The organism is Gordonia sp. GONU (assembly GCF_024733855.1).
Taxonomy (GTDB): domain Bacteria; phylum Actinomycetota; class Actinomycetes; order Mycobacteriales; family Mycobacteriaceae; genus Gordonia; species Gordonia amicalis.
Genome location: NZ_JANRHB010000001.1, coordinates 229,934 through 436,397, shown reverse-complemented (window position 1 = coordinate 436,397; position 206,464 = coordinate 229,934). Strand labels below are relative to the sequence as shown.

Below are 206,464 nucleotides of genomic sequence, written 5' to 3'. Positions count from 1 at the left end.
TGAACTGGGTGATGCTGCGGTGCCCGGTTTTGTGGGGCAGGTCGCGGTCGGCGATCTCGACGATCTGCCGGTCGCCGGCGAAAGTGAGTCGGGCGATGGCGCGTTCGGTGTCGGCGGCGACATCGACCAGTTCGGCATCCGAGCACTGCGTCAGGTCGACGGTCTGTAGTTCGGCGGTGATCCGATGGAGTTCACTCACCAGTTCCTTTGCGCGCGAGGGCGGGCCGTCGGCGACACCGGACTCGGAGATATCGGTCAAGACGGTCACCCCCGGAACTCGTTGATGCGAATGTGTGTTCGACTGTACGCGCAATCACGCTGCCGTGCAACGACTATCGCCGCCATTCCAGCCATCCCGCATTGTCGGTGGTGCGTGATATGGGCATCCCCATCCGGGTCGGAGGTGTCCGACCAGTGGCTCGAGAAAAATGACCCTTACGGTATACCGGTAGGGGGTATATAGTCGACGGCATGAGTGCAACGATGACCCATTCCGGGCGTGAAGCGAAGATGCACGAAGGTCACCAGCATGCTGGTGGCGAACACGGCGGTCACGCCGACCATGTCGGGCAGTTCCGCCGACTGTTCTGGATCATGCTGGTCCTCGCGGTACCGACGGTGGCGTTCAACGAGATGTTCGCCCATCTGATCGGCTACTCGTTACCGCATCACGGGTGGGTCATGTGGATCTCACCGGTGCTGGGCACGGTCATCTATCTCTGGGGCGGTCGCCCGTTCCTCATGGGCGCGGTAGGAGAGATACGTTCCCGCGCCCCGGGGATGATGCTGCTGATCGGGCTGGCCATCACCGTCGCGTTCGTGGCGTCGTGGGGTGCGAGTCTGGACCTGCTGTCCGCCGAGCTGAACTTCTGGTGGGAGTTGGCGCTCCTCGTCGTGATCATGCTGCTGGGGCATTGGGTCGAGATGCGTGCGCTGGCACAGACGACATCGGCTCTCGACTCGCTGGCCGCGTTGCTGCCCGACAAGGCAGAGAAGGTCGACGGCGCCGGAACGGTCGCCGTCGCCGTCGACGAGCTGGTGGTGGGCGATGTGGTGCTGGTCCGGCCGGGCGCTTCCATCCCGGCCGACGGTGAGATCCTCGACGGTGCCGCCGACATCGACGAGTCGATGATCACCGGTGAGTCGCGCCCGGTGCGACGATCGGTCGGGGAGCACGTGGTCGCCGGGACGGTAGCCACCGATTCGGCGGTTCGGGTGCAGGTCACCGCAATTGGTGACGACACGGCGCTGGCCGGGATCGAACGGCTCGTCGCTCTGGCCCAGGCCTCATCGTCGCGTGCCCAACGACTTGCCGATCGCGCCGCCGGGTGGCTTTTCTGGTTCGCCGTCGCGGCGGCGGCTGCCACCGCCGTGGTCTGGACCGCGGTCGGAATGCCGGACTCGGCGGTCGTACGTGTGATCACGGTGCTCGTCATCGCCTGTCCACACGCGCTGGGTCTTGCCATCCCCTTGGTGGTGTCGATCGCGACAGAGCGTGCCGCGCGTGGGGGAGTGCTGATCTCCGACCGGCTCGCCCTCGAGAGCATGCGGTCGGTCGACGCCGTTCTGTTCGACAAGACCGGGACCTTGACCCGCGGAACCCCGACGGTCCGCGACGTCGAACCCGCCGACGGCCGCACGGCCGACGAAGTCCTGGCGCTGGCCGCGTCGGCGGAGGCCGACAGTGAGCATCCGCTCGCTGTCGCGATCGTCAAGGCCGCACGAGATCGGGGATTGATCGTCTCGCCGGCACAGGATTTCGCTTCGTCACCGGCCGTGGGTGTCTCGGCACGAGTGGACGGAGTCGTCGTGGCGGTCGGCGGGCCGAGATTGCTCGACAGTTACGCGGCTGTGGAACTCCCGGTCGCCGGGACCTGGCGGAACGACGGGGCGATCATCCTGCACGTCGTCGCCGACGGTGAGGTTGTCGGCGCCCTCGCGCTGACCGACGAGGTGCGTCCGGAATCGCGGGACGCCGTCGACGGCCTGCGTCGGCGTGGGATCGAGGCGGTGATGGTCACCGGGGACGCCCGTGCCGTGGCCGACGACGTGGCTCGCCATCTGGGGATCGAGCGCGTCTACGCGGGTGTCCGGCCCGAGGACAAGGCCGAGAAGGTGGCCGAATTGCAGCGCGAGGGCAAGCGGGTCGCGATGGTCGGGGACGGGGTGAACGACGCTCCGGCACTTGCGCAGGCTGACGTGGGTATTGCCATCGGCGCGGGTACCGACGTCGCCATCGCCTCCGCGGGTGTGATCCTGGCGTCCTCGGACCCTCGGTCGGTGCTGTCGGTGATCGAACTGTCGCGGGCGAGCTACCGGAAGATGGTGCAGAACCTGTGGTGGGCAGCCGGGTACAACCTGATCTCGGTTCCGCTCGCCGCGGGCGTCCTCGCGCCGGTCGGATTCGTGCTGCCCATGGGCGTCGGCGCGATCCTGATGTCGGTGTCGACGGTCGTCGTCGCGCTCAACGCTCAATTGCTCCGCCGACTCGATCTGTCCCCAGGTGGGCAACCGTCCCGGTGAACTGCGACTGATGAACTGACCGAGCGCTTCCTCTGAGGGCCCGGACCCGCTGTCCACCGGCGGGATCCGGGCCCTTCGTCGTCGGCCGGGATGGCTCCGACCGCAGGTTCGCCATCCGAAATGACGAGATTACTCAAGTGATGTCACTCACATGGGGTCATTTGTCCAAGGTGTGCACCCGTTTAGTCGGTGATGAGACCCGTTGTGTGGCAGTGGGTTTCGATTTCATATATGACAGCGGGCGTTTCGGATGCCGAAACCGCAATTGTCGATTCCTGGAATCGTGCCGCAAGACGCGCAAATTGATATTTGCTGGCCGGTGACACGACGAGAAATAGGAGGTTGAAAATGTCTCGTCTTCGGGCACCCGCCCCGTTCCTACTCATCGATGCGAAGATTTGTGACATCTACTCATGAATTGCAGCTTCCCTACCCACGCCACACCTCACGCATGTGGCACATCAGCAAATGTGTCGCGGCGTCGTCGAGGCGGCACCATCAAACAATTGTCGTCGGCCTTGATCGGGGTGACCATGACCGCGAGCGTCGTGGTGACCGGATTCGGCGGCGTCGGCGCTGCGCTCGCGTCGCCGACCGTTCCCACTTTCAATCTGTTCATTCCCGGGACATGGGAAACGGATGCTGCTGCTGATCCGACCCGCGCCACCGGCGCGCTGGCAGCGGTCGCCGACTCGATCTCGCGCCGCCACGGCGACTCGGCCACCATCTACTTCCTGCCGTACATGGCGCGCGCCTTCGACAACGGGCGGACATACGGTGACAGCAAGGCCACGGCGATCGCGAATGCATCGCGGGTGCTCGCCGACCGTGCGGAGGCCGACCCGGATCTGAAGTTCACGATCAGCGGCTACAGCCAGGGTGCCGACGCCGCCGGCGACCTGGCCGAGGCCATCGGCAATGGCGAAGGACCGATCCCTGCCGACCGGGTTCTTGCAGTCGGTCTCCTGGCCGACCCGGGTAACGGAACCGCCGGTCAGAAGACGGTCGGCCCGACGGCTCGCGGCACGGGGATCGCCGACCCGCGCCCGAGAGGGATGGGGGACCTGTCCGGCAGGGTGACGAGTATCTGTGCTCCGGCCGACCTGTACTGCTCGATAGACAAGCGACGTCATCCCGTCCTGGGGAAGATCGGCACGGTTCTCAGTGAGGGGGCGGAGGAGGTCGCGGACGCGGTCGAGACCGCCATCGACGTCATCGGCACGGTCACGAAGATCGACTACGCCGCGCTCGGGGCCGAGATCGGCCGATTGCCGCAGCTCATCGGGATGGGAGACCTCCGTCAGGCCCACCGGGTGGCGGGCCGTCTGAACACTCGGATGCGTCCGTTCGTCAAGCTCGCGGACATGGTGGACTACGCGCGAACGGCACGAGTCCTCGACCTCATCCCGGACCGGACCGGTCTCGCGAAGGTCGGCGCCTCGATCTGCCGGGTGCTCGATCGCGTCGACATCGTGCGTGCCGCGGACCTCGTCGGCGACGTTCAGGAGCTCACCTGGACTGCGGCAGGGGCGGTGGGGGCACGGGTCGGTGCCGCGTCGCTGCCCGCATCCGAGGTCTCGGTCGAGGAGGTCCTGGGCCTGGGGAAGGAGTTGGTGTCGCTGGTCTCGGACTCGTCGGTCGAGGTATCCGGCAACGGGGTGGGCGAAGAGGAATCGGGCACCGGGGTGTTGTCTGAGCTGATCTCGCCCCACTTCAGGGAACTCGGCAAGGAGCTGGCCGAGATCGTCACGAAGCAGGCCATCACCGACCCGGCGTCGTTGATCCGTGACGTCGTCACGGCGAAGGACTTCTACTCGGGCAACGTGCACACGAACTACGCGAAGTTCGTCGTGGACGAGGTCGGTCGCAGCGCGATCGGTTGGCTCGGGGTATGGCTCGCCGAGGCCATCGACAAGGCCGGTTCGAGGTCGGAAGCCGGTTCCCGGTAGGGGTCAGCACGAGTCGGTGGCGTCTGCACGGGCCCTACGGCCCGATTCTTCGAGGGCCTTTGTCGCGAGTTCACACTGATCGTCCACCTGGATGACAACGGCCATTGTCGTTTTCCATCGGTCGTTGTCATTATTGCAATGATTGTTGTCGCAAATTTCGGGCCACTAACGAACTGGGTCGAATGTCCATTGGGTGATTAGTTCAAACGATCTACAAAAAGGGCGACAGATGTATTCGCAATAGTGGAACGAATGACCTAGATGCGGTGATCGACTTCACGTGGCTATTGTCGAGAAACCGGCAATAACAATCGCCAGAAGATCTAAATTACTCCTCGGTAGCAATAGGCTGCCCCCCCGCAGAACGATGGACGGAAGATGACTGACAACCAGACCCCCACCAGTGCCCCTCTGACCGACGAGCGCAACCGAAAGAGTCGCAAGCGCAAGGCCATCCTCGCCTCGGGCGCGGTCCTCGGCGTCGGCGCCGTGGTCACCCTCGCCGCGTGGAACGACACCGTGTTCAGCAACGGGACCTTCGGTATCGGCGACACCGCCTGGAACGTGCAGGGCAGCGTCAACGGGACGGACTTCCTGGAGTACGAGACCAGCCCCGGTGGCACCGTCGCGTTCACTGTCGACCCCGCGGTCGACGCGTCGAACCTGATGCCCGGACAGACCGCGAAGGGCAAGTTCTGGCTGAAGGAGACCAAGGGCAATCTGGATGCCACGATAACGATCCAGCCGACTGTGGTCGATCCCGCTGCCAACTCCCTCGCCGCTGCCCTCCGGGTGACCATCACCGCCGACGGTGTGCCCGTGGTCTCGAATCAGGCGCTCAGCGCCTCGGGAACTGCGACACCCTTCGTCATCGTCGCAGGTGACACCGCTGAGCTCGAGTTCCAGGTGACCCTGCCGGCGAATGCCAACCCGAACGCGATCACCAACACGACCACTCAGGCGATCTGGGAGATGAAGGCACAGAGCGCGGAAGCATGATGAGCTGCCTCGATCCGGTGGCGTGGCGTTCCTTCCCACCCCGACTCGTCGTCGGATCGAGGCTTTCGTCCGTCCCGTAGTTGTGTTGCCCGCCAACGAATCCTGGCCCCGAGACCTCAGAGAGGCGGCCCGATGACGACCACCGCGAAGCCCGGCACCGACGAGTCCGAGACGTACACGTCGGGGATTCGGGATTCGTGGACCGTGACCGCACCGAGGCGGATCGGGACACCCGACTCGAACTCGGCCTGGCCATCGACTCCTCGGATGTTCATCCCCGCGTCGGACGCGGTCACCCAGCCGCTTCTCCTCGTCACACCCCCGCCGACAGCGGTCCCGGGGGAGCCTGCCGAAACACCGGTCGCCGCAACCGTTCCCCGGTCCGGCGCGCACTCGGCGATCGCCAAGCTCCTGGGTGCTGAACATCCTCGCCGTCTTCGGCGTGCTGTGCATCGCGCTGACCATCCTCGCCTTCGTCGGCAATTACACGATCATCCTGTTCAAGACCGGCTCGATGGATCCGACGATCCCGCAGGGGTCGGTCGCTGTCGTCCACGAGATTCCGGCCACGGAGGTGAAGGTCGGCGACATCATCACCGTCGATCGTGAACCCGGCCTGAAGCCGATCACCCACCGCGTCATCGCGGTAGAGCAACTGGGCGGCGGCGAGGCGCTCATCTCGATGCAGGGCGACGCCAATCCCAATCCTGATCCGGAGCCGTACCGCGAGAGCACGGTGCGCAAAGTCGTCTGGCACATACCGGGTCTCGCGAAGCAGGTCGTCTGGTTGTCGAATCCCTACGTTCTGGGCGGCATCACCCTGGGCGCCGCGCTCCTCGTGCTGTGGGCGTTCTGGCCGAGAGCCGAGACCGCTCGACGCAGACACTGACCGGCACCTCACCGGCACACCACAACCACGGAAACACAACGGCGTATGAGCATGCATCTCACCAAGCGCAGCAAGATCCTTGTCGCCATCGTCGGCGTCGTCGCGATCCTCGGCGTCATCGCGCAGGCCACCGGCGTGCTGGCCGCGTGGAACGACAAGGTCTGGGGCAACTCGAGTTTCACGCGGGCTGCCAATCTCGAGGGGTATGCACGGTCGACGACCGCACACGCATACACCAACCGTGCGATCACCAGTGGCGAGTTCACGGCGACGAACGCGACCCACACCCACGTGAATCCCGGCTCCACCCTGATTCCCAGCGCGACCGGTTGGACCCATGCCTCGAGTACCGGAATCCTGCTGTTGGGAACGGTGGCGGCGGACGGCCGGTCGTCGGCGACGTACACGATGAACGGCAGTGTCGTGACGGCCACCGCTGCGTCGAACGCCAAGAACATCGAGCTCTTCCCGACCGGCTTCGCCTCTGTGCTGAACACCGACAACAGCCAGTATTCGGCCTCGGTGAGCTGCTCGTCCAGCAACTGGGGCGGGACCGTCTCCACCAATGCAGTGGTCCCGGCCGGAGGCAACTTCCGGGTCGGGCTCACCAACTTCTACGCTGTTCCGGCCGCGAACCAGACCACCACCATCGATTCGCTCGCCGTTGGGTTTCGGGTGCAGGGAACCCTCAAGAGCGTGGTGACCACTACCGCGAAACATGCACTGTCCACCCTGATCCTCGACGTGGACATCAAGACCGCGATCACACTGACCACCGTGTGGACGGTCACTGTGCAGTTCGTCCGCGCCGAGTGCGGCATCGGTGAACCGCTTCCGAGCGCCGGCGTCCAGAGTGCGGCGGCACGGATGGCCCGCCTCGCGCCGAGTTCGTCGAGCACAGCGCCCTCGGAGTCGGCGGTGAGTTCCAGTGCGGAGACTTCGGAACCGAGTCCCGACAGTGAATCTGCGTCCTCGGGGTCGGAGAGTTCCTCGGCAGCCGACTCGGAGTCCAAGGGGTCTTCGTCGACGACCTCCGCCAGCGAGAGTGCAGGCGCCCCGGTTCTGAAGGAGGGGCCGACGACACCGACCGACGTCGACGTAGGGAGTCGTTTCCCGGTGATCGCCACCGACGGCACCGATCTCGGTACGGCGACCTTCCAGAAGATAGAGTCCACCGCACCGTCGGACGGGGCCCGGGCGACGATCGCGGTCAAGATGACGGTCACGACATCCGACGCCGAGGGCGACGGACGGTTGTCGTCGATCGCCTGGGACGACTTCGCCCCGCTGGTCGGGGGAGTGCAACAGGCGGCCGGACAAGCCGCTGCCGAGGGGCCGCCGCTACCGGCGCAACTCGAGCCCGGCGAGACCTACACCGGATGGGTGGCGTTCACGGTGCCGAGCGCTGCGGGTAGCGCCATCTGGAAGGTCTCGGGCACATCGGGATTCACGTTCGTCCTGCCGGAGCCCACGGTCCCGGTGACGTCGACGACCTCGCAGCCCGCACCCGTTGCCGAGGCACCGGAGACGGGCGCACCGGAAACGAGTGAGCCGACCGCCGACGCCCCGGAGGCCGACGCGTCCGAGCCCGAGGACTCCGACCCGGTACCCACCCCGGAGAAGACCAGCTCAGGGTCGGGTTTCGAGGACTCAGCGGACTCGTCGGACGCCGAGTAGCCGACTCGATCCCGTTCGCTTTGACTCGCGAACCGGGCCAATACACAACAGGATTCGCTATCGCAGTGAGTTGTCTCCAGGATGGTCTGTCTGCACCAACCCGGCGAGAGCGCTTGCCAGATAGTCGTCTTCGGCCTCGTTGCCGGGCAGCTCGAGTGCGTGTCGGTAGGCGTCGGCCGCACCGTCATGGTCGTCCAGCTCTTCGAGCGTGAGCGCGCGTGCGACGTGGAACGGGCGATACCGGTCGAGAGCGGGGTTCGACGCCAGGCGGTCGAGCATCGCCAGTCCGCGCGTCGGACCGAACGCCCGGCCGACGGCGACGGCTCGTCCCACCCGCACAACCGGTCCCGGGTCGTGGGTTTCCAGCATGCGATACAGAACCGCGATCTGCGCCCAGTCGGTGGCGTCTGCGGTGGCCGCCTCGGCGTGGACCGCAGCGATTGCCGCCTGGACCGTGTACGCACCCGCGTCCCGTTGTGCGGCAACCGATTCTGCGAGCATCGTCCCTTCCACGATGAGCCGTGCATCCCATCGGGTCCGGTCCTGGTCGGACAACGGAATCGGACGACCCGAAGGCTCCACCCGTGCCGGCCGCCGCGACTCGGTGAGCAACAGCAGCGCGAGCAGCCCGGTCGTCTCGGCGCGGGGGAGTAGGCCATGCAGAGTCCGCGCGAGCGAGATGGCCTCGGCGGTGATGTCGTCGCGGATGTGCTCGCTGCCCGTGGACCGTGCGTAGCCTTCCGAATACGTCAGGTACACAACTCGTAAGACGCCACCGAGTCGTTCAGGTAAGTCTTCGGGACGCGGCGGATGGAAGGGGACACCGAGTGTTCTGATCCGCTTCTTCGCGCGCACCAGTCGTTGCTGTGCGGTGGAAACCGGGATCAGGAGTGCGTGCGCGACCTCGGGTGTGGTGAGACCGGCGACGAATCGCAGCATGAGAGCGATCCGATCGTCGACCCGCAGCACCGGGTGGGTGCAGGCGAAGAACATGCCGAGGCGTTCGTCGGGCAGTGGCATCGGCACGGTGTCGGCCGGGTCGCCGAAGTCGGCCGGAATGGGTGCGCGATCCGAATCGGTCTGCAGCTGCGCGAGTTTCCCGGCGAGCACGTTCTCCCGCCGCAAGGCATCGAGCACCCGACGTTTGGCAGTCGTCGTCAGCCACGCTCCGGCGACTCGGGGACGCCGGTCCGCGGCCAGGTCACCAACGCCTGTGCCAGAGCATCCTGCAAGGCGTCCTCGGCACGATCGAGGTCGCCGAATCTCTTGGTGAGAGTGGCGATGACGCGCGTGCGGACGTCGCGGTCGACAGCGGCCACCGCTCGACGGGTCACGAACTCCGCGCCCGTCGAGCGGTCCGATGGTCCGGTCATGCTCAGTACGGTGCGAGCGGCCGGATCTCCACGTGCCCTCCCGGCGCCGAACCAGGGCTTCGACGGGCCCAGTCGATCGCCTCATCGATGTCGGCGACGTCGATGACGTACACGCCGCCGACGAACTCGCGCACCTCGGCGAACGGGCCGGACGATGCCACGACACGTTCGCCGCTCCCGTCCGTGTGCACGACTGCGCGTTCGTCCTCGAGGGCGAACGAGCTGACCACGACGCCGGCCTTGGTGATCTCCTCGTCGAAGGCGAAGAACTCCTCGGGCGTGGCGCCGCCGTCCTCGCCGCACGCCGGGTCGTCGACATGGCCCATGAGCAGCAGTGCGTACTTCATCGTTCCTCCAGTCATCTGCCGCCGGACCGGAGTGGCCCGACACCATGGTGACGTACGGGCAGACGCGATATCGACAGCTGCCGGATAACAGTCGACCGGCCGCTCGCGACGGCCGCGCCCGGCCCACCACGACCGAGGAGTCGTCGTCGACGGCGACGACCTGGCCGCTCACCCTGAAATCCGCCTCTGAAAACTGGCCTCCGTATGTGTCCTGACCAGCGGTATAGACGACGCGATGTCATCGGCTGGTCTGTGGAGGGTGGTTTACAGGGGCGGATTGCAGCCCGAGGCAGCGGCGGTGGATGGAGCGGTCGACGCGCCGGTGTCGCGGGTTCCGACGCACGAGTCCGGGAAACGAGAAGTGGGAGGTCCGAAAACGGACCTCCCACTCGTCGGGGTGGATGACGGGACTCGAACCCGCGACAGCCAGGATCACAACCTGGTGCTCTACCAACTGAACTACATCCACCATCGGCGCCGGAAACCTGGGCTCTCGCCCGGGCCTCAGAGCCAAGAACACTCTAGCGGGTCGATGCCTCAGAACTCCAATCGGTTTTCTGACCTGGGCTTTCAGGCAGGTCCGAGATCCTTGACGATGTTCGCCAACGCGTCGACGTCGGGGCCGGGCGTCGGCACGAACGCCGCCGCGCGGTAGTAACGGAGCTCGCGGATCGACTCGCGGATGTCGGCGAGTGCGCGGTGGGCGAGGCCCTTCTCGGGCTGGCCGAAGTACACGCGCGGGTACCAGCGGCGGCACAGTTCCTTGATGGAACTGACGTCGACCATCCGATAGTGCAGGTAGGCGTCGAGTTCGGGCATGTCGCGGGCGATGAAACCGCGGTCGGTGGCGATCGAGTTGCCGGCCAGCGGGACGGCTCCGGGCGTCGTCACGTGTTTGCGGATGTAGTCGAGGACCATCTTCTCGGCCTCGGCGAGCGTGACGGTGGACTTGCGTACCTCGTCGGTGAGGCCGGAGTCCGCATGCATCTTGGTCACGACGTCGGGCATCGACGCGAGAGCCTCGTCGTCGGCGTGGATGACGACGTCGACGCCGTCACCCAGGATGTTGAGGTCACCGTCGGTGACCAGGGCCGCGATCTCGATCAGCTTGTCCGATTCGAGTCGGAGGCCGGTCATCTCGCAATCTATCCACACCAGTTTGTCCTGCACCCGACAACCTTAGCCAACCGTCACGACAAGCCCGCGTGAGACGCGGAACAGCGAACCGACCCGGGCTATCGTGTCCCTCGTGACCGAAGCCCTCAGCCCTGCTCAGACGATCGCCGCCGGCTACGCCTTCACCTCGACCTCGCTCGAACTGGGGACGGTGTCGGTGGACGGACAGGTCGACGCCACCGCCTCGGTGCGCATCCCGCTCGCGATGATGAACCGGCACGGCCTGGTCGCCGGGGCCACGGGTACCGGCAAGACGAAAACGCTGCAGTTGCTGGCCGAACAGCTCTCCACCAACGGGGTGCCCGTGGTGATGGCCGACATCAAGGGCGACCTGTCAGGACTGAGTCGCGAGGGCGTCGGCAGCGACAAGATCGTCGAACGCGCACAGCAGACCGGCGATGCCTGGCGGCCGGCCTCCTATCCGGTGGAGTTCGTCTCGCTCGGGTCCACCGGCATCGGTGTGCCCATCCGGGCGACGATCACGTCGTTCGGTCCGATCCTGCTCTCGAAGGTGTTGGGACTCAACGACACCCAGGAGTCCACTCTCGGGCTCATCTTCCATTGGGCGGACAAGAAGGGCCTGCCGCTGCTCGACCTGAAGGATCTGCGGTCGGTCATCGCCTTCCTCACCGGCGACGAGGGCAAGGCGGAGTTGAAGAACATCGGCGGGGTCTCCCGCCAGACCGCGGGCGTGATCCTGCGTGCGCTCACCAATCTCGAGGCCGGCGGGGGTGACACCTTCTTCGGTGAGCCCGAGGTGGAACCCGCCGATCTGATCCGGCTCGCGGCCGACGGCCGCGGCATCATCACGCTGTTCGAACTCGGTGCGCAGGCCACCCGTCCGGCCCTGTTCTCGACGTTTCTCATGTGGATTCTGGCCGACCTCTTCGAGTTCCTGCCGGAGGTCGGCGACCTCGACAAGCCGAAGCTGGTCTTCATCTTCGACGAGTCGCATCTGCTGTTCGACGACGCGTCGAAGGCGTTCGTCGATCAGGTCGTGCAGACGGTGAAGCTGATCCGCTCGAAGGGCGTGGGCGTGTTCTTCTGCTCTCAGCTGCCCACCGACATCCCCAACGAGGTGCTCTCGCAGCTCGGCGCCCGCATCCAGCATGCGTTGCGCGCCTTCACCCCTGACGATCAGAAGGCGCTGAAGAAGACGGTCAAGACCTATCCGGTCTCGGAGATCTACCAGCTCGAGCAGGTCCTCACGTCGCTGGGTACGGGCGAGGCCGTGGTGACGGTGCTGTCGGAGAAGGGTGCGCCGACACCGGTCGCGTGGACGGTGGTGCGCCCGCCGCGTTCGTCGATGGATGCCATCGGGGCGGAGGCGATCACGGCTGCGGCCACGACGAGTCCGTTGTACGCCAAGTACGGGCAGTCGATAGATCGCGAGTCGGCCTACGAGGTGCTCGCCGCGAACACCCTGTCACCCGGGGAGTCCGCCGACGCACCGGCCCCCGTGCCGGTACCGTCACCCGCCCCTGCACCGAAGCAGGCTCCGGCACCGACGCAGGCACCGAAGCCGGCACCCGAGGAGCCGGACATCATCACCGAGGTGCTGACCAGCAAGCCGGTCCAGAGCTTCCTGCGTTCGGCGGCCAGTGCCGCGGGACGCGAGTTCAGTCGCGCGATCTTCGGTACGGGTCGACGCCGCCGGCGGTGAGGAGTCTCGCTACTCGGCGCTGAACTTCCGGTAGAAACCGCCGACGATGGGTGCGACGACGGCGCGCGGGGTGTACCCACCGGCGACCGACATCGCCTTGGACAGCGTTCCCGGCACGATACGCATCTTGTTGTGCGCCAACGCGTCCAGGCTCATCTCCGCGACCTTGGCCGACGAGTGCCAGAGGAAATCGGGGACGACCTTGTCCACGATCGACGCCTCGTCGGGCGACGGGGTGTGCGTACGGACGGGTCCGGGCGCGAGAAGCGTGACGTGGACGCCCTGCGAGGAGACCTCGCCGCGCAGCGACTCGCTGAAGGTGTTCACGAAGGCCTTCGTCGCCGCATAGGTGGCGTTGTTGGGGATCGGCATGTTGCCGGCTGCCGAGCCCACCATGAGGATGCCGCCGGAACCGCGCTTGACCATCTGGGGGAGCACCGCGAGGGTCAGGTCGTGCACGGCGTTGACGTTCAGCAGGACCTGGGCCCGTTCGTATTCGGCGTCGAGGTCGGCGACGGGGCCGAAGGTGGCGATGCCAGCGTTGTTGCACAGGATCGAGATCTCGCGGCCGGCGAATTCCGCGGCGAGGACCGCGACATTGGTGGGGTCGGACAGATCGACGGCGCGGACCTCGACGGCCACCTGATGCGCTGTGCGCAGTTCGCCGGCGAGTTCTTCGAGGAGGTCGCCGCGACGGGCGACGAGGATGACCGAATGGCCGCGGGCGGCCAGTGCCCGGGCGAGCTCGCGGCCGATGCCCGACGAGGCTCCGGTGACGACGGCGCGGGCGTTTGCTGAAGGCGGCGGTACCGGCATGGGGCAATCGTAGCCGTCGCTGTGCTCCGGCCCGGAAAGCCGGAGCACAGCGACGTCGATGTCGTGTGAGGTCAGTCGATACCGGCGGCGACCTCGGTGCCCTGCCGGATCGCGCGCTTGGCGTCGAGCTCGCCCGCGTAGTCGGCGCCGCCGATCACATGGGTCGTGACCCCGGCGAGGGTCAGGGGATCGATGAGCTCGCGCACCGATTCCTGGCCGGCGCAGATCACCACGTTGTCGACCTCGAGGACCCGGGTCTCCTTCACGTTGCCCTCGTCGTCGCGGAAGCTGAGGTGTAGTCCCTGGTCGTCGATCTTGTCGTAGGTTGCGCCGCTGATCTGCTCGACGCCCTTCATCTTCATCGTGGCACGGTGCACCCAGCCGGTCGTCTTGCCGAGCGTCTTGCCCTGCTTACCGGACTTGCGCTGCACCATGTAGACCTGACGCACGGCGGGCAGGGGACGGGGCTTGGTGACGAAACCGGGCTTCTCCGGATCGTCGGTGACGCCCCATTCCTGTTCCCATTCCTTCAGATTCAGCGTCGGCGACTCGTCGGTGGTGAGGAATTCGCTGACGTCGAAGCCGATACCGCCGGCACCGATGACGGCGACGCGCTTGCCGATCTCGCGGTGGCCGAGCACGGCGTCGGCGTAGGACATCGCCATGGGGTGGTCGACGCCGGGGAAGTTCGGGATACGCGGCACGACGCCGGTGGCGACGATGACGTCGTCGAACTTCTCGGCGATGATCGTGTCCGCGTCGACCCGGGTGTTGAGTCGGACGTCGACGCCGAGGACCTCGAGTTTGCGGGTGAAGTAGCGGATCGTCTCGTTGAACTCCTCCTTGCCCGGGATGCGGGCGGCGATGGAGAACTGGCCGCCGATGGACTTGCCGCCCTCGAAGAGAGTCACCTTGTGGCCGCGTTCGGCGCTCGCCACGGCAGCCGACAGGCCGGCCGGTCCGGCGCCGACGACGGCCACCCGCTTGGCCTTGCGGGTCGGGCTGAGGATCAGCGTGGTCTCACGCCCGGCGCGCGGATTGACCAGGCACGACACCTTCTTGCCGACGAAGGCGTGGTCGAGGCAGGCCTGGTTGCAGCCGATGCAGGTGTTGATCTCGTCGGCGCGTCCCTCGCGGGCCTTGTTCGCCAGATGCGGGTCGGCGAGGAACGGGCGGGCCATCTGGATGGCGTCGACGCGGCCGTTGCCGAGGATCTCCTCGGCGAACTCTGCGGTGTTGATGCGGTTGGCGGCGATCAGCGGGATCGACACCTCGTCGCGGAGACGCTCGGTGAACTTCACGAATGCGCCACGCGGGACCGAGGTCACGATGGTGGGAACCTGTGCCTCGTGCCAGCCGATGTCGGTGTTGATCGCGTCGACACCGAACTCCTCGGCCTTGCGTGCCATGAGGGCGATCTCGTCCCAGGTCTGTCCCTTGCGGATCAGGTCGGCGACGGACTGGCGCAGGATGATCGGGAAGTCGCGGGGAACCTGACGCCGGATCTCCTTGATGACCTCGACCAGGAAGCGCTGCCGGTTCTCGGTGTTGCCGCCCCACTTGTCGGTGCGGTCATTGGTGTGGGGGCAGAGGAACTGGTTGATCAGGTAGCCCTCGCCGCCCATGATCTCGATCGCGTCGTATCCGGCCTTGCGCGCCAGCTTCGCCGACTGGCCGAAGGACTTGATCACATGCCGAATGATCGGCTCGGTCATGCGCAGGTGCTTGAACGGGTGGATCGGCGAGGGCTCCTTGCCCGGCGCGACCTTGAACGGGGTGTACCCGTAGCGTCCGGCGTGGATGAGCTGCATGGCGATCTTGCCGCCCTCGTCGTGCACCGCCTTGGTGACGCGCTGATGACGCTTCCAGTCGACGACGTTGGTCATCTTGCCGCCGGCGAAGGCGAGTAGACCGGTGCGGCTGGTCCCGAAACCGCCGGTGATGATCAGTCCCGCACCACCTTTGGCGCGCTCGGCGAAGTAGGCGGCCAGCTTGTCGGTGTCCCAGAGCCGATCCTCGAGACCGGTGTGCATCGACCCCATCACGAGACGGTTCTCGATGGTCATGCCGCCGATCTGGAGCGGGGTGAACAGATGCGGATAATGCGGATTGGGTTGTGCCGTGTGGGCTGACATGGCGCGACCTTTCATCTCGGTGTCGTCGTATCGCTTCGGGTGGGGGTTGCTGTCGTGCAGTTGCCGTCGGGTGACGTGATTCACCTGCCGGCGAGTTCGCGTTCGAGTGCGGGGATGACCTCGTCACACCACTCGATGTAGCTCTCCTCCTGGCGGATGCCGCCGCGCAAGACGAGGTACCGGTGCAGCTTGCGGCCCGTCAGGGCATCGGGCTCGGGGTAGTAGTCCGCCTGGAAACCCTTGTACAGCTTCAGCAGTGCGAGGTGTTCGTCGCGGTGTGCCTTGAACTCGCCGATGATGGCGGCGAGGTCGCCGAACTCCGCGGCGCGAAGCTTCACGCCGATGTCGCTGCGCAACGGTTGCCGGGGAGTGGGACTCATCGCCCACTGCGCCAACGCATCCCGGCCGGCGTCGGAGATGGTGTAGACCTTCTTGTCCGGACGGCCGTCCTGGCTGATCGACTCGACGCTGACCAGTCCGTCGTCGAGGAGCTTCTTGAGCGTCCGGTAGATCTGCTGGTGGGTGGCCGACCAGAAGTAGCCGATGGACCGGTCGAATTGCTGACCGATCTCGTAACCCGTGCCGGGCCGCTCCGCCAGCGACACGAGGATCGCATGTTCGAGCGCCATGTGGGCACGCTAACACTGCAACAGTGCACTATGCAACAAGGTGTATATGAGTCTTGTTGCATATGCGCGGGGAGTCGTGGCCGGGGTGAGGAGAGCGGGCGAGCCGTGAGTACCGCAAACTATTGCGCATGACCGAACCGGGGACGAGATCCCAGAACTTGCTGTCGTGGACGCTCACGACGAACACCGTGGTGGCACCGGAGGAACGCCTGACGTGGCCGCGGACCGTGAGCATCGGACTGCAGCACGTGGTCGCGATGTTCGGCGCGACCTTCCTGGTGCCGGTGCTGACCGGGTTCCCGCCGTCGACGACCCTGTTCTTCTCGGGTGTCGGCACCATCCTCTTCCTGCTGATCACCCGTAACCGGCTGCCCAGCTACCTCGGCTCGAGCTTCGCGATCATCGCCCCGGTCACGGCCGCGGTCGCCTCCGACGGTGCGTCGTCGGCTCTCGGTGGCCTCGTCGCCGTCGGCGCTCTGCTCGTCATCATCGGCCTGATCAGCCACTTCGCCGGTGTGAAGTGGATCGAGACGCTGATGCCGCCGGTGGTGACCGGCGCGATCGTGGCATTGATCGGACTCAATCTCGCTCCGGCCGCGAAGAACAATTTCGTCGCCGACCCCGTCCTCGCGACCATCGTGCTCGTCCTGCTCGTGGCGTCGGCGGTGATGTTCCGCGGGTTGCTCGGTCGTCTCGCGATCTTCCTCAGCGTCGCCGTCGGCTATCTGCTGGCACTCCTGCTCGACTGGATCGACTCCGACAACGACTACATCGACACCTCCGGGATCGCCGACGCCGCGTGGATCGGCCTGCCCGACTTCCAGACCCCGACCTTCGATCTCGGTGTGCTGCCGCTGTTCCTGCCCGTGGTCCTGGTGCTCGTGGTGGAGAACATCGGTCACGTGAAGTCGGTGGCGATGATGACCGGCAAGAACTACGACGACACGATGGGCCGTGCGCTCGCCGCCGACGGCCTGGCGACGATGCTCGCGGGCAGCGGTGGCGGGTCGGCGACGACCACCTACGCCGAGAACATCGGCGTGATGTCGGCGACCAAGGTGTATTCGACGGCGGCCTACTGGGTGGCCGGTGCGGCCGCGATCCTGCTCGGCCTCTCGCCGAAGATCGGCGCCGTGATCGCCGCCATCCCGCCGGGCGTCCTGGGCGGCGTCACCACCGCGCTCTACGGTCTGGTCGGCATCATCGGCGTCCAGATCTGGGTGAGCAACAAGGTCGACTTCTCCAAGCCGATCAACCAGTTCACCGCCGCGATCCCGCTCATCATCGGCATCGCCGACTACACCTGGCAGATCGGCGATCTCGTGTTCGCGGGGATCTCTCTGGGTTCGGTGGCCGCGCTGGTGATCTACCACTCCATGCGGATCATCGGTGGCTGGCGGGGGACGGTGGTCCCCGACAAGAGCTGATCGACCGATGAAGTCTGGTAGTCGCCGGTCACCACGGGAGTCGCAGTGGTATGTCGGGGATGGGGCCCGGCAGGTCCACGTCGCCGTCGGCGCGGTCGTTGAGCAGATACAGCCACCACAGTGGGGCGAACGCGGCACCGGGTGGAGGTGGCGGGAGCTCGGGCACATCGGGTTTACGCGGGACATAGAGTTCGGGCGGTTGACCGGTGATGACCTTCACCATGTTCCGGAAGGCTGTCGAGTCCGGGTCGTTCCAGTAGCCGCCATGGGTCTTGACCCCGCTGTCATACCGGCGGCCGTCGATCTCGACGGAGCCGGTGTCCAACCGCCGCACGCCGGGTGCGAAATCGGGGTCGGAGCCGTGTGGATTGCCGGGTAGGGATTGCGCATAGTGGATCGGATCGCCCGGGAAGGTCAGTGAATAACGTTCGACGCCGCCCGGGTGGGGCAGATCGTGCACTCCGGTGCCGGCCGACGACGCATAGATGACGCGATCCGGTGTCAGTCCGAGTTGTTCCGCCGTGCCGACCACCGATCCGCCGTACGAATGGCCTATGTAGGTGGTGCTCGCCCCGGGCGCGTGGTGGGCGATCTCGGCGTCGAGTTCGGATCCGAACAGCGCGAGCCGATGCGCCATGGCGGCGGCGAAGGCCGGACTCGTGGCGGCGCGAAGATCTCTCGGCAGATCACCGTCGAGGTAGAGGAACACCGGGCCGTTGGTCTGGGCGGTGAGTTCGGCTGCGGCACGACGGTTGTCGCCGCCGGCGGTGTCGACGGTGGTGCCCGTTCCCGGGACATACGTGGCGACGTTCCTGATACCGGGCCGAAGAGATCCGATCATCTCGACGGTGCGACCCTGCGGTGTGTTCACGAAGGTCACGAACTGCCGCTCGACCAGGCCGTCGTCACCGGCGTGAGGCACCGGAGCGGTCGGATCGCTTGTCTGCGTCAACATGTCTCGCAGCGTTCGCGCTCGACGGCCCTCGCCCCGGCCGGCCTGGATCTCGCCGACGAGGGCGTTGCGGATGTTGATCTCGTTGGCCTGGATGCGGAGGTCGAAGGGAACGCCCGGAAGGTTGCCCATCACATGTGGATTCGCCTGCACCAGGCGGCGTACGTCATCGGGTGCCATCCGTTCGAGAACGGTGCGGATCTGGGACGGCGTCAGGCTCTCGAGGGTGCGCACCGCGGCGTCGGCGTCCATCGTCCGGTTGCCGGGCAGAGTGACCTCGGGTTGGCCGTCGACCATCGATGCGAGATCGGCGGCGAACCCGACGAGTCGGGCGCCGTAGCGTTCGTCGAGGGTGTCGATCGTGGTGAGTCCCGAGTCGATGCTGTCGGTGAGCTCGGCGGCGGTCGGGTCGCGAACGGGATCGGGATGGGTGACGGTCCCGTCGTCGGCGACGAGGAACCCGTCATCGGTCGCGGCGTCGACGAGTCGCAGGACGTGATCGCGGGCGTGGGTGAGATCGGTCCCGGCGTCGGAGGCCTCGTCGGCGATCATCTGCAGGACGTTGCGGACCTCGCCGGCGTGATCGTGCTCCTGCCAGATCCGTCGATGTGCGGCGTCGTGGGTTCGGCCACGCCAAGCCGCGGCGGAATCGAACCTCGCGACGGCGCGGTCGAGTCCGGTGTCGAGGGACTCGGCGGTGACTGCGGCCGCCGTTCCCGCGTCGCAGAAGGACTGCGGGTTCCACGTGCGCAACGCCGAGATCGTCGGGCGCATCAGCGATTCCGCAGGGAGTCGAGCTTCGACGCGGCTCGGGTGTCGGTGGTGATCGTCGTCGAGACGAAGGCGTCGAGGATCTCGCTCATCGCGATCAGACGGTTTCCGATCGACTCGGCGGCGCGTCGCGCGGGTTCGGCGGTGTCGCGAAGTGCATGCGCGACCCGACTCGACGAGCCCCGGGCGTCGCCGATGGCCGCGGTGTCGATCGCGTGGACGGCGATGCCGTTGGCGCGCCACGAGGCGACGACTCCCTCGATCTCGGCCGGCGACACTCCGAAAGTGTCGTCGGGCGTCCGGTTTCCGCGGTCGGACGATGGAATCCGGAGTGGGAGAGTGGGAATGGTGAGCGGGAGCGTCATGATCCTCCGTGGCGTGATCCTCGAGGACTGCGACCACCCGGAGAGGTGGTGCGATTCTTGGACGCGCGGCGCGCCTCGCCGGTTCCGAAAAGGGTTTCGCCGCGAAAGTGTCCGCGGGCTACGTTGGGGACACTCAGCCACACCGGACAGGGAGACACCGATGCCGCAGCAGGCCTGGCGTGCGAGAGCCGAGCGGGCTGACGACGTCACGCGCGTCCACGAGATCAACGCCGATGCCTTCGGGACGCCGGCGGAGGCCGAGCTGGTCGACGCGCTCCGGACCGACCCGGCATGGATCGACGGACTGTCCATGGTCTCCGTCGACGACGACGATCGACCGGTCGGCTACGCACTGCTGACGCGCTGCCACATCGGTGATGCCCCGGCGCTCTGCCTCGCGCCCTGCGCGGTGGTCGCCGCACTGCAGCGGACGGGCGCCGGTTCGGCCGCGATCGCCGCCGCCCTCGACGCGGCCCGCGAGATGGGGGAGAGCACCGTCGTCGTGCTCGGCCACGCCGACTACTACCCGCGGTTCGGCTTCCGACGAGCCGTCGACCACGGCGTCCGGCTGAGCATCGAGGTGCCCGAGGAGGCCCTGATGGTGCTCAGCCTCGACGGGACCGACATCCCCGCCGGGACGGTTCGCTACGCGGCACCGTTCGGCATCTGAACGGAGTCACAGTGCCCCCGGCAGGACTCGAACCTGCGACCTAGGGATTAGAAGGCCCTTGCTCTATCCACCTGAGCTACGGAGGCTGACCGGCGCACGTGGCGTCGGGCACATGGAGTTTACGACATGTCGCCACCCCCGCTGCAGGTGTGCCGCACACCACGGCGTCACCAGGTCGGACGGTGTGCGGTCCGCGCCCGGACCTACAGTTGAGTAATGACCCGCACGTCGACGTCCGCCTCGCCGGATCAGAATCGCGACGCGATGAACGAACCACGCGGCGTCGTCTCCGCGGTCCTCTGGGCGTCGGGATGGCTCGCCGCGATCGTGGCCGTCGCCGTCACCGCCGTGTCCGCGTCCACCGCGCTCAAGTTGACCGGCGTCCCCGACCCGGGGCCGCTCACGACCTACGGTCTCCCGACGCTCACGGCGATCGGTGAGTTCGCGGCTGCGATCGCCCTCGGGTGTGCGGTGTTCGCCGCGTTCTTCGTGCCCCCGCAGTCCGACCACGTGCTCGACGTCGGCGGCTATCGTGCCATCCGGATCGCAGCCTCATCGGCACTGGTGTGGTCGGTGTGCGCGCTGCTGCTGATGCCGCTCTCGGCGTCGGAGGTCAGCGGGTCGCCGCTGTCGGAGGCGATCAAACCGGCCAACCTGATCAATGCATACGGCCAGGTCGCCGAGGTGCGCACCTGGTTCTGGACGGCGGTGTTCGCGCTGGTCGGCGCGGTCATCGCGCGGATGGTCCTCAAGTGGGGGCCGACGGTCGCGGTCATCGTGTTCATGATCCTCAGCCTGATGCCGTCCGCGCTGGCCGGGCACTCGTCGTCGGGCGGCAACCATGACATCGCCACCAACAGCCTCATCCTGCACCTGATCGGCGCGACCGTCTGGCTGGGCGGGCTCGCCGCCGTCGTGGTCTACGCACTCGCGTCCGGCCGGTGGCGAGGGCTGGCCGTTCGACGCTTCTCGCGCGTCGCGTTCTGGTGCATCATCGTCGTCGGGGTCAGCGGCGTGATCAACGCACTGGTGCGAGTGCCCCTCGATCAGCTGTTCTCCGACACCTACGGCCGGCTCGTCATCGCCAAGGTGGCGGCACTCGTCGTCCTCGGCGCTCTCGGTGCGTGGCACCGCCGCGTGACCATCGCGCAGCTCGAATCGGACGAACGGCCCTCGCTGTTCGTGCGGTTCGGACTCGTGGAGCTGGCCGTCTTCGCGGCCACCTTCGGTCTTGCGGTCGGCCTGAGCCGGACCCCGCCGCCGGCCCTGGACACCGCGAACGTCTCCGCGGTCGAGAACACCATCGGCTACGACATCGACAGTCCGCCGACCTTCGCCCGGTTCTTCACCGACTGGCGTTTCGACCTCATCTTCGGTCTCGCCGCCATCGTCCTGGCAGTCGTGTACATCCGCGGCGTCGTGCGGTTGAAGCGCCGCGGCGACGACTGGCCGATCGGCCGCACCGTCGCGTGGCTCCTCGGATGTCTGCTGCTTCTCCTGGCGACCTCGTCGGGTCTCGGTCGATACGGCCCGGCGATGTTCAGCATTCACATGATCGCCCACATGCTGATGTCGATGATGATCCCCGTGCTGCTGGTCCTGGGCGGTCCGGTGACCCTGGCACTCCGCGCGCTGCCACCCGCCGGCCGCGGCAACCCACCCGGGCCGCGCGAGTGGATTCAGGCGGGCGTCCACTCGGCGCCGTCGCGCATCCTCACGCACCCGCTGATCGCGGCCGTCATGTTCGTCGGCAGCTTCTACATCCTCTACCTCGGCGGCCTGTACGAGTCGGTGGTCCAGTACCACGCGGCACACCTGCTGATGAACCTGCACTTCCTGCTCAGCGGCTACCTGTTCTACTGGCTCGTCATCGGCATCGACCCCGCGCCGCGTCAGGTGAGACCCGTGGCCAAGCTGGGGATCGTGCTGGGCTCCTTGCCTTTCCACGCCTTCTTCGGTGTGGCCCTGATGATGACCACCGCCGTCATCGCCGAGAGCTACTACCGCGGCCTGAACCTGCCGTGGACCTACAACCTCTTCGACGACCAGCGCGTCGGTGGCGGAATCGCTTGGGCCGCAGGCGAGATCCCGCTCGTCGTCATCATGCTGGCCCTCCTGGTGCAGTGGCAGCGCAGCGACACCCGGCAGGCCAAACGCTACGACCGCAACGCGGTCCGCGATCACGACGCCGAACTCGAGAGCTACAACGACATGCTCAAGGAGCTCAACAAGCGCGGCTGACCTGCAACAGGACTCAGCTCGACCCCGTCGAGACCGCGCAGACGGACGCCCCGGCCTGGACCAGGGCGGCGACATGGAGCGGGTCGAAACCGAGATCGGCGGCCGTGTGCGTGGTCGATGCGACCAGCTCCGGCGGGCATCGAAGGGTCGTCACGATGCCGCGTGAGGTCGCGAGTTGGTCGACGATCGCGACGTTCAACTCGTTGATCGCGGTCCGGACCGCGCCGAGATCCGGTGTCGCAGCGGGTGCTGTCTGTCCGGGCAGCCGCCACTGGGCGAACAGCCCTCGCTGCACGGTCTTGCTCGCCTCGATCTGGTCACGGAACACCGTGCGTACGTAGGCGGGATCGAGGTCACGGTCCAGAGCCAGCTGCGACACCGTCTCGAGGACGACCTGCTCGCGGGCCGGGTCGTCGATGGCCGCGCCGGATGCCCACTTCGTCGCGGCCACCGTGTCGGCCAGCGCGAGGCGCCCGGCGATGGCGTCGGTCAGGCCCGTCAACGCATGCTGTGCGCTCGGTGCCGCTGTAGAGAAGGGCGGCGCCACCAGCATCATGGCCGCCGCGATCAGACCGACCAGGAACACTCGCATCCGCATTCCGCGATTCTATGGTCGGACGCGCCACATGTACCCGCCGATCTGTGGGTAACCCGCAGAGTTCTCCACAACGACATCGGGTCGCCGTCTCCGCAGCACGCCGGGGGAGATGCTGATGCAGCCACACTTCCCGTGGCCGACACCAGTAGGAGACGACCATGTTTGAGACGTACACCACCGTCATCGGAACCGTTGTGTCCGAGCCCCGCCGACGCCAGACCACCACCGGCGAGGACGTGATCTCGTTCCGCGTGGCCTGCACCTCGCGCCGCATCGACAAGCGCACCGGTGAGTGGATGGACGGGCCCACGCTGTATCTGACGGTGAGCTGCTGGCGACGACTACTCGCCGGCGTCGGCCTCGCCATCGCGAAGGGCCGCCCGGTCATGGCGCATGGTCAGATCAAGACCAACGAGTATCCCGCTGCGGACGGTTCACGCCGCTCCGACCTCGAGATGACCGCCGTCGCGGTAGGCCTCGACCTGAGCCGGTGCATCGTCACCTACCGGGGGACGCCGTCGTCGGAACGCGGCGTCGCCGTCGGCGTGCCGCTGACAGACGAGAAATCGGTCACCAGCGAGACGACCCCGTCTGCGGCGTAAGGAATCGTGCCGACGCCCGACGGCGAAACGAGGTCGCACGCGAGCTCGATCCGGCCACGCGACTCCGGCCGAGGTCGTCAGGCCTGATCGACGTCGCGCGCGACTTCACTCCGGGCGATTCGGCTCGGCCGTCGCCCATCGGCGGGGACTGCGGAGGCGGTGACTAGACTGGGTTGCTGTTGTGCCACGAGGGCCCACCTCCAGTGTGCTGACGACTCCCGACGCGGGAGGTTTGCGGGAGGGGCCGCGGCAGATGAGCCAATATTCGCTGGTAGAGAGGCTAAGACATGGCAGAGTTCATATACACGATGAAGAAGGTGCGCAAGGCGCACGGCGACAAGGTCATCCTCGACGACGTCACCATGTCCTTCTACCCGGGCGCCAAGATCGGCGTCGTCGGTCCCAACGGCGCGGGTAAGTCGTCGATCCTGAAGATCATGGCCGGCCTCGACCAGCCGTCCAACGGTGAGGCTTTCCTCGACCCCGACGCCACCGTCGGCATCCTGCTCCAGGAGCCCCCTCTCAACGAGGAGAAGACGGTCAAGGAGAACGTCGAAGAGGGTATGGGCGACATCAAGGTCAAGCTCGACCGCTTCAACGAGATCGCCGAACTGCTCGCCACCGACTACTCCGACGAGCTGATGGAGGAGATGGGCAAGCTCCAGGAAGATCTGGACAACAACGACGCCTGGGACCTCGACTCGCAGCTCGAGCAGGCCATGGACGCGCTGCGCTGCCCGCCCGCGGACTCGCCGGTCACGCATCTCTCCGGTGGTGAGCGTCGCCGTGTCGCGTTGTGCAAGCTGCTGCTGCAGAAGCCCGACCTGCTGCTCCTCGACGAGCCCACCAACCACCTCGACGCCGAGTCGGTGCTGTGGCTCGAGCAGTTCCTCGCGAGCTACCCGGGCGCCGTCCTGGCCGTGACCCACGACCGGTACTTCCTCGATCACGTCGCGCAGTGGATCTGTGAGGTCGACCGCGGCAAGCTGCACCCCTACGAGGGCAACTACTCCACCTACCTGGAGAAGAAGGCCGAGCGTCTCGAGGTCCAGGGCAAGAAGGACCAGAAGCTGCAGCGCCGCCTGAAGGAAGAGCTCGCCTGGGTCCGTTCCGGTTCCAAGGCCCGTCAGACCAAGAACAAGGCTCGCCTGTCCCGTTACGAGGAGATGGTGGCCGAGGCCGAGAAGACGCGGAAGCTCGACTTCGAGGAGATCCAGATCCCGACGCCGCCGCGCCTCGGCGACGTGGTGGTCGAGGTCTCCCACCTCGACAAGGGCTTCGAGGGACGCGTCCTCATCAAGGACCTGTCCTTCACCCTGCCGCGTAACGGCATCGTCGGCGTGATCGGCCCCAACGGTGTCGGTAAGACGACGCTGTTCAAGACCATCGTCGGTCTCGAGGCGCCCGATTCGGGCACCGTGAAGGTCGGCGAGACGGTCAAGCTGAGCTACGTCGACCAGACGCGCGCCAACATCGACCCCAAGAAGAACGTCTGGGAGGTCGTCTCGGACGGACTCGACTACATCGAGGTCGGCCAGAACGAGATGCCGTCGCGCGCCTACGTCAGTGCCTTCGGCTTCAAGGGGCCGGATCAGCAGAAGAAGGCCGAGGTCCTCTCCGGTGGCGAGCGCAACCGCCTGAACCTCGCGCTCACCCTGAAAGAGGGCGGCAACCTGATCCTCCTCGACGAGCCGACCAACGACCTCGACGTCGAAACCCTGGGATCGCTGGAGAACGCGCTCGAGAACTTCCCCGGCTGTGCCGTGGTCATCAGCCACGACCGCTGGTTCCTCGACCGCACCTGTACCCACATCCTGGCGTGGGAGGGCAACGTCGAGGAAGGACAGTGGTTCTGGTTCGAGGGCAACTTCGAGGCGTATGAGGCCAACAAGATCGAGCGCCTCGGCGCCGACGCGGCCCGCCCGCATCGGGTGACGCACCGCAAACTCACCCGCGATTAATCCCATCCCCGTCCGGTACGGGTGACTAGCATCGGCGATGTGACGTCACTCGTGCCGGACGCGGTGAACCACTACTTCAAGTCCCGGGCCGACGGCTCGGCGACGGACAGCGCCGCCGAGCAGGTGGTGCGTCACCTTGACGTCGCGACCCAGCGCGACCCCGGTCAGGCGCTCGTCGACGTCGTCGTCGACAAGAGCGGCGCGGTCGAGATCGTCGTCGTCAACGACGACATGCCACTCCTGGTCGAGGCGGTGCTCGCGACCGTCGAGGCGCATGACCTCGCCATCGGCAAGATGGATCATCCGATCATGCCGGTCCGGCGCGACACTGACGGCCGGCTCGCGGCGATCGACGACGTACCCGGCGCCGGTTGGGAGTCGTGGATCTTCGTCGGCGGCCTCGCCGGGCATCCCGGTGTCGATCCGCAGGCGCTCCGCTCCGATCTCCTCGAGGTCGTGTCCCGGGTGGGCGACGTCGATCACGACGCCACCCGGATGAGATCGCGGATGACGTCGTGCGCGGCAGATCTGTCGGTCGCCCCGCTGGGCGGGTCGACCGGCATCTCCGACTCGGATCGCTTCGAATACTCGAAGCTCCTCGAGTGGTTCTCCGGGAACCACTTCCACCCGCTCGGTTACACGCGGGTGGGAAGCGACGGTCTCGGCGACGCCGATGAACGACTCGGCGTGTGGCGTACCGACTCGATCACTCGCGACTTCCCGTCGGTCACCGCGCGACCGTTGCTGCCGCAAGCGAGTCGTGTCTTCGTCGCCACCGGTATCCAGCGGTCGAATTTTCCTGTGCTGCTCCAGGTCCCGGCGTTCGATCGGCAGGGAAACCACGACGGCGAACACCGTTTCCTCGGCACGCTCACCTCGTCCGGCCTGCACCAGACCGTGCTCGACGTCCCGGTGCTGCGCACCAAGGTGCACGACGTCCTCGCAGGTGCCGGGGTCGACGAGGATTCCTTCGCCGGCCAGTCCATGATCGAGTTGCTGCAGAACTATCCGCTGGTGGAGATGTTCGCCTCCACCACCGAGGAGCTCACCAGGCGCGTCACCGAGATGCTCGACGCGGTCGCGACCCGGTCGTTGCGGCTGTTCGTGCGCACGAGCGTCGACGGTAAGACCGCGGTGGCCCTCGTCTACCTGCCGCGAGACCGGTACAACACGCAGAGCCGACTGGCCCTCGAACGGGCCCTGATGGACGAATTGCACGGCAGCGCACTGGAATACACCGCTCGAGTGAGTGAGATGCCACTCGCGCTCCTGCAGGTGCTGGTGTGTATCGAGCCGGCCACCGCGTCCGAGCTCGGTTCGGTCGACACCGGATCGCCGGCACACGCCCGTATGCAGGCGGCGCTCGCGACGGCGATCCGCGGATGGGACGAACGTGTCCGTGAACTGGCCGCGGACCTCGGCGATCGCTCGGAAACCCTCGGCGGCGGCCCCGAACTCCTTCTGCGACAACTGCCCTCGCTCTCCGACGATTACAAGGAACTCCGTGAACCGCACGATGCCCTCGAGGACCTGATACGAGTCGTCGCACTCGAGCCGGGAGCACTGGCGGTGACACTCGACGCCACCGAGGAGCGTGGGCCGAACGGCCATTCCCGCTGGCGGTTCACCCTCTATCTGTGTGGGGAGTCGGCGACCCTCACCGACGTCCTACCGGTGCTGCACAGTCTCGGCCTCGACGTTCTCGAAGAGCATCCGTACGAGATCCGCCGGGCCGACGGCACCGTCTGCTGGGCGTACGAGTTCATCGTGGAACTGGCTGCCGGGATGTCGGTGGACCTCGATCACGCCGACGACCTCGAGGAGCGTTTCACCGAGGCGTTCCGACAGATCTGGCTCGCCGCCGCGGAAGTCGACGACTACAACGAACTGATCATCCGGTGCGGACTGGACTGGCGTTCGGCGGCGATGCTGCGCGCCTACGGCCAGTACCTGAGGCAGTGCGGATTCTCTTACAGCACAGCCCATGTCGCGAACGTGCTGGGCCGCAACCGGCGGATCACGCGCGGGCTGGTCGAGTTGTTCGTGGCCTCCTTCGATCCGTCCGCCGCCGATCACGAACACCGGGAACGGGTGAGTGAACAACTCCGTGCGGACATCGGCACGGTGCTGAGTCTCGACGCCGACCGCATCGTGTCGGCCTTCGCCGCCGTCATGAGTGCGACATCACGGACGAACTACTTCGTCACGGTCGGTGATCGGGATGGCGGTGATCGGGATTCCGGCGACAGCCGACCAGACGAGTACTGCCCGGTCATCTCGTTCAAGCTGCGTCCGCGCGAGATCCCGCAGACCCCCGAACCCCGTCCGCTGCACGAGATCTTCGTGTACTCGCCCCGCGTCGAAGGCGTCCACCTGCGGTTCGGTGCAGTGGCCCGCGGCGGCCTGCGCTGGTCGGACCGTCGAGAGGACTTCCGCACCGAGATCCTCGGGCTGGTCAAGGCGCAGGCTGTGAAGAACGCCGTCATCGTCCCGCTCGGCGCGAAAGGCGGTTTCGTCGTCAAGCGGCTGCCGGCACCGACCGGGGACGCCGCGGTGGACCGGGATGCGCAGCGCGAGGAAGGGATCGCCTGCTATCGCCAGTTCATCGCGGGTCTGCTCGACATCACCGACAACATCGATCGCTCGACCGGGGAGGTCATCCCGGCGCGGGGTGTGGTCCGCCTTGACGAGGACGACACCTACCTGGTCGTCGCGGCCGACAAGGGCACCGCGGCGTTCTCCGACATCGCCAACGAGGTGTCGCGGTCCTACGGCTTCTGGCTCGGTGACGCGTTCGCCTCGGGCGGGTCGGCCGGCTACGACCACAAGGCCATGGGCATCACCGCGCGTGGTGCCTGGGAGTCGGTGAAGCGGCATTTCCGCGAGATGGGCGTCGACACCCAGTCGCAGGACTTCACCGTCGTCGGCATCGGCGACATGAGCGGGGACGTGTTCGGCAACGGGATGTTGCTCAGCGAGCACATCCGCCTCGTCGCCGCCTTCGACCACCGGCACATCTTCGTCGACCCGGACCCGGTCGCGGACCGGTCCTTCACCGAACGCCGCAGATTGTTCGACCTGCCGCGGTCGTCGTGGGCCGACTACGACACCGGCCTGATCAGTGCGGGCGGCGGGGTGTGGTCCCGTGACCGCAAGTCGATACCCGTCAGTGCGGAGATGGCGGTCGCGCTCGGCATCGAGGAGGGCATCGACGAGCTCTCACCGCCCGAACTGATCCGCGCGATCCTGCTCGCGCCGGTCGACCTGCTGTGGAACGGCGGGATCGGCACCTACGTCAAGGCGTCGACGGAATCCCATGGGAGCGTCGGTGACAAGTCGAACGACGCGATCCGCGTCGACGGTGATCAGGTGCGGGCCAAGGTGATCGGGGAGGGCGGCAACCTCGGGGTCACCGAGCGCGGCCGGATCGAGTTCGATCTCGCGGGCGGCCGGATCAACACCGACGCGCTCGACAACTCGGCAGGCGTCGACTGCTCGGACCACGAGGTCAACATCAAGATCCTGCTCGACTCGGCGGTGTCGAGCGGTGTGCTCGATCCCGACGACCGGGACCCGCTGCTCGAGTCGATGACCGACGACGTCGCCGATCTCGTTCTCGCCGACAACATCTCACAGAACTCGGAGTTGGGGTTCTGCCGCACCTTCGAGCTGACCCGGGTGGAGGTTCACGCGCGGATGCTCGACCAGCTCTCGCGTGAACGCGGCGTCGACCTGCGGCTCGAAGCCCTCCCGCAAGCGCGCGAGCTCCGTAAACGGTTCGACGGGGAGTTGCATCGCGGACTCACCTCACCCGAGTTCGCGACCTTGATGGCGCACGTCAAACTCGAGGCGAAATCGGATCTGCTGGACAGCGACCTCCCCGACAACGATGTCTTCGCCGCACGCGTGGCCCGCTATTTTCCGGAGGCGTTGCGCGAGAAGTTCGGCGAGCAGATCAACGCGCATCGATTGCGCCGTCAGATCGTCACGACCACCCTCGTCAACGACGTCATCGATCACGCCGGGATGACCCACCTGTTCCGGCTCGGCGAGGGCACCGGATGCACCACAGAGGAAGGGATCCGGGCGTACGTCGTCTCCAACGAGATCTTCGGTATGCGCGAGGTGTTCGAGAGCGTCAGGCACGCGCCGGCGCCGGCGGCGGTCGTCGACGAGATGATGCTGTACGTCCGTCGACTCCTGTTCCGGTCGTCGCGGTGGCTGCTCGCGTTCCGCCCGCAGCCGCTCGCCATGGCCGCCGAGATCAAGCGCTATTCCGGCCGGATCACGCAGCTGTCCGCGCTGATCGACGGCTGGCTGGGGGAGAGCTCGTTGCGCGAGATCTCCGACCGGGTGGACACATACGTCGACAAGGGCGTCCCCGCCGACCTCGCGCAGGCCGTCGCGGTCAGCCTTCACCGGTTCTGCCTGCTCGACATCATCGACGCGGCCGAGATCTCCGACCGCGGCCTCGAGGAGGTCGGTGAGCTCTACTTCGCCGTGATGGAACACTTCGGCCTCGAGGAACTGCTCACCGCGGTGTCCCGACTCGACTACGGCGACCGTTGGCATGCGCTCGCCCGGCTGGCGCTGCGCGACGACATGCACGGCGCGCTGCGGGCCCTCACGCTCAAGATCCTGGAGGTCAGCGAACCCGACGAACCGAGCGCCGACAAGATCGCGGAATGGGAGTCCTCCCAGTCGAACCGGCTGAGCCGTGTCCGCAGCATCCTGGAGGAGATCGAGGAGACCGGGACGCTCGACCTCGCGACGCTGTCGGTCGCCGCGCGGCAGCTCCGCAGTGTGATCAGGTGAGCGGCTTCGCAGTGTGATCAGGTGAGCGGCTTCGCCGCGGTGATTCGCTGATCCGTTTCGCCCCCGCCGACCCGATCCCCGGGCCTAGCCTGGGCACATGACGCGCACGGCACCGCGAATCTGTCCGCTCTGCGAGGCGACCTGCGGGTTGACCCTCGTGGTCGACTCCCACCACCATCCCGGTGACGGCGGCGAGGAGTTCGTCACCGGTGCCCGCGGAGACGCCGACGACGTGTTCAGCCACGGCTACATCTGTCCGAAGGGGGCGAGCTTCCCGCAGCTCGACAACGACCCCGACCGCCTCCGGAACCCGCTCGTCAAACGCGATGGACGATTCGTCGAAGTCGGCTGGGACGAGGCGCTCGAGCTCGCGGTCGAGCGCCTCGGGCGGGTCATCGCCGATCACGGGGGATCGTCGGTCGGCTTCTACCTCGGCAATCCGTCGGTCCACACCATCGCGGGCACGCTGTACGCGCCCCTGCTGGTCCGGGCGCTGCGCACCCGCAACGTGTTCAGCGCCGGCACGCTCGACCAGATGCCCAAACAGGCCGCCTCGGGCTACCTCTACGGTCACGCCGGGACCTTCGCCGTCCCCGACCTCGACCGCACCAACCATCTGGTGATCATCGGCGCGAATCCCGTTGTCTCCAACGGCAGTATGACCACCGCCGCGAACTTCCCGGGCAAACTGAACGCCCTGCGGCACCGCGGGGGTCGTCTCACGGTGATCGACCCGGCGCGGACCCGCACGGCCCGGCTCGCCGACACCCATCTGGCACCTCGACCGGGTACCGACGCCGCGCTCCTGGCCGGTGTCGTCACGTGCCTGTTCGACGAGGGACTCGTCGCCGACGACCTCGGCGGCATCGGGCCCCATGTGCAGGGTGTCGACGAACTGCACAGGGAGATCGGTGATCTCACACCCGAGCGGGTCGCGCCGTACTGCGATGTGCCGGCGGAGGACATCCGCGGGCTCGCCCGTGCGATCGCGGCGTCGTCGTCCGCCGCGGTCTACGGGCGCCTGGGTACCACGGCGGTCGAATTCGGCACTCTCGGAAGCTGGCTCATCGACGTCGTGAACATCCTCACCGGCAACCTCGATCGACCGGGCGGTGTTCTGTTCCCGATGGCGCCGACCGCGCCGGCACCCCGTCCGGCACACCCGGGTCGGGGCTTCCGGACGGGACGCTGGCGCAGCCGGGTGTCGGGACATCCCGAGGTGGCGGGGGAGTTGCCCGCGGTCGCGATGGCCGAGGAGTTCGAGACACCCGGCGAGGGACGGTTACGGGCACTGGTGACCCTGGCGGGCAATCCCGTGCTGTCCGCGCCCGACGGGGGTCGGCTGGCGACCGCACTCGACACCGCCGACGTCGTCGTGTGCGTCGACCCGTATCTGAACGAGACCACCCGGCACGCCGACATCATCCTGCCGCCCCCGCGCCCCTCGCAGACGCCGCACTTCGATGCGATCCTCAACAACCTGGCCGTGCGGGCCACCGCCCGCTACTCGCTGCCGGTGCTGCCGCTTCCCGACGGGCGGCCCGACGAGATCGAGATCGTCTGTCGTCTGATCCTGGGCCTGTCCGGAGTCGGCGTCGACGCCGATCCGGGTCTGGTCGACGAGCAGGTCATCGCCGCCACACTGGCCAAGGAGGTGACCGATCCGCATTCGCCGGTCGCCGGTCGCGACGTCGAGTCGCTGGTGGCGATGCTGCCCGACGCCCCGGGCCACCAGCGCCGCCTGGACATGATGCTGCGCATCGGCGCCTACGGTGACGGGTTCGGCGCCCGGGAGGGCCTCACGTTCGCCGACGTCCTGGCGGCTCCGCACGGCGTCGACCTCGGACCCATGCGGCCGCGTCTGCTCACCGTGCTCCGCACCGCCTCGGGGAAGGTCGAGTTGGCGCCGGACCCGCTGATCGCAGATCTCGCCCGGCTGCGCGCCGCCGTCGACGCAGAGAATCCGGCGGACGACGACCCTGCGTCGCTCCTCCTCGTCGGACGCCGGCACCTGCGGTCCAACAACAGCTGGATGCACAACCTGCCCGCGCTCACCGGCGGCACCAATCGGTGCACGCTGCAGATCCACCCGGACGATGCGTCACGGCTGGGCATCGACGGGCTCGCGACGGTCCGCGGAGCAGGCGGATCGCTGACCGTCCCGGTCGAGATCACCGCCGACATCAAACCCGGCGTGGCGTCGATGCCGCACGGCTGGGGGCATGACGATGCCGGGTCCCGTCTCCATGTGGCAGCCGTGGAGCCCGGCGTCAACGTGAACAACCTCAACGACGGCACACGACTCGATCCGCTGTCGGGAACCGCCGTCCTCAACGGCCTGCGGGTCGAGATCGGTCCGGCCTGAGCCGGCGACGTTCCGACCGCCCATCGGCGAGCGCGGCGGGACGGCGTGCGTAGGGTTGAATCCGCGGCGCCCGGCGGCGTCGTACCGGAGATCTCGGATCGAACAGGGGATGGCGCACGTGCTCAACGAGGACTCGGGAACCGCGACGGCCGACGGCTACGTGGTGAAGGTCCCGGTGCGATGGTCGGACATGGACGTCTACCAGCACATCAACCATGCCCGGATGGTCACGCTGCTCGAGGAGGCGCGCATCCCGTGGCTGTTCCTCGACGGCCGCCCGACCGCGCCGCTGCGTGACGGCTGCCTCGTGGCCGACCTGAACGTGAGGTATCAGGCACAGTTGCGGCACTCCGAGGGGCCGATCGAGGTCACGATGTACGTCCAGCGCCTGCGCGCCGTCGACTTCACCGTCGGTTACGAGGTCCGTCCCGCCGGTGCCGACCCCGCATCGAAACCGGCAGTCGTCGCCAGTACCCAACTCGTCGCGTTCGACGTCGGCGCGCAGCGCGTCGCCCGGCTCACACCGGAGCAGAAGGACTACCTGAACCGGTTCCGGCGCGCCGACGACACGTCAGCGACGCCGCGCTGATGGAACGGTTCATCCAGATCGCGGAATCGGATCGGTCCAACGCATCGGCGTTCCTCGCGCATGCCCGAAGGCTCGACGACGCCGCCGTGGTGCGGGTCGTGGCGCGCTCCGACGGCCTGGTCGGCCTCTGGACCCACACGGGGTTCGAGGTACTCGCGACCCGCGCGGTCTCGGGACGCGTGGCGCCGACCGACATCGTCTGCGACGCCGCGTCGTTGCACTCGGCGCTCGCCGCCGCACCCGCGGGCGCGCAGATCGATCCCGGGTTCTCCCTCGACAGTGCCTGGCGCGGTGCACTTCCCGCATCCGCCGGCTACCGGCACGTCGACGACGTGCCCGCGCGCAGCATCGTCGGTCTGGCACGTGACGGTGCCCGCGTGGCGCGCGACGAGGGCAGCGCTCATGGACCCGCCACGGGATTGCTCGACCAGGACGTGCTCGAGGTCTCGACCGAGGACGGCGCGTTACATGCGGCGGTCACCATGCGGTCGCTCTTCGCCCTGACCGGGATGGGGTTCATCCGTGACCGCGATGGGCGCGCGGTCACCGAGACCTCGCCCGTCGAGGACATCGATGCTGCCGAGCCGGTCCGGATCCGATTGTCGGCGGCGTGGATCCGGATAGACGCCCGGTACGGTTCGGTGTACCAGCGTCGTCATCGCGACCTGTCGGTCACGGTTCTCTGACCGGTCCTCAGACCAGCCAGGCGGCGGCGTCGGGTGCCAGCATGCCGTCCACCAGCGGCGAACTGATCAGCAGCAGTTCACCCGGCGGCAGCGGCACCGGCACCTCGCCCGCGTTCAAGGCGCAGATCAGGAATCCCTCGGACCGCCGGAATGCCAGGCAGCCCTCCGGGGCCTCGTACCATTCGATCGATTCGCCGGCGAATTCCGCTCGGTCATAACGCAATTCGATGGCTGCCCGGTACAGCGACAGCATCGAGCCGACGTCCTCGAGCTGCGCCTCGGCGGTCAGCGACTGCCACGACTCCGGCATCGGCAGCCAGGTGTCGGCCGACGAGCTGAAGCCGAACGGTGGCTCGGTGCCCTGCCACGGCAACGGGACACGGCATCCGTCGCGGCCGCGTTCGGTGTGACCCGACCGCTCCCACACCGGATCCTGGAGGACCTCCTCGGGTAGGTCGTCGACGTTGGGGAGGCCGAGTTCGGAGCCGTTGTAGAGGAAGATCGTTCCGGGCAGGGCCATCTCGACGACGAGCATCGCCCGCGCACGACGCGTCCCGCGTGCGAGGTCGGGTTCACCGGTCTCCGGGTCGACGGGGGCGTAGCGCGTCACCTCTCGTTCGACGTCGTGGTTGGACAGCGTCCACGTCGGGGTGCCGGACACCGAGAGGACGGCGTCGAGCGAGTTCTCGATGGCCTCGCGGATGGCGCCGGACTCGAAGGGCGCCTTGGCGAGACGGAAGTTGAAACCAAGATGCAGTTCGTCGGGACGGAGGTACTCCGCGAATCGTTCGTTGTCGTTGACCCAGATCTCGCCGACGTTCGCCGCGCCCGGGTACTCGTCGAGCACCTTGCGGATCTTGCGGTGGATGTCGTGTACCGCATAGTTGTTGAACCGCGGATCGTCGTCGTCGTTGGTGAGCAGAGCGGTGGTGGTGAGATCCATGTCGGGCAGATCCGCGGGCTTTGCCATCCCGTGCGCCACGTCGATCCGGAAGCCGTCGACGCCGCGGTCCAGCCAGAACCGCAGCGTCTTCTCGAGATCCTCGAAGACCTCGGGATTCTCCCAGTTCAGGTCGGGCTGTTCGGCGGCGAAGATGTGGAGGTACCACTGTCCGGGGCTGCCGTCGGCCTCGGTGATCCGGGTCCATGCCGGCCCGCCGAAGATGCTGTGCCAGTTGTTCGGTGGCTCGTCGCCGTTCTCTCCGCGACCGTCCCGGAAGATGTAGCGGGCGCGCTCCGGACTGCCCGGACCGGCGGCCAGTGCTGCGCGGAACCACTCGTGCTGATCGCTGGTGTGGTTCGGGACGAGGTCCATGGTGACGCGGATGTCGCGCTCGTGGGCCTCGGCGATGAGCGAGTCGAACGTCGCGAGATCGCCGAAGAGCGGGTCGATGTCGCGCGGATCGGCGACGTCGTACCCGTGGTCGGCCATCGGCGAGGTCATGATGGGACTCAGCCAGATCGCGTCGATGCCCAGCAGCTCGAGATATCCGAGTTTGCCGATGACACCGGCCAGATCGCCCACGCCGTCGCCGTTCGCGTCGCAGAACGACCGCGGGTAGATCTGGTAGAAGACCGCGGACTTCCACCAGGTGGTGTCGGTCGGGTCCAGCTGCGGCACGATCGCCGGCGCCAAGTCCTCTTGTGGGTCCGCGGATTCCGCGGCCTCGGTCTCGAACGGTCCGGCTGCCGCGTCGGTTTCGGCGTCGGGATCGAGTTCGGCGTCGGCCTCGGCCTCGATGGCCTCCTCGTCGAGGGCCTCGGGATCGGTCGTCGCGGGATCGATCACCTCGACACCGGCCACGGCATCCGGTGTGTCTCCGGCGATCTCGGGGGTGTCGTCCGACGAGTCACTCACGTTGCCCTCGGTATCCGAGGTCTCCGGTACGACGGTGTGTGCACCGTCGGGCTGACCCCCGTCAGATGGCTCGGCGGGGACAACATCTGGTGTCTCATCGCTCACCGTGGTCATTCTGCCTTACCTGAGTTTTCGGCGAGAAATCCAGGTCAATCGGCGCGTCGTCGGCGTGTCGAGAGTTCGGGTGGCGAACGGCAGAAGGTTTCTGCGAGACCTCAGATCGGCGAGTTCATCATCGACTGGGCGGCCATCTCCATGTAGTCGACGAGCGCCTGCCGATGCGGCGGGTCGAGGGTCTCGTCGTCGATGGCGGCGATCGCGGTGTGCATGCACCGCAGCCAGGCGTCGCGCTCGATCGGGCCGACGCGATAGGGGGTGTGGCGCATGCGCAGCCTCGGATGGCCGCGTTCGTCGGAGTAGGTCCGGGGGCCGCCCCAGTACTGCTCGAGGAACATCCGGAGCCGTCGCTCGGCGGGTCCGAGGTCCTCTTCGGGGTACAGCGGGCGCAACACCTCGTCCTTCGCCACCTCGGTGTAGAAGACCTCGGTGAGCCGTCGGAATGTCTCCGCGCCGCCGATCTCCTCGTAGAAGCTGCGCGGGGACGGGTCGGGGGAGTTGCCGGATTCGCCAGTCACAGCCGCCATTGTCCCCACGACCGCGGAGTGCCTCAACGTGACGCGCTGCCGGACTGGTCCCCGGCAGGCCGTCTTGCGTCGGATTTTCCCTGCACGACGTCGGCGTCCGTGGTGAACTGTGCAGGTCAACCTGTTCACGCGGGCCTGGCGGGAGGTCGAATGACGCACAGGTCACATTCCACGACGACCGAGGTGACGAGGCTCCACGGCGGACCGGCCTCGCAGGCGGCCGGGTCACGAACGTGGACACGCCGCCGGGTGCTGCTGCTCAACGCCACGTACGAGCCGCTCAGCGCGGTTACCGTCCGCCGCGCCGTCGTCCTGATCCTGCGTGGGCGTGCCGACATGGTCCACGCCGACGAGTCCGGGGGAGCGTTCCACTCGCCCGCGACGGCGGTGCCGGTGCCGACGGTGATCCGGCTGCGGACCTATGTGCGGGTCCCGTACCGCGCGACGGTGCCGTTGACCCGCTCCGCGCTGATGCACCGTGACCGGTTCCGCTGCGGATACTGCGGCAGACCCGCGACCACCATCGATCACGTCGTCCCACGTAGCCGGGGCGGCGCGCACAACTGGGAGAACTGCGTCGCCTGCTGTGCGTCGTGCAATCACCGCAAGGCGGACCGGTTGCTCGGCGAACTGGGCTGGGCGTTGCGGACGCGGCCGATCGCCCCGAGAGGCCGGCACTGGGGCCTCATCGCCGCGGTCAAGGACATCCATCCGGCGTGGATGCAGTACATCGACGCGGGTGCCGCATGATGAGGGGGGAAGCCACTCGAAACGCCGGCCGGAATGTCACCGGGAAGCGTCTACGACGCGCTGTAGGGGCCCCTGCACCGGTCGGTCCGATGTGGGCTAGATTGATCAACGATGACCTGTGCCGACAACCGGCCGGGTCCGGCGCGACCATCGAAAGGGTGACATGGACAGCCTGATCGTCCCCATCGGAGTGCCAGTCACGATCGTGACGGTGCTCTTCGTCGTGCTCTGCGTTGTCGCGATGGTGTTCTCCGGCGGGGTCAAGTACCCGAAGGTCAAGGAGTACACCCTCGACAAGCAATGGGAGCATGCACCGCTTCTCTTCAGTGCCACCGACATCGAACCGATGGCACTTCCGCGGCACGCGGAACCCGGCGACGTTGATGGGAGCTCGGCAAGTGGCAAGTGGTGAGGTTTCGCACGCGAACGTGAGTGCAGAGGTCGCGGCCCGTTCGGCCGCGGAACTGCCGCTGGGCACCGTGATCACCAATAGCGGACGTATCTCGGCGGCCCGCTACCCGGGTGATGCGCCGACGACGCCGCCCTTCAGCAAGAGGGATCTGATCGCTCTCGACGACACCCTGAAGGCCGCGAGCGAGAAGGCCCTCGTGCGTTTCTCGATCTATGTCGGTGACCTCGACGGTGACCTCGACGCGAGTGCCCGCGCCATCCTGGCGAAGGCGCCCGAGCCCGCGCACGGCACGCTCATCGCGGTGTCGCCGAACACGCGCGACGTCGTCATCGTCTCCGGTCGCGAGGTGTCGAGCCGCGTCAACGACCGGGTCGCCGCACTCGGCGTGACCGCTGCGGTCACCGGCTTCCGTCAGGGCAACCTGATCGACGGCCTGATCGCGTCGCTGCGTGTGATGGCGACCGCCGCCGCAGCCGGCTGATCCCACCGGTACAAGAACCACAGACGAGGCCGCCCCACCTTTCGGTGGGGCGGCCTCGTCTGTGTTGTGCGGGTGGCTGATCAGCGATACATGCGGACCAGCGGGCAGGTGAACGGGTCGCGATCACCGAGTCCGACCTGGTTGAGGTAACGGATGACGATCCCGTAGGACGCGATCAGTGAGGTCTCGGTGTACTGCACGCCATGACGCTCGCAGTGGGCACGGACGAGCGGCTGCACCTTGACCAGGTTGGGTCGCGGCATGCTGGGGAACAGATGGTGTTCGATCTGGTAGTTCAGGCCACCCATCATGAAGTCGGTGACCCGTCCTCCGCGGATGTTGCGCGACATCAGGACCTGGCGACGCAGGAAGTCGACGCGCATGTCCTTGGGCACCAGCGGCATGCCCTTGTGGTTCGGGGCGAACGAACCGCCGAGCAGGAGTCCGAACACCGCGAGCTGCACCGCGATGAAGGCGATGGCCTGCGCCGGCGACATCACGATGAACGGAACCGCGACACCCAGGGCGAGCCGGAGCACGATCAGCGAGATCTCGACGGCACGGTGTGGAACGGCGTTGCGTGCGGCGAGACCTTGAAGACTCGCAACGTGGAGTGCGGCCCCTTCAAGCGTCAGCAGCGGGACGAAGAACCATCCCTGACGGCGGGTGAACCAGCCGTACAGGCCCGACCGCTCCTCGGCGACCTCCGGCACGAAAGCGATGGGGCCGTCGGCGATGTCGGGGTCGATGCCCACCTGATTCGGGGCCTTGTGGTGACGGTTGTGCTTGTTCCGCCACCAGTGGAACGACAAGCCGGCTCCGGCGGCGGCGAGGATCCGCGCGCTCCACTCGTTGGCGCCGGCCGAAGAGAACATCTGACGGTGGGCGCCGTCGTGGCCGAGGAAACCGAACTGGGTACTCACCACGGCGAGGACGGCGGCCGGCACGAGCTGCCACCAGGTGTCGCCGAGCACGATCACCGCTGCCCACACGCCGATGAACGCGAGGACGGTCAACGCCATCCGGGTGACGTAGAAGCCGCGGCGACGGTCGAGTAGGCCCGATGCGCGGACTTCCGCCGCCAGTTCTGTGTAGGAACTGACGAATTTCGTGTCGCGGGCATGCGACACAGATGAAAGGGACAAGAGTGCGTACCTCTGGCCTTCTGATTGTTGCCAGGTACGCCGGAGAGATCAGCTTTCGGAGCTGAGGCGCGTCACGAGAGACATGAACCGTAATTGCGATGCATCAAGGGGCGACGCCCATCATGCCAGAGTTCCGGCCCGCGCCATCGGTGCGCGGGCCGGCCGCAGCTCAGGACCGCGTCGCAGACCCCTCGAGCACCTTCTCGTGCGCTCCCGTCCCGGCGTGGTCGAGTTCATCGTCGACCATGTTGGTCTCGTCGAACGGGGCGCGTCCCGAGAGCACCTCGTCGACCCGGTGCTTGTCCATGGTGTGTGTCCACGAACCGACGAGCAGGGTGGCCACTGCATTGCCCGAGAAGTTGGTGACCGCACGCGCCTCGGACATGAACCGGTCGATCCCGACGATCACCCCGACGCCGTCGAGCATCTCCGGCCGATGGGCCTGGAGTCCGCCCGCTAGGGTGGCCAGGCCGGCGCCGCTGACGCCCGCAGCCCCCTTGGACGCGATGATCATGAACGCGAGCAGACCGATCTGTTCGCCGACCGAGAGCGGATCGCCCATCGCATCGGCGATGAAGATCGAGGCCATCGTCAGGTAGATCGCGGTGCCGTCCAGGTTGAACGAGTACCCGGTGGGCACCACGACACCGACGGTCGTCTTCTCGACACCCAGGTGCTCCATCTTCGCGATCAGTCGTGGCAGTGCCGACTCCGACGACGACGTCGCGAAGATCAGCAGGTATTCGCGGGCCAGGTAGCGGACGAGACGGAAGATCGACACGCCCGCGATCGTCCGGAGCATCACCCCCAGAACACCGAAGACGAACACCAGACAGGTCAGATAGAACGCGAGCATCAGGGTCACCAGCTGCTGCACGGCAGCCCATCCGGTCTGTCCGACGACGTTCGCGATGGCGCCGAACGCGCCGATCGGCGCCACCCACAGCACCATCGTCAGGACCTTGAAGACCAGCTTCTGGAAGTACGAGACCGCGGTCAGGATCGGTTCTCCGGTACGACCCATCGCCTGGATCGCGAATCCGACCAGCAGTGCGACGAACAGTGCCTGCAGGACGCTGCCGTCGGTCAAGGCGGACAGCATGGACTCGGGGATGATGCCCTGGATGAAGTCGACGGTTCCGCCCGACTCGTGGGCTTCTTTGGCCAGTTCCTCGCCCTTGCCCGACATCGACGAGATGTTCAGACCCTCCCCGGGCTGGATGAGATTGCCGACGACCAGTCCGATCGCGAGCGCCACCGTCGACATCACGAGGAAGTAGACGAAGGCGAGGCCGCCGACCTTGCCCACCGTCGCCGCTTTACGCACCGATCCGATGCCCAGCACGATGGTGCAGAAGATCACCGGCGCGATCATCATCTTGATGAGGCTGACGAACATGGTCCCGAGCACGCCGAGTTCTTTGCCGACCGACGGGGCGACGAGTCCGACGACGACACCGGCCACCACCGCGATGATGACCGCGATGTAGAGCCAGTGCGTGCGATCGCGCTTGGCCGGCGGGGCGGCGTTCGTGGCGTCACCCGCCACCTTGCCGTCATCCGCCGGACCGTCACCGGCCTTCTGATCTGTGTTCATCGGCAGTTCTCTCCTCGTGGGCAGGGGACATCGGTGGTTAGGATTGTAAACCGGTGTGGTGGCGCCGGTCACGATTCTGTTCATTACGTTCAGGGGATCCGGCGAGAGATATCCCCCAAGGGGGTCTGTCGAAACACGGTGAGGAATCGAGGGCCGGGAATGCGGTGGTATCCGCGAACGCTGGCCGGTCAGGTCGCGGCTCTCGCGCTGGTCGTCGTGGCGGTGGTGGTCGTCGCGGGCAGCCTCCTGGCTGCGGTCGACGCGCGTGTCGACGGGGACCGGGCCGCACGTGCCGAGGTCACCGCCGTGGCCGTCAGCCTGGCGGAGTCACCGTCGACGGTCTCCGCGCTCACCTCGCCGGACCCGAGCGCGATCCTGCAGCCGGTCACCGACCGGATCCGGAAGGCGACCGGCATCGCGTTCATCACGGTGCTCGGTCCGGATCGCACCCGCTACACCCACACCGATCCGGCTCTGATCGGCGCGGCCTACATCGGCAGCATCGACGCGGCCCTCCGCGGTGAGACGATGACCGAGACGTACACCGGGACCCTGGGCCCGTCCGTCCGCACCATCGCGCCGGTGCGGACGACCGACGGTCGTGTCGTCGGCATGGTGGCGGCGGGCATCACCCAGCGTTCGCTCACGTCGACATGGCGCGGGGAGCTGCCGCCGATCGCGGTCACCGCGTTCGCGGCACTGGTGACAGCCGTCGTCGGCGTCTGGTGGATCCGGCGGCGCCTCCTGCGACAAACCGGTGGGCTGGCACCGGAGGAACTCCGGCTCATGTACGACCACCACGACGCGGTGTTGCGCGCGGTCCGCGAGGGATTGATCGTCGTCGAGGACGGCCGACCGGCTCTGGTCAACGACGAGGCGCGACGCCTCCTCCGAATCGGGACCGACACGCCCGCAGGCGATCTGCCCGCGTTCCTGACCGGTGCGGATGCTTCGGCCGCCGACGAGCTCTATGCGGAGGGCGGGCGGGTGCTGCTGGTGAGCCGGTCGCCGGTGTCCGGGCGACGCCGCTCGTCGGTCGTCACGATCCGCGACCGGACCGAGTTGGCCGAGATCACCGGCGAACTGGACTCGATGACACGATTCGCCGAGGCGCTCCGGTCCCAGGCGCACGAAGCAGCCCGACGCCACCCAGATCCTGTCGCCGGGAGAGATGGTCACCGTGGTGGGCAATCTCGTCGACAACGCCCTCGACGCGTGCGATCCGGCCGACCCGTGGGTCGAGGTCGGTGTCACCGGGGACCAGGAAGCGCTCGAGATCGTCGTCGCCGACAGTGGTTCCGGCATGGATGACGATCTCTTCCGCCGGGCGACAGCCCGCGGGTACTCCACCAAGTCCGGTGGCGACGAGGCGGGCCGCGGACTGGGTCTGGCACTCGTCGCCCAGGTGGTCGCGCGACACCATGGGACGTTGACCGCGGAGAACACCTACGGTTCGGTGGTCACGGTGCGAATACTGGCGGTGCCGTCACGGGCGGGGGCGACGCAGTGATCCGGGTGCTGATCGTCGAGGACGAACCGCTCATCGCCGCGGCGCACCGTGACTATCTCGGCCGCATCGGCTGTTTCGACGTCGTCGGAGCGGTGACCACCGCTCAGGAGGCGTTGCGCACCGCGCGAACCCATGTCGTCGACCTGGTGCTTCTCGACCTCGGTCTGCCCGACGCCCGGGGCACCGACCTCGCCTCCGCGCTGTCCGGGGTGCGTCCGGCTCCCGACATCATCGCGATCACCGCACAACGCGACCTGCAGACCGTGCGCGACGCGATGTCCCGCGGGGTCTTGCTCTACCTGCTGAAACCCTTCACCTTCGCGGCCTTCCGCGAGAAGATCGAGCAGTATCTGCGGTACCGGGAAGCGCTCGCCGGTGATACCGATGCGGTCAGCCAGCGCGATGTCGACCGGGCGCTGGCGCAGCTGCGCGCCGTGGACCTCCGGGGGTCGGCGAAAGGGTCCGCGCCGCAGACCGAGGACGCGGTCCGCCGCGCGGTGCGTGACAGTGTCGACGGGCTCACCGCTTCGGAGGTGGCCCGCGCGCTCGGCTCGTCGCGGGTCACCGCGTGGCGATACCTGGAGCGGCTCTCCGACGACGGTGTGCTCGATCGTGACAGCCAGTACGGATCGGCCGGACGGCCGCAGGTGCGGTACCGGTGGCGCCGACGCTGACCAGCGCCACCGAGACCACAGCCACCGATACCGCGAATCCTCAGCCCTGCGCGTCGAACTCGCGTGCCCGCAGCGAACGCGCGACGCCGTCACGGCCTTCGGAGATCAGCCGCTTGAGGGCGGGCGGATGATCACCGGCCAGGAACTCCTCGGCGAGATCGAGGGCCCGCTGGGTCATCGCCCAGCTCGGGTACAGGCCGATGACGACGGTCTGGGCGACCTCGCTCGAGCGTCGGGCCCACACCTGCGGGACCGCCTCGAAGTACTTCTCGACATACGGCTCGAGCAGCTCGCCCTGGCCCGGACGTGCGAAGCCCTCGATCATGGTGCGGGTGTAGATGTTCGACAGCGAATCGTCGTCGATCGCCTGCGACCAGGCGTCGCCCTTGGCCTCGGCGAGTGGTCGCGACGCGCGTGCCGCGGCGGCCTGACGGGTGCCGGTGGCGGTGTTGTCGCGCTGAGCCTCGGCGTCGATGATCGGCGTCGAATCGGCTTCCGGATCGATCGCACCGGCGGTCGCCAACGCGCGCACCAGTTTCCAGCGGAGGTCGGTGTCCACGGCCAGCCCGTCGAGACCGTGTTCGGCCGGGTCCGCTCCCTCGAGGAGGGCACCCGCCACGTCGGTCTGGTCGTCGTTGAGCCTGCCGGCCAGCCAGGTGTTGACGAAGGCGAGCTGATGGTCGGACCCGGCATCGGCTCCCCGGGCCAGTTCGAGCAGGCGGGCGCTGAACGCGGGCCGGCCGGTCGTGGCCGCCCAGTCGGGATCGGCGTAGGACTCGATGGCGGTGGTCGCCTGCATCAGAACACGCTGCACCACGCCGATCTCGGTCTCGGAAGCGATACCGCGCTGCACGAGTTCGACGAAGTCGCGGGCACGCATCTCGGCCTGTCGGGTCATCTCCCAGGCCGCCGACCACACGAGAGTGCGCGGCATCGAGTCGGTGATGTCGCCGATTCGGGCGGTCGCGGTGGCCAGCGACTCGGAATCGAGCCGGATCGAGGCGTAGGTGAGGTCACCGTCGTTGAGCAGCACCAGATCTCCGCGGTTCACGCCGATCAGGCCGGGCACGTCGGTGCGCTCGCCGTCGACGTCGAGTTCGACGCTGTGGGTCTGTTCGATCGCACCCGAACCGTTGTCGGCGTAGACGCCGACGCGCAACCGGTGCACGCGGGTCTCGCCCGCGCCCGGGGCGGCGCCGTCCTGGACGATGGTGAACCGGGTGAACGCCCCGGACCCGTCGACCTCGAAGTCGGGACGCATGACGTTGATGCCCGTGGTGCGCAGCCACTGGTCGCCCCAGTCCGACAGGTCGCGACCGGACGAGCGCTCCAGTGCGCCCAGCAGATCCGAGAAGGTTGCGTTGCCGAACTTGTGGGCGGCGAAGTAGTCGCGCAGGCCGGCGAGGAAGTCCTCCACGCCGACGTAGGCGACGAGTTGCTTGAGCACCGAGGCGCCCTTGGCGTAGGTGATGCCGTCGAAGTTGACCTCGACGGCGGCGATGTCGGGGATGTCGGCGGCGACCGGGTGGGTCGAGGGCAGCTGATCCTGCCGGTAGGCCCACGACTTCTCGACGTTCGCGAACGTCGTCCAGGCGTTGGTGTACTCGGTGGCCTCCGACTGGCAGAGCACCGAGGCGAAGGTGGCGAAGGATTCGTTGAGCCACAGGTCATCCCACCACTGCATGGTGACCAGGTCGCCGAACCACATGTGCGCCATCTCGTGCAGCACGGTCTCGGCGCGACGTTCGTAGAGGTACTTGGTGACGCGCGACCGGAAGACGTAGTCCTCCAGGAAGGTCACCGCGCCGGCATTCTCCATCGCGCCCGCGTTGAACTCGGGCACGAAGAGCTGGTCGTACTTCCCGAAGGCGTAGGGGATGCCGAAGTTCTTGTGGTAGAAGGCGAATCCCTGCTTGGTCTCGGTGAACAACCGGTCGGCGTCCATATGCTCGGCGAGCGAGGCGCGGCAGTAGATGCCGAGCGGGATGTCGCCGTGGTCGTCGGAGTAGACGTCGGTCCACTCGGCGTACGGTCCGGCGATGAGCGCGACGAGGTAGGTGCTCATGGGTGCGGTCTCGCGGAAGCGATGGATTCCGGGTTCGGCGGCGACGGTCTCCACGTGTGCGGCGTTGGAGATGACCTTCCAGTCCTCCGGGGCCGTGACCGTGAGCGTGTAGGTCGCCTTCAGGTCGGGCTGGTCGAAACAGGCGAACATGCGCTTGGCGTCGGCGGTTTCGAACTGGGAGTACAGGTACACCGAGTCGTCGGACTGGTCGACGAAGCGGTGCAGTCCCTCACCGGTGTTGGAGTAGGCGCAGTCGGCGACCACGGTGAGGGTGTTCTCCGCGGCCAGGCCGGGCAGCACGATGCCGGCGGATTCGTCGAAGCCGGAGACGTCGAGCTCGACGCCGTTGAGGGTCGCCGAGTGCAGCGTCGGTGCGACGAGGTCGATGAAGGTCTCGGCGCCCTCGGTCGCGGTGAACGTGACCGTGGAGGTGGAACGGAACGTCTCGGTGCCGGGCGCACCCTTCCCGTCGGTGAGGTCGAGTTCGATCCGGTAATTCGACACGTCGACGATCGCGGCGCGTTCGCGGGCCTGGTCTCTGGTGAGGTTCGGAGCAGTCACACCGGCCAGCTTATCGAGACCGACGGTGCTCAGCCGTTCGACAGCAGACCGACAGGCTGCAGAATCGTCTTCGACAGCGTGGCGAGGTCGTCGGTGATCCCGGGACGTGCGCGCAGATCCGGGGCCTGGACGATGTCGTCGGCCACTCCGATGAACGCCCGGGTGAGGGCTGCGGCGTCGGCCTCGGACAGTTCCGGCGTCCGGGCACGGATCGCGGCGACCCATTCGGCGATGTACGCGCGCTGGGCCGAACGCAACGCATCCTGGTCCGCCTCGGGGAGGTAGACGATGTCGCGGGTCCAGACGGGGATGGTCCGCCCGTGGACACCGAGTGCCTGCTCGACATGAATCGAGATCAGCACGTCGAGGGCGTCCCCGGGATCGACGCCCGTGAGGGCGTGGGTCGTCAGATAGAGCATGCCCTCGACTCCCCGGACCAGGACTGCCCGCAGGATCTCGGTCTTGCCCGGAACCTGCTGGTAGAAGGTGGCGACGGAGATGTCGGCCGCCCGCGCGATGTCGTCGATCCGGACGTCGTGGAAACCACGCTCGGCGAACAGATCCGTCGCCGCGTCGAGGATGCGTTCATGTCGGCCGGCCGGACGCCGCGTGACCGGAATCGCCGGAGTGGCGTCCGGTTTCGTCTCGGGCAGTGAGCAGTTGATGATCGAATGCGCGACGGCGCGCTGGATCTGCATCACATGTACAGGTGCCATCGTCCCGCGGATGACGGAGGTGTTGGAGTACAGGCTCAGGACGGCGAAACCGAGTAGCCGTCCGTCGTCGAATGACAGATCCGGCCGCGCGGCGGCGACCTTGTCGGCGATGTAGTCGCTGAACCTCGTGAAGTAGCTCCGCATCTGCTCGAGCTGGGTGGGGCGGAGGTGGCGTTGCTCCCGGCGCCAGAGGATGGACACGTCCTGGTTGGCGGTCAGATCGCCGAGGCGATCGAGAAACCGCCACAGTTGGGCCTCGGGTGTGCCGGCATACTCGTCGGCCTCGCGCACGAGTTCATCCATCAGGTCGACCTGGGTGAGCAGCGCTTGCACGAGGATGTCGTGTTTGCCGGGGAAGTGGCGGTACACCGCGGGTCCGGTCAGACCAACGGCGGCACCGATCTGTTCGATGCTGACATTGCGGTACCCGGCGTCCTGGAAGAGGGCCGTCGCAGCCCGGATGATCTGTTCCGCCCGCGGACCCCGGGGACTGGAACGCCCGCCCGCCGGCCCGGGACCGGAGTCCGGATCGAGCGGCGGCGACGACATGGACGTTTCCTCTCCGAGAACGGTGGCAAAATCGTCCCCCGAGAAACCGTAACCGGATTCGTCGCGAATTTTCGCCGCACACATCACAAACGGGGAACAGCCGGGCCCCTATGGCTGTTGAGCCGGGTTGGCGGTGCCGCCGGTACGGTCGAGCTCGACCACAACTTCTGAGAGGACGCCGAGGATGTCAGAGCAGACGATGTCAGAGCAGGGCCAGTCCACCACCGATCGTGTCGACTTCTGGTTCGACCCGCTCTGTCCGTGGTGCTGGATCACCTCACGGTGGATTCTCGAGGCCGAGAAGGTCCGGCCGATCGACGTGAACTTCCACATCATGAGCCTTGCGGTTCTCAACGAGGGCAAGGACATCCCCGAGGAGTATCGCGAGGCACTCAAGGGTGCGTGGCGCCCGGTCCGCGTCATCGCGGCCGCCGCGGCACACAAGGGCGACGAGATCCTCGCCCCGCTCTACACCGCGATGGGCACGCGCATCCACAACGCGGGGAACAAGGACTTCGACCAGGTCATCGCCGGCGCGCTGGCCGAGCTCGGACTCGACGCCTCGCTGGCGCAGGCCGCCGACTCCGAGGAGTTCGACGACGCCATCCGCAAGAGCCACCACGAGGGCATGGACAAGGTCGGCGACGACGTCGGCACACCCACGATCCACGTCAACGGCGTCGCCTTCTTCGGTCCGGTGCTCTCTCGCATCCCGCGTGGAGAGGACGCCGGCAAGGTGTGGGACGGTGCGCTCGCACTCGCCTCGTACCCGCACTTCTACGAACTCAAGCGCAGCCGCACCGAGGATCCCGAGTTCGACTGACCCTCGACGGCGCCCGGCCGGCGCAGAACTGGAACCAGGGTGGCGGGAGGGAATGAGTACCCGGTCCCGCCGAAGTCCTCCCTCGGCGCTTCAGAACCGGGGCGGGAGCTCGAGACCGTTCGGGAGCGAACCGGGCGGCACCGAGGCCGGGTGCGGTGGCGGCGGCACGGTCACGACGTTCCCGCTGCCGACGCCGCGGACGATCCGGCGCGGCCGGAGCAGCATCGCTCCGGCCCGGGTGCGGTCACGGAGAGCCGCGGCGCGCCAGGTGAGGACCGGATGGGTCGAGATCGCGTTGACCAGATGCACGAAGAATCCGCGTTCGTGGGTGGCGCGGTCGGCGAACTGGTCGAAATCGACCGCGGACAGCATGTACTTTCCGGCGGCCAGGACACCGATCGCCCCCGGTGCGCCCACCGGCTTCGCGTAGTAGCCGTAGTTGTCGGCGCTGTACTCCTGTGCTCGCGAGAGGGCGCCGCCGAGTAGCGGGATGCTCGTCCCGAGGACCGTCGCCAACTGACGCCAGTACGACGTGTGACCGGCTGCGATGTGTCCGACCTCGTGGCCGATGATGAACTCCAGCGCCTCCGGGCTGCGGGCGGCACCGCCGACCTCGAACAGGTCGGAGTAGACCACGACGAATCGCCGGAACCCGTGGCCGGAGGCGAAGGCATTGATCTGCCCGTTGCCGAGTACGACGTAGGCGTCCGGCACGTACTCCAGACCGAAGCGGGCGGCGGCCTCGACCACCATCCGATGGCCCTCCGGGAACTGGGTGGGCGTCATCTGCACACCGTTCACCCGCGGCGTCGCATAGGTGAGACCGCGGATCACGAACAACACCAACGGAAAGGCCAACGCGCCCAACAGGATCTGGTTCACCATGCCGAGTGCGACGAGGATGATGATCGCCGCGTAGAGCACCGTCGTGGTCAGGATGACGAGGATCAGGACGGGGACTTCCCAGGGATGCAGTTGCGGGCGCACGGCGAAGCGGGCCGCTCGCAGCCAGTGTCGTGACGGATCGGGAGCTGTTTCCGGGAGGGGATCGACGACCCCGGGCACGTTCGGGATCGGGTTCATCGACGCTCGGGGGATGGGCGCAGGCGTGTCCACGCCCTCAATCTATAGTGGCGCCATGCGTGTCTATCTCGGTGCCGACCATGCCGGATTCGAACTCAAGAACCAGATCGCCGACCATCTGAAGGCGAACGGCCACGAGGTGGTGGACTGCGGCGCCCACGTCTACGACGCCCTCGACGACTACCCGGCCTTCTGCATCGACGCCGCGGCTCGGACCGTGGCCGATCCCGGCAGCCTGGGCATCGTGCTCGGCGGTAGCGGCAACGGCGAGCAGATCGCGGCCAACAAGGTGCCCGGCGCCCGCTGCGCACTGGCCTGGAGCGTGGAGACCGCGCAGCTCGCCCGCCAGCACAACAACGCCCAGCTGATCGGCATCGGCGGGCGCATGCACTCGACCGAGGAAGCCCTCGTTATCGTCGACGCCTTCCTGGCCACTTCGTGGTCGGAGGAGCCGCGTCACCAGCGCCGCATCGACATCCTCGCCGAGTACGAGCGCACCGGCGTGGCTCCCGAGGTCCCGCAGCCGCCGGCCTGACCGGTGCCCGAGGGCCACACCCTGCACCGGCTCGCCCGCCGGCAGCAGCGACTCTTCGGGGGTCGCCGGGTCCGGGTGAGCAGCCCTCAGGGGCGATTCGCCGACGGCGCCGCCGCCGTGGACGGGATGACCTTCCACGCTGCGGAGGCGTGGGGCAAACACCTGCTGCACCGCTATCGCGACGGTCGGACCGAGCGGATGGTGCACATCCACCTCGGCCTCTACGGTGCCTTCACCGAGCTGACCGCACCGTTGCCCGAACCGGTCGGACAGGTTCGGCTGCGCATCGAGAGCGAGGAGACCGGTACCGATCTGCGCGGTCCGACGGCGTGTGAGCTCTACCACCCCACCGACCTCGACGCTCTGATCGCGAGGCTGGGTCCGGATCCTCTCCGCCGTGACGCCGACCCGGAACGGGCGTGGGCGGCCATCTCCCGGTCGTCGCGCCCGATCGGTGCGCTGCTGATGGACCAGAAAGTCATCGCGGGCATCGGGAACGTGTATCGCGCCGAAGTTCTCTACCGTGCCGGGATCGATCCCATGCGTCCCGGAAATCGGCTTCTCCGAAGCGAATTCGACGAGATGTGGCACGACCTCGTGGCGTTGATGAAGGTTGGCGTGCGTCGGGGACGTATCCATGTGGTCCGTCCTGAGGACGACCACGGAGCGCCGGCGTATGCGGCGAACCGTCCCCGGACCTATGTCTATCGCCGGGCAGGGGAGCCGTGTCGCATCTGCGGTACACCGGTCGTGCTCGCCGAACTCGATGCGCGCAAGCTCTATTGGTGCCCCGTCTGTCAGACGTGACGCGAGGCCGAATAGAAAGGCTAGGCAAACCTCAGTAATATCTCGGGAAGATCGGGGCAGGGCGCCCCATGCCGAGACTGGGGGAAAGTGTGTCGATAGCCGAGGACTCCCGTGTCCACGCGGGTCTGATCTCACGCGGTGAGATCTCGCCACTGAAGGACGTGCCGTTTCACGGCGCATCCCACGCACCGGTCACCCGACGCGTGCTCGCCGGGGGCGATCTGTTCCCCGAAGCAGAGAAGCGGGTCGTCGCCCACGAGATGCGGGCCGTGTCGGCCGGGAACCGCGATTACTGCGAACCGCACGTGCACGACTGTCCCGAGATCAACATCCTCCTGTCCCTCGATCATCTGGTGTACGAGATCACCTTGGGCGACGAGTCGTATGTGGTGGAGGCGCCGGCGAGTATCTACATCCCGGCCGGACTGGTCCACAGCGCGAACGTGATCGAGGGGAGCGGATTCTTCATCGCGATCATCGAGACGGCCGACTACGTCGCCAAGCCGCCACCCGGCGGCATGCTCTGATCCTCCCCGTCGTGGGACGCGCTCGCGGATCTCAGCGAACCCACAGCGTCGTCTGACGTCCGCTCACATGTGCGGCCGCCACGATGGATGGGGTGTACAGCGACGACCAGGCCCGCGATCACGTCGTCGATGACGGCGCGCCGGCGGGTATCACGGTGTTCGTGGTGGGTGGAACCGGTGAGTCGTACCCCGGCGATGTCCGTACCGAGGTCGTCGGTCTTCTCTCGGCGGTGACCGACGAACTCGACGAACGATTCGACTCCCGCTGGGTCGCCTACCCGGCGAGCTACGGTCCGGCACCCCACCCCGGCGGCATGAGCTTCGCCGACAGCGTGGCGATCGGCGCCCGACGACTGTCCGGGCTGCTCGAGCGGACGGCGGGACCGGTTGCCCTGCTGGGCTATTCGCAGGGAGCCGTGGTGATCCGGGCTGCGCTCGCCGGGTTGTGGACGCGGGGTGATCCCGTCGTCACGCGTCTTCTCGGCGTCGGACTCGTCGCGGACCCGCACCAGCCGCCCGGTGCGGTACCCGGCTGCGACGGATGGGGTGTCGCGGGTCCCGGTGCGGAATTGCCGCCAGGACTCCCGGTGATGTGGGTGGGCGCTCCCGACGACGTGATCTGCAACGCGCGTGCCGACTCACTCGTCCGTGACTTCGCCGACCTGACGCGGACGATGACCTTCGCCGCACTGGGCCGGTGGGGATGCAATGCGTGGGAGGTACTGCGCCGCAATGCTTTCCAGAACGCGCGCCGCACCGCGGTGCGCCCGTCGCAGTGGCGGCGCGACGTTCACCGACTGGCCTCGGCGTGGTGGGAGATCCGCTGCTATCTGCCGTCGATGATGCGGATTCTCGGGATCGTGCTGACGAACTCGCCGGGCGGACGCCACACCTCGTACCAGTACGAGCCGTACCGTCGCGGGTCCGTCACCGATCCCGCCTCGACCGGATGCCAGGTGATCGCGGGTTGGCTCCAGGTGCAGGCGACCTTCGCCGGTGAGGTCCCCGCTCCTTCCCCGGGTCCCGTCCGGGCCGCATGAGGAACCCATACGACGACGAGGGCCGGTCACCGTGTCGGTGACCGGCCCTCGTCGGAGTCGGATGCGGGGGAGAGGTCAGTCGCCCTGGTACTGGCCGCCGACGGTGTTGCGCACCACGATCGGGGTCCCGCGCGGAACGTTGTCGTAAACCCACTTGCCGTACTCGGTCGTGACGTTGATGCAGCCGTGGCTCACATTGCTGTTGCCCTGCTGTGCGACCGACCACGGTGCGGCATGGATGAAGATGCCGTCCCAGGACATGCGGGTCGCGTACTCGACGTAGGTGCGGTAGCCCTCGGCGGAGTCGACCGGCACGCCGTACGTGGACGAGTCCATGTACATGTCGCGGTACTTTTCCTTGGTGTGGTAGACGCCGTTCGGGGTGGGGTGCTTGTCCGAACCCATCGAGATCGGCATCTTCTTCACGACCTCGCCGTTCTTCCACCAGGTGATGGTGTGGGTCTTGTCGTCGGCGAGTGCGATGTAGCCGGTCGGGGTCTTCACGTTCGGGATCGCCGGGTCGGCCGGCTTCTCCGGAGTGGTGGCGCTCGACGGCGGTTCCGGAGCTTTCGGGGCGCTCGGTGCCGGCGGAGTGGGCAGACCGGGGATCACCGGGATCTCCACCGGGGGCAGACCCGGGATCACGGTGACCGGTGCAGCGTTCGCGACGCCGGGGAGGGCGAGAGCCATGGCGAGGACGCCGACGGCGATCCCGGTGAGGCGTCGAGTCGAGCGTCGACGAGACCGCGTGATCGGCTCAGTATTGGTCTGCACTAGTCGTACCTTCGGTTCGATGAATGTCTCGCGCATAACATCTGAAAGCGCGAATCCATCGTTACACAACCGTTGTCGGGCGGCCAAAGAATGCCGCCCCCGCACGGGTGCCGCGATCGCAAACAGCGGGTGCGGGCTGGCAAAAACCCGTGGTGAGCGCATCGACCGTGCTGCATGTGACGGTCGTCACAAATCGGCGGCGCTTGGACCGATCATCTCGACGACGTACATCATCGTCCCTGTCGCGATGGTGTCAACCCGGTCGCTTGTCCCAGAGCGGCGTCGGAGGGTCAGGCGGGTTGCGGGTGCTCGGTGCGGAGGTGGCGCACCGGCTGGGTGCATGCCTCGTCGCGACAGACGAGCATGACGTCGACGCGGCTGACGCCGATCTCGGATTCGGTGGTGTCCCTGCGTAGATACAGCGGCGCCCCGCAGGTCGGACACTTTCGCTGGGTTTTGGTGTGTGAAGAGGGCATGGCCCCACCTTACGCGGGATGTGTCGTGGGTCACAGCCTGGTTTCAGGTTCGCGAAGCTTGCCCGATCTCGCGGCCCGGGGGAGCAACGTATAGGACGGCACTCGGGAAGGACGGGGCGCGTGAACGGGGGAGGGCACGCAGGTCGGGAGACATTTCCGCGCGGAGGGGGGTGCTGAGCTTCGATGAGAGATCAGACCCATGAACCGAGCTTTGATGGGGTCGACCGTCGCTCTTGCTGCCTTCGCCGGCGTCCTCGTCCTGGGCGCCGGATCTGCAGTAGCGGAAGACAAGCCCTGCCAGATGTACATCGAGAACGGTCAGTACGCGCCGTGTCCTCCGCCGGTCATCTCGACGGGCCCCGGTGACGACTCACCGGATTCGACCCCCGGGGTGGAACGATCCCGTCCGCAGGACTACGAGTACCCGTGGCACTACTACCGTCCGTACCCGTATTGGTACGAATGGGAGTTTCACGACTACCGGTACTGAACGCACCCGACGGATCGGCGAATGCACGCGGACTCAGGCGGTCGGCGTGCACTCTCGTCGAGGTTCGCCGTCGGAGCCGGCGTGGCCTCGTTGTGGAGCGGGTGACGGGAATCGAACCCGCGTAGCTAGTTTGGAAGACTAGGGCTCTACCATTGAGCTACACCCGCGTGCTCGCGATCACCGGTGACCCGGTACGCCGCGTGCGATGAGTGACTGTACCTGGCGGCGCGCCGGATCTGGAAATCGGGGTGGGCGTCGGTGCGGTGGGCACCCGTTGGTCGTGGCGCTGGAGGCGCCCCGTACTATCTTCTGTTGGCCCTGATGCGCGGTCGGCCATGAGGCCTACACCGCGACCACGGACCGCGGGATGTGGCGCAGCTTGGTAGCGCATCCGCTTTGGGAGCGGAGGGTCGCAGGTTCAAATCCTGTCATCCCGACTTGTCGATGTGACCGCGTAGGTCGCGGCGGCACAACCGCCGAACCGAACTTTCATCACCACCGCAGATATAAGGAGCACCAGGCGTGAAGAGCACTGTCGAGCAACTCACCCCGACCCGAGTGAAGCTCAACGTCGAGGTCCCGTTCGAGGAGCTGTCCGCAGACTTCGACCGGGCGTACCGGTCGTTGGCCCAGCAGATCCGGATTCCCGGCTTCCGTCCGGGCAAGGCGCCCGCCAAGCTGATCGAGGCCCGCGTCGGTCGCGACTCGATCCTGGCGCAGGTCGTCAACGACGCCATCCCCGCCAAGTACTCGGAGGCCGTCGCCGAGACCGAGACCAAGGCCATCGGCCAGCCGGAGATCGATCTGTCGGAGCTGAAGTACGGCGAGTCCGTCACCTTCAGCGCCGAGGTCGACGTCCGCCCGGAGATCACCCTGCCCGACTACTCGACCCTCTCGGTCGAGGTCGACGCCATCGAGATCGACGACGCTGCCGTCGACGAGCAGCTCGAGGGCCTGCGCGCCCGCTTCGGCACCCTCAAGGGTGTCGAGCGCGGCATCGAGAACGGTGACTTCGTCTCGATCGATCTCGAGGCCACCGTCGACGGCGAGGCTGTCGAGGAGGCGACCACCGAGGGGCTCTCTCACGAGGTCGGCTCCGGCCAGCTCATCGACGGACTCGACGACGCCCTCATCGGTCTGAAGGCCGGCGAGAGCAAGGAATTCACCACCAAGCTCGTCGCCGGCGACCACGCCGGTGAGGAGGCCCTGGTGAAGGTCACCGTGCAGTCGGTCAAGGAGCGCGAGCTCCCCGAGGTCGACGACGAGTTCGCCCAGATGGCCAGCGAGTTCGACACCGTCGAGGAGCTGCGTGCGAGCCTGGCGGAGCGCGTCGAGCAGTCGGCGAAGCTCGAGCAGGCCAACAAGATCCGCGACGCCGTGCTCGAGAAGCTGATCGAGACCGTCGAGGTCCCGTTGCCGGAGAAAGTCGTCGAGGAAGAGATCGAGGGCCAGCAGCACCAGATCGTCCACGCTCTCGGCCACGACGACGAGCAGGTCGCGAAGTTCCTCGAGGCGCAGGGCAAGACCCGCGAGGAGTGGGACGCCGAGGCCCGCGAGGAGGCCGAGAAGTCGGTCAAGCAGCAGCTGCTCCTCGACGCGATCGCCGACCAGCAGGAGACCGAGGTCAGCCAGGACGAGCTGACCCAGCAGATCATCTTCACCGCGCAGCGCTACGGCATGCAGCCGCAGGAGTTCATCCAGCAGCTGACGCAGGCCAACCAGGTGGGCGCGGTCTACGCCGACGTCCGTCGCGGCAAGTCGCTGGCGGGCATCGTCGGCGAGTTCACCGTCACCGACACCAAGGGCGCGACCGTCGACACCTCCGAGTTCTTCGGGGGCAAGGACGAGGACGGCGATTCGGACGAAGCCGCCGACACCGACAACTGAGTCGGCCGGAGCCTCAACTCCCACCACCGATCGCCGGTCCCCGTTCGCGGGGGCCGGCGATCGTCGTCGAATCCGTCGAACTGCATTCGCCATTCACTGTGATGGCCCGTTCTGCTCTCAGCGAATAGACGTGTCCTCGGGAGTGCCGGGGGGTGTGGATTGGTTAGTGTCGGTGAGGACGTCATCAGACAGATCGGAACGTGTGCGACGCCCGAGACGGCGCGCACAGGTCATGACAACAAGGCAAAGGTAGGAACCCGTGAGTGAGCCGACCATCCACACACCCTCGATGAGTTCGGGTGTGGCTGGGTTGAACCTGACCGATTCGGTGTTCGAGCGTCTGCTGCGCGAACGCATCATCTTCCTGGGCACCCAGGTGGACGACGACATCGCCAACCGGCTGTGCGCGCAGATCCTGCTGCTCGCCGCCGAGGACCCGACCAGGGACATCCACCTCTACATCAACTCGCCCGGTGGCTCGGTCACCGCGGGCATGGCCATCTTCGACACCATGCAGCTCGCCGAGTGCGACGTCGCCACCTACGCGATGGGCATGGCGGCATCGATGGGGCAGTTCCTCCTCGCGGCCGGCGCCAAGGGCAAGCGCCACGCCCTGCCCCACGCGCGGATCATGATGCACCAGCCGTCCGCCGGTATCGGTGGTACCGCCGCCGACATCGCCATCCAGGCCGAGCAGTTCGCGCTCACCAAGAAGGAGATGAACCGGCTCAACGCCGAGTTCAGTGGTCAACCGCTCGAGAAGATCGAGGCCGACGCGGATCGCGACAAGTGGTTCACCGCCGAGGAGGCCAAAGAGTACGGCTTCGTCGACAAGGTGATCTCGCGTCCGGGGCAGTGACCCGGCCCCGAGCACCCCGCCACCTCCGAGCCACACCTACTCATTGGAGCAACAGATGACCAACTCCCTTTCCCTGGACGGCATGCCCGCCGAGGTCGCCGCCGGAATCCCCGCGTCGGCGTTGGCGCTCAAGAACATCGAGGCGCGCTACATCCTGCCGCAGTTCATCGAGCACACCCCGAACGGTCAGCGCCAGTACGACCCCTACGCCAAGCTGTTCGAGGAGCGCATCGTCTTCGTCGGCACCCCGATCGACCAGGTCGTGTCCAACGACGTGATGGCCCAGCTGCTCGTCCTCGAGTCGCAGGACCCCGATCGCGACATCACGATGTACATCAACTCGCCCGGCGGCAGCGTGCCCGACATGCTCGCCATCTACGACACGATGCAGTACGTCCACTGCGACATCGTGACCGTGTGCCTGGGTGAGGCCGCCTCGGCGGCGGCGATCCTGCTCGCGGGTGGCACCCCGGGCAAGCGCGCCGCGCTGCCCAACGCGACCGTCCTGATCCACCAGCCGCGCACCGGCGGCGCCTACCAGGGCCAGGTCTCCGACCTCGAGATCCAGGCCGCCGAGATCGAGCGCATCCGCGACCGGCTCGACGAGATCCTGGCCGGCCACACCGGCCAGGACAAGGCGAAGATCCGCAAGGACACCGACCGCGACAACATCCTGACCGCCGCGGCGGCCAAGGAATACGGAATCATCGACGAGGTCTTCGAGTACCGCAAGAAGTCGATGAAGAAGTCCTGACGGCAACGCAAACAGCACAGGAGTCGCGGGGATTTTCTGTCGCGACATTTGGCCTTATCGGTCGAAGTTCGAGCGGTGCGCGGGTACCGTCGGGTTACTGGGCATTCGGATGTCGTTCAGATGACCCGTGCCCGGCTGCGTGCGACGCGACGGACCATGACGACAGTCCGGCAACGAGGAAGTAGGTACTACGCGAGATGGCACGAATCGGAGACGGCGGCGACCTGCTGAAGTGCTCTTTCTGCGGGAAGAGTCAGAAGCAGGTGAAGAAGCTCATCGCCGGTCCCGGCGTGTACATCTGCGATGAGTGCATCGACCTCTGCAACGAGATCATCGAGGAGGAGCTCGCCGAGAACGGCGACGTGAAACTCGACGAGCTCCCGAAGCCCGCGGAGATCCGCGACTTCCTCGAGAAGTACGTCATCGGTCAGGACACCGCCAAGCGCACGCTCGCGGTGGCCGTCTACAACCACTACAAGCGCATCCAGGCGGGGGAGAAGAAGGACTCCCGCACGGGCGAGACCGTCGAGCTGATGAAGTCGAACATCCTGATGCTCGGCCCGACCGGATGTGGCAAGACGTACCTCGCGCAGACACTGGCCAAGATGCTGAACGTGCCGTTCGCCATCGCCGACGCGACCGCTCTCACCGAGGCCGGTTATGTCGGTGAGGATGTCGAGAACATCCTGCTGAAGCTGATCCAGGCCGCCGACTACGACGTCAAGCGCGCCGAGACCGGCATCATCTACATCGACGAGGTCGACAAGATCGCCCGCAAGAGCGAGAACCCGTCGATCACCCGCGATGTGTCCGGCGAGGGCGTTCAGCAGGCTCTGCTGAAGATCCTCGAGGGCACTCAGGCGTCGGTGCCGCCCCAGGGTGGGCGCAAGCATCCGCATCAGGAGTTCATCCAGATCGACACGACCAACGTGTTGTTCATCGTCGCGGGTGCGTTCGCGGGTCTCGAGAAGATCGTGTCCGAGCGAATCGGCAAGCGGGGCTTGGGCTTCGGCAACGACGTGGCGAGCAAGGACGACGTCGACACGACCGATCAGTTCGCCGACGTCATGCCCGAGGACCTGATCAAGTTCGGCCTGATCCCGGAGTTCATCGGCCGTCTGCCGGTCGTCGCGTCGGTGACCAACCTCGACAAGGCCTCACTGGTGAGCATCCTGTCGGAGCCGAAGAACGCACTGGTGAAGCAGTACACCCGGCTGTTCGAGATGGACAACGTCGAACTCGAGTTCACCCAGGACGCTCTCGAGGCGGTCGCCGACCAGGCGATCCATCGGGGCACCGGTGCTCGTGGTCTGCGCGCCATCATGGAAGAGGTGCTGCTTCCGGTGATGTACGACATCCCGAGCCGGGACGACGTCGAGAAGGTCGTCGTCACCGGTGAGACGGTGCGCGACAACGTATTGCCGACGATCGTGCCGCGCAAGGCGTCGAGCGACGAGCGTCGCGACAAGACCGCCTGACGCACAGGCTTCGTCGTGGGGCATGATGACCATCTCGCCTCGCCGCGGTGACGGATCACGCACACTGGGAGCTGTGACTCAAGACACGGGATCAGACGGTTCGAAACTCGCGGCGATCGTGCTGGCCGGCGGGCGCTCACGGCGCATGGGCAGCGACAAGGCGGCATTGGACTGGGAAGGCGAGCCGATGCTCGCCCGCGTCGTGCGGGTCGTCGCGCAGCGGTGCGACCCGGTGCTGGTGGTGGCCGGCGAGACGTCCGCGGCCTTCCGCGGCATCGATGACATCCGCGACCGCGCCGCCCCCGGCATCGACCGGTCCAAGGTGCACTGGGTGACCGACGAACAGGAGGGGACCGGCCCTCTGGGTGGCCTGGTCGCGGGCCTGGCCAAGGCCGCGGCCGCAGGCGCCGACCTCGCCTTCGTCTGCGCCACCGACATGCCGCTCATCGCCCCCGAGCTCATCGACGAACTACGTCGGGGGCTGACCGGCTCGACCCAGGCGGTGATCGCCCGCGACGCACAGCGCGACCATCCGATGGCCGGGATCTACCGCACCGACGCGGGCCCGGTGATCGCCGATCTCGTGGCCGGCGGCGAACGCCGGATGCTCGGTGCGATCGACGCCCTCAACGCCCACCGGGTGGGCGTCTCCGACGCCGACTGGCTCGTGAACGTGAACGCGCCCGAGGACGTGCACCGGCTGCGTGTGTCGACGAGTTGACCTGCGCGGCCGGGTCGCCGACACCTCCTGCCGGGCGGGCGGCACGGCGCTCGACGCGCCATACGTCGCCGGCAAGTGGGCCGTTCGTGGTCTCACCCGAAACGGCAGCGCTCGAGTGTTCCCCACGTCGTCCGACGCGTCGTTCATCACGGGATCGGAGTACGTCATCGACGGCGGACTTCTCCTCGGGCCGGCCCTTCCGGCCGAGACCGCATGAACCGACGCGCCGCTGCCGCGTACTCACGTGAGGTCCGGGGCGAGGTCACACCCGGCGGAAACATAGAATGGCGGCCGTGACATCACTCGACCCCACATCCGCGCCGCCCGAGAACGAGTTGCCGAAATCCTGGGACCCCGCCCAGCACGAGGCGACGCTCTACCAGGGCTGGGTCGATGCCGGCTACTTCACCGCCGACGCCGAGAGTGACAAGCCCCCGTTCTCCATCGTGATCCCGCCGCCCAACGTCAACGGGTCGCTGCACATGGGCCACGCGTACGAGCACGTCCTCATGGACGCGTTGTCGCGCCGTCGCCGGATGCAGGGCTACGAGGTGCTGTGGCTGCCCGGCATGGACCACGCGGCGATCGCGATGCAGACGATGGTCGAGCGCAAGCTGGCCACCGAGGGCAAGACCCGCGACGACCTGGGCCGCGAGGCCTTCATCGAGCGCGTCTGGGCCGAGAAGGCCGAGATCGGCGGCAACATCGGCGAGCAGATGCGTCGCCTCGGTGACGGCGTCGACTGGTCCCGCGAGCGCTTCACGATGGACGAGGGTCTGTCACGCGCGGTGCACACCGTCTTCAAGAAGATGTTCGACGACGGGCTGATCTACCAGGCCGAGCGTCTGGTCAACTGGTCTCCGGTCCTCAAGACCGCGGTCAGTGACATCGAGGTCAGCTACGCCGACGTCGAGGGTGAACTCGTCAGCTTCCGGTACGGCTCCCTCGACGACTCCGAACCCCACATCGTGGTGGCCACGACGCGTCTGGAGACGATGCTCGGCGACACCGCGATCGCCGTGCACCCCGACGACGAGCGCTACGCGCATCTGATCGGCACCGAACTGCCGCACCCGTTCCTCGATCGGAAGATCCCGGTCGTCGCCGACGACTACGTCGACCCCGAATTCGGCAGCGGCGCAGTGAAGATCACCCCGGCGCACGACCCCAACGACTTCGCGCTCGGCCAGCGGCACAACTTGCCGATGCCGACGATCATGGACGAATCGGCCCGAATCGCCGACACGGGAACTCAATTCGACGGCATGGACCGTTTCGAGGCGCGGGTCAAGGTCCGCGAAGCCCTCGCCGAGCAGGGGCGCATCGTCAAGGAGGTGCGTCCGTACCTGCACAGCGTCGGACACTCCGAGCGCACCGGTGAGCCGATCGAACCCCGCCTGTCGATGCAGTGGTGGGTCGACGTCTCGTCGCTGGCGCAGGCCGCCGGCGACGCCGTCCGGGACGGGTCCACGGTGATCCACCCGAAGTCGATGGAGCCGCGCTGGTTCGGCTGGGTCGACGACATGCACGACTGGTGCATCTCGCGTCAGCTGTGGTGGGGACATCGCATCCCGATCTGGTACGGCCCGGACGGCGAGGTCGTGTGCGTCGGACCCGATGAGGAGGCGCCGGAGGGATACGTCCAGGAAACTGACGTCCTCGACACCTGGTTCTCCTCGGGCCTGTGGCCGTTCTCCACCATGGGCTGGCCGGAGAAGACCGACGATCTCGAGAAGTTCTATCCCACCTCGGTTCTCGTCACCGGATACGACATCCTGTTCTTCTGGGTGGCGCGGATGATGATGTTCGGGACCTACGTCGGCAAGGATCTGGGTCCGGGTAACGAGATCCCGTTCCACAATTTGTTCCTGCACGGCCTGGTCCGCGACGAGCACGGCCGCAAGATGTCGAAGTCGAAGGGCAACGGCATCGATCCGCTCGACTGGGTCGAGCGCTTCGGGGCCGACGCGCTGCGCTTCACCCTGGCTCGCGGTGCCAACCCGGGCGCGGACATCTCGGTGGGCGAGGATCACGCCCAGTCGTCGCGCAACTTCGCGACCAAGCTGTACAACGCGACCAAGTTCGCGCTGATGAACGGCGCCAAGGTCGCCGAGCTGCCCGATGCGTCGGCCCTGACCGACGCCGACCGGTGGATTCTCGGCCGTCTCGACGAGGTGCTCGCCGAGGTCGACGCCGGCTTCGAGTCCTACGAGTTCTCCAAGGCCTGCGAGTCGCTCTATCACTTCGCCTGGGACGAGGTGTGCGACTGGTACCTCGAGCTGGCCAAGGTCCAGTTCGCCGAGAATGACGAGAAGCGTTCGGAGACAACATCTGTCGTGCTCGGTGCGGTTCTCGAACCGCTGCTTCGCGCGCTGTCGCCGGTGATGCCCTTCGTCACCGAGGTGCTGTGGAAGACGCTCACCGGGGGCGAATCGCTCGTCATCGCCGAGTGGCCGACCCCGTCGGGACGCGACTGGTCGACCGATTCGGCGGCTCGCATCGCCGATCTGCAGCGCCTCATCACCGAGGTGCGCCGCTTCCGCAGCGACCAGGGACTGCGTCCGGGGCAGCGGGTCGCCGCCCAGTTCGACGGACTGGGGGAGTCCGGCCTCGAGCCGTTGCTGCCCTACGTGCAGTCGCTGGCGCGTCTCGATGCCGCCGGACCCGGCTTCGGGGCCACCGCGACCATCGAGGTCCGCCTGTCCGTCGCAACCGTCACCGTCGCCATCGACACCTCCGGAACCGTGGACGTCGAAGCCGAACGGAAGCGTCTCACCAAGGACCTGGCGGTCGCCGAGAAGGAACTGGCGACCACCTCGGCCAAACTCGGCAACGAGCAGTTCCTGTCCAAGGCTCCCGACCAGGTGGTGAGCAAGATCCGGAACCGCCAGCGGATCGCCACCGAAGAGGTCGAGCGGCTGAACGCGAAGCTGGCGAGTCTGGCCGGCGGCGCGTGAGCGACGAGACCGGCTTCCCGGAAGAGGATCCCGCCGTCGTCGGCGAGGATCCGCTGGGATTGTCGGAGCTACTCGACGCGGAGGAACGAGCGGCGGACGCCGAGACCGACCGGCCGCCGCTGACCGTCCACGACAGTGCAGACGATCTCGCCGAACTCGCCGAGGTCGAGGCCGAACTCGACACCCGCTGGCCCGAGACCAGGATCGAACCGTCGCTGACGCGCATCGCGGCCCTGATGGACCTGCTCGGGTCGCCCCAGCACAGCTACCCCGCGATCCACGTCGCGGGCACCAACGGCAAGACGTCGGTGACGCGGATGATCGATGCGCTGATGACCGCCCTGCACCGCCGGACCGGCCGGATCACGAGCCCGCACCTGCAGCGGGTCACCGAGCGGATCTCGGTCGACGGCAAACCGATCCGCGCGCGGACCTACATCGACACCTACCGCGAGCTCGAGCCGTACATCACGATGGTCGACGACAGCTCGACCGCCGCGGGCGGCCCGCGGATGAGCAAGTTCGAGGTGCTGACCGCGATGGCCTACGCGGTCTTCGCCGAGGCCCCGGTCGACGTCGCGGTGGTCGAGACCGGCATGGGTGGACGCTGGGACGCCACCAACGTCATCGACGGAATCGTCTCGGTCATCACGCCGATCGCGATGGACCACGCCGACTACCTCGGCGACACGCTCACCGCCATCGCGGGGGAGAAGGCAGGGATCATCAAACCCGGCGAGCCCGGCGCACTCGGCGCCGTCGACCCGGTCACGATCATCGCCGAGCAGAGCCCCGAGGTGATGGACGTACTGCTGCGCGCTGCCGTCGAGGCGGGCACGGTCGTCGCCCGTCAGGGTTCGGAGTTCGCGGTTCTCGACTCGGCCACCGCCGTCGGCGGCCAGATGCTGAGAATCCAGGGACTCGGCGGCGTCTACGACGAGGTCTTCCTGCCGCTGCACGGCGCCCACCAGGCCGCCAACGCGTCTCTGGCCCTCGCCGCGGTGGAGGCATTCTTCGGTGCCGGCCCCGATCGCCAGCTCGACATCGACGCGATCCGGAGCGGGTTCGCCGCCGTCGGCAACCCCGGACGGCTCGAGCGGCTGCGCAGCGCACCGACGGTCTTCGCCGACGCCGCGCACAATCCGCACGGCGCGACCGCATTGGCTCAGGCGCTGGCCGAGGAGTTCGACTTCCGCCGCCTCATCGGCGTCATCGGAGTGCTCGGCGACAAGGACGCCCGAGGACTACTCGAGGCTCTCGAGCCCGTGTTCGACGCCGTCGTCATCACCAACAACGGTTCGCCGCGTGCCCTCGACGCCGAGACGCTCGCAGAGTACGCACACGCGGTGTTCGGCGAGGAACGGGTCGTCGTCAAGCCGTTCCTGCCCGACGCCGTCGAAGAAGCCATCGCCCTCGCGGAGGACTCCGAAGGTCAGCGTGTCTCGGGTGCGGGAGTGGTCATCACCGGGTCGGTCGTGACCGCCGGCGCCGCCCGCACCCTGTTCGGTAAGGAACCCTCATGACCCGGTACACGCCGCCCACAAACGACCCGTGGAAGGGCCTGCGCGGGGTGATGGCCGGGACGATGATCCTCGAGGTCATCGTGATCATCCTGGCGTTCCCGATCGTCTGGCGACTCGGCGGCGGCCTGACCTGGCTGTCCGGCGGATACCTGACCCTCCTCGTGCTCGCGATGATCGCGGCCGCAGGGATGCAGGGCCGCCCGTACGCGCTCAAGCTCGACCTCGGCCTGCAGATGGCGGTGATCGTCGGTGGCATCTTCCACTGGTCCATCGCCGTCGTCGGTGTGGTCTTCGGATCGGTCTGGCTCTACATCGTCTACATCAAGCGAGATGTGGAGAAACGCGTCGAACTGGGCATGCTCCCCGGTCAGGAACCGATCGACTGACGCACGTCCCACCTGGGGAGTCAACGCTGTCCCGACAGCGGTTTGGTGGTCGCAAGACCTGTGTCCGGACCGTTATCGGCGAACGGGAGCGGACCGCGAGGGTTGCTGCAACAATGGCGCAAGCCGTGGGGAGCCGGCGAGTTCCCGCCTGGCTTCATCCCACCGCAACCCGCCATCGTGACGACATCCAACGTGAGGACGTACGTGCAGTTCCTGTTTTCCCGGACCCCCTCCGGTTCTGATCGCCCCCGCACCTCCGCCCGAATCGGCCGCTCGGCCGGAATGGCCCTCGCCGGTGCGGCGGCATTCGCTCTGGCCGCGCCCGCCGTCGCCTCGGCGGCACCCGCACCTGAGCAGACGCCGCCGGCCCTGGAAGCGTTCGCGGTACCCGAGGCAGGCGCTCCGGTTCCCGTCTCGCAGGGAGAGTTCAGCTACCTCGCGACCCACTCCGTCACCAAGCGCGCGGCGGGTATGAAGGCGCCCGAGGCCATCGCGACGTTGCCGGTGCCCGCCCAGTACCGTCCGGCGAATCTTGCTCTCGCGCAACAATTCGACCTCGCTCTCGCCGGTGCGTTGGCCTCGCCCGGTGGGTGTCTCCAGGTCGTCGTCGACCCACAGTCGCGGTCGGGCAGCCTGTTCAACTACGGCTTCTTCCCGGTCGCCGGTGAGTACTGCGCCTGACCGTCGGAATCCGGTCGCCGGTCGTTAAGGTGTGAGGCGTGACTGAACGCACTCTCGTACTCATCAAGCCGGACGGCGTCCAACGCTTGCTCGTCGGCGACATCATCAGCCGCATCGAGCGCAAGGGGCTCACTCTTGTGGCTCTCGAGCTCAAGACCGCAAGCGACGAGGTCGCCCGCGGCCACTACGCGGAACACGAGGGCAAGCCCTTCTACCCCTCGTTGCTGGAGTTCATCACCTCCGGCCCGCTGGTCGCGGCCGTCCTCGAGGGCCCGCGCGCCGTCGCCGCCTTCCGGCAGATCGCCGGCGGCACCGATCCCGTCGATAAGGCGGTGCCCGGCACCATCCGCGCGGACTACGCCTTGAACACCCAGTACAACCTGGTCCACGGCTCGGACTCGCCGGAATCGGCCGAGCGTGAGATCGCTCTCTGGTTCCCCGAACTCGCAGGCTGACCGAGGTTCCCTCGGTTCGACGCGCGGCTCAAACGCGCATACTTTGCGGTCATCCGACCACCGTGTGGGATACTTGCAGGGTTATCGCCGGCACACTTTGTCGACGATGGCCGGATGACGCGCCCTGGTTCGGCGCGTCGCGGTGCGGTAGATCCGCATCGCGACGCCCACAACCACAGCTGATCCCGCCGAGGTTCGTACTGCTGCCAGCAGCCGAACACTCAGGCTCTGCCCTGTGCCCGGTGGCGTGGAAGGCGCCCGGGATGCGGTCATCGACACAGCAAGAGCGTTCTCTGCTGAACCGACTCTCGGATCAGCGTGATGACGCGGAGACCACACAACACCGGTCATACGTGACCGGGACACAGAGCAGACCCTCGCGTGGCCGCGTCAGCCCGACGCGCCCGGGGGTTCGAGGAGACTGAGTGACCGACAACGGGTCACCGGCTGACGCGAACGCAGCGTCAGAACCGGTGGAAGAATTTCCCAGCAAACTTCGTGTGCACGCACTGGCCCGCTTCCTGGGCCTGACGAGTCGGCAGGTGCTGGCGCACCTGGCCAATCTCGGGGTGCAGACGCGCAGCCCACAATCCAGCGTCGACCGTGAGTTGGCGCAGGCCGTGGCCGAACGGGTGCGGGCCAACGTGGAAGCGGACGAGGCGGTGACGCCGGTCCCGGCCGAAGAGGCCACCCCCGCGGCGCCGCAGGTCGAAGCGCCGGCCCCCGAGGCGCCGAAGGTCGAAGAGACCACCCCCGAGGCACCGACGGTCGAAGAGCCGGTCGCCGAGGCGCCGAAGGTGGAAGAGCCGGCCGTCGAGGTTCCGAAGGTCGAGGAGCCGCCGAGTCTGTTCTCGGCCGCGGCCACCCGCTACGACGAGCCGGTCGCGGCGCAGGCCGCCGAGGACGACACGTCCTTCGGCACCCAGCCGCTGTTCCTCCAGCCACAGGCGCCCGCCGAGAAGCCGAAGACCGCGCGCGCGGCGAAGCAGGCCGAGAAGCCGGCGCAGCCCGAGAAGCCGGCGCAGGCGGAGAAGCCAGCGCAGGCGGAGAAGCCGGCGCAGCCCGAGAAGTCAGAGCAGCCCGACAAGCCGGCGAAAGCCGAGAAGAAAGCGCCGTCGACCGGCGCACCTTCTGCCGACACCTCCGCTGACGACCAGGCTCCCGAAGAGGACGCCGACGAGACCGACACCGACAGCACCGACGCCGACGACTCGGGTTCGGGTCGTAGCCGTCGTCGCCGTCGCGGACGTCGTGGTCGTGGTCGCGGCCGCGGCGACCAGGGCGAGTCCGGCGATTCGTCGGATGACACCGAGTCGGACGAGACCGGTGACCGCGCCGAGGACTCGGCAACCGACTCCGAGTCGACGGCCGACGAATCCGGCGACGAGAACAAGACGGATGAGTCGCAGTCCGAGGAGTCGGCCGCCGGTGATGGCGAGCCGACCGGACGCCGACGTCGTCGCAGCCGGCGGTCAGCCGGAGAGAACTCGGAGGAGGCCGATCAGAAGGAGGCCGCTTCCGCGGATGTGTCGGAGGGCGACTCCTCGACGGCCACCGATTCCGGTGACGACACCGAGTCGGACGACGGTGAAGGCGACGACTCGGATGAGGCGTCCTCGACCCGCCGTCGGCGTCGCCGCCGCCGGCGCAAGGGCGGGGGAGAACCCGACGAGGGTTCGCCGGACGATCCGCCGAACACGGTGGTCCACGAACGTGAACCCCGGAGCAAGCGTGCGCGCGACGAGGTGCAGGGCATCTCCGGTTCGACCCGACTCGAGGCCAAGCGTCAGCGCCGTCGCGACGGACGCGACGCGGGCCGTCGACGCCCGCCGATCCTGACCGAGTCGGAGTTCCTCGCCCGTCGCGAGGCCGTCGACCGCGTGATGGTGGTGCGCGAGCGCAGCGCCAACAGCAGCATCTCCGACGGCGACGGCCACGAGCTCGCCGCGGTGGAGGACTACACCCAGGTCGCGGTGCTCGAGGACGGCGTCCTCGTCGAACACTTCGTCACCACGGCGACGTCGTCGTCGATGGTGGGCAACATCTACCTCGGCCGCGTGCAGAACGTGCTGCCCGGCATGGAGGCGGCTTTCGTCGACATCGGCCGCGGCCGCAACGGTGTGCTGTACGCCGGCGAGGTCAACTGGGATGCCGCCGGACTCGACGGCGGCTCGCGGAAGATCGAGCAGGCGCTCAAGCCCGGCGACAACGTGCTGGTGCAGGTCAGCAAGGACCCGGTGGGACACAAGGGTGCCCGCCTGACCACGCAGATCTCCCTGGCCGGCCGGTACCTCGTCTACGTGCCGGGCGGGTCGTCGACCGGTATCAGCCGCAAGCTGCCCGACGTCGAGCGCAAGCGTCTCAAGCAGATCCTGGCCAAGCTCGTGCCCGACGAGGCCGGAGTGATCATCCGCACCGCCTCAGAAGGCGTCAGTGCCGAGGAACTCGGTGCCGACATAGCTCGTCTCGAATCGCAGTGGAAGTCGATCGAGGAATCGGTCGCGCAGGCCAAGAAGGGTGGCTCGTCGGCCCCGCGTGCGCTGTACGAGGAGCCCGATCTGCTGGTTCGCGTGGTGCGTGACCTGTTCAACGAAGACTTCAAGAAGCTCGTCGTCGAGGGCGACAAGGCGTGGAACCTCGTCGAGGGTTACGTCAGTTCCGTCGCACCCGACCTCATGGAGCGGGTCGAGCAGTTCAGCAAGCCGCACGCCGATGCACCCGATTCGTTCGTGGTCCATCGCATCGACGAGCAACTCGCAAAGGCGCTCGACCGCAAGGTGTGGCTGCCGTCGGGCGGCACGCTGATCATCGAGCACACCGAGGCCATGACGGTCGTCGACGTCAACACCGGCAAGTTCACCGGTTCGGGGGGCAACCTCGAGGAGACGGTCACCCGCAACAACCTCGAGGCGGCCGAGGAGATCGTGCGGCAGATGCGCCTGCGCGACATCGGCGGCATGATCATCGTCGACTTCATCGACATGGTCCTCGAGTCCAACCGTGACCTGGTGCTGCGTCGCCTCACCGAGGCCCTGGCTCGGGACCGTACCCGCCACCAGGTGTCGGAGGTGACCTCGCTCGGCCTGGTGCAGATGACCCGCAAGCGTCTCGGCACCGGTCTGCTCGAGGCGTTCTCGACCCCGTGCTCGACGTGTGGCGGTCGCGGCCTGATCGTGCACACCAACCCGGTCGAGGTGCGCGGCGACGACTCGGCGCGTTCGGACAGCGCCGGCTCCAAGCGTTCGCGCCGCGGCAAGAAGAAGTCGTCGGAGGCACCCGCCGAGACCAAGGCGGCGCCGCAGCCGGCACACAAGCCCGCTGCCGAACACCCGTTGTTCCGGGCCATGGCCGCACACAACCACGACGACGAGCACCCCGAGGGCGAGTACCACGAGGGTGATCACCCCGAGGGCGCGCCCGAGAAGCCGGAGACCCCCGAGCCGGTGGCCGAGACCGTGTCGGAACCGGAAGCCGCGGAACTGGAAGCGGCGGAACCGGAAGCGGTGGAACCGGAAGCGGCGGAAGCGGAACCGGTGAAGGCCGAGGAACCGGTCCTGTCGACCGATGGGCAGGCTCCCGCGGTGGCCAAGCGCCGCCGCCGGGTGGTCCGGCGCCCAGCGCAGACCACCACCGCACCGGAGAACGTGGTGATGACGGCCGTCGACGCGGCACCGGAGGCGCCCAAGACGACCTTCGGTCCGGTCTCCACCGGGGAGTCCGTGGTCGCGGTACGCCGGCGCCCGCGGAAGCGTACGGCGGGCCGGCCCGCCGGACCGCCGCCGACCGACAGCTGATCGCCGAGGGACGGGCCGGCGGGGCTGGTTTGACCCGGCCACCGCCGTTCCCGTAACCTTGGAAAGTCGCCTCCCGCGGAGGGTCTGCGCTGTTCTGCGTGCCACGTGCACCGGCAGCGGCGCGAATCCCGTGGCAGGCCCTCTGGTGTGATCTGCAGCCACTCCCGGTCAGCTGACTGGGTCGACTGCGGCCCGCGCCGGGATGCACTACACGAACGCCTTCGAGAGCGCCTCGGCGCTGGCGAGGGCCCGACCAGACGAGTAAGAGGAAGAACTTCGATGGCAACGTACGCGATCGTCAAGACCGGCGGTAAGCAGTACAAGGTCGCTGAGGGCGACATTGTCAAGGTCGAGAAGATCGACGAGAAGGTCGGCTCCACGGTGAGCCTGCCGGTCGCGTTGGTCGTCGACGGCTCGACCCTGACCACCGACGCCGACAAGCTGGCCAAGATCTCGGTCACCGGCGAGGTCGTGGAGCACGTCAAGGGCCCCAAGATCCGCATCCACAAGTTCAAGAACAAGACCGGCTACCACAAGCGCCAGGGTCACCGTCAGAAGCTGACGCTCCTGAAGGTCACCGGGATCAAGTAGTTCGACCAGCTTCGCGAAGACCTCAGGAGGACTGACACATGGCACATAAGAAGGGCGCATCGAGCTCGCGCAACGGTCGCGATTCCAATGCCCAGCGACTCGGCGTGAAGCGCTTCGGCGGCCAGCAGGTGAGCGCGGGAGAGATCCTGGTTCGTCAGCGCGGCACCAAGTTCCACCCCGGCGTGAACGTCGGTCGCGGTGGCGACGACACCCTGTTCGCGCTCGCCGCAGGCGCGGTGGAGTTCGGCAGCAAGCGTGGCCGCAAGACGGTCAACATCGTCCCGGAAACCGCTCAGGTCTGACCCGAGCTATCCGGCACGACAAGCCTTTTCGCAGGGCGGGCAGGGTCATCACGTACCCGGCCCGCCCTGTTCTTTTTTGGATGGAAGAAGGATTCGATGTCACGGTTCGTCGACCGCGTGACCATTCACGTCGCGGCGGGCAACGGTGGCCACGGCTGCGCCTCGGTCCACCGGGAGAAGTTCAAACCTCTCGGCGGCCCGGACGGCGGTAATGGCGGGAACGGCGGGTCGGTGCGCCTCGTCGTCGACCCGCAGGTGCACACTCTGCTCGACTTCCACTTCCGTCCGCATGCCAAGGCGAGCAACGGCAAACCCGGTGCCGGCGACAACCGTGACGGCGCCAACGGCGAGGATCTCGTCCTCAAGGTGCCCGACGGTACCGTCGTGCTCGACGAGAACGGCACCATTCTCGCCGACCTGGTCGGCGCCGGAACGACTTTCGAGGCGGCACAAGGCGGTCGAGGAGGCCTCGGCAACGCCTCGCTCGCGTCGAAGGCCCGCAAGGCCCCCGGCTTCGCCCTCCTCGGTGAGGATGGCCAGGAACGTTCCCTCGTTCTCGAGCTGAAGTCCGTGGCCGACGTCGGCCTCGTCGGCTTCCCTTCGGCGGGCAAGTCGTCGCTGGTGTCGGTGCTGTCGGCGGCCAAGCCGAAGATCGCCGACTATCCGTTCACCACCCTCGTGCCGAATCTCGGTGTGGTCCAGACCGCCGGTGAGGTGTTCACCATCGCCGACGTGCCCGGCCTGATTCCAGGTGCGTCGACCGGCCGTGGTCTCGGACTCGAGTTCCTGCGCCACCTCGAGCGGTGCGCCGTCCTCGCGCATGTCGTGGACTGCGCGACCCTCGAACCCGGTCGCGACCCGGTGTCCGACATCGATGCCCTCGAGGCCGAACTCGCCGCCTACCGCCCGGCGCTCGACGCCGATCACGGTCTGGGCGACCTGGCCGAGCGTCCGCGTGTGGTGATCCTCAACAAGATCGACGTCCCCGATGCCGCCGAACTCGCCGACCTCGTCGAACCCGAACTCGCCGAACGCGGTTGGCCGGTCTTCCGGATCTCGGCCGTGGCCCACGAGGGTCTGCGCGAACTGACCTTCGCACTGGCGAAGATGGTCCGCGAGTACCGGGAAGCCCAGCCCGCCAAGGTGCCCCGCCGCGCGATCATCCGTCCGAAGGCGGTCGACGACACCGGGTTCACCATCATCCGCGATCCGGAGATCGAGGGCGGTTTCATCGTCCGCGGTTCGCGTCCGGAACGCTGGATCGCGCAGACGCAGTTCGACAACGACGAGGCCGTCGGCTACCTGGCGGACCGCCTCAACCGGCTCGGCGTCGAAGACGAACTGGTGAAGCTGGGTGCGGAGCCCGGTGCGCCGGTCACCATCGGTGCGGTCACCTTCGACTGGGAGCCGAGCACGCCCATGGGTGACGACGTCCCGGTCACCGGACGCGGCACCGACATCCGACTCGACCGCAACGATCGGGTGGGCGCCGCCGAACGTAAGCAGGCGCGCCGGCTGCGCCGCGGGCTGCCCGTCGAGGACGGAGAGCAGGACCAGTCGTGACCGCGGAAGCCCGCATCGAGGTTCGGGGCGTTCGGGCACAGATCGCGCACGCGCGCAGCGTCGTGGTGAAGATCGGCTCGTCGGCTCTGACCGACCTGACCGAGGGACTCGATCGGGATCGGCTCGATGCCCTGGCCGACGCGCTCGAAGCGCGGATGCGTGCCGGCTCCGATGTCATCGTGGTGTCGTCGGGCGCGATCGGCGCGGGTATAGCCCCGCTGGGTCTCAAGAAGCGTCCGACGGACCTCGCAACCAAGCAGGCTGCGGCAAGCGTCGGACAGCTGGCGCTGGCGCACGCCTGGGGGACCTCGTTCGCCCGCTACGGCCGCACCGTGGGGCAGGTCCTGCTGACCGCAGACGACATCTCCAACCGGTCGCATCACGCCAACGCCCAACGCACGCTTGATCGTCTGCGGTCGTTGGGTGCGGTGGCCGTGGTCAACGAGAACGACACGGTGGCGACCAACGAGATCAGGTTCGGCGACAACGACCGGCTCGCCGCCCTCGTCGCCCACCTCAGCGGCGCCGACGCGCTCGTGCTGCTCTCCGATGTCGACGGACTCTACGACGGCGACCCGCGCAAGGTGGGCGTCGACGGCCGACGTGCCCGTCTGATCCCCGAGGTGAACGGGCCGGAGGATCTCGACGGCGTCATCGCCGGGTCGGGGGGAGCGCTCGGTACCGGCGGGATGGCCTCGAAACTGGCCGCGGCCCGCCTGTCCGCGGATGCCGGTGTCCCGGTCCTGCTGGCCGCCGCCTCGTCGGCGGCGCAAGCTCTCGCCGACGCATCGGTGGGTACGGTGTTCGCCGCCCGCGAGGAGCGGTTGTCCGCCCGCCGCTTCTGGGTGCGTCATGCCGCGGACGCGCGGGGTCGGATCGTCCTCGACGACGGTGCGGTGGCAGCCGTATCCCATCGGCGTCGTTCGCTTCTCGCCGCCGGGGTGGTCGGCGTCGAGGGCCGGTTCTTCGATGGCGACGTCGTCGAACTGGTGGACCAGCGCGGAGCGGTGAAGGCGCGCGGCGTCGCCTCGTATGACTCCGACGACGTCACCTCGATGGTCGGCCGCCAGACCGACGAACTCCCGGCCGAACTGCAGCGGCCCGTCGTGCATGCCGACGACCTGGTCGTCGTGTCGCGCTGAACTTCTAGCCCGCAGCCAGGGCCGGCAGCACGACCCCGGCCCGATGGTCGATCTTGAGCACGGCCAGCTCGTCGGCGCGGGTGTGTCCGCGGTTCACGATGATCAGCGGCTTACCGGCGCGATGGGCCCGGCGCGCGAACCGCAGGCCGGACATGACCGTCAGTGACGACCCGACCACCAGCAGCGCGTCGGACTCGTCGACCGCGGAGAATGCCTGGGCGACAAGTGGTTTCGGAACCGTCTCGCCGAAGTAGACGATGTCGGGTTTGAGGATGCCGCCGCAGTGCGGGCAGTCGATCATCACGAAGTCGGAGGTGTCGGAGAGCGTCGCATCCGCATCGGGTGCCACCTCGATGGCGCCGCGTCCCGCGACCCGGTCGGCGAAGCCGGTGTTGACCTTCTCGAGCTCCTCTGCGAGCCGGTGCCGGGAGATCCGCCAGTCGCAGGTCAGGCAGCGTACGCGCCCATAGCAGCCGTGGAGTTCCAGCACGCCCTTCGTCCCGGCCTTCGTGTGCAGCATGTCGACGTTCTGAGTGATCACCGTCGAGACCACGCCGCGGCGTTGCATGTCGGTGAGCGCCAGATGCGCCGCGTTGGGTAGTGCGGCGTCCATGTGACGCCAGCCGAGGTGATTGCGCGCCCAGTAGTGCCGGCGGAACTCGGGGGAGGACAGGAACATCTCCAGGGTCATCGGCGTGCGCGGCGGTGAACCCGGGCTGCGGTAGTCGGGTATCCCCGAGTCGGTGGAGATGCCGGCGCCGGTCAGGACCGCGACGCGACGCCCGGCCAGGATGTCGGACGCGAGCTCGATGCGCTCGGCGACATCATCGTCGAGGGGCGTGTGTTCGGCCGGGGCCTGGCCGAGTTGAAGACGAGTGCGCACCCTGCCCAGGATAGGCAGGGTGCGCACTCGGAATGCTCTTCTGAGATGGCGTCCGTCAGGACACGACGGTCTCCTCGGCATGCTTGCCGGCCGGCTGCGGCACGGCGACCAGCGGGTACACGCCGTTCTCGTCGTGCACCTCGGTGCCGACGACCGGCGGATTGAACACGCACAGCATCCGCATCTGCGTGTCGGCGGTGACCGTGTGCCGTTCGTGACCGTTCAGCAGGTACATCGTGCCGGGGGCCAGCGGATAGGTCTCGCCGGTCTCCCGGTCGAGCAGGGTGCCGGTGCCCTCGACGAGCCAGACGGCCTCGATGTGATTGGCGTAGTGGAATTCGTTCACGCTGCCGGCGGCGATGGTGGTCTCGTGGAACGAGAACCCCACGCCGTCGCCGCCGAGGACGATGCGCTTGGAGACCCAGTTGCCCTTGGGGTCCGCCACATCGCGATCGGTACCGGTGATTTCCTGGGTGGTTCGGACGATCATCCGATCACCTCCTTGACTGCGTCGGAAAGGATGGACAGGCCGCGGTCGAGGTCCTCGCGGGAGATGGTCAGCGGCGGGAGCAGCTTGACGACCTCGTCGGACGGACCCGACGTCTCGGCGAGCAACCCGGCGCCGAAGGCCTGCGCACAGACCTTCCCGGCTGCCGTGTGATCGTCGAACGCCAGGCCGCGGACCATGCCGCGACCGCGGGTCGAGATGCCTTCGTAACGGTTGCAGAGGTCGGAGAAGACCTCGTGGATGCGCTCACCCTTCGCGTGGATCTCCCGGGTCAGGGTGTCGTCGGACCAGTAGGTCTCGATGGCCCTGGCGGCGGTGACGAAGGCGGGGTTGTTGCCGCGGAAGGTGCCGTTGTGTTCGCCGGGGGTCCAGACGTCGAGCTCGGGCTTGAACAGGGTCAGCGCGAAGGGCAGACCGTAGCCGCTGATCGACTTGGACAGCGTAACGATGTCGGGCTTGATGCCGGCCTCCTCGAACGAGAAGAACTCGCCGGTCCGGCCGCAGCCCATCTGGACGTCGTCGACGATGAGCAGGATGTCGCGGCGCTCGCACAGGTCCGACAGCGCGCGCAGCCACTCGGCGCGTGCGACGTTGACGCCGCCCTCGCCCTGCACGGTCTCGACGATCACCGCGGCGGGGCGGTTCAGGCCGCTGCCCGAGTCGTCGAGGACGCGCTCGAACCAGGCGAAGTCCTCCATGACGCCGCCGAAGTAGTTGTCGAACGGCATCGGGGTCGCGTGGACCAGGGGGATACCGGCACCCGCGCGCTTCATCGAGTTGCCGGTGACCGACAGCGAACCCAGGGTCATGCCGTGGAAGGCGTTGGTGAAGCTGATGATCGACTCACGGCCGGTCACCTTGCGGGCCAGCTTGAGGGCCGACTCGACGGCGTTGGTGCCCGTCGGACCGGGGAACTGGATCTTGTAGTCGAGTCCGCGCGGCTGAAGGATGTGCTGGTGGAACTTCTCGATGAAGTTCCCCTTGGCGACGGTGGCCATGTCGAGACCGTGGGTGATGCCGTCGGACTCGATGTACTCGATCAGAGCCTTCTTCAGCTCGGGGTTGTTGTGGCCGTAGTTCAGCGAACCGGCGCCCGCGAAGAAGTCCAGGTACTCCCGACCGTTCTGGTCGGTGATGTAGGAACCCTTGGCGGTGGTGAAGACCGCAGGCCAGTTGCGGCAGTAGCTGCGCACCTCGGATTCGTGGGTCGTGAAGACGGAATCGTCGAAGGACTTTTCCAGAACGGGGGTGGCGTCGAGAAGTTGCATATCGGTGCTTCCTTCTATGGGTGACAACGTGAGTTCGGTGCCCATCGGCGATATGAACTCGAAAAGCGGCGTCGCGCAGCGACGCTGTGGTGGATCAGTGCCAACGATGTTGCGGCACTGCGCATCCGGAAACCGTCGGTCAGGGGCTATGCCGCGGTCCGGGGGTGCTGAGGGATCACGCGCGAGCTCAGGGCTCGGGGATCTCCGGTTCCAGCATGTAGAGGTCCTCGGGCTCGTGCGAGTCCGGGAAAGCGTTGGCGGCGAACAGATCACGGCGTTCGAAACGCAGGCCGCGAGCCTTCGCCACCGACTCGAACAGTCGCTGCGACGGAATGTTGTCGGGACTGATCGTGGTGTGCATCGCCACCATGCCGAGGCGGTTCACGCGATCGAAGAGGTGGTGCAGCATGGACCCGGCGATGCCGTGTCCGCGCATCGAGTCGTCGACGGCGACCTGCCACACCATGAGGGTGGATGGATCGTTCTGGCGACGATATCCGGTGACGAAACCGACCGGACGGCCGTCGACTTCGGCGATGATCGAGGTCTGGGCGAAGTCGTGACACCACAGCACATAGGAATACGACGAGTTGACGTCGAGAACCTTTGAGTCCGAGGCGATTTCCCAGAGACGGGTACCGTCGGCGACAGTCGGCATCCGATAGTCGACGGTAAGGACAGTTGTTGGGGCCGTTCTTGTTTGTGAAGGGCGCATAACGCCATCGACGTTAACAACGCGTGTCGGGGAAGTCACCCACCTGCGGAAATTGCCTCGTCGAACCCCTACCTTCTACCTGATCAGACATGCAATGTGAAGTGAGTCACAAGAGTGTCACCCACGGATGTCATCGGGGCTTCACGGGAGGGCAGAATGGCCCCATGACGAGGATCATCGCGGGCGAGCTACGGGGGAGACGGCTCCGCGTTCCGGGCGAGGGAACTCGTCCCACTTCCGATCGTGTGCGGGAGTCGGTCTTCAACATCCTCGACGCCCGATTCGATCTCGACGGGCTCTGGGTTCTCGATCTGTACGCCGGTTCCGGCGCCCTCGGCATCGAGGCGGTCTCGCGAGGAGCGGCCGGCGCGACCTTCGTCGACTCGGCACGGAAGGCGGCCGCGGTCATCGGGGCCAATGTGCAGGTCTGTGGCATCGCCTCGTCGACCACGGTACTGACGAGACCGGTGTCCGCCTATCTGTCCTCGCCGCCCGAACGGAAGTACGACCTCGTGTTCTCCGACCCGCCGTACGCGGTCGACGCGTCGGCGCTCTCCGAGGACCTGACCAGACTGGCCGCGACACGGCTCGCCGAGGATGCCCTGGTGGTCGTGGAGCGCTCCGCCCGCTCGACCGGCCGGATCTGGCCCGCCGGCTTCGAGGTGCTGGTGGACAAGAACTACGGCGACACCCGGGTCGAGGTGGGGGAGTTCACCGGTGCCTGAGACGCTGCCGCGCAGCTCCTGACGACACTGACGCGCAGGACCTGACGGTAAGTTCAGGCCATGACGACGGCAGTGTGTCCCGGTTCCTTCGATCCCTTCACCCTTGGCCACCGATACGTGGTCGAACGCGCCGCGGCGTGTTTCGACGAGGTGGTCATCACCGTGGTGGTCAATCCCAACAAGCGCGGGATGTTCAGCGTCGAGGAGCGCATCGCGCTCATCGAGGAGGATTGTGCCGATCTGCCCGGCGTGCGGGTCGATCGCTGGGAAGGGCTTCTCGTCGACTATCTGAAGCAGGAGTCGATCCACACGATCGTCAAGGGCCTCCGGTCGGCGGTCGACTTCGACTACGAGGTTCCGATGGCCCAGATGAACCGCGCGCTCGCAGATGTGGAGACGGTCTTCCTTCTCACCGATCCCCGGTTCGCGCATGTCTCGAGTTCGCTCGTCAAAGAGGTGGCCAAGCTCGGTGGCGACGTCGCGCCGTTCTTGTCGTCGCACATCCACAAGCGCCTCACGGCAAAGCTGACCGGCGAGCGGTCCGTCTGACGAATCACCTGGGGAAATCTGCGACACACCCCACGCGCTTCACTAATCACAGGCGCAACATTCGGCACAATAGTCACAGATTCACCAACTGTTGCAAACAGGCAAGCGCCGGATTGGGGTGGCTGTGTACCGGGTATTTGAGGCTCTCGACGAGCTCGTGGCGATTGTCGAGGAGGCGCGGAGTGTGCCGATGACCGCGGGTTGCGTCGTGCCGCGTGGTGACGTGCTCGAACTCCTCGACGACATCAAGGACTCGATCCCGGGCGAGCTCGACGACGCTCAGGATGTCCTCGACCAGCGCGACACGCTCATCGGTGATGCGCGTGAGCACGCCGAGACCACGGTCGCCAAGGCCGACTCCGAATCCGAGGCCGTCCTCGCTCACGCCCGGGCCGAGGCCGACCGCATCCTGTCCGAGGCCAAGGCTCAGGCCGATCGCATGGTCGACGAGGCGAGCTCGCACTCGCACTCGCTCGTCGAGGATGCCACCGAAGAGGCACGCCGGCTCCAGACGAGTGCTGCCCGCGAATTCGAGGCCGTCACCGGACGCGCACGGGCCGAGGCGCAGCGCACCATCGACGCGGCGAACAACACCTACGACAAGTCGGTGGCCGACGGCATCGCCGAACAGCAACGCCTCGTCTCCGAGACCGAGGTCGTCGGCGCCGCCAAGTCGGAGGCCGAGCGCATCATCGACGCCGCGCACGCCGAGGCGGACCGTCTGCGTGGCGACTGCGACGTCTACGTCGACGAGAAGCTGGCCCAGTTCGAGGAGATCCTCACCGGCACACTGCGTTCGGTGAACCGCGGACGGCACCAGCTGCGCACCGGCGCCGGCATGCACGACTACGTCGAATACCCACGCAGCGTGGACGATGCGGCACGCGACTCGCGCGGCGACCACTCGCGGTCGCGCGAGACGTCGACCCGGAACTCCTACGACCGTGACCAGGGATCCCCGCTGGCGGTCTGACCGGTCGGGCGACCGACCCGGCACACACGGTGGCGTCAGTCGATGATTCGCGATCGCGAGCGTATGGTGCAGTTTGTGTCTGATCATGCTGTGACATCAGAACCGTCGCACGGTCCCGATTCCGCGCCACGGCGCGATCCCTTCGTCCTCGACGTCCGGTCGCTGGGTCGTCGCCCGGGCACCATGTCAGAGGTGCACCGGACGGTGGCGACCCCGGACAAGCTCGGAGTCGAGATGATCGGCATCCCGGCCGGCTCGGACGTCGATCTCGACCTCCGGCTCGAGTCGGTGAGCGAGGGAATCCTGGTGACCGGCACCGCGTGCGGCGAGACCGCGGGGCAGTGTTCGCGCTGCCTCGAGCCGATCGACGGCACGGTGACGGTGTTCCTCACCGAACTGTTCGCGTACCCGGACAGTGTGACCGAGCAGACTACCGAGGAAGACGATGTGCACCGCATCGTCGACGACCGCATCGATCTCGAACAGGCGATCATCGACGCGGTGGCGTTGGAACTCCCGATGTCGCCGCTGTGTTCACCGGACTGCCCCGGGCTCTGCCAGGTGTGCGGTATCCGGTTGGCGGTCGCCGAACCCGGCCACGCGCACGAGCTGATCGACCCTCGGTGGGCCGGTCTCGCGAACAAGTTCTCCGAGCTCACCGGCGACGACAAGCCGGACGGCGACACGTCGGACGGGGACACGTCGGACGGGGACAAACCGGGCGATCAGGAACGTCGTGACTGAGACCACTCGCGAGGACGGTCGTCGTGCCGCGCTACTCGCCGCTCTCGACACCGACATCCCCGAACACCTTCTGACACTGGCGCTCACGCACCGCTCCTACGCCTACGAGCACGGCGGGCTGCCGACCAACGAGCGCCTCGAGTTCCTCGGGGACTCCGTTCTCGGTGTGGTGATCACCGAACGCCTGTACCTCCGATTCCCGGACCGCCCGGAGGGTGAGCTCGCCAAGATCCGTGCCAGCGTGGTGAACATGCACGCGCTCGCCGACGTGGCGCGGGGGCTCGGCGACGAGGGCGGCCTGGGCAAGTACCTGTATCTCGGCCGCGGCGAGGAGATGACCGGCGGCCGCGACAAGGACTCGATCCTCGCGGACGGCCTCGAATCGCTGTTCGGCGCAGTGTTTCTCAGTCACGGGCTGGAGACCTCGCAGCGGATCATCCTGCGGCTCTTCGACGAACGCATCGAGAAGGCCGGGCAACTCGGCGCGGGGCTGGACTGGAAGACCTCGCTGCAGGAGCTGAGCTCGGAACGCGGTTACGGCCCGCCGCAGTACCAGATCTCGTCCACCGGACCGGACCACAACAAGGAGTTCACCGCGATCGCGATGGTCGCGGGGGAGAACCTGGGCGAGGGCGTCGGACGCACCAAGAAAGAGGCCGAGCAGCAGGCGGCGGCCCTCGCGTGGACGGCACTCACCGAACGCGCTGCCGCGTCCGACACCGCTGCGTCCTGAGATTCGGCGTACATGCCTGAACTACCCGAGGTCGAGACCGTGCGAATGGGTCTCGAGAAGCACCTGACCGGGCGGACGGTGACGTCGGTCGAGGTACTGCACCCGCGTGCCGCCCGTCGTCATGTCGGCGGTGAACCCGATCTGATCGGACGTCTGGCCGGCAAACACGTCACCGGGGTGCGGCGCCGCGGCAAGTACATGTGGATCGACCTCGCCGACGACGCCGATCGTGTCGCCCTGGTCGTACACCTAGGCATGAGCGGACAGATGCTCATCGCCCGCAATGGGGCACCCGACCACACCCACCTCCGCATCCGCGCCACCCTCGACGACGACAACGAACTGCGCTTCGTCGACCAGCGCACGTTCGGCGGATGGCATCTCGACGATTATGTGGACGACATCCCGGTGTCGGTCGCGCACATCGCGCCCGATCCGTTCGATCCCGCCTTCGACGCGGCAGCAGTGGTGACCCGGATGCGGGCCAAGCACTCCGAGATCAAGCGCGTCCTGCTCGATCAGACCGTCATCTCCGGGGTCGGCAACATCTACGCCGACGAGGCGCTGTGGCGTGCGCGACTGCACGGCGCACGTATCGCGGAGACGATCTCGCGCAAGAAGCTCCTCGAACTGATCGATGCGGCGACCGCGGTGATGACCGAGGCGGTAGAGGTCGGGGGTACGTCCTTCGACGCGCTGTACGTCAACGTCAACGGCCAGTCGGGCTACTTCGAATGCTCGCTCAACGCCTACGGACGCGAGGGGCTGCCGTGCCGCCGGTGCGGGACGCTGATGCGCCGGGAATCGTTCATGAACCGCAGCTCTTACTTCTGCCCGAAGTGCCAGACCGTGCCTCGGCGCCGTGCACGTTGAGTCACTGACACTTCCTGCGCAGCTCTGACGCGTCCGGTGAAACGTGATGAGCGTTCCGCGGAACGCGCGACGCGACGTGACCAGCTGTTTTGTCGGTGGGCGCCGCTAAGTTGTTCGCATATCCGTTCGAACAGCTGGGGGGCTTGGGGTGTCTGTTTCGGTATTGCACGGTGAGAATGTGTCGTCGATGTTCGATGGCGCGGATCCGGCGTCTCTGTCCGATGAGGCGTTGGAAAGCAGAGTGCTGGGTTATGCCGCGCAGATCACCGCGCTCACGGCCGAGTTCTTGTCTCTGGTTGCGGAGTTGGATGAGCGGCAGTCGTGGAGGGGGCCGGGTATTCATTCGCTCGCACACTGGTTGTCGTGGAAGGCGGGTGTCTCTCAACGCACAGCGCAGGAGCAGGTCCGGGTGGCGAAGGCTCTGACGGAGTTACCGCTGATTCGGCAGGCGTTCGGTGCGGGGCGGTTGTCGTATTCGAAGGTGCGGGCGCTGACGCGGGTGGCGACCCCGTTGCGTGAGAAGGAGCTGGTGAACCTGGCGTCGTCGTGCACGGCGTCGCAGCTGGAGCGGGCGGTACGTGCGATGGGACAGATCGATCGGGATCGTGGCATCGAGCCGGAGAATCGCACCCCGGCGGAGTCGACGGGCCGGTGCAAGTGGAATGCGGATGGCTCCTTGTCTGTGTCGCTGAGGTTGTCTCCGCTTGATGGTGCCCGGTTCCTGGCCGGTGTGGTCCGTGCCGAGTACGAGCGCACCCGGACCTTCGACGATGCGGATCTGCCCGCGGTGTCGAGCGTTCCGCGGAACGCTGCGGGTGAGTTGGAAACCGTGGATGGTGAACGGGACTCCGAGGTCAGGCCGGCGAATCGCCGGGACCTGTGGCGGAATGTGCCGTCGAATCTGGCGCCGGCGGTGGTGGCGATGGCCGACATGGTGCACGACGGGATCGCGATGCCTGATCTCGCGCCGGGAGCCGAGATCCTGATCCATACCGACGAGGGTGGAGAACAGGCCCACCTCGATGACGGGCCGGCGCTGTCGGAGGCCGAACTGGAGGAGGCGCACTGTGGTGCTGCGGTTCGGAAGGTGTTGTCCAGCAGGGTGTCCGGAGCTCCAGGGAAGTTGGCGTTGCTGGGGCTGGGGCGTAAGTCGCGAACGCCGAACAGGGCACTGGTCAGGGCGTTGTTCGTGAGGGACCGGTGCTGTCAGATGCCCGGCTGTGAACGCACACGGCATCTGCACGCCCATCATGTGGTGTTCTGGTCAGCCGGTGGGGAGACCGGGTTGGACAACCTGATTCTGTTGTGTGGAAGCTGTCACCGTGCGCTGCATCGGGGTGAGTTCAGCATCACCGCTCATGGGTCGCAACGTTTTTCGTTCCACGGGCCGGGTGGTTCGGTGATCGACGTGAGCCCCGCGACACGCGCGCCGGGGCAGTGGTCGCCGGACGAGCGGGTGGCGGCGGATGCGACGGTGCCTGTGGGTGGCGGCAAGCTCGACCTCGGGTATGCGACCGAGGTGATCTACGCGGTGTGGGAATGGAAAGAACGCAACGCGAGCCGAGAGGCGGCAGCTGCCTGACGACGTCGGGCGCGACTGGTTGGGGAATCTTTACTGATCCCCGGCTCTTACTATGGTCTGCGGTGCCAGCGCCGCCCCGCCGCCTGAGAGGACTCATCCCAGCATGACGATCGAACAGAACACCGCCGCCCCGGCCCAGGCTGCGGAGCCCGCGCGCACCGACCTCTGGGTCGAGCGCACCGGGACCCGCCGGTACACCGGGCGCAGCTCGCGCGGTGCCGAGGTGCTGATCGGCTCGCAGGACGTCGACGGCGTCTTCACGCCGGGCGAATTGCTCAAGATCGCCCTCGCGGCCTGCACCGGCCTGTCCTCGGACCGGCCGCTGTCGCGCCGCCTCGGCGACGACTACGACGCCACCATCCGGGTCAGCGGCGACGCCGACCGCGAGAACGAGGTGTACCCGCGGATCGAGGAGATCCTCGAGGTCGACCTCTCCGAACTCGACCCCGATGCCGCACAGCGGCTGCTCGTCGTCGTCGAGCGCGCCATCGACGCGGTGTGCACGGTCGGCCGCACCATCAAGGCCGGCGCCGAGGTCGACCTGAAGATCGTGACGGACTGAGTCATGAGTGCCGACCCCGTCCGGTTATCCGCGTTCGTCCACGGACACGTCCAGGGCGTGGGGTTCCGGTGGTGGACGCGGTCACGGGCGCTGGAGCTCGGTCTGGTCGGTTACGCGTCCAATCAGCCCGACGGACGCGTGCACGTCGTGGCCGAGGGGTCCCGCGACAAAGTCCTGGAGCTGCTCGACGCGCTCCGGTCGGGAGAGACCCCGGGGCGGGTCGATCTCGTCGTCGACAGCCTCGACCCCGCGCGCGGAGACCTGACCGGCTTCCTCGAACGGTGAGCGTTGCCCGAAACCCATCGCGATGGTGAGTACTCTGTACCGTCGTGCACCTCAAAAGCCTGACCCTGAAGGGCTTCAAGTCGTTCGCCTCGGCGACGACCCTGCGCTTCGAGCCGGGTATCACGTGCGTCGTCGGCCCCAACGGCTCCGGTAAGTCCAATGTCGTCGACGCCCTGACCTGGGTCATGGGCGAGCAGGGCGCCAAGGCGCTGCGCGGCGGCAAGATGCAGGACGTGATCTTCGCCGGCACCTCCGGACGTCCGCCGCTGGGACGTGCGGAGGTGACCCTCACCATCGACAACGCCGACGGCGCGCTCCCGATCGAGTACTCCGAGGTCTCGATCACCCGCCGCATGTTCCGCGACGGCGCGGGCGAATACGAGATCAACGGCAGTACCTGTCGCCTCATGGACGTTCAGGAGCTGCTCTCCGATTCCGGTATCGGCCGCGAGATGCACGTCATCGTCGGTCAGGGTCGTCTGTCGGCGATCCTCGAGTCGCGTCCCGAGGACCGTCGCGCGTTCATCGAGGAGGCGGCCGGCGTCCTCAAACACCGCAAGCGCAAGGAAAAGGCGGTCCGCAAGCTCGACGCGATGCAGGCCAACCTGGCGCGCCTGACCGACCTCACGGCCGAACTGCGACGCCAGCTCAAGCCGCTCGGCCGGCAGGCGGAGGTCGCCCGCCGCGCGCAGACCGTCCAGGCCGACCTCCGCGACGCCCGACTGCGCCTCGCCGCCGACGACCTGGTCATCCGGCGCGCCGAGATGGCCGAACACGCCGCCGTCGAGGACGAGGTGCGGCGCCGCCAGGACGAGGTGGCCGCGGAACTCGATCGCGCCAATGCCGAGGTGACCGAACACGAGCAGCATCTCGCCGAGGTCACCCCGGCGGCCGCGGCGGCCAGCCGCGCCTGGTTCCGGTTGTCGGCCCTGGCCGAGCGCGTCGACGCGACCCGGCGGGTCGCCGCCGAGCGCAGCCGCTATCTGAGCGAAGCCGCCACCGAGGCGACCGGACCCGACCCGGAGGAACTCGAGGAGCAGGCCCTGGAGGCCGCCGAACTCGAGGCCGAACTGACCGAGGGCGTCGAGATCGCCGCCGAACAACTCGAGACGGCCCGCGAGGTGCTCCGCGAGCGCGAGTCGATCGCCGAGGCCGCGGAGGCCGCCCATCTCGCCGCCGTCCAGGCGATCGCCGACCGTCGGGAAGGACTGGCCCGTCTCGAGGGACAGGTCGACAACCTGCGAACGCGTTCCGAGGGGGTCGACGCCGAGGCCGACCGTCTGACGGCCGCCATCGCCCACGCCACCGAACGTGCCGAAAGCGCTGCCATGCAACAGGATTCGGCAGCGGGGGAGCTTGCACAGCTGGAGGCGTCCGAGCAGGCCCTCGACGAGCACCACGAGCGGTGCGTCACCGCGCTGAACCTGTCCAACGAACGTGTCGCGACCCTGCAGGCGCAGCACCGCGAGGCCGAACAGTCCATCGCCTCACTGTCGGCGCGGGTCGAGGCCCTCGCCATGGGCCTGGAACGCAACGACGGCGGCGCCTGGCTGCTCGACAACGCGCCCGACGGCCTGCTCGGACCGATGTCGGAGCTGGTCACCGTCGAACCCGGCTTCGAGACCGCGATCGCCGGTGCGCTCGGCCCGGCGGTCGACGGCATCGTGACGGTCGACGGCATGGCGGCCATCCGCGCGCTCGAGGCCCTCAAGTCCGGCGACGGGGGACGGGCCGCCCTGATCTGCGGCGGCCTCACCGACTCCGTACCGCAACGAGACGCTGCCTTGCCCGAAGGCGCTCGCTGGGCATCCTCCGCGGTGACCTGTGGTCCGGAGATCCGCACCGCGATCGACACCGTCCTCGCCGACACCGTCATCGTCGACGACCCCGCCCGGGGCCTGGAACTGGCCCGCAGCCTCGGCGTGCGCGTGGTGACCCACGCCGGTGACCGCATCGGTCCCGCCTCGATCGAGGGTGGATCGTCGCGGCGTCCGTCGACGCTCGAGGTGCAGTCCGCCATCGACGCCGCGACCGAGGACCTGGCCGCGACCCGACGGCGCGTCGAAGAGCTGGAGGCCGCACTCGACGGGGCACTCACCGAACAGCGGGAACGTCGGGAAGCGGCCGAGGAGGCACTCGCCGCGCTCCACGAATCGGATTCCAGTGTCGGCGCCGCGTATGAGCAGATGGCCCGACTGGGCCACGAGATCCGCACCGCCCGGGCGGAGGCCGATCGCTTCACCCGTCAGCGCAACCTGCTGGAGAAAGGTCGCGCCGAGACCCTGGAGTCCCTCCGCGAACTGGAGGAACGGCTGCGGCTGGCCCGCGACGAGTCGGACTCGGGTCCGGAGATGGCCGCCGACGACTCCGAGCGGTCGACCGCCGCGGCGGCCGTCGGGATCGCCCGCGGTACCGAGATGGAGGCGCGTCTGGCACTGCGCACCGCCGAGGAACGCCTCTCGTCGGTGCGTGGCAAGGCCGATTCGCTGCGTCGCGCCGCCCAGCGTGAGCGGGAGGCCCGCGAGCGGGCACGTCGTCAGGACGAGATCCGGCGACAGGCCGCGGGGGTGGCGGTGGCCGTCGAGCGGGCCGGCGCCCAGGTCGCCGAGCGTCTCGCGGCGGCGGTCGCGTCGGCGCAGGCGGGCCGCGACGAGCTCGAGGAGCTCCGGGTCGCGCGCTCGGCGACCCTCGACGAGCTGCGCCTGAAGTCCGGGGAGCTGACCACCACGCTGAACTCGTTGCGCGACACCGTGCATCGTGACGAGGTGGCCCGTGCCCAGGTGGCGCTGAGGATCGAGCAGCTCGAGGAGCAGATTCTCGAGACGTTCGCGATGTCGCCAGACGACCTGATCGCCGAATACGGTCCGGACGTCCCGATGCCGCCCTCGGCCCTGGAGATGCAGGAGTACGAGGAGGCCAAGGGCCGGGGCGAACAGGTGGTGGCCCCGGCACCCATGCCGTACGACCGCGCCACCCAGGAAGCCCGGGCGAAGAAGGCGCAGAAAGACCTCAACACGCTCGGCAAGGTCAACCCGCTCGCACTCGAGGAGTTCGCGGCGCTGGAGGAGCGCTACAACTTCCTGTCCTCACAACTCGAGGACGTCAAGGCCGCACGCAAGGACCTGCTCGACGTCGTCGAGGACGTGGACGCCCGCATCCTGCAGGTGTTCACCGAGGCCTACGCCGACGTCGAGCGCGAGTTCGGCCAGGTCTTCCAGACGCTGTTCCCCGGCGGTGAGGGTCGACTCGTGCTGACCGAACCCAACGACATGCTGACCACCGGCATCGAGGTGGAGGCCCGGCCGCCGGGTAAGAAGGTGAAGAGGCTGTCGCTGCTGTCGGGCGGGGAGAAGTCCCTGACCGCGGTCGCGATGCTGGTCGCGATCTTCCGCGCCCGCCCGTCGCCGTTCTACGTCATGGACGAGGTCGAGGCGGCGCTCGACGACACCAACCTGCGCCGTCTCATCAAGCTGTTCGAGCAGTTGCGGGAGAAGTCGCAGCTCATCGTCATCACCCATCAGAAGCCCACGATGGAGATCGCCGACGCCCTCTACGGCGTCAGCATGCGCGGGGACGGCATCACGACCGTCATCTCGCAGCGCATGCGCGGCGTGAACATGCCCGTGGCTCAACAGGAGGACACCAGCCAGTGAACACCGGAATCATCATCGGGATCGTCGTCGCGGTGCTCGTCATCGCCGCGCTGATCGCGCTCGGACTGGTGCTGGCGCGTCGTCGTCGCATCTCGCTGTCCGATACGACGACGCAGCCGGAGATCGTCGACGGCAGCAAGCCCCAGGTCGACCGTTCCGGGGGCTATCAGGCGGGGTCGGGCTTCAGTTTCAGCCGAGGTGACACGGCCCTGGCCGAACCGCCGGAGCGCAAGCCGGCACCGGAGCGCAAGCCGGAGCCGCCGGTCCGGCCGGAACCGCCGGTCCAGCCGGTCGAGGAGCGCACCGAGGTCGACGGTCAGCCCACGGTCGGCGACGACGCCGCGGTGCCGCGCGACTCCCACCGCCGCGGGATCACCGAGGTGTCCCTGCCCGACGTCATCGAGCCGGTAGAAGCCGAACCCGAGACAGCCGAACCCGAGACAGCCGAACCCGAGACAGCAGAGCCCGAGACAGCAGAGCCCGAGACAGCAGAGCCCGAGGCAACCGCACCCGAGGCAGCGGCGCCGGAGACCGCAGCACCCGAGGTCGCCGAGCCGGACGTCATCGCGCCCGAGGTGACCGCGCCCGAGGTGGCTGCGCCCGAGGTGGCTGCACCCGACGACGCGTCCGGCGCGGTCACGGCACCGCCGCGCGAGGAGATCGCACCGACCGCCGGCCGTCTGGGTCGGCTGCGTGGCCGGCTGTCCCGGTCGCAGGGCGCGATCGGCAAGAGTGTGCTCGGTCTGCTCGGCGCCGGTGACCTGGACGAGGACAGCTGGGAGGAGATCGAGGACACCCTGGTGCTGGCCGACCTCGGTACGGCGACCACCACGACCGTCGTCGAGACCCTGCGGTCCGAGCTGGCCGCGAACCCGGTCAAGTCGGCGGCAGAGGCCCGCGCGCTGCTGAAGCGGGTACTCGTCGAGCAGCTCGACCCGACGCTGGACCGTTCGATCCGCGCGCTGCCGCATGCGGGTCGTCCGGCCGTCGTACTGGTCGTGGGCGTCAACGGCACCGGCAAGACCACTACGACGGGCAAGCTGGCCCGCGTTCTCGTCGCCGACGGACGTCGCGTGCTCTTGGGTGCAGCCGACACCTTCCGCGCGGCCGCCGCCGACCAGCTGCAGACCTGGGGCGAGCGCGTCGGTGCGGAGATCGTCCGCGGCAAGGAACAGGCCGATCCGGCCGCGGTGGCGTTCGACGCGGTCGACCGCGGCATCGCGTCGGGCGTCGACGTCGTCATGATCGACACCGCCGGTCGCCTGCACACCAAGACCGGCCTGATGGACGAGCTGGGCAAGGTCAAGCGCGTCGTGGAGAAGAAGGCACCGGTCGACGAGGTGCTGCTCGTGCTCGACGCGACGGTCGGCCAAAACGGGCTGATGCAGGCGCGGGTGTTCGCCGAGGTCGTCGACATCACCGGTGTGGTGCTGACCAAGCTCGACGGCACCGCCAAGGGCGGCATCGTCTTCCACGTGCAGAAGGAACTGGGCGTGCCGGTGAAACTGGTGGGTCTGGGCGAGGGCGCCGATGATCTGGCGCCGTTCGAGCCGGAGGCCTTCGTCGACGCGCTGCTGTGATCGCCGCACTCCGAAACCTGGTGTTTTACACCCGCGAAATATAAATCGCTCATCGGGTTACGTACCCGAAACGTGAAGGCACCACTGCGGAAACCGAGTGCCGACAATCTCTTTGCAGGCGCCGAGCCGTCGGTGCATCTGAGGAGGTTTTCGTAGTGGATTTGGCTCTGTTGCCAAACGAATCGTTTGGCCCCATCGACACGGGCAACACGGCATTCATGCTCGTGTCGGCCGCGCTCGTCCTGCTGATGACCCCGGGCCTTGCCTTCTTCTACGGGGGGTTGGCACGCGGCAAGTCCGTCCTGAACATGATGATGATGTCGTTCGGCTCCCTGGCGACGATCAGCGTCGTCTACGTGCTGTGGGGCTTCTCGATGTCCTTCAGCGACGGCATCACCGGCGAGAACGACATTCTCGGCATCTTCGCGAACCCGTTCGCGCTGTTCGGTTCCGACCAGCTCATGAGCACGATCGGTGAGGGCGATTCCGAGCAGTACGTCACCGGCGGGCTCTCGATCCCGGCGATCGTCTTCATGGGCTTCCAGCTGACCTTCGCGGTCATCACCGTTGCCCTCATCAGCGGTGCCCTAGCCGAACGCGTGAAGTTCTCGACCTGGATGGTCTTCACCGTTCTGTGGTCGACGATCGTGTACTTCCCGCTGTCCCACATGGTCTGGGGCGGCCTGGTCGGCGGCGGCGGTCTGCTCGGTGCGGGTGAGGACGGTCTGGCGGCCAAGATGTTCGGCACCGACGACGAGGGTGCGGCTGTTGTTGCGCCCATCGACTTCGCCGGCGGCACCGTGGTCCACATCAACGCCGGTATCGCTGCTCTGGTCCTGGTTCTCATCATCGGCAAGCGCGTCGGCTTCGGTCGCACCGCCTACCGTCCGCACAACATCCCGTTCGTCATGCTCGGTGCGGCACTCCTCTGGTTCGGCTGGTTCGGGTTCAACGTCGGCTCCGAGCTGGGTGCCGACCTCCTCGCCGGCCAGGTGTGGGTCAACACCACGGCCGCGACTGCAGCCGCGATCATCGGCTGGCTCATCGTCGAACTCATCCGCGACAAGCACGCCACCAGCGTCGGCGCCGCCTCGGGCATCGTGGCCGGCCTGGTCGCGATCACCCCGGCCTGTGGTGCGCTGACCCCGGTCGGCTCGCTGATCCTGGGTCTCATCGCCGGTGCCCTGGCCGCGGTGGCCATCGGCCTGAAGAACAAGTTCGGCTACGACGATTCGCTCGACGTCGTCGGCGTCCACCTCGTCGCCGGCCTGTGGGGCACTCTCGCCATCGGTCTCCTCGGCAAGGACGTCGGGCTCCTCTGGGGTGGCGATTACAAGCAGCTCGTGGTCCAGGCGGTCATCGCCTTCTTCGCCCTGGCGTTTACCGCCGTGCTCACCGCGATCATCGCCTTCGCCCTCAAGCCGCTCGGCTGGCGCGTCAGCGATGAGGACGAGAAGAGCGGCATCGACGAGGCAGAACACGCTGAGACTGCCTACGAGCTGGCATGACGATCGAGTCCAATCGCTACTACGCTGACACCCGTGGAGAGGGATAACTAATGAAGCTGATCACTGCAATCGTCAAACCGTTCACGCTCGAGGACGTCAAGGCCGGTCTGGAGCAGGCGGGCATCCTGGGTATGACCGTCAGCGAGGTCCAGGGTTACGGACGCCAGAAGGGCCACACCGAGGTCTACCGCGGGGCCGAGTACTCGGTCGACTTCGTGCCGAAGGTCCGCGTCGAGGTCGTCGTGGACGATGCGGCCGTGGACAAGGTCGTCGACGTCATCGTCGAGGCCGCCCGTACCGGCAAGATCGGTGACGGCAAGGTGTGGGTCTCGCCGGTCGAATCGGTCGTGCGTGTCCGCACCGGCGAGCGCGGCGGCGACGCTCTGTAAGTGAGCTCGTGCCCTTTCTGAACCCCAAGCGCGGCCCCGCGTCCGACGACCAGTCGGGCGCGGGGCCGCACCGTTCAACCCCCGAGACCGAGGAGGCTCCCGTAGCCGCGACCGATCTGGCCAAGACCCGCCGGCAGCTCACCGAGTCGAGCCGGAACGGGAAACTCGACGCACCGGCGTTGCGCCAGGTGCTCGTCGACCTGCACGAGTTCTGGCTGACCAGCAAGGGCGCCGAACTCGGCATCAAACCCCACAGCGGATTCGCGATCGTCGCGGTCGGCGGACTGGGACGCGGCGAACTGCTGCCGTACTCCGACCTCGATCTGATCCTGCTGCACGACGACATGCCCCTCGAGCGGGTGTCCGACGTCGCCGACGGACTCTGGTATCCGTTGTGGGACGCGAACATCCCGCTCGATCACAGTGTCCGGACCGTTCCGCAGGCGCTGCAGGTCGCCGCTGAGGACGTCACCGCAGCCCTCGGATTGCTCGAGGCCCGCCACATCGCGGGTGACGAGGATCTGTCGAATCTGCTGATCGGTGGTGTGCGCCAGCAGTGGCGCAACGACATCCGTCATCGGTTCCCCGATGTGGTCGCCCACGCTCAGGATCGCTGGCGCCGTGCCGGCGACATCGCGCATCGCGCCGAACCCGACCTGAAGAACGGTCGGGGAGGGTTGCGCGATGTACAGCTCCTCGGTGCTCTGGCGATCGCCCAGCTCACCCACGGGATGGCCGGTCTGCGGCCGGATTCGCCGGGCGCCGGACCGCAGGTCGCCTACGCGCGGCTCCTCGATATCCGGACCGAACTGCACCGCATCGCGGGCCGTCCGCGCGAACAGGTGCGCGCGCAGGACGCCGACGAGATCGGGGCCGCCCTGCGAATCGGGGACCGGTTCGATCTGGCGCGTGTCATCAGTGACTCGGCCCGCACGATCAGCTATTCCATCGACGTCGGTTTGCGGACCGCGGGCAACGCACTCCCGAGGCGCGGCCTGGCCAAGTTGCGCCGGTCCCCGCTGCGCCGCCCGCTCGACGAGGGCGTGGTCGAGCACAGCGGTGAGATCGTCTTGGCGCGCAACGCTATTCCCAGCAAGGACCCGGGACTCATCCTCCGGGTCGCGGCCGCGTCGGCGAGGACGGGTCTGCCGATCAGCGCGTCGACCCTGAGCCGGCTGGCCGACTACGCACCCGAACTGCGGGAACCGTGGCCGGCGGAGGCGTTGAGCGACCTGTTGGTCCTGCTCAGCTCGGGTCATCACATGGTGGATCCGATCGAGGCGCTCGACCGCACCGGACTCTGGGGCCGGCTGCTGCCGGAATGGGGTGCGGTGCGCGACCTTCCGCCGCGCGACGCGATCCACACCTGGACCGTCGACCGTCACCTCGTGGAGACCGCGGCGTATGCGAGTTCGATGACGACGCGGGTGTCGCGGCCCGATCTTCTCGTTCTCGGGGCGCTCATCCACGATCTCGGCAAGGGACGCGGGGCCGACCACAGCATCGTCGGCGCCGAACTCGCCGTCCAGATCGGCAACCGGTTCGGCCTGTGGCCGCAGGACGTGACGACCCTGTCCGACATGGTGCGGCACCACCTGTTGCTGCCGCAGGTCGCGACGCGTCGCGATCTCGACGACCCGGCGACCGCCGACTTCGTCGCCACCGCACTGGGTCACAATCGCGTCCTGCTGGAACTCCTTGCGGCACTGGCCGAAGCGGATTCGCTGGCGACCGGCCCGGGCGTGTGGGGCGAATGGAAGGCCTCACTGATCGGTGAACTCGTCCGGCGCTCGATGAGCCACATCGACGGCATCCCGCCGTCGGTACCCGAACCGCTGACACTCGAGCAGCTGGCGATCGCCGCCGAGGGGGACTACGCGGTTCGGCTCGTGCGCGCCGACGGTCCGCACACCTACGACGTCACGATGGTCGCGCCGGATCAGCCCGGATTGCTGTCGAAGATGGCCGGAGTGCTCGCGCTCGGCGGGCTGCGTTCACACAAGGCCTGCGCGCAGAGCCACGACGGCAAGGCCGTCAACTCCTTCATCGTCGTGCCGATGTTCGGCAGTCCGCCGGACGCAGGTCTGCTGCGCCAGCAGCTCATCGCCTCGGTCAACGGCAAACTCGATGTGCTCGCGCGTCTCGATGCGCGGGAACGGGAGTCGCCGATACCCACCATCGGCTCGGTCAGCACCCCGCCGGGGGCGATGGTGACTCTCGGGGCGAGCGCCGGCAGCACCGACCCCGACGTCGACGGTGCCGGTCACCCCAAGAACGCGGTACCCGCCCTGTTCGCGGTTGCGCCGCCGCGGGTGACCTGGCTCGACACCCCCGAACCCGACGCCACCGACGGGACGGTGCTGCTCGAGGTCCGGTCGGACGACCGGATCGGGCTGCTGAGCCGGGTGAGCGCGGTCCTGGAGAAGCACGGCGCCGACATCCGCTGGGCGAAGGTCTCCACCCTCGGCGCGACCGTCGTCGACATCTTCAGCCTGCGGTTGGCCGAGGACACCGAGGAGATGCGTGCGACGCTCACCGACGCGATCATCGCGGTGTGCCCGCCGCCGCAGCCCAAGCGGGACGAGGACGGTGACGGGCCGCAGCCCTCCGGCGGCACCGGCCGGTCGGGGGTGCCGATCTCCTAGATGTGAGGTCCCAGCCCCCGAGGTTCCCCGACCCACATGGAAGGATGGGACCCATGTTCGATTCCCTCTCCGACCGGTTGACCGGTGCCCTGAAGGACCTGCGTGGCAAGGGGCGGCTCTCCGACGCCGACATCGACCGCACCTGCCGCGAGATCCGGCTCGCCCTGCTCGAGGCCGACGTCTCGCTGCCGGTGGTTCGCGCCTTCATCGCGCGGATCAAGGAACGGGCGAAGGGCGCCGAGGTCTCCGCGGCGCTGAACCCGGCCCAGACGGTCGTCAAGATCGTCAACGAGGAGCTCATCGGCATCCTCGGCGGCGAGACCCGTCGGGTGCGCTTCGCCAAGAACCCGCCCACGGTCATCATGCTGGCGGGTCTGCAGGGCGCCGGTAAGACGACCCTCGCCGGCAAGCTGGGCAACTGGCTCAAGCAGCAGGGCCACACGCCGCTGTTGGTGGCCTGTGACCTCCAGCGTCCGGGCGCCGTCTCGCAGCTGCAGATCGTCGGCGAGCGGGCCGGCGTCCAGGTCTTCGCGCCCCACCCGGGCACCAGCGTCGGCGGTGAGGGAACACTCGGCGTCACCTCCGGTGACCCGGTCTCCGTCGCGCGCGCCGGTGTGGAGGAGGCGAAGAACAAGCACTACGACGTCGTCGTCATCGACACCGCGGGCCGCCTCGGTATCGACGCCGAGCTGATGAAGCAGGCTTCCGACATCCGTGACGCGACCGCGCCCGACGAGGTGCTGTTCGTCGTCGACGCGATGATCGGTCAGGACGCGGTCACGACCGCCGAGGCCTTCGCCGACGGCGTCGGCTTCACCGGTGTGGTGCTCACCAAGCTCGACGGCGACGCCCGCGGCGGTGCCGCCCTGTCGGTGCGCGAGGTCACCGGTCAGCCGATCATGTTCGCGTCCTCCGGTGAGAAGCTCGAGGACTTCGACGTCTTCCACCCCGACCGCATGGCCAGCCGGATCCTCGGCATGGGCGACGTGCTCAGCCTCATCGAGCAGGCCGAACAGCACTGGGACGCCCAGCAGGCCGAGGCCGCCGCGGCCAAGATCACCCAAGGTGACCTGACCCTCGAGGACTTCCTCGACCAGATGCTGATGATCCGCAAGATGGGGCCCATCGGCAACATCCTCGGCATGCTCCCCGGCGCCGGCCAGATGAAGGACGTGCTGAGCCAGGTCGACGACAAGCAACTCGACCGGGTCCAGGCGATCATCCGCGGCATGACCCCCGCCGAGCGGGAGAACCCGAAGATCATCAACGCCTCCCGCCGGCTGCGTATCGCCAACGGTTCCGGCGTCACCGTCAGCGAGGTCAACCAGCTGGTCGACCGATTCTTCGAGGCCCGCAAGATGATGGCCCAGATGTCCGGTCGCATGGGCATGGGCGGGATGAACCGGAAGTCCAACCGCAAGGGCAAGAAGGGCAAGAAGGGCAAGGGGCGCGGTCCCACTCCGCCGAAGGTGCGCGGTGGTTTCCCGGGGATGCCGGGCGGCATGCCCGCCGGGTTCCCGGACCTGTCCAACATGCCCGCCGGACTCGACCAGCTGCCGCCGGGACTCGAGGGCATCGACGTCTCGCAGTTCCAGCAGCCCAAGAAGAAGAAATAGCGATGAGTAGCCCGGCAATGGATGGCCCAGCACCGGATGGCACCGCCCGCCACTATCGGGGCACCGATCCGCTCACCGGCGAACCGATCGAGTTCTGGGTCTCCGGTGAGACCATCAGCCACACACCCGTCGCAGATGCCGAGACCGCTGTCGACGACGGCTGGATTCTGCCGGGACTCGTCGACGCCCACAACCACGTCGGCATCGCGCCGGGGCTCGGCGTCGACATCGAGCAAGCCCGTGGTTACGCGTACGCCGACGCCCGGGCCGGGACGCTCCTGATCCGTGAGGTCGGGTCACCGCTGGACACCCATCCGCTCGACGACGACCCCGCCTGTCCGCGGTTCATCCGCTCGGGTAAACACATCGCCCGCCCGAAACGCTATCTGCGTGACTACGGCGTCGACCTCGACGATCCCGACGAGCTGGCGGCCGAGGTGGCGCGACAGGCGGAGGCCGGTGACGGCTGGGTGAAGATCGTGGGGGACTGGATCGATCGCGAGGTCGGCGACCTCGCGCCGCTGTGGACGCGGGACCAGATCGACGCCGCGGTCGCCGTCGCGCACGAACACGGGGCCCGGATCACCGCACACGTCTTCGGGACCGACGCCCTCGTCGACCTCATCGGAGCCGGTGTCGACTGCATCGAACACGGCACCGGACTCACCGCCGACTTGATCGATCAGCTCGTCGAACGCTCGATCGCATTGGTACCCACCATGATCCAGGTGGAGAACTTCCCCGGGATCGCCGACGGCGCCGAGCGCTTCCCGACCTACGCGGCGCATATGCGGCAGTTGCACGCCGACGCCCCGAAGGTCTTCGAATCCGCGCGCGAGGCAGGCGTGGCGATCTTCGCGGGCACCGATGCCGGCGGCTTCGTCGAGCACGGCCGCATCGTCGACGAGATCGAGGCGCTGTCGAAGGTGGGACTGGGGAACGCCGGCGCCATCGCGGCCGCGTCCGTGCAACCCCGCCGCTGGCTCGGCGCAGACCTTCTCGGTGACGGCGACCGCGCCGATTTCGTGGTCTACGGCGAGAACCCGTGCGAAGACCTGGGCGTCCTGCGCCATCCGGTAGCAGTGGTGTCGTCGGGTCGCCACCTCGTGTGAGCAACGCCACAAGGTGGACTCTGGTTGCAGTTACCTACTGACACGTAAGGTAGCAACCGCGTTGCAGAGGTTCGTGTGGGGACGAACCGATCAGCTCAATGCAGACCCTGCCGAAACCGGGGGTGAGGACGGGGTTTCGGCAGGAGTCGCGCAAGCCTGGGGAACCGATTCTTCGGTAGGCGAGTGGCGTTGGCGACGTACGGCATGTGGTTGTTCTCGCGGGGTGGACAACCACATGCCGGATCTCCGTCCGGGGCTACATGCCGGATTTCTTTTCACAGCCGCTGTTCTGGCAGAATGGCTCGACGGTTCGTCGGATACGGTCACGGCCGCCCGACGGTCACACCGAAACAGACGCAAAACCGGGTCCACCATTCCGGGTGGGTCGCAGAATTGCGCAGTGACCACACGAAAGTAGAAGTAGACATGGCTGTCAAGATCAAGCTCACGCGACTCGGCAAGATCCGCAACCCGCAGTACCGCATCGTCGTCGCCGACGCTCGGACCCGCCGCAACGGCCGGGTGATCGAGACCATCGGCAAGTACCACCCGAAGGAAGAGCCCTCGCTGATCGAGGTCGATTCCGAGCGCGCACAGTACTGGCTGGGCGTCGGCGCGCAGCCGACCGAGCCCGTGGCCGCGATCCTCAAGGTGACCGGTGACTGGCAGAAGTTCAAGGGCCTGCCGGGCACCGAGGGCACCCTGAAGACCGCCGAGGCCAAGCCCTCGAAGCTCGACCTGTTCAACGCCGCTCTCGCAGCTGCCGACAACGAGCCGGTCGCCGCGGCCACCACCCCGAAGAAGAAGGCCGCCAAGAAGGACGAGGCCCCGGCAGAGGCTGCCGCCGAGGCTCCCGCCGCCGAGGGTGACGCGTGAGCGCAGTCGTCGCCGACGCGGTCGAGCATCTCGTCCGCGGAATCGTCTCGAACCCGGACGACGTCCGGGTCGACCTCGTCACCGGTCGTCGCGGCCGGCTCGTCGAGGTCCACGTGAACCCCGAGGATCTCGGTAAGGTCATCGGCCGCAACGGTCGTACCGCCACCGCCCTGCGCACCCTCGTCTCCGGTATCGGCGGACGCGGCATGCGCGTCGACATCGTCGACACCGACCGCTGACGGTCACGTCGTAGGACGAAACGCATCGTGGATCTCGTCGTCGGGCGCGTGGTGAAATCGCACGGCATTCGTGGCGAACTCGTCGTCGATGTCCGTACCGACAACCCCGACCTGCGTTTCGCTCGCGGTTCGGTGCTGCGCGGCCGACTGCCGCGCGGTGGCGGCGAACGTGACTTCACCGTGACAGCCGCCCGGGAACACTCCGGGCGGCTGTTGGTGTCTCTCGACGGCGTCGCGAGCCGGGATGCGGCCGATGCCCTGCGCGGCACGTTGTTCCTCATCGACTCCTCGCTGGTCGAACCGTCCGACGATCCGGACGAGTTCTACGACCACGAACTCGAGGGCGTCCCCGTCCAGCTCACCGACGGGACCGAGGTGGGCGTCGTCGAGTCGGTGTTGCACATGCCCGGCGGTGAGCTGCTCGCGGTGCGCACCCCCGACAAGCGTGAGGTCCTGATCCCGTTCGTGCGGGAGATCGTGCCGACGGTGACCCGCGAACTGATCGTCATCGACCCGCCCGAGGGTCTTCTCGACCCGGACTCGGCCGACGGCGCGCAGTGATGCGCCTCGACATCGTCTCGATCTTCCCCGAGTATCTCGATCCCCTTCGGGTTGCCCTGCTGGGCAAGGCGATCGACGCCGGACGCATCAGCGTCGACGTCCACGATCTGCGGAACTGGACGCATGACGTGCACCGCAGCGTCGACGACTCGCCGTACGGCGGCGGGCCCGGCATGGTCATGAAGCCCGAGGTCTGGGGTCCGTGTCTCGACGACGTCTGCCCCGACGACGCGCTCCTCGTCGTCCCCACCCCGGCCGGTGTGCCGTTCACCCAGGCGACCGCACAGCGGTGGAGCGCCGAGAAACATCTCGTCTTCGCCTGCGGTCGCTACGAGGGCATCGATCAGCGTGTCTTCGACGACGCGGCCCGCCGGGTGCGTGTCGAAGAGGTGTCTCTCGGCGACTTCGTCCTCATCGGCGGCGAGGTCGCGGTGATGGCGATGATCGAGGCGACCGTCCGGCTGATCGACGGCGTCCTCGGGAATCCTCGTTCGCACCAGGAGGATTCGTTCTCCGACGGGCTCCTCGAAGGGCCGAGTTACACGCGTCCGGTGAGCTGGCGCGGGCTCGACGTCCCGCCGGTCCTCCTCTCCGGCGACCATGCGAAGGTCGCGCAGTGGCGACACGAGCAGGCGCTCGAGCGGACCCGCGCCCGTCGACCCGACCTGCTCGCCGACCCTGTGAAACCAGCCGGTGACCGCGGGCCGGATTCCGGCTAGGATTCGGCACGACTCGAGTCGCACGGTGGGAGGGCTATGCAGGGCTATGAGGCCATGGTCGACGAACTCGACCGTCAGCGTGCCGAACTCGCGCGGACCCGTGCGGCGTTGTCGGAGCTGACCTCCCGAGCCATCAGCCGGGACCGCCTCGTCGCGGTCACCGTCAACGCGCGCGGGCTCGCTGTCGACATCTCCATCGATCCCACCGCCCTGCGTCGCTACCGTGCCGATCAGCTGTCCGAGCTCCTCACCACCCTCATCGCCGAAGCGGATCGTGCGCTCAGTTCGCGGCGTGGTGAACTCCTCGCTGCCGCAACGGTTTCCGGGGTGGACTACGCCGACGCGCGCCTCGAGCCAGAACGGACGTCCGGATGACCTCTGGTGGCCGCTCCCGCAACCGGGTCGCCGCCGACGTGGGCACCGCGGCGGACCTGTCCGCGCGTCTGGCCAATGCCGAGACACGGTTGGGCACGGTGCATTCCGAACTCGTCGAACTGCTCGCCGACATCGACTGCGCGGTCGGGGTCGGGGAGGGGGCGGTGGCATTTCGTCGGGGTTTCGGGCCCCCGAGCGCCGAAACGGGTGACCTCCTGCGGTCCGTGATCGTGCGTCTCGCCGAGCACCGGCAGGCCCTCACACGCGGCGTCGAATCGCTCGCCGAGGCCGATGCGGATGCCGCCGGCGCCGTCGAATCCGGTGACACGCGATGAACTCCTCGGCGAGACGGATCGCGGATGAACTCGCGCCGGGTGTGTGGCCTGGCGCGGATCCGGTGTCGCTGCGCGAGGCCGCGCGGCGGGCGCGGGCCCTGGCCGAGTCCGTGGAGCGGGTGACCGACGTGGTCGTCTCGGCGACCGCCGCCTACGCCTCGCCGGCCATCGGTGGCGTGGCCGTGGAGGGGGAGTTCGGCGACGCCCTCGTCGACCGGCTGGCCCAGATCACCGGTGCCGGTCCGCAGTCGTTGCCGCACGTCGCCGGCCGGCTCCGCGTCATGGCCGCGTCGCTGGAGACCTTCGCCGACGTCGTTGTCGAGACCGAACAGCAGATGACGACCATCGCCCTCGTCGCCGACCGTGACCGGAGTCGGGCCGAGGTCTTCGCCGAGGTCGGTGACGACTCGTGGCGGGTGAGTGCGTCGAGTGCGGGCCGTCTGGCCCTGACGGCCGCCGGTGACGACTACACCCAACGGTCGGAGGAGGCGGGGCAATCCGCCGGCGGAGCCCCGCCCGCGGCGACCAGCGGGATGATGCCGTTCGCCCCGATGGGTGCGCTGGGCGGTGCGGGAGCCCTCGGTGCCGGATTGGGGGCCGCCGGACTGGGCGCGACGATCGGCGCCGCCGGGTCGCGAACCGACCGGGACACCACCGGCGGAGATCTGACCTGGCTCCGCCGGCGCGCCGAGAACCTGCAGGCGAGCGTGCCGCCGGCCATCGCCGGGTGGTTCCGCACCGCGGTGGGGGTCGGTGTGGGGGCGCGTGGACGCCGGGTGGTGGTCGTGGGGACCAACGATCCGCAGCCGTACCAGCGCGCGGGACTCGAGCTCGCCGACGACGAGGCCCTGACCGCGAACGGCCGGGCACCCGAACTCGCGATCGTCGAACACATGACCGCCTCGGGGATCACTCCCACCGCGATCGCCGCGGCGACCCCGATGGAGTCGGCCACACTCTCGGCTCTCCGGGCCGCAGACATCGTCGCGGTGGGGCCCGGTTCACGCCCCTGACCGGCGATTTCGTCTGACCGGGGTCTCTCTGGCACAATAGTCGGGTTGCCTGTCCCGCTGACGGGCACCGACGACTCGGAGTACGAACCGGTTCGAAGCCCGACGGCCCGCCAGGTTCCTCTGCTCAACGTTCACGCCAGACAAGGACCCAACCAATGAACACGCTCGACTTCCTCGACCAGCAGTCCCTCCGCGACGATGTCCCGGACTTCGGCCCCGGCGACACCCTCGACGTCCACGTGAAGGTCATCGAGGGCAGCAAGGAACGCGTCCAGGTGTTCAAGGGTGTCGTCATCCGTCGCCAGGGTGGCGGCGTCCGCGAGACCTTCACCGTTCGCAAGGTGTCCTTCGGCGTCGGCGTTGAGCGCACCTTCCCCGTGCACAGCCCGAACATCGCCAAGATCGACGTCCTCACCCGCGGTGACGTCCGGCGCGCCAAGCTCTACTACCTGCGTGATCTGCGTGGCAAGGCCGCAAAGATCAAGGAAAAGCGCTGACGCGTCTACCCTGACGAGGTGGCCGACACACAGCGACCCAGCGACGATCGCGACCTTGACACCGACGGCGACGACGGTGCGGAGCGTCCCTGGCGGTTGAAGTCCGATCCGGACGAGACCGAGGACGGCAAGCGCAAGTCGGGATCCGGCTCGCTCTTGCGCGAGGTCGTGATCATCGTGGGGTGCGTCCTGCTCCTCACCTGGCTGCTGCAGACCTTCATCGGACGGCAGTACGTCATCCCGTCGGAGTCGATGGAGTCGACTCTGATCGGCTGCGACGGGTGCACCAACGATCGCATCGTCATCGACAAGATGGTCTACCGCTTCGGTGACCCCCAGCCCGGTGACGTCGTCGTCTTCAAGGGACCGTCCGAGTCCTGGAACGGGTCGTGGGTGTCCCCGCGATCGACGAACCCGGTCATGCACAAGGCGCAGGATGCGTTGTCGTGGTTCGGTTTCGCCCCGCCCGACGAGAACAACCTCGTCAAGCGGGTGATCGCGACCGGCGGGCAGACCGTCGAGTGCCGCAACGACGAAGGTGTCGGTGTGAAGGTCGACGGCAAGCCGCTGCGCGAGCCGTACATCAACATGGAGCTGCAGCGCGAGACCGTCGCCGCATTCGGTCCCGGTGTCGCCGGCCCGGGTGAATCGGTCCCGCCGTGCCTCGGCCCAGACTTCGGCCCGATCAAGGTGCCCGAGGGCAACGTGTGGGTGATGGGCGACAACCGCCTCAACTCGCAGGACTCGCGTTACCACGTCGAGGACCAGTTCCAGGGCACCGTGCCCACCAGTGACATCCGCGGCAAGGTCCGAGCCATCATCTATCCCTTCTCCCGGATCGGTGGTGTCGGTTCGATCAATCCCCAGCAATGATCATGTGGGGACTGCACACACCATGAGTCGATGGCCACCGCGCTCACCCGTCCGTCGTGCGGCGGGACTGCGGACTTTCGAATTCGCGCTCTACCGGCAGGGCCTCGGCCCGGTCGCGGGCGTCGACGAGGCCGGTCGCGGTGCGTGCGCCGGCCCGCTGGTGGTGGCGGCGTGCGTGCTGAAGCCGACGCAGTTGGCCTCGCTCGCCGAACTCGACGACTCCAAGCGGCTGACCGAGAAAACCCGGGAAACGCTGTACCGATCGGTGACCAGGTATGCCGACGCATGGAGTGCGGTCGTCATCGACGCCGCCGAGATCGATCGGATCGGCATCCACGTCGCGAACATCGAGGGCATGCGCCGAGCAGTCGCAGCGCTCGACGTGACGCCCGGATATGTGCTGTCCGACGGTTTCGTCGTCCCCGGGCTGACCGCGCCGTCGCTGCCGGTGATCGGTGGGGACGGGGCCGCGGCCTGCATCGCCGCCGCGAGCATCATCGCGAAGGTGACGCGGGATCGGATCATGGTCGCGATGGACTCCGACCTCCCCGGTTACGACTTCGCGATCCACAAAGGCTATAGCACGCCACTTCACATGTCCCGCATCGATGCGGCGGGACCGTCACCACAACACCGCATGTCGTACCGGAACGTCGCGGCACGAGTGGTCTCCAGCGCAAACGACAACAGGGATAGGCTTACAGGATGAGTGCTGAGGATCTCGAGAAGTACGAAACCGAGATGGAACTCTCTCTGTACCGCGAGTACAAGGACATTGTCGGGCAGTTCACCTACGTGGTGGAGACGGAGCGGCGCTTCTACCTTGCCAACGCGGTCGAGATGATTCCCCGCAACACCGATGGTGAGGTGTACTTCGAGCTACGGATGAGCGACGCCTGGGTCTGGGACATGTACCGGCCGGCGCGCTTCGTCAAACAGGTTCGGGTGATCACGTTCAAGGACGTCAACATCGAGGAACTCGAGAAGCCGGAACTGCGGCTTCCCGACGAACCCTGAACTCTTCTCGGGTGAGCACCTCAGTGTGCAGAACCCGATGGTTGTCCACAGATACGGCCGCGGCGGGAGCAGTCCCACCGCGGCCGTGCTGTGTTCGGCGAAGCTCAGGGCATGAGCGATCCCGTTCCGTCTGCCGGTCGTCCCGTCAATCGTCGCGCGCACGTCGGCAGGCTGGGGGAGGACATCGCCGCCGACTTCGTCGGATCACTGGGTTGGATTGTCCTGGAACGTAACTGGCGCAACCGATATGGCGAACTCGACCTCGTCGCCGTCGACCCGCACACTACGGACGGCGGGACGCTGGTGGTCGTCGAGGTCAAGACCCGTGCGAGCCGGACCTTCGACGATCCCGTCATGGCGGTGACGCCGGACAAGCTCGCCCGGATGCGTCGGCTTGCGCGCACCTGGCTCGCCGGGCAGGAACGACGATGGCGTCAGATCCGGTTCGACGTCATCAGCGTGCAGCTCGACGGCTTCACCCCGGACGATCCCGCACGTGCCCGGGTGAGACATCACCGGGGCGTCTACGACTGAGTGGTCTGTAGCTTGCTGAGATCGGAGCGGATCAGCATGACGTTGTAGTCGCTCCAGCGTGAGGCGTTGAAGTACAGATCTTTACCCGTGCCCATCAGCGCAGGCGAGTTCGGCAGCATCATCGGTCCGTACACGACCGGGTTGCCGGGTGCCACGATGGTGCGCGGGCCGCTCCAGGGGCCTTCCGGATGGTCGGCGGTGCGAAGCCGAATGCCGTTGTCCCCGTCGAGCATGACGTATTTCTTGAGGTACGGGCTCCACGAGACCGACAGTTCGCTGACGGGTTGGCGGGCGACGACACCTTCGGTGTCGTGGATGTCGCTGATGCTGTCCACCCAACCGATCCGCTCGCCCGACCAGTACTCGTACTTGCCGAGGTCGAGGATGTCCTCGGGTTTGAATCGCGCCAGGAATGCGGCGCCGAAACGGCCGTTGGGCGTGCCGAACTGGTAGATGTAGTCCGCTTCATCGGAGCCGGGCCGGCCGCGCATGTACGCGTTCTGCTGGAACTTGCCGTTGTTGACGTCGACCGCGCGGAGGTTGCCGGGCAGGGCGAGGTCGATCGGCGCGTTGATGAGGATGGTGTCGGGGTCGCTGGTCCAGGTTTGACCGTTGTTGTCGGAGTAGGCGATGCCCGAGTAGTTGGTGACCCAGTTGCCCGGCGAACCCCACGACCGTACCGACATGTAGTTGATGTACTGGCGGAAGCCGTCGCCGCGGGGGAGCGAGATCGCCGCGGTCGGGATCGTGGTGACCTCGATGTTGGAGATGCCCAGCGACGGGATGAGTTCCTGGGCGAAGTTCGGCCGATCTCCGATCACGGTGCCCGAGTTGATGTCTCCCGCCACTCCGTTCGGCACCTTCAGCCCGTCGGCCAGGTCGTTGTCGTTCGAGCGCAAGAGGACATTGTGCCGCCACTCTTGTCTCGGGGCGTTGCAGTTGCCGAAGGTGTCGCCGAAGGCCATGAGGGTCTGGCCGCGACCGTTGTCCCAGGCGATGCCCAGATCTGTGCCGCCGATGCCGAAGCGGTCGTAGGTGTCGTTCTTGCTGTACGGGCCGGTCACCCAGCCCACGCTGCGGGAGATGGACCCGACGTAGGGGATGAGCGGTCGCTGAGGTCCCGGGTTGGGGACGTTGGAGCCGGAACCCGAGCCGGAGTCCGAGCCCAATGAGCCCGACGAGCCGAATCCGAGGAAGCTCGAACCGTTTCCGGAATTGCCGCACGGCGCGGCCTGGGCGATGCCGGTACCGGCGGTCAGGACGATCGCGGTGGTACCGATTGCGAAGGCTCCCGCCAGCGCCAGTCGGACACCTTTGGTGAAACGGCTGGGCACGCAGACCTCCGTGTGACAGGTGTTTCTGAAGTTATTGACGTGACTATTGTTACTGGAGTTGGGTCACAGCAGTGGTCGACCTGGGTCACGATCTGGTCTCGGGTACATCCGGCGGTGCCTTGAGCCGTAGTGGCGCTGCTACACGGGACGAGTGAGCGACAGACGTGGCGTCGACGGGGACGATGGCTTGGGCCGTCTGGAGGAGTTCCTGCGCGGTGCGCGTCATGCGCGCGGCCAAGTGCTTGCGGGTGACGTTCCGCAGCGGGCAGGGATTTATGCGTGGTGGTTTCGTGATCTGCCCTCGGATCGGATTGACCCTTCGGCATGTGTGAAGCGCGATGGTCTCACCCTGCTGTACGTCGGGATCAGCCCCAATAAACCTACGACGTCCGGACGATCCCGACGTAGTCAGAACCTTCGCAAGCGTCTGCGCAATCACTACCGTGGGCGGGCCTCGACCTCGACACTACGTCTCAGTCTCGGTGTCTTGTTGGCGGAACAACTGGGAATCGAACTGCGCCGGTACGGGAATGCCGGTAAGCGGCACTTCGGTTCAGGTGAATGGGACCTCGATCGATGGATGGATACCAACACCGTGGTGTCGTGGATCGAGTCCGATGAGCCGTGGCTACTCGAGGATGTGTTCGTCTCCCACCTCGACGTGCCGCTGAATCTCCAGGGAAACTCGCGCAACAAGTTCTACGGCGAACTAAGGGCACTGCGGTCACGTGCCGCGAAACGCGCCGACGAACTGCCGGCGCTTCCGAATCGCGGTCGGCACCACGATCCTGGCGCCGGGGCGGTTCCGCCTAGCGGATGAGATGCCGCTTCTCCGACTCGGTGCGCGACTGCCAGCCGACGCGTTCGAGTTCGGGGATGTCGTTCTCGTGTTCGGGATATCCGACGCAGAGGTAGGCGACCAGTTTCCACGTGGCCGGAACCGCGAGTGCTTCGGTCACTGCGTGGGGTTCGAGAATGGACACCCAACCGATGCCGACGCCGCGGGCCCGGGCCGCCAACCACATCGTGGTGATGGCCGTGACGACCGAGTACTCGAGCGTCTCCGGCACGGTCTGGCGACCGAGGCCGTGGCCCTGCTCGGCGTCGGGCGCGCAGAAGACGGCGAGATGGACTGGTGCGTCGTCGAGGCCGGCGAGCTTCAGTGACGAATACAGGTGTGCGCGTTCGCCGGTGTAACCGTTGAGTGCCTCGGCGTTGCATCGGATGAAGCTGTCGCGCACGGTCTCTCGCACCGACGTTGTCCGGACCTCGACCCATCGCCACGGCTGACTGTTGCCGACCGACGGAGAGAGCTCCGCGGCCTCGAGGATCTCGGGGAGGAGGTGTGGTTCGAGGGGTTCGCGGCTGAATCGACGGACGTCGCGTCGCCAGCGGAAGAGTCGGTTCAGGTCGCCGACGAACGCCTTGTCGAAAGTTCCGTCACTCATCGGTTGTCGAGCCTAGCGTGGGTGACCGATCAGAACGGTGCGGGGCCATCCTCGACCTGCCGACGTTCGCGTTCGCGTTTGTTGCGGGCACGTTCGGCTCGCCGCCGGGCGTGTTTCGCGGCGGTTCGATCGGTCGGCGGCGGCGCGTCGTCGCCGGTGATGACCCGGGGTTTCGGTGGGGCTTGGGCAGGTTGTTCGAACCGGATACGCCGGAGGTTGGGGAAGAGGTCTTCCAGGGTTTCGGCGTCGCCGCGGATGCGGTAGCCCTCCGGGGTGATGTATTCGGTGACCAGGCGGCCGTCCTCGTCGCGGTACTGAACGTCGACCCAGTCGCCGAAGGTCTTGTGCAGGTGCCCGAACCGGCACTTCGCGTTGAGGTTCTCACTCGAGGTGAGACCGCCGCGGGTCGGGCGCTGACGGTCGAACTCGGTGACGTGGTCGAGGTCGCAGTCGAACGATGACTGCTCGCAGCCGGGTTCGGTGCAGTACCCGTCCCGGATACGGACGAAGTCCGCACACGCCGTGGTCGGGCGGTACGGATCCGACGGCTGGGAACCCGGGTAGATCACGACGACCTCCGACGACGGTTCTGCCTCCTCGTGCGTGGCGTTCGCCGCAGTCGTAGCGTCAGACGCTGTCGAATTCGGACGTGTCCGTTCATGTTTCGCGTCGTTGTCGTCGTTGTTCTCGGCGGCCACCTGCGTGGGTGGGGTGCGGACCGGGGTGACGGGCTTGATCGCGGCGTCGGGCCGGGTGGCGAGGTCGCGGACATGCTCACCGGAGATGACACCATGCCCATCGACCCAGCCGATCCCCGGAGCGCCGTTGAGAGTCGCCTGATCGGTGACGACGTGAATGACGACCTCGCTGCGCACCGCCGCGACCACTGCATCAGGTTCGGGAACCTCCGCGGTGCAGTCCTCGCGATCACATAGGCACTCGAACTCGGTGCCGGTCAGCAACGCGAACATGGCATCCGAGTTACGTTGACCTGCCGTGCGGCCGTCGTGTTTGCACACCGAATCGGCGAGCACGCGAACGGCTTTGGCCGCGATACGTACGTTCTCCGCAGCCATCACCCCGGTGAGCTCGGCGGTCCCGTCGTCGAGGGTGTGCGTATACATGCCACGGTTATCGAGCGCTTCTTTGCGGCGTTCGCGCACCAGGTCGGGATCGTGGCGGAAGACGAGGCGGTCGACCATGTCCCGTAGCCGGGCCCGCGTCCACGAGCCTTTCTTCGATCGCAGGGTGGCGGCGATCTCGGCATCGAGGGTCGGGGTGATCGAGGAGTCGTACGGTACGAGGGCGGTGCGGGACAGGATCACCTGCAACTGCCACCGGGTGGTGATCCCGTCGCGGAGTGTGTCGAGGACCTCGGGCAGCGATTCCCGCAGGCCGATGGCCTCGTCGACCAGGATTTCGGCTTGGCGCCGGGTGAGGGAGAGTTGCCGCGCCACTCGGATGACGCAATCAGTGTCGCCGCTGACGACGATCGCACCACCCAGCGTGCTACGCACCGCGATGCAGCGCTCGGCGATGGCGTTCACCGCTTCGTAGCGCCGCCAGTCCTCATGAGACTGGCGGCGTTTCGACTGCGCCAGCTCCTCCATCAACTCGTACATGCCGGCCTCGTACGGGTTGGCAGGATCGACCCCGGCGAAAGACTCGCCCGGTAGATCGACCCGATTCCCCGACACCCTGCCCCCAGAAGTGTTGCCGTGCCAGCCCGTCCGGCTGGATCACTTGCTGACTACCAATGTAGATCAGACCACCGACAAAATCTGATTCGTATCCACAGGGTCCGGCTGTCAGGTATTGCGCGACAGTCGAATCCGCCGGATTGATATCGCGTGCGACTTCGTTCCGTAGAAACCCAGGCCATAGTCCGGCCGCTGAACAACTCGACGTTCATCCACAGATCATCCGTCCGGCGGTGGTGACACGGTTCCGGACCGGGCTCCTCGACCACACTGTGCCCATGTTGGGGCAAACACAGGCGGTGGGGCTCAACGCCTTTGCGGCGCATGTCGTCGACGTACAGGCGAGTGTGGGGTCGGGGTTGCCGGGTTTCTCGGTGACGGGTAGCCCGGATGCGTCGGTGCGGGAGGCTCGGGACCGGGTGCGGGCGGCGATCAAGAACTCGGGGTTCACGTTTCCCGACCTGAAGGTGACGGTCGCGTTGTCGCCGGCCGACATGCCGAAGGTGGGTTCGGGATTTGATCTGTCGATGGCGGTGGCGATTCTGGCTGCGACAGAACAGGTGTCGTCGGAGAAGCTGGTGTCGACGATCTTCCTGGGTGAACTCGGTCTCGATGGGAACGTGCGGCCGATCCGGGGAGTGTTGCCGGCGGTGATCGCTGCGCGTCAAGCCGGTTATCGACGTGCGGTGGTGCCGATCGAGACGGTGGCGGAGGCGGCGCTGGTCGAGGGGATGGACGTCGGTGGCGCGTCGAGCCTCAAGGAGGTGGCGGCCTGGCTCGCGGGTGACCTCGTACTCGACAACTTCCACCGGACGACACCCACGAAGCCGCCGCCGATCCCGGACATGGCCGACGTGGTGGGTCAGCACGAGGCGCGGCATGCACTCGAGATAGCAGCGGCCGGAGCGCATCACGTCCTGATGACCGGATCGCCGGGCATCGGCAAGACCATGCTCGCGCGACGACTGCCGGGCATCCTCCCGCCGCTGGGTCTCGAGGATTCCCTGGAGGTGACGGCGATCCATTCGCTGGTCGGGGAGCTGTCAGCAGGGCGTCCGCTGATCACCGAGCCGCCGTTCGTCGCGCCACATCACAGTTCGTCGACGACGGCGCTCCTCGGTGGCGGAACCGGGTTCGCCCGTCCCGGTGCGGTCTCCAAGGCACACCGCGGAGTTCTGTTTCTCGACGAATGCGCCGAGATGAGCGTCAAAGTCCTGGAATCGCTGCGGGAACCGCTCGAAGACGGCGAGGTGCGAGTGCCGCGCCGAGACGGGGTCGCCGTCTATCCCGCGCGGTTCCAGCTCATCCTCGCGGCGAACCCGTGCCCGTGTGCACCCGCACACGACGTCGACTGCGTGTGCACCGCGGTCGTGCGACGCCGCTATCTCGGCAAGCTCTCCGGACCACTGTTGGACCGTGTCGACATCCGCGTCCGCATGGACCCGCCGGGAAATGCCGCGCTGATGAGTGGGGCGGGGGAGTCGAGCGCCGAGGTTCGCGCACGGGTCACCGCGGCGCGTGCGGCCGCGGTCGAGCGGTGGTCGGAATTCGGGTGGCGCACCAACGCCGAGGTACCGGGATCGGCCTTGCGGCAGAAGTTCCGGCTACCTCCCGACGTCCTCCGGCCCATCGAACTGTTTCTCCGCGACGGGCGGGTGACGGCACGCGGCGCCGACCGTGCGTTGCGCCTGGCCTGGACACTCAGCGATCTGCGCGGCACCGACGCTCCCGTCGAAGACGATGTCGCACAAGCACTTCTGTACCGAGACCGAGGAGCGACCTGGTGAGTGGCAAGTACCCGGCGGAGCTGTCGGCGTGGACCTACCTGGCGCGCGTGGCCGAACCGCCGTGTGCGGACGTGATCGCGCTCGTGGACGAGGTCGGTGCGGTCGAGGCGGCGTCGGCCATCCGCAGGCGCACGGTGCCCGACGGTCATGAACCGGTGCTGGCCACGACCGCGGCACGATGCGATTCCGACTGTGCGGCCGAGGACCTCGATGCCGCCGCCGCGATCGGGGCGCGGTTGGTGACCCGTTCCGATCCCGAATGGCCGGCGTGGTCGCTGCTCGCGTTGAGCCAGGCCGACACCGCCCCTCGCGGTGGTGAACCCCTGGCACTCTGGGTCCGCGGACCGGCCCGCCTCGACGATCTCGCCGCCGCCTCGATCGCCCTCATCGGCTCCCGCGCGGCGTCGTCCTACGGCGAACACGTCACGCAGATGCTGGCGTCGGGTCTCGTCGGTGAGGGATTCGCGGTGATCTCCGGTGGCGCCTTCGGCATCGACGGTGCCGCCCACCGCGCCGTCGTGGCCGCCGGCGGGGTGACCGCGGCCGTGATGGCCTGCGGGATAGACCGCGACTATCCGGCCGCGCATTCGGCGCTCCTGACCGAGATCGCCCGGACCGGCGCGGTCATCAGCGAGTATCCGCCGGGTACGACCGCGGCCAAACACCGCTTCCTGACCCGTAATCGGCTGGTCGCATCACTGTCCGGGGCAACCGTTGTCGTCGAAGCGGGCCGTCGGTCGGGTGCGGCGAACACCGCTGCGTGGGCGCGCAAGCTCGGCCGTCCGCTGGGCGCGGTCCCCGGACCGGTGACGTCGGCGACCTCGGTCGGCAGTCATCGGATGATCGCCGACGGATTGGCGGTTCTGGTGTCCGACGTCGCGTCGGCGGTGAACCTCGTCCGGCCCGACGGCGGGGGAGACATCGGCCGGGGGCGGGTGAAGCCAACCGATGGGCTCAGCGCCGATCAGTTGCGGGTACACGACGCGATCCCCGGTCGGGGTGGTGTCGGGATCGAGGAGATCGCCTTCGCGGCCGGGCTCGAGGTACCGGCCGTGCGGGCGGCTCTGGCGCGACTGGACATCGACGGGCTCGTGGAGAACGTCGGCGGTCAGTGGCGACTCGCCACCGGGTGACTCACTTCCGCGTGAGGATGTCGAGGAAGATGCGGAGGTCGTCGGGCGTCGCCTCGCCGAGGCGTCCGTGGGCGTGGACGAAGCCGATACCGGCGTAGAGCAGCGTGGTCGCGCGGGCATGGGCCTCGGCCTCGTCGAAGCCGAGTTCACGCATCGCCTGATGGGCGATCTGGAAGATCTGACCGTCCAGCTCCGAAATCGAGTCCGCGATCGACTCGTCGGTCTCGGCCCACCTGCGCATCGCGGCCTCCATGCGCCAACGCCGGGGGTCGGACATGAGCCGCGTCATGCCCTCGATCCGCTCGATCGGAGGGAGCTCCTCGAGCTCCGCGATCTGTGCCACGGCCGCTGCCTGAACCTTCTTGCAGTGGTCGGCGAGCTCGGACTTCATCGTCGCGATGTCGGTGAAATGCCAGTAGAAGCTGCCCTTGGTGACGCCGAGCCGGGCACTGAGGTGGGAGATCTTCAGATCGTCGATCCCGTCCTCGAGAAGGACCTCCACCGCCGCGTCGAGCCAGTCGTCGGCGCCGAGGCGCGATGCGCGCGTCGGAGCACCCTCTCGGGTCGGTTGGAGCTCCGCTGGGTGGTCCGGCATGGAATCGCCTCTGGTCGGGTCTCGCGACGTCGGATCTCAAGAACTGCAAACTCTCGGATCACATCGCTTGATCGTGAGAAAACCTTACAAGCGCGTACCGCGAGTTCGCCGGAATGAACCGAAACCATCGCTTAGGTAGACCTAAGTAAGAGGCGTAAGGTGGTCGCGACAAGGAGGTTCCATGGCCAAGCGCGTGAACACGATGACGGTGCTCCGACGGGAACAGATCAGCCCGCACTTCGTCCGCCTCTACCTGGGCGGAGAAGGGTTCGACGACTTCCAGGAGGCGGTCGGCGCACCCGGTGACGCCGACACCGACATGTACGTGAAGTTCGTCTTCGCGCCGGACGGGGTGACCTACCCGGAGCCCTTCGACCTCCAGGAACTGCGGACGACGCTGCCCCCCGAACAGCAACCCGTCCTGCGCACCTACACCGTTCGCCGTGTCGATCCCCAGGCCCGGGAGATCCTCGTCGATTTCGTCGTCCACGGCACCGAGGGCATCGCCGGCCCATGGGCCGCCTCGGTGGAGCCGGGCGAAACCGTCCGGTTCATCGGACCGGGCAGCGGGTATCGGCCGAAGTCCGACGCTCCGTGGCACCTGCTCGCCGCCGACGAGGCGGGACTGCCCGCCGTCGCCGCCGCACTCGAGGCGCTGCCGGCCGACGCGGTCGCCAAGGTGTTCATCGAGGTCGCCGGGCCGGACGACGAACTCGACCTCACCGCGCCCCCGGGCGCGGAGATCGTCTGGGTGCACCGCGGCGGACCGGCCGGGGAGGTCGACGACTCGGTCGCCGGCGACAACGCACCCCTCATCGCCGCGGTCCGCGAGGCGCAGTGGCTCGACGGCGAACCCCACGTCTTCATCCACGGCGAGGCCCAGGCCGTCATGCACAACCTGCGCAGCTACATCCGCAAGGAGCGCAAGGTGAGCGCGGGCAACGCCTCGATCTCCGGGTACTGGCGCCGCGGCCGCACGGAAGAGGGCTTCCGGAAATGGAAGGCCGAACTGCGCGCCGCCGAAGAGGGCGCCGGTGTCGGTCGGTAGAGCCGGCCGGTAGGCATCGATCCGGCCACGGCACCGCGTGTGGGGTTGCACCCGCTCCCGCCGCACGCTGTGCTGACGGACATGCTCGACGACTTCGCCGATCACCTGCGCCTGGAGAAAGGTCGCAGTGAACACACCATCCGCGCATACGTCGGTGGTGCACGGGCGCTGCTGTCGTTCGCCGGCGCCCGCGGAGTCGCCGCGGCGGACATCGACCTCGCCCTCCTGCGCGCCTGGCTGGCCGAACTGACACGCCGCGGAGCCGCCCGCACGACGATCGCGCGGCAGGTCTCCGCGGCGAAGACCTTCTGCACCTGGGCGGTTCGCGAGGGCATCATGGCCACCGATCCGTCGCAGCGACTCAAGGCTCCGAAAGCACATCGCACCCTGCCTGCGGTGCTCGCACCCGGACAGGCCGACGCCGCGATCGATGCGACCGCTCAGGACCGCGACCCCGGGGACCCGATCGCACTCCGAGATCGCCTGATCCTGGAGTTGTTGTACGCCAGTGGAATTCGTGTCGGAGAACTGTGCGGACTCGACGTCGACGACGTGGACACCGGGCGACGCATCCTGCGGGTGATCGGCAAGGGTGACAAAGAACGTGCCGTGCCCTACGGCGAACCGGCGGCCAAGGCCATCGACGACTGGCTGCGCCGCGGGCGTCCCGCGCTGGCCACCGCCACATCAGGAGCCGCGCTGCTCCTCGGGGCACGCGGCGGCCGGCTCGACCAGCGGATGGCACGGTCGGTCGTGTCCCAAGCGGTCGCGGCCGCCGGCGGCCCGGCGATGGGACCACACGGCCTCCGGCACAGCGCGGCGACACACCTCCTCGAAGGTGGAGCCGACCTACGCGTCGTGCAGGAACTGCTCGGGCACTCGTCGCTGGCGACGACGCAGATCTACACCCACGTGAGCGTCGAACGCCTGCGGGCGGTGCACCGCCAGGCACACCCCCGCGCCTGATCACGGTGGTGGCCCCGGCTTCAGCGGTTTGAGCCGGACCCGCACCGCTCCGAGGAGGCCCAGCGGGTTCAGGTACTCCGCATCGCGTCCGACGCCGCGTCGAGCGCCCCAGTGCAGGCACGCCGCCACCGGACAGCCCGGATGTCCGGCGACGAGCGTGCCGATCAGCTCGCCGCGAGACACATGGTCGCCCTCGTCGACGGCGGCCTCGACCGGTTCGTACGTCGTGATCACCCCGTCCGGATGCTGCACCGAGACGACCGGGCGTCCGGCGACCCGGCCCGCGAACCGCACGCGACCCGCTCCCGCCGCGGCGACCGGCACTCCGGGTGCGGCCGCGAGATCGACACCCCGGTGACCCCGTTGCCATCTCTTCTCCGGCGCATCGAAGCCGGTCACGACCGTCGGACGCGGAGACAGCGGGGCAGAATAGGGGCGCGGTGCGGCGGTACCGGCCTGCGGGGTCGGGCACAGGACGGCCAGCCACAACAACGCGGTGAGCACAAAGCGGGAACAAGCGGTCGGCACACCTCTTGGACGCAAGCGGCGCCGATACGGATCCGTGGCCCGGGTCGGCGGCCGGAACGTTTTGGTTTTCGCTGGTCGACGCGCGTAAACTTTCGTCCGCACCTCATCGGTTGTTGATGAGGTGACTTCGCGCGCCTGCGAAAACACACCCCGAGTGGGCAGTCCCGGGCCTGGTCATCGACCGGTTCGGGTGGCACTCGCCGGCAGGCGCCAGGGTCGGCACCAACCCGGTGTCGACAGACAACTGCGACAAAAGGAAATCTCATGGCTGTCGTGACCATGAAGCAGCTGCTTGACAGCGGCGCACACTTCGGGCACCAGACCCGCCGTTGGAACCCCAAGATGAAGCGATTCATCTTCACCGACCGCAACGGCATCTACATCATCGACCTGCAGCAGACGCTGACCTACATCGACAAGGCCTACGAGTTCGTCAAGGAGACCGTCGCCCACGGCGGCACCATCCTGTTCGTCGGCACCAAGAAGCAGGCTCAGGAGTCGATCGCCGCTGAGGCAACCCGCGTCGGCATGCCGTACGTGAACCAGCGTTGGCTCGGTGGCATGCTCACCAACTTCAACACCGTGCACAAGCGTCTCCAGCGCATGAAGGAGCTGGAGACCATGGAGCAGACCGGTGGCTTCGAGGGTCGCACCAAGAAGGAGATCTTGATGCTGACCCGCGAGAAGAACAAGCTCGAGCGCACGCTCGGCGGTATCCGCGACATGGCCAAGGTTCCCTCGGCCGTGTGGGTCGTCGACACCAACAAGGAGCACATCGCCGTCGGTGAGGCTCGCAAGCTGAACATCCCGGTCATCGCGATCCTGGACACCAACTGCGACCCCGACCTGGTCGATTACCCGATCCCGGGCAACGACGACGCCATCCGCAGCGCCGCCCTGCTCACCCGCGTCGTGGCCTCGGCCGTCGCCGAGGGTCTCCAGGCCCGCGCCGGTGCCGCCGGTGGCGACGCCAAGCCGGAAGCCGGCAGTGAGCCGCTCGCCGAGTGGGAGCAGGAGCTGCTGACCCAGGCCGCAGCTCCGGCCGGTGGCGAGGCTGCCACCGACGCCCCGGCTGCTCAGTAACACCGCCGCAGCAATTCGGTCCCACCACACTCTTTCGAAGGAGGCTCGCCAACGATGGCGAACTACACCGCAGCCGATGTGAAGCGTCTTCGCGAACTCACCGGTTCTGGAATGCTGGACTGCAAGAACGCGCTGGCCAACAACGACGGTGATTTCGACAAGGCCGTCGAGGAGCTGCGCATCAAGGGTGCCAAGGACGTGGGCAAGCGCGCTGAGCGCTCCACCGCCGAGGGCCTGGTCGCCGCCAAGGGCGGCGCCATGATCGAGATCAACTCCGAGACCGACTTCGTCGCCAAGAACGACGAATTCCAGAAGCTCGCCGATGACATCGTGGCCGCGGCCGCCGAGGCCAAGACCAACGATGTCGAGGAGCTGAAGAAGGCTGCTCTCGGCAGCGGCACCGTCGACGAGGCCATCGCCGCTCTCTCCGCCAAGATCGGCGAGAAGCTCGAGCTCCGTCGCGTCGTCTACTACGACGGCCCGGTCGCCGTGTACCTGCACAAGCGTGCTTCGGATCTCCCGCCCGCCGTCGGCGTGCTGGTGTCCTACTCCGGTGAGGGCGAGGGTGCCGATGAGGCCGCTCGCGGCGCCGCCATGCAGGTCGCAGCTCTCAAGGCGCGCTACGCAACCCGCGACGAGGTCCCCGCGGACGTCGTCGAGAACGAGCGTCGCATCGCCGAGCAGACCGCCAAGGAGGAGGGCAAGCCGGAGCAGGCTCTGCCCAAGATCGTGGAGGGTCGCGTCAACGGCTTCTACAAGGACGTCGTGCTGCTCGACCAGCCGTCCGTCCAGGACTCGAAGAAGACCGTCAAGGCCCTGCTCGACGAGGCCGGCGTGACCGTCAAGGGCTTCACCCGCTTCGAGGTCGGCCAGGCCTGATCGTTTCCCGGGTCTCCCCGGACGACGACTCGACCGCCCCGTCTCCCATCGTGGAGGCGGGGCGGTTGTCGTTTCGCCGCAGCACCAGCGTCAGGCAGCCGACACCGATCGCGAGTGCGGCCAGAACCCACAGCGTCGTGCGGAATGCACCCAGGAAGGTGCGTGCGGTGACCGCGCGTGCCGCACTCTGGGTCCAGCGCTGCGCCTCGGCGGCGACCGCCGCGACCGTGCTGTTCGCCGGGGTGCCCGCACATCCGGTGGCAGGTCGTTCCGGATGTGGCGAGGTGAGCTGTCGTGTCGCGCACCAGGTGAACCGGTCGGCCACCGCCGGCCGGAACATCGGATCGACCGGCGAATCCTCCAGTGCGACGGCGAGTTCCGCGTGCACCGCGGGCACGCTCGTGTCGGTCTGCCCGGCCACCTGTCCGAAGAAGAACATCGTCACGAGCGCCAGCCCGATCGATGCACCGATCTGTTGCACCGTCGGGATCGTGCCGCTGGCCGACCCGACCGTCTCCGCCGAGGTGTCGGAGAGGATGACCGCCTGCAGGGGTGCGACGAACGATCCCGTACCGACACCACCGAGGACCAGGGGAGCCAGGATCGCCGCCACCGGAAGGGTTTCCGACGCCGGGTCGAGGACCAGCGCGATCCAGGCGAAAGCCACCCCGACGGTGAGAACACCGCCGAGCAGAACCCGTGGCGCGCTGACGCGAGCGACGGCCCACGGCGAGGCGAGCGATCCCACGGCCGCCCCGCAGGCGAAGGGCAGAGCGAGCAGTCCGGTCTCCAGCGCCGAGTACCCGAGGCCGAACTGCGCCGTGATCGACACGGTGAAGAAGAAGCCCGCGAAGACGCTGAAGAACAGCAGCGACATGCCCAGTCCGACCGCGAACCGGCGGGAGGAGAAGAGATCCATGCGCAGCAACGGTGTTCCGCCCCGAGCCGCGAGCCGCTTCTGCTGCCACACGAAGGCGACCGACAGGACCACGGCGGCGCCGAGCATGACCCACAGGAGTGCCGGCCACTGTTGTTCCCGACCCACGGCCAGTGGGTACAACAGCAGGAGCAGCGCGGTCGCCGAGAGCATCATCCCGACGATGTCCGGCCGGTCGGGATCGGGGTCGAGGGTGGCGGGGAGTCGACGCCACGCCAGCACGCAGGCAACGATCCCGAGCGGCAGGTTGACGAAGAAGATGGTGCGCCAACCCCATCCGGCGACGTCGGCGTGCACGAGCAGGCCGCCGACGACGGGACCCAGGATCGCGGCGAGACCCGCCACGGCGCCGTAGATCCCGAAGACCAGCCCGTGGCGTTCCCTGGTGAACAGGGCGGCGATCAAGGCCAGCGTCTGTGCGGACATCAGCGCCGCGCTGATGCCCTGCGCACCGCGGAACACGATGAGCATCACCGGATCCGTTGCCAGGCCGCACAACATCGAGGTGACGGTGAAGGCGATCATCGCGATCAGGAACAAGCGCCGACGCCCGTACCGTCCGCCGAGGGTGGCCGCGGTGAGCAGCGTGCACGCGAACGACAACGTGTAGACCGTCAGCACGAGAAGTTGCTGCGAGGTCGACGCCCCGAGGTCGACCGTCAGGTCGGGGAGCGCGATGTTGACGATCGTCGTGTCCAGCATCTGCATGAACACGCCCAGCAGACACCCGGCAAGGGCCAGCCACGCCGGGCCTGCGGTCACGAGGTGAGTGCGGGCAACGAGGCTCGATAGTCACCCTGCTCGGCCACCGTGCTGATGACCTCGACGAAGCGTTCGACGTAGCGCTGCACCGATTCCCGCGCGATGTCGGTGTTCGGGTACAGGAAGGTGATCGAGGTCGTGGTGGGGAAGCGGTTCACCCACATGTAGACCTCTTCGCTGCTACCGCGGTTGCCGAACAGGCAACCGTTTCCTGCCTCGAAGATCTCCACACCCGGTAGCTTGCGAACGTCGATGTAAGAGATCATCGGCACCGACCAGCCGGGCACGACATCGAGTCCGTCCGCGGGTTCGGCCAGCTCCAGCACCCGGTGGAAGGAGATGTCGGTCAGCTCTTTTCCGGCGGCGTAGCTGCGTGCCGCCTGCGGTGCGAGGCTGCGGAACGTCGTCGTGTCGTCGACCGTCAGAGGTACCGGGATGAGGCTGGTGAACCAGCCCACCGAGTTCATCTCCTCGGCGCCGGACCTGGTGCTCTTCGGTGTCATGCCGAAATACTCGTTCTTGCCGGTGAATTCGGCGTAGACCAGGGCGGCGATGGCCATGACCCCGGAGATCACGTTGGAACCCAGTTCGCGGCAGACGTCCTCGAAGCGCTGGGCGGCAGCCTCGTCGAACACCGTCGCGTTGAGAAGCGCACTCCGCGTGTAACCTTCGTCGCCGGTGCCGAGGGGGAGCGGGAAGCTGGGCAACCTGCCCTCGTTGGCCCGGACCAGTTCGATCCACCGTTCGACGTGCGGCGAGCGCCGGGTGAGCTGCCGGGAGATGGCGCGTTCACGTGCGCAATAGTCGATATAGCTTCCCACGGAGGGGAGTTCGGCCCCGGCGCCGAACGCGGCGTTCAGATAGAGCGTCATGAGCTCCAGGCAGGTGGACGCCTGGGAGATGCCGTCGGTGTTGAGGTGGTCGACGGCGGCGTAGATCGTGAAACCGCCATCCCATTCGATCGCACCGAAGGTGAAGCAGTCCCAGTTGAACGGACCGGCCGTCTCCTCCTGGACGAGAGTGCAGAGACGCTCGGCGTCGAGATCGCCGTGGTCGACGGGCACCATCTCGATGTCCTCGGTCGGCACGAGATGACGAAGCACCGAACCGTCGTCCTCCATCGAGAACCACGAACGGAAACTGTCGTGACGCCGGACGAACTCGTTGACCGCCGTGGTCATCGCCTCCACATCCAGCGGGGCCGTGACGTCGAATGCCATGAGGCACAACCGGGCGAACCGGAAACCGGCGGATTCGTTGCGCCACGCAACTTTCAGGTATTCCTCCTGCTGATGCGACGCGGGGACGGGATGCACTGGCGCCTGTCCGGCGGCGGTGACCGAGGCGAGTGAGGCCACCCAACTCGTCAGATGACCGGGGCGCGGGTCCCACTCCTCGATCAGTCCGAACTTAATCATCGTGTGACCACCTCTTTGCTGAAGGGGATTTGATACCGGGTGAACCAGGTCTCGAGACGCTTGTCATCCAGGTGACTCAAGGCGCTTCGACGGTCGTCCGGACGCTACCTGACATTCGTCGGTGATGTAACGGTGTTCCGACGGATGGGCCTCGTTTTGGTGAAAATGTCGGGCTTCCTGGACAATTGACCACATCTGATGTCAGTTGGTTCGTGGTGGACACCGTCGCTTTCGTGCGGCAGACTGCCTCCGCATCGCCCGTGATGCGGATCGCGTCGCTGTGGTGCTGTGGGAAAGCGGAGTGGATGAACGGACAAGGTCTCACCGGGGTGGACGGTCGCCGCATGTTCGGTGCAGTGGGTCTCGTCGCGCTGTCGGTGCTGGCGATGATGGTCGGTCTGCCGAGTCGTTCTGCCGCGGAGCCGAATCCGGCGTCGATCGTCGCCGAATACGTGCAGCCTGCGGGCGAGATCGACCTGGCGGTGCGGTCGACGGCGATGCGTCAGACGGTGACCGTCAAAGTTCTTCCCGCACGAGGGGATCGGCCGGCTCCCACGCTGTACCTGCTGAACGGCGCCGCCGGCGGTGACGGCGGCAGCAGCTGGTTCGACCGCACGGACATCCGGACGTACTTCGCCGATCAGAACGTCAACGTGGTCGTACCCATGGGTGGCGCCGCGAGTTACTTCACCGACTGGCAGCATCCGGACCCCGCGCTCGGGGTGCAAAAATGGGCCACGTTTCTCACCTCGGAACTGCCCGCGGTGATCGACCGTCGTCTCGACGGGAACGGCCGCAACGCGATCGCGGGCATCTCGATGGCCGGCACCTCGGTGTTCCAGCTCTCGCTGCACGCCCCCGAACTGTACGAGGCGCTCGGCTCGTTCAGCGGGTGTGCCCAGACCAGCGACCCGATGGGCCAGGCGGTCGTGCGAATGGTCGTGGAGGGACGCGGCCACGGCAACACCCTCAACATGTGGGGACCGCCGACGAGTCCGGCATGGCGGGCCAACGACCCGTATGTGCACGCGGCGTCGTTTCGCGGCAAGTCGATCTATGTGTCCAACGGTTCCGGCACACCGGGGCGCTACGACACGATCGACGGCCCGGGCATCGACGGGAACGGCTCCAAACTGTTCGATCAGCTCGCCGTCGGTGCGGTGATCGAGACCGCGACGGCCGAGTGCACGCGCAACCTCCAGCGCCGGCTGCGCGAGGTCGGGGTGCCGGCGACCTTCCACCTCTACCCCGGCGGCACCCACTCGTGGCCGTACTGGCAGGACGAACTGCACCGCGCCTGGCCCCAGTTCCGCGCGGCGCTCGCACGCTGACACCCACGCGTGTCGCGGGTCGCATTCGGTGAGGACGTACCATAGTTCTCCGAACCGACGAGTGAGGAAGCGAATGAGCGAAGCGCCCGATCCCACCCCATCCGATCTCGACAAGTCCGAGCGTTCCGGGTCCGGGCGTTCCGGATTCCATCGAGTCCTGTTGAAGCTGGGCGGTGAGATGTTCGGCGGGGGAGAGGTCGGTCTGGACCCGGACGTCGTCGCGACCGTGGCCGATCAGATCGCTGACGTCGTCAACTCCGGTGTCCAGGTGGCCGTCGTCATCGGCGGCGGCAACTTCTTCCGCGGCGCCGAGCTGCAGCAGCGTGGCCTCGACCGTAGCCGTTCGGACTACATGGGCATGCTCGGGACCGTGATGAATTGCCTTGCTCTGCAGGACTTCCTGGAGAAGCGCGGCATCAGCACACGCGTGCAGACCGCCATCACCATGGGTCAGGTCGCCGAGCCGTACCTGCCGCTGCGCGCCCAGCGTCACCTCGAGAAGGGACGCGTGGTCATCTTCGGCGCCGGCATGGGCATGCCCTACTTCTCCACCGACACCACCGCCGCCCAGCGCGCGCTGGAGATCAAGGCCGAGGTGGTCCTCATGGCCAAGGCCGTCGACGGGGTCTACGACGCGGACCCGCGTACCGACCCGAACGCCCGTATGTTCACCGAGATCACCCACCGCGAGGTCCTCGACAAGGAACTCAAGGTCGCCGACGCGACCGCCTTCAGTCTGTGTATGGACAACAAGATGCCGATCTTGGTGTTCAATTTGCTCCAACAGGGCAACATCGCCAGGGCGGTGGCCGGAGACCGGATCGGCACGCTGGTCAGCACCTGACAAACACCCCGCGCCCCGCACGAGAACACCGCCTCGCCAGGCCCTACCGAACGGAACAAGGACGAAGATGATCGACGACGCGCTGCTCGACGCCGAGGAGAAGATGGAGAAGGCGGTCAACGTCGCCAAGGAGGACATGGGCTCCATCCGCACCGGACGGGCGAATCCGTCCATGTTCAACAAGATCAACATCGAGTACTACGGCGCGTTGACCCCGGTGACCCAGGTCGCGTCGATCAACACCCCGGAGCCGCGCCTGGTCGTCATCAAGCCGTACGAGGCGTCGACGCTGCGTGACATCGAGACCGCGATCCGCAACTCCGACCTCGGCGTGAACCCGACCAACGACGGCACGATCATCCGCGTCGCCATCCCGCAGCTCACCGAGGAGCGTCGTCGCGACCTGGTCAAGCAGGCCAAGGGCAAGGGTGAGGATGCGAAGGTCGCCATCCGTAACGTGCGTCGCAAGGCCGCCGACGAGCTCAAGCGCATCCAGAAGGACGGCGAGGCCGGCGAGGACGAGGTCACCCGTGCCGAGAAGGAACTGGACAAGACCACGGCCACCTACGTGCATCAGATCGACGAGCTGGTGAAGCACAAAGAAGACGAATTGCTCGAGGTGTGAGCGAGAAGGCATCCGACCCCGAGAAGAAGTCCGGGCCCGAGGAGAAGTCCGGGCCCGAGAAGAAGTCACGGGCAGGTCGTGACCTCCCGGCTGCGATCGCAGTCGGAGGCACGCTCGGGGTCAGCATCATCCTGATCCTGCTGTTCGCGCCGATGCTCTGGTATGGCCTCGTCGCCGTCGCGTTCGCGATCGCCACCTGGGAGGTCACCAAGCGGCTGCACACCGCCGGGTACAACGTCGCCTTCTGGCCACTGCTCATCGGCGGTCAGGTCATCATCTGGGTCAGCTGGCCGTACGGGCCCACCGGAGTGCTGGTCGCCTTCGTCGCGACCGTCCTGGTGTCGATGGTGTGGAAGCTGCTCGCCCAGGGCATCTCGAACGCACCGGAGGACTACCTCGTAGACCTGGCACTCACCGTGTTCGTGCTGGCCTGGCTGCCGCTCCTGGCATCCTTCGGCGTCCACCTGGTGACGCAGGAGGACGGTGCCGCCCGGGTTGCGACGCTCATGGTGGTCGTCGTCTGCTCCGACGTCGGTGGCTATGCCGCCGGTGTCCTGTTCGGCAAACACCCCATGGCGCCGGCGATCAGCCCCAAGAAGTCGTGGGAGGGCCTCGTCGGTTCGCTGCTCGTCGGCACGGTCGGCGCGGTCGGCTGCATCACGTTCCTGATCGGCAGCCACTGGTGGATCGGATTGATCCTGGGGCCCGTCCTGGTCGTGTGCGCGACTCTCGGCGACCTGGTGGAGTCACAGGTCAAGCGCGATCTCGGCATCAAGGACATGGGGACGCTGCTCCCCGGCCACGGCGGCATCATGGACCGCCTCGACAGCCTGCTGCCCTCGGCGTTCGTGGTGTGGGCGGTGCTGACCGCTCTCCTCTGAAACGCGGGCGCTAGCCGGCGGCCTTCTTCAATGCCCGGCGCAACTGGAGCATGCGCAGGCCGCCCACGAGGGCGACGATCAGCGCACCCGCGATCGCGGCGATCAGCAGGCTCACGCCGAGCGGGAGGTTGACCTCCCAGAAGATCAGTTCGATCCGCTGACTCTCCAGGTTCTGCACGATGAACACCAGCAGCAGGACCAGGATGATCGCCCCGATGACCACGCCGAACCAGGCCGCGCGCGTACGGGTGTGCTCGACATCGGCGACGGTCTGCCGCAGGCGGTCGCGCTCGGCGAGTACGGCGTCGGGGGCGTCGCTCGCCGATGCCGGGGTCGGTGGCACGGGCGCGGGATCAGAGGCGGACGCGGAGCCGGGCTCTCCCTGCGAACCCCACTGCGGGACCGGATTTCCGCTTCGCCGGCGATCGGGTGTGGTCATGGGTTCATCATGACATGCGACAATGGGCCGATGACCGCATTACCGCTGGTGTTCGACGCGCCCAAACGCGGGCTGCCGCCGACACACTTCGCCGATCTCGACGCCGCCGGCCGCGTCGCGGCGCTGGCCGAATTGGGTCTCCCGAAGTTCCGGGCCAACCAGTTGGCCCGGCAGTACTACGCCCGCCTCAACGGCGACGTCGAGGAGATGACCGATCTGCCCGCGGCGTCCCGCGACGCCGTGCGCGAGAAGCTGTTCCCGCAGCTCCTGACGCCGGTCCGGCACATCTCGTGCGACGACGACTCCACCCGCAAGACGCTGTGGCGACTGCATGACGGCACTCTGCTGGAGAGCGTGCTGATGCGATACACCGAGCGCAACACCCTGTGCATCTCCAGTCAGGCGGGCTGCGGCATGGCCTGCCCGTTCTGTGCGACCGGCCAGGGCGGTCTCGACCGCAACCTGTCGACGGCCGAGATCGTCGATCAGGTCCGGGCCGCCGCCCGCGCCCTTCGTGACGGTGAGCTCGGCGAGCCGGGCCGCCTCTCGAACGTCGTGTTCATGGGTATGGGAGAGCCGCTCGCCAACTACAAGCGCGTGGTCAGCGCGGTCCGGCAGATCACCTCGCCGGCACCCGACGGGCTCGGCATCTCGGCGCGGTCGGTGACCGTCTCGACCGTCGGTCTCGCACCGTCCATCCGGCGTCTCGCCGACGAGGGGCTCGCGGTCACGCTGGCCGTGTCCCTGCACACGCCCGACGACGAGCTGCGCGACACGCTCGTCCCGGTGAACAACCGCTGGTCGGTGGCCGAGGTGCTGGAGGCCGCGCGCTACTACGCCGACACCACCGGACGCCGCGTCTCCATCGAGTACGCCCTGATCCGCGACGTCAACGATCAGCCCTGGCGTGCCGATCTCCTCGGGCAGAAGCTGCACAAGGCGCTCGGGTCCCTCGTGCACGTGAACCTCATCCCGCTCAACCCGACACCCGGCTCGGAGTGGGATGCCAGCCCCAAGCCGGTGGAACGTGAGTTCGTGCGCCGCGTCCGCGAGCAGGGCGTGTCCTGCACCGTGCGCGACACCCGCGGTCAGGAAATCGCCGCGGCGTGCGGGCAGCTCGCCGCCGAAGAGCGCTGAGCGGGCGAGACGCAACCAGGACACGAAAAACGCCGAGCGGCCCCAGGCCGCTCGGCGTTTCTCGGGGTCTTGGTCAGTGGTGGTTCAGGACCACTTGCCGCGGTTCATCCACCAGCCGCGTACGACGAAGAACAGGACGCCGGCCGCAAACGCGATGAGCCAGATGTCCTCGACATGACCGGTGTGGTTACCGATGAGCATGAACAGCAGGAAGGCCGCGAAGAAGAGGGCGGCACCGTAGAAGGTCTTCGTCGCCGATCCGAACCAGCCGAAGCGGGCCGACGGTGCATCGGCGGGCTCACGGCGCCAGCCGGTGTCGATGACCTCGGCGTGTCCGCCAGTGTGCTCCACATCGGTGCTTGCCACAGCCACTCCTCACAGCGCGGGTCGTCAGATGTCTGACGAACGGTAGTAGTTCCCGATCAGCATAGCGGCACAGTGATCTCGGAGACCGAGCCCGGTCGGTGATTCGATGACAGAATGCGGCTCATGGCTTCGTCCGACTTCCGCGCGGGCCCGAGCGCGGGCCGTTCCCTCGCCGACTTCCGCACCGAGAACTATCCCCGCGACATGGTCGGATACGGTTCCACGCCACCGGACCCGCAGTGGCCCGACGGCGCGAAGATCGCCGTCCAGTTCGTGCTCAACTACGAGGAGGGTGGCGAGAACAACGTCCTCGAGAACGACCGCGGCAGTGAGACGTTCCTGTCGGAGATGGTCGGTGCTCAGGCGTTCCCGAACCGGCACATGAGCATGGAGAGCATGTACGAGTACGGGTCGCGGGCCGGGGTGTGGCGCGTCCTGCGGACGTTCTCGCGCCGCGGGCTGCCGCTGACGATCTTCGCGGTGTCCCAGGCGATGGCCCGCAACCCCGAGGTGGCGGCCGCCTTCGTCGAGCGCGGCGACGAGATCGCCTGTCACGGATACCGATGGCTCAACTACCAGCTCATCGACCCCGAGGTCGAGCGCGAGCACATGCGGGCCGGCATCGAACTGCTGACCGAGATCACCGGCGAACGACCCCGCGGCTGGTACACCGGCCGGGATTCGCCGAACACCCGGCGGCTCGTCGTCGAGCAGGGCGGATTCACCTACGACTCCGACAGTTACGCCGACGACCTGCCCTACTGGGTGAAGGTCCCGCGCGGCGACGAACTCGTCGATCACCTCGTCGTGCCCTACACACTCGACACCAACGACATGCGGTTCGCCTCACCCGGCGGATTCCCGTCGGGTGAGCAGTTCTTCGCGCATCTGCGCGATGCCTTCGACGTGCTCTACCGGGAGGGCGTCGAGGGGGCGCCGAAGATGCTGTCGGTCGGACTGCACTGCCGGCTCGTCGGCCGGCCGGCACGACTGGCCGCACTGGAACGGTTCCTCGATCACATCCAGTCCCACGACGACGTCTGGATCACCCGACGCATCGACATCGCCGACCACTGGCGGCAGATCCATCCAGCGGAGCACTGGCGGAAGGTGCACCCGACCGGCTGACACAATGGATACGTGCCCACACGTGTGTTGATCCTCGGCTCCACCGGTTCCATCGGCGTCCAGGCGCTCGAGGTGATCGCGGAACATCCCGATCGCTTCGAGGTCGTCGGCCTCGGTGCGGGCGGCGGAAACCTCGACCGGCTGGCCGCACAGGCCGCTGCCTTCGGCGTCCCCGCCGCGCGGGTGGCCGTGGCCGACGCCGCCCGCGCCTCCGAACTGTCGGAGCGTCTCGGGGCGCCCGTGCTCGGCGGGCCAGACGCCATGTGCGACCTCGTCGACGCCGTCACCGCGGAGACCGGCGTCGACGTCGTGTTGAACGCCGTCGTCGGATCGATCGGCCTGGCACCCTCGCTCGCCGTGCTCCGGACGGGCGCGCGCCTCGCGCTCGCGAACAAGGAGTCGCTCGTCGCCGGCGGGTCGCTGGTCCTCGACGCGGCGGCGCCCGGACAGATCGTGCCGGTGGACTCGGAACACTCGGCGATCGCCCAGTGCCTGCGCGCCGGAACCGCCGCCGAGGTGGACCGACTGGTCCTCACCGCGTCGGGCGGACCGTTCCGCGGATGGAGCGCAGAACAGCTCGAGGAGGTCACCCCCGAGCAGGCCGGCCGCCATCCGACCTGGTCCATGGGGCCGATGATCACCCTCAACTCGGCGACGCTGGTCAACAAGGCCCTGGAGGTCGTCGAAGCGCATCTCCTCTTCGGCGTCGACTACGACCACATCGACGTGACCGTCCATCCGCAGTCGATCGTGCACTCGATGGTGACCTTCGTCGACGGTGCGACCGTGGCCAAGGCCTCCCCGCCCTCGATGAAACTGCCCATCGCCCTGGCGCTGGGCTGGCCGGATCGCGTACCCGGGGCGTCGACCGCCTGCGATTTCTCCACCGCCTCCGCGTGGACGTTCGAACCCGTCGACGACAAGGTGTTCCCGGCGATCGAGCTCGCCCGGACGGCCGGACGGGGCGGGGGGAGTCTGACAGCGGTGTACAACGCGGCCAACGAGGCGGCCGCCGAGGGCTTCTTCGCAGGTGCGATCCGATTCCCGCGCATCGTCGAGATCATCGGTGAGGTGCTCGGCGAGGCAGATCAGTGGCGTGTCGCGCCAGGTACTGTGGAGGAGGTCTTCGCCGCCGATCGGTGGGCCCGGGAACGCGCAGCTCAGCTGGTCGCGGCCGCTGTGTAGCTGGATGGAGTGAGTACGTGAGTTTCGCGATCGGTGTCACGCTCTTCGCGGTGGCGCTGTTGCTGTCGGTGGCCTGGCATGAGTGCGGTCACATGTGGGCCGCACAGGCCACCGGCATGAAGGTGCGTCGATACTTCGTCGGCTTCGGACCCACGATCTGGTCCACGCGCCGCGGCGAGACCGAATACGGACTCAAGGCGATCCCACTCGGCGGCTTCTGCGACATCGCGGGCATGACCCCGCACGAGGAGCTCGCGGCCGACGAGCAAGACCGGGCGATGTACAGGCAGAAGGCCTGGAAACGGCTCGTCGTCCTGTTCGCCGGTCCCGCGCAGAACTTCATCCTCGGTTTCGTCCTGATCATCATCGTCGGCCTGAGTTTCGGACTGCCCGATCTCAGCCCGCCGCCGACCCCGGCCAAGGTCGCCGAGACGCAGTGCGTGTCGTCGACGATCACCATCTCCGGCGGTGAGCAGACCAACTCGCCGTGCACCGGCGGCGGTCCCGCGGCAGCGGCGGGCCTGCGGCCGGGGGACGAGATCGTGGCCGTCAACGGACAGCCCGTCGGCCAGGCCTCCGACCTGACCCCGGTCATCCGGGAATCGAAGGGCCCGGTCGTGCTGACCGTCGACCGCGGCGGCGAACGACTCGAGCTGACCATGACCCCCGAACCGGTCACGGTGACCGCGACCCGGTCCGATGGCACGACCGAGACCGTCAACTACAACATGGTCGGCATCGCCTACGACGCCCCGCCGGCGATCAAGGACTTCAGCGGCTTCGACGTCATCCCGGGCGCCTTCGTCTTCACCGGCGACCTGATCAAGGAGACCTGGAACGCGCTCCTGTCGCTGCCCACCAAGATCGGCGCACTCTGGACCGCGGTGACCGGTGGCGAACGCGCCCTCGACACCCCGGTCAGCGTCTACGGCGCCTCGGTGCTCGGCGGCCAGGCGGTCGAACGCGGCCTGTGGGACATGTTCTGGATGCTGCTGATCAGCATCAACTTCTTCCTCGGCCTGTTCAATCTGGTCCCGCTGCTCCCGCTCGACGGCGGACACATGGCGATCGTCGGCTACGAGAAGGGCCGCGACACCGTTCGTCGCTGGTTCGGACGGGCCCCCGGCGCCGCCGTCGACTACTACAAACTCCTCCCGATCACCTACGCCGCGGTGGTGGTGATGGCCGGTTTCATGGTGCTCACGCTCACCGCCGACATCATCAACCCGATCAATCCGTGGTGACCTCCCACAACGAATCCCCAGCAGAGACCCGACAGCCCACACCCGAATCACAGAGGTGAATCAGATGAACGCCCCGACTCCTGCCAACGCCGTGCCGATCGGACTCGGCATGCCGGCCGGACCCCCACCGGTGCTGGCTCCCCGCCGCAAGACCCGGCAACTGTTCGTCGGCTCCGTCGGCGTCGGCAGCGACCACCCGATCTCGGTGCAGTCGATGACGACCACGAAGACCCACGACATCAACGCGACCCTGCAGCAGATCGCCGAGCTGACCGCGTCCGGCTGCGACATCGTGCGCGTGGCGTGCCCGCGACCCGAGGACGCCGAGGCGCTGCCGATCATCGCCAAGAAGTCCAAGATCCCGGTCATCGCCGACATCCACTTCCAGCCGAAGTACATCTTCGCCGCGATCGACGCCGGCTGCGCGGCGGTGCGCGTGAACCCGGGCAACATCAAGGAATTCGACGGCCGCGTGAAAGAGGTCGCGAAGGCCGCGGGCGAGGCCGGCATCCCGATCCGCATCGGCGTCAACGCGGGTTCCCTCGACAAGCGCATCCTGCAGAAATACGGCAAGGCGACGCCCGAGGCGCTCGTCGAGTCGGCGCTGTGGGAGGCGAGCCTGTTCGAGGAGCACGGCTTCGGCGACATCAAGATCTCGGTCAAGCACAACGACCCGGTGATCATGGTCGAGGCCTACCGCCAGCTGGCCGCCCAGTGCGACTACCCGCTGCACCTCGGCGTCACCGAGGCCGGTCCGGCGTTCCAGGGCACCATCAAGTCCGCAGTTGCCTTCGGCGCGTTGCTGAGTGAGGGCATCGGCGACACCATCCGGGTGTCGCTGTCGGCGCCGCCGGCCGAGGAGATCAAGGTCGGCGATCAGATCCTGCAGTCGCTCAACCTGCGTCCCCGCAAGCTCGAGATCGTGTCCTGTCCGTCGTGCGGCCGCGCCCAGGTCGACGTCTACAAGCTGGCCGATGAGGTGACCGCCGGTCTCGAGGGCATGGAGGTCCCGCTGCGCGTCGCGGTCATGGGCTGCGTGGTGAACGGGCCGGGTGAGGCCCGCGAGGCAGACCTGGGCGTCGCCTCCGGAAACGGCAAGGGACAGATCTTCGTCAAGGGCGAGGTCATCAAGACCGTCCCGGAGGCGCAGATCGTGGAGACCTTGATCGAAGAAGCGCTGCGGATCGCCGAGGAAACAGGGGAAACTGGAGACGGCACGCACGTCGGCCCACCTGTGGTCACCGTCTCCTAGGCCCTACTTCTCGGACCGAACAGGCGCTGCGCGAGTCCCCTGTCAGGGAAGTGAGGAGCGGTGGTGCTGAAGCTACTGGGCGACAAACCGCTCGGCGCGCGTGATGCGGCTGCCGTCGAACGCGTGCTCGTGTCCGATCCGGTCGCGATGTGCATGGTCGCCGCGAGGTTCGAGACGCACGGCATCAACCCGCGGCTGCTCGGCGGGGAGCTCTGGACCGCACAGGACCCGTCGACATCGCTGTGCTTCTCCGGCGCCAACCTGATCCCGCTGATCGGGTCCCCGGACGACCTCGACCACTTCTCCGACCGCGCGGTCGCCGCACCTCGTGCCTGCTCGTCGATCGTCGGCCGGGCCGACCTCGTGCTGCCGATGTGGCAGCAGATCGAACCCGTGTGGGGGCCGGCGCGCGAGGTGCGGCCGGTCCAGCCGCTGCTGGTTCTGTCCGGATGCCCGGCCGTCCCGTCGGATCCGGCCGTCCGGCTGGTCACCCTCGACGACCTCGACGCCTACATGCCGGCCGCGATCGACATGTTCATCGGCGAGGTCGGCGTCGATCCCACCGCCGGCGACGGCTGGCGCTCGTACCGCAGACGACTGTCCTCGCTCATCTCGGCACAACGGGTCTTCGCGCGTTTCGACGGCCCCGACGTCGTGTTCAAGGCGGAGATCGGGTCGCTGTCCCGGCGGGTCGGCCAGATCCAGGGCGTGTGGGTGTCGCCGGAACGACGCGGCGAGGGTCTCGGCCTGGGCGGCACCGCCGCGGTCGCCGAGGCGGTTGCCGCCCACGGGCGACTCCCCAGCCTGTACGTCAACAGCTTCAACGAGACGGCTCGAGCGGTGTACGACCGCATCGGGTTCACCGAGGTCGGCACGTTCGCCACCGTCCTCGTCGACTGATCCGATCCCGTCTCAGGTCACAGCGAGACCTCCCGCGTGGCTACCGGGGATCGGTGCGTCGCAGCCATAGACTCGACCGCGATGTGGCGCACGAGAACTCGATGGACCCCGGCGGTGATCGTCGCGGTCTGTGCTGTCGTGATCGCCGCCACCGCCGCCTGTTCCTCGTCGGAGGACGACGGTCCGCGCCGGGCCGCCGAACGATTCCTCGAGGCGTACTCGCAACAGGAACTCGACTCGGCCGCCGCCCTCACCGACGTGCCGCAGACCTCGCGGTCGGCGATGGAGTCGGCGTGGTCGGGACTGGCCGCCGAAGAACTCGAGGCGAAGGCCGGTCGGGTACGCGTCACCGGTGACACGGCCGAGGTGCAGGTCGGCTACACGTGGACGCTGCCGCGCGGACGGGACTGGTCCTACGACGCGACCCTGCGCATGGGCCGATCCGACGCCGGCTGGGCGGTGCGTTGGGCGTCGACCGCGATCCACCCGAAACTCGGCGCCGATCAACGCCTCTCGCTGCAGATCATCGAGGCGCCGCGGGCGACGGTCAACGAGGCCGACGGTTCGGAGGTCATGGTCAACGGCACCGTCGTCGGCGTGAACTTCGATGCCGGGAAGGCCACCGAGCAGGGTGCTTCGGTGGCGACCTCGGTCACGAGCGCGGTGGGCGTGCTGCGCCGGTTCAACCCGGATCTCGACGAACAGCTGATCACCGAACAGGTCACCTCGAGTCGCCGACAGTATCCGCTGGCCCGCCTGTCGCACGCCCAGTTCGACCGGCTCCGCGACCAGCTCGCGATCCCCGGTGTCGTCACCAACGAACAGGCCGAGCTGGTTCCCAAGGACCCCAAGTTCGCGCCGGCGCTGCTGACCGAGGTCAAGAAGGTCGTCGACGGCGAGGTCTCCGGCCGTGCCGGCTGGCGCGTGGTCTCGGTGAACCCCAACGGGCTCGACGCCGCCGTGCTCGCCGACCACGACCCCGACCCGTCGCCCGCGGTGTCGCTCAGCCTGTCGCGGACCGTGCAGAACGCGGCGCAGCGAGCGGTCAACGCCTCCAACAGATTCCAGGTCGCGATGGTCGTCGTGCAGCCGTCCACGGGCCGCATCCTCGCCGTCGCGCAGAACCCCGCCGCGGACACCCAGGGCCCCATCGCGACGACCGGCCTGTACCCGCCCGGATCGACGTTCAAAATGGTCACCGCCGCCGCGGCGATCAACCACAAGCTGGCGACTCCCGACACCGTCGTGGGCTGCCCGGGGGAGATCCAGATCGGCCCGCGCCTGATCCCGAACTACAACGGCTTCGCGCTCGGTTCGGTGTCGATGCTGCAGGCGTTCGCCGCGTCGTGCAACACCACGTTCGCCAAGCTGGCGAGTCGGATGGGCCCGTCGGACCTGGCGCACGCCGCCGCCGCGATGGGAATCGGTCAGAAATACACGATCGCCGGACTCGACGCCGTGTCCGGGTCGGTGCCCATCGAGAACGAACTCGTCGCCCGCAGCGAGGCCGGCTTCGGTCAGGGCAAGGACCTGGTGTCGCCGCTGGGGCTGGCGCTCGTCGCGGCGACCGTCGCCAACGGGGTCAAGACCCCGGTGCCGCAACTGATCCTGGACAAACCGACCGAGATCGAGGGCCCGACCCCGACGATGCCGCCCGAGGTCTATCAGCAACTGCGGCCGATGATGCGGGCGGTGATCACCAGCGGTACCGCGTCGGTGATCGACGGTCGCGGAGCGGTCTTCGGGAAAACCGGTGAAGCCGAGTTCGACGGCGGATCGCACGCCTGGTTCGCGGGGTACCGCGGCGACATCGCCTTCGCGACCCTCGTGGTCCGTGGTGGCGACTCGAACAACGCCGTCGCCGTCACCCGTGACTTCTTCGACGGGCTGGGGCCGGGCTACGCGGTGCGCACGCCCTAACGGCGTTCGGGCAGGATCACCCGGCGGCCGCCGTGGTCGATGACCTCGACCGGATGGTCGTAGGTACGGCTCAACAGCCCGGCGGTCATCACCTCGTCGGTGGGGCCGACGGCCAGCAGCTCCCCGTGCTTCATGACTGCCACCCGGTCGGCGTAGGCGGCGGCGAGGGTCAGGTCGTGCACCACGAGCAGCACGGCGTTTCCGGCGTCGCGATGAACACGAAGGATCTCGAGGACCTGCTCCTGATGGTGGATGTCGAGTGCGGCGGTCGGCTCGTCGAGCATCATGACCGGGGTGTCCTGGGCCAGTGCCCGCGCCAGCGACACCCGCGCCTGTTGCCCGCCGGACAGCTGGACGAAGGGCCGGTCGACGATGTCGGCGAGTTCGCACAGGTCGACGGCGTCGGCGATGACCGCGGGGGAGTCGGCGGCCCTCGGGGTCCGCAGCCAGGGGTAGCGCCCCATGGCGACGACCTCGGCGACGGTGAACGGGGTGTCCACCCGGTTCTGTTGGGTGACCACACTGCGGTGACGCGCGAGCTCTCGCAACGAGGTGGTGGCGACGTTCCGGCCGTCGATCGTCACGCGGCCACTGTGCGGGCGGCGCGTACCGGACAACACCGACAGCAGCGTCGACTTGCCGCACCCGTTGGGCCCGACCAGCGCGACGAGCTCGCCGGGATGGACCTCGAGGGAGACGCCGCGCACGACCTCTCGCCCGCCGAGTTCGACGCGGATGTCCTCGGCCGCGATCCCCGGCGTACCGACGGCACGTGCGGCGGTCACCAGCCGGCTCCCGCGTGACGACTGCGGCGCAGCAGGATGAAGAAGACGGGCCCGCCGATCAGCGAGGTGAACATGCCGAGGGGGAGATCGGCGTCGCCGAGCATCGTGCGGGCCGCGAGATCGGCGCCGGTGATGACGAGTGCGCCGCCGATCACGCTGGTGGGCAGCAGGATGGCGTGTTTGGGTCCGACGATCAGCCGCATCACGTGTGGGACGACCAGGCCGACGAAGGCGATGATGCCGGCGAAGGCGACGGCCGCGGCGGTGAGGACCGCGGTCAGCACGATGGCCTGGCGTCGAACGGATTCCACGTTGACGCCCAGGGACGCCGCCTGGATCTCGCCGAGGGCGAGGAGGTCGAGTTTGTGGACGAGCAGTGCGCAGGCGGCAACACCTCCGATGACCAGCGGTGCCACCACCCAGATCTCGCTCCAGGTGCGGCCGGCCAGCGATCCCAGCTGCCAGAAGATGATCTGCTCGCGGGCGGCGGTGGAGGCGACGAAGGTCAGGAAGGCGATGACGCCCGCGGCGAAGGCGTTCACCGCGATGCCGGTGAGCACCAGCATGATCGCCGACGACGATCCGTCGCGCAGCGAGAGGAGGTAGACCGCGGCGGCCGTGACGAGACCGAAGAGGAAGGCGGCCCCGGCCAGCGCCCAATTCCCCCCGGCCCCACCGACTCCCGCCGTGCCGCCGGCCAGGACGATGACCAGGCAGGCGCCGACGGCCGACCCGGAGGACACCCCGATGATGCTGGGTTCGGCGAGGGGATTGGCCAGTACGCCCTGCAACAGACAGCCCGCAGCGCCGAGGGCGGCACCGACGAAGAGTCCGAGCACGATCCGCGGGAACCGCACGTTCCACAGTGCTCCCTCACCGTTGGGGTGCGAGGGCAGCGGCCCGATCTCGAGATGGTAGTGGTGGGCGATGCTGCCGAGGACCTCCAGCGGCGGGATCTCCACCTGACCGATTCCGGCGGAGACGATCGCCAGCGTCGCGGTGGCGATCAGCATCACGACCACCACGGTGAGGTTGCGGACCCGGTGCGAGCGGCCGATGGGCGGCGCGGTCGTGGGGTCGGCGGTCTGGACGCTCACGTGTAGATCGCCTTCGCCAGGGCCGCGAGCACCAGGCCGACGTCGGGGCCGAAGGCGAGGATCTTGCTCTCGTCGATCTGCACGACGCGGCGGTTGCGACCGGCCTCGGTGTCGGCGACTCCGGGAAGGGTGAGCACTCCGTCCGGACCGCCTACCGTGTCCGCGCCCTGTGTCATGACGATCAGGACGTCCGGGTCGGCGGTGATCATCGCCTCCGCGGTGATGGCGGTGAAGGCGCCGGTGAGCTGCGCGGCCTCGCCGGCATCCCGGCCACGTAGTTCGGCGATCAGATCATCGGCGCCCGAACCGGGTCCCGCGAGGAGCAGGAGATTGCGGCCGCGGATGTAGAGAAAGGCCATCGTCGGGTCGCCGGAGGGGTCGGGGACGAGATCGCGGGCCGCCTCGATCTGTGTATCGGTGCGCTCGACGAGCTTCTCACCGGCCGCGGGGACACCGAGCGCCTTGGCGACCGACCGCATCAACGTGTCGTTGGACGCGAGGTCGCGGATGGCGGGGAAGACCACCACGGTGACACCGGAGTCGCGGATCTGATCCACCGCGGTCGCCGGGACCGTCGATTCGCTGACCAGCAGGAGCGTCGGCGCAAGCGCCAGAACGGATTCGGCGTTGAGGCTGTGGCCGCGGTTGGTCACCACGGGGAGACCGACCGCGGACGGGAACGCCGTCGAGGTGTCGCGGCCGACGACATGGGAGCCCAGACCGAGCGCGAAGACGATGCTGCCGAGGGTTCCGCTGATGTCGGCGGCGATGATCCGGCTGGTGTCGGTGACGGTGACCGGTCCGTAGCGCACCGAGTCGACGGTGACCGGCAGCGCCGAGGTCGGGTCGTCCTCGACGGGGATCACGTCGGTGTCGTCGAGGACAGCCGTCTGTGGGCCGCTGCGCAGGTGGGCTCCGGGAGAGTGCCGGTCCTGTTCGATCGGGGTGACGAAGCACGCCGAGACGGTCAACGCGGTGAGGACCACCACCAGCCAGGCCCGCACCGATCTGATCGACGCGCCCACCGCCACCACCTTCGATTCGGGTTCCGACGCTCAACGGCGCGGATGTCTTAGGGCGAGCTTAGTTGTCGCGTCCGGGTCGTCCGCGCGCCGGTCCGCTTCGGTGGAGGTGGATAAAGTGGTCGCATGCCAGTTCGCAGCGCCCTGACTCCCGGTACCCCTACGCCGATCCGGACCGTGCCCGACTCCATCGAGCGGCCGGAGTACGTGTGGAAGCCGACGGTCGCCGAGGGCCACGAACCATGGGTGCAGACCCCCGAGACCATCGAGAAGATGCGCCTCGCCGGCAAGATCGCCGCCAATGCGCTCGCCGAGGCGGGCAAGGCCGTCGCACCCGGCGTGACGACCGATGAACTCGACCGGATCGCCCACGAGTACATGGTCGATCACGGCGCCTACCCGTCGACGCTGGGCTACAAGGACTTCCCGAAGTCGTGCTGCACGTCGCTCAACGAGGTGATCTGTCACGGCATCCCGGATTCGACCGTCATCGCCGACGGTGACATCGTCAACATCGACGTCACCGCCTACATCGACGGCGTCCACGGCGACACCAATGCGACCTTCCTCGCCGGGGACGTCGAGCAGGAGGTCGTCGATCTCGTCGAGCGCACCCGCATCGCCACCGAGCGGGCGATCAAGGCGGTCAAGCCGGGTCGCGAACTCAACGTCGTCGGACGAGTCATCGAGTCGTACGCGAACCGCTTCGGCTACACCGTCGTCCGTGACTTCACCGGTCACGGCATCGGGGAGACCTTCCACAACGGGCTCGTCGTGCTGCATTACGACGAACCCAACGTCGACACCGTCCTCGAACCGGGCATGGTGTTCACCATCGAGCCGATGATCAACCTCGGCGGGCTGGCCTGGGAGATGTGGGACGACGGCTGGACGGTCGTCACCGCGGACCGGAAGTGGACCGCGCAGTTCGAGCACACCCTCGTGGTCACCGAGGACGGCGCGGAGATCCTGACCCTGCCGGACGCCTGATCCGGGGTCACGCCTGATCAGGCGGGGAAGCGCACGGCCTGCGGCTCGTTGCTCGTCGTGGTGGTGCCGTTGCCGAGCTGGCCCTTGCCGTTGAGTCCCCAGCAGTACATCCCGGAACCGGCGACGGCGCACACGTTGGCCGAGCCGGTGGTGATCGCGGTGACGCCGGACAATCCGTTGACCCGGTCCGGCGCGTGGTCGGGAAGCGCGCTCCGCGAACCCCAGCAGTAGGCGGAACCGCCCGCCGCGGCGCACGCGCCGTAACCCGCGGTCGAGACCTGCGTCGCGCCGCGCACGTCGATCGGCGTCGGCTGCAGCCGGTTGACCTCGGTGCCGTCGCCGAGCTGCCCGGACTCGTTCTCCCCCCAGCAGAAGACGGTGCCCGAGGTGCCGCCCGAGCCGTCGGCGACCGCACAGGTCGAGTAGAGACTCGTGCTGATCGAGGTGGGGGAATCGAGGTCGAGCTTCGTCGGAACCGCCCGGTTGGTGGTGGTGCCGTCGCCGACCTGCCCGTCGGCGTTGTTGCCCCAGCAGTAGGCGGATCCCGCCGCGATGGCACAGGTCGTCGTGTGCGCGGACGAGACCGCCGTCACGTCGGACAGGCCAGCGACCCGCGTCGGCACCGGGACCGACGCGCCGGTGCCCGCGCCGGTCTGCCCGTTGAGGTTGTTCCCCCAGCAGTAAAGGTCACCCGAACTGATCGCGCAGGTGGTGAGGCCGACCGACACCGCGCTCACGTCGCCGAGACCGGACACCTTGGTCGGCAGCGTGACCGGCCGGCCGGACTGCCCCGCGCCGTGGCCCCAGCAGTACAGGTCACCCGCGGCGATCGCGCAGGTCTTGCCGAGGCCACCCATGCTGACCGCCGACACGTCGTCGACGCCGGACACCTTCGCCGGTCGCGAGCGGTCCGTAGTGGAGCCGTCGCCGAGCGTGCCGTACTGGTTCCCGCCCCAGCAGAACAGCTCGCCGCCACGCACCGCGCAGGTGCTGTCGCCGCTGGAGGCGATGGACTCGAAGTCACCGCCCGAACCCGGTGTGGTGCTGGATGATCCGCCGGTCGAGGAACTCGCGGCCGTCGACGCCCCCGAGGCCGTGCTTGCGGGGGCGTCGTCGGAACCGAGAAGTGCGATCGCGGTGACGACGAGCGCCACGACGAGGACGAACGCACCCACCCCGACACCCACGAACAATCCCGTTCGCTTCTGCGGCCGGGGTGGGCCCCCCGGCGGCGGGGTGATGCCGCCGGCGAAGGCCGGGGCGGGCGTGTGTGGGTTGTAGCCGAGCGGATGCGCCCGAGGGGGTTGCCGGGTCTGGGGGTAGCGCTGCGCGGGTGGCTGGGCCCGTGGTGGAAACGCCGGCGCCGGGGTGGTGGGCGCGGCTCGGCGCGGGCCGGTCGCGGCTGTTTGTTCGAGAGCACGCGCCCGCTCGAGTGCGGTCGCGAACTCTGCGCACGACGCATACCGGTCGCCTGGCCGTTTGGCCAGCGCCCGGGCGAAGACCGCGTCGAGGTGTGCCAGTGCCGGATCGTGGTCCGAGGGCCGGGGTGCGGGCGAGTTCACATGGCCGGAGATGAGTGCCATCGGCGTCGTGCCCGGGAACGGCTGACTGCCGGTGAGGAGCTGGAAGGTGGTGCAGGCCAGGGCGTACTGGTCCGAGGCGGGGATCGCGGCCTCTCCGGTGAGCAGTTCGGGAGCGGCGTAGGCCAGCGTGCCCACGAACAGGTTGGTCGCCGTCATCTTGTTCCCGTCGACGAGGCGGGCGATGCCGAAGTCGAGGACGGTCACGCGGCTGATGCGGCCATCCGGTCCGCGGGCGACGACGATGTTCGCCGGCTTGATGTCTCGGTGGATGACCCGCTGACCGTGTGCGTGATCGAGGGCGTCGGCCACGCGGCCGGCGATGGTGACGACCTCGTCGACGGGCATCGGACCGGCGCCCGTCAGGTCCTTGCCATCGAGGTAGGTCATCGAGAACCACGGGCTGCCGTTCTCCACACCGTGGGTGTAGACGGTGACGATGCCCGGATGATCGAGGGCCGCCGCGGTACGGGCCTCGTTGCGGAATCGCTCGTGGAAGCTCGGGTCCGAGGGGTTGGGCGAGATGATCTTCAGGGCCTCACGGCGGCCCAGTGTCGGATGTTCGACGAGCCAGACCTGACCCATGCCGCCGCGTCCCAGCAGAGAGATGACGCGATACCCGGCGAACGTCGCTCCGGGTTCCACGATCTGCACGCCCGACGACCCCCGTTCCCGACCTGCCCTGACGGGCTCTCCCGACCACGCCCTCGCAGGCGTTGACGTCACTGTAACCAGCGTGGGCGGGTTGCGAGGCGAGTGGTGGTTCGTGTGAACGACGCCACCACTACGCTGTCGTGGTGGCCGATCTCGGTGGGGCGTTGCTGATTGGCGGGACCAGCAGTGACGCCGGCAAGAGTCTCGTCGTCGCAGGCCTGTGCCGTGCCCTGGCGCGCGACGGTGTCCGGGTCGCGCCGTTCAAGGCGCAGAACATGTCGAACAATTCCGTGGTCACCCCCGACGGTGGTGAGATCGGACGCGCCCAGGCGCTGCAGGCCTTCGCCTGTGGCCTCGAACCCTCGACGCGCTTCAATCCCGTCCTGCTGAAACCCGGCAGCGACCGTCGTTCGCACGTGGTGCTGCGCGGGCGTCCCGCCGGTGACGTCGGCGCGCGCGACTACCTGACCTGGCGGTCTCGGCTGCGTGAAGTAGTCGCCGAGGAGCTCGCCGCGCTCCGCCGCGACTTCGACGTCGTTCTCTGCGAGGGCGCGGGATCGGTCGCCGAGATCAACCTCCGCGACAGCGACATCGCCAACATGGGCCTCGCCCGAGCCGCACGACTCCCGGTGCTGCTGGTCACCGACATCGATCGCGGCGGTTCCCTGGCCTCGCTGTTCGGTACCACCGCGATCCTCGAACCCGCCGATCAGGCGCTGATCGCGGGTTATGTCATCAACAAGTTCCGCGGCGACCCGACGATTCTCGAACCCGGACTACAGCAGGTCCGGGCGATCACCGGTCGTCCCACACTCGGCGTCGTGCCGTTCGCCGACGATCTCTGGCTCGATGCCGAGGACTCCCTGTCCGCACCCGTCGGGCGGCGGGTGGGCCCCCCGCTCGAGCCGGCTCGTTCACGCGCGCGGCTCCGCGTTGCCGCGATCCGGTTGCCGCGGATCTCCAACTCCACCGATGTCGAGGCGCTCGCCTGCGAACCCGGCGTCGACGTCACCTGGGTCGACGACCCGGGTAGCGTCGCCGCGGCGGACCTGGTGGTGATCCCCGGTACCCGTGCCACGGTCGCCGACCTGACCTGGATGCGCGATCGCGGAATCGCCGACGCGGTCACCGACCGCGCGGCACGAGGTGCCCCGATCATCGCCGTCTGCGGCGGCTTCCAGATGCTGGCCCGCACCATCGACGACGCGATCGAATCCGGCCGTGGCCGCGTCGACGGACTCGGCGTGTTCGACCTCGACATCGCCTTCGCGGCCGACAAGACGTTGCGGCAGGTCACCGGCACCGGCGGCGGGGGAGAGGCCATCGGCGGCTACGAGATACATCACGGACGCGTCGTCGGGTCGCGGGAGAACACCTGGATCGTCGACGACGCCGCCGGGCCGGAGGGGGCCGTGCGAGGTGCGGTCCGCGGGACACACTGGCACGGACTGCTGGCCAATGACGCATTCCGCCGCCGGCTGCTCACCGAGGTGGCCGCCGAAGCCGGGGTCGCAGACTTCCGGGTCGCCGGGGACACCGAGGTGGAGGCGATCCGACGACGTCAGGTCGACACGATGGCGGACCTGGTGAGCGAGCACCTCGACCTCGACGCGGTGATGCATCTCATAGCGAACGGACCTCCGGTCTCGGCGCCGGTCATCCGCCACCAACTCGACGACCGCACCGGCCGGTCCCAGACGCTATCGTGGCCCAATGACTGAAGATCAGCGTCAGGTGACCGTCAACGGCCTCACCTTCGACGTCCGGATCGGGGGTCCGGATCAGGGCCCCTGGGTCCTGCTGCTTCACGGATTCCCGGTCAACGGAACCTGCTACGACGCGGTGCTTCCCCGACTCCACGAATCGGGTCTGCGCACGCTGGTCCTGAACCAGCGCGGTTACAGCCCGGGCGCGCGACCGCCGGCCGTCGAGGACTATCACCTCAGCCACCTGGTGTCCGACGTCATCGGGGTGCTCGACGAACTGAAGGTGGGCTACGCGATCCTCGTGGGACACGACTGGGGCGGCATCGTCGCGTGGCACCTCGCCGGCAAGTACCCCGACCGATTCACCGGGCTCGTGGTCGCGAGCACCGGCCATCCGTCGGCGATGCGGGACGCACTCGCGGCGAGCGATCAGCGCGAACGATCCTCGTACATCCTCGATTTCGTCGCCGATGGCGCCGAGGAGAAGCTGCTCGCCGACGACGGTGCGAAGCTGCGGGCCGCCGGTGTGACCGCCGACGAACTCGCCCCGTTGCGTGAACCGGGCGCGCTGACAGCTGCGCTGAACTGGTACCGGGCCAACTTCGTCGGCGACATCAAGGGGACCATGGCGTGCCCGCCGGTGGAGATCCCGACGACCCTGCTCTGGAGCGACGCCGACCCCGCGCTCGGCCGGGAGCAGGCGCAGGGCAGCGGCCGATACGCCTACTCCGATTTCCGGTTCTGCGAACTCGCCGGCGTCGACCACTGGATCCCGCAGAACGCCCCCGCGGCCCTCGCCAGCGAGATCGCCCTGCGGTCGACGGTGTTCTAGATCTCCAGGCCGAGGAGCGCGTTCTCGAGGACCTCGGGCATCGCCGGGTGAATCCAGTACTGGCCTTTGGCGACCTCGAGCGCGGTCTGGCCGAAGGACATCGCCTGGATGACGGGCTGGATCACGGTCGGCGCCTGCGGGCCGAGGATGTGCGCGCCGAGGATCTTGCCGGTGCCGCGTTCGGCGATCACCTTGCAGAACCCGGTGGTGTCCTCCATCGCCCAGCCGTAGGCGACGTCGCCGTAGGCCTGGACCTTCACCGTGATGTCGTACCCGGCGTCGCGTGCCTCGTCCTCGGTCAGCCCGACCGAAGCGATCTGCGGGTGCGTGAAGACGGCTGCGGGGACGAATCGATGGTCGAACTCGATGAGATCGTCGGCGTCCCACCCCTTCAGCAGGTTGGCCTGCACCACCCGCTCCTCGTGGTTGGCGACGTGCTTGAGCTGATACGGCGAGCTGACGTCGCCGAGCGTCCAGACCCCGCGCGCGGCGGTGCGGCCGTGGGCGTCGCAGCGCACGCGACCCTCCTCGTCGAGTTCGACGCCGATCGAGGACAGATTGAGGCGGTCGCCGTTGGGCTTTCGGCCGGTCGCGACGAGCAGGACGTCGGCCTCCAGCTGGGCCCCGTCAGCGAGATGTAGGCGTACGCCGCCGTCGGGCAGGTTCTCCGCACCCGAGATCCCGGCGTGGAGGTGGACGTCCCACTTGTCCTTGGCCACCTGCGTGAAGCGGTTGGAGATGTCGGCATCCTGCTTGCGCAGCAGGGCGGGTCCGCGGGCGATGATCGACACCTTGGCTCCGAGCGCGCCGAAGACGTGCGCGAATTCGGCTGCGATGTACCCGCTTCCGACGATGATCAGCCGCTCGGGCAGCTCCGGGAGCCGCATGACGTCGTTGTTGGTGTAGTACTTCACGCCGGAGTCGGCGATGACCGGCGGGATGACCGGCCGTGAACCGGCGGCCAGGACGACCTCGCGAGCGAGAACTGTCGCGCCGTCCGCGGTGACGAGACGGTAGCGGCCGTCCTCGTCACGGCCGTCGAACTCCACGTGCGAGCTGTAGACGGTGATGTTCTCGCACCGGTCGACGCGATACTCCTTGCCGCCCTCGGAGATCGGGTCGATCCGCCCGAAGACGCGCTCGACGATGCCGGGCCAGTCCACCGAGTCGACCTTGGCGTGCACGCCGAGCCGCGCGCCGTGCGTGGCGACCTCGGCGACCTCGGCCGCGTAGACGAACATCTTGGTCGGGATGCATCCGACGTTGAGACAGGTGCCGCCGTACACCCCCTCCTCGAAGATGGCGATCGTCGTGTCGGCGTAGCGCTCGTCGGGGATGGAGTTGCCGCTGCCGGAGCCGATGATGGCCAGGTCGACGACCTGCGTGGCGGTCATAGGAAGCTCTCTTTTCTGGTGGGTTCCGATGCGTCGGTGCCGGATGAGTCGGTGGCCGGACGGATGGTGTGCGTCAGCCAGGTGTCGACCTCGCGATAGGCCTGTTCACGTGCGTGCGTCACAGAGAGGAAAACGTCGTGGCGGGCGTCGGGGATGGGGACGGTCGACACGCGTCCCCCGAGGCATCCGCTCCAGCGGGCGATCTGCCGGACGTCGAGCACGGCGTCGGCGCGATCGGTCGACGCCGAATAGGTCTTCGCGAAATGTGTCTTGTCCGAACGTAATACGAGCGTCGGTGTGCCGACGTCGATACCGTGATGCAGGTGACGCTGCCCGCTGCGGACCGCGTTGAGAAAACCGAAGGTGACGGGGAAGCCGCCCATCGGTTTGAGGGCGAGGTCGTAGGTCCACTCGCCGTACGCACTCTCGTGGAGACTCTCGCCATATGCCGAGGACAGCTCCTGCGGGATCACCCGGGTCGGGGACACCGCGGCGATCGCCTTGATGAGCATCGTCACCGGCAGCGTCCGCAGCACGGCATCACCCTGGAGATCGAACCACGGTGAGTTGAGCAGCAGGCCGTCGACGAGGGCGTGGCGGTCCGGGTTCTGCTCACGCAACCGGTCCAGCCACAGCGCGGTGATCAGGCCACCCGTCGAATGTCCGGCGATGATCATGCGGGTGTCCGCACCCACCTCGTCGGCGATCAGCGCCAGTGCGAGGCCGAGCTCCTCGTCGTAGCGGGCGAGATCCGTGGTGAAGTGGGCGGTGTGGTGCGCCTCCCGCGACCGTCCGCATTTGCGCAGGTCGATCGCATAGAACGCATAGCCGCGGTCGGTGAAGAAATCGGCCAGCGGCTCGTGGAAGAAGTAGTCGGTGAAGCCGTGGACATAGAGCACCGCGCCGGCCACGGGGCGGTGACCCGCGATCCGCGCACCCGTCTCGGCACGGCGGATCAGGGTCGCGGTGACGGGGGATTCCCCGTCCGGATCGTCGCTCAGCGGGATCGTGCGGAGTTGGTAGTGGTCCAGGAAGCGGTCGGGTTGCCAGCCGGTGCCTGTGGATACGCTCACAGCAGCCAGCTTAGTGACCTGCCCGCGGGTCCATGGGGCCGTCGGGGTGTCGCGGATACCACAGTTGAGCAGCTCGATTCTGTGACAGAACGTGCCATGCTGGACAATGGCCGATGAAAAGATCGTTGATCAGCTTGAAGTGGAGTCCAGGTGTCGAAAACGGTGATCAAGACCGATGTGGCGTTGGTGGGTGCGGGCATCATGAGTGCCACCCTGGGAGCGCTGCTCCGGCAGCTGCAGCCCGATTGGTCGATCAGCCTGTTCGAACGGCTCGACGCGGCCGCCGCCGAGAGCAGCGACCCGTGGAACAACGCCGGTACCGGGCACTCGGCGCTCTGCGAGCTCAACTACACCCCCAAGACCGCCGACGGCGACGTCGACATCACCAAGGCGCTCAACATCAACGAGCAGTTCCAGGTGTCGCGCCAGTTCTGGGCACATGCTGTCGACAACGGCATCCTGGGTGATCCCTCGGAGTTCATCAATCCGATCCCGCACGTCGCCTTCACCCACGGCGACGCCGGCGTGAAGTACCTGCGCAAGCGCTACGACAACCTCGCCGGCCAGACCCTGTTCGAGGGCATGGAGTTCATCGACGACCCCGCCGAGTTCACCAAGCGTCTCCCGCTCATGTCGGCCGGTCGCGACTTCTCCGACCCGGTCGCGCTGAACTGGTTCGACCAGGGCACCGACGTCGACTTCGGTGCGCTCACCCAGCAGCTGCTCAACTACGTCGCGCAGGGTGCCGACATCTACTTCGGTCACTCGGTGACCAACCTCTCGAAGCAGTCCGACGGCAGCTGGATCGTCAAGGTCCGCAACGGTCGTACCGGAGACACCCTGAAGGTCCACGCGAAGTTCGTCTTCGTCGGTGCCGGCGGCGGTGCGCTCCACCTGCTGCAGAAGTCGGGCATCAAGGAGGCCAAGGGCTTCGGCGGCTTCCCGGTGTCGGGTGAGTTCTTCCGCTGCACCAACTCCGAACTGATCGGCGAGCACCACGCCAAGGTCTACGGTCAGGCCGCCGTCGGTGCGCCGCCGATGTCGGTGCCCCACCTCGACACGCGCGTCATCAACCACAAACCGGGTCTGCTGTTCGGCCCGTACGCCGGTTGGTCGCCCAAGTTCCTCAAGTCCGGCAAGATCACCGACCTCCCTGCCTCGATCAAACCGGGCAACCTGCTGCCGATGGTGTCGATCGCGCCGCAGGAGTTCGGTCTGCTCAAGTACCTCATCGGCGAGCTCGCCGCGAACAAGGCCGATCGCGTCAACACGCTGTCGGAGTTCGTGCCGCGTGCGCTCGGCGCGGACTGGGAGCTCATCACCGCCGGCCAGCGTGTCCAGGTGATCCGCAAGACGGGTGTCGGCGGCAAGCTCGAGTTCGGTACGGCCGTCGTGACCTCCGAGGACGGCACCATGTCCGGCCTACTCGGTGCGTCCCCCGGCGCCTCGACCGCGGTCCCGGCGATGCTGTCGGTGCTCGAGAAGTGCTTCCCGGCCGAGTACGCCGGCTGGTCGTCGAAGCTGACCGAGCTCATCCCGTCGTTCGGCCAGAAGCTCAATGGCAACCGTGACCTGTACCGACAGGTGTGGGACTGGACCAACAAGTCGCTGCGGCTGACCGGTCGTGACGCGAGCACCGTCGAGACCGACGCGCTCGCCCCCGCCACCGCGGGGTGATCCGCGGCGGCCATCTGTGCTAACCACGACACATGAGCCCGCAACCGCAGGAACATCAGCGACCACAGGTACATCGCAGTACGGCTGCCGACATCGACGCGGCGACGCTGTATCGCATCCTGAGGCTTCGGGTCGACGTCTTCGTCGTGGAGCAGGCCTGTCCGTACCCGGAACTCGACGGGCGTGACCTGGAGCCGACGACCCGCCAGTTCTGGATCACCGACAGCGCTGACGGTGACGTCGTGCTGGCGACCCTGCGCCTCCTCGACGAGCCGCCGGGTGCCGACGGTGGGCCCGTGTACCGGATCGGCCGTGCCTGTACGGAACGCGCGCATCGTGGCCGCGGTCTGGTCTCCCGGCTCCTGACTGCCGCGCTGGACGAGGTCGGCGAGCACCCCTGCCGGATCGAGGCACAGGCCTATCTGACCGAGATGTACGGAAAGTTCGGATTCGTCGCCGACAGCGACGAATACCTCGAAGACGGGATCCCACACGTGTCGATGCTCCGCCCCGGTTCGCGATGACCGAGATCTCCGAGCAGACCCCGGTACCGGTCCGCTACCCGTTCAGTGCGGTCGTCGGGCAGGACCGGCTCAAGCTCGCCCTCATCCTGTCCGCGATCTCACCGGGCATCGGCGGCGTCCTCATCCGCGGCGAGAAGGGGACCGCCAAGTCGACGATCGTGCGCGGGCTCGGACCGCTGATCGGTGGCGACGACCGGTCGGGGCGCGTCGTCGAACTGCCGATCGGGGCCACCGAGGACCGCGTGATCGGTTCACTCGACCTGACCTCCGTGCTGCGCGACGGCCGCGCGGAGTTCACCCCGGGACTTCTCGCCCGAGCGCATCGGGGCGTCCTCTACATCGACGAGGTCAACCTCCTCGCCGATCATCTCGTCGACGTCCTGCTCGACGCCGCGGCCAGCGGACGCGTGACCATCGAGCGGGACGGTGTTTCCCACACGCAGGCAGCAGATTTCGTACTCGTCGGCACGATGAACCCGGAAGAGGGAGAGCTGCGCCCGCAGCTGCTCGACCGCTTCGGTCTCGCGGTCGACGTCGCGGCCGGCAAGGACCTCGACGAACGAGTCGAGGTCGTCCGGCGGCGGATGGCGTTCGACGCCGACCCGGCCGGGTTCGCGGCGGAACACCTCGCCATCGAACACGAACTCGCACAGCGGATCGACGAGGCCCGCCGAGCGGTGGGCGGGGTCGAGGTCCCGACGCGTGAGCTGCGCCGGATCGCAGGCATCTGCGCGCACCTCGACGTCGACGGGCTCCGCGGCGACATCGTCGTGGCGCGTACCGCCGCCGCACACGCGGCCTGGCGCGGGGCGACCACGGTGTCCGAGGAGGACGTGCGGGCCGCCGTCGAACTCGCCCTGCCGCACCGCAGGCGCCGCAACCCGTTCGACGAATCCGGCCTGTCCACCGACCAGCTCGACGACGCGATGTCGGCCGGTCAGGATGCCGCCGGTCCCGAATCCCCCGAACCTCCCGACGACGACCCGACCTCACCCGGGGGCGGCCCGGACGGTGGCGCGCCCGCCCCAGGTGATCCTTCGGAAACCTCTGAGGCGCAATCGGATTCAGAAACGCAGTCGCAACCGGCGCCGGGGCCCGCCTTCGGTGCCGCGCCGAGGCCGACGGGGCGTCGCGTACGCGCACTCCGCGTCTCCGGGGTGGGGGACGGAGACCCGGGACGCCGGTCGAAGGCGCGCAGCCGGCGCGGCCACACCATCCACGCGGTCGACTTCGAGGACGGCCGGCCGGTGCACCTGTTCGCCACCGTCCTCGCCGCGGCAGGTCGGGCACCGCAGTCGTCGGTCCGGATCGCCGCACCCGACCTGCGCTCCGCCGAGCGTATCGGCCAGGAGGCGAATCTCGTTGTCTTCGTGGTGGACCTGAGCGGTTCGATGACCGCCCGGCGTCGGCTCACCGCGGTCGCGGAACTGTGCGTGGAGATGCTGCGGGATTCCTACACGCGTCGCGACCGGGTCGCCGTCGTCGTCGCCCGCGGCGGTTCGGCGACGCTGGCCGTGCCGCCCACCAAGTCGGTGGACATCGCGGTGCGCCGCCTCGCCGAGATCCGTACCGGTGGCCGTACGCCGCTGGCCGAGGGGCTGACGCTGGCCGGTGACGTCGTCGAACGCTGCCGGCGTACCGAGCCGAACCGGCGACCGCTCCTGGTGGTCCTCACCGACGGTCGGGCCACGTCGGGCCGGGACGCACCCGCACGCGCGCGGCTTGCGGCGTCGGTGATCCGGCGCCGCGGGATCGAGTCGGTGGTCGTCGACTGCGAGCAGGGGATGGTGCGACTCGGTCTCGCCGCCGACCTCGCCGGACACCTCGGCGCCGAGTTGCTGACCATGGACGAGCTGTCCGCGACCGCGCTGACGCGCGGCGCGGCCTGAGTCCGCCGAAGAAGGAGACAACCAGTGCCCCAGGGGGTTCCCGCGTCGGTTCCCGACGACGGTCTGACCACGCGCCAGCGTCGTAACCAGCCGGTTCTCGCCGTCCACACCGGAGACGGGAAGGGGAAATCCACCGCCGCGTTCGGGATGGCGATGCGCGCCTGGAACGCCGGGATGCGGGTCGCCGTCTTCCAGTTCGTCAAGAGCGCCAAGTGGAAGGTCGGGGAGGAGTCGGCGTTGCTGACCCTCGGACAGTGTCACACCGACACCGGCGCGGGCGGTCCGGTCGAGTGGCACAAGATGGGCCAGGGCTGGTCGTGGTTGCGGGCCAATACCGAGCACGCCGACGACCACGCCGCCGCGGCGCGAGCCGGCTGGGCCGAGATCGCCCGGCGGCTCGACGCCGGCGAACACGACTTCTACGTCCTGGACGAGTTCACCTACCCGCTCGACTGGGGTTGGGTCGACACCGATGAGGTCATCGAGACCCTCGCCCGCCGCCCCGGGCGTCAGCACGTCGTCATCACCGGCCGACGCGCGCCGCAGAAGCTGATCGATACCGCGGACCTCGTGACGGAGATGCGCAAAATCGCCCACCCGATGGATGCCGGCCGTAAGGGTCAGAAGGGCATCGAGTGGTAGCGGCCGCGGGCGGAGTGCCCACCGTCGTGATCGCCGCGCCGTCGTCGGGCAGCGGCAAGACGACGGTGACGACCGGCCTCATCGGCGCGTTGCGCGCGGCCGGTCACCGGGTGGCACCGTTCAAGGTCGGTCCCGACTACATCGACCCCGGCTATCACGCCGTCGCCGCCGGGCGTCCGGGCCGCAACCTGGACCCGAACCTGGTGGGCGAGGACCTGATCGCGCCCCTGTTCGCCCATGGCTCGATCGGAGCCGACATCGCCGTCGTCGAAGGGGTGATGGGCCTGTTCGACGGCCGGATCACCGGCGATGAGGTCGGCGCAGCCGGCACCGACGCGCTGGGCATCGGCTCGACCGCGCACGTGGCGTCGATCATCGGTGCGCCCGTCGTGCTGGTCGTCGACGCCGGCGGACACAGCCAGTCCCTCGCCGCAGTGCTGCACGGGTTCCTGTCCTACGACTCCTCGGTGCACATCGCCGGGGTCATCCTCAACCGGGTCGGCTCGCCGCGGCACGAGATGGTGCTGCGCCAGGCGTGCGCTCGCGTCGGTGTTCCGGTGTTCGGAGTGGTCCGACGCGATCCGTCCCTGACCGTGCCGTCCCGTCACCTCGGACTCATCCCCGCGGCCGAACGCAGCGCCGACGCGGTCGCCGCGGTGGCGTCGATGACCCATCACCTGCGGGGCTCCCTCGACCTCCCGGCGATAGTGGCGGCAGCGCGGCAGCGCCGGAGTCCCGACGCCGCACCGTGGTCGGCGGCCGAGGCACTCGCTCCCTATGTGGACGGCGCCCCGGCCCCGGCTGCGCGGCCCGTCGTCGCCGTCGCCGGGGGAGCGGCGTTCACCTTCGGTTATGCCGAACACGCCGAGATGCTGCGTGCCGCGGGCGCCGAGGTGGTCGCCTTCGACCCACTCTGTGACCGACTTCCGCCGGATACCGCCGGAGTCGTCATCGGTGGTGGCTTCCCCGAGGAGCACGCCGAGGAACTCGGCGCCAACGTCGAACTGCGTGCCGACCTGCGTGCGCACGCGGCTGCCGGCCGGCCCATCCATGCCGAATGCGCGGGTCTGGTCTATCTGGCCGAACACCTCGACGGACGTCCCATGAGCGGTGTCCTCGACATCGCCGGCAGCTTCGGGCCGAGGCTGACGCTGGGTTACCGCGACGCGGTGGCCGTGTCCGACTCGGTGCTGTTCCGTGCCGGGGAGCGCGTCACCGGGCACGAGTTCCACCGCAGCACCGTGACGACCGGGGAGGGAGCAGCGACGCCCGCATGGGCGTGGCGCGATGCCGAAGGTCGAAGCGCCACGGACGGCGTCATCACCGCCGCGGTCCACGCGTCGTATCTGCATCTGCATCCGGCGGCCATCCCGGAGGCGCTGCACCGCTTCCTGGCCCGAGTAGGCTCCAGATCGTGCACGATGCCGACCAACTGTTAGACGCAGGTTCCCCGATGACGGCACGCCGACTGCGCGAGACCCTTGACGCGTTGGCCACCCACGGTGCCGACGACCCCGATCTGCTGCGTCAGCTCCTCGAGGCCGTGCTCGTCGTCGGGCAGGGCGTCGAACTCGACCGCGCGTTGCAGCGCATCGTCGAGGTGGCCGCCGGTCTGGTGGATGCGCAGTACGGAGCGCTGGGTGTGCGCGGTCCCGACGGTGGTCTCAGCGAGTTCGTCCACATCGGGATCACCGATGCGCAGCGGGCGACGATGGGGCATCTGCCGGTGGGCCGGGGCGTACTGGGACTGTTGATCGACGACCCACGACTGCACCGCATCCACGACCTCGGCGCACATCCGACCTCGGTCGGGTTCCCGCCGAATCACCCGCCCATGCACACCTTTCTCGGTGCGCCGATCCTGGTGCGCGGCGAGGTGTTCGGCAGCATCTACCTCACCGAGAAGCGTTCGGCCGACGACTTCTCCGAGGTCGACGAGACGGTCGTCGCCGTACTCGCGGTGGCCGCGGGAATCGCCATCGACAACGCCGGACTCTTCGAACGCGCGCGGACCCGGCATCGCTGGATGCAGGTGCTGGCCCGTCGCGGTTCGGAACCACTGGCCGGTATCGCGTTGTCCGACACCATGTCCCGGATGTGTGTCGACGTCGCCGACCTGGTGGGCGCGGTCGACGTCTTCCTCGTCACCGAACTCGACGGCGAGGTGGAGTTGCGTGGTCACACCGGTGACCGTCTCGAGATCGACAGCTTCACCGCACCGCCGGCGAACGCCCTGGCCGTTCTGCGCGCGGGCTCGATCGCGCCGTCGCTGGTTCGCCGCGGGGCCCGTTGGACGTCGGTGCAACCGCTGCAGCGCGCGTCGGGAGCGTTCGGCTGGATGCTCATCACCCATCGTGACCGGCCGTACTGGGACGAGGAGGAGATCGCCGGACTGGCCGGTGTCGCCGAGATCGCCTCGCTGGCGGTGGTCTACGCCGAACAGCAGCAGATCGCCCGCGATCTCGAGGTGCTCGAGGACCGCCACCGCATCGCGCGGGATCTCCACGACCACGTCATCCAGCGGCTCTTCGCGGTCGGCATGTCGGTGCAGACCCTGCTGGCCGGATCGACCGATCCCGCTGCCGCCACCGCGCGTCTCGAACAGATCATGACCGACCTCGATCGCACGATCGCGCAGATCCGGACCTCGATCTTCGATCTTCAGACGGCGACGGCCAACGCCGACGGTTCGACCCTGCGTCGGCGCGTCCTCGACATCGTCTCCGAATTGTCCGGGCATGCGTCGATCTCGCCGAGCGTCGAGTTCGACGGTCCTGTCGACACCGTGGTGCCGGACACGCTGGGACCGCACATCGACGCGGTGCTGCGCGAAGGGCTCAGCAACGCCTTGCGCCATGCGCAGGCCGACCACATCGCGGTGGCGGTCCGAGCCGACGACGTGCTGACCGTCGAGATCACCGACGACGGCGTCGGCATCGGCACCGACGTCACCTACCGCGGTCTGGAGAACCTGACCCGGCGCGCCGAGGAGTGTGACGGGACGTTCAGCGTGGTCACCCGTCCGCGCGGCAACCGCGACGAGGGCGGGACAACACTCACCTGGTCGGTGCCGTTGATCGGTTGACGCCGGTCGGCTCCGCGGATCAGCCCTTGGGGTCGCGGAGTTTGGTCGCCATCACCGCGACCTGGGTTCGGCGCTGCATGTCCAGCTTGCCGAGGATGCGGGACACGTAGTTCTTGATCGTCTTCTCCGCCAAGAACATCCGTTCGGCGATCTGCCGGTTGGTCAGACCCTCCCCGATGAGGTTGAACACCTCACGCTCCTGATGGGTGAGCTCCTCGAGAGGGTCCTTCTCGGCCTGCTTGCCGTCGCGCAACTTGGCCAGCAGGGCAGCGGTCGACCGGTCGTCGAGCAGCGAACCGCCCTGTCCCACGGTGCGGACCGCGGCCACCAGGTTGTGGCCGAGGATCTGTTTGAGCACGAAGCCCGACGCGCCGGCGAGGACCGCGGCGAGGAGGGCGTCGTCGTCGGCGTAGCTCGTGAGCATCAGGCACTTCACGTTCGGGTCGGCGGCGCGGACGTCGCGACAGAGTTCGACGCCGTTGCCGTCGGGCAGACGGACGTCGAGGACCGCCACGTCGGGCTTGGTCGCGAGGATGCCGACCAGGGCCTCACCGACGGACGCGGCCTCACCGACGACCTCGATGTCGTCAGCGGTGCCGAGGAGGTCGCGGAGTCCACGTCGGACGAGCTCGTGGTCGTCGACGAGGTAGACGCGGACCGGGGCGGGGGTCGAATCGTCAGCCATGGTCTGAACGTACCGGACCGTCTCAGCTGCGAGAACTCACGACGCGGGTGCTGTGTCGACGGCGACAGTGACATTGTGTCGCCGGCAACAGTGACATTGTGTCGCGGGCGACAGCGTCCCGACCGGATTCGCGACGTCGGGCCCCAACGATGCGGGACTTTCTCCCCACGAGCAACACCCGTCTCCGGGAGCAGAGTGGTTGTCGACGGATTCTCGATCCGCCTGTCCACCCCGAACTTCGGACCAGGAGAGCACGTGACCACCCTCATCGGACCCCCCGAAACGATCGACAACGGGATGACCGGATCGGACCTGCTGCGCGAACTGCTACCCGTGTGCGAGACCGAGGTGGAGCGTCACATGCGGATGACCAAGGACTGGCATCCGCACCATTACGTGCCGTGGGACGAGGGCCGGAACTTCGCGATGCTCGGCGGCATCGACTGGGACCCCGAACAGTCGCAGCTGTCGGAGACCGCCAAGGCCGCGATGATCACCAACCTGCTCACCGAGGACAACCTGCCGTCCTACCACCGCGTCATCGCCCAGAACTTCAGCCTCGACGACGCGTGGGGCTGGTGGGTCGGCCGCTGGACCGCCGAGGAGAACCGCCACTCCGTGGTCATGCGCGACTACCTGGTCGTCACCCGCGGCGTCGACCCGGTGGAACTCGAAGAGATCCGGATGGCCCACATGACGGCGGGTTTCAATCCGCTGCCCGAGGACGACGGACAGCGGGACCACAGCTTCGACATGCTGTACGCCGTGGCGTATGTCAGCTTCCAGGAACTCGCGACCCGCGTCTCGCACCGCAACACCGGCAAGGCCTGCGGCGACCCGATCGCCGACCGCATGCTGCAGCGCGTGGCCGCCGACGAGAACCTGCACATGCTCTTCTATCGCAACATCGTGGCCGGTGCCCTCGACCTGGTTCCCGACCAGACGATGGCCGCCGTCTACGCGATCGTGTCGAACTTCCAGATGCCCGGCGCCACGATGCCGAACTTCCGGCGCAACGCGGTACTGATCGCCAAGGGCGGTATCTACGACCTGCCCCAGCACATGTCCGAGGTGGTCATGCCGGTGCTGCGCAAGTGGCGCATCTTCGAGCGCGACGACTTCGGTCCGCTCGGTGAGCACTACCGCGAACTGCTCGCCGACTTCCTCGAGCAGATGAACGTCAAGGTCGAGAAGTTCGAGGCGTCGCGCGAACGCGCCCTGCAGCGCGAGCGGGCACGGAGCCGGGCATGACTCTCGCGGAGCCGGTCGGGATGGATGGGTTCGGGAGTTCCGTGGGCGCGGATGCGTGCGGTTGTGACTCCGGGTTCGTCACGGCGATCTCGATGGCCGAGGCGGCCGCGGACCGGAACCCGGCCTGGTGGAACGAGATCCGGACCAGCGCCGACGACGCGCTCGACGCGGCCTACTGCAGCTCCAAGCTGCTCGGTGCGCTGATCCAGCGGCCGCCCACCGGCTCGGCGTCCCGGCCGCCGACATCTGGGGCCACATCCGCCGCACCGGCGAGCTGCCGCTCTAGATCACACCGGCTGAACACCGAGGGCCAGGTCTCGGCCCGGTAGTGTCACCTCCCATGTCTGGTCACTACCTCGTCGGCCTCGATCTCGCGGGCCGCAGGGTCGTCGTCGTCGGCGGCGGGTCCGTCGCACAGCGACGACTGCCGAACCTCATCGCGGCCGGAGCCGACGTACACGTCATCGCCATCGACCCCACACCGGCCGTCGAATCGTTCCAGGGCATCACTGTGACCCGCCGTGCGTACGCCGACGGTGATCTCGCCGGAGCGTGGTACGTGATGGCGTGCACCGACGATCCCGACGTCAACGCGGCCGTCGTCGCCGAGGCCGAACGCCGCCACACCTTCTGCGTGCGCGCCGACGACGCCCGGTACGGAACCGCGGTAACCCCCGCCTCCGGCCGCCACCGCGACGTACAGTTCGGCGTCCTCGCCGGCGGCGACCACAAACTGTCGGCGGCACTGCGCGCCGCGATCAGCCGAGCGCTGTCCGACGGTTCGCTGTCGGTCGCCGACGCCGCGCCGCACGCCGCGGGTGTCGCCCTGGTCGGTGGCGGTCCCGGCGACCCCGATCTCATCACGGTGCGCGGCCAGCGGCTCCTCGCCGAGGCCGACGTCGTGGTCGCCGACCGGCTGGCGCCGCCCGAGTTGCTCGCCGAGCTGGGCCCGCAGGTCGAGGTCATCGACGCCGCGAAGGTGCCCTACGGACGCGCGATGAAGCAGGAGGCCATCAACGACGTCCTCGTCACCAAGGCGAAGGAGGGCAAGTTCGTCGTGCGGCTCAAGGGCGGCGACCCGTACGTCTACGGCCGCGGCTTCGAGGAGCTGCAGGCCTGTGTCGCCGCCGGCGTGCCGGTGACCGTCGTGCCCGGCATCAGCAGCTCGATCGCCGCACCCGCATCGGCCGGCATCCCGGTGACTCACCGCGGCGTCACCCACGAGGTGGTCATCGCCTCCGGCCACGTCCCGCCCGGACATCCCGACTCGCTGATCGACTGGTCGGCGATGGGCAGGTTGCGCGGCACACTCGTGCTGATGATGGCCGTCGAGCGTGTCGACCTCTTCGCCGACGCCCTGCTCGAGGCCGGCCGGCCCGCCGACACCCCGGTCGCCCTGATCGAGAACGGATCCCTGCCGACGCAGCGCCTGCTGCGCACCGACCTCGCGCATGCCGCCGAGGTCGCGGCCGCGGAGGGACTGCGCCCGCCGGCCATCGTCGTCATCGGTCAGGTCGCCGGATTCACCGAGGGCTCCTGAGCCCGCACATCGGGTGAGCGGGGGCACCGAACCAACAGGGATTGGCACATCGGCGCGCTCGGCCGGTACCGTCGTGCCTTATGTCGACTCCCGGATCCGTGCACGCTGGAACTGTGGACAACTCTCAGTTCCGTCCGGTCTTCGGACTGCCGATCCTGGTGCTGTCCGGAATGCAGCTGCTCATGGTGCTCGACGGCACTGTTGCAGCACTGGCCCTGCCACGCATCCGTGACGCGCTGAGCCTCTCCGAATCGAGCGCCAACTGGGTCATCAGCAGCTACGTGCTGGCCTTCGGCGGACTGATGCTGCTGGGCGGCCGTCTCGGTGACACCTTCGGTCGCAAGCGGATGTTCATGGTGGGCGTCGTGGCGTTCACCCTCACCTCGCTGCTCTGCGGACTGGCGTGGAACGAGGCGAGCCTGATCGTCGGCCGCGCGCTGCAGGGCGCGTCGGCGGCGGTGGCCGCGCCCACCGCGATGGCGCTGGTCGCGACCACCTTCGCGCCGGGTAAACCCCGTAGCCAGGCCTTCGCGATCTACGCGGCGATGACGGGTGTCGGCTCGGTGGCCGGACTGATCCTCGGCGGTGTGCTGACCGAGGTGTCGTGGCGCCTCGTGTTCCTCATCAACGTGCCCATCGGACTGGTCGTCGTCATCGGTGCGATGCTCGCGCTGCGTGAGTCGCAGGGGGAACGGCTGCCCCTCGACGTCCCCGGCGCGGTGCTCGGCACCCTCGGCTGCACCCTGCTGGTGCTCGGTGTCAACGAGGGGCCCAACGGGTGGGACTCGCCGGTCGTGATCGTCTCGTTCGTGCTCGGCGCACTGGCCCTCATCGCCTTCGTGATCGTCGAGCGCCGCGCTTCCAATCCGATCCTGCCGTTCTCCCTGTTCGACAACAGCTCACGCGTCGCGGCACTGCTGGCGATCCTGTTCGCCAGCATGATCATGATGTGCATGGCGGTCTTCATCTCGCTCTACCTGCAGGGCATCTTGAAGTACTCGCCGATCCAGAGTGGTCTGGCGGTCGTCCCGTTCGCCTTCGGTCTCGGAATCGCCGCGGCGATCGCGTCGAAACTCGCCCTGATGGTCCAGCCCCGCTGGCTGGTCCTGGTCGGCGGTGCGGTCATCCTCGCCGGCTGCTTCTATGCGTCGTCGATCGCCACCGATGCGCCCGATTACTTCCCGGGCATCTTCATCCCGGTCGTCGTGATCGGCTTCGGTGTGGGGCTCGCGGTGATCCCGCTGACCCTGTCCGTGGTCGCCGGCGTCGGCCCCCACGAGATCGGTCCGCTGACCGCCCTCGCACAGGTCGCCCAGAACCTCGGCGGCGCTGTCGGCCTGGTCGTGGTCGGTGCGCTGGTGACGTCGCGGGCGCTGTCCAAAGGCGGCACCACCGAACCGGTCGAGACCATGAATCCCGCCCAGCTGGCGGCCCAGGCGGAGGGTTACGGTCTCGCCTTCGCGGCCTGCGCCGGGATCGCGGTCATCGCCGCGATCGTGGTCCTGTTCATGCGGTTCACCCCTGAGCAGGTCGCCGAGGGGCAGGCGGCCCAGGAGGCCGCCGACGCAGGCGTCGACAAGTGACCGACGATCAGTCGGTGAGCACCACGATCTGATCGGGTGCGGCGATCTCGACGCGCTGACCCGCGTCGGACAGCACGGCGGCCAGTCCGTTGACGTCCCGCACGTTCCGCCGCGTCCGGACCAGCTCGCGGGCCATCAGGCCCTTGTAGTGCTTGTTGAAGTGACTCACGACCTTGCGTGAGCCGTCGGGCTGTTCGGTCATCACCGTTGCGGTGACCGCGCTGCGGACGGGGCCCAGCTGCTGGTAGACGCCCGAACGAAGATCGATGACGAAGTCGTCGACCGCGTCCAGCGCGGGCGAGAGCTCCGGCTTCCAGATCGACGCGAGCGTCGCCATACCGGGGAGCTTCGATCCGCCCGAGAGCCGGTAGGCGGGGATCGCGTCGGCGGCCCGCACCACACCGAACAGTGCCGATCCGATGGCCAGCCGTTCGGTGGCCTTGGTCTTGCCCGCCTTCGTCAGCGAGGCGTGGTCGAGGGCGTCGTAGAGGACGCCGGTGTAGCGCTCGATGGCGGGACGGGTGGGGGAGAGCCACAGGTCGGCGTTGCGGTCCACCTCGGCGAGCTGGGTGGCGCCCAGGCCGAGCGCCGAGCGGCTCGCGTCGAGGTCGCCGGCGAGGTCGACGATCGCCTCGCCGATCCGTTTGCGGACGGGGTTCAGCTCGGGAAAGGACAGGGTGTCCAGGTCGAGGGGAGCCCCGTGCCCACCGTCGGATTTGGTCTCGGAGGGAGGCAGGATGACGAGCACCGGAACACCATAACTAAGCTGGTTTGTCGTGATCACACGCATGTCGACCCTGTTCCTGCGGACCCTGCGCGACGACCCGGCCGATGCCGAGGTGCCCAGCCACAAGCTGCTGGTGAGAGCGGGCTACGTCCGCCGCGTCGCGCCCGGTGTCTACTCCTGGCTGCCGCTGGGTCTGCGCGTGCTCAAGGCCATCGAGAACGTGGTGCGCGAGGAGATGAACGCGATCGGCGGCCAGGAGATCCTGCTGCCGGCGCTGCTGCCGCGTGAACCGTACGAGGCGACCAACCGCTGGACCGAATACGGCGACGCGCTGTTCCGCCTCAAGGACCGCAAGGGTGCCGACATGCTCCTCGGGCCCACGCACGAGGAACTCTTCGCGACGCTGGTCAAGGGCGAGTACTCGTCCTACAAGGACATGCCGGTCATCCTGTACCAGATCCAGACCAAGTACCGCGACGAGGAACGGCCCCGCGCGGGCATCCTCCGCGGTCGCGAGTTCGTGATGAAGGACGCCTACTCCTTCGACCTCGACGACGACGGCCTCAAGAAGGCCTACAACCTGCATCGCGAGGCGTACCAGAAGATCTTCGAACGCCTGCAGATCAAGTACGTCATCGTCTCTGCCACGTCCGGCGCGATGGGCGGCAGCGCCTCCGAGGAGTTCCTGGCCGAATCCGAGGTCGGCGAGGACACCTTCGTGCGGTGCCTGGAGTCGGGTTACGCGGCGAACGTCGAGGCGGTCGTGACGCGTGCGCCCGAACCGAAGCCGATCGACGGCCTGCCCGAGGCCGTGGCACACGACACCCCGGACACCTCGACGATCGAGACCTTGGTGACGTGGGCGAACGAGACCCTCGACGGTGAGTTCGCCGCGGCCGACACCCTCAAGAACGTGATGGTGAAACTGCGTGCGCCGGGCAAGGACTGGGAGATCGTCGGCGTCGGCGTCCCCGGTGACCGCGAGGTCGACATGAAGCGTCTCGAGGCATCCGTCGAGCCGGCCGAGGTCGAGTTGCTCACCGACGCCGATTTCGCCGCCAACCCGTTCCTCGTCAAGGGGTACATCGGACCGAAGGCCCTGGCCGCCAACGGTATCCGTTATCTCGTCGACCCCCGTGTGGTCGACGGCACGTCGTGGATCACCGGTGCCGACGAGCCCGGACGCCACTACGTCGGCCTCGTCGCCGGCCGTGACTTCACGCCCGACGGCACCGTCGAGGCCGCGGAGGTCCGCTACGGCGATCCGTCGCCGGACGGCGCCGGAGTGCTGGTGAGCGCCAAGGGCATCGAGATCGGGCACATCTTCCAGCTCGGCCAGAAGTACACCGATGCCTTCGAGGTCGACGTGCTGGGCGAGAACGGCAAGCCGGTCCGGCTGACCCAGGGGTCCTACGGCGTCGGCGTGTCACGTCTGGTGGCGGTCATCGCGGAGCAGTCGCACGACGACAAGGGACTGCGCTGGCCGAAGACCGTGGCGCCGTTCGCCGTTCACCTCGTCATCGCGAACAAAGACGAGGCCGCGATCTCCGGTGCCGAGCAACTCGCCGCCGATCTCGATGCCGCCGGACTCGAGGTTCTCCTCGACGACCGCAAGGCGTCGCCCGGCGTGAAGTTCAAGGACGCCGAGCTCCTCGGCATGCCGACGGTGGTGGTCGTCGGACGCGGTTACGCCAACGGCACCATCGAGATCCGCGACCGCTTCACCGGTGAGACCACGGAGGTGGCCGTCGACGGGGCGGTGGACGCGATCGCCGCGGCCGCCCGCGCCTGAGAATCAGCCCCTGCTTGTGATCAACCCGAGACAGGCGACCCCGGGAACGCGACCGTGACCGGGGTTTCCTGCAGCAGCGCCCGCCAGGTGGCGGCGCGGACCGCGCAGTCCGACAGGCCGTCGACGCCGATCCGGCGGCCGGACTCGTCATCGGCCTGCTCGAGCAGGGCCCGGTATGCCGTCGTGCAGTCCACCTCGGCCGCGAGTGCGGCCTGTGCGGCGGATTCGGGATCGGTGACCTGCACGGGGAGCGTGTAGCCCGCCGCGGCGAGCGGCGGGGTGCCACCGGCGGCGGAGATCGTCCGCTCGATCTCGTCACGACGGGCACGGTGCTCGGCGGCGTAGTCGCCGACCATGCGACGACGCGCGGCCGCGACGTACGCGGTGATCACCCCGTAGGCGAAGATCGCGGCGTTCTCGGCATCGGCCGCGACGGCGAGCGGATCGCCGCTGTCGGCCACGGGCGACGGGGACGGGACGGGTGTGGTCATGCCAGTTGCACCTCTCGCATCGAGGTCACGGCGGCCGCGACCGATCCGACCAGTCCGGCCGGGTACCCGGACAGGGAGATCGCCACATTGCGGGCCTCGCCCGACGACCGCTCGAGTTCGGCCCGCAGGCTCACGAGGGTCGGCGGTGCGGCGGGTGCGGGTGACGTCGAGGGTTGCGGCTCGTCGACGGTCGCCGCGACCTCCTGGTCGAGACGGATGATCTCCTCCCGCAGCGCCCGCGCATGCTCGGCGCGCTGATCGGCCACGACGGTGAGCGCCGCCGTATACCCGGGTTCGGCGGTCGCGAGCGAGCGAGCGCTCTTCTCGTCGGCAAGAGCGCTGCGCACGAGGGGTACCAGTCGCTCGGCGGTGACGGTCTCCTCCGACGGTCCGGTGCTGCAGCCTGCAACGCCGACGACTCCCAGGCCGGCCACCGCGACCCCGAAAACGAGTCCGCCGCGCAGCACGGTGCGCCGATCCAATGTGGTCACGCGACACATGATGCCAGCCGCGAAACCGAGGTGGTCGGGGCATGCCCGTCGATCCACTAGGATGTGTCAGGCAACGACGTGCGAAACCAGGCACGGCCCGACAACTGAAGACGAGGGGAGTGGCATGCCGATCAGCCCGCCGCAGGTGAGTGAACTCGTCGAAAAGCTTGTCGCAGAGCAAGGTTTCGACCTCGAGGACGTCACCGTCAACCGGCGCGACGGCCAGGACGAACTGACGATCGTCGTCGACCGCGACGGCGGCAGCGACCTCGACGTCCTCGCCGACCTGTCCAACCGGATCTCCGAGGTCCTCGACGCGGTTCCCGAACTCGCCGAAGGCGACCCCTACGTCCTCGAGGTGACCTCGCCCGGGGTCGACCGCCCGCTGACTCTTCCGCGCCACTGGCGCCGCAACGCCGGTCGCCGCGTCGCCGTCGACGTGGCCGCGCGGGAGGGGAGTGAGGCCCGCTCCGTGACGGGCCGCATCGGCAAGCTCACCGGCGAGACCGTCGAGATCGTGATCAACCACCGCGGGCGGATCGCGGTCGAGTCCATCCCGCTCGACGCGGTGACGACAGCGGTCGTGCAGGTCGACTTCTCGCAGCCGAGCGTGACCGAACTCGAACTCTGCGGCCTCGACGCCGACGAGATCGAACGCCGGCGGGCGCGAGACCGGACGCAACTGAACAACTGAACAACCACTGACGAGAGAACAGCAGCGACAAGTGAAAAGCGGGGGACAAGTGAATAGGAGCCAGATCGCATGAACATCGACATCGGCGCACTGCGCATGATCGAGGCCGACAAGGGCATCTCGATCGAGACGGTCATCACCGCCATCGAGACCGCCCTGCTGACCGCCTACCGTCACACCGACGGCTTCGCGCCGCACGCGCGGGTCGACATCAACCGCAAGTCGGGTGCCGTCCGGGTGATGGCGCAGGAGGTCGACCAGAACGGCGACGTCGTCCACGAGTGGGACGACACCCCCGAGGGCTTCGGCCGGATCGCGGCCACCACCGCGCGCCAGGTCATTCTGCAGCGGCTGCGCGACGCGGAGAACGAGAAGAACTTCGGTGACCTCGTCGCCCACGAGGGCGAAATCGTCGGCGGCGTCGTCCAGCAGGACTCCCGCGCCAACGCCCGCGGCATGGTCGTGGTCCAGATCGGCAGCGACGCCAACAGCACCGAGGGCGTCATCCCGCCCGCCGAGCAGGTACCCGGCGAGGTCTACACCCACGGTGACCGCATCAAGTGCTACGTCGTCGGCGTGAGCCGCGGCCCCCGCGGACCCCAGATCACGCTCTCGCGAACCCATCCGAACCTGGTCCGCAAGCTGTTCTCACTCGAGGTGCCCGAGATCGAGGACGGCTCGGTCGAGATCGTCGCGGTCGCCCGCGAGGCCGGCCACCGCTCCAAGATCGCCGTGCACACCGGTGTGGCCGGGCTCAACGCCAAGGGTGCCTGTATCGGCCCGATGGGACAGCGCGTGCGCAACGTGATGAGCGAACTCGCCGGCGAGAAGATCGACATCATCGACTACGACACCGATCCCGGGGTGTTCGTGGGGAATGCGCTGTCGCCTGCGAAGGTTGTATCGGTCACCGTGGTCGACGCGGCCGCGAAGGCGGCCCGCGTCGTCGTCCCCGACTATCAGCTCTCCCTCGCCATCGGCAAGGAAGGGCAGAATGCCCGGTTGGCCGCCCGGCTGACCGGTTGGCGGATCGACATCCGCTCCGACGCCGCGCCTGCGGTCGAAGGAGCCGCCGAGTGACGCGTGTGACAGCCGATTGTTCGCGACCGGCACGATCGCGCTAGACTGATCGATGGTTCAGCGTTCCGCCCCCCGCACGTCAACCAACCACAGGCCCGTCCGGATGTGTGTCGGTTGTCGGCAACGGGCAGAGATCACCGAGTTGGTACGCGTCGTCGCGCAGAAGTGTGACGACACCACCGGCCTCGTGGTCGATCCCGCGAAGACCATGCCGGGACGTGGCGCTTGGTTGCATGCGAGGGCGGAGTGCATCTCTGTCGCGACGCGACGCAGGGCCTTCGCCGCGGCACTCCGGACCCCCGGTCTGACCGCGGACCCGGAAGATCTCGCCGAACAGCTCGGCGTGATCACCCACTAAAAGATGGCTCCTCGGAGCCGGAACAGGTTGCAGAAGACATGAGCACACCGTGAAGTCCCCACGATGAGCATGTACCGGACATAAATCGAGGCCGTAGCGGGTTAGCCGCTTGGCCTCCAACAAAGGAGAGCAGTGGCAGGCAAAGCCCGCGTGCACGAACTGGCCAAAGAGCTCGGCGTGACGAGCAAGCAGGTGCTCGAGCGCCTTAAAGAACAGGGCGAGTTCGTCAAATCGGCGTCGTCGACGGTAGAGGCCCCAGTGGCCCGTCGACTGCGTGAATCATTCCCAGGCAAGGACGGGGTGAGCAAGGACGGCGGTTCGTCGTCGGCACCCGGTCCTCGCCAGTCGGCCAAGCCCGGACCCAAGCCGTCCGGTGCGCCGAAGCCCGGAGCCGCCCCGGCAGCGCCGGCGGCGGGTCGTCCCACCCCGGGACCCCAGTCCACCGCGCCCCAGACCGGCGCACCCCAGACCGGCGCACCCCAGACCGGCGCACCCAAGCCGGGCGGCCCGAAGCCGGGTCCAGCCCCGGTCGAGACCCCCGCACCGGCTGCGGCCGAGCGTCCCAGTCCGGCCCCCGCCCCAGGCGGTCCCAAGCCGGCACCGGCACCTGCGGCCCCGGCCGCGTCGGCAGCTCCCACGCCGCCGACCAAGGCCCCGGGTCCCCGTCCCGGCCCCAAGCCCGGCCCGCGTGCTCCGCGCGTCGGCAACAACCCGTATTCGTCGGCCCCGGCTCCCGCGCCGCGCCCGGCGGCTCGTCCCGGCCCCGGCCAGGGCGGTCCGCGTCCCGGTGGCGGTCGTCCCGGTCCCGCCGGCCAGGGCGGACCCCGTCCCGGTGGCGGTCGTCCCGCACCCGGCCAGGGTGGTCCGCGTCCCAACCCGGGCAACATGCCCCCTCGCCCCAGCCCCGGCGCGATGCCCTCGCGCGCGGCGCGTCCTGACGCCCGTCCGGGTGGTCGCGGCGGTGCCGGCGGCGGCCGTGGCGGAGGCGCCGGCGGCGGCGGTTACCGCGGCGGACCCGGTGGCGGCGGCGCACCCGGTGCACCCGCAGGTGGTGGCTTCCGCGGTCGTCCCGGTGGCGGCGGCGGTCGTGGCCGCGGCGGTGCAGCCGGTGCGTTCGGTCGTCCCGGCGGCGCCCCCCGCAAGGGTCGCAAGTCGAAGCGCGCAAAACGCGCCGAGTACGAGAGCATGCAAGCACCGGCCGTCGGTGGCGTCCGGCTGCCGCGCGGCAACGGCGAGATCATCCGTCTCGCACGTGGTGCCTCGCTCTCCGACTTCGCCGACAAGATCGACGCCAACCCGGCATCGCTGGTCCAGGCGCTGTTCAACCTCGGCGAGATGGTGACGGCGACCGAGTCGGTCAACGACGAGACGCTCGAGCTGCTGGGCTCGGAGATGAACTACCGCGTCCAGGTCGTCAGCCCGGAGGACGAGGACCGCGAGCTGCTCGGCAGCTTCGACCTCACCTATGGCGAGGACGAGGGCGGCGAGGAAGATCTCGAACAGCGCCCGCCGGTGGTCACCGTCATGGGCCACGTCGATCACGGTAAGACCCGACTGCTCGACACGATCCGTAAGGCGAACGTCCGCGAGGGCGAGGCCGGCGGTATCACGCAGCACATCGGTGCCTACCAGGTGAACACCCACCTCAACGGTGAGGATCGCCTGATCACGTTCATCGATACCCCGGGTCACGAGGCGTTCACCGCCATGCGTGCCCGTGGCGCGAAGGCGACCGACATCGCGATCCTCGTGGTCGCGGCCGACGACGGCGTCATGCCGCAGACGGTGGAAGCGGTCAACCACGCCCAGGCGGCCGACGTCCCGATCGTGGTCGCGGTGAACAAGATCGACAAGGAAGGTGCGGATCCGCAGAAGATCCGCGGACAGCTGACCGAGTACGGTCTGGTGCCCGAGGAGTACGGCGGCGACGCGATGTTCGTCGACATCTCGGCCAAGCAGGGCGAGAACATCGACGCACTGCTCGAGGCCGTGCTGCTCACCGCGGACGCATCGCTCGACCTGCGTGCCAACCCGGACATGGATGCCCAGGGTGTCGCCATCGAGGCGCACCTCGACCGCGGCCGTGGCCCGGTGGCGACCGTGCTGGTCCAGCGCGGCACCCTCCGCGTCGGCGACTCGATCGTCGCCGGTGACGCCTACGGTCGTGTCCGTCGCATGGTCGACGAGCACGGCGAGGACGTCCCCGAGGCACTGCCGTCGCGTCCGGTCCAGGTCATCGGTTTCACCTCGGTCCCCGGTGCAGGTGACAACCTGCTCGTGGTCGAGGAGGACCGCATCGCCCGGCAGATCGCCGACCGTCGCAACGCGCGCAAGCGCAACGCGCTGGCCGCGCGCAGCCGCAAGCGGATCAGCCTGGAAGACCTGGATTCGGCTCTCAAGGAGACCAGCCAGCTCAACCTCATCCTCAAGGGTGACAACTCGGGTACGGTCGAGGCCCTCGAAGAGGCCCTGCTGGGTATCGAGATGGGCGACGAGGTGTCGCTGCGCATCATCGACCGCGGTGTCGGTGGTGTCACCGAGACCAACGTCAACCTGGCGGCGGCATCGGATGCGATCATCATCGGCTTCAATGTCCGCGCGGAGGGCAAGGCCACCGAGCTGGCCAACCGCGAGGGTGTCGACATCCGGTACTACTCGGTGATCTACCAGGCCATCGACGAGATCGAGAGCGCGCTCAAGGGCATGCTCAAGCCGATCTACGAAGAGGTGGAGCTCGGCCGCGCCGAGATCCGCGCCATCTTCAAGTCGTCGAAGGTCGGCAACATCGCCGGTTGCCTCGTCCAGTCGGGCATCATGCGCCGCAACGCGAAGGCGCGCCTGCTGCGTGACAACGTCGTGGTCGCCGAGAACCTCACCGTGTCCTCGCTCAAGCGCGAGAAGGACGATGCCACCGAGGTTCGCGAAGGCTACGAATGTGGTCTCACGCTGACCTACTCGGACATCAAGGTGGACGACGTGATCGAGACCTACGAGCTGCAGGAGAAGCCGCGCGACTGATGCGCGTGGGCTCCGAGCTCTCGTAAGAAAACTCTCGACCCGCTGCCGTGCGCGTCGTTCCCGACCAGGGGACGGCGCGCACGGCACCGCTTACGGAAGGACTCCCGATGGCTGATCCAGCACGGGCACAGCGACTGGCCAAGCGGATCTCGACGATCGTCGCCTCGGCGATCGCCTCCGAGATCAAGGACCCGCGCCTGGCCTACGTGACGGTCACCGACACCCGCGTGACCAATGATCTGCACGACGCGACCGTCTACTACACGGTGATGGGTGAATCCATCGACGCCGAACCCGACTACGACGCCGCCGCGGCCGGACTGGCCAAGGCGACCGGCGTGCTGCGGTCCAAGGTCGGTGCCGGAACCGGCGTCCGCTTCACCCCGACCCTGCGTTTCGTCCTCGACACGGTGCCCGACGCGGCTCGTCAGATGGAGGAGCTCGTCGCACGCGCCCGCGCCAACGACGAACTCGTCGCACGGCGTCGGGCAGAGGCGTCACCGGCCGGTGACGCCGATCCCTACCGTTCGGCAGACGACGCCGGCGACGACGAGTGAACGCTTCGGCGAGTGCCGCGATCGCCGCAGAGCTGGCGACCGCATCGGCGGTGACCATCTGCTGTCACGTCCGCCCGGATGCGGACACGATCGGCAGCGGTCTCGCACTGGGACTGGCCCTCGACCGGCGTGGCGTCGACGTCGAGGTGTCCTATCCCGGTGCCGAACAGCTACCGGCATCGCTCGGCGGTCTGCCCGGCAGCAAGCTCCTGTGTTCACCGAACCAGGTGATCGGGCACCCGGTGGTGGTGTCGGTCGATGCCGCGAACCTCGAGCGCCTCGACTCGCTGGGCGCCGTCTTCAGTGCGGCCGACACCTCGATCACCATCGACCATCACGCGTCGAATCCCGGTTTCGGCGACCTCGATCTCATCGACCCGGCCGCCGACTGCACGTCGGTCCTCGTGCTCGACGTCCTCGACGAACTCGGGGTCGATCTCGACGCCGACATCGCCACCTGTATCTACGCCGGGCTGACCACCGACACCGGGTCCTTCCGCTGGGCCCGACCGCAGTCCTTCCGGATCGCGGCGCGCCTGCTGGAGACCGGCGTCGACGCACGCAAGTGGAGCCGCATCCTCTTCGATTCGCATCCGTTCGAGTGGTTCGCCATGATGTCGGACGTGCTGGCGTCGGCGAAGCTGGTCCCGTCGGCGTGCAACGGCGAGGGACTCGTCTACGCGATCGTCGACCAGCGGGCCCTCGCCGGAATGAGCTGGGAAGAGTCCGAGAGCGTCGTGGACACCATCCGGACCGCCCGCGACGCCGAGGTGGCCGCGGTGTTCAAAGAGAGTGCGCCCGGCGTCTGGACGGTGTCGCTGCGGTCCAAGGACGTCGTCGACCTCGTTCCGATCGCCCGCGCCCATGGCGGCGGCGGACATCGGCAGGCGTCCGGTTACAGCGACACCGGCACCGCCGACGAGGTGGTCGCGAGATTGTTGGAGTCGCTCTGAGCGATGATGCGGGTGTCGCGCGGATCGCGACGCTGACCGTCTCGGCGCTCGCGGTCCTGATCGCACCACCGCTCTACCTGCTTCTCGACCTCGCGGTCGTCGGTCGTCTCGGCGGCGAGCAGCTCGCCGCGCTCGGCGTCGGAACGCTGGTCCTCTCGATCGTCAGCACCCAGCTCACCTTCCTGTCGTACGGCACCACGGCCCGTGCGGCGCGCAGGTTCGGCGCGGGTGATCGGGCCGGTGCGGTGCACGAGGGCGTCCAGGCCAGCTGGATCGCGGTCGCCGTCGGTGTGGTGATCGTCGCGGTCGCCTATCCGCTCGCGCCCGCGGTCATGAGGTTGCTCGTCGGCGCATCGTCGCCGGATTCGGCCGCGGTGGCCGCCGACGCCGCACACTGGTTGCGGATCGCGATGTTCGGGGTGCCGCTGATCCTGCTGTCGATGGCCGGCAACGGCTGGATGCGCGGCGTGCAGGACACGCGCCGGCCGGTCTTCTACGTGGTCATCGGGCTGTCGCTCGCGGCGGTTCTGGTCGTCGGCCTCGTGCACGGCATCGGACCGTTTCCGCGTCTCGGCCTTCCGGGTAGCGCCGTCGCGAACGTGATCGGGCAAGGGGTCACGGGCATGCTGTTCGCGGTGCGGGTGATCCGCGAGGCGTCAGGGGAGTCGCAGGGGTTCCGACCGGACCGTCCGATCATCGTCGCCCAGCTCGCGATGGCACGCGATCTGATCGTGCGCAGTCTCTCGTTCCAGATCTGTTTCGTCTCGGCCGCCGCGGTGGCCGCCCGGTTCGGCGTCGCACAGGTCGCGGCCCATCAGCTCGTACTGCAGCTCTGGGAGTTCATGGCGCTGTTCCTCGACTCGGTCGCGATCGCCGCCCAGGCACTCGTCGGTGCCGCGCTCGGCGGTGGTCGCCTGACGATCGCCGACGCCGTGGCCCGCCGCGTGACCGGGGTGTCGGTGGTCGCCGCGACCGCGATGGCCGCCGTCTTCGCCGCCGGTGCGACGCTCATCCCGCGCATCTTCACCACCGACGACGCCGTGCTCGACGCCATCGGGGTGCCCTGGTGGTTCTTCGTCGGCATGCTGCCGATCGCCGGCGTGGTCTTCGCCCTCGACGGCGTGCTCCTCGGCAGTGGCGACGCCGCCTTCCTGCGCACCGCGACACTGACCGGTGCGCTCGTCGGGTTCCTGCCGCTGATCTGGCTGTCGCTGATCTTCGACTGGGGCCTGGCCGGCGTGTGGTCCGGCCTGGTGGTCTTCATGGTCATCCGGCTCGCGACCGTCGTGTGGCGTATTCGTTCCGGCCGGTGGCGGCAGGCAGGGGTCGTACCCGCTTGACCTGACCTCGTCCCTGCTCAGCGCTGCCCGTCGCCGGGACGCCTGATCTGCGTGGTGCGGAACGACGGGTCGTCGGGACGCCGCGGGGGCTGAGCGAGCGGCGGCGGTGACACGGGATACCGTTCCGTCTCCCGCTGGTCGATCTGATGGGCCTGCGTCCGGTACAGCTGGGTGGCGCGATGGTCCTCGACGCTCGCCGCGGCCGCGGGTGCGCCTGCCGCCCGGGGTTTCCGCGTGGCGAGGCCGATGCCGTCGCATGCCCACAGGATCAGGATCGCCGCGAGCACGAACGCGATCTCGAACGTCACCACGCCCACGTGGTAGCCGAGGGGCAGGGTGCCCCCGCTCGTGAGGTCCGCGCCGAAGTCGGGCTGATGGAAGTAGATCGCCCACGTCCCCAGGGAAAGCACCCCGGCCGCCGGGATCACGCCCAGCCAGGTGGCTGCCGACCGTCGCCGGGCGATGGACCAGACGATGACGACGCCGCTGTCGAACAGGGCGATGTTCGCCATCGCCGCCGCTTCGAGTACTCGCGCATTCCAGTCGGCGATCACGGACGAGTCGAGATAGAAGGGGAGGATCGCGACCCGTTCCAGAGCCAGGAGGAGCAGTCCCACGGGTAGCACGAGCGCAAGGCGCAGACCGCTGCGCGCCCACGCCGCCGTGATCAGCAGGAACACGAACGGCACGACTGCCGACGCGCCGAATCGAGCCCAGGAGTCGGTGCCCGCCGAATCCAGGGCGTAGAGCGACATCACGAGGGCGACGGTGAACGCGACGAGGATCGCGGTACTCACCAGCGCCTGCACCCACCAAGGTCCTCGATTGCCTACCACCGTTCGATCGTCCCACGTGAGACCGCCCCCGGCACGGAGTGATCACGACCTCTGGCACGATGGATCCTCGTGGCAACTTTGTGGGCGATCAGCGATCTGCACGTCGCCCATCGGGGCAACGAGCACATCATCGACGACATCCGGCCGACGTCGCCGGAGGACTGGCTCATCGTGGCCGGTGACGTCGCCGAACGCACCGACGACATCGTCGACACGCTCCGCCGCCTGCGGACCCGTTTCCACACCGTCATCTGGGTCCCGGGCAATCACGAGCTGTACACCACGGCCAAGGACCCGCTGCAGGTGTTCGGTGTCGCCCGGTACGACTATCTGGTGCAGGCGTGCCGCGACATCGGTGTGGTGACCCCCGAGGACATCTATCCGCTGTTCGATCCCGGCGACGGCGGCGAGCCGGTCCGGGTGGTCCCGATGTTCCTGCTGTACGACTACACGTTCCGGCCGGAGGGCACCGCCAACAAGCTCACCGCGCTGGCGCTGGCGCGCGAACGCAACGTGGTGGCGACCGACGAGTTCCTGCTCTCACCCGAGCCGTTCCCGACCCGCGACGCCTGGGGCCGGGCACGCATCGAGATCACCCGCCGCCGCTTGCAGGCGCTCGATCCGTCGGAGAAGACGGTCCTCATCAACCACTGGCCGTTGCGCCGCGAACCGTGCGATGCGCTCATCTACCCGGAGTTCGCGCTGTGGTGCGGCAGCGAGCTGACCGCCGAATGGCACACCGAGTTCAACGCCGCGTGCTGCGTGTACGGGCACCTGCACATCCCGCGGACGACCTGGTATGACGGCATCCGGTTCGAGGAGGTGTCGGTCGGCTATCCGCGTGAGTGGAAGCGGCGCGGCCTGCCGAATCCGTTGATGCGCAACATCGTGCCCGGTGATGGTCTCGGCGAGACCGATCTGCCTGAGCACGGGGTGCGCTTCGACCTGCCGCCCGACTATGCCGAGCGAGCCGCGGAATTCCGCGCGCGTGTGGAGCAGCGGCAGGCAGAGCGCCGGACCCGGCAGGTGGAACGGCAAGCAGGAAAGGACGACCGGTGATCGAACAACTCCTTCCATCCGGGGTCGCCTCGGCGGAGGCGTTCGACGATCCGCCCGGACTGACCCTGATGCCCGCCGAGCAGGCGCTCATCGGCAAGGCCGTCGAGAAGCGTCGCCGCGAGTTCACCACCGCCCGTCACTGTGCGCGGCAGGCGCTGGCGGAGTTGGGTTACGAGCCGGTGCCGATCCTCAAGGGGGACAAAGGCGCTCCGATCTGGCCGGCCGGCATCGTGGGCAGTCTCACGCACTGCGACGGCTACCGCGCGGCGATCGTCGCCCACTCGATGGGCGTGCGATCCCTCGGCATGGACGCCGAACCGCACGACGCGTTGCCCGACGGCGTGCTCGAGCACACCAGCCTGCCCGCCGAACGTGAGGTCCTGGCGACCCGTCCGTCCGGCCTGCACTGGGACCGGTTGCTGTTCTGCGCCAAGGAGGCCACCTACAAGGCGTGGTTCCCGATCACCAAGCGGTGGCTGGGTTTCGAGGACGCCCTGATCACCTTCGAACAGACCGCGGAGACGTCCGGGACGTTCATCTCCCGCATCCTCATCGACCCGGCCGCGGCCGACGGCGGTGCGCCGGTGCTTGAGTTCCACGGCCGTTGGCTCGTCGAGCGGGGCATCATCACCACGACGATCGCGATGGTCTGAATGGCCGACGCAACCATCGAGAAGGCCGGTCTGCTCATCGTGGACAAGCAGGCCGGGATCACCAGCCACGATGTCGTCTCGCGATGCCGCAAGATCTTCGACACCCGCCGGGTCGGTCACGCCGGCACCCTCGACCCGATGGCCACCGGCGTCCTCGTCGTCGGGATCGAGAGGGCGACAAAGCTTCTCGGTCTGCTGTCGCTGACCACCAAGTCCTACACCGCGACCATCCGGCTCGGTGCCTCGACCACCACGGACGACCGCGAGGGCGAGATCCTCACCACCGCGGACGCCTCCGGTGTCACCGACGACGAGATCGCCTCGGCCGTCGCCGATCTCACCGGCGACATCCAGCAGGTTCCGGCGAAGGTCTCGGCGATCAAGGTCGACGGCCGGCGCGCGCATGCACTCGTCCGCACCGGCGCCGAGTTCGACCTGCAGGCCCGGCCGGTCACCGTGTCACGATTCGACGTTCTGGCCACGCGGCGTGCGGGGGACACCGACAACGACACCGCGGGCGTCGTGGATCTCGATGTCGCGGTGGACTGTTCGTCGGGCACCTACATCCGGTCGCTCGCGCGCGATCTCGGTGCCGCGCTCGGCGTCGGTGGGCATCTGACCGCGTTGCGGCGCACCGCCGTGGGGCCCTTCACCCTCGAACACGCCCGCACGCTCGACGAGGTCCGCGAGGACGGCCGCGTCAGCCTCGACATCGACGAGGCGGTGAAGCTGTCCTTCCCCCGCCGCGACATCAGCGACGACGAGGCCGAATCCATCAGCCAGGGACGATGGCTCGAGCCGATCGGCATGAAGGGCGTCTACGTGGTCGTCGACCCGCACGAGCAGGCCATCGCGCTCATCCAGGAGAAGGGCCGCCGGGCGGGTTCGGTGATGGTGGTGCGTCCGGCCACCCTGCGCTAGCGCGGGACGACGAAGATCGCGCGCGCGGCGATGTCGCCGAGGTCGATCGGCGTCGCGTCGTCGAGGGATACCGAGATGGTGCCGGCGAAGGGCCGCTTCTCGGCGACGGTGACGACACGGTCGAGGGCCACGCCGACCTCGTCGAAGTAGCGGAGCATCTCCGGGTCGGTGTCGGAGATGCGGGCGATGCATCCCGACGCCCCGACCTCGAGGTCGGCGAGCAGTGCCGCGGCGGGTGTGGGGATCGAACCGTCGAGTGCGGGGATCGGGTCGCCGTGCGGATCCCGGTCGGGGAAGCCGAGTTTCGCGTCGAGCCGGGCCATCAGCCGATCCGAGACGGCGTGTTCGAGGATCTCGGCCTCGTCGTGCACCTCGTCCCAGCGGTATCCGAGTTCGCGGACGAGGAAGGTCTCGAGGAGACGGTGGCGCCGCACCATCAGGATCGCCGCCTCGCGGCCCTCGTCGGTCAGCGTCACCGCGCCGTAGGGCTCATGGGAGACCAGGCCCTGATCGGCGAGTTTGCGGATGGCCTCCGAGGCCGTCGACGGGGACACTCCGAGGGACTGGGCCAGCAGCTTGGTCGTGACCTTGACGTCTTCCCACTCCTGGCTGGTCCAGATGACCTTCAGATAGTCCTGGGTGACCTGTGACAGTTCGGTCACCGGACGGTCTGATCCCCTGGGCATGGGTATGAGCTTAGCGTCACCTTGTCTGCTCGCCGACATCTCGTCGTCGACACCCCGTCCGCTCGTAGGCGTGTGGCGGTGGTGGTTTGGAACTGGTGCTGCCCGTAGGCTGGTCGCGTGTTGCGATGGCGAGGTCTTGATGACATCCCCGCGGACTGGGGACGGTGCGTGGTCACCATCGGTGTCTTCGACGGTGTGCACCGTGGGCATGCCGAACTGATCCATGCCGCCACGAAGGCGGCCAAAGAGCACGGGGTGCCGTCCGTGCTGATGACCTTCGACCCGCATCCGTCGGAGGTCGTGCGGCCGGGATCCCATCCGCCGCAACTGACCACGCTGACGCGACGGGCGGAGCTGGCCGAGGAACTGGGGATCGACGTCTTCTGCGTCATGCCGTTCACCCCGGAACTCGCCGCGCGCTCGCCCAAGGACTTCGCCCACGACATCCTCGTGGAGACACTGCATGCCGCCGACGTCGTGGTGGGGGACAACTTCACCTTCGGGCGCAAGGCCGCCGGCGACGTCGCGAAACTGACCGAGCTGGGCGCCAAGTTCGGCTTCGAGGTGCAGGCCATCTCACTGTTCGGCGAACACGCGGTGACCTACTCGTCGACCTACATCCGTTCCTGCGTCGCGGCCGGTGACATGGACCGCGCCGCCGAGGCGCTCGGCCGCCCGCACCGGGTGGAGGGCGTCGTGGTGCGTGGGGACGGCCGGGGACGCGATCTCGGGTACCCGACCGCGAACGTCGCGCCGCCGATGTACGCCGCGATCCCCGCCGACGGCGTGTACGCCGCGTGGTTCACGATCCTGGGCGTGGGACCGGCCGTCGGCGAGGTGCTGCCGGGAGAGCGGTACCATGCGGCGGTGTCGGTGGGCACCAACCCGACCTTCTCCGGGCGCACCCGCACCGTCGAGGCCTTCGTCCTGGACAAGAACGCCGACCTCTACGGCCAGCACGTGGCCGTGGACTTCGTGCACCGCATCCGCGGCATGGTCCAGTTCGACGGGATCGACGACCTCGTCACCGCCATGGGCGACGACGTGGCGAAGACCAGGGAGATCCTGGCTGCTGCCGAGACGCCGTGAGTACACCGCGCACAGGTGGCGCGCAGACCTCGGCGGTCGCCGCGGCCCTCGCGTCGGTCGTGCTGGGCCTGGTGGTCGTGGCCGCCACCTTCATGGAGTGGGTCGACCTCGGTTCGGTGGGGCTCGCACCGCTCAACCCGAACGGTTTCGGGGTTCACAACGGGCACTACGCGCAGACACTCGGAACCCAGCTGACGCTGGGGTGGTTCACCACCGCACTCGGCCTTCTCATCATCATCGGTGGTCTCCTGGCCCTGTTCGCCGTCGTGCGTCGGGTGGGGGTGCCTCATCCGGGTTTCGCCCTGGTCGCCGGGGCCGGTGTGGGCGTCGTCGTCATGGCCGGTGCGGTACCCGTGCGGCCTCTCGGTCTGACGCTGCCGCTGGGGCAGATCGGGGCGACGTCGGCGGCCGCCGACGTCGGTGAACCGACCGCCGGGTTGTTCCTGATGCTCGCCGCCGCTCTGACCTCGGTCGTCCTCGGCCTGGTCGGTGTGTCGCTCACCGGTCGCGAGTCCGCCGGAGTGGCCCGTCGCCTCCTCGCGATCGCGATCGTCGTCGGCGCCCTCATCGGCGTCATCGCGGTCGCACTGGTGTGGTGGTGGCTCGGCCGCGATGCGGCCCTGAGCATCCACGGATTTGGGTCCGCACCGGGCGACAGGTAGCCTGATCAGTCGGTGTTGCTGCAGTCCGCGGTGGCACACCAGTGGTTCACTTCCAGACGCGGCACTGAGAAACAGGAGTATCTCCATGGCATTGACTGCCGAGCAGAAGAAGGAAATCCTCACCGAATACGGTCTGCACGAGACCGACACCGGTTCGCCCGAGGCCCAGGTCGCGCTGCTGACCAAGCGCATCGTCGACCTGACCGAGCACCTCAAGCAGCACAAGCACGACCACCACAGCCGCCGCGGTCTGCTGCTGCTCGTCGGCCGTCGTCGTCGCCTGCTGAAGTACGTCGCCAAGGTCGACATCAACCGCTACCGTTCGCTCATCGAGCGTCTCGGCCTGCGTCGCTGATCGCGTACCTGCGCGGAACAGACTTGCCGACCGGCCACCTCCCATCGGGGAGGTGGCCGGTTTCGTCTGTGTGCGGGCTCGTCATATTGAGGTATTGACAGCACGCGGTGATAGGCTGACAGACGGATCGTTGCCGTGAACTGATGGCAGTGCGTGACGACGAGCCAGATCGGTCCTCGGTAGTGGCCGCCGGAGCAAAGGTTCCGGCCGCTTCGATCGAAGGCCGTCTGAGCACTCAACCGGGCGCGAACACGTCGCGCCATTCACCCGCTGCCGTGTTTTCTCGGCGCGTTCTGGGTCGGTCCGATCCGCGCGTGCGACGAGTTCGACAGCACGACTGCACCGGCATCGGTGCACGCTGCGCACCTCGCGATGACCACCCTCAACCGCACAAGCGGCCATGTCTGAGTGGCCGCGCATCATGACGGCCGCTTACGGCAGCCGCTACGAAGGGATTCCACCCCACATGACAGATGTGACCACCACCGAAGACTTCACCGACGAGTACGACGACGCGATCACCGAGGCCACCGCGATCATCGACAACGGGAGCTTCGGCACCCGCACGATCCGGTTCGAGACCGGACGTCTCGCCCTGCAGGCCGCCGGTTCGGTGACCGCCTACCTCGATGACGAGAACATGCTGCTCTCGACCACCACGGCGTCGAAGCACCCGAAGGAGCACTTCGACTTCTTCCCGCTGACCGTGGACGTCGAGGAGCGGATGTACGCCGCCGGCCGCATCCCCGGGTCGTTCTTCCGTCGCGAGGGTCGTCCGTCGACCGACGCGATCCTGACCTGCCGCCTGATCGACCGCCCGCTGCGCCCGTCCTTCGTCGACGGTCTCCGCAACGAGATCCAGGTCGTCGTGACCGTGCTGTCGCTCAACCCGGACGACCTCTACGACGTCGTGGCCATCAATGCCGCCTCGGCGTCGACCCAGCTAGCGGGTCTGCCGTTCTCCGGCCCGGTGGGTGGCGTGCGCGTCGCGCTCATCCCGACCGAGGAGAACAAGGCCGGTCAGTGGGTCGCGTTCCCGACCGTCGAGCAGCTCGAAGGCGCCGTGTTCGACATGGTCGTCGCGGGCCGCATCGTGAGCGGTGAAGGCGACACCGCCGACGTCGCGATCATGATGGTCGAGGCCGAGGCGACCGACAACGTCATCGACCTGATCGCCGGTGGCGCGCAGGCACCGACCGAGGCCATCGTCGCCGAGGGCCTCGAGGCCGCCAAGCCGTTCATCGCCCGCCTGTGCGAGGCGCAGAAGTCGCTGGCCGCGGCCGCTGCCAAGGACACCGGCGAGTTCCCGCTGTACCCGCCGTACCAGGATGACGTCTACGAAGCCGTCGCCGCCGCCGGTACCGAGCGCCTCGCGGAGATCCTGACGATCGCCGGCAAGCAGGAGCGCGACGACAAGACCGACGAGCTCAAGGCCGATATCCTCGCCCAGCTCGGTGAGCAGTTCGAGGGTCGTGAGAAGGAGATCGGCGGCGCCTACCGTTCGCTGACCAAGAAGCTGGTGCGCCAGCGCATCCTGACCGACCACTTCCGCATCGACGGTCGCGGCATCACCGACATCCGTGCACTCTCCGCCGAGGTCGGCGTGATCCCGCGCGCCCACGGCAGTGCGCTGTTCGAGCGTGGCGAGACCCAGATCATGGGCGTCACCACCCTCGACATGGTGAAGATGGCGCAGCAGATCGACTCGCTCGGACCCGAGACGTCCAAGCGGTACATGCACCACTACAACTTCCCGCCGTACTCGACCGGTGAGACCGGCCGCGTCGGTTCGCCCAAGCGTCGCGAGATCGGCCACGGAGCGCTCGCCGAGCGTGCCCTGATGCCGGTGCTCCCGAGCGTCGAGGACTTCCCGTACGCGATCCGTCAGGTCTCGGAGGCGTTGGGCTCCAACGGTTCCACCTCGATGGGTTCGGTCTGCGCCTCGACCATGTCGCTGCTCAACGCCGGTGTGCCGCTGCGCGCCCCGGTCGCCGGCATCGCCATGGGCCTCGTCTCCGACACCGTCGACGGCGAAACCCGTTATGTCGCACTGACCGACATCCTCGGCGCCGAAGACGCCTTCGGCGACATGGACTTCAAGGTCGCGGGCACCAAGGACTTCGTGACCGCCCTGCAGCTCGACACCAAGCTCGACGGCATCCCCTCGCCGGTGCTCGCGGGTGCGCTCAGCCAGGCCAAGGATGCGCGGCTGACCATCCTCGACGTCATGGCCGAAGCCATCGACGAGCCCGACGAGATGAGCCCGTTCGCACCGCGGATCACCACCATCAAGATCCCGATGGACAAGATCGGCGAACTGATCGGCCCCAAGGGCAAGACGATCAACGGCATCACCGAGGAGACCGGCGCCAACATCTCCATCGAGGACGACGGCACCGTGTTCGTCGGCGCCTCGGATGGCGTCAAGGCGCAGGCGGCGATCGACCGCATCAACGCGATCGCCAACCCGCAGCTGCCCAAGGTCGGCGAGCGTTTCCTCGGCACCGTCGTCAAGACCACCGCGTTCGGTGCGTTCGTGTCGTTGCTGCCGGGTCGCGACGGCCTCGTTCACATCTCGAAGCTCGGTAAGGGCAAGCGCGTCAACAAGGTCGAGGACGTCGTGAACGTGGGCTCCAAGCTCCGCGTGGAGATCGCCGACATCGACGAGCGCGGCAAGATCAGTCTCGTCCCGGTCGACGACGACGCAGACAAGGCCGAGGCCGCGGCTGCCGAAGCGGCCACCGCCGACGCCTGATCCCTTCTGATCGAACCCACACCGGGCCCGTCGTCCATCACGGACGGCGGGCCCGGTGTCGTCTTCGACTCTCGGCCGCGCCCGCCTATCATCCGAGGGATGAACGGTCCGTCCGACCAGTTGACCGTCGCGCACCGCCGCGACGCGCAGCGCACACCTTCCGCGCGAACCGTGGCGGATCTGCTGCGGACCGCACCGGTGATCGGGCGGGCCGACATGACCGTGCGGCAGGCCGCGGTGCTGATGACCGAACGCGGTCAGGATTACGTGGTGATCCCGTTGTCCGACGCTGGACAAGGACCGGGCGGACACGGACCGGGGAGCCACGGGCTGCTCACCGACGCCGACATCCGGGCGCGGGTCGTCGGCGCCGGACGAAGCATCGACACCCCGGTGGGTGAGGTCATCGACGGTCCGGCGTTCGTCGTCGACTCCCGGACGGCGCCGGTCGACGCCCTCACCGAACTCGTCGACCGCGACCTCACGGTCATCCCGGTCTGCGATGCCGCCGGGGCGGTGCTCGGTGTAGTCGGCGCCGGGGACTTCGTCGCCGACCCTGCGGGCGCGAGTATGCCGCTGCGCGAACAGATCTCGCGGTCGCAGACGGTCGGGGAACTACAGGAGCACGCCCGCCGGCTACCGCAGCTGGTCGCCGATCTCGTGCGACGGGACCGGCCGGCACACGAGGTCACCCGGGTCGCATCGCTCATCGTCGACGCCGTCGTGGTGCGGGGCCTGGCATTGGTCGTCGATCCGCATCCCGGCGTCGATCCCGCTGCCTACACGTGGTTGTCGCTCGGCAGCAACGCGCGCCGGGAACCGGTGCTGAGTTCCGATGTCGACTCGGCGGTGGTGTTCGACGACGCTCTCGGCAGTTCTGACCTCGACGCCCATCGCACGGCGTTCGAGAAGCTGGACGACCTGCTCCGCGGTGCCGGGCTGACCGTCGACACCAACGGGGCGGTCGCATCGAAGCCCCTGTTCTCGCGGACCCGCGCCCAGTGGCAGACGGCGGCGCGCGGCTGGATCGACGAACCGCTGGCGAACAAGGGGATGATCTTCACCTCGCTGATCCTCGATGGCCGGCCCCTGTTTGCGTCGCGTCGGGAACTGTCCGGTTCACGTCGGGAATCGACCACGCCGACACCGGGAGTCGAGATCATCGGCGCATTGCGTGCCGATCCGCGCACCATGCGTCTACTGCTGGCGGAGTCGTTGTCGACCAAGGCGCGGCTGCGGTCGATGCGCGATGTCCTGACGCGGCGCGGCGGGACCCTCGACCTCAAGACCCATGCGCTGACTCCGCTGATCAACATCGCCCGGTGGGCGGCACTGAGCGTCGAATCCACCGAGGTGAACACGCGGGCACGGCTGCAGGCCGCCGCGGGCAGTGCATTGCTGCCGACCGGCGATGCAGCGACGCTGATGGAGGTGTTCGACGTCCTGCAACGGGTGCGGTTGCGGTACCAGGTGGCGCAGTTCGATCAGGGTGAGACGCCGACCGACGTCCTGGAGATGAAGCGGCTGTCTCCGCTCGACCGGAGCCTGGTGGCCCAGGCGGTGCGGGAGATCGCCGGCGTCCAGCGCAGAATGGCCGGTATGAGCCACTACCAGGTGAACTGAGATGCCATGTGCCTGATCCTCTTCGCGTGGAATGCGCATCCCGAGCATCGTCTGATCGTCGCGGCCAACCGCGACGAGTATCACCGGCGACGCACGTATGCGCTATCCCGATGGGATGACCTGCCGATCATGGCCGGACGCGATGCGCTGGCCGGCGGCACCTGGTTGGGTGTCTCCGCGGAGGTGCCCGGGCGTGTGGCGATGGTGACGAACGTGCGGGTCGGTCCGCCGGAACGCACGGGCGTCCGTTCACGTGGGCAGCTGCCGGTGGACTTCCTCGGCGGTGGCGATGACCCGAAGGTGTTCGCCGACCGGGTCGTCGAACAGGCCGCCGACTACGACCCGGTGAACCTGCTCGTCGGTGACACCGGGACCAACGGGGACGCCGACGACCTCTGGTGGGTGACGAACCGACCGCACCCGCAGGCCGAACGGGTCGCCGACGGTGTGCACGGCGTGTCCAACGGTGCGCTCGACAACGACTGGCCGAAGGTCGTCGACGGTACTGCTGCGCTGCGCGACCTGATCGCCGGCGGTGCCTCCGACGAGGACTACTTCGCGATGCTGGCCGACCAGGACCGGCCCGATCCGGTGCGTCTGCCCGACACCGGTGTCGGACCCGAGTTCGAGGCGGCCCTGTCGTCGAAGTTCATCAACATCCCGGGTTACGGCACGAGGGCGTCGACCGTGCTGCGCATCGGCTACGACGGCCACGGCGAGATCACCGAACGCCGCTACGGGTGGCGCGGGAAGCGGCGAGGGACCACCACGCTCAGGTTTTGAACTGCGCTCAGGTTTTGAACTGCGCACCGGTTCTGAACTAGTTGTGTGCGAACGGCAGAACCGCGACCGGTAGGCCGAGGGCCTCGCCGACCTCGGCGGTGAACAGCTCGCCGCCATGGGTGCTCAACCCGGACGCGAGAGCTGGATCAACCGCGCAGGCCGTCTCCCAGCCCTGATCGGCCAGACGCACGACGTAGGGGAGGGTCGCGCCGGTCAGCGCCTGTGTCGACGTGCGCGCGACCGTGCCCGGCATGTTGGCCACGCAGTAGAAAATGGTGTCGTGCACGGCGAAGGTCGGTTCGGCGTGCGTCGTCGGGTGCGAGTCCTCGAAGCAGCCGCCCTGGTCGATGGCGATGTCGACGAGGACTGTGCCGGGCTTCATCTCTGCGACCAGGCTGTTGGGCACCAGGACCGGTGCCTTCGCGCCGGGGACGAGGACGGCGCCGATGACGAGGTCGGCGTTCTTCACCGCCTCGTCGAGCGCGAGTCGGGTGCTGTAGCGCGTGTGGACGCGGCCGCCGAAGCGCGCGTCGATCGCGCGGAGTTTGGCGATGTCGAGGTCGAAGACGCTGACCTGCGCGCCCATGCCCACCGCGATGGTCGCGGCGTTCACGCCGCTGACCCCACCGCCGATGATGACGACCTCGGCGGGCTCGGTGCCGGGGACACCGCCCATGAGGGTGCCGCGACCGCCCTCGGACTTCATCAGGTGATAGGCACCGACCTGTGGTGCGAGACGTCCGGCGACCTCACTCATCGGGGCGAGAAGGGGAAGTGCGCCGTCGGCGGTGCGGACCATCTCGTAGGCGATGGACGTGGTGCCGGAGGCGAGCAGGGCCGCGGTGCACTCCTCGCCCGCTGCCAGGTGGAGGTAGGTGAAGATCGTCTGGCCCGCCCGCAGCAGGCCGAACTCCGAGGCGATCGGTTCCTTGACCTTGAGCAGCAGGTCGGCCTGCTCCCACACCTCGGCGGCCGTACCGAGGATCTGCGCGCCGGCGGCCTTGTAATCGTTGTCGGTGATCGCCGAACCCTCTCCGGCGCCCGCCTGGATGATCACGTCGTGCCCGCGATGGTGCAGTTCGGTGACGCCGGCCGGGGTGATGGCGACGCGGTATTCGTGGTTCTTGATCTCGGTGGGGACGCCGACGCGCATGAGGCTCACTCTCGTCTCGAAGTTTGTACTGATAACCTGCCTTCAGGGTGAAGGAACTTCGGAAGTGTCACAATGTGCGCGAGGAAGATTCTCAAGAACCCCGGAATTGTGAAGATGGTTCAGATCAGGAGGCTGAGATGCCCGCCACTCCGAAGGATGTTCAGCCCGGAGACCTCGACGCAACCGACCGCGAACTGCTGAAGCTCCTGCAGTCCGACGCCCGCATGCCCAACAGTGAGCTGGCCCAACGCGTCGGGATCGCTGCGTCGACGTGTCACGGCCGCATGCGCAGGCTCGTCGACCTCGGGGTCATCCGTGGATTCTTCGCCGACGTCGACCCGGCCGCCGTCGGCCGCCCGCTGCGCGCGATGGTCGCGGTCAGTCTCCAATCCGATGCGCGTGGTCAGATCCGACGATTCGTCGGCGAGATCGCCGCCTACGACGAGGTGATCGACGTGTTCTTCCTCGCCGGTGCCGACGACTACATGCTCCACGTGGCCACCGCCGACACCGAGGCGCTGCGCCAGTTCGTCGAGCGGCTCAACAGTCGACGCGAGGTCGCGGGCACCACCACGTCGCTGGTCTTCGAGCATCGTCGCGGCGATGCGCCGATCTACTGAGCAGGTGGTCGCCACTAGACTGGGCCCGTTGGCACGTCGAGATCGAAGAGGGTGGACATGAGCGGTATCAAGGTGGGCGTCCTGGGTAGCCAGGGCAAGGTCGGGCAGGCGATCGTCACGGCGGTCGAGAAGGCCGACGACCTCACCTACACCGTGGGCGTCGACAAGGGCGACTCGCTGGAGTTCTTCTCCGACACCGACACCGAGGTGGTCGTCGACTTCACCCACCCCGACGTCGTCATGGACAACCTGAAGTTCTTCATCGCCAACGGGATTCACGCCGTCGTCGGCACCACCGGCTTCACCGAGGAACGTCTCGGGACCGTCCGCGGCTGGCTCGCCGAGAACCCGAAGGTCGGCGTGCTGATCGCCCCGAACTTCGCCATCGGCGCGGTGCTGTCGATGCGGTTCGCCGCGCAGGCCGCCAAGTACTACGACTCGGTGGAGGTCGTCGAACTCCACCATCCGCACAAGGCCGACGCGCCGTCGGGCACCGCCTACCGCACCGCCGCACTGATCGGCCGCGCACGCGCCGAGGCCGGCGTCGGACCGAGTCCCGACGCCACCACCGAAGAACTCGACGGCGCGCGTGGGGCGGTGGTCGACGGAGTGCACGTCCACTCGGTGCGCCTTGCCGGCCTCGTCGCCCACCAGGAAGTGCTGCTGGGCACAGAGGGCGAGACCCTCACCATCCGCCACGACTCCCTCGACCGGTCGTCGTTCGCGCCCGGCGTGCTCCTCGGGGTGCGCAGCATCGCCGACCGTCCGGGTCTGACCATCGGGCTCGAAGAACTGATGGACCTCTGATTCCCATGGTCGATGACGGCACGCACGACGAGGGCACCCACACCGGCGACACCGAGGGTGGCGCGCCGCAGCTGGGTCCGAAGAAGAAGGACGCCCGGCCGATCGTCTGGATGATCGGCTTCCTGGTCGTGGCGCTGGTCGTCTACTTCGTACTTCTCGGCTGGCGTGGGTTCCAGTTGATCGCGACGGGAACCGTCGCGGGAATCGGGCTGGGACTCGGTGTCATCGCACTGCCGCTCATCGGCGCGTGGCTGATCTACGCGACGCTGCGCGCGGGTCTGGAACACCAGAAGCTCGCGGCGATCATGGCCGAGGAAGGCCGCGAGCTCGACATCTCGAACCTCCCGCACCGCGCTTCGGGCCGCATGGAACGCGACGCCGCCGACGAATTGTTCGCGCAGGTCAAGGCCGAGTGGGAAGCCGACCCGAACGACTGGCGCAACACGTACCGCATCGCCCGCGCCTACGACTACGCCGGCGACCGCCCCCGCGCCCGCGCGATGATGAAACGCGCGGTCGCACAGTTCCACGGACGCGAACAGTAAGGGGCCGGCCAGATGAGCGATCCGACGAGCTTTCTCGACGAGGCCGCCCGTCTCTGGGCCGACCACCTGGCGAACGCCGGACCCGAAAGACTCGGGGAGGCAAGCGGTTGCGCGGGATGGACCAACCGCGACCTGATCAATCACCTCATCGGCGGCGGCTACCGCTACGCCATGTTGCTCGAAGGTGCCAGCGCCGCCGACACCTTGGCGACACGCGACGTCGACTATGTGGGTGCCGGCGACCCGGTCGCTGAATTCTGGCGCAGCGACAACGCCTTTCGGGCCGCGGTCGACTCCGCTGACCTCGACGTCGAGGTCGATCATCGCGCCGGACGACGACCGGGCCGCCAACTGCTGGTGATGCGAATCATGGAGCTGGCGTTGCATTCCCACGATCTGTGCGTGGGCCTCGATGCGGAGTGGGCTCCGTCGGACGGGCTGGTCGAGTTCGTGCTCACCGATGCGGCGCCGGTCATCGAGGAGCTGCGCGGGGCCGGATTGTTCGAGGCGCCGATCGAGCCGGCGTCCGATAGCGCGGCCGATCGGTTGCTGGCGTTCGCGGGGAGGTCCTGATGGCGGCCAAGCGGCTGTTGATCGTCCACCACACGCCGTCGCCGGCATGTCAGGAAATGTTCGAGGCGGTGCTCTCCGGTGCCACGGATCCGGAGATCGAGGGCGTCGAGGTGGTGCGTCGAGCCGCTCTGGCAGTCACCGCGAGCGACTTCCTCGAGGCCGACGGTTACATCCTCGGCACGCCCGCCAATCTCGGATACATCAGTGGCGCACTGAAACACGCTTTCGACGTCAGCTACTACCAGATCCTCGACTCGACGCAGGGTCGGCCGTTCGCTGCGTACTTCCACGGGAACCAGGGAACCGAGGGTGCGGAGAAGGCTGTCGACGCCATCACCACGGGCCTTGGCTGGGTGAAGTCGGCTGAGTACGTGGTGGTCTCGGAGAAGCCGACGAAAGACGACCGCGAGGCGTGCTGGGAGTTGGGCGCGACGGTCGCGGCGCAGCTGATGGGCTGAACGTCCGGCAAACCCACCACTTTTCGGCAGAATCACCACCTCGCGGGGTGCTGGGTTTGCCGAAAAAGGGTGGGTCTGTAGCTACTTGGCGGTCAGCTTGATGATCGGCAGTTCCCGATCGGTCTTCTCCTGGTAGCCGGCGAACCGCTCGTTCTTGTTGATCGTGTTCCAGGCCTGGGCGCGTTCGTCGCCGTGGAGCTGCTGGGCGCGGACCTCGACGGTCCTGCCGTCCACCTCGATCCGGGCCTTGTCGGGGTTCGCCTTCAGGTTGTGGTACCAACCGGGGTTGTTCACCGCGCCGTTCGCCGACGCCACGATCAGCCAACTGCCGTCGGGGCCCGGGAACCAGGCGAGCGGGGTCACCCGTTCCTGACCGCTCTTGCGGCCGACGGTCGTCAGCACGAGTGCGTTCATCCCGCCGAACTGTCCCTTGCGGCGGATCATAGGCGCGACGACCTTGTTCACGATCCGCATGAACGGTCCCTTCGGCACACGGCCGCCACGTGTACCTGCCGAGGTCTCGAAGCTCATCGTCGTCTCTCCTTCGCCGGGATGGTCCCAGTGTGCTGCAACCGAGCGTTCCGCGGAACACTTCCGGAGCAGCCCGGACGTGGACTCCGGGCTATTCCACGTCGGCGAGGAGTCTGCTCACCTCGTACTGCCGCACCAGGAACGCCTTCTCGTCGAGCTTCTTGCGGCGCATCCAGGAGGTGACTTCCGAGTTGCACTTGCTGGCGTTGCACGAACCGCAGCACGGCACGACGTTGGTCACGGTGTAGCGGCCGCCGCGGGAGATCGCGAGCATGCAGTCGCGCTGGAGAGCCACCCCGGCCGCGCCGCAGTACGCACACCCGCCCCAGGCCTCCCGGAGTGCGAGCCACTGGGTGTCGGTGAGGTCGTTGTCGCGGGCGGCGACACGCTTGCGGCGTCGCTTCGCATAGCGATTGGCGCGGGTCGTGCTGCGAGTGGCCACTCAGGAAGAGTACCGCTCGATTCACACGAGTCACAGCAGTCACACAGCGTGCGTGGGATCGAGGAGTAGTCGGCACCATGCGTCGTGCAGCCAGTTGGAGAACCGGTCCGATGTCCATCCGCGGCTCGTCACGAGCATCGAGTAGTACTCGGAGGAGTTCATGGTCCAGACGATGTCGGCGATCTCCTCGACGGTCAGATCGGTGCGCGTGGCGCCGGTCGAGACGAGATCTGCGGCGAGTCGACGCATGTTCTCGGCGCGTCGCGCAGTGATCTCGTCCCACAGGCTCCTCAGGTCGCCGTCGAGGGCCGCGGCGTCCCGGAGGACGAGGAACAACGGTGCGAGACGCCCCTGGATCGCGGTGACCGCGTCGGCGTAGATCGCCAGCTTCCGGCGTGCGTCGTCCTCGGCGCGCATGCGTGCGACGTAGTCGCGCTGAGCGCCGGGAATCGGCTGATCGGTCCCCGACAGTGCGAGTTCGATCAGTTCCCGGAACATCGCCGGCTTCCGGCCGACGACCGTGTAGACGGTGTCGGGCACGACTCCGGCACCGCGGGCGATCTCGGCGACGGTTGTCGCGGCATAACCCTGGGACAGGAACAATCCGCGGGCCGTGTCGAGGATGTTCGTACGGGTCTGCGCCGCGGCCGCGCGGCGCCGGCTTGCGTCATAGCGGCGCGTGGTCTGACCTGCAGATTGCTCATTGACTGTGTCGGGCATCAGCCCTAGTCTAAGGGCATCACAATTGATCCGATACAAAGTCGGATGAAATTAGAGGAGCATCATCATGGCCGTCTTCGCCTGGACCCAGGACGTCCCCATCGACGCCGAGATGTACGGCGAGATCGCCCAGCGGATCGGGGACACCCCGATGCCCGGGCTCATCGTTCACTTGGCGATCGAGAACGCCGACAAGACCGTGAGCTACCTCGACGTCTGGGACTCGGAGGAGAGCTGCTTCGACGCGATGGAGAAGGTGGTACATCCCGCCGTGCGCCCGGTGCTCGCGGCGCACGGCGTCAACCCGCCGGGTGAGCCGCCCCGCACCCCGGCGACAGTCCTCGAGGTGCGCTTCGCGGACGGTGCGGCGGTCGGCCCGTAGACTGTCCGGCGTGAGCACGGCCATCCGCGATACCTCATCGACCGGGACGATCCCCACTCCGTACGAGGACCTCCTGCGCCTCGTGCTCGAGACGGGTACCCCGAAGGCGGACCGCACCGGCACCGGCACCAAGAGCCTCTTCGGTCATCAGCTGCGCTACGACCTGGCCGAGGGCTTCCCGCTGATCACCACCAAGAAGGTCCACCTCAAGTCGATCATCTACGAACTGCTCTGGTTCCTGCGCGGCGACTCCAACGTCCGCTGGCTCCAGGAGCGCGGCGTCACCATCTGGGACGAATGGGCCGATGAGAACGGTGACCTCGGACCGATCTACGGCGTCCAGTGGCGCAGCTGGCCGACGCCGTCGGGGGAGCAGATCGACCAGATCTCCGTGGCCCTCGAGACGCTCAAGACCAATCCCGATTCGCGACGCAACATCGTGTCCGCGTGGAACGTGGGCGAGATCCCGCAGATGGCGCTGCCGCCGTGCCACGCGTTCTTCCAGTTCTACGTCGCCGACGGCAAGCTCTCCTGCCAGCTCTATCAGCGTTCCGCCGACCTGTTCCTCGGGGTGCCGTTCAACATCGCGTCGTACGCGCTGCTGACCCACATGATGGCTCAGCAGGCGGGCCTCGAGGTCGGCGAGTTCGTGTGGACCGGCGGCGACTGCCATATCTACGACAATCACGTCGACCAGGTGAACCTCCAGCTCTCGCGCGAGCCCTACCCGTATCCGAAACTCGAACTGCGCAAGCGTGATTCGATCTTCGACTACGAGTACGACGACATCGAGATCGTCGGCTACCAGTCTCATCCGGGGATCAAGGCGCCGGTGGCGGTGTGAGTTCCGACCTCTCGTGGGTCGCACTCCCGACGCGCGTCCGGTTGGTCTGGGCGCAGGCGCACGGCGGTGCGATCGGTCGCGACAACACCATCCCGTGGCGCGTCCCCGAGGACATGGCCCGGTTCAAGGAGAAGACCCTCGGCTATCCGGTCATCATGGGCCGCAAGACGTGGGATTCGCTGCCGCCGAAGTTCCGGCCGTTGCCGGGCCGCGTCAACATCGTGGTGACGCGCAACCCGGACTGGTCGGCCGAGGGGGCGGTGGTGGCCCGGACCATCGCCGAGGCACTGGTCCTCGCCGACGGCGAACCTGTCGGCATCATCGGCGGCGGCGAGATCTACGGCGCCGCAATGCGGTTCGCGACGGAGCTCTGCGTCACCGAGATCGACGTCGACGTTCTGGGTGCCGATGCATTCGCGCCGGAGATCGGACCGGAGTGGACGGTCGCCGACAAGAGGGAGTGGCAGACGTCCTCGACCGGCCTTCGCTACCGCTTCATCGACTACACACGCGCCGGCAGAGACTGAGGGCACGGGGCTGATGGCGACGGAACGGTTGTCCGCGGCCCAGGCGCGTCGAACCGCGCTGGCCGCACAGGGATTCACCGATCGCTCACCGTCGGGCGCGCCGACCATGGCGCATCTGAAGCGGGTCGTCGGCCGGACCGGTCTGCTCCAGATGGACTCCGTCAACATCGTCGCGCGGGCGCACTTCATGCCGCTCTACAGCCGGCTGGGTCCTTACGACCCCGACCTTCTGCATCGCGCTGCCTGGCAGCCGGTGCGGGGCCGACGCCGTCTGGTCGAGTACTGGGCGCACGAGGCCGCGCTGATCCCGGTCGAGGACTGGCCGCTGTTCCGTTGGCGGATGGACGAATTCGCCGATGGCCGCTATCGGCACACCCGGGAGATCATGCGTCGCAACCGGAGTCTCGCCGACGACGTACGGGGTGTGATCGACGAGATCGGTGCCGCGACGCCGCGCACCATCGAGGCGGAACTCGGCATCGAGCGTGAACCCGGAACGGCCGGGAGTTGGTGGCAGCGTGGCGAGGTCAAACACCTGTGCGAGGCGATGTTCGCCGCCGGCGACCTGTCGGCCGTGCGGAACGGCAACTTCGTTCGCCACTACGATCTCACCGACCGTGTCGTCGGCGCCGACGTCGCCGCGGTGCGACCTGATCGTGCGCAGGCGCAACGCGAGCTCATCGCCCGCGCCGCACGCTCGCTCGGGGTCGCGACCGTCACCGACCTCGCCGACTACTACCGCATCAAGCCGGCGGATGCCCGGCCGGCCGTCGCCGACCTCGTCGAAGCGGGTGTGCTGCACGAGGTCTCGGTCGACGGGTGGCGTGACCCCGCCTACCTCGCCGACGGCGCGCCCATGCCGCGACGCATCGACACCTCGGCGATCCTGTCGCCGTTCGACCCCCTCGTGTTCTTCCGCCCACGTGCGCAGCGACTCTTCGACTTCCACTACCGCATCGAGATCTACGTCCCCGAACACAAACGCGTGCACGGCTACTACGTGCTGCCCTACCTGTTGGGCACCGACCTCGCCGCACGCGTCGACCTCAAGGCCGACCGGAGATCCCGAACCCTGTTGGTACTCGCCGCCTTCGGCGAGCCCGGCCACGATCGCCGCGTCGTCGCCGAGCGATTGGCTGCCGACCTGCGGAGATTCGCGGGCTGGCTCGACCTGGATGACGTGACGGTCGGCGCGAAGGGCGACCTCGCGCGCGATCTGCGAGCGGTGATGGGATGCTGAGCACCGAGAGATCGAAGAAACATGACGGGGACGACCTGAAGGAGAGATGCGACGATGACCGTGTCGTATGAAGGCAACGACTATCGCTTGGTGATGTTCGACCTCGACGACACCCTAGCACCGTCGAAGAGCCCGCTCGACGACCAGATGGTGGACCTGCTGCACCGGATGCTCGAGGTCAGCCTCGGCTGCATCATCTCCGGCGGCAACTTCACCCAGTTCGAGAAGCAGGTTCTCGCGCGCCTCGGCACCTTCGACTCGGTGGGCAACCTCCATCTGATGCCCACCTGCGGCACCCAATACGTCCGCTGGGACGGCGGCGAGTGGGAGACCGTCTACGCGGAGTACCTCAGCGACGACGAGAAGAAGCGCACACTCGACGTCCTCGAGACCGGTGCCAAGGAACTGGGACTGTGGGAGAGCGAGACCTGGGGCGACATCCTCGAGGACCGCGGCAGCCAGATCACCTTCAGTGCACTCGGGCAGAAGGCCCCGGTCGATGCCAAGGCCGCTTGGGATCCCGACGGCGCGAAGAAGGAGTCGCTGCGGGCATATGCCGCCGAGCGGCTGCCCGACCTCGAGGTGCGCAGCGGTGGTTCGACGTCGGTCGACGTCACCAAGAAGGGCATCGACAAGGCGTACGGCGCGCTCAAGCTGATGGACATCCTCGGCCTGACCACCTCCGACATCCTGTTCTTCGGCGACCGTCTCGACGAGGGCGGCAACGACTACCCCGTCAAGGCACTCGGTATCACCTCGATCGCCGTCCACGGCTGGCCCGACACCCACGCCAAACTGTCGGCGATCCTGGATCAGAGCACGTAGGTCACACGGCGGGGCGCCCGACGGGTTGGACACGCTGCGTCCCGCTGCGCACCCGAAAGGACTTCGCGTAGAACTGGCCCGACCGCGGATCGGTCTTGTCGTTCAGGAAATACCAGTCCATCTGGGTGGCGGACGGGGTGACGGTCAGCACCGAGTATCCGTGCGAGTCCAGCTCGCAGTAGCGGACGTGGTGATTGGCCGCACTGAACGCGGCCGCAATCGTCGGACCGGCGGTGTTCGCCGGCACGTTGAACATCTCGTCGATGTTGGTCGACGTCACCGACGTCCCGACCAGTTCCGTCGCGACGGTCCCGGCACCCGGATAGTTCGCGACGTCCACCGGGATGTCGCATGCCCACGACGAGTGGATGTCCCCGGTGATGAACACGACGTTGTCGACGCCGTTGTTCCTGATCGAGTCGAGGAGGCGCCGACGGTCGGCGGCGTAGCCGTCCCATTGATCCGCGTTGTAGGGGATGCCCTCCTCCGGTATCCCGAGCAGTTCGGTGACCGCCCCGGTGGTCTTCGGGTCGAGCGGCGGGATCAGTACCGGCGAGATCATGACCGGATTGCCGACGATCTTCCACCGGGTCTCCGACGAGGTGAGGCCGTTGGTCAGCCAGGACATCTGAGCCCGACCCAGCATCGTGCGGGACGGCTCGTCGATCCGTGCCGACACCGCGCTCACCTGGAGGTCGCGGTAGGAGCGCAGATCCAGCATCGACAGCTCGAGAAGTTTCCCGAACCGCAGGCGGCGGAACAGATGTCGGCCTTGCGGGTCGACGCCGGGGCGGATCGGCATCCACTCGGAGTAGGCGCGCAGGGCGGCGGCGCGTCGAACCTGCCACGACCCTTCGCCGGGCTGGTGATTCTCGGCACCCCCGCGCCAGCTGTCGTTCGACGACTCGTGGTCGTCCCAGATGCAGATGAACGGCGTCGACCGGTGCAGCGCGGCGAGGTCGGGATCGGTCTTGTACTGACCGTGACGGGTCCGGTAGTCACGCAGCGTTCGGATCTCGTGACGCGGGTCGTGGATCCGGACCGCGCCGGTCTTACCCGTGTACCGGCCGGTTTGGTACTCGTAGTAGTAATCGCCCAGGTGCACCACGGCGTCGAGGTCCCTCTGGTTGTTCAGGTGCCGGTAGGCGGCGAAATACCCGGCCTCCCAGTTGGCGCAGGACACGACGCCGAAGCGGATTCGTCCGACGTCGGCGCCGGTGGCGGGTGCGGTGCGGGTCGTACCGATCGGTGACGTAGCCCCGGCGACCGGTCCGGATGTCACGGTGAACCGGTAGTGGTACGTCGTCCGCGGACTCAGCCCGGTGGCGTCGACCTTGACGGTGAAGTCCCGCTCGGCCGAGGTCTGCACGACACCCGACCCGACGACCGCACCGAAGCCCGCGTCGCGCGCGATCTCCCAGCGCACCGAACATGCCGGTCCCACACCGGAACCCGGCGTCGAGGCGGCGGACTGGGTGATCCGGGTCCACAGGATGACCGCGTCGGGCAGCGGGTCGCCGGAAGCCACGCCGTGGGCGAAGGCCCGCGGGGAAGCAGCCTGAGCCGGGCCGGGATCAGCGACGACGGCGGGCAGGGTGAGTGCGGCCCCGGTGGCGACTGCACCGGTCCGCAGGAAAGTCCGTCGGGTGGACTCATGTCGGGTGGACACACAGGGACCTTACCCACCGTGGCCCGCGACGTCAGGCCGAATCCGAGCCCTTCGGGGCAGTGGGGGACAATCAGGGCACACAAACGTCGAATGGAGGGGACTGCGTGTCCGAATTGGTGCCGCTGAAGGTGCAGATGGTCGCCATGACCCAGTTCACCCCACCGGAGGACGTGACGTGGAGCACGGACGCCGAGGGCGGTGAGGCGCTCGTCGAGTTCGCCGGCCGCGCCTGCTACCAGAGCTGGGACAAGCCGAACCCGCGCACCGCCACCAATGCCGGATACCTTCGGCACATCCTCGAGGTGGGGCACCTGTCGCTGCTCGAACACGCGTCGGTCACCTTCTACATCAGCGGGATCTCGCGCTCGTGCACCCATGAGCTGATCCGGCACCGGCACTTCTCCTATTCGCAGCTGTCGCAGCGGTTCGTGCCCGAACACGACTCCAACGTCGTCGCGCCGCCCGCGATCGTCGGCGACGACCACCTCGAGGAACTCTTCACGGCCGCCACCGATGCGAGTCGTGAGGCGTACACCGAACTCCTCGCCGCACTGGAGGCGAAGTTCGCCGACGTGCCCAACGCGATCCTGCGTCGCAAGCAGGCACGTCAGGCCGCACGGTCGGTGCTGCCCAACGCCACCGAGACCAAGATCGTCGTGACCGGCAACTACCGTGCGTGGCGGCACTTCGTCGGTATGCGCGCCACCGAGCACGCCGACGTCGAGATCCGCCAGCTCGCGGTCGAGTGCCTGCGGCAATTGATGCAGGTGGCTCCCACCGTCTTCGGCGATTTCGAGATCGGCACGCTCGCCGACGGCACCGAGGTCGCGACCTCACCGTTCGTGCTGGAAGGGTGAGGCCCGTCACGGATACGGAGGCGGTAGCCTTGAGCACCATGAACGCAGTCCAGGAACCGCTGCACGAGCATCCCTTCGGGACGAACGTGGTGGCGATGGTGACCCCCTTCCGTCCCGACGGAAGTCTCGATCTGGACAAGGCCGCCGTCCTGGCCGATCACCTCGTGTCGAAGGGGTGCGACGGACTCGTCGTGTCCGGCACCACCGGCGAATCGCCGACCACCACCGTGCCCGAGAAGCTCGATCTGTTGCGCGTCGTGCTGGACGCCGTCGGCGACCGCGCCCGGATCACCCAGGGGGCGGGTAGCTACGACACCGCCGAGAGCGTGCGGTTCGCGATCGAGTCGGAGAAGGTCGGTGCCCACGGCCTGCTCGTCGTGACCCCGTACTACTCCAAGCCGCCGCAGTCCGGCATCCTCGCGCACTTCCGGACCGTCGCCGACGCCACCGCACTTCCCGTGCTGCTCTACGACATCCCGCCGCGCTCGATCGTGCCCATCGCCAACGAGACGATGCTCGCGCTCGCCGAACACCCGAACATCCGCGGTGTCAAGGACGCCAAGGGTGACCTGCACTCGGCCGCCGGCCTCATCGCCACCACCAAGCTCGAATACCTCTCGGGTGAGGACGCACTGAACCTCCCGTGGCTGTCGATCGGCGCCACCGGATTCGTCAGCGTCATCGGGCACCTGGTGCCGGATCGCTTGCGCGAGATGCAGATCGCGGTCGAGAAGGGTGATCTCGCGACGGCGCGGACGCTCAACACGTCGATGCTTCCGCTCGTCAACGCGATGGGACGCCTCGGAGGTGTCACGATGGTGAAGGCGGCGCTGCGCGTTCTCGGACTCGAGGTGGGCGATCCGCGTCTGCCCCAGGTGCCCGCCACCGGGCCCCAGATCGAGGAGCTGATCGTGGATCTTCGTGCGGCAGGTGTTCTCGCCTGATGATCGACAACACCGGCAGCGACAGCGGCGGGCCCGAAGCGCGGCCGGCGCGCACCCGTCGCCGCGCCGCCTCCCGCAAGGCCGGACCGCCCGCCACTCCGCCGGTGTCCGCGGAGCCGACCCCCGCGGAGCCGACCCCCTTGGAAGCCGTCCCGGTGGACTCCGTCCCGGCCATGATCGCGCCCGACCCGGCACCGCCTCGCGCCCCGAAGTCCGAGTCCGCCCCGAAGCATGCGTCCCGGCAGCGGTCCGGGTCGTCGTCCGGTGCCCGGCGCGGTCGCCACGAACGCGGCGGCGACGCGCGTGGTCGCCGGAACGAGCCGGCGACCCCGGCACCGGTCGATCGTCTCGGCACCCCGCGGCGCCTGCCCAAGGGCGGACTCCGGATCGTCGCGCTCGGCGGCATCGGCGAGATCGGCCGCAACATGACCGTCTTCGAGTACGACGGCCGTCTCCTGATCGTCGACTGCGGCGTGCTGTTCCCCGAGGACCAGCAGCCCGGCGTCGACCTGATCCTGCCGGACTTCCGCTACATCGAGGACCGCATGGACGATGTCGACGCGGTGATCCTCACCCATGGGCACGAGGATCACATCGGCGCGATCCCGTTCCTTCTGCGGCTGCGCAGCGACATCCCCGTCGTCGGGTCGAAGTTCACCCTCGCCCTCGTCGAGGCCAAGTGTCGGGAACATCGCCTGCGGCCCAAGCTCGTTCAGGTCACCGAGGGGGAGCGGACCACCCACGGTCCGTTCGACTGCGAGTACTTCGCGGTCAACCACTCGATCCCGGACGCCATCGCGCTCGCGATCCGCACGCCGGCGGGTCTCGCCCTGCACACCGGCGACATCAAGCTCGACCAGCTGCCCCTCGACGGTCGTCTCACCGACCTGGCCGGGTTCAGCCGTCTCGGTGACGAGGGCGTCGACCTGTTCCTCGTCGACTCGACCAACGCCGAGGTCCCCGGCTTCGTCACCCCCGAACGTGAGATCGGTGGTGTGCTCGACCAGGTCATCGGCAAGGCCAGGCAACGCGTCATCGTCGCGTCCTTCGCCAGCCACGTGCACCGCATCCAGCAGATCATCGACGTCGCGCACACCCACAACCGGCGCGTCTGCTTCGTCGGCCGGTCGATGGTGCGGAACATGCAGATCGCGCAGGACCTCGGCTACCTGTCGGTGCCGGACGGGGTGGTCGTCGACCTCGACACCGCCGCAACGCTTCCCGACCATCGCATCGTGCTGATCTCGACCGGTTCGCAGGGCGAGCCGCTGTCGGCGTTGTCGCGGATGGCGCGCGGTGAGCACCGCCAGATCAACATCCGCGCCGATGACCTGGTCGTGCTGGCCTCGTCGCTGATCCCGGGCAACGAGAACTCGGTCTTCGCCGTCGTCAACGGCCTGGCCAAGCGCGGTGCCACCGTGATCACCCAGCAGAGCGCCAAGGTCCACGTGTCCGGCCACGCCTCGGCGGGTGAGCTGCTGTACCTGTACAACGCGGTGCGGCCGTCGAATGTGATGCCGGTGCACGGTGAATGGCGCCACCTGCGTGCGAATGCCGCGCTCGCGGTCGCGACCGGTGTGTCCGAGGATCAGGTCGTGCTGGCCGAGGACGGCGTCGTGGTCGACCTCGTCGACGGCCGGGCCGAGATCGTCGGGCGCGTGCCGGTCGGACACGTCTACGTCGACGGACTGTCGGTCGGTGACGTCGGCGAGTCGACCCTGTCGGAGCGTCTCGTGCTCGGTGAGGGCGGTTTCATCGCGATCACCGTCGCGATCGATGCGACGACGGGGCGCGCGGTCAGCTCGCCGGAGGTCTCCGGCCGTGGCTTCTCCGACGACCCGGATGCGCTGAAGGCGGCTGCCGACCTGGTCAACCAGGTTCTCGACTCCCTGGCCGCCGAGGGTGTGAGCGACGCGCATCGCATCGCGCAGGGGATCCGGCGCGCCGTGGGCCGGTGGGTCTCCGAGGCCTACCGCCGCCGCCCGATGATCGTGCCGACGGTTCTCGCGGTGGGAGCCGACTGAACGGTACGACCGTATCGGAAACGCTCGCTACTGTGGACGGGGTGACAGGTGCACAGGAGGAACGAGCGGCTCTCGTCGAGACCCTGAAGAAGGTGGGCCCGGACGCGCCCACCCTCTGTGAGGGCTGGACCACCCGCGATCTGTTGGCTCATCTCGTCGTTCGCGAACGACGCCCCGACACCGGGCCGGGCATCCTGATCCCGGCGTTCGCCGGATACACCGAGAAGGTGCGGACCAAGGCCGCTCGGCGGGACTTCGACGAGTTGCTCGACGAACTCGCCTCGGGTCCGCCGGTCTACTCACCGTTCAAGCTCGTCGACCGGTTCGCCAATCTCGCCGAGATGTTCGTCCACCACGAGGACGTGCTGCGCGGGGGAGCGGACCCGGCGGGCCGCTGGACGCCGCGGATGCTGTCACCCGAACTCGAGGCCGAGCTGCGCGGTCCGGCCACCTCGATGGGCAGGATGACGCTCAAGAAGATCCCCGCACGCGTCACCCTCCGCACGACCGCCGGTGAGGACCTCCTGACCGTCGGCTCCGGGAAGGACGTCGTGGTCACCGGGTCGATCGGTGAGCTCGTCCTGTTCGCGTTCGGACGGGCACCCGTCGCCGTGACCTTCGACGGCGATGCGGACGCGATCGCCGCGGTTCGTGAGAGTTCTCACGGCCTCTAGGGCGTGTCCCGATGCGACCGGGTAACAACTTCGACACGGCGCCGTTATCGGTGTTGCCCATGTGACTGAAGTGAACTCTGCCGACTAGTCTGTCGGTATGGCTTCGAAGGCAAGCACGGGTACGCGCACGTCCGCGTCTGGGTCGCGGGCATCCGGCACTCGCTCGGGTGCGAAAAGTGCCGGACGGTCGACGGGTTCGGCGGCACGTTCGGGCGCGAGCAAGTCGGCCGGGACACGCTCCGGTTCCACCCGCTCCGGCGCGGGCAAAGCCGGATCGTCGCGCGCGTCGAACCGATCCACCGGCAGCGGCAAATCCCGCACACGGCAGTCCGCCACCGCGACGCCGCGCCGCCGGAACACGTCGGCCTCCGCCGAATCGGTCGATCTCCACCGCCGTTCGGTCGCCGCCGCCGGCGCCTCCGCGGTGGGGAAGGGGATCGGAGCCGGCTGGTCACTGTTCGCTCGTGGTGTCGGCAGCGCGGCCCGCGTGGGTTCCGGAGTCGGCCGCGGACCGCGGACCGAGTCGCGTCCGTTCGACGACGACGATTTCGATCTGGATGCCGTCGACGGTGACGACGCCGAGTACGACGATGTCGACGCGGACGTGGTGGGTCCGCGCGGTCAGGGCCATAGTCATCGCCGGGACGGCGTCGCGCTCGGCCTGCTCGGGTTGGGACTCCTGGTCGCGGCCAGTGTGTGGTTCGGTGCCGCCGGGCCGGTCGGTGCGTTCATCGAGGCGTTGATCCGCGCGATCGTCGGGTCCGCGGCCGTCGTGATGCCGGTCGCGCTCGTCGTTGTCGCGATCATGCTGATGCGGCGTCCGGCCGCACCCGAACGCCGTGGGCGCTACCTCGGCGGTGGCTCCCTCGTCGTGCTTCCCCTGCTCGGCATCATGCATCTGATCGCCGGTGCACCGCTGGATCTGCCGGGCCGTTCGGCGGCGGCGGGCTTCGTCGGTTTCGCCATCGGCACGCCGCTCACCGCGGGGGTCACCGCCTGGGTGTCCGTCCCGATCCTGTTGCTGTGCATGGCCTTCGGTGTGCTGATCCTCAGTGGTCGGACCGTGCGCGAAGTCGTCGACGCCGCCGCCGGATACCTCGGCCTGGGCGTGCCCGGTGCCGACGGCGCGCCGTGGGAGGGCGACCTCGACTGGGACGAGGACGCGGAGAACTACGAGGATCCCGACTTCAGGGATCCCGCAGCGGACGATGCCGACGACGATGACGCGGACACCTACGGCTCCCGGGCGACTCGTCGCTCGTACTCGTCGAACCCGTACGACAACTACCCGCCCGACGAGACCCCGTCGCGGCCCTCGAGTCGGTCGCGGCGCAAGCCGGCCAAGGTCGCCGAGGAACCGATCGAAGACGCGGTCACCGAGAACTTCGCCGATGCGTTCACCGAGCCGTTCGGGGACAACGCCCCCGACGAGCAGATGACCGAGGTGATCGACCCCCCGGCCCGTCCGGCTGCTCGCCGCACGACGCCCGCCGCGCGTCCGGCACCCAAACCGGCACCCAAACCGGCACCCGAGCCCGAACCCGACCTCGACGACGAGGAGGCCTTCTCACCGGCGGCCCCGGCTGCCGAGGGCGACTACCTGCTGCCGCCCCCGCATCTGCTGCTCGAAGGCGACCCGCCGAAGGCCGGGACCAGCGCCAACGACGAGATGATCGACCGGATGACCGGTGTCCTCGAACAGTTCAAGATCGATGCCGCGGTCACCGGCTACACGCGCGGACCGACGGTCACCCGGTACGAGGTCGAGCTGGGACCGGGCGTGAAGGTCGAGAAGATCACCGCGCTCCAGCGCAACATCGCCTACGCCGCGGCCACCGACAACGTCCGCCTGCTCGCGCCGATCCCGGGCAAGTCCGCGGTCGGTATCGAGGTACCCAACGCCGATCGTGAGATGGTCCGCCTGGCCGACGTCCTCAGCGCGTCGTCGACCCGCAAGGACAAGCATCCGCTCGTGATCGGTCTGGGCAAGGACATCGAGGGCGACTTCGTCAGCGCGAACCTGGCGAAGATGCCGCACCTGCTCGTCGCCGGTTCGACCGGCTCCGGTAAGTCGAGCTTCGTCAACTCCATGCTGGTGTCACTCCTGAGCCGCGCCACCCCGGAGCAGGTCCGGATGATCCTCATCGACCCGAAGATGGTGGAACTCACGCCTTACGAGGGCATCCCGCACCTGATCACCCCCATCATCACCCAGCCCAAGAAGGCGGCCGCCGCCCTCGCATGGCTGGTGGAGGAGATGGAGCAGCGCTACCAGGACATGAAGGCGTCGCGGGTGCGTCACATCGACGACTTCAACGCGAAGGTGCGCTCCGGCGAGATCACCACTCCGCTCGGCAGCGAGCGGGTGTACAAGCCGTACCCGTACATCCTCGCCATCGTCGACGAACTCGCGGACCTGATGATGACCGCGCCGCGCGACGTGGAAGAGGCGATCGTCCGCATCACGCAGAAGGCGCGCGCCGCCGGCATCCACCTGGTCCTCGCGACGCAGCGTCCGTCGGTCGACGTCGTCACCGGTCTGATCAAGACCAACGTGCCATCGCGCCTGGCGTTCGCCACGTCGTCGCTGACCGACTCGCGCGTCATCCTCGATCAGCCGGGCGCCGAGAAGCTCATCGGCATGGGTGACGGCCTGTTCCTGCCGATGGGCGCCAACAAGCCGATCCGCATGCAGGGCGCCTACATCTCCGACGAGGAGATCGCGGCCGTCGTCGACTTCACCAAGGAGCAGGCCGAGCCGGAGTACACCGAGGGTGTCACCGCGGCGAAGGCCGGCGAGAAGAAGGACATCGACAGCGACATCGGCAACGACCTCGACGACCTGCTGCAGGCGATCGAACTCGTCGTCTCCAGCCAGTTCGGGTCGACGTCGATGCTGCAGCGCAAGCTGCGGGTCGGCTTCGCGAAGGCGGGGCGCCTGATGGACCTCATGGAGACCCGCGGCGTCGTCGGACCCAGCGAGGGTTCCAAGGCGCGCGAGGTGCTCGTCAAGCCCGACGATCTCGCGGGCGTGATCGCCTCGATCACCGGCGGTGGAGACGAAACGGACGGATCGGGAGACTGAAGAACTCTCTGACCTGAGGTTTCTGCGGAACTACTACAGCCTGTACTAAAGTGACGGCAGATCCATGAGGGGAGTATCCCCGACGCGGCGTCTCCGTCAATACGGTCAGGGCCCGCGATGATGCCGATCATCGTCGCAACCCTGGCCCGGAGCGTCGGCCGCCATCTCGGCGGGAGAGACCTCTGGCTCGTCAGCTTATGCTGCCTGCTGGAGGAATGCTGTGGATGTCTCTGTATCCGTGTGGCTGATCACTGTTGCGGTGATCCTCGGATTGTTCGTGTTCGACTTCTTCTCCCACGTGCGCGTGCCGCACGCCCCGTCGCTCAAGGAATCGGGCACCTGGTCGGCGGTGTACATCGCGCTCGCCATCGTGTTCGGGCTGTTCGTCTGGTGGAAGTGGGGATCGACGTTCGGCGGCGAGTACTTCGCCGGCTACGTGACCGAGAAGGCGCTCTCGGTGGACAACCTGTTCGTGTTCGTCATCATCATGGCGAAGTTCGCGGTGCCTCGTGAGTATCAGCAGAAGGTGCTGCTGCTCGGCATCGTCATGGCGCTGGGCATGCGCGGCATCTTCATCGCCGTCGGCGCCGCCGCGATCAACGCCTACAGCTGGGTGTTCTACCTGTTCGGCGCGTTCCTGATCTTCACCGCCGTCAAGCTCGTCCGGGAGAGCGACGACCCCGTGGAGCACGAGGAACAGCGGGAGAGTCGCCTCGAGCGGTTCGTCAAGCGGTTCCTGCGCACCCATGACTCCTACGACCGCGACAAGCTGTTCACCCGCGTCAACGGCAAGCGTCTCGCGACGCCGATGCTGATGGTCCTCATCGTCATCGGGTTCACCGACGTGCTCTTCGCCCTCGACTCGATCCCGGCGATCTACGGCCTGACCCAGGAGCCGTACCTGGTGTTCACCGCCAACGCCTTCGCGCTGATGGGCCTGCGTCAGCTGTACTTCCTGCTCGGCGGGCTGCTCGACCGGCTGGTGTACCTGTCGATCGGCCTGTCGATCATCCTTGCGTTCATCGGTGCGAAGCTCGTCCTGCACGCGCTGCACGAGAACACCCTGCCGTTCGTCAACGGCGGTGAGCATGTAAGCGTCCCGGAGATCTCGACGCCGATGTCGTTGTCGGTGATCGTCGGTGTCCTGGTGATCACCACCGTCGCAAGCCTGGTCAAGAGCAGGTCGGCGGTGTCGAAGAGTTAGCGGCAGGGGTCAGAACGGTCCGAAGACCTGGGTCCACTCGTCGATCCGTACGGCGTCGACCGCCTCGTGCGCCTGGAACGGGTCGTTGGCGAGGAACGCCTCGGCGGCCTCGAGGTCGGCCGCGCTGATGATGATCAGCGCGCCCGACCCGTCCGGGTACGGTCCCGCGATGAGCACGTTTCCCGCGGTGTTCTCCTCGCCGAGCCACTGCCGATGAAGCGGCCGGTGCTGGTCGCGGAGCGCGGCCTTGGCCGGACGGTAGGTGTACTGGACGGCGAAATAGGGCATCGGTTCACTCCTGGGTGATGGTGGCCAGCATCCTGGTGTTCCCCAGGGTGTTGGGTTTGACGTAACTCAGGTCGAGGAACTCCGCGACACCGGTGTCGTACGAGCGGCACATCTCCTCGAACACCTCGCGCGTGACCGGGGTGCCCTCGATCTCGCGGAAGCCGTGCTTGGCGAAGAAGCTCGTCTCGAAGGTCAGCACGAAGACGCGGGCCAGTTCGAGTTCGCGGGCGATCTCCATCAGCCGGCCGACGATCTTGTGCCCGATGCCACGTCCGGAGAACACGGGATCGACCGCGACCGTGCGAACCTCGCCGAGATCGGCCCACAGTACGTGGAGCGCACCACATCCCACGACCAGCCCGTCGACTTCGGCGACCCAGAACTCCTGGACCGACTCGTAGAGGGTGACGAGGTTCTTCTCCAGGAGGATCCTGCCCGCGTACTTGTCGATGAGTTCCTTGATGCGCGGTACGTCCGACGTACGCGCGCGCCGGACGGCGATGTCCCGAGTAGTCGGTTCGGGCGCAACGGGATCCGCCGCGGACTCGGGTTGGGCGGGCTCCGGGGAGACGGGGGACATGGGAACTCACCTTAGTCCTGTGAGGTCGTGCGCCCCACGGTGATGTCGGGGCGCGTAGCGGCCCGGGTGACCTTCCGCGGGGCGTGGACCGATACCCTGTGGGGTGTGAGTACGAGAATTCCCGTGTATCGCGGAACCTGTCCGCGCTCGGGGGTGTGCTCATGACCGATCGCATTCGGCGGGCCGTCGACGAAAAAGGTATCGCAAATGTGGGCCGCGGGCCGGACCACATCACCGATCCCGTCGACCCGGTCCCGGTCGTCAACATCGCGAATGCCCTGACCGTCTTCCGGATCCTCCTGGTTCCGGTGTTCCTGACGGTGCTGTTCCTCGAGTCCGGGGAGTCCACGCTGTGGCGCACGGTGGCGACGGTCGTCTTCGCCGTCGCGGCCCTGACCGATCGGTACGACGGCCGCATCGCCCGCGAGCGCGGCCTGATCACCGACTTCGGCAAGATGGCCGACCCGATCGCGGACAAGGCCCTGATCGGTGGTGCGCTCGTCGGACTCTCGATCCTCGGCATCCTGCCCTGGTGGGTCACCGCGGTCATCATCGCGCGCGAACTGTGGGTCACCGCGCTGCGCTTCTGGGTGCTGCGGCACAAGGTCATCCCCGCCAGTCGCGGCGGAAAACTCAAGACGCTGCTGCAGGCGGTCGCCATCGGCCTGTACCTTGCGCCCCTCGGCGGCGGTTGGGACATCGCCGCCGGCATCGTGATGGGTCTCGCGGTGGTCGTCACCATCTACACCGGCCTCGACTACACCTGGCAGGCGATCAAGGTAAGGTCCGCCGGCGGTTCCCGCCCCGGCACCCCCGATCCAGAGCCGGCACCGCAGACGCGACGGGCCGTGGGAGGAACCGGCGCGGGGCGCTGAGTTCGACTACTGTCGGTGGAACCGCGGCCGGGGAACGATCCGGCTGCGTGAGGCGTTGGCCGAGGAGTGGACAGGGAGAGGAGACTCGATGGCGATGCTCTTACGTGAGGCGCTCGGCGACAGCCTGCGTCGGGTCCGCACGCAGCAAGGCCGGACCCTGCGTGAGGTGTCCACCGGTGCACGCGTGAGCCTGGGCTACCTCTCCGAGGTCGAGCGCGGTCAGAAAGAGGCCTCGAGCGAACTACTCGCGGCCATCTGCGATGCACTCGACGTGGAGATCGCCGACCTCCTCCTCGACGTCGGGAACGCGATGCGTCCGGCCGAGACCATGACCCCCGAGGTCGCCGAGGCCGGTCTCACCGCGACCAAGGTGGTCATTCCCGCACCCGCCGGACGCCGGGACGCGACGGCGCTCGCGGCCGCCTGATGCACGTCGTCCGAATGACCATTTGAGTGCTGCGGCACTATCGGGAACCCGCAGCCACTAAATTGGTCTGCACAGTTCTCTCAAACCCCTGAATGGAGTGACGTAGAGCATGGCGAACCCGTTCGTGAAGTTGTGGCGGTACCTGACGGCACTCGGCAACGCGAAGATCGACGAACACGCCGACCCGAAGGTCCAGATCCAGCAGGCGATCGAAGATGCCCAGCGTCAGCATCAGGCGTTGTCGCAGCAGGCCGCCTCGGTCATCGGCAACCAGCGACAGCTCGAGATGAAGCTCAACCGGCAGCTCGAGGACATCGAGCGTCTGCAGGCCAATACCCGCCAGGCACTGACGCTGGCCGACCAGGCCGCTGCCGCCGGCGACACCCAGAAGGCCACCGAGTACACGAACGCCGCCGAGGCGTTCGCGGCGCAGCTCGTGACCGCCGAGCAGAGCGTCGAGGACCTCAAGTCCCTGCACGACCAGTCGCTGCAGGCCGCCGACCAGGCCAAGAAGGCCGTCGAGCGCAACGCGATGATCCTCCAGCAGAAACTCGCCGAGCGTTCCAAGCTGCTCAGCCAGCTCGAGCAGGCCAAGATGCAGGAGCAGGTCAGCGCATCGCTCAACCAGATGAGCGAGTTGTCGGTGCCCGGCAACACCCCGAGTCTCGACCAGGTCCGCGAGAAGATCGAGCGCCGCTACGCCAACGCCCTCGGTTCGGCCGAGCTGGCCAAGAACTCGGTCCAGGGCCGCATGCAGGAGGTCGAGCAGGCGGGCATCCAGATGGCCGGTCATTCGCGCCTGGAGCAGATCCGCGCCAGTATGCGCGGCGACGCCCTGCCGTCCGCGGGTGCCACCGCTCCGCCGTTGCAGAAGGGTCAGCCGGCGACGCAGGCCACCCCGCCGACCACCGAGCCGCCCGCGCAGAACTGATCCGCGGCACGTGCATGTTGCACTTGTCGCGGGTTCCGATGCGGGACATGCCTTTCCGGCGTTCGCCCTCGCCGAGCGGTTCACCGCGGCCGGGCATCGGGCCACTGTCCACACCGGACTGAACTGGTCGGCCGCCGCGCGTCGTCGTGGCATCGACATCGCCGAGCTCCCGGGTCTCGCGGCCACGGACGTCGACGACGACGCCGACGCCGGGGACAAACTCAGCGGCCGCGCGGCGCGCATGGCCGATCTGCTCGCGCCCCTGCTGGCGGAGTCCGGTGCCGATCTCGTCGTCTCCGACGTCATCACGGTCTGTGGGGGATGGGCCGCGCAGCTCCGGGGCCTTCCGTGGATCGAGCTGTCGCCGCACCCGCTGTACATGCCGTCTCGCGGCCTGCCGCCGATCGGTTCGGGGCTCGCCCCGGGAACCGGCATCCGCGGTCGCGTTCGGGACACGCTGATGCGTGCCGCGACCGCGACCTCCATTCGCAAAGGTGAACGGCAGCGTGCTGCGGCACGGCTGTCGATCGGTCTCCCGGCGCTCGACGGTGGTCCGTGCGCGCGATTCGTGGCGACGCTGCCGGGTCTCGAGGTGCCGCGGCCCGACTGGCCGGCCGACACCCATCTCATCGGTCCGCTCCTGTGGGAACCCACCGACGACCTCTTCGACCGTCCCGACGGCGATGCACCGCTGGTGGTGCTCGCCCCGTCGACGGCGCAGACCGGCGCCCCCGACATGGTCGGTGTGGTCCTCGAGGCGCTGTCCGAGCGGGTTCTGGGCCGTCGTGTCCGGGTGGTGGTCTCCGGGCTGCATCGTCCGTCCACCGCGGATCTCGCCCGCTTCGGCGATGCCCCGGCCCCGATCACCGCAGGGCTGGGACGGCAGGACGAGGTGCTGGCCGACGCGCAGGTACTGATCTGCGGCTCCGGCCACGGGATCCTGGCCAAGGCGATGAGCGCCGGGGTTCCGGTCGTCGCGGTGCCCGGCGGCGGCGACCAGTGGGAGCTGGCGAACCGTCTCCGGCGCGCGGGTGCCGGCCGATTGGTCCGCCCGCTGACGGTCGAGGCCGTCGCCGATGCCGTCCGCACCGTTCTCGACGACCCGGAGTACGCCCGGAGCGCACGGCGGATCGGGGCGAGCGGTGCCGACACCGTCGACCCGGTGGCGGTGGCCCACGCCGTCCTGGACCGTGCCGCGTTCCGTAGGGTGGGGCCGTGCGCCTGACCGAGTTCAACGAACTGATGACCACCGAATTCGGTGTGTCCAGGGCGGATTCGATTCTGGTCGACCACGTGCTCACCGAATTCGGTGGACGCACCGGGGCGCAGGCGATCGACGACGGGGTCGACCCGCGCGACGTCTGGGTCGCCATCTGCCGCGACTTCGACGTACCGCGACGGCGTTGGTGACATACCCCGCGTGTCACACTTGCCATCGAACACCTGTTCGTTCATCCTGGTGATCAGACGGAACCGTACGGACCGCCGCCGCGTCTGAGATATGGGGATCGGGAAGCAGTGTCGGGCCCGGGGAGGGCCACCGAGACTTGTCGGACCCACGCGATACCTTTCAGACATGAACGCCCGGACCGCACCGACCACCCGCCGGAAATCCGGCTCACAACCGAGGAGAACTCCCATGGCACCTGCGCCTCAAGACCGTGAGAAGGCCCTCGATCTGGCCCTCGCCCAGATCGACAAGAACTTCGGCAAGGGCTCGGTGATGCGCCTGGGCGAGGAGACCCGCCAGCCGATCGAGATCATCCCGACCGGTTCGATCGCACTCGACGTCGCCCTCGGTATCGGCGGTCTGCCCCGCGGCCGCGTCGTCGAGATCTACGGTCCGGAATCCTCGGGTAAGACCACGGTCGCGCTGCACGCCGTCGCCAACGCCCAGGCCCTGGGCGGTATCGCCGCGTTCATCGACGCCGAGCATGCGCTGGATCCCGATTACGCCGCCAAGCTCGGCGTCGACACCGACGCCCTGCTCGTGTCGCAGCCCGACACCGGTGAGCAGGCGCTCGAGATCGCCGACATGCTGATCCGCTCCGGCGCGCTCGACATCCTGGTCATCGACTCGGTCGCCGCACTCGTGCCCAAGGCCGAGATCGAGGGTGAGATGGGCGACAGCCACGTCGGTCTGCAGGCCCGCCTGATGAGCCAGGCGTTGCGCAAGATGACCTCCGCGCTGAACCAGTCGAAGACCACCGCGATCTTCATCAACCAGTTGCGCGAGAAGATCGGCGTGATGTTCGGTTCCCCCGAGACCACGACGGGCGGTAAGGCTCTCAAGTTCTACTCGTCGGTGCGCCTGGATGTCCGCCGTATCGAGACCCTGAAGGACGGCACCGATGCGGTGGGTAACCGTACCCGCGTGAAGGTCGTCAAGAACAAGGTCGCGCCGCCGTTCAAGCAGGCCGAGTTCGACATCCTCTACGGGCAGGGCATCAGCAAGGAGGGCTCACTGATCGACATGGGTGTGGCCGAGGGCTTCATCCGTAAGTCGGGCTCGTGGTTCACCTACGAGGGCGATCAGCTCGGCCAGGGCAAGGAGAATGCCCGCAAATTCCTGCTCGAGAACGTCGACATCCGCGACGAGATCGAGAAGAAGATCAAGGAGAAGCTCGGCATCGGCGCGACCGTCGACGCCGACGACATCGCCCCGGCACCGGTCGAATTCTGATCGGCTCCGCCTGATCCGATATGAACGAGGCATCAAGCCCCGAACCGACGGACCCCGAACGGACGCGCACGCGTCGGGATGACAACCCCGACCGGCGAGGCCCCAGCGCATGGGACTCTGCACTGCGACTGCTCGGGGTCCGTGCGCGTTCACGGCACGAGATGCGGGAGCGGTTGACCCGCAAGGGGTTCGACACGGACACCGTCGACGAGGTGATGGCGCGACTCGACAAGCACCAGTTGCTCGACGACACCGACTTCGCCGCCGAGTGGGTACGCTCCCGCCACCTGAACTCCGGAAAGGGACGCGTGGCGCTGCGTCATGAGCTCCGGACCAAGGGAATCTCCGAGTCGATCATCGCCGAGACCCTCGCCGAGATCGATCCCGACGACGAACGCGAGATCGCGGCCGGACTCGTCGCACGGAAGCTGACGCCGTCGGTCGCCGAACGCGTTGTCGCCGATCGTGCCGAACGAGAGAAGACCCTGCGTCGTCTGGTCGGTTTCCTTGTCCGGCGCGGCTATTCGCAGTCGCTGGCCTTCGACGTGGTGGGGGAGGCGCTCGGCGCACTGGAGGACGCCTGAGGCCTCTCCCCGTCACTCCGACGGCACGCTTCAGAGCAGGTTCTCCGACGCGGCCAGTTCGGTCTTCTCCGGGTCGGCCGGCTCGGCGGCCGACCGCCGACCCTGACGCACACGTCGCTCGACGTAGGTCGCGAGGTTCGAGAGGCCGAAGTTGATGACGATCATGATGATCGCCACCACGATCAGCGCCGGGATGTAGTTGCCGTAGCGGGAGGCCGACAGCAGGCCGCTGCGCACGACCTCCGAGTAGCCGATGATGTAGCCGAGCGCACTGTCCTTGAGTGCCACCACCATCTGCGAGATCAGCGCCGGCATCATCGCGGTGATCGCCTGGGGGAGCAGCACGATGCGCATCATCTGGCTCTTGCGCAGACCGAGCGACATGGATGCCTCGGTCTGGCCCTTCGGCAGCGAGTTGATGCCGGAGCGCAGGATCTCGGCCATCACCGACCCGTTGTAGAGCGTCAGCCCGGTGACCACCGCGGCGAACGCCAGCATCGACGACGGGAATATGCCGTAGATGGCGAACAGGAACCAGGTGAACACCATCAGGATCAGGACCGGGATCGCACGGAAGACCTCGACGAACACGCCCGAGACGGCCCGTACCCAGCGATGATCCGACAGCCGGCCGATGCCGAGGACGGCGCCGAGGATCAGCGAGAACACGATCGAGACGGCGGCCGCCGCCAGAGTGCGCCACAGGCCGGGCAGGATGTAGCCGGTCCAGGTGGACCAGGTGACGAACGGGCTCCACTTCTCGCCGGTGAACTGTTCGTTGGCGGCGAGTACGGAGATCACGTAGATCGCGATCGCCGCGAGGACCGCGATGAACAGGATCGCCGTCAGGCGATTCCGGGCTCGTGCGCGTGGTCCGGGTGCGTCGTACAGGACAGTCGATTCGGCGCTCATCGTTTCACCGCCAGTCGCTTGGCGAGGTAGCCGAAGACGGCCCCCTCGGTGAGGGTGATGATCATGAAGCCCACGGCGATGACGCCGAAGATCACGAACAGCTGGTCGGAGAAGGTCTCGATCTCGGTCTTCATGAGAGCCGCGGCCTCGGCGACACCGATGACCGAGGCGACCGTGGTGTTCTTGGTGAGCGCGATCAGGACGCTGCCCAGCGGGCCGATGACCGATCGGATCGCCTGCGGCAACACGATGACCCCGAACACCTGGGTGAACGACAGACCCAGCGACCGGGCCGCCTCAGCCTGTCCCAGGGGCACGGTGTTGAAGCCGGACCGGAGCGTCTCGCAGACGAAGGTCGACGTGTAGAGGACGAACGCGAGCACCGCGAGCCAGAAGTTGTTGGACTTGATCGTCGGCGCGAAGGTCAGGCCCAGATTCTGGTAGAGACCGATTGCGCAGAACAGCACGACGAGCGTCAGCGGGGTGTT

General features: G+C 67.9%; 191 protein-coding genes, 4 tRNA genes and 4 pseudogenes (1 of these 199 only partly in view). 142 read left to right on the top strand and 57 right to left on the bottom strand.

Annotated elements, in window-relative coordinates; all coding sequences use genetic code 11:
- Positions 1-268: pseudogene (locus tag NWF34_RS02020) on the bottom strand (HNH endonuclease); the annotation flags it as partial.
- A gap of 215 nt (positions 269-483) precedes the next feature.
- Here NWF34_RS02020 and NWF34_RS02015 point away from each other — a divergent pair.
- From NWF34_RS02015 to NWF34_RS02005, 3 genes are all read left to right on the top strand, one after another.
- Positions 484-2,523 carry a heavy metal translocating P-type ATPase gene (locus tag NWF34_RS02015; protein ID WP_375295610.1) on the top strand — a complete coding sequence of 680 codons (2,040 nt, stop codon included), beginning with the start codon at positions 484-486 and terminating at the stop codon, positions 2,521-2,523.
- A gap of 533 nt (positions 2,524-3,056) precedes the next feature.
- A complete protein-coding gene (locus NWF34_RS02010) occupies positions 3,057-4,472 on the top strand; it encodes a cutinase family protein (protein ID WP_258324102.1) in 1,416 nt (471 codons plus the stop codon).
- Between the two features lie 378 nt (positions 4,473-4,850).
- The gene (locus tag NWF34_RS02005) at positions 4,851-5,471 is read left to right on the top strand and encodes a SipW-dependent-type signal peptide-containing protein (protein WP_258324101.1); all 621 of its coding nucleotides are present in this window, start codon (positions 4,851-4,853) and stop codon (positions 5,469-5,471) included.
- A gap of 116 nt (positions 5,472-5,587) precedes the next feature.
- Here the strand turns inward: NWF34_RS02005 and NWF34_RS02000 are convergent, their stop codons facing one another.
- Positions 5,588-5,767, bottom strand: a complete 180-nt coding sequence (locus NWF34_RS02000) for a hypothetical protein (protein ID WP_258324100.1) — start codon at positions 5,765-5,767, stop codon at positions 5,588-5,590.
- Positions 5,768-5,886: 119 nt separating this feature from the next.
- Between NWF34_RS02000 and NWF34_RS01995 the strand changes: the two genes are divergently transcribed.
- Both NWF34_RS01995 and NWF34_RS01990 read left to right on the top strand, forming a co-directional pair.
- Complete coding sequence (locus tag NWF34_RS01995; RefSeq protein WP_258324099.1) at positions 5,887-6,360, top strand: signal peptidase I; 474 nt, start codon at positions 5,887-5,889, stop codon at positions 6,358-6,360.
- A 45-nt stretch (positions 6,361-6,405) separates the two neighbouring features.
- Positions 6,406-8,037, top strand: a complete 1,632-nt coding sequence (locus NWF34_RS01990) for a hypothetical protein (protein ID WP_258324098.1) — start codon at positions 6,406-6,408, stop codon at positions 8,035-8,037.
- A 57-nt stretch (positions 8,038-8,094) separates the two neighbouring features.
- Here NWF34_RS01990 and NWF34_RS01985 read toward each other — a convergent pair.
- The 4 genes and pseudogenes from NWF34_RS01985 to orn all read right to left on the bottom strand — a co-directional run bounded on the left by NWF34_RS01985 (position 8,095) and on the right by orn (position 10,927).
- Positions 8,095-9,410: pseudogene (locus tag NWF34_RS01985) on the bottom strand (RNA polymerase sigma factor).
- A 2-nt stretch (positions 9,411-9,412) separates the two neighbouring features.
- Positions 9,413-9,757 carry a YciI family protein gene (locus tag NWF34_RS01980; protein ID WP_258324097.1) on the bottom strand — a complete coding sequence of 115 codons (345 nt, stop codon included), beginning with the start codon at positions 9,755-9,757 and terminating at the stop codon, positions 9,413-9,415.
- 396 nt (positions 9,758-10,153) lie between these two features.
- A tRNA-His gene (locus tag NWF34_RS01975) sits at positions 10,154-10,226 on the bottom strand.
- Between the two features lie 101 nt (positions 10,227-10,327).
- The gene (gene orn / locus NWF34_RS01970; RefSeq protein WP_159404773.1) at positions 10,328-10,927 is read right to left on the bottom strand and encodes an oligoribonuclease; all 600 of its coding nucleotides are present in this window, start codon (positions 10,925-10,927) and stop codon (positions 10,328-10,330) included.
- A 70-nt stretch (positions 10,928-10,997) separates the two neighbouring features.
- Here orn and NWF34_RS01965 point away from each other — a divergent pair, with 70 nt between their 5' ends.
- Positions 10,998-12,596, top strand: coding sequence for a DUF853 domain-containing protein (locus tag NWF34_RS01965; RefSeq protein WP_258324096.1), 1,599 nt, complete (start codon positions 10,998-11,000; stop codon positions 12,594-12,596).
- A gap of 9 nt (positions 12,597-12,605) precedes the next feature.
- On the opposite strand, the gene cmrA is transcribed toward NWF34_RS01965, so the two are convergent.
- The 3 genes from cmrA to NWF34_RS01950 form a co-directional block, all read right to left on the bottom strand.
- A complete protein-coding gene (gene cmrA, locus NWF34_RS01960; protein WP_182156441.1) occupies positions 12,606-13,412 on the bottom strand; it encodes a mycolate reductase in 807 nt (268 codons plus the stop codon).
- A gap of 71 nt (positions 13,413-13,483) precedes the next feature.
- Positions 13,484-15,547, bottom strand: a complete 2,064-nt coding sequence (locus tag NWF34_RS01955; protein WP_258324095.1) for an NADPH-dependent 2,4-dienoyl-CoA reductase — start codon at positions 15,545-15,547, stop codon at positions 13,484-13,486.
- A gap of 80 nt (positions 15,548-15,627) precedes the next feature.
- Entirely contained in the window at positions 15,628-16,176 is a 549-nt protein-coding gene (locus tag NWF34_RS01950) for a PadR family transcriptional regulator (RefSeq protein ID WP_258324094.1), read from the bottom strand.
- Between the two features lie 128 nt (positions 16,177-16,304).
- Here NWF34_RS01950 and NWF34_RS01945 point away from each other — a divergent pair, with 128 nt between their 5' ends.
- The gene (locus NWF34_RS01945; protein WP_258324093.1) at positions 16,305-17,603 is read left to right on the top strand and encodes a uracil-xanthine permease family protein; all 1,299 of its coding nucleotides are present in this window, start codon (positions 16,305-16,307) and stop codon (positions 17,601-17,603) included.
- A gap of 28 nt (positions 17,604-17,631) precedes the next feature.
- Here NWF34_RS01945 and NWF34_RS01940 read toward each other — a convergent pair whose 3' ends face one another.
- On the bottom strand, positions 17,632-19,329 hold the full coding sequence (locus NWF34_RS01940; RefSeq protein ID WP_258324092.1) for a hypothetical protein: 1,698 nt from the start codon (positions 19,327-19,329) through the stop codon (positions 17,632-17,634).
- Positions 19,329-19,691 (bottom strand): hypothetical protein, encoded by a 363-nt coding sequence (locus tag NWF34_RS01935; RefSeq protein WP_258324091.1) that lies wholly within the window; start codon positions 19,689-19,691, stop codon positions 19,329-19,331. The genes NWF34_RS01940 and NWF34_RS01935 overlap by 1 nt, the downstream gene beginning before the upstream one ends.
- A 160-nt stretch (positions 19,692-19,851) precedes the next feature.
- Here NWF34_RS01935 and NWF34_RS01930 point away from each other — a divergent pair, with 160 nt between their 5' ends.
- The gene (locus tag NWF34_RS01930; protein ID WP_258324090.1) at positions 19,852-20,361 is read left to right on the top strand and encodes a GNAT family N-acetyltransferase; all 510 of its coding nucleotides are present in this window, start codon (positions 19,852-19,854) and stop codon (positions 20,359-20,361) included.
- A gap of 12 nt (positions 20,362-20,373) precedes the next feature.
- On the opposite strand, the gene NWF34_RS01925 is transcribed toward NWF34_RS01930, so the two are convergent.
- Positions 20,374-20,447 (bottom strand) — tRNA-Arg (locus tag NWF34_RS01925).
- A 130-nt stretch (positions 20,448-20,577) separates the two neighbouring features.
- Between NWF34_RS01925 and NWF34_RS01920 the strand changes: the two genes are divergently transcribed.
- Complete coding sequence (locus tag NWF34_RS01920; protein WP_258324089.1) at positions 20,578-22,602, top strand: bifunctional copper resistance protein CopD/cytochrome c oxidase assembly protein; 2,025 nt, start codon at positions 20,578-20,580, stop codon at positions 22,600-22,602.
- A 13-nt stretch (positions 22,603-22,615) separates the two neighbouring features.
- Here NWF34_RS01920 and NWF34_RS01915 read toward each other — a convergent pair whose 3' ends face one another.
- Complete coding sequence (locus tag NWF34_RS01915) at positions 22,616-23,200, bottom strand: chorismate mutase (protein WP_258324088.1); 585 nt, start codon at positions 23,198-23,200, stop codon at positions 22,616-22,618.
- Between the two features lie 158 nt (positions 23,201-23,358).
- Between NWF34_RS01915 and NWF34_RS01910 the strand changes: the two genes are divergently transcribed.
- From NWF34_RS01910 to NWF34_RS01885, 6 genes are all read left to right on the top strand, one after another.
- Complete coding sequence (locus NWF34_RS01910; protein WP_258324087.1) at positions 23,359-23,802, top strand: single-stranded DNA-binding protein; 444 nt, start codon at positions 23,359-23,361, stop codon at positions 23,800-23,802.
- A 287-nt stretch (positions 23,803-24,089) separates the two neighbouring features.
- On the top strand, positions 24,090-25,763 hold the full coding sequence (gene ettA, locus NWF34_RS01905) for an energy-dependent translational throttle protein EttA (protein WP_258324086.1): 1,674 nt from the start codon (positions 24,090-24,092) through the stop codon (positions 25,761-25,763).
- A gap of 39 nt (positions 25,764-25,802) precedes the next feature.
- Positions 25,803-30,578 (top strand): NAD-glutamate dehydrogenase, encoded by a 4,776-nt coding sequence (locus tag NWF34_RS01900; protein WP_258324085.1) that lies wholly within the window; start codon positions 25,803-25,805, stop codon positions 30,576-30,578.
- A 97-nt stretch (positions 30,579-30,675) separates the two neighbouring features.
- Positions 30,676-32,943, top strand: coding sequence for a molybdopterin-dependent oxidoreductase (locus NWF34_RS01895; RefSeq protein ID WP_258324084.1), 2,268 nt, complete (start codon positions 30,676-30,678; stop codon positions 32,941-32,943).
- A gap of 109 nt (positions 32,944-33,052) precedes the next feature.
- Positions 33,053-33,532 (top strand): thioesterase family protein, encoded by a 480-nt coding sequence (locus NWF34_RS01890; RefSeq protein WP_258324083.1) that lies wholly within the window; start codon positions 33,053-33,055, stop codon positions 33,530-33,532.
- Positions 33,532-34,218, top strand: a complete 687-nt coding sequence (locus NWF34_RS01885; protein ID WP_258324082.1) for a hypothetical protein — start codon at positions 33,532-33,534, stop codon at positions 34,216-34,218. Before NWF34_RS01890 ends, NWF34_RS01885 begins: the two co-directional genes overlap by 1 nt.
- Positions 34,219-34,225: 7 nt before the next feature.
- Here NWF34_RS01885 and NWF34_RS01880 read toward each other — a convergent pair whose 3' ends face one another.
- Both NWF34_RS01880 and NWF34_RS01875 read right to left on the bottom strand, forming a co-directional pair.
- Entirely contained in the window at positions 34,226-36,190 is a 1,965-nt protein-coding gene (locus NWF34_RS01880; RefSeq protein WP_258324081.1) for a glycoside hydrolase family 13 protein, read from the bottom strand.
- A gap of 101 nt (positions 36,191-36,291) precedes the next feature.
- Complete coding sequence (locus NWF34_RS01875) at positions 36,292-36,720, bottom strand: globin (protein WP_024498344.1); 429 nt, start codon at positions 36,718-36,720, stop codon at positions 36,292-36,294.
- 150 nt (positions 36,721-36,870) lie between these two features.
- Between NWF34_RS01875 and NWF34_RS01870 the strand changes: the two genes are divergently transcribed.
- The 3 genes from NWF34_RS01870 to NWF34_RS01860 all read left to right on the top strand — a co-directional run bounded on the left by NWF34_RS01870 (position 36,871) and on the right by NWF34_RS01860 (position 38,363).
- Complete coding sequence (locus NWF34_RS01870) at positions 36,871-37,470, top strand: HNH endonuclease (RefSeq protein ID WP_024498345.1); 600 nt, start codon at positions 36,871-36,873, stop codon at positions 37,468-37,470.
- Positions 37,471-37,633: 163 nt separating this feature from the next.
- Positions 37,634-37,882 carry a hypothetical protein gene (locus NWF34_RS01865; RefSeq protein ID WP_024498346.1) on the top strand — a complete coding sequence of 83 codons (249 nt, stop codon included), beginning with the start codon at positions 37,634-37,636 and terminating at the stop codon, positions 37,880-37,882.
- The gene (locus tag NWF34_RS01860; protein ID WP_024498347.1) at positions 37,869-38,363 is read left to right on the top strand and encodes a DUF5130 domain-containing protein; all 495 of its coding nucleotides are present in this window, start codon (positions 37,869-37,871) and stop codon (positions 38,361-38,363) included. Before NWF34_RS01865 ends, NWF34_RS01860 begins: the two co-directional genes overlap by 14 nt.
- An 80-nt stretch (positions 38,364-38,443) precedes the next feature.
- Here the strand turns inward: NWF34_RS01860 and NWF34_RS01855 are convergent, their stop codons facing one another.
- The gene (locus tag NWF34_RS01855) at positions 38,444-39,508 is read right to left on the bottom strand and encodes an acyl-CoA desaturase (RefSeq protein WP_024498348.1); all 1,065 of its coding nucleotides are present in this window, start codon (positions 39,506-39,508) and stop codon (positions 38,444-38,446) included.
- 169 nt (positions 39,509-39,677) lie between these two features.
- Positions 39,678-41,105 carry a cation:dicarboxylate symporter family transporter gene (locus NWF34_RS01850; protein ID WP_024498349.1) on the bottom strand — a complete coding sequence of 476 codons (1,428 nt, stop codon included), beginning with the start codon at positions 41,103-41,105 and terminating at the stop codon, positions 39,678-39,680.
- A gap of 159 nt (positions 41,106-41,264) precedes the next feature.
- Between NWF34_RS01850 and NWF34_RS01845 the strand changes: the two are divergent.
- Both NWF34_RS01845 and NWF34_RS01840 read left to right on the top strand, forming a co-directional pair.
- Positions 41,265-42,615: pseudogene (locus NWF34_RS01845) on the top strand (ATP-binding protein).
- The gene (locus NWF34_RS01840; RefSeq protein WP_024498350.1) at positions 42,612-43,289 is read left to right on the top strand and encodes a response regulator; all 678 of its coding nucleotides are present in this window, start codon (positions 42,612-42,614) and stop codon (positions 43,287-43,289) included. Before NWF34_RS01845 ends, NWF34_RS01840 begins: the two are co-directional and overlap by 4 nt.
- Before the next feature lie 40 nt (positions 43,290-43,329).
- Here NWF34_RS01840 and pepN read toward each other — a convergent pair whose 3' ends face one another.
- A complete protein-coding gene (gene pepN / locus NWF34_RS01835; protein ID WP_024498351.1) occupies positions 43,330-45,915 on the bottom strand; it encodes an aminopeptidase N in 2,586 nt (861 codons plus the stop codon).
- A gap of 29 nt (positions 45,916-45,944) precedes the next feature.
- Complete coding sequence (locus NWF34_RS01830; protein WP_024498352.1) at positions 45,945-47,180, bottom strand: TetR/AcrR family transcriptional regulator; 1,236 nt, start codon at positions 47,178-47,180, stop codon at positions 45,945-45,947.
- A 199-nt stretch (positions 47,181-47,379) separates the two neighbouring features.
- On the opposite strand from NWF34_RS01830, the gene NWF34_RS01825 reads away from it, so the two are divergent.
- Positions 47,380-48,003, top strand: a complete 624-nt coding sequence (locus tag NWF34_RS01825) for a DsbA family protein (protein WP_258324109.1) — start codon at positions 47,380-47,382, stop codon at positions 48,001-48,003.
- A 90-nt stretch (positions 48,004-48,093) separates the two neighbouring features.
- On the opposite strand, the gene NWF34_RS01820 is transcribed toward NWF34_RS01825, so the two are convergent.
- Positions 48,094-49,119 carry a M48 family metallopeptidase gene (locus NWF34_RS01820; protein ID WP_024498353.1) on the bottom strand — a complete coding sequence of 342 codons (1,026 nt, stop codon included), beginning with the start codon at positions 49,117-49,119 and terminating at the stop codon, positions 48,094-48,096.
- A 22-nt stretch (positions 49,120-49,141) separates the two neighbouring features.
- On the opposite strand from NWF34_RS01820, the gene NWF34_RS01815 reads away from it, so the two are divergent.
- From NWF34_RS01815 to NWF34_RS01800, 4 genes are all read left to right on the top strand, one after another.
- Positions 49,142-49,621 (top strand): ribose-5-phosphate isomerase, encoded by a 480-nt coding sequence (locus tag NWF34_RS01815; RefSeq protein ID WP_024498354.1) that lies wholly within the window; start codon positions 49,142-49,144, stop codon positions 49,619-49,621.
- Positions 49,622-49,624: 3 nt separating this feature from the next.
- Entirely contained in the window at positions 49,625-50,428 is an 804-nt protein-coding gene (locus NWF34_RS01810; RefSeq protein ID WP_024498355.1) for an Fpg/Nei family DNA glycosylase, read from the top strand.
- Positions 50,429-50,517: 89 nt separating this feature from the next.
- Positions 50,518-50,955, top strand: a complete 438-nt coding sequence (locus NWF34_RS01805) for a hypothetical protein (RefSeq protein WP_024498356.1) — start codon at positions 50,518-50,520, stop codon at positions 50,953-50,955.
- Positions 50,956-51,038: 83 nt separating this feature from the next.
- Positions 51,039-51,995: a PE-PPE domain-containing protein gene (locus tag NWF34_RS01800; RefSeq protein WP_024498357.1), complete on the top strand. Its 957-nt coding sequence runs from the start codon at positions 51,039-51,041 to the stop codon at positions 51,993-51,995.
- A 75-nt stretch (positions 51,996-52,070) separates the two neighbouring features.
- Here the strand turns inward: NWF34_RS01800 and NWF34_RS01795 are convergent, their stop codons facing one another.
- Entirely contained in the window at positions 52,071-52,805 is a 735-nt protein-coding gene (locus NWF34_RS01795) for a L,D-transpeptidase (protein WP_232513099.1), read from the bottom strand.
- Positions 52,806-53,059: 254 nt separating this feature from the next.
- Positions 53,060-53,245, bottom strand: coding sequence for a hypothetical protein (locus NWF34_RS01790; RefSeq protein WP_081712409.1), 186 nt, complete (start codon positions 53,243-53,245; stop codon positions 53,060-53,062).
- A 199-nt stretch (positions 53,246-53,444) separates the two neighbouring features.
- On the opposite strand from NWF34_RS01790, the gene NWF34_RS01785 reads away from it, so the two are divergent.
- A complete protein-coding gene (locus NWF34_RS01785) occupies positions 53,445-53,735 on the top strand; it encodes a hypothetical protein (RefSeq protein WP_024498359.1) in 291 nt (96 codons plus the stop codon).
- Positions 53,736-53,828: 93 nt separating this feature from the next.
- Here the strand turns inward: NWF34_RS01785 and NWF34_RS01780 are convergent.
- A tRNA-Gly gene (locus NWF34_RS01780) sits at positions 53,829-53,902 on the bottom strand.
- 196 nt (positions 53,903-54,098) lie between these two features.
- On the opposite strand from NWF34_RS01780, the gene NWF34_RS01775 reads away from it, so the two are divergent.
- The 17 genes from NWF34_RS01775 to proB all read left to right on the top strand — a co-directional run bounded on the left by NWF34_RS01775 (position 54,099) and on the right by proB (position 72,828).
- Positions 54,099-54,172 (top strand) — tRNA-Pro (locus NWF34_RS01775).
- A gap of 85 nt (positions 54,173-54,257) precedes the next feature.
- The gene (gene tig, locus NWF34_RS01770) at positions 54,258-55,622 is read left to right on the top strand and encodes a trigger factor (protein WP_024498360.1); all 1,365 of its coding nucleotides are present in this window, start codon (positions 54,258-54,260) and stop codon (positions 55,620-55,622) included.
- Positions 55,623-55,881: 259 nt separating this feature from the next.
- On the top strand, positions 55,882-56,481 hold the full coding sequence (locus NWF34_RS01765) for an ATP-dependent Clp protease proteolytic subunit (protein WP_024498361.1): 600 nt from the start codon (positions 55,882-55,884) through the stop codon (positions 56,479-56,481).
- Positions 56,482-56,536: 55 nt separating this feature from the next.
- Positions 56,537-57,235 (top strand): ATP-dependent Clp protease proteolytic subunit, encoded by a 699-nt coding sequence (locus NWF34_RS01760; protein ID WP_024498362.1) that lies wholly within the window; start codon positions 56,537-56,539, stop codon positions 57,233-57,235.
- A gap of 197 nt (positions 57,236-57,432) precedes the next feature.
- Entirely contained in the window at positions 57,433-58,713 is a 1,281-nt protein-coding gene (gene clpX, locus NWF34_RS01755) for an ATP-dependent Clp protease ATP-binding subunit ClpX (RefSeq protein ID WP_024498363.1), read from the top strand.
- A gap of 73 nt (positions 58,714-58,786) precedes the next feature.
- Positions 58,787-59,434 (top strand): molybdenum cofactor guanylyltransferase, encoded by a 648-nt coding sequence (locus NWF34_RS01750; RefSeq protein WP_024498364.1) that lies wholly within the window; start codon positions 58,787-58,789, stop codon positions 59,432-59,434.
- Positions 59,418-59,651, top strand: a complete 234-nt coding sequence (locus NWF34_RS01745; protein WP_232513100.1) for a hypothetical protein — start codon at positions 59,418-59,420, stop codon at positions 59,649-59,651. Before NWF34_RS01750 ends, NWF34_RS01745 begins: the two co-directional genes overlap by 17 nt.
- Before the next feature lie 67 nt (positions 59,652-59,718).
- Entirely contained in the window at positions 59,719-62,391 is a 2,673-nt protein-coding gene (locus NWF34_RS01740; RefSeq protein ID WP_035760346.1) for a valine--tRNA ligase, read from the top strand.
- Positions 62,388-63,914, top strand: coding sequence for a folylpolyglutamate synthase/dihydrofolate synthase family protein (locus NWF34_RS01735; RefSeq protein WP_024498367.1), 1,527 nt, complete (start codon positions 62,388-62,390; stop codon positions 63,912-63,914). The genes NWF34_RS01740 and NWF34_RS01735 overlap by 4 nt, the downstream gene beginning before the upstream one ends.
- Positions 63,911-64,300 carry a DUF4233 domain-containing protein gene (locus tag NWF34_RS01730; protein WP_024498368.1) on the top strand — a complete coding sequence of 130 codons (390 nt, stop codon included), beginning with the start codon at positions 63,911-63,913 and terminating at the stop codon, positions 64,298-64,300. The genes NWF34_RS01735 and NWF34_RS01730 overlap by 4 nt, the downstream gene beginning before the upstream one ends.
- 204 nt (positions 64,301-64,504) lie before the next feature.
- Complete coding sequence (locus NWF34_RS01725; protein ID WP_024498369.1) at positions 64,505-64,981, top strand: hypothetical protein; 477 nt, start codon at positions 64,505-64,507, stop codon at positions 64,979-64,981.
- A gap of 38 nt (positions 64,982-65,019) precedes the next feature.
- Complete coding sequence (ndk, locus tag NWF34_RS01720; RefSeq protein ID WP_024498370.1) at positions 65,020-65,436, top strand: nucleoside-diphosphate kinase; 417 nt, start codon at positions 65,020-65,022, stop codon at positions 65,434-65,436.
- A gap of 425 nt (positions 65,437-65,861) precedes the next feature.
- Positions 65,862-69,230, top strand: a complete 3,369-nt coding sequence (locus NWF34_RS01715; protein ID WP_024498371.1) for a translation initiation factor IF-2 N-terminal domain-containing protein — start codon at positions 65,862-65,864, stop codon at positions 69,228-69,230.
- 279 nt (positions 69,231-69,509) lie between these two features.
- The gene (gene rplU / locus NWF34_RS01710) at positions 69,510-69,821 is read left to right on the top strand and encodes a 50S ribosomal protein L21 (protein WP_006437207.1); all 312 of its coding nucleotides are present in this window, start codon (positions 69,510-69,512) and stop codon (positions 69,819-69,821) included.
- A 38-nt stretch (positions 69,822-69,859) separates the two neighbouring features.
- Positions 69,860-70,123 (top strand): 50S ribosomal protein L27, encoded by a 264-nt coding sequence (gene rpmA / locus NWF34_RS01705; RefSeq protein WP_005198946.1) that lies wholly within the window; start codon positions 69,860-69,862, stop codon positions 70,121-70,123.
- 96 nt (positions 70,124-70,219) lie between these two features.
- Positions 70,220-71,686 (top strand): GTPase ObgE, encoded by a 1,467-nt coding sequence (gene obgE, locus NWF34_RS01700; RefSeq protein WP_024498372.1) that lies wholly within the window; start codon positions 70,220-70,222, stop codon positions 71,684-71,686.
- Positions 71,683-72,828, top strand: a complete 1,146-nt coding sequence (proB, locus tag NWF34_RS01695) for a glutamate 5-kinase (RefSeq protein WP_024498373.1) — start codon at positions 71,683-71,685, stop codon at positions 72,826-72,828. The genes obgE and proB overlap by 4 nt, the downstream gene beginning before the upstream one ends.
- 4 nt (positions 72,829-72,832) lie before the next feature.
- On the opposite strand, the gene NWF34_RS01690 is transcribed toward proB, so the two are convergent.
- The 4 genes from NWF34_RS01690 to ectA form a co-directional block, all read right to left on the bottom strand.
- A complete protein-coding gene (locus NWF34_RS01690; protein WP_024498374.1) occupies positions 72,833-73,711 on the bottom strand; it encodes a Sir2 family NAD-dependent protein deacetylase in 879 nt (292 codons plus the stop codon).
- 55 nt (positions 73,712-73,766) lie between these two features.
- Positions 73,767-74,201: an ectoine synthase gene (locus NWF34_RS01685; RefSeq protein ID WP_006437211.1), complete on the bottom strand. Its 435-nt coding sequence runs from the start codon at positions 74,199-74,201 to the stop codon at positions 73,767-73,769.
- Complete coding sequence (gene ectB, locus NWF34_RS01680) at positions 74,198-75,487, bottom strand: diaminobutyrate--2-oxoglutarate transaminase (RefSeq protein WP_024498375.1); 1,290 nt, start codon at positions 75,485-75,487, stop codon at positions 74,198-74,200. Before ectB ends, NWF34_RS01685 begins: the two co-directional genes overlap by 4 nt.
- 187 nt (positions 75,488-75,674) lie before the next feature.
- A complete protein-coding gene (gene ectA, locus NWF34_RS01675) occupies positions 75,675-76,202 on the bottom strand; it encodes a diaminobutyrate acetyltransferase (protein ID WP_024498376.1) in 528 nt (175 codons plus the stop codon).
- A 164-nt stretch (positions 76,203-76,366) separates the two neighbouring features.
- Here ectA and rsmD point away from each other — a divergent pair, with 164 nt between their 5' ends.
- From rsmD to NWF34_RS01535, 28 genes are all read left to right on the top strand, one after another.
- Complete coding sequence (rsmD, locus tag NWF34_RS01670) at positions 76,367-76,927, top strand: 16S rRNA (guanine(966)-N(2))-methyltransferase RsmD (RefSeq protein ID WP_024498377.1); 561 nt, start codon at positions 76,367-76,369, stop codon at positions 76,925-76,927.
- A 60-nt stretch (positions 76,928-76,987) separates the two neighbouring features.
- Positions 76,988-77,476 (top strand): pantetheine-phosphate adenylyltransferase, encoded by a 489-nt coding sequence (gene coaD / locus NWF34_RS01665; RefSeq protein WP_006437215.1) that lies wholly within the window; start codon positions 76,988-76,990, stop codon positions 77,474-77,476.
- Between the two features lie 124 nt (positions 77,477-77,600).
- Positions 77,601-78,449 carry a DivIVA domain-containing protein gene (locus NWF34_RS01660; protein WP_006437216.1) on the top strand — a complete coding sequence of 283 codons (849 nt, stop codon included), beginning with the start codon at positions 77,601-77,603 and terminating at the stop codon, positions 78,447-78,449.
- A gap of 42 nt (positions 78,450-78,491) precedes the next feature.
- Entirely contained in the window at positions 78,492-79,193 is a 702-nt protein-coding gene (locus NWF34_RS01655; protein WP_191834432.1) for a DUF177 domain-containing protein, read from the top strand.
- Positions 79,186-79,926 carry a ribonuclease III gene (gene rnc, locus NWF34_RS01650; RefSeq protein WP_024498379.1) on the top strand — a complete coding sequence of 247 codons (741 nt, stop codon included), beginning with the start codon at positions 79,186-79,188 and terminating at the stop codon, positions 79,924-79,926. The genes NWF34_RS01655 and rnc overlap by 8 nt, the downstream gene beginning before the upstream one ends.
- Positions 79,927-79,938: 12 nt before the next feature.
- Positions 79,939-80,799, top strand: a complete 861-nt coding sequence (gene mutM / locus NWF34_RS01645) for a bifunctional DNA-formamidopyrimidine glycosylase/DNA-(apurinic or apyrimidinic site) lyase (protein WP_258324080.1) — start codon at positions 79,939-79,941, stop codon at positions 80,797-80,799.
- A gap of 187 nt (positions 80,800-80,986) precedes the next feature.
- Positions 80,987-82,381, top strand: coding sequence for an HNH endonuclease signature motif containing protein (locus NWF34_RS01640; protein ID WP_024498381.1), 1,395 nt, complete (start codon positions 80,987-80,989; stop codon positions 82,379-82,381).
- A 103-nt stretch (positions 82,382-82,484) separates the two neighbouring features.
- Positions 82,485-82,943 carry an OsmC family protein gene (locus tag NWF34_RS01635; protein ID WP_024498382.1) on the top strand — a complete coding sequence of 153 codons (459 nt, stop codon included), beginning with the start codon at positions 82,485-82,487 and terminating at the stop codon, positions 82,941-82,943.
- Between the two features lie 3 nt (positions 82,944-82,946).
- Positions 82,947-83,228 carry an acylphosphatase gene (locus tag NWF34_RS01630; protein ID WP_024498383.1) on the top strand — a complete coding sequence of 94 codons (282 nt, stop codon included), beginning with the start codon at positions 82,947-82,949 and terminating at the stop codon, positions 83,226-83,228.
- A gap of 44 nt (positions 83,229-83,272) precedes the next feature.
- Positions 83,273-86,881: a chromosome segregation protein SMC gene (smc, locus tag NWF34_RS01625; RefSeq protein WP_024498384.1), complete on the top strand. Its 3,609-nt coding sequence runs from the start codon at positions 83,273-83,275 to the stop codon at positions 86,879-86,881.
- Complete coding sequence (ftsY, locus tag NWF34_RS01620) at positions 86,878-88,461, top strand: signal recognition particle-docking protein FtsY (RefSeq protein ID WP_258324079.1); 1,584 nt, start codon at positions 86,878-86,880, stop codon at positions 88,459-88,461. The genes smc and ftsY overlap by 4 nt, the downstream gene beginning before the upstream one ends.
- A 155-nt stretch (positions 88,462-88,616) precedes the next feature.
- Complete coding sequence (locus NWF34_RS01615; protein ID WP_006438181.1) at positions 88,617-89,969, top strand: ammonium transporter; 1,353 nt, start codon at positions 88,617-88,619, stop codon at positions 89,967-89,969.
- Between the two features lie 50 nt (positions 89,970-90,019).
- Positions 90,020-90,358 (top strand): P-II family nitrogen regulator, encoded by a 339-nt coding sequence (locus tag NWF34_RS01610; RefSeq protein ID WP_004572306.1) that lies wholly within the window; start codon positions 90,020-90,022, stop codon positions 90,356-90,358.
- Between the two features lie 8 nt (positions 90,359-90,366).
- Positions 90,367-93,003, top strand: a complete 2,637-nt coding sequence (locus NWF34_RS01605) for a [protein-PII] uridylyltransferase (protein WP_024498386.1) — start codon at positions 90,367-90,369, stop codon at positions 93,001-93,003.
- A 53-nt stretch (positions 93,004-93,056) separates the two neighbouring features.
- Positions 93,057-94,619 (top strand): signal recognition particle protein, encoded by a 1,563-nt coding sequence (gene ffh, locus NWF34_RS01600; protein WP_024498387.1) that lies wholly within the window; start codon positions 93,057-93,059, stop codon positions 94,617-94,619.
- Between the two features lie 17 nt (positions 94,620-94,636).
- On the top strand, positions 94,637-95,731 hold the full coding sequence (locus NWF34_RS01595) for an amidohydrolase family protein (RefSeq protein WP_024498388.1): 1,095 nt from the start codon (positions 94,637-94,639) through the stop codon (positions 95,729-95,731).
- A gap of 426 nt (positions 95,732-96,157) precedes the next feature.
- Positions 96,158-96,607, top strand: coding sequence for a 30S ribosomal protein S16 (gene rpsP / locus NWF34_RS01590; protein ID WP_006438177.1), 450 nt, complete (start codon positions 96,158-96,160; stop codon positions 96,605-96,607).
- Positions 96,604-96,846: an RNA-binding protein gene (locus tag NWF34_RS01585; RefSeq protein WP_006438176.1), complete on the top strand. Its 243-nt coding sequence runs from the start codon at positions 96,604-96,606 to the stop codon at positions 96,844-96,846. Before rpsP ends, NWF34_RS01585 begins: the two co-directional genes overlap by 4 nt.
- A 27-nt stretch (positions 96,847-96,873) precedes the next feature.
- Complete coding sequence (gene rimM / locus NWF34_RS01580; RefSeq protein WP_024498389.1) at positions 96,874-97,407, top strand: ribosome maturation factor RimM; 534 nt, start codon at positions 96,874-96,876, stop codon at positions 97,405-97,407.
- The gene (gene trmD, locus NWF34_RS01575; protein WP_024498390.1) at positions 97,407-98,126 is read left to right on the top strand and encodes a tRNA (guanosine(37)-N1)-methyltransferase TrmD; all 720 of its coding nucleotides are present in this window, start codon (positions 97,407-97,409) and stop codon (positions 98,124-98,126) included. Before rimM ends, trmD begins: the two co-directional genes overlap by 1 nt.
- Before the next feature lie 36 nt (positions 98,127-98,162).
- Entirely contained in the window at positions 98,163-98,501 is a 339-nt protein-coding gene (locus NWF34_RS01570; protein ID WP_024498391.1) for a YbaB/EbfC family nucleoid-associated protein, read from the top strand.
- Positions 98,498-98,836, top strand: coding sequence for a hypothetical protein (locus tag NWF34_RS01565; RefSeq protein ID WP_024498392.1), 339 nt, complete (start codon positions 98,498-98,500; stop codon positions 98,834-98,836). Before NWF34_RS01570 ends, NWF34_RS01565 begins: the two co-directional genes overlap by 4 nt.
- The gene (locus tag NWF34_RS01560; protein WP_024498393.1) at positions 98,833-99,849 is read left to right on the top strand and encodes a hypothetical protein; all 1,017 of its coding nucleotides are present in this window, start codon (positions 98,833-98,835) and stop codon (positions 99,847-99,849) included. Before NWF34_RS01565 ends, NWF34_RS01560 begins: the two co-directional genes overlap by 4 nt.
- 155 nt (positions 99,850-100,004) lie before the next feature.
- Positions 100,005-100,346, top strand: coding sequence for a 50S ribosomal protein L19 (rplS, locus tag NWF34_RS01555; protein ID WP_024498394.1), 342 nt, complete (start codon positions 100,005-100,007; stop codon positions 100,344-100,346).
- Between the two features lie 18 nt (positions 100,347-100,364).
- Positions 100,365-101,219, top strand: a complete 855-nt coding sequence (gene lepB / locus NWF34_RS01550; RefSeq protein ID WP_258324078.1) for a signal peptidase I — start codon at positions 100,365-100,367, stop codon at positions 101,217-101,219.
- Between the two features lie 22 nt (positions 101,220-101,241).
- Positions 101,242-101,928 (top strand): ribonuclease HII, encoded by a 687-nt coding sequence (locus NWF34_RS01545; protein WP_006438169.1) that lies wholly within the window; start codon positions 101,242-101,244, stop codon positions 101,926-101,928.
- Positions 101,925-102,236 (top strand): DUF2469 domain-containing protein, encoded by a 312-nt coding sequence (locus NWF34_RS01540; RefSeq protein ID WP_005198978.1) that lies wholly within the window; start codon positions 101,925-101,927, stop codon positions 102,234-102,236. Before NWF34_RS01545 ends, NWF34_RS01540 begins: the two co-directional genes overlap by 4 nt.
- Positions 102,237-102,347: 111 nt before the next feature.
- Positions 102,348-102,770, top strand: a complete 423-nt coding sequence (locus NWF34_RS01535; protein WP_024498396.1) for a YraN family protein — start codon at positions 102,348-102,350, stop codon at positions 102,768-102,770.
- On the opposite strand, the gene NWF34_RS01530 is transcribed toward NWF34_RS01535, so the two are convergent.
- Complete coding sequence (locus NWF34_RS01530) at positions 102,761-104,104, bottom strand: DUF4185 domain-containing protein (protein ID WP_024498397.1); 1,344 nt, start codon at positions 104,102-104,104, stop codon at positions 102,761-102,763. The two genes, NWF34_RS01535 and NWF34_RS01530, sit on opposite strands and share 10 nt — an antisense overlap.
- Before the next feature lie 151 nt (positions 104,105-104,255).
- Between NWF34_RS01530 and NWF34_RS01525 the strand changes: the two genes are divergently transcribed.
- Positions 104,256-104,924, top strand: coding sequence for a GIY-YIG nuclease family protein (locus NWF34_RS01525; protein ID WP_232513101.1), 669 nt, complete (start codon positions 104,256-104,258; stop codon positions 104,922-104,924).
- Here NWF34_RS01525 and bluB read toward each other — a convergent pair.
- Together bluB and NWF34_RS01515 are read right to left on the bottom strand one after the other, a co-directional pair.
- On the bottom strand, positions 104,914-105,552 hold the full coding sequence (gene bluB / locus NWF34_RS01520; protein ID WP_024498399.1) for a 5,6-dimethylbenzimidazole synthase: 639 nt from the start codon (positions 105,550-105,552) through the stop codon (positions 104,914-104,916). The genes NWF34_RS01525 and bluB overlap by 11 nt on opposite strands.
- 29 nt (positions 105,553-105,581) lie before the next feature.
- Positions 105,582-107,174, bottom strand: a complete 1,593-nt coding sequence (locus NWF34_RS01515; RefSeq protein WP_232513102.1) for an HNH endonuclease signature motif containing protein — start codon at positions 107,172-107,174, stop codon at positions 105,582-105,584.
- A 314-nt stretch (positions 107,175-107,488) separates the two neighbouring features.
- Between NWF34_RS01515 and NWF34_RS01510 the strand changes: the two genes are divergently transcribed.
- Together NWF34_RS01510 and dprA are read left to right on the top strand one after the other, a co-directional pair.
- The gene (locus tag NWF34_RS01510; protein WP_258324108.1) at positions 107,489-109,039 is read left to right on the top strand and encodes a YifB family Mg chelatase-like AAA ATPase; all 1,551 of its coding nucleotides are present in this window, start codon (positions 107,489-107,491) and stop codon (positions 109,037-109,039) included.
- Positions 109,036-110,172, top strand: coding sequence for a DNA-processing protein DprA (dprA, locus tag NWF34_RS01505; protein WP_024498402.1), 1,137 nt, complete (start codon positions 109,036-109,038; stop codon positions 110,170-110,172). Before NWF34_RS01510 ends, dprA begins: the two co-directional genes overlap by 4 nt.
- Position 110,173: 1 nt before the next feature.
- Here the strand turns inward: dprA and NWF34_RS01500 are convergent, their stop codons facing one another.
- On the bottom strand, positions 110,174-110,767 hold the full coding sequence (locus tag NWF34_RS01500; protein WP_258324077.1) for a TetR/AcrR family transcriptional regulator: 594 nt from the start codon (positions 110,765-110,767) through the stop codon (positions 110,174-110,176).
- A gap of 181 nt (positions 110,768-110,948) precedes the next feature.
- Between NWF34_RS01500 and NWF34_RS01495 the strand changes: the two genes are divergently transcribed.
- Both NWF34_RS01495 and NWF34_RS01490 read left to right on the top strand, forming a co-directional pair.
- Positions 110,949-111,815 carry a siderophore-interacting protein gene (locus NWF34_RS01495; RefSeq protein ID WP_024498404.1) on the top strand — a complete coding sequence of 289 codons (867 nt, stop codon included), beginning with the start codon at positions 110,949-110,951 and terminating at the stop codon, positions 111,813-111,815.
- A gap of 81 nt (positions 111,816-111,896) precedes the next feature.
- Complete coding sequence (locus NWF34_RS01490; RefSeq protein ID WP_051349599.1) at positions 111,897-112,781, top strand: tyrosine recombinase XerC; 885 nt, start codon at positions 111,897-111,899, stop codon at positions 112,779-112,781.
- Here the strand turns inward: NWF34_RS01490 and NWF34_RS01485 are convergent, their stop codons facing one another.
- On the bottom strand, positions 112,782-113,309 hold the full coding sequence (locus NWF34_RS01485; protein WP_024498406.1) for a M23 family metallopeptidase: 528 nt from the start codon (positions 113,307-113,309) through the stop codon (positions 112,782-112,784).
- A 264-nt stretch (positions 113,310-113,573) separates the two neighbouring features.
- Here NWF34_RS01485 and rpsB point away from each other — a divergent pair, with 264 nt between their 5' ends.
- The gene (rpsB, locus tag NWF34_RS01480; RefSeq protein WP_006438158.1) at positions 113,574-114,392 is read left to right on the top strand and encodes a 30S ribosomal protein S2; all 819 of its coding nucleotides are present in this window, start codon (positions 113,574-113,576) and stop codon (positions 114,390-114,392) included.
- 54 nt (positions 114,393-114,446) lie between these two features.
- Entirely contained in the window at positions 114,447-115,271 is an 825-nt protein-coding gene (gene tsf, locus NWF34_RS01475; RefSeq protein ID WP_006438157.1) for a translation elongation factor Ts, read from the top strand.
- Here the strand turns inward: tsf and NWF34_RS01470 are convergent.
- Together NWF34_RS01470 and NWF34_RS01465 are read right to left on the bottom strand one after the other, a co-directional pair.
- Complete coding sequence (locus NWF34_RS01470) at positions 115,243-116,970, bottom strand: MFS transporter (RefSeq protein WP_258324076.1); 1,728 nt, start codon at positions 116,968-116,970, stop codon at positions 115,243-115,245. The genes tsf and NWF34_RS01470 overlap by 29 nt on opposite strands.
- Positions 116,967-118,388: a condensation domain-containing protein gene (locus NWF34_RS01465; protein WP_258324075.1), complete on the bottom strand. Its 1,422-nt coding sequence runs from the start codon at positions 118,386-118,388 to the stop codon at positions 116,967-116,969. The genes NWF34_RS01470 and NWF34_RS01465 overlap by 4 nt, the downstream gene beginning before the upstream one ends.
- 305 nt (positions 118,389-118,693) lie before the next feature.
- Here NWF34_RS01465 and NWF34_RS01460 point away from each other — a divergent pair, with 305 nt between their 5' ends.
- The 4 genes from NWF34_RS01460 to NWF34_RS01445 all read left to right on the top strand — a co-directional run bounded on the left by NWF34_RS01460 (position 118,694) and on the right by NWF34_RS01445 (position 122,069).
- Positions 118,694-119,719 carry an alpha/beta hydrolase family protein gene (locus NWF34_RS01460; RefSeq protein ID WP_258324074.1) on the top strand — a complete coding sequence of 342 codons (1,026 nt, stop codon included), beginning with the start codon at positions 118,694-118,696 and terminating at the stop codon, positions 119,717-119,719.
- Between the two features lie 73 nt (positions 119,720-119,792).
- On the top strand, positions 119,793-120,563 hold the full coding sequence (gene pyrH, locus NWF34_RS01455; protein WP_006438142.1) for a UMP kinase: 771 nt from the start codon (positions 119,793-119,795) through the stop codon (positions 120,561-120,563).
- A 67-nt stretch (positions 120,564-120,630) separates the two neighbouring features.
- Positions 120,631-121,188 (top strand): ribosome recycling factor, encoded by a 558-nt coding sequence (frr, locus tag NWF34_RS01450; protein ID WP_258324073.1) that lies wholly within the window; start codon positions 120,631-120,633, stop codon positions 121,186-121,188.
- Positions 121,185-122,069, top strand: coding sequence for a phosphatidate cytidylyltransferase (locus NWF34_RS01445; protein WP_258324072.1), 885 nt, complete (start codon positions 121,185-121,187; stop codon positions 122,067-122,069). The genes frr and NWF34_RS01445 overlap by 4 nt, the downstream gene beginning before the upstream one ends.
- Before the next feature lie 10 nt (positions 122,070-122,079).
- Here NWF34_RS01445 and NWF34_RS01440 read toward each other — a convergent pair whose 3' ends face one another.
- On the bottom strand, positions 122,080-122,508 hold the full coding sequence (locus NWF34_RS01440) for a lipopolysaccharide assembly LapA domain-containing protein (protein ID WP_024498412.1): 429 nt from the start codon (positions 122,506-122,508) through the stop codon (positions 122,080-122,082).
- A 30-nt stretch (positions 122,509-122,538) separates the two neighbouring features.
- Here NWF34_RS01440 and rlmN point away from each other — a divergent pair, with 30 nt between their 5' ends.
- Positions 122,539-123,645 carry a 23S rRNA (adenine(2503)-C(2))-methyltransferase RlmN gene (gene rlmN / locus NWF34_RS01435; protein WP_024498413.1) on the top strand — a complete coding sequence of 369 codons (1,107 nt, stop codon included), beginning with the start codon at positions 122,539-122,541 and terminating at the stop codon, positions 123,643-123,645.
- A gap of 84 nt (positions 123,646-123,729) precedes the next feature.
- Here rlmN and NWF34_RS01430 read toward each other — a convergent pair whose 3' ends face one another.
- Positions 123,730-124,011 (bottom strand): DUF2631 domain-containing protein, encoded by a 282-nt coding sequence (locus tag NWF34_RS01430; protein ID WP_006436372.1) that lies wholly within the window; start codon positions 124,009-124,011, stop codon positions 123,730-123,732.
- A 114-nt stretch (positions 124,012-124,125) separates the two neighbouring features.
- Here NWF34_RS01430 and puuE point away from each other — a divergent pair, with 114 nt between their 5' ends.
- The 6 genes from puuE (at position 124,126) to NWF34_RS01400 (ending at position 131,640) form a co-directional block, all read left to right on the top strand.
- Positions 124,126-125,139: an allantoinase PuuE gene (puuE, locus tag NWF34_RS01425; protein WP_258324071.1), complete on the top strand. Its 1,014-nt coding sequence runs from the start codon at positions 124,126-124,128 to the stop codon at positions 125,137-125,139.
- Positions 125,140-125,151: 12 nt separating this feature from the next.
- Positions 125,152-126,324 carry a 1-deoxy-D-xylulose-5-phosphate reductoisomerase gene (gene dxr / locus NWF34_RS01420; RefSeq protein ID WP_258324070.1) on the top strand — a complete coding sequence of 391 codons (1,173 nt, stop codon included), beginning with the start codon at positions 125,152-125,154 and terminating at the stop codon, positions 126,322-126,324.
- Between the two features lie 17 nt (positions 126,325-126,341).
- A complete protein-coding gene (locus tag NWF34_RS01415) occupies positions 126,342-127,568 on the top strand; it encodes an RIP metalloprotease (protein ID WP_258324069.1) in 1,227 nt (408 codons plus the stop codon).
- Positions 127,569-127,632: 64 nt separating this feature from the next.
- A complete protein-coding gene (gene ispG, locus NWF34_RS01410; RefSeq protein ID WP_006436376.1) occupies positions 127,633-128,820 on the top strand; it encodes a flavodoxin-dependent (E)-4-hydroxy-3-methylbut-2-enyl-diphosphate synthase in 1,188 nt (395 codons plus the stop codon).
- Positions 128,821-128,883: 63 nt separating this feature from the next.
- Positions 128,884-129,720, top strand: coding sequence for a GNAT family N-acetyltransferase (locus NWF34_RS01405; RefSeq protein WP_258324068.1), 837 nt, complete (start codon positions 128,884-128,886; stop codon positions 129,718-129,720).
- Positions 129,721-129,801: 81 nt separating this feature from the next.
- Positions 129,802-131,640, top strand: a complete 1,839-nt coding sequence (locus NWF34_RS01400; RefSeq protein WP_035760350.1) for a penicillin-binding transpeptidase domain-containing protein — start codon at positions 129,802-129,804, stop codon at positions 131,638-131,640.
- Here the strand turns inward: NWF34_RS01400 and NWF34_RS01395 are convergent.
- From NWF34_RS01395 to NWF34_RS01385, 3 genes are read right to left on the bottom strand one after another with little or no spacing between them, the layout of a single operon-like run.
- On the bottom strand, positions 131,637-132,425 hold the full coding sequence (locus NWF34_RS01395) for a heme ABC transporter ATP-binding protein (RefSeq protein ID WP_258324067.1): 789 nt from the start codon (positions 132,423-132,425) through the stop codon (positions 131,637-131,639). The two genes, NWF34_RS01400 and NWF34_RS01395, sit on opposite strands and share 4 nt — an antisense overlap.
- On the bottom strand, positions 132,422-133,522 hold the full coding sequence (locus tag NWF34_RS01390; protein WP_258324066.1) for an iron ABC transporter permease: 1,101 nt from the start codon (positions 133,520-133,522) through the stop codon (positions 132,422-132,424). Before NWF34_RS01390 ends, NWF34_RS01395 begins: the two co-directional genes overlap by 4 nt.
- Positions 133,519-134,526, bottom strand: coding sequence for a hemin ABC transporter substrate-binding protein (locus NWF34_RS01385; protein ID WP_258324107.1), 1,008 nt, complete (start codon positions 134,524-134,526; stop codon positions 133,519-133,521). Before NWF34_RS01385 ends, NWF34_RS01390 begins: the two co-directional genes overlap by 4 nt.
- A gap of 144 nt (positions 134,527-134,670) precedes the next feature.
- Between NWF34_RS01385 and map the strand changes: the two genes are divergently transcribed.
- Positions 134,671-135,534, top strand: coding sequence for a type I methionyl aminopeptidase (gene map / locus NWF34_RS01380; protein WP_006436382.1), 864 nt, complete (start codon positions 134,671-134,673; stop codon positions 135,532-135,534).
- A 17-nt stretch (positions 135,535-135,551) separates the two neighbouring features.
- Here the strand turns inward: map and NWF34_RS01375 are convergent, their stop codons facing one another.
- The gene (locus NWF34_RS01375; RefSeq protein WP_258324065.1) at positions 135,552-137,768 is read right to left on the bottom strand and encodes a protein kinase; all 2,217 of its coding nucleotides are present in this window, start codon (positions 137,766-137,768) and stop codon (positions 135,552-135,554) included.
- A 143-nt stretch (positions 137,769-137,911) separates the two neighbouring features.
- Between NWF34_RS01375 and NWF34_RS01370 the strand changes: the two genes are divergently transcribed.
- Both NWF34_RS01370 and NWF34_RS01365 read left to right on the top strand, forming a co-directional pair.
- A complete protein-coding gene (locus tag NWF34_RS01370; RefSeq protein ID WP_258324064.1) occupies positions 137,912-139,489 on the top strand; it encodes a cobyric acid synthase in 1,578 nt (525 codons plus the stop codon).
- Positions 139,490-139,502: 13 nt separating this feature from the next.
- Positions 139,503-140,306, top strand: a complete 804-nt coding sequence (locus NWF34_RS01365; protein WP_006436386.1) for an alpha/beta fold hydrolase — start codon at positions 139,503-139,505, stop codon at positions 140,304-140,306.
- Here NWF34_RS01365 and mtr read toward each other — a convergent pair.
- Both mtr and NWF34_RS01355 read right to left on the bottom strand, forming a co-directional pair.
- The gene (gene mtr / locus NWF34_RS01360; protein WP_024498423.1) at positions 140,303-141,700 is read right to left on the bottom strand and encodes a mycothione reductase; all 1,398 of its coding nucleotides are present in this window, start codon (positions 141,698-141,700) and stop codon (positions 140,303-140,305) included. The genes NWF34_RS01365 and mtr overlap by 4 nt on opposite strands.
- Positions 141,697-142,773: an alpha/beta hydrolase gene (locus tag NWF34_RS01355; RefSeq protein ID WP_024498424.1), complete on the bottom strand. Its 1,077-nt coding sequence runs from the start codon at positions 142,771-142,773 to the stop codon at positions 141,697-141,699. The genes mtr and NWF34_RS01355 overlap by 4 nt, the downstream gene beginning before the upstream one ends.
- Before the next feature lie 150 nt (positions 142,774-142,923).
- Between NWF34_RS01355 and mqo the strand changes: the two genes are divergently transcribed.
- Genes mqo through NWF34_RS01325 form a run of 6 tightly spaced genes read left to right on the top strand, consistent with a single transcriptional unit; the run spans position 142,924 to position 150,590 of the window.
- Complete coding sequence (mqo, locus tag NWF34_RS01350; protein ID WP_024498425.1) at positions 142,924-144,450, top strand: malate dehydrogenase (quinone); 1,527 nt, start codon at positions 142,924-142,926, stop codon at positions 144,448-144,450.
- Positions 144,451-144,482: 32 nt separating this feature from the next.
- Positions 144,483-144,974, top strand: a complete 492-nt coding sequence (locus NWF34_RS01345) for a GNAT family N-acetyltransferase (RefSeq protein WP_024498426.1) — start codon at positions 144,483-144,485, stop codon at positions 144,972-144,974.
- Positions 144,971-146,863, top strand: coding sequence for a VWA domain-containing protein (locus tag NWF34_RS01340; protein ID WP_024498427.1), 1,893 nt, complete (start codon positions 144,971-144,973; stop codon positions 146,861-146,863). The genes NWF34_RS01345 and NWF34_RS01340 overlap by 4 nt, the downstream gene beginning before the upstream one ends.
- A 24-nt stretch (positions 146,864-146,887) precedes the next feature.
- Entirely contained in the window at positions 146,888-147,505 is a 618-nt protein-coding gene (cobO, locus tag NWF34_RS01335) for a cob(I)yrinic acid a,c-diamide adenosyltransferase (protein ID WP_191834430.1), read from the top strand.
- Positions 147,499-148,944 carry a cobyrinate a,c-diamide synthase gene (locus tag NWF34_RS01330; protein ID WP_248664779.1) on the top strand — a complete coding sequence of 482 codons (1,446 nt, stop codon included), beginning with the start codon at positions 147,499-147,501 and terminating at the stop codon, positions 148,942-148,944. The genes cobO and NWF34_RS01330 overlap by 7 nt, the downstream gene beginning before the upstream one ends.
- 14 nt (positions 148,945-148,958) lie before the next feature.
- On the top strand, positions 148,959-150,590 hold the full coding sequence (locus tag NWF34_RS01325; protein ID WP_024498430.1) for a GAF domain-containing sensor histidine kinase: 1,632 nt from the start codon (positions 148,959-148,961) through the stop codon (positions 150,588-150,590).
- Positions 150,591-150,609: 19 nt separating this feature from the next.
- Here NWF34_RS01325 and NWF34_RS01320 read toward each other — a convergent pair whose 3' ends face one another.
- Positions 150,610-151,275, bottom strand: a complete 666-nt coding sequence (locus NWF34_RS01320) for a response regulator transcription factor (RefSeq protein ID WP_191834428.1) — start codon at positions 151,273-151,275, stop codon at positions 150,610-150,612.
- Between the two features lie 255 nt (positions 151,276-151,530).
- Between NWF34_RS01320 and NWF34_RS01315 the strand changes: the two genes are divergently transcribed.
- The 4 genes and pseudogenes from NWF34_RS01315 (at position 151,531) to NWF34_RS01300 (ending at position 155,649) form a co-directional block, all read left to right on the top strand.
- Positions 151,531-152,526, top strand: coding sequence for an acyl-ACP desaturase (locus NWF34_RS01315; RefSeq protein WP_191834427.1), 996 nt, complete (start codon positions 151,531-151,533; stop codon positions 152,524-152,526).
- Positions 152,523-152,812, top strand: a pseudogene (locus NWF34_RS01310) (hypothetical protein). The gene NWF34_RS01315 and the pseudogene NWF34_RS01310 overlap by 4 nt, the downstream one beginning before the upstream one ends.
- Before the next feature lie 54 nt (positions 152,813-152,866).
- On the top strand, positions 152,867-154,066 hold the full coding sequence (cobA, locus tag NWF34_RS01305) for a uroporphyrinogen-III C-methyltransferase (protein ID WP_191834426.1): 1,200 nt from the start codon (positions 152,867-152,869) through the stop codon (positions 154,064-154,066).
- A gap of 80 nt (positions 154,067-154,146) precedes the next feature.
- On the top strand, positions 154,147-155,649 hold the full coding sequence (locus tag NWF34_RS01300) for a DHA2 family efflux MFS transporter permease subunit (protein WP_096273843.1): 1,503 nt from the start codon (positions 154,147-154,149) through the stop codon (positions 155,647-155,649).
- Positions 155,650-155,656: 7 nt separating this feature from the next.
- On the opposite strand, the gene yaaA is transcribed toward NWF34_RS01300, so the two are convergent.
- Positions 155,657-156,439, bottom strand: a complete 783-nt coding sequence (yaaA, locus tag NWF34_RS01295; protein ID WP_191834425.1) for a peroxide stress protein YaaA — start codon at positions 156,437-156,439, stop codon at positions 155,657-155,659.
- On the opposite strand from yaaA, the gene NWF34_RS01290 reads away from it, so the two are divergent.
- Positions 156,438-158,168 carry a proline--tRNA ligase gene (locus tag NWF34_RS01290; protein ID WP_024498437.1) on the top strand — a complete coding sequence of 577 codons (1,731 nt, stop codon included), beginning with the start codon at positions 156,438-156,440 and terminating at the stop codon, positions 158,166-158,168. The two genes, yaaA and NWF34_RS01290, sit on opposite strands and share 2 nt — an antisense overlap.
- A gap of 20 nt (positions 158,169-158,188) precedes the next feature.
- On the opposite strand, the gene NWF34_RS01285 is transcribed toward NWF34_RS01290, so the two are convergent.
- Together NWF34_RS01285 and NWF34_RS01280 are read right to left on the bottom strand one after the other, a co-directional pair.
- On the bottom strand, positions 158,189-158,659 hold the full coding sequence (locus tag NWF34_RS01285) for a ferritin-like domain-containing protein (protein WP_096273847.1): 471 nt from the start codon (positions 158,657-158,659) through the stop codon (positions 158,189-158,191).
- Positions 158,656-159,159 (bottom strand): hypothetical protein, encoded by a 504-nt coding sequence (locus NWF34_RS01280; RefSeq protein ID WP_051349600.1) that lies wholly within the window; start codon positions 159,157-159,159, stop codon positions 158,656-158,658. The genes NWF34_RS01285 and NWF34_RS01280 overlap by 4 nt, the downstream gene beginning before the upstream one ends.
- Before the next feature lie 115 nt (positions 159,160-159,274).
- Here NWF34_RS01280 and rimP point away from each other — a divergent pair, with 115 nt between their 5' ends.
- The 7 genes from rimP to NWF34_RS01245 all read left to right on the top strand — a co-directional run bounded on the left by rimP (position 159,275) and on the right by NWF34_RS01245 (position 167,150).
- The gene (rimP, locus tag NWF34_RS01275) at positions 159,275-159,844 is read left to right on the top strand and encodes a ribosome maturation factor RimP (RefSeq protein WP_096273849.1); all 570 of its coding nucleotides are present in this window, start codon (positions 159,275-159,277) and stop codon (positions 159,842-159,844) included.
- Between the two features lie 69 nt (positions 159,845-159,913).
- Positions 159,914-160,924: a transcription termination factor NusA gene (gene nusA, locus NWF34_RS01270; protein WP_006436405.1), complete on the top strand. Its 1,011-nt coding sequence runs from the start codon at positions 159,914-159,916 to the stop codon at positions 160,922-160,924.
- A 103-nt stretch (positions 160,925-161,027) separates the two neighbouring features.
- Positions 161,028-161,282 (top strand): YlxR family protein, encoded by a 255-nt coding sequence (locus NWF34_RS01265; protein ID WP_024498441.1) that lies wholly within the window; start codon positions 161,028-161,030, stop codon positions 161,280-161,282.
- A 132-nt stretch (positions 161,283-161,414) separates the two neighbouring features.
- Positions 161,415-164,300, top strand: coding sequence for a translation initiation factor IF-2 (gene infB / locus NWF34_RS01260; protein ID WP_024498442.1), 2,886 nt, complete (start codon positions 161,415-161,417; stop codon positions 164,298-164,300).
- A gap of 107 nt (positions 164,301-164,407) precedes the next feature.
- Positions 164,408-164,857, top strand: coding sequence for a 30S ribosome-binding factor RbfA (gene rbfA, locus NWF34_RS01255; protein WP_006436409.1), 450 nt, complete (start codon positions 164,408-164,410; stop codon positions 164,855-164,857).
- Entirely contained in the window at positions 164,854-165,810 is a 957-nt protein-coding gene (locus NWF34_RS01250; protein ID WP_024498443.1) for a bifunctional oligoribonuclease/PAP phosphatase NrnA, read from the top strand. The genes rbfA and NWF34_RS01250 overlap by 4 nt, the downstream gene beginning before the upstream one ends.
- A 23-nt stretch (positions 165,811-165,833) precedes the next feature.
- Positions 165,834-167,150 carry an MATE family efflux transporter gene (locus NWF34_RS01245; RefSeq protein ID WP_375295609.1) on the top strand — a complete coding sequence of 439 codons (1,317 nt, stop codon included), beginning with the start codon at positions 165,834-165,836 and terminating at the stop codon, positions 167,148-167,150.
- 17 nt (positions 167,151-167,167) lie between these two features.
- On the opposite strand, the gene NWF34_RS01240 is transcribed toward NWF34_RS01245, so the two are convergent.
- The gene (locus NWF34_RS01240) at positions 167,168-167,947 is read right to left on the bottom strand and encodes a hypothetical protein (protein WP_258324063.1); all 780 of its coding nucleotides are present in this window, start codon (positions 167,945-167,947) and stop codon (positions 167,168-167,170) included.
- Between the two features lie 108 nt (positions 167,948-168,055).
- Between NWF34_RS01240 and NWF34_RS01235 the strand changes: the two genes are divergently transcribed.
- Genes NWF34_RS01235 through truB form a run of 3 tightly spaced genes read left to right on the top strand, consistent with a single transcriptional unit; the run spans position 168,056 to position 170,619 of the window.
- The gene (locus tag NWF34_RS01235) at positions 168,056-169,045 is read left to right on the top strand and encodes a metallophosphoesterase (protein WP_024498447.1); all 990 of its coding nucleotides are present in this window, start codon (positions 168,056-168,058) and stop codon (positions 169,043-169,045) included.
- Positions 169,042-169,698: a 4'-phosphopantetheinyl transferase gene (locus NWF34_RS01230; protein WP_024498448.1), complete on the top strand. Its 657-nt coding sequence runs from the start codon at positions 169,042-169,044 to the stop codon at positions 169,696-169,698. Before NWF34_RS01235 ends, NWF34_RS01230 begins: the two co-directional genes overlap by 4 nt.
- Positions 169,699-170,619 carry a tRNA pseudouridine(55) synthase TruB gene (gene truB, locus NWF34_RS01225; protein ID WP_024498449.1) on the top strand — a complete coding sequence of 307 codons (921 nt, stop codon included), beginning with the start codon at positions 169,699-169,701 and terminating at the stop codon, positions 170,617-170,619.
- Here the strand turns inward: truB and NWF34_RS01220 are convergent.
- Positions 170,616-171,305: a metal-dependent transcriptional regulator gene (locus tag NWF34_RS01220; protein WP_006436416.1), complete on the bottom strand. Its 690-nt coding sequence runs from the start codon at positions 171,303-171,305 to the stop codon at positions 170,616-170,618. The genes truB and NWF34_RS01220 overlap by 4 nt on opposite strands.
- Positions 171,306-171,422: 117 nt before the next feature.
- Between NWF34_RS01220 and NWF34_RS01215 the strand changes: the two genes are divergently transcribed.
- From NWF34_RS01215 to NWF34_RS01190, 6 genes are all read left to right on the top strand, one after another.
- Positions 171,423-172,394: a bifunctional riboflavin kinase/FAD synthetase gene (locus NWF34_RS01215; RefSeq protein ID WP_258324062.1), complete on the top strand. Its 972-nt coding sequence runs from the start codon at positions 171,423-171,425 to the stop codon at positions 172,392-172,394.
- The gene (locus tag NWF34_RS01210; protein ID WP_258324061.1) at positions 172,391-173,056 is read left to right on the top strand and encodes a hypothetical protein; all 666 of its coding nucleotides are present in this window, start codon (positions 172,391-172,393) and stop codon (positions 173,054-173,056) included. The genes NWF34_RS01215 and NWF34_RS01210 overlap by 4 nt, the downstream gene beginning before the upstream one ends.
- Before the next feature lie 85 nt (positions 173,057-173,141).
- Positions 173,142-173,411 (top strand): 30S ribosomal protein S15, encoded by a 270-nt coding sequence (gene rpsO / locus NWF34_RS01205; protein ID WP_006436419.1) that lies wholly within the window; start codon positions 173,142-173,144, stop codon positions 173,409-173,411.
- A gap of 466 nt (positions 173,412-173,877) precedes the next feature.
- The gene (locus NWF34_RS01200; RefSeq protein ID WP_258324060.1) at positions 173,878-176,166 is read left to right on the top strand and encodes a polyribonucleotide nucleotidyltransferase; all 2,289 of its coding nucleotides are present in this window, start codon (positions 173,878-173,880) and stop codon (positions 176,164-176,166) included.
- 99 nt (positions 176,167-176,265) lie between these two features.
- Positions 176,266-177,789 (top strand): putative nucleotidyltransferase substrate binding domain-containing protein, encoded by a 1,524-nt coding sequence (locus tag NWF34_RS01195; RefSeq protein WP_258324059.1) that lies wholly within the window; start codon positions 176,266-176,268, stop codon positions 177,787-177,789.
- A 6-nt stretch (positions 177,790-177,795) separates the two neighbouring features.
- Entirely contained in the window at positions 177,796-178,572 is a 777-nt protein-coding gene (locus NWF34_RS01190) for an NRDE family protein (RefSeq protein WP_258324058.1), read from the top strand.
- Between the two features lie 37 nt (positions 178,573-178,609).
- On the opposite strand, the gene ald is transcribed toward NWF34_RS01190, so the two are convergent.
- On the bottom strand, positions 178,610-179,725 hold the full coding sequence (gene ald, locus NWF34_RS01185; protein WP_024498455.1) for an alanine dehydrogenase: 1,116 nt from the start codon (positions 179,723-179,725) through the stop codon (positions 178,610-178,612).
- 137 nt (positions 179,726-179,862) lie between these two features.
- Here ald and NWF34_RS01180 point away from each other — a divergent pair, with 137 nt between their 5' ends.
- Genes NWF34_RS01180 through NWF34_RS01160 form a run of 5 tightly spaced genes read left to right on the top strand, consistent with a single transcriptional unit; the run spans position 179,863 to position 182,728 of the window.
- Positions 179,863-180,345 carry an Lrp/AsnC family transcriptional regulator gene (locus NWF34_RS01180; protein WP_024498456.1) on the top strand — a complete coding sequence of 161 codons (483 nt, stop codon included), beginning with the start codon at positions 179,863-179,865 and terminating at the stop codon, positions 180,343-180,345.
- 57 nt (positions 180,346-180,402) lie between these two features.
- Positions 180,403-181,152, top strand: a complete 750-nt coding sequence (gene dapB / locus NWF34_RS01175) for a 4-hydroxy-tetrahydrodipicolinate reductase (protein WP_024498457.1) — start codon at positions 180,403-180,405, stop codon at positions 181,150-181,152.
- A gap of 5 nt (positions 181,153-181,157) precedes the next feature.
- Positions 181,158-181,697 (top strand): membrane protein, encoded by a 540-nt coding sequence (locus NWF34_RS01170; RefSeq protein ID WP_024498458.1) that lies wholly within the window; start codon positions 181,158-181,160, stop codon positions 181,695-181,697.
- Positions 181,698-181,709: 12 nt separating this feature from the next.
- Complete coding sequence (locus NWF34_RS01165; RefSeq protein ID WP_258324057.1) at positions 181,710-182,270, top strand: TIGR03086 family metal-binding protein; 561 nt, start codon at positions 181,710-181,712, stop codon at positions 182,268-182,270.
- On the top strand, positions 182,270-182,728 hold the full coding sequence (locus tag NWF34_RS01160) for a flavodoxin family protein (RefSeq protein WP_258324056.1): 459 nt from the start codon (positions 182,270-182,272) through the stop codon (positions 182,726-182,728). Before NWF34_RS01165 ends, NWF34_RS01160 begins: the two co-directional genes overlap by 1 nt.
- Before the next feature lie 81 nt (positions 182,729-182,809).
- On the opposite strand, the gene NWF34_RS01155 is transcribed toward NWF34_RS01160, so the two are convergent.
- The 3 genes from NWF34_RS01155 to NWF34_RS01145 form a co-directional block, all read right to left on the bottom strand.
- Positions 182,810-183,259 carry a nitroreductase family deazaflavin-dependent oxidoreductase gene (locus NWF34_RS01155; RefSeq protein WP_258324055.1) on the bottom strand — a complete coding sequence of 150 codons (450 nt, stop codon included), beginning with the start codon at positions 183,257-183,259 and terminating at the stop codon, positions 182,810-182,812.
- A gap of 91 nt (positions 183,260-183,350) precedes the next feature.
- On the bottom strand, positions 183,351-183,701 hold the full coding sequence (locus NWF34_RS01150; protein WP_258324054.1) for an HNH endonuclease: 351 nt from the start codon (positions 183,699-183,701) through the stop codon (positions 183,351-183,353).
- 39 nt (positions 183,702-183,740) lie between these two features.
- A complete protein-coding gene (locus tag NWF34_RS01145; RefSeq protein WP_258324053.1) occupies positions 183,741-184,421 on the bottom strand; it encodes a TetR/AcrR family transcriptional regulator in 681 nt (226 codons plus the stop codon).
- Between the two features lie 67 nt (positions 184,422-184,488).
- Between NWF34_RS01145 and NWF34_RS01140 the strand changes: the two genes are divergently transcribed.
- From NWF34_RS01140 to NWF34_RS01120, 5 genes are read left to right on the top strand one after another with little or no spacing between them, the layout of a single operon-like run.
- Positions 184,489-184,803, top strand: a complete 315-nt coding sequence (locus tag NWF34_RS01140) for a hypothetical protein (protein ID WP_258324052.1) — start codon at positions 184,489-184,491, stop codon at positions 184,801-184,803.
- 10 nt (positions 184,804-184,813) lie between these two features.
- A complete protein-coding gene (locus NWF34_RS01135; protein ID WP_258324051.1) occupies positions 184,814-185,647 on the top strand; it encodes a thymidylate synthase in 834 nt (277 codons plus the stop codon).
- Positions 185,644-186,174: a dihydrofolate reductase gene (locus NWF34_RS01130; protein WP_258324050.1), complete on the top strand. Its 531-nt coding sequence runs from the start codon at positions 185,644-185,646 to the stop codon at positions 186,172-186,174. Before NWF34_RS01135 ends, NWF34_RS01130 begins: the two co-directional genes overlap by 4 nt.
- Before the next feature lie 13 nt (positions 186,175-186,187).
- Positions 186,188-187,414, top strand: a complete 1,227-nt coding sequence (locus tag NWF34_RS01125) for a winged helix-turn-helix domain-containing protein (protein WP_024498467.1) — start codon at positions 186,188-186,190, stop codon at positions 187,412-187,414.
- A gap of 54 nt (positions 187,415-187,468) precedes the next feature.
- Positions 187,469-188,239, top strand: coding sequence for an HAD-IIB family hydrolase (locus NWF34_RS01120; protein ID WP_024498468.1), 771 nt, complete (start codon positions 187,469-187,471; stop codon positions 188,237-188,239).
- Between the two features lies 1 nt (position 188,240).
- Here NWF34_RS01120 and NWF34_RS01115 read toward each other — a convergent pair whose 3' ends face one another.
- A complete protein-coding gene (locus tag NWF34_RS01115; protein WP_024498469.1) occupies positions 188,241-189,908 on the bottom strand; it encodes an alkaline phosphatase in 1,668 nt (555 codons plus the stop codon).
- A gap of 104 nt (positions 189,909-190,012) precedes the next feature.
- On the opposite strand from NWF34_RS01115, the gene thyX reads away from it, so the two are divergent.
- From thyX to NWF34_RS01085, 6 genes are all read left to right on the top strand, one after another.
- Positions 190,013-190,765 (top strand): FAD-dependent thymidylate synthase, encoded by a 753-nt coding sequence (gene thyX, locus NWF34_RS01110; RefSeq protein ID WP_024498470.1) that lies wholly within the window; start codon positions 190,013-190,015, stop codon positions 190,763-190,765.
- A gap of 38 nt (positions 190,766-190,803) precedes the next feature.
- Positions 190,804-191,709, top strand: a complete 906-nt coding sequence (gene dapA, locus NWF34_RS01105; RefSeq protein WP_024498471.1) for a 4-hydroxy-tetrahydrodipicolinate synthase — start codon at positions 190,804-190,806, stop codon at positions 191,707-191,709.
- Complete coding sequence (locus NWF34_RS01100; RefSeq protein WP_024498472.1) at positions 191,709-193,733, top strand: ribonuclease J; 2,025 nt, start codon at positions 191,709-191,711, stop codon at positions 193,731-193,733. Before dapA ends, NWF34_RS01100 begins: the two co-directional genes overlap by 1 nt.
- Before the next feature lie 41 nt (positions 193,734-193,774).
- On the top strand, positions 193,775-194,407 hold the full coding sequence (locus tag NWF34_RS01095) for a TIGR03085 family metal-binding protein (RefSeq protein ID WP_024498473.1): 633 nt from the start codon (positions 193,775-193,777) through the stop codon (positions 194,405-194,407).
- A gap of 97 nt (positions 194,408-194,504) precedes the next feature.
- Positions 194,505-197,492 carry a DNA translocase FtsK gene (locus NWF34_RS01090; RefSeq protein ID WP_035760355.1) on the top strand — a complete coding sequence of 996 codons (2,988 nt, stop codon included), beginning with the start codon at positions 194,505-194,507 and terminating at the stop codon, positions 197,490-197,492.
- 220 nt (positions 197,493-197,712) lie between these two features.
- On the top strand, positions 197,713-198,696 hold the full coding sequence (locus NWF34_RS01085; RefSeq protein ID WP_024498476.1) for a TerC family protein: 984 nt from the start codon (positions 197,713-197,715) through the stop codon (positions 198,694-198,696).
- A gap of 9 nt (positions 198,697-198,705) precedes the next feature.
- Here the strand turns inward: NWF34_RS01085 and NWF34_RS01080 are convergent, their stop codons facing one another.
- A complete protein-coding gene (locus NWF34_RS01080; RefSeq protein WP_024498477.1) occupies positions 198,706-198,984 on the bottom strand; it encodes a YciI family protein in 279 nt (92 codons plus the stop codon).
- Positions 198,985-198,988: 4 nt separating this feature from the next.
- Positions 198,989-199,564 carry an amino-acid N-acetyltransferase gene (locus NWF34_RS01075; protein ID WP_024498478.1) on the bottom strand — a complete coding sequence of 192 codons (576 nt, stop codon included), beginning with the start codon at positions 199,562-199,564 and terminating at the stop codon, positions 198,989-198,991.
- Positions 199,565-199,725: 161 nt separating this feature from the next.
- On the opposite strand from NWF34_RS01075, the gene pgsA reads away from it, so the two are divergent.
- From pgsA to NWF34_RS01040, 7 genes are all read left to right on the top strand, one after another.
- Positions 199,726-200,439: a CDP-diacylglycerol--glycerol-3-phosphate 3-phosphatidyltransferase gene (gene pgsA, locus NWF34_RS01070; protein ID WP_024498479.1), complete on the top strand. Its 714-nt coding sequence runs from the start codon at positions 199,726-199,728 to the stop codon at positions 200,437-200,439.
- 88 nt (positions 200,440-200,527) lie between these two features.
- Positions 200,528-200,866 carry a helix-turn-helix domain-containing protein gene (locus tag NWF34_RS01065; protein WP_006436448.1) on the top strand — a complete coding sequence of 113 codons (339 nt, stop codon included), beginning with the start codon at positions 200,528-200,530 and terminating at the stop codon, positions 200,864-200,866.
- A gap of 109 nt (positions 200,867-200,975) precedes the next feature.
- The gene (pspA, locus tag NWF34_RS01060; protein ID WP_006436449.1) at positions 200,976-201,797 is read left to right on the top strand and encodes a phage shock protein PspA; all 822 of its coding nucleotides are present in this window, start codon (positions 200,976-200,978) and stop codon (positions 201,795-201,797) included.
- 10 nt (positions 201,798-201,807) lie between these two features.
- A complete protein-coding gene (locus NWF34_RS01055; protein WP_024498480.1) occupies positions 201,808-203,022 on the top strand; it encodes a glycosyltransferase in 1,215 nt (404 codons plus the stop codon).
- Positions 203,013-203,207, top strand: coding sequence for a DUF3046 domain-containing protein (locus NWF34_RS01050; protein ID WP_006436451.1), 195 nt, complete (start codon positions 203,013-203,015; stop codon positions 203,205-203,207). Before NWF34_RS01055 ends, NWF34_RS01050 begins: the two co-directional genes overlap by 10 nt.
- 229 nt (positions 203,208-203,436) lie before the next feature.
- Positions 203,437-204,480: a recombinase RecA gene (recA, locus tag NWF34_RS01045; protein WP_006436452.1), complete on the top strand. Its 1,044-nt coding sequence runs from the start codon at positions 203,437-203,439 to the stop codon at positions 204,478-204,480.
- A 20-nt stretch (positions 204,481-204,500) separates the two neighbouring features.
- Positions 204,501-205,064 (top strand): regulatory protein RecX, encoded by a 564-nt coding sequence (locus NWF34_RS01040; protein WP_024498481.1) that lies wholly within the window; start codon positions 204,501-204,503, stop codon positions 205,062-205,064.
- Between the two features lie 30 nt (positions 205,065-205,094).
- On the opposite strand, the gene NWF34_RS01035 is transcribed toward NWF34_RS01040, so the two are convergent.
- Positions 205,095-205,976, bottom strand: coding sequence for an amino acid ABC transporter permease (locus NWF34_RS01035; RefSeq protein ID WP_024498482.1), 882 nt, complete (start codon positions 205,974-205,976; stop codon positions 205,095-205,097).
- Positions 205,973-206,464, bottom strand: partial view of an amino acid ABC transporter permease gene (locus tag NWF34_RS01030; RefSeq protein ID WP_024498483.1) — the 3' portion only. 186 nt of this gene lie beyond the right edge of the window; only the last 492 of its 678 coding nucleotides appear in the window; its start codon lies off the right edge, out of view; its stop codon occupies positions 205,973-205,975. The genes NWF34_RS01035 and NWF34_RS01030 overlap by 4 nt, the downstream gene beginning before the upstream one ends.

Excerpts from the sequence above, each read along its gene's own strand:
- NWF34_RS02015 (WP_375295610.1), top strand. The coding sequence starts at position 484 with ATGACCCATTCCGGGCGTGAAGCGAAGATGCACGAAGGTCACCAGCAT.
- NWF34_RS02010 (WP_258324102.1), top strand. The coding sequence starts at position 3,057 with ATGACCGCGAGCGTCGTGGTGACCGGATTCGGCGGCGTCGGCGCTGCG.
- NWF34_RS02005 (WP_258324101.1), top strand. The coding sequence starts at position 4,851 with ATGACTGACAACCAGACCCCCACCAGTGCCCCTCTGACCGACGAGCGC.
- NWF34_RS01990 (WP_258324098.1), top strand. The coding sequence starts at position 6,406 with ATGAGCATGCATCTCACCAAGCGCAGCAAGATCCTTGTCGCCATCGTC.
- NWF34_RS01980 (WP_258324097.1), bottom strand. The coding sequence starts at position 9,757 with ATGAAGTACGCACTGCTGCTCATGGGCCATGTCGACGACCCGGCGTGC.
- cmrA (WP_182156441.1), bottom strand. The coding sequence starts at position 13,412 with ATGCCGGTACCGCCGCCTTCAGCAAACGCCCGCGCCGTCGTCACCGGA.
- NWF34_RS01955 (WP_258324095.1), bottom strand. The coding sequence starts at position 15,547 with ATGTCAGCCCACACGGCACAACCCAATCCGCATTATCCGCATCTGTTC.
- NWF34_RS01950 (WP_258324094.1), bottom strand. The coding sequence starts at position 16,176 with ATGGCGCTCGAACATGCGATCCTCGTGTCGCTGGCGGAGCGGCCCGGC.
- NWF34_RS01945 (WP_258324093.1), top strand. The coding sequence starts at position 16,305 with ATGACCGAACCGGGGACGAGATCCCAGAACTTGCTGTCGTGGACGCTC.
- NWF34_RS01940 (WP_258324092.1), bottom strand. The coding sequence starts at position 19,329 with ATGCGCCCGACGATCTCGGCGTTGCGCACGTGGAACCCGCAGTCCTTC.
- NWF34_RS01935 (WP_258324091.1), bottom strand. The coding sequence starts at position 19,691 with ATGACGCTCCCGCTCACCATTCCCACTCTCCCACTCCGGATTCCATCG.
- NWF34_RS01930 (WP_258324090.1), top strand. The coding sequence starts at position 19,852 with ATGCCGCAGCAGGCCTGGCGTGCGAGAGCCGAGCGGGCTGACGACGTC.
- NWF34_RS01920 (WP_258324089.1), top strand. The coding sequence starts at position 20,578 with ATGACCCGCACGTCGACGTCCGCCTCGCCGGATCAGAATCGCGACGCG.
- NWF34_RS01915 (WP_258324088.1), bottom strand. The coding sequence starts at position 23,200 with ATGCGGATGCGAGTGTTCCTGGTCGGTCTGATCGCGGCGGCCATGATG.
- NWF34_RS01910 (WP_258324087.1), top strand. The coding sequence starts at position 23,359 with ATGTTTGAGACGTACACCACCGTCATCGGAACCGTTGTGTCCGAGCCC.
- ettA (WP_258324086.1), top strand. The coding sequence starts at position 24,090 with ATGGCAGAGTTCATATACACGATGAAGAAGGTGCGCAAGGCGCACGGC.
- NWF34_RS01895 (WP_258324084.1), top strand. The coding sequence starts at position 30,676 with ATGACGCGCACGGCACCGCGAATCTGTCCGCTCTGCGAGGCGACCTGC.
- NWF34_RS01890 (WP_258324083.1), top strand. The coding sequence starts at position 33,053 with ATGGCGCACGTGCTCAACGAGGACTCGGGAACCGCGACGGCCGACGGC.
- NWF34_RS01885 (WP_258324082.1), top strand. The coding sequence starts at position 33,532 with ATGGAACGGTTCATCCAGATCGCGGAATCGGATCGGTCCAACGCATCG.
- NWF34_RS01880 (WP_258324081.1), bottom strand. The coding sequence starts at position 36,190 with ATGACCACGGTGAGCGATGAGACACCAGATGTTGTCCCCGCCGAGCCA.
- NWF34_RS01875 (WP_024498344.1), bottom strand. The coding sequence starts at position 36,720 with ATGGCGGCTGTGACTGGCGAATCCGGCAACTCCCCCGACCCGTCCCCG.
- NWF34_RS01870 (WP_024498345.1), top strand. The coding sequence starts at position 36,871 with ATGACGCACAGGTCACATTCCACGACGACCGAGGTGACGAGGCTCCAC.
- NWF34_RS01865 (WP_024498346.1), top strand. The coding sequence starts at position 37,634 with ATGGACAGCCTGATCGTCCCCATCGGAGTGCCAGTCACGATCGTGACG.
- NWF34_RS01850 (WP_024498349.1), bottom strand. The coding sequence starts at position 41,105 with ATGAACACAGATCAGAAGGCCGGTGACGGTCCGGCGGATGACGGCAAG.
- NWF34_RS01830 (WP_024498352.1), bottom strand. The coding sequence starts at position 47,180 with ATGTCGTCGCCGCCGCTCGATCCGGACTCCGGTCCCGGGCCGGCGGGC.
- NWF34_RS01825 (WP_258324109.1), top strand. The coding sequence starts at position 47,380 with ATGTCAGAGCAGGGCCAGTCCACCACCGATCGTGTCGACTTCTGGTTC.
- NWF34_RS01815 (WP_024498354.1), top strand. The coding sequence starts at position 49,142 with ATGCGTGTCTATCTCGGTGCCGACCATGCCGGATTCGAACTCAAGAAC.
- NWF34_RS01800 (WP_024498357.1), top strand. The coding sequence starts at position 51,039 with ATGGATGGGGTGTACAGCGACGACCAGGCCCGCGATCACGTCGTCGAT.
- NWF34_RS01795 (WP_232513099.1), bottom strand. The coding sequence starts at position 52,805 with ATGCGCGAGACATTCATCGAACCGAAGGTACGACTAGTGCAGACCAAT.
- NWF34_RS01790 (WP_081712409.1), bottom strand. The coding sequence starts at position 53,245 with ATGCCCTCTTCACACACCAAAACCCAGCGAAAGTGTCCGACCTGCGGG.
- NWF34_RS01785 (WP_024498359.1), top strand. The coding sequence starts at position 53,445 with ATGAACCGAGCTTTGATGGGGTCGACCGTCGCTCTTGCTGCCTTCGCC.
- NWF34_RS01760 (WP_024498362.1), top strand. The coding sequence starts at position 56,537 with ATGACCAACTCCCTTTCCCTGGACGGCATGCCCGCCGAGGTCGCCGCC.
- clpX (WP_024498363.1), top strand. The coding sequence starts at position 57,433 with ATGGCACGAATCGGAGACGGCGGCGACCTGCTGAAGTGCTCTTTCTGC.
- NWF34_RS01740 (WP_035760346.1), top strand. The coding sequence starts at position 59,719 with ATGGCGGCCGTGACATCACTCGACCCCACATCCGCGCCGCCCGAGAAC.
- NWF34_RS01730 (WP_024498368.1), top strand. The coding sequence starts at position 63,911 with ATGACCCGGTACACGCCGCCCACAAACGACCCGTGGAAGGGCCTGCGC.
- rplU (WP_006437207.1), top strand. The coding sequence starts at position 69,510 with ATGGCAACGTACGCGATCGTCAAGACCGGCGGTAAGCAGTACAAGGTC.
- rpmA (WP_005198946.1), top strand. The coding sequence starts at position 69,860 with ATGGCACATAAGAAGGGCGCATCGAGCTCGCGCAACGGTCGCGATTCC.
- obgE (WP_024498372.1), top strand. The coding sequence starts at position 70,220 with ATGTCACGGTTCGTCGACCGCGTGACCATTCACGTCGCGGCGGGCAAC.
- NWF34_RS01685 (WP_006437211.1), bottom strand. The coding sequence starts at position 74,201 with ATGATCGTCCGAACCACCCAGGAAATCACCGGTACCGATCGCGATGTG.
- ectB (WP_024498375.1), bottom strand. The coding sequence starts at position 75,487 with ATGCAACTTCTCGACGCCACCCCCGTTCTGGAAAAGTCCTTCGACGAT.
- ectA (WP_024498376.1), bottom strand. The coding sequence starts at position 76,202 with ATGCGCCCTTCACAAACAAGAACGGCCCCAACAACTGTCCTTACCGTC.
- rsmD (WP_024498377.1), top strand. The coding sequence starts at position 76,367 with ATGACGAGGATCATCGCGGGCGAGCTACGGGGGAGACGGCTCCGCGTT.
- coaD (WP_006437215.1), top strand. The coding sequence starts at position 76,988 with ATGACGACGGCAGTGTGTCCCGGTTCCTTCGATCCCTTCACCCTTGGC.
- NWF34_RS01655 (WP_191834432.1), top strand. The coding sequence starts at position 78,492 with ATGATTCGCGATCGCGAGCGTATGGTGCAGTTTGTGTCTGATCATGCT.
- mutM (WP_258324080.1), top strand. The coding sequence starts at position 79,939 with ATGCCTGAACTACCCGAGGTCGAGACCGTGCGAATGGGTCTCGAGAAG.
- NWF34_RS01640 (WP_024498381.1), top strand. The coding sequence starts at position 80,987 with ATGTTCGATGGCGCGGATCCGGCGTCTCTGTCCGATGAGGCGTTGGAA.
- NWF34_RS01635 (WP_024498382.1), top strand. The coding sequence starts at position 82,485 with ATGACGATCGAACAGAACACCGCCGCCCCGGCCCAGGCTGCGGAGCCC.
- NWF34_RS01630 (WP_024498383.1), top strand. The coding sequence starts at position 82,947 with ATGAGTGCCGACCCCGTCCGGTTATCCGCGTTCGTCCACGGACACGTC.
- NWF34_RS01610 (WP_004572306.1), top strand. The coding sequence starts at position 90,020 with ATGAAGCTGATCACTGCAATCGTCAAACCGTTCACGCTCGAGGACGTC.
- ffh (WP_024498387.1), top strand. The coding sequence starts at position 93,057 with ATGTTCGATTCCCTCTCCGACCGGTTGACCGGTGCCCTGAAGGACCTG.
- NWF34_RS01595 (WP_024498388.1), top strand. The coding sequence starts at position 94,637 with ATGGATGGCCCAGCACCGGATGGCACCGCCCGCCACTATCGGGGCACC.
- rpsP (WP_006438177.1), top strand. The coding sequence starts at position 96,158 with ATGGCTGTCAAGATCAAGCTCACGCGACTCGGCAAGATCCGCAACCCG.
- trmD (WP_024498390.1), top strand. The coding sequence starts at position 97,407 with ATGCGCCTCGACATCGTCTCGATCTTCCCCGAGTATCTCGATCCCCTT.
- NWF34_RS01570 (WP_024498391.1), top strand. The coding sequence starts at position 98,163 with ATGCAGGGCTATGAGGCCATGGTCGACGAACTCGACCGTCAGCGTGCC.
- NWF34_RS01565 (WP_024498392.1), top strand. The coding sequence starts at position 98,498 with ATGACCTCTGGTGGCCGCTCCCGCAACCGGGTCGCCGCCGACGTGGGC.
- NWF34_RS01560 (WP_024498393.1), top strand. The coding sequence starts at position 98,833 with ATGAACTCCTCGGCGAGACGGATCGCGGATGAACTCGCGCCGGGTGTG.
- rplS (WP_024498394.1), top strand. The coding sequence starts at position 100,005 with ATGAACACGCTCGACTTCCTCGACCAGCAGTCCCTCCGCGACGATGTC.
- NWF34_RS01545 (WP_006438169.1), top strand. The coding sequence starts at position 101,242 with ATGAGTCGATGGCCACCGCGCTCACCCGTCCGTCGTGCGGCGGGACTG.
- NWF34_RS01540 (WP_005198978.1), top strand. The coding sequence starts at position 101,925 with ATGAGTGCTGAGGATCTCGAGAAGTACGAAACCGAGATGGAACTCTCT.
- NWF34_RS01535 (WP_024498396.1), top strand. The coding sequence starts at position 102,348 with ATGAGCGATCCCGTTCCGTCTGCCGGTCGTCCCGTCAATCGTCGCGCG.
- bluB (WP_024498399.1), bottom strand. The coding sequence starts at position 105,552 with ATGAGTGACGGAACTTTCGACAAGGCGTTCGTCGGCGACCTGAACCGA.
- NWF34_RS01515 (WP_232513102.1), bottom strand. The coding sequence starts at position 107,174 with ATGTACGAGTTGATGGAGGAGCTGGCGCAGTCGAAACGCCGCCAGTCT.
- NWF34_RS01500 (WP_258324077.1), bottom strand. The coding sequence starts at position 110,767 with ATGCCGGACCACCCAGCGGAGCTCCAACCGACCCGAGAGGGTGCTCCG.
- NWF34_RS01495 (WP_024498404.1), top strand. The coding sequence starts at position 110,949 with ATGGCCAAGCGCGTGAACACGATGACGGTGCTCCGACGGGAACAGATC.
- NWF34_RS01490 (WP_051349599.1), top strand. The coding sequence starts at position 111,897 with ATGCTCGACGACTTCGCCGATCACCTGCGCCTGGAGAAAGGTCGCAGT.
- rpsB (WP_006438158.1), top strand. The coding sequence starts at position 113,574 with ATGGCTGTCGTGACCATGAAGCAGCTGCTTGACAGCGGCGCACACTTC.
- tsf (WP_006438157.1), top strand. The coding sequence starts at position 114,447 with ATGGCGAACTACACCGCAGCCGATGTGAAGCGTCTTCGCGAACTCACC.
- NWF34_RS01465 (WP_258324075.1), bottom strand. The coding sequence starts at position 118,388 with ATGATTAAGTTCGGACTGATCGAGGAGTGGGACCCGCGCCCCGGTCAT.
- NWF34_RS01460 (WP_258324074.1), top strand. The coding sequence starts at position 118,694 with ATGAACGGACAAGGTCTCACCGGGGTGGACGGTCGCCGCATGTTCGGT.
- pyrH (WP_006438142.1), top strand. The coding sequence starts at position 119,793 with ATGAGCGAAGCGCCCGATCCCACCCCATCCGATCTCGACAAGTCCGAG.
- frr (WP_258324073.1), top strand. The coding sequence starts at position 120,631 with ATGATCGACGACGCGCTGCTCGACGCCGAGGAGAAGATGGAGAAGGCG.
- NWF34_RS01440 (WP_024498412.1), bottom strand. The coding sequence starts at position 122,508 with ATGACCACACCCGATCGCCGGCGAAGCGGAAATCCGGTCCCGCAGTGG.
- rlmN (WP_024498413.1), top strand. The coding sequence starts at position 122,539 with ATGACCGCATTACCGCTGGTGTTCGACGCGCCCAAACGCGGGCTGCCG.
- puuE (WP_258324071.1), top strand. The coding sequence starts at position 124,126 with ATGCGGCTCATGGCTTCGTCCGACTTCCGCGCGGGCCCGAGCGCGGGC.
- ispG (WP_006436376.1), top strand. The coding sequence starts at position 127,633 with ATGAACGCCCCGACTCCTGCCAACGCCGTGCCGATCGGACTCGGCATG.
- NWF34_RS01400 (WP_035760350.1), top strand. The coding sequence starts at position 129,802 with ATGTGGCGCACGAGAACTCGATGGACCCCGGCGGTGATCGTCGCGGTC.
- map (WP_006436382.1), top strand. The coding sequence starts at position 134,671 with ATGCCAGTTCGCAGCGCCCTGACTCCCGGTACCCCTACGCCGATCCGG.
- mtr (WP_024498423.1), bottom strand. The coding sequence starts at position 141,700 with ATGACCGCCACGCAGGTCGTCGACCTGGCCATCATCGGCTCCGGCAGC.
- NWF34_RS01345 (WP_024498426.1), top strand. The coding sequence starts at position 144,483 with ATGAGCCCGCAACCGCAGGAACATCAGCGACCACAGGTACATCGCAGT.
- NWF34_RS01340 (WP_024498427.1), top strand. The coding sequence starts at position 144,971 with ATGACCGAGATCTCCGAGCAGACCCCGGTACCGGTCCGCTACCCGTTC.
- NWF34_RS01325 (WP_024498430.1), top strand. The coding sequence starts at position 148,959 with ATGACGGCACGCCGACTGCGCGAGACCCTTGACGCGTTGGCCACCCAC.
- NWF34_RS01320 (WP_191834428.1), bottom strand. The coding sequence starts at position 151,275 with ATGGCTGACGATTCGACCCCCGCCCCGGTCCGCGTCTACCTCGTCGAC.
- cobA (WP_191834426.1), top strand. The coding sequence starts at position 152,867 with ATGTCTGGTCACTACCTCGTCGGCCTCGATCTCGCGGGCCGCAGGGTC.
- NWF34_RS01300 (WP_096273843.1), top strand. The coding sequence starts at position 154,147 with ATGTCGACTCCCGGATCCGTGCACGCTGGAACTGTGGACAACTCTCAG.
- NWF34_RS01290 (WP_024498437.1), top strand. The coding sequence starts at position 156,438 with ATGTCGACCCTGTTCCTGCGGACCCTGCGCGACGACCCGGCCGATGCC.
- yaaA (WP_191834425.1), bottom strand. The coding sequence starts at position 156,439 with ATGCGTGTGATCACGACAAACCAGCTTAGTTATGGTGTTCCGGTGCTC.
- NWF34_RS01285 (WP_096273847.1), bottom strand. The coding sequence starts at position 158,659 with ATGACCACACCCGTCCCGTCCCCGTCGCCCGTGGCCGACAGCGGCGAT.
- NWF34_RS01280 (WP_051349600.1), bottom strand. The coding sequence starts at position 159,159 with ATGTGTCGCGTGACCACATTGGATCGGCGCACCGTGCTGCGCGGCGGA.
- rimP (WP_096273849.1), top strand. The coding sequence starts at position 159,275 with ATGCCGATCAGCCCGCCGCAGGTGAGTGAACTCGTCGAAAAGCTTGTC.
- nusA (WP_006436405.1), top strand. The coding sequence starts at position 159,914 with ATGAACATCGACATCGGCGCACTGCGCATGATCGAGGCCGACAAGGGC.
- NWF34_RS01265 (WP_024498441.1), top strand. The coding sequence starts at position 161,028 with ATGTGTGTCGGTTGTCGGCAACGGGCAGAGATCACCGAGTTGGTACGC.
- rbfA (WP_006436409.1), top strand. The coding sequence starts at position 164,408 with ATGGCTGATCCAGCACGGGCACAGCGACTGGCCAAGCGGATCTCGACG.
- truB (WP_024498449.1), top strand. The coding sequence starts at position 169,699 with ATGGCCGACGCAACCATCGAGAAGGCCGGTCTGCTCATCGTGGACAAG.
- NWF34_RS01220 (WP_006436416.1), bottom strand. The coding sequence starts at position 171,305 with ATGCCCAGGGGATCAGACCGTCCGGTGACCGAACTGTCACAGGTCACC.
- rpsO (WP_006436419.1), top strand. The coding sequence starts at position 173,142 with ATGGCATTGACTGCCGAGCAGAAGAAGGAAATCCTCACCGAATACGGT.
- NWF34_RS01200 (WP_258324060.1), top strand. The coding sequence starts at position 173,878 with ATGACAGATGTGACCACCACCGAAGACTTCACCGACGAGTACGACGAC.
- NWF34_RS01195 (WP_258324059.1), top strand. The coding sequence starts at position 176,266 with ATGAACGGTCCGTCCGACCAGTTGACCGTCGCGCACCGCCGCGACGCG.
- NWF34_RS01190 (WP_258324058.1), top strand. The coding sequence starts at position 177,796 with ATGTGCCTGATCCTCTTCGCGTGGAATGCGCATCCCGAGCATCGTCTG.
- ald (WP_024498455.1), bottom strand. The coding sequence starts at position 179,725 with ATGCGCGTCGGCGTCCCCACCGAGATCAAGAACCACGAATACCGCGTC.
- NWF34_RS01180 (WP_024498456.1), top strand. The coding sequence starts at position 179,863 with ATGCCCGCCACTCCGAAGGATGTTCAGCCCGGAGACCTCGACGCAACC.
- dapB (WP_024498457.1), top strand. The coding sequence starts at position 180,403 with ATGAGCGGTATCAAGGTGGGCGTCCTGGGTAGCCAGGGCAAGGTCGGG.
- NWF34_RS01170 (WP_024498458.1), top strand. The coding sequence starts at position 181,158 with ATGGTCGATGACGGCACGCACGACGAGGGCACCCACACCGGCGACACC.
- NWF34_RS01165 (WP_258324057.1), top strand. The coding sequence starts at position 181,710 with ATGAGCGATCCGACGAGCTTTCTCGACGAGGCCGCCCGTCTCTGGGCC.
- NWF34_RS01160 (WP_258324056.1), top strand. The coding sequence starts at position 182,270 with ATGGCGGCCAAGCGGCTGTTGATCGTCCACCACACGCCGTCGCCGGCA.
- NWF34_RS01155 (WP_258324055.1), bottom strand. The coding sequence starts at position 183,259 with ATGAGCTTCGAGACCTCGGCAGGTACACGTGGCGGCCGTGTGCCGAAG.
- NWF34_RS01145 (WP_258324053.1), bottom strand. The coding sequence starts at position 184,421 with ATGCCCGACACAGTCAATGAGCAATCTGCAGGTCAGACCACGCGCCGC.
- NWF34_RS01140 (WP_258324052.1), top strand. The coding sequence starts at position 184,489 with ATGGCCGTCTTCGCCTGGACCCAGGACGTCCCCATCGACGCCGAGATG.
- NWF34_RS01125 (WP_024498467.1), top strand. The coding sequence starts at position 186,188 with ATGGCGACGGAACGGTTGTCCGCGGCCCAGGCGCGTCGAACCGCGCTG.
- NWF34_RS01120 (WP_024498468.1), top strand. The coding sequence starts at position 187,469 with ATGACCGTGTCGTATGAAGGCAACGACTATCGCTTGGTGATGTTCGAC.
- dapA (WP_024498471.1), top strand. The coding sequence starts at position 190,804 with ATGAACGCAGTCCAGGAACCGCTGCACGAGCATCCCTTCGGGACGAAC.
- NWF34_RS01100 (WP_024498472.1), top strand. The coding sequence starts at position 191,709 with ATGATCGACAACACCGGCAGCGACAGCGGCGGGCCCGAAGCGCGGCCG.
- NWF34_RS01090 (WP_035760355.1), top strand. The coding sequence starts at position 194,505 with ATGGCTTCGAAGGCAAGCACGGGTACGCGCACGTCCGCGTCTGGGTCG.
- NWF34_RS01080 (WP_024498477.1), bottom strand. The coding sequence starts at position 198,984 with ATGCCCTATTTCGCCGTCCAGTACACCTACCGTCCGGCCAAGGCCGCG.
- NWF34_RS01075 (WP_024498478.1), bottom strand. The coding sequence starts at position 199,564 with ATGTCCCCCGTCTCCCCGGAGCCCGCCCAACCCGAGTCCGCGGCGGAT.
- pgsA (WP_024498479.1), top strand. The coding sequence starts at position 199,726 with ATGACCGATCGCATTCGGCGGGCCGTCGACGAAAAAGGTATCGCAAAT.
- NWF34_RS01065 (WP_006436448.1), top strand. The coding sequence starts at position 200,528 with ATGGCGATGCTCTTACGTGAGGCGCTCGGCGACAGCCTGCGTCGGGTC.
- pspA (WP_006436449.1), top strand. The coding sequence starts at position 200,976 with ATGGCGAACCCGTTCGTGAAGTTGTGGCGGTACCTGACGGCACTCGGC.
- recA (WP_006436452.1), top strand. The coding sequence starts at position 203,437 with ATGGCACCTGCGCCTCAAGACCGTGAGAAGGCCCTCGATCTGGCCCTC.
- NWF34_RS01040 (WP_024498481.1), top strand. The coding sequence starts at position 204,501 with ATGAACGAGGCATCAAGCCCCGAACCGACGGACCCCGAACGGACGCGC.
- NWF34_RS01035 (WP_024498482.1), bottom strand. The coding sequence starts at position 205,976 with ATGAGCGCCGAATCGACTGTCCTGTACGACGCACCCGGACCACGCGCA.